At 40.8% G+C, this 230,686-nt stretch carries 207 protein-coding genes, 1 tRNA gene, 10 pseudogenes, 2 riboswitches and 1 other annotated feature (2 of these 221 cut by a window edge); of the genes and pseudogenes, 174 read left to right on the top strand and 44 right to left on the bottom strand.

The genetic code is table 11. The features are described 5' to 3' along the window. A protein-coding gene (locus C7E02_RS15070; protein ID WP_029732268.1) for an MATE family efflux transporter crosses the window boundary here: on the bottom strand, nucleotides 1-276 show its start. The gene continues 1,059 nt to the left of window position 1, outside the view; the window shows 276 of its 1,335 coding nt (coding positions 1-276); it begins with the start codon at nucleotides 274-276; the stop codon falls past the left edge of the window. Nucleotides 277-414: 138 nt separating this feature from the next. Continuing rightward, nucleotides 415-1,692 (bottom strand): L-cysteine desulfidase family protein, encoded by a 1,278-nt coding sequence (locus C7E02_RS15065; RefSeq protein ID WP_005339415.1) that lies wholly within the window; start codon nucleotides 1,690-1,692, stop codon nucleotides 415-417. An 82-nt stretch (nucleotides 1,693-1,774) separates the two neighbouring features. On the opposite strand from C7E02_RS15065, the gene C7E02_RS19880 reads away from it, so the two are divergent. From C7E02_RS19880 to cobI, 8 genes and pseudogenes are all read left to right on the top strand, one after another. Beyond that, nucleotides 1,775-2,053 (top strand): hypothetical protein, encoded by a 279-nt coding sequence (locus C7E02_RS19880; RefSeq protein WP_242978904.1) that lies wholly within the window; start codon nucleotides 1,775-1,777, stop codon nucleotides 2,051-2,053. Nucleotides 2,054-2,339: 286 nt separating this feature from the next. Beyond that, complete coding sequence (locus tag C7E02_RS15055; protein WP_105310016.1) at nucleotides 2,340-3,296, top strand: 2-hydroxyacid dehydrogenase; 957 nt, start codon at nucleotides 2,340-2,342, stop codon at nucleotides 3,294-3,296. A gap of 192 nt (nucleotides 3,297-3,488) precedes the next feature. Beyond that, nucleotides 3,489-4,711, top strand: a pseudogene (locus C7E02_RS20535) (TRAP transporter large permease); the annotation flags it as partial. Nucleotides 4,712-5,289: 578 nt separating this feature from the next. Beyond that, the gene (locus C7E02_RS15045; protein ID WP_105310015.1) at nucleotides 5,290-6,972 is read left to right on the top strand and encodes a phospho-sugar mutase; all 1,683 of its coding nucleotides are present in this window, start codon (nucleotides 5,290-5,292) and stop codon (nucleotides 6,970-6,972) included. Between the two features lie 391 nt (nucleotides 6,973-7,363). Continuing rightward, a pseudogene (locus C7E02_RS15040) lies at nucleotides 7,364-7,543 on the top strand (IS607 family transposase); the annotation flags it as partial. Then, a complete protein-coding gene (locus C7E02_RS15035; protein WP_105310014.1) occupies nucleotides 7,491-8,513 on the top strand; it encodes an RNA-guided endonuclease InsQ/TnpB family protein in 1,023 nt (340 codons plus the stop codon). The pseudogene C7E02_RS15040 and the gene C7E02_RS15035, both read left to right, overlap by 53 nt. Nucleotides 8,514-8,690: 177 nt before the next feature. Continuing rightward, nucleotides 8,691-9,617 (top strand): alpha/beta fold hydrolase, encoded by a 927-nt coding sequence (locus tag C7E02_RS15030; RefSeq protein WP_105310013.1) that lies wholly within the window; start codon nucleotides 8,691-8,693, stop codon nucleotides 9,615-9,617. Nucleotides 9,618-9,760: 143 nt separating this feature from the next. Then, a complete protein-coding gene (cobI, locus tag C7E02_RS15025) occupies nucleotides 9,761-10,459 on the top strand; it encodes a precorrin-2 C(20)-methyltransferase (protein ID WP_029731448.1) in 699 nt (232 codons plus the stop codon). 159 nt (nucleotides 10,460-10,618) lie between these two features. Here cobI and C7E02_RS20530 read toward each other — a convergent pair whose 3' ends face one another. Continuing rightward, nucleotides 10,619-10,828 carry a DUF2798 domain-containing protein gene (locus C7E02_RS20530; protein ID WP_334293808.1) on the bottom strand — a complete coding sequence of 70 codons (210 nt, stop codon included), beginning with the start codon at nucleotides 10,826-10,828 and terminating at the stop codon, nucleotides 10,619-10,621. A gap of 310 nt (nucleotides 10,829-11,138) precedes the next feature. On the opposite strand from C7E02_RS20530, the gene aroD reads away from it, so the two are divergent. Both aroD and C7E02_RS15010 read left to right on the top strand, forming a co-directional pair. Then, nucleotides 11,139-11,900 carry a type I 3-dehydroquinate dehydratase gene (gene aroD, locus C7E02_RS15015; protein WP_105310012.1) on the top strand — a complete coding sequence of 254 codons (762 nt, stop codon included), beginning with the start codon at nucleotides 11,139-11,141 and terminating at the stop codon, nucleotides 11,898-11,900. 60 nt (nucleotides 11,901-11,960) lie between these two features. Further along, nucleotides 11,961-12,893 (top strand): AEC family transporter, encoded by a 933-nt coding sequence (locus C7E02_RS15010; RefSeq protein ID WP_105310011.1) that lies wholly within the window; start codon nucleotides 11,961-11,963, stop codon nucleotides 12,891-12,893. A gap of 233 nt (nucleotides 12,894-13,126) precedes the next feature. On the opposite strand, the gene C7E02_RS15005 is transcribed toward C7E02_RS15010, so the two are convergent. Continuing rightward, nucleotides 13,127-13,912, bottom strand: coding sequence for a Uma2 family endonuclease (locus C7E02_RS15005; RefSeq protein ID WP_105310010.1), 786 nt, complete (start codon nucleotides 13,910-13,912; stop codon nucleotides 13,127-13,129). A 185-nt stretch (nucleotides 13,913-14,097) separates the two neighbouring features. Between C7E02_RS15005 and C7E02_RS15000 the strand changes: the two genes are divergently transcribed. From C7E02_RS15000 to C7E02_RS14990, 3 genes are all read left to right on the top strand, one after another. Beyond that, on the top strand, nucleotides 14,098-15,411 hold the full coding sequence (locus tag C7E02_RS15000) for a Na+/H+ antiporter NhaC family protein (RefSeq protein ID WP_105310009.1): 1,314 nt from the start codon (nucleotides 14,098-14,100) through the stop codon (nucleotides 15,409-15,411). 109 nt (nucleotides 15,412-15,520) lie between these two features. Beyond that, nucleotides 15,521-16,297: a tRNA threonylcarbamoyladenosine dehydratase gene (locus tag C7E02_RS14995; RefSeq protein ID WP_105310008.1), complete on the top strand. Its 777-nt coding sequence runs from the start codon at nucleotides 15,521-15,523 to the stop codon at nucleotides 16,295-16,297. Nucleotides 16,298-16,478: 181 nt separating this feature from the next. Continuing rightward, nucleotides 16,479-17,018 (top strand): nitroreductase family protein, encoded by a 540-nt coding sequence (locus C7E02_RS14990; RefSeq protein WP_105310007.1) that lies wholly within the window; start codon nucleotides 16,479-16,481, stop codon nucleotides 17,016-17,018. A 247-nt stretch (nucleotides 17,019-17,265) separates the two neighbouring features. Here C7E02_RS14990 and C7E02_RS14985 read toward each other — a convergent pair whose 3' ends face one another. After that, nucleotides 17,266-18,951, bottom strand: coding sequence for a formate--tetrahydrofolate ligase (locus C7E02_RS14985; protein WP_029731455.1), 1,686 nt, complete (start codon nucleotides 18,949-18,951; stop codon nucleotides 17,266-17,268). Nucleotides 18,952-19,058: 107 nt separating this feature from the next. Further along, nucleotides 19,059-19,142, bottom strand: a riboswitch (ZMP/ZTP riboswitch). A 135-nt stretch (nucleotides 19,143-19,277) separates the two neighbouring features. Here C7E02_RS14985 and C7E02_RS14980 point away from each other — a divergent pair. From C7E02_RS14980 to C7E02_RS14945, 8 genes are all read left to right on the top strand, one after another. Further along, the gene (locus C7E02_RS14980) at nucleotides 19,278-20,204 is read left to right on the top strand and encodes a LysR family transcriptional regulator (protein WP_105310006.1); all 927 of its coding nucleotides are present in this window, start codon (nucleotides 19,278-19,280) and stop codon (nucleotides 20,202-20,204) included. Between the two features lie 96 nt (nucleotides 20,205-20,300). After that, the gene (locus C7E02_RS14975) at nucleotides 20,301-20,969 is read left to right on the top strand and encodes a YoaK family protein (RefSeq protein ID WP_022278897.1); all 669 of its coding nucleotides are present in this window, start codon (nucleotides 20,301-20,303) and stop codon (nucleotides 20,967-20,969) included. 5 nt (nucleotides 20,970-20,974) lie between these two features. Next, nucleotides 20,975-21,904 carry a LysR family transcriptional regulator gene (locus C7E02_RS14970; RefSeq protein ID WP_022278896.1) on the top strand — a complete coding sequence of 310 codons (930 nt, stop codon included), beginning with the start codon at nucleotides 20,975-20,977 and terminating at the stop codon, nucleotides 21,902-21,904. Nucleotides 21,905-22,054: 150 nt separating this feature from the next. Beyond that, entirely contained in the window at nucleotides 22,055-22,528 is a 474-nt protein-coding gene (locus tag C7E02_RS14965) for a complex I 24 kDa subunit family protein (protein ID WP_005339454.1), read from the top strand. Between the two features lie 3 nt (nucleotides 22,529-22,531). Then, a complete protein-coding gene (nuoF, locus tag C7E02_RS14960; RefSeq protein ID WP_105310005.1) occupies nucleotides 22,532-24,409 on the top strand; it encodes an NADH-quinone oxidoreductase subunit NuoF in 1,878 nt (625 codons plus the stop codon). Between the two features lie 16 nt (nucleotides 24,410-24,425). After that, nucleotides 24,426-26,138, top strand: a complete 1,713-nt coding sequence (locus tag C7E02_RS14955; protein ID WP_105310004.1) for a [FeFe] hydrogenase, group A — start codon at nucleotides 24,426-24,428, stop codon at nucleotides 26,136-26,138. A 126-nt stretch (nucleotides 26,139-26,264) separates the two neighbouring features. Further along, complete coding sequence (locus tag C7E02_RS14950; RefSeq protein WP_022278893.1) at nucleotides 26,265-27,830, top strand: MBOAT family O-acyltransferase; 1,566 nt, start codon at nucleotides 26,265-26,267, stop codon at nucleotides 27,828-27,830. Between the two features lie 11 nt (nucleotides 27,831-27,841). Further along, nucleotides 27,842-28,780, top strand: coding sequence for an SGNH/GDSL hydrolase family protein (locus tag C7E02_RS14945; RefSeq protein WP_022278892.1), 939 nt, complete (start codon nucleotides 27,842-27,844; stop codon nucleotides 28,778-28,780). 84 nt (nucleotides 28,781-28,864) lie between these two features. On the opposite strand, the gene C7E02_RS14940 is transcribed toward C7E02_RS14945, so the two are convergent. After that, nucleotides 28,865-29,908 (bottom strand): aldose epimerase family protein, encoded by a 1,044-nt coding sequence (locus tag C7E02_RS14940; RefSeq protein WP_022278891.1) that lies wholly within the window; start codon nucleotides 29,906-29,908, stop codon nucleotides 28,865-28,867. A 186-nt stretch (nucleotides 29,909-30,094) separates the two neighbouring features. On the opposite strand from C7E02_RS14940, the gene C7E02_RS14935 reads away from it, so the two are divergent. From C7E02_RS14935 to C7E02_RS14925, 3 genes are read left to right on the top strand one after another with little or no spacing between them, the layout of a single operon-like run. Then, on the top strand, nucleotides 30,095-31,480 hold the full coding sequence (locus tag C7E02_RS14935; RefSeq protein WP_022278890.1) for a TrkH family potassium uptake protein: 1,386 nt from the start codon (nucleotides 30,095-30,097) through the stop codon (nucleotides 31,478-31,480). 41 nt (nucleotides 31,481-31,521) lie between these two features. Then, entirely contained in the window at nucleotides 31,522-32,166 is a 645-nt protein-coding gene (locus C7E02_RS14930; protein ID WP_029731463.1) for a potassium channel family protein, read from the top strand. Nucleotides 32,167-32,184: 18 nt separating this feature from the next. Next, nucleotides 32,185-32,793, top strand: coding sequence for a nucleotidyltransferase family protein (locus C7E02_RS14925; protein WP_105310003.1), 609 nt, complete (start codon nucleotides 32,185-32,187; stop codon nucleotides 32,791-32,793). Here C7E02_RS14925 and C7E02_RS14920 read toward each other — a convergent pair. Then, nucleotides 32,756-34,531 (bottom strand): putative bifunctional diguanylate cyclase/phosphodiesterase, encoded by a 1,776-nt coding sequence (locus tag C7E02_RS14920; protein WP_105310002.1) that lies wholly within the window; start codon nucleotides 34,529-34,531, stop codon nucleotides 32,756-32,758. The two genes, C7E02_RS14925 and C7E02_RS14920, sit on opposite strands and share 38 nt — an antisense overlap. Nucleotides 34,532-34,885: 354 nt before the next feature. On the opposite strand from C7E02_RS14920, the gene C7E02_RS14915 reads away from it, so the two are divergent. Together C7E02_RS14915 and C7E02_RS14910 are read left to right on the top strand one after the other, a co-directional pair. Further along, a complete protein-coding gene (locus tag C7E02_RS14915) occupies nucleotides 34,886-35,611 on the top strand; it encodes an ABC transporter ATP-binding protein (protein ID WP_105310001.1) in 726 nt (241 codons plus the stop codon). Nucleotides 35,612-35,628: 17 nt separating this feature from the next. Beyond that, nucleotides 35,629-36,555 carry a SufB/SufD family protein gene (locus C7E02_RS14910; RefSeq protein WP_105310000.1) on the top strand — a complete coding sequence of 309 codons (927 nt, stop codon included), beginning with the start codon at nucleotides 35,629-35,631 and terminating at the stop codon, nucleotides 36,553-36,555. 222 nt (nucleotides 36,556-36,777) lie between these two features. Here C7E02_RS14910 and C7E02_RS14905 read toward each other — a convergent pair. The 8 genes from C7E02_RS14905 to C7E02_RS14870 form a co-directional block, all read right to left on the bottom strand. Further along, nucleotides 36,778-36,860, bottom strand: a tRNA-Leu gene (locus C7E02_RS14905). 96 nt (nucleotides 36,861-36,956) lie between these two features. Then, nucleotides 36,957-37,727: a LamB/YcsF family protein gene (locus tag C7E02_RS14900; RefSeq protein WP_005333160.1), complete on the bottom strand. Its 771-nt coding sequence runs from the start codon at nucleotides 37,725-37,727 to the stop codon at nucleotides 36,957-36,959. A 598-nt stretch (nucleotides 37,728-38,325) separates the two neighbouring features. Further along, complete coding sequence (gene accC, locus C7E02_RS14895) at nucleotides 38,326-39,672, bottom strand: acetyl-CoA carboxylase biotin carboxylase subunit (RefSeq protein ID WP_105309999.1); 1,347 nt, start codon at nucleotides 39,670-39,672, stop codon at nucleotides 38,326-38,328. Between the two features lie 11 nt (nucleotides 39,673-39,683). Continuing rightward, entirely contained in the window at nucleotides 39,684-40,145 is a 462-nt protein-coding gene (accB, locus tag C7E02_RS14890; RefSeq protein ID WP_022278885.1) for an acetyl-CoA carboxylase biotin carboxyl carrier protein, read from the bottom strand. A gap of 18 nt (nucleotides 40,146-40,163) precedes the next feature. Then, nucleotides 40,164-41,168, bottom strand: a complete 1,005-nt coding sequence (locus C7E02_RS14885; protein ID WP_005333165.1) for a biotin-dependent carboxyltransferase family protein — start codon at nucleotides 41,166-41,168, stop codon at nucleotides 40,164-40,166. A gap of 1 nt (nucleotide 41,169) precedes the next feature. Next, nucleotides 41,170-41,898 (bottom strand): 5-oxoprolinase subunit PxpB, encoded by a 729-nt coding sequence (gene pxpB / locus C7E02_RS14880; RefSeq protein WP_029731469.1) that lies wholly within the window; start codon nucleotides 41,896-41,898, stop codon nucleotides 41,170-41,172. A gap of 13 nt (nucleotides 41,899-41,911) precedes the next feature. After that, on the bottom strand, nucleotides 41,912-43,135 hold the full coding sequence (locus C7E02_RS14875) for an NRAMP family divalent metal transporter (protein WP_022278883.1): 1,224 nt from the start codon (nucleotides 43,133-43,135) through the stop codon (nucleotides 41,912-41,914). A gap of 116 nt (nucleotides 43,136-43,251) precedes the next feature. After that, entirely contained in the window at nucleotides 43,252-44,370 is a 1,119-nt protein-coding gene (locus C7E02_RS14870) for a DUF4317 domain-containing protein (protein WP_022278882.1), read from the bottom strand. A 211-nt stretch (nucleotides 44,371-44,581) separates the two neighbouring features. On the opposite strand from C7E02_RS14870, the gene C7E02_RS14865 reads away from it, so the two are divergent. From C7E02_RS14865 to C7E02_RS14785, 18 genes are all read left to right on the top strand, one after another. Next, nucleotides 44,582-45,574: a beta-ketoacyl-ACP synthase III gene (locus tag C7E02_RS14865; RefSeq protein WP_005339505.1), complete on the top strand. Its 993-nt coding sequence runs from the start codon at nucleotides 44,582-44,584 to the stop codon at nucleotides 45,572-45,574. 15 nt (nucleotides 45,575-45,589) lie between these two features. Beyond that, nucleotides 45,590-45,817 (top strand): acyl carrier protein, encoded by a 228-nt coding sequence (gene acpP / locus C7E02_RS19435; RefSeq protein ID WP_005333177.1) that lies wholly within the window; start codon nucleotides 45,590-45,592, stop codon nucleotides 45,815-45,817. A 64-nt stretch (nucleotides 45,818-45,881) separates the two neighbouring features. Then, on the top strand, nucleotides 45,882-46,829 hold the full coding sequence (fabK, locus tag C7E02_RS14860) for an enoyl-[acyl-carrier-protein] reductase FabK (RefSeq protein ID WP_105309998.1): 948 nt from the start codon (nucleotides 45,882-45,884) through the stop codon (nucleotides 46,827-46,829). Between the two features lie 21 nt (nucleotides 46,830-46,850). Further along, complete coding sequence (fabD, locus tag C7E02_RS14855) at nucleotides 46,851-47,759, top strand: ACP S-malonyltransferase (protein ID WP_105309997.1); 909 nt, start codon at nucleotides 46,851-46,853, stop codon at nucleotides 47,757-47,759. 34 nt (nucleotides 47,760-47,793) lie between these two features. Continuing rightward, nucleotides 47,794-48,531: a 3-oxoacyl-[acyl-carrier-protein] reductase gene (gene fabG, locus C7E02_RS14850; RefSeq protein WP_105309996.1), complete on the top strand. Its 738-nt coding sequence runs from the start codon at nucleotides 47,794-47,796 to the stop codon at nucleotides 48,529-48,531. A 31-nt stretch (nucleotides 48,532-48,562) separates the two neighbouring features. Then, nucleotides 48,563-49,819, top strand: coding sequence for a beta-ketoacyl-ACP synthase II (gene fabF / locus C7E02_RS14845; RefSeq protein WP_005333189.1), 1,257 nt, complete (start codon nucleotides 48,563-48,565; stop codon nucleotides 49,817-49,819). A 14-nt stretch (nucleotides 49,820-49,833) separates the two neighbouring features. Next, nucleotides 49,834-50,316 carry an acetyl-CoA carboxylase biotin carboxyl carrier protein gene (gene accB / locus C7E02_RS14840; RefSeq protein WP_105309995.1) on the top strand — a complete coding sequence of 161 codons (483 nt, stop codon included), beginning with the start codon at nucleotides 49,834-49,836 and terminating at the stop codon, nucleotides 50,314-50,316. Nucleotides 50,317-50,325: 9 nt separating this feature from the next. After that, nucleotides 50,326-50,754 (top strand): 3-hydroxyacyl-ACP dehydratase FabZ, encoded by a 429-nt coding sequence (gene fabZ, locus C7E02_RS14835; protein WP_022278876.1) that lies wholly within the window; start codon nucleotides 50,326-50,328, stop codon nucleotides 50,752-50,754. A 9-nt stretch (nucleotides 50,755-50,763) separates the two neighbouring features. Beyond that, complete coding sequence (locus C7E02_RS14830) at nucleotides 50,764-52,104, top strand: acetyl-CoA carboxylase biotin carboxylase subunit (RefSeq protein ID WP_040015523.1); 1,341 nt, start codon at nucleotides 50,764-50,766, stop codon at nucleotides 52,102-52,104. 44 nt (nucleotides 52,105-52,148) lie between these two features. Continuing rightward, on the top strand, nucleotides 52,149-53,849 hold the full coding sequence (locus C7E02_RS14825; protein WP_105309994.1) for an acetyl-CoA carboxylase carboxyltransferase subunit alpha: 1,701 nt from the start codon (nucleotides 52,149-52,151) through the stop codon (nucleotides 53,847-53,849). Nucleotides 53,850-53,991: 142 nt separating this feature from the next. Then, nucleotides 53,992-54,474 (top strand): MarR family winged helix-turn-helix transcriptional regulator, encoded by a 483-nt coding sequence (locus tag C7E02_RS14820; RefSeq protein ID WP_186279117.1) that lies wholly within the window; start codon nucleotides 53,992-53,994, stop codon nucleotides 54,472-54,474. 51 nt (nucleotides 54,475-54,525) lie between these two features. Then, nucleotides 54,526-55,179, top strand: a complete 654-nt coding sequence (locus C7E02_RS14815; protein ID WP_105309992.1) for an HAD family hydrolase — start codon at nucleotides 54,526-54,528, stop codon at nucleotides 55,177-55,179. Between the two features lie 12 nt (nucleotides 55,180-55,191). After that, a complete protein-coding gene (locus tag C7E02_RS14810; protein ID WP_105309991.1) occupies nucleotides 55,192-55,914 on the top strand; it encodes an NAD-dependent protein deacylase in 723 nt (240 codons plus the stop codon). Beyond that, entirely contained in the window at nucleotides 55,911-56,498 is a 588-nt protein-coding gene (locus tag C7E02_RS14805; RefSeq protein ID WP_105309990.1) for a GNAT family N-acetyltransferase, read from the top strand. Before C7E02_RS14810 ends, C7E02_RS14805 begins: the two co-directional genes overlap by 4 nt. Before the next feature lie 33 nt (nucleotides 56,499-56,531). Next, nucleotides 56,532-57,506, top strand: a complete 975-nt coding sequence (locus tag C7E02_RS14800) for a type II CAAX endopeptidase family protein (RefSeq protein WP_105309989.1) — start codon at nucleotides 56,532-56,534, stop codon at nucleotides 57,504-57,506. Nucleotides 57,507-57,593: 87 nt separating this feature from the next. Further along, nucleotides 57,594-58,106, top strand: coding sequence for a GNAT family N-acetyltransferase (locus tag C7E02_RS14795; RefSeq protein WP_105309988.1), 513 nt, complete (start codon nucleotides 57,594-57,596; stop codon nucleotides 58,104-58,106). Between the two features lie 24 nt (nucleotides 58,107-58,130). Then, nucleotides 58,131-58,598 carry a hypothetical protein gene (locus C7E02_RS14790; RefSeq protein ID WP_105309987.1) on the top strand — a complete coding sequence of 156 codons (468 nt, stop codon included), beginning with the start codon at nucleotides 58,131-58,133 and terminating at the stop codon, nucleotides 58,596-58,598. Between the two features lie 42 nt (nucleotides 58,599-58,640). Further along, nucleotides 58,641-59,810, top strand: coding sequence for an iron-containing alcohol dehydrogenase (locus C7E02_RS14785; RefSeq protein ID WP_105309986.1), 1,170 nt, complete (start codon nucleotides 58,641-58,643; stop codon nucleotides 59,808-59,810). A gap of 200 nt (nucleotides 59,811-60,010) precedes the next feature. Here the strand turns inward: C7E02_RS14785 and pckA are convergent, their stop codons facing one another. The 4 genes from pckA to C7E02_RS14765 form a co-directional block, all read right to left on the bottom strand. Beyond that, nucleotides 60,011-61,615 carry a phosphoenolpyruvate carboxykinase (ATP) gene (gene pckA, locus C7E02_RS14780; protein ID WP_105309985.1) on the bottom strand — a complete coding sequence of 535 codons (1,605 nt, stop codon included), beginning with the start codon at nucleotides 61,613-61,615 and terminating at the stop codon, nucleotides 60,011-60,013. A 149-nt stretch (nucleotides 61,616-61,764) separates the two neighbouring features. Further along, nucleotides 61,765-63,630: an ABC transporter ATP-binding protein gene (locus tag C7E02_RS14775; RefSeq protein ID WP_334293807.1), complete on the bottom strand. Its 1,866-nt coding sequence runs from the start codon at nucleotides 63,628-63,630 to the stop codon at nucleotides 61,765-61,767. Between the two features lie 67 nt (nucleotides 63,631-63,697). Continuing rightward, on the bottom strand, nucleotides 63,698-65,431 hold the full coding sequence (locus C7E02_RS14770; RefSeq protein WP_105309984.1) for an ABC transporter ATP-binding protein: 1,734 nt from the start codon (nucleotides 65,429-65,431) through the stop codon (nucleotides 63,698-63,700). A 1-nt stretch (nucleotide 65,432) separates the two neighbouring features. Continuing rightward, entirely contained in the window at nucleotides 65,433-65,924 is a 492-nt protein-coding gene (locus C7E02_RS14765) for a MarR family winged helix-turn-helix transcriptional regulator (protein WP_105309983.1), read from the bottom strand. A 632-nt stretch (nucleotides 65,925-66,556) separates the two neighbouring features. On the opposite strand from C7E02_RS14765, the gene mgtE reads away from it, so the two are divergent. The 4 genes from mgtE (at nucleotide 66,557) to C7E02_RS14745 (ending at nucleotide 71,539) form a co-directional block, all read left to right on the top strand. Then, complete coding sequence (gene mgtE, locus C7E02_RS14760) at nucleotides 66,557-67,951, top strand: magnesium transporter (RefSeq protein WP_105309982.1); 1,395 nt, start codon at nucleotides 66,557-66,559, stop codon at nucleotides 67,949-67,951. Nucleotides 67,952-67,959: 8 nt separating this feature from the next. Continuing rightward, complete coding sequence (locus C7E02_RS14755; protein ID WP_105309981.1) at nucleotides 67,960-68,625, top strand: HAD family hydrolase; 666 nt, start codon at nucleotides 67,960-67,962, stop codon at nucleotides 68,623-68,625. Between the two features lie 450 nt (nucleotides 68,626-69,075). Further along, a complete protein-coding gene (gene fdhD / locus C7E02_RS14750; RefSeq protein ID WP_105309980.1) occupies nucleotides 69,076-69,888 on the top strand; it encodes a formate dehydrogenase accessory sulfurtransferase FdhD in 813 nt (270 codons plus the stop codon). A 211-nt stretch (nucleotides 69,889-70,099) separates the two neighbouring features. Further along, nucleotides 70,100-71,539: an alanine/glycine:cation symporter family protein gene (locus C7E02_RS14745; protein ID WP_105309979.1), complete on the top strand. Its 1,440-nt coding sequence runs from the start codon at nucleotides 70,100-70,102 to the stop codon at nucleotides 71,537-71,539. Nucleotides 71,540-71,792: 253 nt separating this feature from the next. Here the strand turns inward: C7E02_RS14745 and C7E02_RS14740 are convergent, their stop codons facing one another. The 8 genes from C7E02_RS14740 to malQ all read right to left on the bottom strand — a co-directional run bounded on the left by C7E02_RS14740 (nucleotide 71,793) and on the right by malQ (nucleotide 80,002). After that, nucleotides 71,793-72,098, bottom strand: a complete 306-nt coding sequence (locus C7E02_RS14740) for an AzlD domain-containing protein (protein WP_005333240.1) — start codon at nucleotides 72,096-72,098, stop codon at nucleotides 71,793-71,795. Next, nucleotides 72,088-72,864: an AzlC family ABC transporter permease gene (locus C7E02_RS14735; protein WP_105309978.1), complete on the bottom strand. Its 777-nt coding sequence runs from the start codon at nucleotides 72,862-72,864 to the stop codon at nucleotides 72,088-72,090. The genes C7E02_RS14740 and C7E02_RS14735 overlap by 11 nt, the downstream gene beginning before the upstream one ends. Nucleotides 72,865-72,879: 15 nt before the next feature. Next, nucleotides 72,880-73,692, bottom strand: a complete 813-nt coding sequence (locus C7E02_RS14730; protein ID WP_105309977.1) for a Cof-type HAD-IIB family hydrolase — start codon at nucleotides 73,690-73,692, stop codon at nucleotides 72,880-72,882. A gap of 12 nt (nucleotides 73,693-73,704) precedes the next feature. Beyond that, the gene (locus C7E02_RS14725; protein WP_022278528.1) at nucleotides 73,705-75,072 is read right to left on the bottom strand and encodes a UDP-N-acetylmuramoyl-tripeptide--D-alanyl-D-alanine ligase; all 1,368 of its coding nucleotides are present in this window, start codon (nucleotides 75,070-75,072) and stop codon (nucleotides 73,705-73,707) included. Between the two features lie 13 nt (nucleotides 75,073-75,085). Next, complete coding sequence (locus tag C7E02_RS14720) at nucleotides 75,086-76,153, bottom strand: D-alanine--D-alanine ligase family protein (protein ID WP_105309976.1); 1,068 nt, start codon at nucleotides 76,151-76,153, stop codon at nucleotides 75,086-75,088. A gap of 16 nt (nucleotides 76,154-76,169) precedes the next feature. Further along, nucleotides 76,170-77,624 (bottom strand): nicotinate phosphoribosyltransferase, encoded by a 1,455-nt coding sequence (locus C7E02_RS14715; RefSeq protein WP_022278526.1) that lies wholly within the window; start codon nucleotides 77,622-77,624, stop codon nucleotides 76,170-76,172. A gap of 117 nt (nucleotides 77,625-77,741) precedes the next feature. Next, entirely contained in the window at nucleotides 77,742-78,476 is a 735-nt protein-coding gene (locus C7E02_RS14710) for a lysophospholipid acyltransferase family protein (protein WP_029731509.1), read from the bottom strand. A gap of 17 nt (nucleotides 78,477-78,493) precedes the next feature. Continuing rightward, complete coding sequence (gene malQ / locus C7E02_RS14705; protein WP_105309975.1) at nucleotides 78,494-80,002, bottom strand: 4-alpha-glucanotransferase; 1,509 nt, start codon at nucleotides 80,000-80,002, stop codon at nucleotides 78,494-78,496. A gap of 180 nt (nucleotides 80,003-80,182) precedes the next feature. Here malQ and C7E02_RS14700 point away from each other — a divergent pair, with 180 nt between their 5' ends. The 12 genes from C7E02_RS14700 to C7E02_RS14645 all read left to right on the top strand — a co-directional run bounded on the left by C7E02_RS14700 (nucleotide 80,183) and on the right by C7E02_RS14645 (nucleotide 92,963). Beyond that, nucleotides 80,183-80,590, top strand: coding sequence for a protease complex subunit PrcB family protein (locus C7E02_RS14700; RefSeq protein ID WP_022278523.1), 408 nt, complete (start codon nucleotides 80,183-80,185; stop codon nucleotides 80,588-80,590). A gap of 74 nt (nucleotides 80,591-80,664) precedes the next feature. Next, entirely contained in the window at nucleotides 80,665-82,224 is a 1,560-nt protein-coding gene (locus tag C7E02_RS14695) for an SPOCS domain-containing protein (protein ID WP_330406822.1), read from the top strand. A 44-nt stretch (nucleotides 82,225-82,268) separates the two neighbouring features. Beyond that, complete coding sequence (gene ispE / locus C7E02_RS14690) at nucleotides 82,269-83,144, top strand: 4-(cytidine 5'-diphospho)-2-C-methyl-D-erythritol kinase (protein ID WP_105309973.1); 876 nt, start codon at nucleotides 82,269-82,271, stop codon at nucleotides 83,142-83,144. Nucleotides 83,145-83,149: 5 nt separating this feature from the next. Then, on the top strand, nucleotides 83,150-83,830 hold the full coding sequence (locus C7E02_RS14685; RefSeq protein ID WP_022278520.1) for a GntR family transcriptional regulator: 681 nt from the start codon (nucleotides 83,150-83,152) through the stop codon (nucleotides 83,828-83,830). Between the two features lie 89 nt (nucleotides 83,831-83,919). Beyond that, entirely contained in the window at nucleotides 83,920-84,645 is a 726-nt protein-coding gene (locus C7E02_RS14680) for a stage II sporulation protein R (RefSeq protein ID WP_022278519.1), read from the top strand. 11 nt (nucleotides 84,646-84,656) lie between these two features. Continuing rightward, nucleotides 84,657-85,847, top strand: coding sequence for a cation diffusion facilitator family transporter (locus tag C7E02_RS14675; protein ID WP_105309972.1), 1,191 nt, complete (start codon nucleotides 84,657-84,659; stop codon nucleotides 85,845-85,847). Nucleotides 85,848-85,851: 4 nt separating this feature from the next. After that, nucleotides 85,852-86,553, top strand: a complete 702-nt coding sequence (locus C7E02_RS14670; protein WP_105310346.1) for an acyl-[acyl-carrier-protein] thioesterase — start codon at nucleotides 85,852-85,854, stop codon at nucleotides 86,551-86,553. 60 nt (nucleotides 86,554-86,613) lie between these two features. Beyond that, a complete protein-coding gene (locus tag C7E02_RS14665; RefSeq protein WP_005339583.1) occupies nucleotides 86,614-87,456 on the top strand; it encodes a CvfB family protein in 843 nt (280 codons plus the stop codon). 43 nt (nucleotides 87,457-87,499) lie between these two features. Beyond that, the gene (locus C7E02_RS14660) at nucleotides 87,500-87,733 is read left to right on the top strand and encodes a hypothetical protein (protein ID WP_005333269.1); all 234 of its coding nucleotides are present in this window, start codon (nucleotides 87,500-87,502) and stop codon (nucleotides 87,731-87,733) included. A gap of 158 nt (nucleotides 87,734-87,891) precedes the next feature. After that, a complete protein-coding gene (locus C7E02_RS14655; protein WP_105309971.1) occupies nucleotides 87,892-91,362 on the top strand; it encodes a DNA polymerase III subunit alpha in 3,471 nt (1,156 codons plus the stop codon). Nucleotides 91,363-91,466: 104 nt separating this feature from the next. Next, the gene (gene pfkA, locus C7E02_RS14650; RefSeq protein WP_022278515.1) at nucleotides 91,467-92,444 is read left to right on the top strand and encodes a 6-phosphofructokinase; all 978 of its coding nucleotides are present in this window, start codon (nucleotides 91,467-91,469) and stop codon (nucleotides 92,442-92,444) included. Between the two features lie 63 nt (nucleotides 92,445-92,507). Continuing rightward, entirely contained in the window at nucleotides 92,508-92,963 is a 456-nt protein-coding gene (locus C7E02_RS14645; protein ID WP_022278514.1) for a DUF1934 domain-containing protein, read from the top strand. A 74-nt stretch (nucleotides 92,964-93,037) separates the two neighbouring features. Here C7E02_RS14645 and C7E02_RS14640 read toward each other — a convergent pair whose 3' ends face one another. Next, nucleotides 93,038-93,484 carry a hypothetical protein gene (locus C7E02_RS14640; RefSeq protein WP_005333284.1) on the bottom strand — a complete coding sequence of 149 codons (447 nt, stop codon included), beginning with the start codon at nucleotides 93,482-93,484 and terminating at the stop codon, nucleotides 93,038-93,040. A 224-nt stretch (nucleotides 93,485-93,708) separates the two neighbouring features. Between C7E02_RS14640 and tig the strand changes: the two genes are divergently transcribed. The 3 genes from tig (at nucleotide 93,709) to C7E02_RS14625 (ending at nucleotide 97,339) form a co-directional block, all read left to right on the top strand. Then, nucleotides 93,709-94,773: a trigger factor gene (gene tig, locus C7E02_RS14635; RefSeq protein WP_105309970.1), complete on the top strand. Its 1,065-nt coding sequence runs from the start codon at nucleotides 93,709-93,711 to the stop codon at nucleotides 94,771-94,773. A gap of 299 nt (nucleotides 94,774-95,072) precedes the next feature. Further along, a complete protein-coding gene (locus C7E02_RS14630) occupies nucleotides 95,073-96,974 on the top strand; it encodes an OPT family oligopeptide transporter (protein ID WP_105309969.1) in 1,902 nt (633 codons plus the stop codon). Then, complete coding sequence (locus C7E02_RS14625) at nucleotides 96,974-97,339, top strand: PqqD family protein (protein WP_005333290.1); 366 nt, start codon at nucleotides 96,974-96,976, stop codon at nucleotides 97,337-97,339. The genes C7E02_RS14630 and C7E02_RS14625 overlap by 1 nt, the downstream gene beginning before the upstream one ends. Here the strand turns inward: C7E02_RS14625 and C7E02_RS14620 are convergent, their stop codons facing one another. Then, entirely contained in the window at nucleotides 97,340-98,209 is an 870-nt protein-coding gene (locus C7E02_RS14620; RefSeq protein ID WP_105309968.1) for a LysR family transcriptional regulator, read from the bottom strand. Nucleotides 98,210-98,554: 345 nt separating this feature from the next. Here C7E02_RS14620 and proB point away from each other — a divergent pair, with 345 nt between their 5' ends. Continuing rightward, nucleotides 98,555-99,349, top strand: a complete 795-nt coding sequence (proB, locus tag C7E02_RS14615; protein WP_105309967.1) for a glutamate 5-kinase — start codon at nucleotides 98,555-98,557, stop codon at nucleotides 99,347-99,349. 165 nt (nucleotides 99,350-99,514) lie between these two features. On the opposite strand, the gene C7E02_RS14610 is transcribed toward proB, so the two are convergent. The 6 genes from C7E02_RS14610 to C7E02_RS14585 are packed head-to-tail and all read right to left on the bottom strand — an operon-like array spanning nucleotide 99,515 to nucleotide 105,176. Then, a complete protein-coding gene (locus tag C7E02_RS14610) occupies nucleotides 99,515-99,694 on the bottom strand; it encodes a twin-arginine translocase TatA/TatE family subunit (protein ID WP_105309966.1) in 180 nt (59 codons plus the stop codon). Between the two features lie 44 nt (nucleotides 99,695-99,738). Continuing rightward, nucleotides 99,739-100,257 carry a 4Fe-4S dicluster domain-containing protein gene (locus C7E02_RS14605; RefSeq protein ID WP_105309965.1) on the bottom strand — a complete coding sequence of 173 codons (519 nt, stop codon included), beginning with the start codon at nucleotides 100,255-100,257 and terminating at the stop codon, nucleotides 99,739-99,741. After that, nucleotides 100,254-102,824: a molybdopterin-dependent oxidoreductase gene (locus C7E02_RS14600; protein ID WP_242978902.1), complete on the bottom strand. Its 2,571-nt coding sequence runs from the start codon at nucleotides 102,822-102,824 to the stop codon at nucleotides 100,254-100,256. The genes C7E02_RS14605 and C7E02_RS14600 overlap by 4 nt, the downstream gene beginning before the upstream one ends. A 1-nt stretch (nucleotide 102,825) precedes the next feature. Next, nucleotides 102,826-103,506, bottom strand: a complete 681-nt coding sequence (locus C7E02_RS14595) for a TorD/DmsD family molecular chaperone (RefSeq protein WP_158683057.1) — start codon at nucleotides 103,504-103,506, stop codon at nucleotides 102,826-102,828. Continuing rightward, a complete protein-coding gene (tatC, locus tag C7E02_RS14590; protein ID WP_105309963.1) occupies nucleotides 103,466-104,203 on the bottom strand; it encodes a twin-arginine translocase subunit TatC in 738 nt (245 codons plus the stop codon). The genes C7E02_RS14595 and tatC overlap by 41 nt, the downstream gene beginning before the upstream one ends. Before the next feature lie 46 nt (nucleotides 104,204-104,249). Continuing rightward, nucleotides 104,250-105,176 (bottom strand): 4Fe-4S binding protein, encoded by a 927-nt coding sequence (locus C7E02_RS14585; protein WP_105309962.1) that lies wholly within the window; start codon nucleotides 105,174-105,176, stop codon nucleotides 104,250-104,252. A 248-nt stretch (nucleotides 105,177-105,424) separates the two neighbouring features. Here C7E02_RS14585 and C7E02_RS14580 point away from each other — a divergent pair, with 248 nt between their 5' ends. The 14 genes from C7E02_RS14580 (at nucleotide 105,425) to guaA (ending at nucleotide 117,844) form a co-directional block, all read left to right on the top strand. Then, a complete protein-coding gene (locus C7E02_RS14580; RefSeq protein ID WP_242978897.1) occupies nucleotides 105,425-106,516 on the top strand; it encodes a helix-turn-helix domain-containing protein in 1,092 nt (363 codons plus the stop codon). Nucleotides 106,517-106,580: 64 nt separating this feature from the next. Further along, nucleotides 106,581-107,525 (top strand): putative selenate ABC transporter substrate-binding protein, encoded by a 945-nt coding sequence (locus tag C7E02_RS14575; protein WP_105309961.1) that lies wholly within the window; start codon nucleotides 106,581-106,583, stop codon nucleotides 107,523-107,525. A gap of 18 nt (nucleotides 107,526-107,543) precedes the next feature. Next, nucleotides 107,544-108,275, top strand: a complete 732-nt coding sequence (locus C7E02_RS14570) for a phosphonate ABC transporter ATP-binding protein (protein ID WP_105309960.1) — start codon at nucleotides 107,544-107,546, stop codon at nucleotides 108,273-108,275. Nucleotides 108,276-108,290: 15 nt separating this feature from the next. After that, the gene (locus C7E02_RS14565; protein WP_105309959.1) at nucleotides 108,291-109,085 is read left to right on the top strand and encodes a PhnE/PtxC family ABC transporter permease; all 795 of its coding nucleotides are present in this window, start codon (nucleotides 108,291-108,293) and stop codon (nucleotides 109,083-109,085) included. Continuing rightward, on the top strand, nucleotides 109,082-109,918 hold the full coding sequence (locus tag C7E02_RS14560) for a PhnE/PtxC family ABC transporter permease (RefSeq protein ID WP_105309958.1): 837 nt from the start codon (nucleotides 109,082-109,084) through the stop codon (nucleotides 109,916-109,918). Before C7E02_RS14565 ends, C7E02_RS14560 begins: the two co-directional genes overlap by 4 nt. A 172-nt stretch (nucleotides 109,919-110,090) precedes the next feature. Continuing rightward, nucleotides 110,091-111,197, top strand: a complete 1,107-nt coding sequence (locus C7E02_RS14555) for a transglutaminase-like domain-containing protein (RefSeq protein ID WP_105309957.1) — start codon at nucleotides 110,091-110,093, stop codon at nucleotides 111,195-111,197. Between the two features lie 222 nt (nucleotides 111,198-111,419). Further along, nucleotides 111,420-111,986 (top strand): TlpA family protein disulfide reductase, encoded by a 567-nt coding sequence (locus C7E02_RS14550; RefSeq protein WP_105309956.1) that lies wholly within the window; start codon nucleotides 111,420-111,422, stop codon nucleotides 111,984-111,986. Then, the gene (locus C7E02_RS14545; protein WP_105309955.1) at nucleotides 111,973-112,119 is read left to right on the top strand and encodes a CD1871A family CXXC motif-containing protein; all 147 of its coding nucleotides are present in this window, start codon (nucleotides 111,973-111,975) and stop codon (nucleotides 112,117-112,119) included. Before C7E02_RS14550 ends, C7E02_RS14545 begins: the two co-directional genes overlap by 14 nt. Nucleotides 112,120-112,124: 5 nt before the next feature. Continuing rightward, a complete protein-coding gene (locus C7E02_RS14540; protein WP_242978896.1) occupies nucleotides 112,125-112,970 on the top strand; it encodes a 4Fe-4S binding protein in 846 nt (281 codons plus the stop codon). A 335-nt stretch (nucleotides 112,971-113,305) separates the two neighbouring features. Next, nucleotides 113,306-113,893 carry a manganese efflux pump MntP gene (locus C7E02_RS14535; protein ID WP_005343011.1) on the top strand — a complete coding sequence of 196 codons (588 nt, stop codon included), beginning with the start codon at nucleotides 113,306-113,308 and terminating at the stop codon, nucleotides 113,891-113,893. A gap of 74 nt (nucleotides 113,894-113,967) precedes the next feature. After that, complete coding sequence (spoIIID, locus tag C7E02_RS14530) at nucleotides 113,968-114,234, top strand: sporulation transcriptional regulator SpoIIID (RefSeq protein ID WP_005333337.1); 267 nt, start codon at nucleotides 113,968-113,970, stop codon at nucleotides 114,232-114,234. A gap of 138 nt (nucleotides 114,235-114,372) precedes the next feature. After that, complete coding sequence (locus C7E02_RS14525) at nucleotides 114,373-114,603, top strand: HPr family phosphocarrier protein (protein ID WP_005333338.1); 231 nt, start codon at nucleotides 114,373-114,375, stop codon at nucleotides 114,601-114,603. A 116-nt stretch (nucleotides 114,604-114,719) separates the two neighbouring features. Beyond that, nucleotides 114,720-116,081 (top strand): MATE family efflux transporter, encoded by a 1,362-nt coding sequence (locus C7E02_RS14520; RefSeq protein ID WP_022278508.1) that lies wholly within the window; start codon nucleotides 114,720-114,722, stop codon nucleotides 116,079-116,081. 215 nt (nucleotides 116,082-116,296) lie between these two features. Then, entirely contained in the window at nucleotides 116,297-117,844 is a 1,548-nt protein-coding gene (guaA, locus tag C7E02_RS14515) for a glutamine-hydrolyzing GMP synthase (RefSeq protein WP_005333345.1), read from the top strand. 24 nt (nucleotides 117,845-117,868) lie between these two features. Here guaA and C7E02_RS20705 read toward each other — a convergent pair. Continuing rightward, nucleotides 117,869-118,537 (bottom strand): annotated as a pseudogene (locus C7E02_RS20705) (site-specific integrase); the annotation flags it as partial. Between the two features lie 1,057 nt (nucleotides 118,538-119,594). Between C7E02_RS20705 and C7E02_RS14505 the strand changes: the two are divergent. Continuing rightward, complete coding sequence (locus C7E02_RS14505; RefSeq protein ID WP_005341807.1) at nucleotides 119,595-119,876, top strand: hypothetical protein; 282 nt, start codon at nucleotides 119,595-119,597, stop codon at nucleotides 119,874-119,876. A gap of 602 nt (nucleotides 119,877-120,478) precedes the next feature. On the opposite strand, the gene C7E02_RS14500 is transcribed toward C7E02_RS14505, so the two are convergent. Continuing rightward, on the bottom strand, nucleotides 120,479-121,333 hold the full coding sequence (locus C7E02_RS14500) for an AraC family transcriptional regulator (protein ID WP_005341801.1): 855 nt from the start codon (nucleotides 121,331-121,333) through the stop codon (nucleotides 120,479-120,481). Nucleotides 121,334-121,578: 245 nt separating this feature from the next. Here C7E02_RS14500 and C7E02_RS14495 point away from each other — a divergent pair, with 245 nt between their 5' ends. From C7E02_RS14495 to C7E02_RS14475, 5 genes are all read left to right on the top strand, one after another. Further along, a complete protein-coding gene (locus C7E02_RS14495; protein WP_005341798.1) occupies nucleotides 121,579-122,940 on the top strand; it encodes an MFS transporter in 1,362 nt (453 codons plus the stop codon). A gap of 1 nt (nucleotide 122,941) precedes the next feature. Next, nucleotides 122,942-124,378: an alpha-L-fucosidase gene (locus C7E02_RS14490; protein ID WP_005341796.1), complete on the top strand. Its 1,437-nt coding sequence runs from the start codon at nucleotides 122,942-122,944 to the stop codon at nucleotides 124,376-124,378. Nucleotides 124,379-124,452: 74 nt separating this feature from the next. Further along, a complete protein-coding gene (locus C7E02_RS14485; protein WP_105309953.1) occupies nucleotides 124,453-126,354 on the top strand; it encodes a glycoside hydrolase family 2 TIM barrel-domain containing protein in 1,902 nt (633 codons plus the stop codon). After that, on the top strand, nucleotides 126,338-127,285 hold the full coding sequence (locus C7E02_RS14480) for a beta-galactosidase small subunit (RefSeq protein ID WP_105309952.1): 948 nt from the start codon (nucleotides 126,338-126,340) through the stop codon (nucleotides 127,283-127,285). Before C7E02_RS14485 ends, C7E02_RS14480 begins: the two co-directional genes overlap by 17 nt. Before the next feature lie 265 nt (nucleotides 127,286-127,550). Further along, the gene (locus tag C7E02_RS14475) at nucleotides 127,551-128,351 is read left to right on the top strand and encodes an AraC family transcriptional regulator (protein ID WP_005341792.1); all 801 of its coding nucleotides are present in this window, start codon (nucleotides 127,551-127,553) and stop codon (nucleotides 128,349-128,351) included. Between the two features lie 394 nt (nucleotides 128,352-128,745). On the opposite strand, the gene C7E02_RS14470 is transcribed toward C7E02_RS14475, so the two are convergent. Beyond that, nucleotides 128,746-129,156 carry a hypothetical protein gene (locus tag C7E02_RS14470; RefSeq protein ID WP_005341790.1) on the bottom strand — a complete coding sequence of 137 codons (411 nt, stop codon included), beginning with the start codon at nucleotides 129,154-129,156 and terminating at the stop codon, nucleotides 128,746-128,748. Nucleotides 129,157-129,252: 96 nt separating this feature from the next. Here C7E02_RS14470 and C7E02_RS14465 point away from each other — a divergent pair. From C7E02_RS14465 to C7E02_RS14455, 3 genes and pseudogenes are all read left to right on the top strand, one after another. Then, a pseudogene (locus C7E02_RS14465) lies at nucleotides 129,253-129,811 on the top strand (phage replisome organizer N-terminal domain-containing protein); the annotation flags it as partial. Nucleotides 129,812-129,886: 75 nt separating this feature from the next. Further along, nucleotides 129,887-130,060 (top strand): transposon-encoded TnpW family protein, encoded by a 174-nt coding sequence (locus C7E02_RS14460; protein ID WP_442873155.1) that lies wholly within the window; start codon nucleotides 129,887-129,889, stop codon nucleotides 130,058-130,060. A gap of 35 nt (nucleotides 130,061-130,095) precedes the next feature. Continuing rightward, nucleotides 130,096-130,503, top strand: a complete 408-nt coding sequence (locus tag C7E02_RS14455) for a hypothetical protein (protein ID WP_438368402.1) — start codon at nucleotides 130,096-130,098, stop codon at nucleotides 130,501-130,503. Nucleotides 130,504-130,563: 60 nt separating this feature from the next. Here the strand turns inward: C7E02_RS14455 and C7E02_RS14450 are convergent, their stop codons facing one another. Both C7E02_RS14450 and tnpB read right to left on the bottom strand, forming a co-directional pair. After that, nucleotides 130,564-130,992: a hypothetical protein gene (locus C7E02_RS14450; protein WP_005341784.1), complete on the bottom strand. Its 429-nt coding sequence runs from the start codon at nucleotides 130,990-130,992 to the stop codon at nucleotides 130,564-130,566. Then, a pseudogene (gene tnpB / locus C7E02_RS19870) lies at nucleotides 130,980-131,324 on the bottom strand (IS66 family insertion sequence element accessory protein TnpB). Before tnpB ends, C7E02_RS14450 begins: the two are co-directional and overlap by 13 nt. A 348-nt stretch (nucleotides 131,325-131,672) precedes the next feature. Then, nucleotides 131,673-131,770, top strand: a riboswitch (THF riboswitch). A gap of 71 nt (nucleotides 131,771-131,841) precedes the next feature. On the opposite strand from tnpB, the gene C7E02_RS14435 reads away from it, so the two are divergent. The 4 genes and pseudogenes from C7E02_RS14435 to C7E02_RS14415 all read left to right on the top strand — a co-directional run bounded on the left by C7E02_RS14435 (nucleotide 131,842) and on the right by C7E02_RS14415 (nucleotide 134,495). Beyond that, on the top strand, nucleotides 131,842-132,408 hold the full coding sequence (locus C7E02_RS14435; protein ID WP_028088043.1) for a folate family ECF transporter S component: 567 nt from the start codon (nucleotides 131,842-131,844) through the stop codon (nucleotides 132,406-132,408). Between the two features lie 178 nt (nucleotides 132,409-132,586). Next, nucleotides 132,587-132,712, top strand: a pseudogene (locus tag C7E02_RS20525) (AAA family ATPase); the annotation flags it as partial. Nucleotides 132,713-132,781: 69 nt separating this feature from the next. Continuing rightward, a complete protein-coding gene (locus C7E02_RS14425) occupies nucleotides 132,782-133,576 on the top strand; it encodes a CPBP family intramembrane glutamic endopeptidase (protein ID WP_105309949.1) in 795 nt (264 codons plus the stop codon). A 385-nt stretch (nucleotides 133,577-133,961) separates the two neighbouring features. Beyond that, the gene (locus C7E02_RS14415) at nucleotides 133,962-134,495 is read left to right on the top strand and encodes a helix-turn-helix domain-containing protein (protein ID WP_242978895.1); all 534 of its coding nucleotides are present in this window, start codon (nucleotides 133,962-133,964) and stop codon (nucleotides 134,493-134,495) included. 341 nt (nucleotides 134,496-134,836) lie between these two features. On the opposite strand, the gene C7E02_RS14410 is transcribed toward C7E02_RS14415, so the two are convergent. After that, nucleotides 134,837-135,700, bottom strand: coding sequence for an AraC family transcriptional regulator (locus C7E02_RS14410; RefSeq protein WP_105309948.1), 864 nt, complete (start codon nucleotides 135,698-135,700; stop codon nucleotides 134,837-134,839). A gap of 198 nt (nucleotides 135,701-135,898) precedes the next feature. On the opposite strand from C7E02_RS14410, the gene C7E02_RS14405 reads away from it, so the two are divergent. The 8 genes from C7E02_RS14405 (at nucleotide 135,899) to C7E02_RS14370 (ending at nucleotide 147,030) form a co-directional block, all read left to right on the top strand. Continuing rightward, the gene (locus C7E02_RS14405; protein WP_105309947.1) at nucleotides 135,899-138,937 is read left to right on the top strand and encodes a glycoside hydrolase family 2 TIM barrel-domain containing protein; all 3,039 of its coding nucleotides are present in this window, start codon (nucleotides 135,899-135,901) and stop codon (nucleotides 138,935-138,937) included. A 167-nt stretch (nucleotides 138,938-139,104) separates the two neighbouring features. Further along, nucleotides 139,105-140,502 (top strand): MFS transporter, encoded by a 1,398-nt coding sequence (locus C7E02_RS14400; RefSeq protein WP_105309946.1) that lies wholly within the window; start codon nucleotides 139,105-139,107, stop codon nucleotides 140,500-140,502. 81 nt (nucleotides 140,503-140,583) lie between these two features. Beyond that, on the top strand, nucleotides 140,584-141,864 hold the full coding sequence (locus tag C7E02_RS14395) for a galactokinase (protein WP_005341761.1): 1,281 nt from the start codon (nucleotides 140,584-140,586) through the stop codon (nucleotides 141,862-141,864). A gap of 31 nt (nucleotides 141,865-141,895) precedes the next feature. Then, nucleotides 141,896-142,888: a UDP-glucose 4-epimerase GalE gene (gene galE / locus C7E02_RS14390; RefSeq protein WP_105309945.1), complete on the top strand. Its 993-nt coding sequence runs from the start codon at nucleotides 141,896-141,898 to the stop codon at nucleotides 142,886-142,888. 23 nt (nucleotides 142,889-142,911) lie between these two features. Further along, nucleotides 142,912-144,402: a UDP-glucose--hexose-1-phosphate uridylyltransferase gene (gene galT / locus C7E02_RS14385; RefSeq protein ID WP_105309944.1), complete on the top strand. Its 1,491-nt coding sequence runs from the start codon at nucleotides 142,912-142,914 to the stop codon at nucleotides 144,400-144,402. Between the two features lie 134 nt (nucleotides 144,403-144,536). Beyond that, entirely contained in the window at nucleotides 144,537-145,337 is an 801-nt protein-coding gene (locus tag C7E02_RS14380) for a helix-turn-helix transcriptional regulator (protein ID WP_105309943.1), read from the top strand. A gap of 299 nt (nucleotides 145,338-145,636) precedes the next feature. After that, entirely contained in the window at nucleotides 145,637-146,449 is an 813-nt protein-coding gene (locus C7E02_RS14375) for an HAD-IIA family hydrolase (protein ID WP_005341749.1), read from the top strand. A gap of 32 nt (nucleotides 146,450-146,481) precedes the next feature. Next, nucleotides 146,482-147,030, top strand: coding sequence for a hypothetical protein (locus C7E02_RS14370; RefSeq protein ID WP_105309942.1), 549 nt, complete (start codon nucleotides 146,482-146,484; stop codon nucleotides 147,028-147,030). Between the two features lie 412 nt (nucleotides 147,031-147,442). Here C7E02_RS14370 and C7E02_RS14360 read toward each other — a convergent pair. Then, nucleotides 147,443-148,700 (bottom strand): annotated as a pseudogene (locus tag C7E02_RS14360) (transposase). 170 nt (nucleotides 148,701-148,870) lie between these two features. On the opposite strand from C7E02_RS14360, the gene C7E02_RS14355 reads away from it, so the two are divergent. From C7E02_RS14355 to C7E02_RS14305, 10 genes and pseudogenes are all read left to right on the top strand, one after another. Further along, the gene (locus tag C7E02_RS14355) at nucleotides 148,871-149,059 is read left to right on the top strand and encodes a UPF0175 family protein (RefSeq protein WP_105309940.1); all 189 of its coding nucleotides are present in this window, start codon (nucleotides 148,871-148,873) and stop codon (nucleotides 149,057-149,059) included. Nucleotides 149,060-149,116: 57 nt separating this feature from the next. Beyond that, on the top strand, nucleotides 149,117-149,716 hold the full coding sequence (locus C7E02_RS14350; protein ID WP_242978993.1) for a type II toxin-antitoxin system PemK/MazF family toxin: 600 nt from the start codon (nucleotides 149,117-149,119) through the stop codon (nucleotides 149,714-149,716). Nucleotides 149,717-150,019: 303 nt separating this feature from the next. Beyond that, nucleotides 150,020-150,109 (top strand): annotated as a pseudogene (locus C7E02_RS14345) (S-adenosylmethionine synthetase N-terminal domain-containing protein); the annotation flags it as partial. Further along, nucleotides 150,109-150,519: pseudogene (locus C7E02_RS14340) on the top strand (tyrosine-type recombinase/integrase); the annotation flags it as partial. The pseudogenes C7E02_RS14345 and C7E02_RS14340, both read left to right, overlap by 1 nt. Continuing rightward, nucleotides 150,506-150,853, top strand: coding sequence for a DUF6262 family protein (locus tag C7E02_RS14335; RefSeq protein WP_005339859.1), 348 nt, complete (start codon nucleotides 150,506-150,508; stop codon nucleotides 150,851-150,853). The pseudogene C7E02_RS14340 and the gene C7E02_RS14335, both read left to right, overlap by 14 nt. A 165-nt stretch (nucleotides 150,854-151,018) precedes the next feature. Next, the gene (locus C7E02_RS14325) at nucleotides 151,019-153,307 is read left to right on the top strand and encodes an AAA family ATPase (protein ID WP_105309939.1); all 2,289 of its coding nucleotides are present in this window, start codon (nucleotides 151,019-151,021) and stop codon (nucleotides 153,305-153,307) included. Nucleotides 153,308-153,447: 140 nt separating this feature from the next. Then, nucleotides 153,448-153,687 (top strand): annotated as a pseudogene (locus tag C7E02_RS19860) (hypothetical protein); the annotation flags it as partial. Continuing rightward, nucleotides 153,614-153,856 (top strand): DUF1003 domain-containing protein, encoded by a 243-nt coding sequence (locus C7E02_RS14315; RefSeq protein ID WP_242978893.1) that lies wholly within the window; start codon nucleotides 153,614-153,616, stop codon nucleotides 153,854-153,856. The pseudogene C7E02_RS19860 and the gene C7E02_RS14315, both read left to right, overlap by 74 nt. 326 nt (nucleotides 153,857-154,182) lie before the next feature. After that, nucleotides 154,183-157,164, top strand: coding sequence for a lamin tail domain-containing protein (locus C7E02_RS20120; protein WP_105309938.1), 2,982 nt, complete (start codon nucleotides 154,183-154,185; stop codon nucleotides 157,162-157,164). A gap of 23 nt (nucleotides 157,165-157,187) precedes the next feature. Continuing rightward, nucleotides 157,188-157,430, top strand: a complete 243-nt coding sequence (locus C7E02_RS14305; protein WP_242978891.1) for a hypothetical protein — start codon at nucleotides 157,188-157,190, stop codon at nucleotides 157,428-157,430. A gap of 344 nt (nucleotides 157,431-157,774) precedes the next feature. On the opposite strand, the gene C7E02_RS14300 is transcribed toward C7E02_RS14305, so the two are convergent. Beyond that, the gene (locus tag C7E02_RS14300) at nucleotides 157,775-159,988 is read right to left on the bottom strand and encodes an FMN-binding protein (protein ID WP_105309937.1); all 2,214 of its coding nucleotides are present in this window, start codon (nucleotides 159,986-159,988) and stop codon (nucleotides 157,775-157,777) included. Nucleotides 159,989-160,793: 805 nt separating this feature from the next. On the opposite strand from C7E02_RS14300, the gene C7E02_RS14295 reads away from it, so the two are divergent. From C7E02_RS14295 to C7E02_RS14225, 14 genes are all read left to right on the top strand, one after another. Next, nucleotides 160,794-161,168, top strand: a complete 375-nt coding sequence (locus C7E02_RS14295) for a hypothetical protein (RefSeq protein WP_105309936.1) — start codon at nucleotides 160,794-160,796, stop codon at nucleotides 161,166-161,168. 201 nt (nucleotides 161,169-161,369) lie between these two features. Further along, a complete protein-coding gene (locus C7E02_RS14290; RefSeq protein WP_158683055.1) occupies nucleotides 161,370-161,696 on the top strand; it encodes an EAL domain-containing protein in 327 nt (108 codons plus the stop codon). Nucleotides 161,697-162,210: 514 nt separating this feature from the next. Beyond that, entirely contained in the window at nucleotides 162,211-162,507 is a 297-nt protein-coding gene (locus tag C7E02_RS14285; protein ID WP_242978889.1) for a hypothetical protein, read from the top strand. A gap of 329 nt (nucleotides 162,508-162,836) precedes the next feature. Further along, a complete protein-coding gene (locus tag C7E02_RS14280) occupies nucleotides 162,837-163,049 on the top strand; it encodes a DUF6219 family protein (protein WP_005339871.1) in 213 nt (70 codons plus the stop codon). Nucleotides 163,050-163,052: 3 nt separating this feature from the next. After that, nucleotides 163,053-163,508 (top strand): thioredoxin-dependent thiol peroxidase, encoded by a 456-nt coding sequence (gene bcp / locus C7E02_RS14275; protein WP_005339872.1) that lies wholly within the window; start codon nucleotides 163,053-163,055, stop codon nucleotides 163,506-163,508. After that, nucleotides 163,508-164,080 carry a YaaA family protein gene (locus tag C7E02_RS14270; protein ID WP_105309934.1) on the top strand — a complete coding sequence of 191 codons (573 nt, stop codon included), beginning with the start codon at nucleotides 163,508-163,510 and terminating at the stop codon, nucleotides 164,078-164,080. The genes bcp and C7E02_RS14270 overlap by 1 nt, the downstream gene beginning before the upstream one ends. 163 nt (nucleotides 164,081-164,243) lie before the next feature. Next, nucleotides 164,244-164,402, top strand: coding sequence for a rubredoxin (locus C7E02_RS14265; RefSeq protein ID WP_055055545.1), 159 nt, complete (start codon nucleotides 164,244-164,246; stop codon nucleotides 164,400-164,402). A 479-nt stretch (nucleotides 164,403-164,881) separates the two neighbouring features. Then, nucleotides 164,882-165,541, top strand: coding sequence for a response regulator transcription factor (locus tag C7E02_RS14255; protein WP_105309933.1), 660 nt, complete (start codon nucleotides 164,882-164,884; stop codon nucleotides 165,539-165,541). Then, complete coding sequence (locus tag C7E02_RS14250) at nucleotides 165,538-166,959, top strand: sensor histidine kinase (protein ID WP_005339876.1); 1,422 nt, start codon at nucleotides 165,538-165,540, stop codon at nucleotides 166,957-166,959. Before C7E02_RS14255 ends, C7E02_RS14250 begins: the two co-directional genes overlap by 4 nt. Next, nucleotides 166,940-167,815 carry a hypothetical protein gene (locus C7E02_RS14245; protein ID WP_005339878.1) on the top strand — a complete coding sequence of 292 codons (876 nt, stop codon included), beginning with the start codon at nucleotides 166,940-166,942 and terminating at the stop codon, nucleotides 167,813-167,815. Before C7E02_RS14250 ends, C7E02_RS14245 begins: the two co-directional genes overlap by 20 nt. Before the next feature lie 150 nt (nucleotides 167,816-167,965). Then, nucleotides 167,966-168,886, top strand: a complete 921-nt coding sequence (locus tag C7E02_RS14240; protein ID WP_105309932.1) for a C39 family peptidase — start codon at nucleotides 167,966-167,968, stop codon at nucleotides 168,884-168,886. 336 nt (nucleotides 168,887-169,222) lie between these two features. Continuing rightward, nucleotides 169,223-169,750 carry a sigma factor-like helix-turn-helix DNA-binding protein gene (locus tag C7E02_RS14235; protein WP_203226973.1) on the top strand — a complete coding sequence of 176 codons (528 nt, stop codon included), beginning with the start codon at nucleotides 169,223-169,225 and terminating at the stop codon, nucleotides 169,748-169,750. A 190-nt stretch (nucleotides 169,751-169,940) separates the two neighbouring features. After that, nucleotides 169,941-170,135 carry a hypothetical protein gene (locus C7E02_RS14230; RefSeq protein WP_105309930.1) on the top strand — a complete coding sequence of 65 codons (195 nt, stop codon included), beginning with the start codon at nucleotides 169,941-169,943 and terminating at the stop codon, nucleotides 170,133-170,135. Between the two features lie 139 nt (nucleotides 170,136-170,274). Next, on the top strand, nucleotides 170,275-171,291 hold the full coding sequence (locus C7E02_RS14225) for a recombinase family protein (protein WP_105309929.1): 1,017 nt from the start codon (nucleotides 170,275-170,277) through the stop codon (nucleotides 171,289-171,291). Between the two features lie 68 nt (nucleotides 171,292-171,359). Here the strand turns inward: C7E02_RS14225 and C7E02_RS14220 are convergent, their stop codons facing one another. Continuing rightward, nucleotides 171,360-171,611 carry a helix-turn-helix domain-containing protein gene (locus C7E02_RS14220; RefSeq protein WP_005339884.1) on the bottom strand — a complete coding sequence of 84 codons (252 nt, stop codon included), beginning with the start codon at nucleotides 171,609-171,611 and terminating at the stop codon, nucleotides 171,360-171,362. A gap of 368 nt (nucleotides 171,612-171,979) precedes the next feature. On the opposite strand from C7E02_RS14220, the gene C7E02_RS14215 reads away from it, so the two are divergent. The 51 genes from C7E02_RS14215 to C7E02_RS13960 form a co-directional block, all read left to right on the top strand. Further along, nucleotides 171,980-172,969 (top strand): LacI family DNA-binding transcriptional regulator, encoded by a 990-nt coding sequence (locus C7E02_RS14215; protein ID WP_022278841.1) that lies wholly within the window; start codon nucleotides 171,980-171,982, stop codon nucleotides 172,967-172,969. Nucleotides 172,970-173,307: 338 nt separating this feature from the next. After that, the gene (gene yiaK, locus C7E02_RS14210; protein ID WP_005333608.1) at nucleotides 173,308-174,309 is read left to right on the top strand and encodes a 3-dehydro-L-gulonate 2-dehydrogenase; all 1,002 of its coding nucleotides are present in this window, start codon (nucleotides 173,308-173,310) and stop codon (nucleotides 174,307-174,309) included. A 33-nt stretch (nucleotides 174,310-174,342) separates the two neighbouring features. Beyond that, nucleotides 174,343-174,993, top strand: coding sequence for an HAD family hydrolase (locus C7E02_RS14205; protein ID WP_029731182.1), 651 nt, complete (start codon nucleotides 174,343-174,345; stop codon nucleotides 174,991-174,993). A 16-nt stretch (nucleotides 174,994-175,009) separates the two neighbouring features. Next, the gene (locus C7E02_RS14200; protein WP_105309928.1) at nucleotides 175,010-176,362 is read left to right on the top strand and encodes a citrate transporter; all 1,353 of its coding nucleotides are present in this window, start codon (nucleotides 175,010-175,012) and stop codon (nucleotides 176,360-176,362) included. 14 nt (nucleotides 176,363-176,376) lie between these two features. Beyond that, complete coding sequence (locus C7E02_RS14195; protein WP_105309927.1) at nucleotides 176,377-178,503, top strand: hydantoinase/oxoprolinase family protein; 2,127 nt, start codon at nucleotides 176,377-176,379, stop codon at nucleotides 178,501-178,503. A 46-nt stretch (nucleotides 178,504-178,549) separates the two neighbouring features. Beyond that, on the top strand, nucleotides 178,550-179,290 hold the full coding sequence (locus C7E02_RS14190; protein WP_105309926.1) for a hypothetical protein: 741 nt from the start codon (nucleotides 178,550-178,552) through the stop codon (nucleotides 179,288-179,290). A gap of 19 nt (nucleotides 179,291-179,309) precedes the next feature. Continuing rightward, entirely contained in the window at nucleotides 179,310-179,768 is a 459-nt protein-coding gene (locus tag C7E02_RS14185) for a YhcH/YjgK/YiaL family protein (RefSeq protein WP_105309925.1), read from the top strand. A 142-nt stretch (nucleotides 179,769-179,910) separates the two neighbouring features. Beyond that, a complete protein-coding gene (uxuA, locus tag C7E02_RS14180) occupies nucleotides 179,911-180,957 on the top strand; it encodes a mannonate dehydratase (RefSeq protein WP_005339893.1) in 1,047 nt (348 codons plus the stop codon). Between the two features lie 303 nt (nucleotides 180,958-181,260). Further along, nucleotides 181,261-182,535, top strand: coding sequence for a substrate-binding domain-containing protein (locus C7E02_RS14175; RefSeq protein WP_029731177.1), 1,275 nt, complete (start codon nucleotides 181,261-181,263; stop codon nucleotides 182,533-182,535). 87 nt (nucleotides 182,536-182,622) lie between these two features. After that, nucleotides 182,623-184,131, top strand: coding sequence for a sugar ABC transporter ATP-binding protein (locus tag C7E02_RS14170; protein ID WP_105309924.1), 1,509 nt, complete (start codon nucleotides 182,623-182,625; stop codon nucleotides 184,129-184,131). A gap of 18 nt (nucleotides 184,132-184,149) precedes the next feature. Continuing rightward, nucleotides 184,150-185,802, top strand: coding sequence for a galactose/methyl galactoside ABC transporter permease MglC (locus C7E02_RS14165; protein ID WP_105309923.1), 1,653 nt, complete (start codon nucleotides 184,150-184,152; stop codon nucleotides 185,800-185,802). A gap of 248 nt (nucleotides 185,803-186,050) precedes the next feature. Next, a complete protein-coding gene (locus tag C7E02_RS14160) occupies nucleotides 186,051-187,655 on the top strand; it encodes a response regulator (protein WP_029731175.1) in 1,605 nt (534 codons plus the stop codon). Between the two features lie 5 nt (nucleotides 187,656-187,660). Further along, nucleotides 187,661-189,499, top strand: coding sequence for a cache domain-containing sensor histidine kinase (locus tag C7E02_RS14155; RefSeq protein ID WP_105309922.1), 1,839 nt, complete (start codon nucleotides 187,661-187,663; stop codon nucleotides 189,497-189,499). Beyond that, nucleotides 189,486-190,472, top strand: a complete 987-nt coding sequence (locus tag C7E02_RS14150; protein ID WP_105309921.1) for a substrate-binding domain-containing protein — start codon at nucleotides 189,486-189,488, stop codon at nucleotides 190,470-190,472. Before C7E02_RS14155 ends, C7E02_RS14150 begins: the two co-directional genes overlap by 14 nt. Then, nucleotides 190,465-191,514 (top strand): galactose ABC transporter substrate-binding protein, encoded by a 1,050-nt coding sequence (locus C7E02_RS14145; RefSeq protein ID WP_105309920.1) that lies wholly within the window; start codon nucleotides 190,465-190,467, stop codon nucleotides 191,512-191,514. The genes C7E02_RS14150 and C7E02_RS14145 overlap by 8 nt, the downstream gene beginning before the upstream one ends. Nucleotides 191,515-191,521: 7 nt before the next feature. After that, a complete protein-coding gene (locus C7E02_RS14140) occupies nucleotides 191,522-192,091 on the top strand; it encodes a DUF6553 family protein (RefSeq protein ID WP_029731172.1) in 570 nt (189 codons plus the stop codon). A 137-nt stretch (nucleotides 192,092-192,228) separates the two neighbouring features. After that, nucleotides 192,229-193,509, top strand: coding sequence for a galactokinase (locus tag C7E02_RS14130; protein ID WP_105309918.1), 1,281 nt, complete (start codon nucleotides 192,229-192,231; stop codon nucleotides 193,507-193,509). Nucleotides 193,510-193,528: 19 nt separating this feature from the next. Continuing rightward, nucleotides 193,529-195,025, top strand: a complete 1,497-nt coding sequence (gene galT / locus C7E02_RS14125) for a UDP-glucose--hexose-1-phosphate uridylyltransferase (protein WP_105309917.1) — start codon at nucleotides 193,529-193,531, stop codon at nucleotides 195,023-195,025. A 238-nt stretch (nucleotides 195,026-195,263) separates the two neighbouring features. Then, nucleotides 195,264-196,160 (top strand): DegV family protein, encoded by an 897-nt coding sequence (locus C7E02_RS14120; RefSeq protein ID WP_105309916.1) that lies wholly within the window; start codon nucleotides 195,264-195,266, stop codon nucleotides 196,158-196,160. Between the two features lie 161 nt (nucleotides 196,161-196,321). Next, the gene (locus tag C7E02_RS14115) at nucleotides 196,322-196,819 is read left to right on the top strand and encodes a sigma-70 family RNA polymerase sigma factor (RefSeq protein ID WP_105309915.1); all 498 of its coding nucleotides are present in this window, start codon (nucleotides 196,322-196,324) and stop codon (nucleotides 196,817-196,819) included. An 11-nt stretch (nucleotides 196,820-196,830) separates the two neighbouring features. Beyond that, entirely contained in the window at nucleotides 196,831-198,255 is a 1,425-nt protein-coding gene (locus C7E02_RS14110; protein ID WP_242978888.1) for a hypothetical protein, read from the top strand. Nucleotides 198,256-198,568: 313 nt separating this feature from the next. Further along, nucleotides 198,569-199,228: an amino acid ABC transporter permease gene (locus tag C7E02_RS14105; protein ID WP_105309913.1), complete on the top strand. Its 660-nt coding sequence runs from the start codon at nucleotides 198,569-198,571 to the stop codon at nucleotides 199,226-199,228. Beyond that, entirely contained in the window at nucleotides 199,209-199,883 is a 675-nt protein-coding gene (locus C7E02_RS14100; protein WP_005333655.1) for an amino acid ABC transporter permease, read from the top strand. The genes C7E02_RS14105 and C7E02_RS14100 overlap by 20 nt, the downstream gene beginning before the upstream one ends. Nucleotides 199,884-199,889: 6 nt before the next feature. Beyond that, nucleotides 199,890-200,648, top strand: a complete 759-nt coding sequence (locus C7E02_RS14095) for an amino acid ABC transporter ATP-binding protein (RefSeq protein WP_005339924.1) — start codon at nucleotides 199,890-199,892, stop codon at nucleotides 200,646-200,648. 84 nt (nucleotides 200,649-200,732) lie between these two features. Continuing rightward, the gene (locus C7E02_RS14090; RefSeq protein WP_005339926.1) at nucleotides 200,733-201,623 is read left to right on the top strand and encodes a transporter substrate-binding domain-containing protein; all 891 of its coding nucleotides are present in this window, start codon (nucleotides 200,733-200,735) and stop codon (nucleotides 201,621-201,623) included. A gap of 500 nt (nucleotides 201,624-202,123) precedes the next feature. Beyond that, complete coding sequence (locus C7E02_RS14085; RefSeq protein WP_005339928.1) at nucleotides 202,124-202,780, top strand: 3'-5' exonuclease; 657 nt, start codon at nucleotides 202,124-202,126, stop codon at nucleotides 202,778-202,780. A gap of 88 nt (nucleotides 202,781-202,868) precedes the next feature. Further along, the gene (locus C7E02_RS14080; protein ID WP_105309912.1) at nucleotides 202,869-203,861 is read left to right on the top strand and encodes a helix-turn-helix transcriptional regulator; all 993 of its coding nucleotides are present in this window, start codon (nucleotides 202,869-202,871) and stop codon (nucleotides 203,859-203,861) included. Between the two features lie 151 nt (nucleotides 203,862-204,012). Further along, nucleotides 204,013-204,663, top strand: a complete 651-nt coding sequence (locus tag C7E02_RS14075; RefSeq protein WP_105309911.1) for a GIY-YIG nuclease family protein — start codon at nucleotides 204,013-204,015, stop codon at nucleotides 204,661-204,663. A 73-nt stretch (nucleotides 204,664-204,736) separates the two neighbouring features. Beyond that, nucleotides 204,737-205,204, top strand: coding sequence for a very short patch repair endonuclease (locus C7E02_RS14070; RefSeq protein WP_005339936.1), 468 nt, complete (start codon nucleotides 204,737-204,739; stop codon nucleotides 205,202-205,204). 3 nt (nucleotides 205,205-205,207) lie between these two features. Then, nucleotides 205,208-206,635, top strand: a complete 1,428-nt coding sequence (locus C7E02_RS14065; RefSeq protein ID WP_005339937.1) for a Sau3AI family type II restriction endonuclease — start codon at nucleotides 205,208-205,210, stop codon at nucleotides 206,633-206,635. 1 nt (nucleotide 206,636) lies between these two features. After that, nucleotides 206,637-207,659, top strand: coding sequence for a hypothetical protein (locus C7E02_RS14060; protein WP_005339939.1), 1,023 nt, complete (start codon nucleotides 206,637-206,639; stop codon nucleotides 207,657-207,659). An 83-nt stretch (nucleotides 207,660-207,742) separates the two neighbouring features. Next, nucleotides 207,743-209,128 (top strand): DNA (cytosine-5-)-methyltransferase, encoded by a 1,386-nt coding sequence (gene dcm / locus C7E02_RS14055; protein ID WP_005339941.1) that lies wholly within the window; start codon nucleotides 207,743-207,745, stop codon nucleotides 209,126-209,128. A 483-nt stretch (nucleotides 209,129-209,611) separates the two neighbouring features. After that, nucleotides 209,612-209,821: a hypothetical protein gene (locus C7E02_RS14050; RefSeq protein WP_105309910.1), complete on the top strand. Its 210-nt coding sequence runs from the start codon at nucleotides 209,612-209,614 to the stop codon at nucleotides 209,819-209,821. Between the two features lie 29 nt (nucleotides 209,822-209,850). Beyond that, nucleotides 209,851-210,192, top strand: coding sequence for a hypothetical protein (locus tag C7E02_RS14045; protein WP_105309909.1), 342 nt, complete (start codon nucleotides 209,851-209,853; stop codon nucleotides 210,190-210,192). Between the two features lie 267 nt (nucleotides 210,193-210,459). After that, the gene (locus C7E02_RS14040) at nucleotides 210,460-210,915 is read left to right on the top strand and encodes a YaiI/YqxD family protein (RefSeq protein ID WP_105309908.1); all 456 of its coding nucleotides are present in this window, start codon (nucleotides 210,460-210,462) and stop codon (nucleotides 210,913-210,915) included. Nucleotides 210,916-210,920: 5 nt separating this feature from the next. Next, a complete protein-coding gene (locus C7E02_RS14035) occupies nucleotides 210,921-211,646 on the top strand; it encodes an alpha/beta hydrolase (protein WP_242978887.1) in 726 nt (241 codons plus the stop codon). Between the two features lie 135 nt (nucleotides 211,647-211,781). Next, complete coding sequence (locus C7E02_RS14030; protein WP_022278939.1) at nucleotides 211,782-212,351, top strand: DUF6933 domain-containing protein; 570 nt, start codon at nucleotides 211,782-211,784, stop codon at nucleotides 212,349-212,351. A 36-nt stretch (nucleotides 212,352-212,387) separates the two neighbouring features. Next, nucleotides 212,388-212,936: a hypothetical protein gene (locus C7E02_RS14025; protein ID WP_105309906.1), complete on the top strand. Its 549-nt coding sequence runs from the start codon at nucleotides 212,388-212,390 to the stop codon at nucleotides 212,934-212,936. 209 nt (nucleotides 212,937-213,145) lie between these two features. Next, nucleotides 213,146-214,012: a TrmH family RNA methyltransferase gene (locus tag C7E02_RS14020; protein WP_105309905.1), complete on the top strand. Its 867-nt coding sequence runs from the start codon at nucleotides 213,146-213,148 to the stop codon at nucleotides 214,010-214,012. Between the two features lie 29 nt (nucleotides 214,013-214,041). Continuing rightward, on the top strand, nucleotides 214,042-214,392 hold the full coding sequence (locus C7E02_RS14015) for an arsenate reductase family protein (protein ID WP_005339963.1): 351 nt from the start codon (nucleotides 214,042-214,044) through the stop codon (nucleotides 214,390-214,392). A 23-nt stretch (nucleotides 214,393-214,415) separates the two neighbouring features. Continuing rightward, nucleotides 214,416-214,634, top strand: coding sequence for a hypothetical protein (locus C7E02_RS14010; protein WP_005339964.1), 219 nt, complete (start codon nucleotides 214,416-214,418; stop codon nucleotides 214,632-214,634). Nucleotides 214,635-214,693: 59 nt separating this feature from the next. Further along, entirely contained in the window at nucleotides 214,694-216,163 is a 1,470-nt protein-coding gene (gene pap / locus C7E02_RS14005) for a polyphosphate:AMP phosphotransferase (RefSeq protein WP_105309904.1), read from the top strand. A gap of 103 nt (nucleotides 216,164-216,266) precedes the next feature. Beyond that, complete coding sequence (locus C7E02_RS14000; RefSeq protein ID WP_117495266.1) at nucleotides 216,267-216,779, top strand: flavodoxin family protein; 513 nt, start codon at nucleotides 216,267-216,269, stop codon at nucleotides 216,777-216,779. Between the two features lie 131 nt (nucleotides 216,780-216,910). Further along, nucleotides 216,911-217,180: a binding site (T-box leader), on the top strand. Nucleotides 217,181-217,311: 131 nt separating this feature from the next. After that, on the top strand, nucleotides 217,312-219,024 hold the full coding sequence (locus tag C7E02_RS13995; protein WP_105309902.1) for a carbon starvation CstA family protein: 1,713 nt from the start codon (nucleotides 217,312-217,314) through the stop codon (nucleotides 219,022-219,024). A gap of 204 nt (nucleotides 219,025-219,228) precedes the next feature. Continuing rightward, nucleotides 219,229-220,827 (top strand): AAA family ATPase, encoded by a 1,599-nt coding sequence (locus tag C7E02_RS13990; protein WP_005339969.1) that lies wholly within the window; start codon nucleotides 219,229-219,231, stop codon nucleotides 220,825-220,827. Between the two features lie 284 nt (nucleotides 220,828-221,111). Continuing rightward, entirely contained in the window at nucleotides 221,112-222,131 is a 1,020-nt protein-coding gene (locus tag C7E02_RS13985; protein ID WP_105309901.1) for an ADP-ribosylglycohydrolase family protein, read from the top strand. Beyond that, nucleotides 222,116-223,033, top strand: a complete 918-nt coding sequence (locus C7E02_RS13980) for a PfkB family carbohydrate kinase (RefSeq protein ID WP_105309900.1) — start codon at nucleotides 222,116-222,118, stop codon at nucleotides 223,031-223,033. The genes C7E02_RS13985 and C7E02_RS13980 overlap by 16 nt, the downstream gene beginning before the upstream one ends. Next, nucleotides 223,026-223,709, top strand: coding sequence for a nicotinamide riboside transporter PnuC (gene pnuC / locus C7E02_RS13975; protein ID WP_105309899.1), 684 nt, complete (start codon nucleotides 223,026-223,028; stop codon nucleotides 223,707-223,709). Before C7E02_RS13980 ends, pnuC begins: the two co-directional genes overlap by 8 nt. A gap of 207 nt (nucleotides 223,710-223,916) precedes the next feature. Beyond that, a complete protein-coding gene (locus C7E02_RS13970) occupies nucleotides 223,917-224,627 on the top strand; it encodes a GntR family transcriptional regulator (protein WP_029731151.1) in 711 nt (236 codons plus the stop codon). Between the two features lie 50 nt (nucleotides 224,628-224,677). Then, nucleotides 224,678-225,688 (top strand): response regulator transcription factor, encoded by a 1,011-nt coding sequence (locus C7E02_RS13965; RefSeq protein ID WP_105309898.1) that lies wholly within the window; start codon nucleotides 224,678-224,680, stop codon nucleotides 225,686-225,688. 338 nt (nucleotides 225,689-226,026) lie between these two features. Beyond that, nucleotides 226,027-230,686: the 5' portion of an InlB B-repeat-containing protein gene (locus C7E02_RS13960; RefSeq protein WP_105309897.1), read on the top strand. It continues 3,545 nt past the right edge of the window; only the first 4,660 of its 8,205 coding nucleotides appear in the window; the start codon lies at nucleotides 226,027-226,029; the stop codon falls past the right edge of the window.

The following is a 230,686-nucleotide window of genomic DNA, read 5'->3' as shown; positions in this document are numbered from 1 at the left end:
GATCTGGCGTGAGAGAGTATCGTAATCTTTCGCCCCGTAATACGTGCCGATCAGAATACTCGCGCCCATGCACAGACCATTCAGAAACAGAATGACCAATGTCGTGACCGGATTGCAGATACCGACCGCAGCCAGTGCCTCTTTTCCGATAAAATGTCCCACAATAATGCTGTCTACGGCGTTGTAGGTAAGCTGGAACAGATTTCCCAGTACAAGTGGAATTGTAAATCTAATAAGCATGGGCATAATCTTACCCTTCGTCATATCCTGTGTCATAATATCTCTCCCTGGTGTAAAACTAAACAGCGCAGGATATCCGCTCATATAAATGAAACGGTTTTCCTGCGCTTTTGATGATATTACTTCCATGTCTATTCGTCAATTGAAATCTTTACCTGAGATGAATTCCATTTATTAATCATTGATCATAATTCGAATGATTTCTTCATTTGTCTCTTTCATGCCGTCTTTTCCGAGACGTCCCACATTATCAATGGTTCCCTCGATTCCTTTTGTGATGATGCCATCACCGGCGTAGAACTGCTGCCCCTGCAGGTACATATTGTAACCAAGTATTCCGGCATCTACGGAAGCTGCGATTTTGGCTGCACAGGAAGCTTTTGCTCCGTCGCAGACCATACCGGATACGATCGCGAGTGCGTTGACAACAGTATGGATCACTTCTTCATATCCACCGCCGCACAAGTATGCGATTCCGGCTCCGGCAGCGGCTCCGGCGCTGACAGCTCCGCAGTAAGCAGAGAGGCGCCCGATTCCGGTTTTCTGGTGGATTGCGATCAGATTGGAAAGTGCCAGTGCGCGGTAAGTCTTATCTTCGTTAGTGTGTAGCTCTTTTGCATATTCCAGAACAGGCAGAGAACAGGTCATTCCCTGATTTCCACTTCCGGAGTTGATAACGACCGGAAGCTCACAGCCATTCATTCGCGCATCAGATCCGGCAGCAGCGCGAGCTTTTGCGCGTGTGCGGACGTCGTTGCCGTAAGTATTAAGAAGTACAGTTCCAATATTTGCACCATAATTTCCGGCGAGTCCTTCATCGGCGATTGCGCTGTTATACTCAATCTGACGGGACAGGACTTCACGGATATCGTCGATGTCAGCCATATTAATAAAATCCCAGATAGACTTTACATCCAAAAGAGTACGGTCAGTCAGTCCTTCTTCGCTTGCACCTTCAACTGGTACATAGTGAAGGATTTTTCCATTTTTTTCAATTCTTACAATGTTTGTATGATAGTTGGCAATACGGACTTTAGCAGAATCCTTTCCGGCAAATACTTCAACGATGATGTCGAAGATACAGCCGTTATCAATATGCTCGACGGTAATCTCAGTTTCTTCGAGATACTTTGCCATTTCTTTTGTCTGTGCTTCTGTTACATCAGAGATAACTTCCAGTTCTTTAGAAGCATCTCCGGCAATGATTCCGGCTGTAGCAGCGGCCGGGATTCCTTTTAAATGATTCGTGTTCGGAACGATTACACTTTTTACATTTTTAATAATGCTTCCGCTTGCTCCGATATGTACGCGCTCCGGTATGCAGCCCAGCACTTCACGGGCTTTGGCAGCAGCGTAAGCCAGAGCAATTGGCTCGGTACACCCCATAGCCGGTATTAATTCTTCTTTTAATATCTGGATATATGCCTGATATTTAATATCTTCTTTTGTCATGAAAACCTCCAAATGCCAGTTTTCTCCTGGCAATAATAAAAAACGTTCGACTTGAATTTATTGAACCATATTTTCGGGGAAAATGCACCTGTTATTTAAAAATTTGATGAAATTAAATGTTGGAATCTGTATTCCGCTTTTCTTTACCGCGGTCCAGATCGGCGTATTTGCGAAAGAGCCAGTCGTAGAAGTCAGGCAGGAAGTGACAGATGAGAGTGCTCCGGTACTCCGCATGGTGGTTGATGATGGGTTTTGCCCAATGTCATTTTATGAAGCAGGTATGAATGAACATCTGACAAAACCTGTAGATGGTGAAAAATTACTTCAGGTACTTTACAAGTATAAAAAAACGGGGCTTTAATATAAAAGAACAGGAATAACACCGGCGGAAATACCGGTGTGAGAGGAGAGATTTATGAGCCACATAGCAGACTGGCTTACGGCAATCGGACATAATTATTTCAAATTGAAGCTGAAGTGTTGAGAGATGGCAAGAATCGGAAAGTAAAAATTATGCTTCGTTATGAGTGGATTTACAGAAAGCCTGAAAAAAATAGATAAAAATGTATTTAAGTTTTAGTATATCCATGTATTGACATGAGGTTATAATATTTATAAAATACAGACAGAAAGGGAGCGTGAAAAAAATGAAAATCGCATTATTAGAACCAATTGGAGTATCAAAAGAAGTTATTGATGAGTTATCAGCACCGATTACAGAAAAGGGACATGAATTCGTATATTATGATACCAAAACAACAGATCCGGCAGAACTTGCCAAGAGAAGTGAAGGCTGCGACATTGTTATGATCGCTAACAATCCGTATCCGACAGAGGTTGTAGAGAAAGCGAACGCACTGAAGATGTTATCTGTAGCATTTACAGGAATTGACCACATCGGAACAGACAAGTGTAAAGAGAAAAATATTATGATCTGCAATGCAGCAGGGTACTCAAACCAGACAGTTGCCGAGCTTATCATTGGTATGGCGATTGATGCATTAAGACATGTAGTAAAAGCTGACGGACTTGTAAGAAATGGTGGAACAAGTGCAGGCCTTGGAGGAAAAGAAATCTGCGGAAGAACGGTCGGAATTATCGGACTTGGACAGATCGGACTCATGGCAGCAAAATTATTCCAGGCATTTGGCGCTAAAGTTATCGCTTACAACAGAAGTGAGTCTGAGGAAGCAAAAGCACTTGGAATCGAGTATAAATCATTAGAGGAAGTATTATCAACAAGTGATATCGTATCACTGAACCTTCCACTGAATGCAGAGACGAGAGGATTCCTGTCAGCAGATAAGATTGCACTTATGAATGAGAACACAATCTTCATCAACTGTGCAAGAGGACCGATCGTAGACAACGAGGCACTTGCGAAAGCGCTGAATGATGGCAAGCTTGGATATGCATGCATTGACGTATTTGATATGGAGCCGCCGATCCCGGCAGATTATCCATTGCTTCAGGCTAAGAATACATTATTGACACCTCATCAGGCATTTATCTCCGAGGAGTCTATGGTAAGAAGAGCAAAGATTGTATTCGATAACGTGACCGCTTATCTTGACGGCAAGCCGGTCAACGTATGTAAGTTGTAAGAATAAAAAAGACAAAAAAGACATAAAAATAGAGAATGATATAGTACTTTGATAATTTCACATATTTACAAAGTTCTAAGTATGAAAGGCAGTTTCGTAAAAGTCAACCAAATAGAGCAGACTTACCGAAACTGCCTTTTGTTGCCAAGCATACGACAAAAAGGTCCGGTGGAACTTTTTTAGTTTGAAATACTTGGTGTATCTTCCGTATGTGCAATTCTTCCAATCATGGATTTGAATGTAGCCGTACTGACTGGATGCCAGAGAATCTTCTCCGGTATCTCTGTATTCAGCCTGCTTGCTATCCCGTTCTTTATTCTTGCAGGAAATATTATGAATAAAGGTGGTATCGCCGTAAGACTGATTAACCTTGCAAAATTAATTACAGGACGCGCTCCTGGAGCACTTGCTCAGACAAATATCCTTGCAAATATGTTATTCGGTTCTATTTCCGGATCTGGTACAGCAGCAGCTTCTGCTATGGGATCTATCATCGGACCAATCGAGAAAGAAGAGGGATATGACCCGAACTTCTCAGCAGCAGTTAATATTGCAACTGCACCGACAGGACTTCTGATCACGCCAAGTAACGTAATGATCACATACTCACTGGTCAGCGGAGGGACTTCCGTAGCAGCACTTTTCATGGCTGGTTACATTCCGGGAATCCTCTGGGGACTTGCTTGTATGTTAGTAGTATATGTGATTGCCAAGAAAAAGGCTACCGTGCAAAAACACGTTTTACAGCATCTGAAGCTGGTAAGATCATCCTTCAGGCTCTGCCTTGTCTGCTTCTGATTGTAATCGTAATCGGTGGAATCATCTTCGGTATCTTCACTGCAACAGAAGGTTCTGTAGTGGCCGTAGTATACAGCCTGCTTCTGTCATTATTTGTATACAAATCAATCAAGATCAAAGAACTGCCGAAAATCCTTCTGGACAGTGCTGAGATGACTGGTATCATCATTTTCCTGATCGGTGTATCCAGCATCATGTCATGGGTTATGGCATTTACCAATATTCCGGAACTGGTATCTACAGCATTGCTTTCCGTAAGCAGCAACAAGTTTATTATCCTGTTCCTGATCAATATTATCCTTCTGATCGTCGGAACATTTATGGATATGACACCGGCCTGCCTGATCTTCACACCGATCTTCCTGCCGGTATGTACTGCACTTGGAATGGACACTATCCACTTTGGTATCATGATGATCTTCAACCTGTGTATCGGAACAATCACACCACCGGTTGGAACAACACTGTTTGTTGGTGTTAAAGTCGGTAAAGTACAGATTGAGACAGTATTCAGACAGTTGCTCGTATACTTCGCAGCAATCTTTATCGTACTGATGTTCGTAACATATATCCCGAACTTAAGCCTGTGGCTGCCGAAATTGATGGGATACATCTAGGATAAAATTTAATATAAGTTGCACAACTAAAAGCACGCAGATATGAATGATTTTCTATGACTGCTGCGCCGCATATTATTGATTTTCTACGCAAACTCGCCTAAAGGACAGGCTCGGACAAAGCTGCGAAAATCAAGCTATGCTCGCAGTCATGACGAAAATCACACAATTATCTGCGTGCTTTTTAGTTGTGCGTAAATATTGAATTTTGTGAGGGGATGTGGCGTGGGGTGTGATGCATGTGATTCGCTTATGAAATTGTTAATGCGTTGAATAAACAGCGAAGTATGTAATCTTAGTATATGAGGGTGAATTGTATGTATTTGAGACGGAAAATAGATGATTATTTGAAGAATGGAAAAATAGTGAGGTAAGCCTTTGATTATCAAAGGTGCAAGTCAGATTGGGAAGAATCAAAAGTGAAAATTACCCGGATAGTTTGCTAAAAACTATGTCCCTAAATGAGCGCCTTTAATTGATGTCTTTCCGGAAATATGGTATATTTAACTTATCTGATGCCGTAGGCATCTTACATATGAAAAGAAGCAAAAAAGAATATGAGTCAGGAGTGGTAGAATATGTATCAGGATGATTACAAACGTTGGATGGAGGCTGATCTGGAGGATGCGGATCTGAAGCCGGAACTGGCGAGAATCGAAGAAAATGACGAGGAGATCAAGGAGCGTTTTGCAGTTGCGCTTAAGTTTGGAACTGCAGGACTTCGGGGTGTTCTTGGAGCAGGTACGAACCGGATGAATATCTATGTTGTACGTCAGGCTACGCAAGGGCTGGCGAACTGGGTAAAGACACAGGGTGGAACGCAGACAGTAGCAATCAGCTATGACAGCCGTATTAAAAGTGATGTATTTGCGAAGAATGCGGCAAGTGTACTGGCAGCGAATGGAATCAAGGTTCGGATCTATGATGCATTGATGCCTGTACCGGCTCTTTCATTTGCAACACGTTATTATAATTGTAATGCAGGTGTTATGGTAACAGCATCTCATAATCCAGCGAAATATAATGGATATAAAGCATATGGTCCGGATGGATGTCAGATGACAGATGATGCGGCAGCAATTGTTTATGAAGAGATTCAGAAGACAGATGTTCTGACTGGTGCAAAATACATGTCATTTGCACAGGGCGTTGAAGAGGGGATGATTCGTTTTGTGGGCGATGATTGTAAGAGAGCTCTTTATGATGCAATCGAGGACAGACAGGTTCGCCCAGGACTTTGCAAGACAGCAGGATTGAAGCTTGTATATAGTCCGCTCAATGGGTCAGGACTTGTTCCTGTCACACAGGTATTGAAAGACATTGGAATTACAGACATCACAATCGTTCCTGAGCAGGAGTATCCAAATGGATATTTCACAACATGTAGTTATCCGAACCCGGAGATTTTCGAGGCACTTGAGAAGGGACTGAACCTTGCAAAGGAGACTGGCGCAGACTTGATGCTTGCAACTGACCCGGATGCAGACCGTGTTGGTATTGCAATGAAGTGTCCGGATGGTTCTTACGAACTCGTCAGTGGAAATGAAGTCGGAGTTCTGCTTCTTGACTACATTTGTGCAGGACGTATAGAGAAAGGTACGATGCCAAAGAATCCGGTAGCAGTGAAATCTATCGTATCAACACCACTTGCAGATGCAGTTGCAGAGCATTATGGAGTAGAGCTTCGAAGTGTACTGACAGGATTTAAATGGATTGGAGATCAGATTGCAGGTCTTGAGGCAGCAGGCGAAGTTGACCGTTTCATTTTTGGATTTGAGGAGAGCTATGGATATCTGGCTGGTCCATATGTACGTGATAAAGATGCTATTATCGGATCTATGTTGATTTGCGAGATGGCTGCTTATTATAGAAGCATCGGAAGTTCTCTGAAGCAGAGAATGGAAGAAATCTATTCCGAGTATGGACGTTATTTGAATAAGATCGACAGCTTTGAATTCCCGGGACTTAGTGGTATGGATCGGATGTCTGAGATCATGCAGGGATTAAGAGACAAGCCGCTTGAGGAGATTGCTGGATATAAAGTTGTGAAGGTTACGGATTATAAGAAACCAGAAGAGACAGGCCTTCCGGCTGCAAATGTACTTATTTATAAGCTGGAGAACAACGAGACAGTTATCGTTCGTCCTTCCGGAACGGAGCCGAAGATTAAGATTTATTACACAACGCTTGGTAAGGATCTTGCGAAGGCGCAGTCTGAAAAAGATAAATTATCTGAGGCGTTAAAGCCAATTATGAAATAAAAAACATTAGAATGTCGAGGCATCCTCGCGGAGCGTTTATCTCAGTCGGAGACCTAACTCCCACTGAGACAAATTTGCTATTACTCACCACCTGAAGGACGCCACTGAAAAAGTCCTTATTTTGCGCAAAGTAGCACAAGATAAAGTATATTTATATGCTTTACGCTACTATATATTGTATGCAAAAACAGTTTTTCAGTGGCGTCTCTGAAGAGGTGGGAGTCTTCTCGACTGAGATAAATCTAAGTCTGTCAGATGGATTTGACATGCCAGACAGACTCGGATTGCTTCCACGGGATCTATGAGCAAGTCCTGAAATCTCAAAAATTATAGGCGTATCTGCTCAAACATTACGAAATTGGGATGCAAATGGAAATATTGATAATACTGAAAATCTGAACAGCAGGAACTTGTTGAAGATCTGGTTCAAATAATCACAGTATTCAGCTGCAAATTACAAGAAAAACGAGCGAACAAAGCTAAGAAACTTATCCGGGAATTGATACAGGAGGAAACAGATGGTAAAAGCCATAAAAGTAATGCTGATACCAAACAACGTACAGAAAACTAAGATGTTTCAGTACGCAGGTGCTTCAAGATTTGCTTATAACTGGGCTTTGGCCAGGGAAAAAGAAAATTATGAAAAAGGTGGCAAATTCATTTCAGATTCAGAACTCAGAAAAGAATTTACAAAGCTCAGACATTCTGAGGAATACGCATGGCTGCTGAATATTTCAAATAATGTAACCAAACAGGCAATCAAAGATGCCTGTACTGCGTATAAGAACTTTTTCAAGGGCTTGCAAAAATTCCCAAGATTCAAGTCTAAAAAGAGATCAATGCCGAAGTTCTATCAGGACAACGTTAAGATACAATTCAGTAATACCCACGTTAAGTTTGAAGGCTTTTCTTCCAGCAGGAAAGCAAATAAGCAGAAAATGAATTGGGTAAGACTTGCAGAACATGGACGTATTCCAACAGATGTTAAATATATGAATCCGAGAATATCCTTTGACGGATTGAAAGTAAAGAAACTAGAAAAACAGAAACGCAGATTACAGCGTAGTATCTCTCGTTCTTACGAGAAGAATAAGAAAGGGGAAAGTTACTGCAAAACCAATAATGTAATCAAAAAGGAAAAACTTTTATTAAAACGAAATCACAGATTAACAAACATCCGTAAAAACTATTTGAATCAGACCATATCTGAAATCGTAAATCGAAAACCAAGATTTATCTGTATTGAAGATCTGAATGTCAGCGGAATGATGGAAAATAGACATTTATCTAAAGCAGTTCAGGAACAAGGATTTTTTTGGTTTAGAAAACAGCTTGAACACAAATGCGGTGATAAAGGGATCCAGCTTATTGTGGCGGATCGGTTTTATCCATCATCAAAGCTTTGCAGCTGTTGTGGAAACATCAAAAAAGATTTGAAATTATCTGACAGGGTATATAGATGTGCGTGTGGGAATATAATTGACAGAGATTTCCAGGCATCTATAAATCTTAAGGCTTATGGAGAACGATTTGCAAGCTGACACTGAAACGTTAATGCGAATATATACGGATACGTTAGTCCGGAATTTACGTCTATGGAGAGTACAAGAACTTGTGAGTAGATAGATATTTATATCATCAAAAGCATACTCGTTGAAGTAGGAATGAAACATAGAAGTTTATAACTTTTCATAAGTTTTCAGTAACGGTATGTCGTTATGTTACATGAAGTATCATTTGCGTCTTTTAACGGACGCGATCAGGTTCAAGGGTGGATTTATGTTCCGGCTTGTAAGCCGAAGGGAATCGTTCAGGTGATTCATGGATTCGGCGAACATTCCAGACGTTATCTACATATGATTTCTGCGTTTTTAGATGCAGGGTATATTGTGGCAGCAGACGACCATGTCGGTCATGGAAAGACAGCTATGGTCAATGAGGTATGGGGCGACTGGGGAGATAAAGGTCCGCATACCATGATGGAAGATGAGCATACATTAAAAGAAATTGTGTGTGGAAAATATCCGGACTTGCCATATTTTTTATTTGGCCACAGCATGGGATCCTTTATAACAAGAGATTTCATTGCAAAATATGGAGATGAACTGACAGGAGCTACTATTTGCGGTACAACCGGAATCTTCCGCGGAGCAAAAGAAGTGGGAGAAAAGCTGAAAGAAGTAATTGATGCCGGACACGGCGAGGAATCTAATCCAGAATTTGCAGGGGAACTGATGGGCTGGATGTGCGAGCGGTGCGGCGAGATCAGTATCGGAAATGAGTGGATCTGCGCAGATCCTTATGTACAACGCGACCATGCAGAAGACCCATTTGACGCATTTACAAGACCAACCAGTAACCGTTCAATCTATGATTTTATACAAATGATGGAACAGATCGAAGGAACCAAGTGGGCAGATAAAGTTCCAATTGACCTGCCAATTTACAACATCGCAGGAGACCAGGATCCAGTCGGCGAATACGGAGTCGGCGTCTACCAGGTAAGTAACTGGCTGATACAGACCGGCCATACAGTAACAACAAAACTATATTCCGGATATCGTCATGAAATCCATAATTACGCAGAGATAAAAAATGAAGTCGAGGCAGGAATTATCGCATTCATGGATGGAATATTAAGTTAAAAATGAATAGGGTGGGGACGTAGTAAAATGTTAAAATGCTACGTCCCAATTGTATTTTGCGGCGTCCTTTTTGAGAATCAGGGTGTCCCTGATTGGACCTAGAATTAGGTGGGAATAAAAATATGAATGAGGAATTATAAAAAATGAGTGGAAAATTATATGGTGTCGGTGTCGGTCCGGGAGATCCGAAGTTAATGACGTACTTGGCAGTGGAGACGATTCAGAATTGTCCGGTAATCGCAGTGCCTGCTGATGGAAAAGAACATGCAATCAGTTATAAAATTGCATCTGGAATTGTGAAGAATATGGATCAGAAAGAATGTCTGGGACTGTCTTCACCGATGACGAAAGACCGGAAAATTTTAGAAAAGAATTATCAAAAAGTATCAGAAGAAATCATAAAGAAACTGGATGAAGGTAAAAATGTGGCATACTTGACACTTGGAGATCCAACGGTTTATTCCACTTATATTTATATCCAGCGTATTGTAAAAAAGTGCGGATATGATGCAGAGATTATTAATGGAGTTCCATCATTTTGTGCAGTTGCAGCCAAACTGGGAGACAGCCTTGCAGACCGATCCGAGCAGCTTCATATTATTCCATCTAACTATGATATCCAAGAGGCGTTGAAACTTCCGGGAAATAAGATTCTTATGAAGGCAGCTTCAAAATTGTCGGATGTGAAGAAAGTTCTGAAAGAACAGGGGCAGGAGGCATGGATGATTGAAAATTGTGGCATGGAAGAAGAAAAAATCTATCACAGTGTAGAAGAAATGCCGGAGAAGGCGACGTACTATACGACATTGCTGGTGAAAGAGGAAATTGATAAAAACAGTTAAAGAAAAGCAACGGTGAGAGAACATAAAAGCGAGTAGAGGTTAATTATAACATGATTAACCAACTACCCGCTTTTTTGATAACAGGCATATGATAAAAAGATTCAGCAGACTGACCTTTTCTAGCTGCCGGGCATACGATAAAAGATTACTTAGTAAAAATTATTCTGTTACAACATTTTTCGCTACTGCATTCTCTTTATTTGAAAACATTTTTCCAAAGATAAAACGGATACATGGTCCGCAGTAGAATATCTGCCAGAAAAATGCAACAGGAAAATTGAAAAACGTGGTCTGGAACCATGTCGAAATAATGTTTGAACCAGCATTTTTGAAAAGTACAGTTGCAATCAGACTCATGACTGGACACATAATGCAGATGATCATAGCTGAAATCGCAAGTGTAATTAGTTAAAAAAGAGTACAAAAAAGACACTTGTGTTGTTCGTTATCAAGCATACACTTGTGTCGTTTCCAATTATACCATAGTTCTATATAAAATTTCGTACAGTTATAGAGTATAGCAAAAAAATGAAAAATTGCAAGTGTTAAAAAATAAACAGGGGACGTAGCAAAACGTGGCAAAACGTCAAAGTACTACGTCCCCATTAGTGATTAACGGTGTCCCTTTTTTTATATTTGTGATATACTGGAGGCAAATATGAGCTGGAAGGACTAGATTATGAAACCTGTAGTAGTAAGAAATGTTGCAATCGGTGAGGCTATTCCGAAAATCTGTGTACCGATTGTTGGTAAGACGATAGATGAGATTTTGAATCAGGCGAAGCATATCTGTGAGATAGGAGCAGATGTAGTGGAGTGGCGTGTGGACTGGTTCGAGGAAGTGAATCATTACGAAAGTGTGGAAAATGCTGCGAAGCAGTTGAGAGATATTCTTGGAGAGACACCGATTCTTTTTACATTTCGTACCGCGAAGGAAGGTGGCGAGCGCGCGATAGAACCAGATGAATATGTAGAGCTGAATGAAAAAATTGCGAAAAGCGGGTATGTGGACCTTGTGGATGTAGAAGCATTTATCGGGGATACATATGTGGAAAAAGTTGTAAAAACGTCGCATGAATGTGGAGTAAAGGTGATTGCTTCTAATCATGATTTTAGGAAGACACCTCCGAAGGCAGAATTAATTTCACGTATGCGAAAAATGCAGGAACTTGGAGCTGATATTCCAAAGATTGCGGTGATGCCGCAGAGCACAGAAGATGTTCTGACACTTTTGTCTGCTACGGAAGAAATGAGACGATGCTATGCAGACCGCCCGGTTATTACAATGTCTATGGCAGGAACCGGGATAGTAAGCCGCATGTGTGGGGAAGTCTTTGGCTCAGCACTTACATTTGGTGCGGCGGGAAAAGTATCTGCACCAGGACAGATTGATGTGGAAGAATTAAGAACGGTACTTGGAATCATACACAAGAGTTTATAATAAGTATGAATTATTTTTGGTTAAAGCATAGACTTGATAAGAAAGGACTTGAATTCGATTATGCAGATTAGTGTATTGCTTGCAGAACAGATTGCCGAATTATTTCTCATGATTCTCATGGGATATGTGATAGTGAAGCTGGGACTTGTAACGGACGATGACAGCAAAATTTTGTCGAAAATTGTCTTATATATTGTGATTCCGTGTGTTATGATCAATGCATTTCAGATAGATTATACGCCGGATAAAGTACAAGGTATGTTTCTTGCGCTGGTTGCTTCGGTAGTTTTGCAAGTCTTATTATTGATAGCAGTATGGATTATGGGAAAAACATTTCATCTGGATGAAGTGGAGGTCGCTTCTATATACTACTCTAATTCCGGAAATCTGATTGTACCGATTGTGACTTATGTACTGGGGGACGAGTGGGTCGTATACGGGTGTGTATTCATGGCTGTGCAGTTGATTTTTATGTGGACACATGGAAAATATATTATCAGTTCAGGGGATAGGATTGACTGGAGAAAGATTGTGCTTAACATCAATATGATTGCAATTTTCATAGGAGCGGTTTTGTTTTTGCTGAAGATTCATTTGCCGGTGATTATAGACGATACACTTCGTGCAGTGGGAAGCACGATTGGGCCGGTAAGTATGATTGTGACCGGTATGTTGATTGCCGGTATGAACCTTCGGGATATATTTACAAATCGAAGAGTATACGCAGTTACATTTCTAAGATTGTTGCTTGTGCCGGTGCTGGCACTGATTATTCTGAAAATCAGTGGTCTGGTTACATGGCATCCACAAGGTGAGAAAATTCTGCTTGTTATATTCCTTGCTGTTATTACGCCGTCAGCATCAACTATTACACAGATGTGCCAGGTATACGGCGGGAATTCAAAATATAGTAGTGCAATTAATGTTATGACAACGTTACTTGCGATTGTGACGATGCCGATTATGGTATTACTATATGAGAAAATTATTTGATTTCATGTTTTGAACACATTTCAGAGATATTTCAAACACATTTTTTGGGTATTTTAAATTGTCACTGTAAAACATGGATTTAGGAAAGGCGAGTGAACCAGTGAAAGAAAGAGTACCTAAAAAATGTGTTTTTTATTTTATTCCTGAATAAAGCAACTACTTAAAAATGTTTCCCTATGAAGTAATATATTATCTTCGAGAAAGTGTATGCTGTGGCGTACGCTGCTGTATGCTTAGATCAATCTGTCTTTTATATCAGCAAAATTAATCTCCAGTTTTCCATCATAAATCATAACAGGGATAATATCATCAAATGTATACATCTGGGGATAATCTTCTCCTTCGAAGAAATAGCACAGTACAGTCTCACGTTTCGGATCTACGATCCAGTATTCCCGGACACCGGCGATCTGATATTTAGAAACTTTTTTTATGTAATCGCGGCTGCGGCTGGAAAGAGACACAATTTCAATACAAAAATCCGGTGCGCCGTAGACGCCTTTTTCCACAAGCCGGTCAAGCTGGCAGATTACGGAGATATCCGGCTGGATCATTGTGCGGTTATCGCAGTCGAGCTGCACATCAAGCGGGGCAGGAAGGACTTTACATGTACCTTTGTTATTGCGGATATATAGCTTAAGCTCGAAAAGCAGTTCACTGATCAGTTCCTGGTGTACAGAGCGAGGTGCTTCCAGAAAGATCAGATGCCCGTCGATGAGTTCAGCACGAACATCGTCTGGGAGGGCATAGTAGTCGTCCAGAGTGTATTCGCCCTGTTTCTTATCGGAAGAAAAAGTATAGGCTACAGCGGCCTCTCTGATTCCAGCAATACCGGAATCGATATCTCTAAAAAGGACATCATTCAGTGCTTTCAGTGTTGCATAGCGTGGAGATTTTGTCTCGCCATTCAGAATCTTGTTGATGGTACCTATCGGTATGCCGGAAAGTCTGGAAAGCTGTTCTGTTGTAATGCCAAGTTCTTTTTTTCTTTCTTTGAATTCTTCCCCTAATGACTCCATAACAGCGCCTCCTTGAAACATTTTGTTAAAATTAGTATATCTATAAAACGGGTGAAAGTCAATGATAAATATCCGAAAATTAAAAAATAACCGTAAACGGTTAAAATCTATTGAAATAACTTGACTGGGAGGCATGGAATAGACTATGATAGTGAAAAAGAAAAGATGAGAGGACTGGGGAAATTATGAAAAAGAGTAATCCAAAGGCACTTATGCCAATTGGTGTATTTTTGGTTTTGTATCTGGGGCTTGGAATTGTTTTTGAATACGTGATGAAGATACCGATGGGATTTTACAACATTCCAATTGTACTTGCATTTATGGTGGCAATTTTAGTGGCCTGTTTTCAAAACAGGGAAGTCAGTTTTGATGATAAATTGTCCATCATGGCGCAGGGACTGGCAGATAAGAATATTATTACAATGTTGTTGATATTCCTTGTGGCGGGGAGTTTTGTTGGAGTTGTGGGAAGAAGCAGTGCAGAGAGTGTGGCATATTTCATGCTTTCACTGATTCCGGCCAAGTTTTCCGTGGCGGTGTTATTTGTAGTTGCGTGTTTTGTATCAACAGCTATGGGAACTTCAGTCGGAACAATTACATTGATTGCCCCGATCGCAGCGGCAGTTTCTGATGCTTCAGGATTTGATCTGGCGCTCTGCATCGGTTCGGTCATGGGTGGTGCTATGTTTGGGGACAATCTTTCTTTTATATCAGACACGACGATTGCGGCGTGCAACGGACAGGGCTGTCCGATGAAGGATAAATTCCGGGAGAATTTCTGCATTGCATTTCCGGCAGCATTGGTAACGTTAGGTCTGATACTTGTATTGTCATTGCGTACGGATCTTGGCGGGACAGTGAACCATGAGTATCATCTGATTCAGATGGTTCCATATATTTTAGTACTGATTGGCGGTATTATCGGGATCAATGTATTTCTCGTACTTTTGATCGGTATTTTCTCTGGAATTGTAATTATGCTTGCGACAGGACAGACAAGTTTTGCGGATTTGATCAGCAGCATGGGATCTGGAATTTCCGGAATGTTTGAGACTTGTATGGTAGCGGTACTGGTAGCAGCATTGTGTGCGTTGATTCGCGAGTATGGCGGCTTTGAGGCGCTGCTGTCTGTGATACGCAGGATATTTCGTGGACGAAAGGGCGGTCAGTTTGGCATGGGGCTTTTAGTAGCTGCAATGGATGTCGCAACGGCGAATAACACGGTGGCTATTGTCATGGCAAATCCAATTGCAGTGGAGATGTCTGAAGAATATGGAATTACACACAGCAAAGCAGCATCACTGTTGGACACATTTTCCTGTATTTCACAGGGAGTCATTCCTTATGGTGCGCAGATGTTGGTGGCATTGTCTGCAATTCACGAGATGGGGCATGAACTTTCAGCATTTGATGTAATACCGAAGTTGTTCTATCCGGAATTATTGTTAGTCAGTTCGCTGATATTTATTTTTATAATTCCTCAGAAGAAAGTTTCATAAGTGGATAGAAACTGATTTTGCCGAATAACTTTTGAAAAAATTGACAATGACATTTATTTCTTATATAATGATAACCTATTGAAATGGTAAGAAAAGGAGACTGCAACAGATGTTAAATCAGTTTTCAAGAACACAGTTATTGCTAGGAAAAGAAGCAATGGATAAATTAAAGAATTCCAGAGTCGCAGTGTTTGGTATTGGCGGAGTCGGTGGATATGTGTGTGAGGCTCTTGTAAGAAGCGGAGTCGGTCATTTTGATCTGATTGATGATGATAAGGTGTGCCTGACGAATTTGAACCGTCAGATTATTGCTACGAGAAAGACTGTTGGACAGTATAAAACAGATGTGATGAAGGAGAGAATGTTGGACATCAACCCAGATATTGAAGTAAATGTTCACAAATGTTTTTTCCTTCCGGAGAATGCAGAGGAGTTTCCGTTTGCTCAGTATGATTACGTGGTTGATGCGGTAGATACGGTGACTGCCAAAATTGAACTTGTTATGAAAGCAAAAGAGATGAAAGTGCCGATTATCAGCAGTATGGGAGCTGGTAATAAACTTGATCCAAGTGCATTTCGTGTGGCAGACATTTACAAGACAAAGATGTGTCCACTTGCGAAGGTTATGCGCCGTGAGTTAAAACAGCGTGGCGTGAAGAAATTGAAAGTGGTATATTCCGAGGAGAAGCCAACGAGACCACTGGAGGATATGGCTATCAGCTGCAGAAATCACTGCATTTGCCCTCCGGGTGCAAAACACAAATGTACAGAGAGGCGTGACATTCCAGGAAGCGTGGCATTTGTACCATCAGTCGTTGGATTAATCATTGCCGGAGAGGTCATTAAGGATCTGACTGTAGAGGAGCGCGCAATTTATTTGAACTAGACAAGACGATCGAAGATAACAAAAAAACTTGAACTGTGTGGTCAGTCAGAAGTGGAATATCTTCTGACTGACCACACAGTTTTGGATTAAAGACTTGAAATATCAAGATGGGATTACTTATATTCCATTTTATATGACAATGTTGTTATAAAACAGATATTTAGAAAGCGAGGTACTTTTTATGGAATTACAGACAGCATTTGAAACGAGACGGAGCATCCGACATTATGATGCTGAGAAGAAAGTAACGAAAGAGCAGGTGGAGACATTGATCAAGGCAGCAAGTCTTGCACCGTCATGGAAAAATACACAGACTTCCAGATATTACTGTGTATTATCCGAGGACAAGGTTGCAGAATTCAGTCAAAAATGTCTGCCGGAATTCAATCAGAAAAATTCAGCAGGTGCAGGCGCGTTAATCGTTGCAACATTTGTAAAAGGACTCGTTGGATTTGATAATGATGGAAATCCGGTAAATGAAGCTGGAGACGGCTGGGGATACTATGATCTTGGACTGCAGAATGAGAATCTGCTTCTCAAGGCAACAGAGCTTGGGCTTGACACATTAGTCATGGGAATTCGGGACGGCGAAGCTATTCGTGAGATGCTTCATATTCCTGAGACAGAAAATGTAGTTGCAGTCATCGCGGTTGGTTACAAAGCAAAAGAAGCCAATATGCCAAAGAGAAAAGAATTAGAAGAAATCGCAAAATTCTTCTAAAGAAAATATTAGATTCAACGGATATAACATATAAGAACAGAATACAAAATTTTGTATTGATAAATATAGTGAGAAGTCTTGAAGTCGCCGTAAATTATAAGAGATATGGCTGGCTGTATCGAACGATAGTCAATTTTTTGCAATTTTACGAGCATAATTAAGAGGACATATGCACTGTCTGAACCGTTTTTTAGGTGAGTTTGCATATGTCCTCTTTAATTAATGGCGCAGCAAGAATGCAGAAATTTTAGAACAATCCTGTAATCTTTCCTTCTGCGTCGACATCAATTCTTTCAGCAGCAGGTACTTTTGGAAGTCCTGGCATGGTCATGATATCTCCGGTCAATGCTACGATGAATCCGGCTCCTGCAGAAATCTTTAAGTTTCTTACAGTAACGTCGAAATCTGTCGGTGCACCGAGTTTAGTGGCATCATCTGTTAAACTGTATTGAGTCTTTGCCATACAGATCGGAGCATTTTCAAATCCAAGGTCAGAGAGCTGTTTTGCCTGTTTCTGGGCAGCAGGTGTCAGGACAGCTTTTCTTCCACCGTAAACTTTCTGTACGATCTGGTCTAATTTCTCCTGAATCGTTGTATCCTCCTCATAGCAGTAGTGAAAGTCATTTGGCTCATCACATAAGCGGATCACTTCTTCTGCCAGCTTAAGACCACCTTCGCCGCCTTTTGCCCATACCTCAGAGAGAGCAACGTTGACGCCAACTTCTTTACATTTTGCTTCTACAAGATCAAGCTCAGCCTTTGTGTCTGTTGGGAATGCATTGATTGCAACAACACAAGGAAGTCCGTATACATTTTTAATATTATTTACATGTTTCATCAGGTTCGGGATACCTTTTTCCAGAGCCTCTAAGTTCTCTTGGTTCAGATCCGCTTTTGCAACGCCGCCGTTGTATTTCAGAGCGCGTACTGTTGCTACGATAACAACTGCATTTGGCTTCAAGCCAGCCATGCGGCACTTGATATCCAGGAATTTCTCAGCACCGAGATCAGCGCCAAATCCGGCTTCTGTGATGGCGTAATCAGCGAGGTTCAGAGCCATCTTTGTAGCTGTTACAGAGTTACAGCCGTGTGCGATATTTGCAAATGGTCCACCGTGAATAATCGCTGGAGTGTGCTCCAGTGTCTGAACAAGGTTCGGCTTCAAAGCATCTTTTAACAGTGCGCACATAGCTCCTTCTGCGTGAAGGTCGTGAGCGGTTACTGGTTTTTGCTCAGAAATCTTTCCATATGTATAACCAACAATGATGCGGCCAAGTCTTTCTTTCAAATCTGTAATGTCTTTAGACAGACACAGAACAGCCATGATTTCGGAAGCAACAGTGATGTCATATCCGTCCTCTCTTGGTACGCCATTGATTCTTCCACCAAGTCCGTCTGTTACAAAACGAAGCTGGCGGTCATTCATGTCAACACAGCGTTTCCATACAATTTTACGTGGGTCGATATTTAATTCATTTCCCTGGTAAATATGGTTGTCGATGAGGGCTGCTAATAAGTTGTTGGCAGCTCCAATTGCGTGAAAGTCACCGGTGAAGTGAAGGTTGATATCCTCCATTGGTACAACCTGCGCATATCCGCCACCGGCAGCACCGCCTTTGATTCCGAATACAGGTCCAAGAGAAGGCTCACGAAGTGCGACCATAACCTTTTTATTCAGACGTTGCATTGCATCAGCAAGTCCGACAGTTGTGGTTGTCTTTCCTTCTCCGGCAGGTGTCGGGTTGATTGCTGTGACAAGAATTAATTTGCCATCTTTGTTCTGGGATTTCTTTAAGAAATTGTAGTCAATCTTTGCTTTGTATTTGCCATATTGCTCTAAGTATTCGTCCGGGATTCCGGCTTTCTCTGCAATGGCAGTGATTGGTTCCATTGTACACTCCTGTGCGATCTCGATATCAGTTTTCATCTTCATTTCCTCCCTGGTTTAATGCAAGCCTCACGTCGTTAGATAAGTACATGCATGGGCTATGGCTTATCCCCCTGGCATTAATAAAAAAGGACAACATCTATCGTTAGGATAAATGCTGCCCAGACGGTCGGCTTAATACGACTTCTGATTCCTCTGTGGTACTCCACAATTATCCGTCAGTCATCAGAATGCTTAGTAATATCTTATGGTATCCGGAACTAAAAGTCAATGAAAAAATGAACTTCGTTGATATTTATAAGGTAAAATGTTACAATAGTTAGGCAATTTTAAAGTAAATTTTTGAGAAACCAACGACAGGAGGGCATGTGATGACATTACAGCAGTTAAGGTATGTGACGACCGTTGCGGAGACAGGCACTATGAGCGAAGCAGCCCGTCGTCTTTTTGTTTCTCAGCCAGGACTCACAAAGGCAATTAGAGAACTGGAACAAGAGATGGGAATTATCATTTTTGCCAGGACGAATAAGGGAATCGAGGTGTCAAAGGATGGAGCGATATTTTTAGGATATGCAAGGCAGGTGCTGGAGCAGGCATCACTTTTGGAAGAGCGCTATAAGCTTCAGGCAGGAGGCAAGAAAGAATTTAGTGTCTCTACACAACATTATTCTTTCGCAGTCAATGCATTTGTTGACCTAATCAAAGAATTTGGCGGGGACAATTATGATTTTTCTCTTCGAGAGACACAGACATATGAGATCATCGATGATGTGGCGAAGATGAGAAGTGAGATTGGAATTTTGTATCTGAACGATTTTAACCGGACTGTATTAAAGAAGATCATCAAGGCAAATGATCTGGAATTTGAGACTTTATTTACGGCCAGACCACACATTTTCGTCAGCACTTCAAATCCGTTGGCAAAAAAAGAATCTGTAACGATGGAAGATTTAAAGACATACCCATATCTGTCTTTTGAGCAGGGAGAACACAACTCTTTTTACTTTTCAGAGGAAATATTCAGTACTACAGAGCGTGCGAAGAATATCCGTGTACGTGACCGCGCGACACTTTTTAATTTACTGATTGGACTGAATGGATATACGGTGTGTAGTGGAGTCATTGATGAGGAACTGAACGGAGCTAATATTGTGGCAGTACCTTTAAAAGAAGAAGGAGATATGGAGATTGGAATTCTGACGCACCACAGAATTCGTGGGAGCCGGATGAGTGAATTTTATATTCAGGCTCTGCGAAAATATATCAGCTGGAAGAATGCCGAGGCATTCTTGATATAAAATTTATATACCGGCAAAACGGTGAAATTGACTTTTGACATGTGCATCTATATAATAGGAAACTGAAAATACAAAGGATGAGTAGAGGTGTTACGCATGGTCGGTAAGAATTTTTCGGGAAAGCAGATGTCAGAGGCATTTATAAACAGCGCATTTCTGGCGTTATCAGGAGGTTTTCAGGACGCTTATACATATAATACGAGAAATGAAGTTTTTTCCAACGCACAGACAGGGAACGTAGTATTGATGAGTCAGCATTTTATGACCGGAGACTGGAAGGCCGGAGTACGATATTTGCTGCCTCTTATAGCATTTGTTCTTGGAGTTTTCGTGGCAGATCAGATTCAGATGCGGTATAAATATGCCAGACGGCTTCACTGGAGGCAGGGGATTCTGCTTGCAGAGATCGTCATATTATTTGTCGTAGGATTTATTCCACACAGTCTGAATATGACAGCGACGATTTTTGTGTCCTTTGCCTGTGCGATGCAGGTGCAGACATTCCGGAAGATGGGTGGTTATTCCTATGCAAGTACCATGTGTATCGGCAACTTAAGAAGTGGAACAGCAGCATTTTCTCATTATCTGCAGGATAAAAAAACAGAGCAGTTAAAGCAGGCCGCTTATTATTTTGGAATTATCTTTTTATTTGCAATCGGAGCAGGACTTGGCGGCAACCTAACGGAACATTTTGGAATCCATATGATCTGGATTTCCTGTATTCTTCTGGGACTAAGCTTTTTATTAATGTTTGAGAATGAGTGATAAAAATGAATATAACAGAGTTAAGATATATCATTGAAATTGCACAGTGTGGTTCGGTGAGCGCGGCATCCAAGCGTTTGTATGTTGCACAGCCGAACATCAGTAAGGCAATCCGGAATCTGGAAGAGGAATATCAGATCCAGCTCTTCGTGCGGACAGCGAGGGGAATGGCTCCTACCAGGGAAGGGCAGCAGTTTATTGCGCAGGCGAGACGGGTCATTCAGGAAATTGAAGGGTTGGACCGTAAATTCCAGGGAAATAAAAAAGGGACTGATGTAGAGATGAAAATTTCTATACCAAGAGCCAGCTATGCATCTTATGCATTTGGAAAGTATGTAGAGCAGGTGAGAGATGCAGAAGAGCTGAGACTGCATATCCGGGAGTGCAATTCTGTCCAAGCGCTGGACAATCTTACAAAGAAGCATTACAATCTTGCGCTGATCCGGATGGAAGACAAATATGAAGAATATTACTATTCCATTATTCATTTAAGAGGTCTGGAATATGAAAAAATCATGGATTTCCAGTATCGTCTTGTTGTTAATGAGAATGATCCGCTGGCAACGAAAAAACTGAATGGATATGAAGATCTGGAACCTTATATCGAGCTGATACACGGAGATTCCAGACTGCCGAACGGGGAGTATCTGGACATTAAGGAAACGCCGGAGAATCAGAATGCACACAGACGGATTCATGTATATGAGCGTGGCAATCAGTTTATGCTTCTGAAAGATATACCGGGAACCTATATGTGGGTGTCACCGATTCCGGAAGAACTTCTCCGAAGAAATGGACTGGCACAGCGTAAGATAGAATGGCAGCAGCGGCGGATGAAAGATGTTATGGTATATCCGGGCAGAAAGTTTCTGAGTGAAGATGAACGGGAGTTTATCCGGCAGCTGAAGAAAGAAGCAATAGAAGTCTCAAAATAGCGAGGCTTCTTTTTTTGATCTTTAAAGTTACTTGAAACTAATAAATATATGTAAAAGTATATATCACTCATGCTTTATTGATATTTTCATGGCAATAAAAATTGAGATAAAATAGAAATAGAATAAATTTGATTCATGAGGAGGTTTTTTATGTTAGACGCATCTTATTACGAGAAGACAGATGAGATTATTGCCTGTCACACGCGTGAAGAGCGGTCGCTGATTCCGATTATCCAGGATATTCAGGAGGAATACCGCTATCTTCCACCGGAATTATTAAGTTATGTGGCCGGAAAAATTGGCATTTCAGAAGCAAAGGCTTTCAGCGTTGCAAGTTTTTATGAGAACTTCTCGTTTGAAGCAAAGGGCAAATATGTTATTAAAGTCTGTGATGGTACGGCCTGTCATGTGCGTAAATCAATTCCGATACTGGAAGGATTATATAAAGAGCTGGGGCTTAATAAAGATAAACACACAACAGATGATCAGTTATTTACAGTAGAGACCGTTTCCTGTCTTGGCGCATGCGGACTTGCACCGGCAGTCATGATCAATGACGAGGTGTATGGTAAGATGACACCGGAAAAAATGAGTGAATTAATCAAAAAACTGCGGGAGGAATAACAGATGAAACTGGAAAACAGAACACAACTTAGACTCCTGCGTGAACAATGCCAGGAGAAGAGAAATAAAGAAACATGTAAGATACTGGTCTGTGGAGGGACCGGATGTCTTGCAGGTGGTTCTGACAAAATCTTTGACAGATTCAGTGAACTGACAGCGGGTATGGATCATGTTGAGGTCAGAATCGGAGCAGAGATTGCACATGGAGAACATGTCGGCGTTAAGAAAAGTGGATGTCATGGCTTTTGCGAGATGGGTCCGCTTGTCAGAATTGAACCTTATAATTATCTCTACTTAAAAGTAAAGCTGGAAGACTGTGAAGAAATCTTTGAAAAGTCAGTCCTCCATGGAGAGCCAGTCACACGTCTGATGTACAAGCAGGATAATGAGGTCTATCAGACTCAGGAAGAAATTCCATTCTATGCAAAACAGACAAGACTTGTTCTGAAAAACTGCGGCCACATTGATGCAGAACATATTGAGGATGCACTGGCAGTAGGTGCATATGAAGCATTTGAAAAAGCTGTATTTGAGATGACGCCGGAGGCCGTAATCAAGACGATTACCCAGTCAAATCTGCGTGGACGTGGAGGAGCTGGTTTCCAGACTGGAAGAAAATGGTCCCAGGTTGCTGGACAGAAAGAAAAGATCCGTTATGTCGTCTGCAATGGTGATGAAGGAGATCCGGGAGCATTCATGGACAGAAGCATCATGGAAGGAGATCCGCATCGCATGATCGAAGGTATGATGATCGCAGCCTATGCGGTACAGGCACAGGAAGGATATATTTATGTCCGTGCGGAATACCCGCTGGCAGTCAGCAGACTTCGCATTGCAATCAAACAGGCAGAAGAGCTTGGAATTCTGGGAGACAATATTTTGGGAACAGGATTTAGCTTCCATTTACATATCAACCGTGGAGCAGGAGCTTTCGTATGTGGTGAGGGCTCAGCCCTGACAGCATCCATTGAAGGTAAGCGTGGAATGCCACGTGTAAAACCGCCTAGAACCGTTGAAAAGGGATTATTTGGAAAACCGACGGTTCTGAATAATGTTGAGACTTATGCGAATGTACCGATGATCGTGAAGCATGGAGCTGACTGGTATACAGGAATCGGAACACCGGAAAGTCCGGGAACGAAAGCATTTGCCCTGACAGGAAATGTAAATAATACCGGTCTGATCGAGGTGCCGATGGGTATTACGTTAAGAGAGATCATCTTTGATATTGGGGGCGGAATCCGTGATGGAAAGATGTTTAAAGCTGTCCAAATCGGAGGACCATCTGGAGGATGTCTGACAGAATCACAGCTGGACAGTAAGATGGACTTTGATTCACTGACGAAGATTGGTGCCATGATCGGTTCTGGAGGACTGGTTGTTATGGATGAGAATACCTGTATGGTTGAAGTTGCAAGATTCTTTATGAATTTTACGCAGCGTGAAAGTTGTGGAAAATGTGTACCATGCCGTGAGGGAACGAAGCGTATGCTGGAGATTCTGGAGCGTATCGTTGCCGGAGAAGGAAGAGAAGGGGACATCGAAGAGCTGAAAGAGTTAGCTGATATGATTGAAAACACAGCTCTCTGCGGTCTTGGAAAGAGTGCGCCAAAACCGGTAATCAGCACGATTCAGGCATTCCGGGAAGAATATGAAGAGCATATCCGTGATAAGAAATGCCGTGCCGGTATCTGTGCAAATCTCCGGAATTATAAGATCAATCCGGAAAAATGTAAGGGATGCTCCAAGTGTGCAAGAAATTGTCCGGTTGGTGCCATTACAGGCAAGATTAAATCACCGTATGTGATCGACAGCGCAAAATGTATCAAATGTGGAGCATGCTTAGAGAATTGTTCCTTTGGTGCAGTCTATACAGAATAACCGAGGAGGAAAGAATATGGGATCAATGATGATTGATGGACGGCGTGTGGAATTCACGGATGAACCAAACGTTCTGGCCGTTATCCGCAAAGCCGGAATAGATATACCAACATTATGCTACCATTCTGAATTATCCATTTACGGTGCATGCCGTCTTTGTACTGTAGAAAATGAATGGGGAAAGACGTTTGCTTCCTGTTCAGAAAAACCGAAGGACGGAATGGTCATTTATACGAATACACCAAGACTGATAAAATACAGAAAGCAGATTATAGAATTGCTTTTAGCATCGCACTGCAGAGATTGTACAACCTGTATCAAGAGCGGGGAATGTCATCTCCAGGATCTTGCACACAGGCTGGGAGTGCACGATGTCCGATTTGAGAATACAAAAGAGCCACATCCGATTGATGACAGTTCACCAGCAATTGTACGTGATCCAAATAAATGTATTCTCTGTGGTGACTGTGTGCGTATGTGCGACAATGTACAGGGAGTAAATGCCATTGATTTTGCCTATCGTGGAACAGAAGCAATTGTATCTCCTGCATTTAATAAGCCAATTGCCCAGACAGACTGTGTAAACTGTGGACAGTGCCGTGTTGTCTGTCCGACCGGAGCAATCAGTATCAAGACGAATATTGATGTTGTCTGGGATGCGCTTGCTGATAAAGATACCATTGTAATTGCCCAGATTGCACCGGCTGTACGTGTGGCAGCAGGTGAGGAATTCGGAATTCCAAAGGGTGAGAATGTGATGGGAAAACTGGTCGGAGTTCTTCACAGACTTGGCTTTGATGAGGTCTATGACACAGCATATGGAGCTGATTTGACAGTTATGGAAGAGTCGAAAGAATTTATGGAGAGATTCAACGCAGGAGAAAATCTTCCGTTATTTACCTCATGCTGTCCGGCGTGGGTGAAATTCTGCGAGAACCGTTATCCGGAATTTGTTCCACATCTGTCTAGCTGCCGTTCACCACAGCAGATGTTTGGAGCAGTCGTAAGAGAATACTATAAGAATCCGGAAAATAATGCCGGTAAAAAATTAGTATCTGTATCAATTATGCCATGTACGGCAAAGAAAGAAGAAATTCTTCGTCCAGAATCGAAAACGAATGGCAGACAGGACATAGATTATGTTCTGACAACAACCGAATTGATTTCTATGATTAAGCGGGCAGGAATTATGTTTGACCAGGTTGAAATCGAATCTGCAGATGTACCATTTGGAATTGGTTCCGGAGCCGGAGTGATCTTTGGAGTGACCGGAGGAGTCACAGAAGCTGTTCTTCGTAAGATTACACAGGGACACAAGCGTGCAGATATGGAAGAATTGAAGTCCAGCGGAGTGCGCGGTGATGATGGAATCAAAGAGATTATCTATGATTATAATGGCAAAGAGATCAAAGCTGCAATCGTAAGCGGCCTTGCAAATGCAGACCAGCTGCTGAAGAAGATTAAGAGCGGAGAGATTCATTATGATTTCGTAGAAGTTATGGCATGCAGACGCGGATGTGTCATGGGTGGCGGACAGCCACTGGATGCAGGTGCACATACGAGAGAAGCACGTATGCAGGGACTGTATAAGGCAGATGTCAATACCCAGATTAAGAAATCAGATGAAAATCCGATGGTACAGTCTTTGTATGAAGGACTTTTGAAAGGTAAAACACATGAACTTCTGCACAGAAATTTTACGGAAGCTGAGAAAGAAAAGAATAAATAAAAACAGACCTGCATATAGTTGGGGATGACTTTTTAACAAAGTTTTGAATATTTAAAATTATTTTGTAAAACTACATAAAATCTTAAGAAAAGGAGTGTATAGTGGAGTGTGAAAGAGAGGGTTATTATGGCTTATCACACAACACCATACTTACTCCTTTTTTTGCCGGCAGCACTTCTTTTCTATCAGATCACTCCGGCAAAATGGAGAAGTTATACATTGCTCATATTTAGTTATTTGTTTTTCTGGAGCTTTAGTGAAAAATTAATTATTTATCTGATCGGGACAACATTTCTGACGCATCATATCTGCATTTGGATGGATACGATGGACAAGCGCGATAAGAGAAAAAAGAGAGTACTTCAGTTAGGAATTTTTTTGCTTTTAGGAACAATTTTGTATCTGAAGTATCGAAATTTTTTCTTTGGAAATGTTTCGAAGCTGGCAATGGCGCTTCATATAGACTGGAGCTATCAAGATCAACTGATCTTTTTACCAATTGGAATTTCTTTTTATACACTATCTGCAATCGGATATATGGCAGATGTGTACTGGGGAAAGGTAAAGGCAGAGTACAGTCTGGTGAAGACCGCATTGTTTCTTGGATTCTTTCCGGTAATCGTAGAAGGTCCGATCTGCAGATGGGAAGATGTGGAAGATACGTTGTTTAAAAATGAATCTGTAAAAGCAGAGAATGTTTTTAAGGGCTGTTATCGGATCATCTGGGGATTGTTTAAAAAGATGATTATTGCGGACAGGCTTGCAGTGCTGGTCGACAAGGTGTATGTCGGATACGAGAGCTACAGTGGTGCCGTGATTGTGGCAGCGGCGATTTCTTATACGATACAGTTGTATATGGAATTTTCGGGCTGTATGGATATGGTCATCGGAAGTGCCGGACTTTTTGGAATTCGCCTGCCGGAGAATTTCAGTCAGCCGTTTTTTGCAAAGACATGTACAGATTTCTGGAAACGATGGCACATTACGCTTGGTGTCTGGTTCAAGAACTATATCTTTTATCCAGTATCCATTTCCAAGACGGCCAGAAAGTGGAATAAGTTTACGAGAAAACATTTCAAAGGGGATTTTGGAAAATATGTGGCGAGAATGGGAGTTGCAGCAATGGCACTTTTCCCGGTATGGATCAGCAATGGTCTGTGGCACGGTCCGAAATGGAATTACATTTTTTACGGATTATATTACTTTGGATTGATTTTTATGGGACTTGCATTGGAACCGGTAAGAGACAGAATTCTTGCAGTACTTCATATTAATCCGGAGTGTATGTTCTATAAAGCATTTCAGACAGTGAAGATGCTGATCATCATATTCACGGGTGAAATGTTTTTCCGAGGAGATGGCTTCCATCAGGGATTTCATATGTTTAAAAGTATCTTTCAGGGATTCGCGACAGAGACGTTTAAGGATGGCACCTTGCTTACATTAGGTTTGGATCAGAATGATTTCAGAATTATAATAATTGGCTGTATGATAGTATTTTTCGCAGATCTGATGAAGGAGTATTGGCCGAAAGAAACAAAAATGTGTCAAAAACAGTGGATTTGCACGGTTGAAAAAGCATTTGTTCCTGGAAAATGGGTCATTTGCTATGGTCTTGTTATGGCAATTCTGATCTTTGGGGCATATGGAGAAGGTTATCAGATGATCGATTTGATTTATGCAGGATTTTAGAGGATATAGACATGAAGAAAAAGATAGGAATATTTATATTTATAGTGATATGCAGTACAGTAATGTTATCTGACTGGATAGAACGTATCTATATCGGCAGACTTGCAGGGCTGCCGGGAAGATATAACAGCTATGTCGGTATTCAGAAAGAACAAAAAGATTCTATAGATATGCTTGTAATTGGGGATAGTGAGAGCATGACGTCGATATCTCCGATGGAATTGTGGAAAAGTACCGGAATTACAAGTTATGTATGTGGACAATCTGCTCAGCGCATTTCGGAATCATATTATATGTTAAAGCACGCTTTAGATTATCAGTCACCACAGGTCGTACTCTTGGAAACCAATATGTTGTTTCGCTATACGAATACGCCGGATAGTCTGCGCAGCTCCATCAGTGATACGGCTATGTATTATTTTCCGGTGTTACAATATCATAATTTGTGGAAAAATATTGTGAATGACCAGATACCAGAAGGATGGCAGTCTTACAAAGGCTTTGCAATCCGGCCGGGAGTGGCGCCGTACAGCAAAGGCAGTTACATGAAGAAGACGAAAAAGGAAAAAGAAATACCCCAAATAAATCTCTGGTATTTGGATAAAATCCGGAAACTGTGTGAGAAAAACAAAATTCAGCTCTTGCTTTACACATCGGCTTCTCCGGTGAATCATAATTACAAGAGATACAATGCAGTGCTAAAATACGCCGGGAAGTATGGAATTCCTTATATTGATTTTAATCAGAAGCTTAAGGAACTGGGAATCGACTGGAAAAGTGACACTCTGGATAAAGGCGATCATTTGAACCTGTCAGGAGCACATAAAATTACAGATTACATGATCACGTATTTGCAGGAGCATTATATGCTGCCGGATCACAGAGGTGATGAGAAATTTACGAGCTGGGATACGATGGCAGAGCAGTATACAACGGAGACAGGATATTAGGTCGTTAGAATTTCATAAAAAATCCCAAGATGGAGAGCTTATAGAAGAGCTGTCCATCTTAGGATTTTTATCATTTTACTATAGTTAGTCTGTATAAAAATGATAAATAATTTGTTTTTTATAAGTTTCACCGGCTTTTACCACGGGGCTTGGAAAATTCGGATGATGAATAGCATCTGGAAAATATTGTGGCTCGAAGCACACAGCATCTCTTGCTTCGTATACATGCCCTTGCTTTCCGGCAACATGCTCCAGATAGTTGGCAGTGTAAAGCTGGATTCCAGGATAATCTGTCGATAAGTCCATGGAGATGCCGCTCTGGTCACCTGTTGCGGTCAACACTTTGTGAGGAACACCATATCCGGTTCCGATTACCCAGTTGTGATCATAGCCACGGGCAGTCTGTAACGTAGAAGCTTCAATATCAGTGCCAAGATAACGTCCGTCACGAAAATCCATAACCGTTCCGGTGACAGAAGTAATTTCTCCGGTTGGAACAGAAGCTGCATCAGTTGGAGTATAGAAGTCTGCTGCCAGCGTAACCTTATGATTCAGAATATCACCGGAACCTTCTCCGTTCAGATTATAGTAACTGTGGTGCGTCATGCTGATCAATGTATCCTGATCCGGAGCTGCTTCGTATGTAATCGAGAAAGCAGGCTCTTCGTTCTGACCGGAAATCTCGTAGGTGACAGACATGGTCAGTGCTCCTGGGAATCCCTGATCCATATGAGGGCTTTCCAGAGAAAATGTAATGGAGGTATCTGTTTTAGCTGCTACGTTCCAGATCCGTTTTGAGTAAGAGTCCGGACCGCTGTGAAGATTATTTTCTCCATCGTTGGCAGCCAGTTTATATTCTGTACCATTCAGTGTAAATGAAGCACCTCCGATACGATTGGCGCTTCTGCCGACATTATTTCCAAAGCAGGTGTCATCGGCCACGTAGCCTGCAAGATCATCATAGCCAAGGACAACATCCGTTGGCTTGCCATTCTTATCCGGGACGAGCAGGCGTACGAGAGTGCTGCCGTAATCTGTGACAGAAAGTTCGATGGCGTCATTTTTTAATGTATATAATCTGACTGTTCTGTCGTCACATAAAGTTCCGAAATCGGTAGTTGTAATCATAATCAAATCTCCTCATAGAAAACAAATATATAAAACTAAAACTGAAACTAAATTTAGTATAGTACCTGGAAAGAAGTTTCGCAAGAAATAAAAAGTATAGACTTATACGGAATATATAAAAAAAGTAGACAAAAGAAAAGAAAAAGAGCATAATGTGGTTATTGAAAAATCAAAGGAAGAAAACATATGAAAAGATATAATAGAAAGAAAAATATCCGCTGGAATACGATGAAGATTCTGGCAGCCGGATTTTTGTTTGTAATTGTGGCCGGAGCAGTTCTTTTATGGCTTCCGGTCAGCAACCAGAAGCCGATTGAATTCTTTGATGCGTTATTTACATCGGCATCTGCAGTGTGTGTGACAGGGCTGGTCACAATCATTCCGCAAACTCAATTCACATTATTTGGAAAAGTAATTTTGTTGATATTGATACAGATTGGCGGACTTGGAATCATTGCCTGTGTAACGGCATTCTTTTTGCTCTTACGCAGACAGATTACTGTCAGGGAGCGTATGGTTATCCAGGAGACGTATAACGCAGATTCTATTGGTGGTATTGTAGGAATGGTCAGAAGAATTCTGATCGGAACATTTACGGTTGAGGGTGTGGGAGCTTTATTCTATGCAGTGCAGTTCGTGCCGGAATATGGATTGCTGCGTGGAATTGGGTATAGCATCTTTCATTCGGTATCTGCGTTCTGTAATGCAGGAATTGATATACTGGGTTCAGACAGTCTGGCAAAATATATCTGTAATCCACTTATTAATATTACGACAATGCTTCTGATCATCTTAAGTGGTATCGGATTTGGTGTCTGGTATGATGTGCTGGGTAATATTAAAAAAATCCGAAAGAAAGAAATTCCTGGAAAATGGTGGTTTACAAGACTCCGGCTGCATTCAAAGCTTGCAATCGTGACAACCTTGATATTGCTGGCAGTGGGAACATTATTGACATTTTTACTGGAATATCATAATCCGGATACAATTGGACACTTAAGTTTTGGAGAGAAATGGATGGCATCTGCCTTTCAGTCAGTGACGACCAGAACAGCGGGATATTCTACATTTTCACAGGCAGGTATGCATGAAGAGACAAGATTTCTGAATATCCTTTTGATGTTTATCGGAGGATCACCTGGAGGAACGGCAGGAGGTGTGAAGACTACTACTATAGCAATGCTCATGCTTACATGCATTGCATTTGTCCGTGGGGGACAGGATACGGAATGTTTTGGAAGAAGAATATCCGCACAAAATGTCAGAATGGGATTTGTGACAGTCGTGCTTGCGCTGATCTGTTACTTAACTGGAACAACATTGATTGCAGTATTTGAAGCAGACAGGTTATCCTTTCTGAACATTATGTATGAGACGGCTTCTGCGCTTGGAACCGTCGGTCTGACTGCAGACCTGACTTCCCATCTGTGCAGGGAAAGTCAGGCGGTAATTATTGCACTAATGTATATTGGAAGAGTTGGACCTGTGACAATTGCACTTTTGTTTGCAGGAAAAAAGAATCAAAAAGACAGGATGCGCACACTTCCGACGAATAATATACTGGTAGGATAAAGTAAGAAAAATGAAAGAAAATGTGATATGGAGGAGATACAGTGAAGAAGCAGTATGCGGTATTTGGGTTAGGTAGTTTTGGAGAAAGTGTTGCCATTGAGCTTCAAAAATTAGGTTGTGAAGTGGTTGCAATCGATGCAAATATGGAGCGTGTGGAGGCAATTGCGAATCAGGTGTCCTATGCTATGAAAGCAGACATTGAAGATGCAGATTTTATCCGTTCGCTTGGAACGAGGAATCTGGACGGAGTTGTGGTAGCGGCATCAGACAATATGGAAGCGAGTATCATGGCAACACTTGTGTGCAAGGAAATTGGCGTTCCATATGTTATGGCAAAGGCAAAAAATGAACTTCATGCAACAGTGCTTAAGAAAATCGGAGCAGATTCTGTTATTTTTCCGGAAAAAGAGATGGGAATGCGTGTGGCAAGGAATCTGATGTCTGCAAACTTTACGGACTGGATCGCGCTCTCACCGGATTATAGCCTGGTCGAAACAGAAGTGCCGGAAAAATGGGTTGGCAGGACGCTTTTAGAGTTAGATGTAAGAAAAACTTATGACGTTATTGTTGTGGGAATCAAGATGGGGGACAAAGTAGAAGTCAATCCAGATCCAAAAGAACTGCTGAAGGAAGGGAATGTTCTGATTTTGATTGGATCAAATCAGGCATTGGAAGCTATACAGTAGAAGAATGGAGAAAAACGAATGAATTTGATTTTTCTGGCAGCGGGCAACAGCACCCGGTTTGGCTCGAACAAGTTGTTATATAGGTTGAATGGAAAATGTATGTACCGCTACGGACTGGAAGTTGTAGCTGCATTGTGGCAGAAAGGGCTTTTAGATACCATAGTGATTGTGACGCAGTATGAAGAGATCATCTATGACATGGAAGCACATTTTTCGTACATGAAAACCGTGAATAATCCACATCCGGAAGCCGGAATATCCGGCTCTATCCGTCTTGGAGTGGAAAAGCTCATAGAATTGGAAGAAAAATGTGGAAAAACAGGCAGCCGAAAGAGGGAAGGCTGTATGTTTGCAGTGGCAGACCAGCCATATCTGACAAGAGAATCACTTGAAAACATGGTGGAAACATGGGAAGTTTCAAAGAAAGGTATCTTGGTTAGTGAAAATGCTGGAAGAATGGGGAATCCTGTTATTTTTGCATATAAATATTACGAGGAACTAAAAAAACTTGAAGGTGATGTGGGGGGGAAATGTGTATTAAAAAAACATCTGGACGATGTCCAGATGTTTGAAATGCCAGCGTCAGAGCTTAAAGATCTGGATTCACTGACGGAGATTCATGAATAACCATAACGACCCAAGGATTTTCTTTGGAACATTCAGCATCCGGGAAAAGTTCCAGTGATGTCCAGAAATATCCGGCTTTGAATTTTCTGCGGAAGCGATAGATGACAGATCCTTTTTCATGGAACATACGCAAACGAAGCTGGTCAAGAGTCATGATAGAGCGAAATTCATCTGCATCGTCCGGATGGACTAACTGTTCGTCCAGTAGGCGGGACATGTAGGTCTGATAATCGGTTTCATATTCAATTCCAAAACCTGCAAGAGACGAATCTCTTTTGATCGTTTCCATACCTCCGGTGATCAGATTAAATCTGGAGAGCAGAAGCATATGATCCAGAAGAATCCGGAAAATATTGTCACCTAACTTCCACATTTCCGGGGAATCAGGGAGCGCTTCGCAGACATTACGAATCCGGCTGACCTGTTCATGGGCGGCCCGGAAGTTCTCGATTGGAATCGTCTGAATGAGTTCCTCAGCAGCTTCTACCGACATAGGTCTGTGAAAATAAAATCCCTGACCATAGTTACAGTTCATGGATTTCAGAATCTCGGACTGTTCCTTTGTCTCAACACCTTCTGCAATGATTACAAGACCAAGCCGGTAAGCCATATCTACGATAGATTTCAGAATCTGAATTCCTTTTCCTTTATTCTTTGCATCGATCTGCATGAACTTCATATCTAGTTTCAGATAATCTACATTCGCGTCTTTTAACACATTTAAAGAAGAATATCCACTGCCAAAATCGTCCATGAGCACGTAAAAACCCTTTTTGTGGAAACGGGTAATAGTATTCTTTACAATGGTGTTGCTCTCTGCAAAGACAGATTCTGTAATTTCCACAGGCAGATATTCCGGGGAAATGTGGTACTGCTCTGTGAGCATTGACAAATATTGAGGCACGTCAATATTCGTAATGTCTATCATAGAGACATTGATGGAAATCGGAACAAGTTTGCAGCCTTTATCCCGCCAGGCGGCTAAAGTTTTGCAGACAGATTTCCAGATGTACATGTCAAAGCGGGTAATAAATCCACTGCTTTCGAACAGTGGGATAAATTCTCCGGGTGAGATAAAAGTTCCGTCAGATTTCTGCCATCTGGCAAGCGCCTCCATGCTGACCAGTTCACCGGTCGTCATGTTACATTTGGGCTGAAGATAGAAGATAAATTCGTGATTTTCCAGTCCATGTCGTGCATCCCGGAGAATGCGCTGCTTTAATTCTATTTTTTTAGTCATGCCAGATTCGAAATAGCAGATTCTGTTTCCAATCTTTCCAACGACACTGGAAGCCGCAATCTGCGCATTGTTGCACATCGTGCTGACATTCAGAGATTCGTCTTCAATCCGATAGACGCCGATGGATGGAAGGAAACTATCATCTTGTTCCAGCTTATCAATGTAATGATAAATTGTTGCATAAATGTGGCGGAGTTTGTGACCGTCATCTGGCATGCAGATAAAAAAGTCATCGGCACTAAAGTGTCCGGTGATGTAGTGATCTTCCTGGTGAAGGCTTCGAAGATAGGCAGCAATTTCCAGAAGCAGATAATCACCGCTGTCCTGCCCGTACCAGTCATTGAATAATTTAAAATTCTCAATATCGATGGCTACAATACACCAGCCTTGCGGATGCTTCTGGTCCAGAAAAGTACGCACTTCATTTAAAAATCTTTTTCTTATATATAGACCGCTAAGCGGTTCTAGATCCTGGATTGAGTCCGGGTAATTTGGCATAAAGAAGTCCTCCTGTTATCAAAATTATCAATTCATTTTACGCCAATCACTATTATAACATTCGTCAAATATGAGTTCAACATGGAGAGGAAAAAGAAAGAGGAAAATTCTTATGGAAATTTTTTCCACTTTCTGAATTTGATAAATAGAGGTGACGCGATTAGAGGCGGGAAATAAAATAGAGGTGACGCGGCTGGAGGCATGGAGTATCAGAAAGTGAAAAAATGTAAAATATACTAAATCACTTGGAATAAAAGGTGACAACATTTTTCACATGATTTATAATAGAAAGGTGTCTGGGGCTTTTGCCGGGACATTTTGAAATCTGATATGGGTCAGAAGGGAGATTATGTTATGCTGGAGGTAAAGAATCTTACATTCCAGGTTCAGGAGAATGGAGTAGAGAGAAGCATTGTTGAAAACATCAGTTTCGATGTTGCGGATGGCGAGATGCTTGTCATTACCGGACCAAATGGTGGAGGAAAGTCCACACTTGCGAAAGTTTTAATGGGAATTGAAAAAGCAAGCGCCGGGCAGATTATTTTAGATGGAGAGGATATCAGCAATTATGATATCAATCACAGAGCAGATGCAGGAATCGGTTATGCATTTCAGCAGCCACCGAGATTTAAAGGAATGACTGTTATGAAGCTGTTGTCACTCTCAGCAGGTAAAGAATTAAAAAGAGAAGAGTGTTGTAAGCTTTTAAGTACGGTCGGCCTTTGTGCAAATGAGTACATTGAAAGAGAAGTGGATGGCACACTATCAGGCGGTGAAATGAAACGTCTGGAGATTGCAACCGCACTTGCAAAATCGCACAAATTATGTATTTTTGATGAGCCGGAGGCAGGAATAGACCTTTGGAGTTTTTCCATGCTGATCGAACAGTTCGAGAAAATCCACAAAGAAAAGAAGGAAAGCCTGGTTCTCATTTCACATCAGGAGAGAATCATTCAGATGGCAGACCGGATCATGGTCATCGAAGACGGTAAGATCGCGTCCATTGGAGCAACTGACGAGATCCTTCCACAACTATTAGGAAAGACAGCAGATTCTTATAGCTGTCTGACATGCAGATAAGGAGGGAGGAAAGCAATATGATGACGTTAGATGAAATTACAAAAAAAGTACTGGAACAGATCGATGCAAGTGGATTTAAACAGTCAGGTGCATTTAACTTAAGACACAATGGAATTGCCCTCTGCCACGGTGACAGCGAACATATCAAAATTAAGAAAAAGCAGGATAAGCCGGGCATCGACATTTATATTGATGGTAAGACAGATGGAGAAGAAGTACATATTCCGGTCGTTGTAGATGCCACAGGAATGACCGATGTGGTTTATAATGATTTTTATATAGAAGAAGGAGCAAATGTAACGATTGTTGCAGGCTGTGGAATTCACAACAGCGGTTGCAATGAAAGCCGCCATGATGGAATCCACACATTTCACGTAGAAAAAAACTGCAACGTACATTATGTGGAGAAACACTATGGAGAAGGCGAAGGAACAGGAACAAGAGTCCTCAACCCGGTCACAGAAGTTTATCTTGGCGAGAATTCCGTCTTTACACTTGATACCGCACAGATAAAAGGTGTAGATTCCACTGTACGTGAGAATAATGTATATCTGGAGGCAAACTCAAAACTGTACGTTATAGAGAAGCTGATGACACATGGAAACCAGGAAGCAACTTCCAATATGATGGTAGAAATGAATGGTGAAGGAAGCTCTGCACAGATCGTATCCAGATCCGTTGCAAAAGGCAGCTCCAGGCAGATATTTCACCCAAGAGCAGTCGGTAAAAATCTCTGCCATGCTCACGTACAATGCGACTCTATTATCATGGATCATGCTGAAGTCAGCTCTATTCCGGAGATTAACGCAAAACATGTAGATGCAGCAATTATCCATGAGGCGGCTATCGGAAGGATCAACGACGAGCAACTTGTAAAACTCCGTACACTGGGAATGACAGAAGAAGAAGCAGAAGGAGTCATAATCGAAAACTTCCTGAACTAAAAAATGCTAAAAATTCAAGTCGAACATCCGTGAGACTTGGCGCGTGATTCTGGTCAGCAAAGCTGACATATTCCTATCAGAATCACTGCGCATCCTCGCGGAGCGTTTATCTCAGTCGGAGATTGGACTCCCACTGAGATAAATTTGCTGTTTTTTCTATTTTTGAGCAAAGAAAAACACCATAAACCCTCGAGTTTACGGTGTTTTATATCTTATGTCCAATGCGGAGAAAGGGACTTGAACCCTCACAGGATTGCTCCCACTAGAACCTGAATCTAGCGCGTCTGCCATTCCGCCATCTCCGCTCGACAAAAGATATGATATCATAGGTTGACGGAAAATGCAAACACTTTTTTGAATTTTTTTGAAAAAATGTTGTTGTTCTTTCGGTGGAAGGAAAGTTAATTACAAATGTCTTTTAATGGGCTGATCGTAATACCTTCTTCTGCCATAGCTTTTCGGATTTTCTCAACGAAAAGAAGAGCTTTTTCGCCATCACCGTGAACGCATACGGAATCAGCCTGAATGGAAATATCTTTTCCGGTGATTGTTGTAACTTTCTGCTCTTTTACCATGCGGATCACGCGGGCAATTGCTTCGTTCTCGTCTTTGATGACTGCACCTTCTTTGCGGCGGTTCACAAGTGTTCCGTCTTCTTCATAAGCGCGGTCTGCAAATACTTCGCTGGCTGCTTTAAGCCCCAGATCTTTTGCTGCACGGATCATTTCACTGCCAGAGAGTCCCATTACGATGATTTCCGGATCATAGGACTTAATAGCTTCACAGATAGCTTTAGAAAGCTCATAATCTTTTGCAGCCATATTATAGAGGGCTCCATGTGGTTTTACGTGCTGCAGGCGCATATTATGGGCTTTGCACATACCTCCAAGAGCGCTGATCTGATACAGAGTATACGCTTTTGCTTCTGCCGGAGAAACGGCCAGATTTCTACGGCCAAATCCCATCAGATCTGGAAATCCCGGATGTGCACCAATCTGAATCCCGGCCTCCTTCGTTTGCTCAATCGCAGTTGTCATCACAACCGGATCAGATGCATGAAAACCACATGCAATATTCGCAGAAGAAATCAGTGGAATAATCTTGTCATCATTTCCAATCGTATAACGGCCAAAACTCTCACCTAAATCACTATTTAAATCAACTTTGTACATAATAACATAACCTGCCCTTCTTTTATAAAATTTAATAATCTATATAGAAAATCAGAAGGCTCTGTAGATATATATCTATCTTTCCACATACATGACTTCTACACAAATTATAAATATTCAAAACATTGACTAATTACATATATAATAACATAAAAATTGCATATGAGATATGTAAAACATGGATTTTCAACACGAAAAAAGAGCAAGAAGCATAAGTCTCATCGGAATGCTTTGCATAAGGTCGTGCTGTCAATGCTTCTGCTCTTAGAGGAACATCTTGAAAATAGAAATTCCCAAATTATAAAGACTTACAGAAAATCAGAATAAAGTTTTTCAAGGATGCTTGCAAGTCTTAAACTTACTAGGTTAAAGAATGATATTATCGAATGGTGAAATAAGTTTCGTAAACTATAAAAAGAGCAAGAAGCATATGACCAGCCGACTTTATGCAATGAAGATGAGACTTATGAAATCGTGGAAGCCAATGCTGAATACGATTTCAGCGCTTTAAGGCTCATCGGAATGTTTTGCATAACGGAGGCTGGGGTAATGCTTCTGCTCTTAGTGTTATTGTTTGAAAATTATTTCAGCAAGATAATTAATCAATTTTTAACAACCGCTCAATAAATCCGGTATCTGCATTTCCTTCACAGAATTCAGGATTTTTCATGATCCGGTACTGGAAGTCCAGATTTGTCTCAACGCCCAGGATCACCATCTCGTCCAGCGCAGACCGCATTTTCTGGATTGCAGCATCTCTGTCCGGTGCATGAACGATAACTTTCGCAATCATGGAGTCATACTCGGAAGGAATGCGGTAGCCAGTGTAAAGACCGGTATCAACCCGCACACCATTTCCAGAAGGAAGGTGCAAATGTTTTACCACACCAGGACTTGGCATAAAGTTTTTCTCCGGAATTTCAGCGTTGATACGGCACTCAATGGCATGTCCGCGTGGTATGACCTCTTCCTGAGTGAAGCTAAGCGGCTCGCCCATGGCAACACGGATCTGTTCAATAATCAGGTCTGTGCCTGTAACCATTTCTGTGACACCGTGCTCGACTTGAATACGGGTATTCATTTCCATGAAGTAGTAAGTTCCGCTTTGGTCAAGAATGAACTCGATCGTTCCGGCATTTGTGTAACCAACAGCTTTTGCGGCAAGAACGGCATCGTGGTTCATGGAAGCGCGGGTATTGGCTGTGATAGCCGGAGAAGGAGATTCTTCAATCAACTTCTGGTGGTTGCGCTGTACAGAACAGTCACGTTCGCCGAGAGCCACTACATTTCCATGAGTGTCGGCCATGATCTGGATCTCTACATGGCGTGGGTTTTCAATATATTTTTCAATGTACATGGTGTCATCGCCAAATGCGTTGGCAGACTCTCTTTGAGCCATGTTGAAATTGAATTCAAAATCATCTTTAGAGCGGGAGACACGCATGCCTTTTCCACCTCCGCCGGAGGAGGCTTTGATCATAACCGGATAACCGATTTCGTCTGCAAGATTTTCGCCGGTCTCTACGTCATAGACTGGATCTTTCGTACCTGGAACGACCGGAACTCCGGCCTCCATCATTGTCTTTCTGGCGTGAGATTTATTTCCCATGCTGTCGATAACATCTGCACTTGGTCCGATAAATGCAATGCCGTGTTCTTCGCACAGACGTACAAAGTCTGAATTCTCAGAGAGAAAACCAAATCCAGGGTGGATCGCATCGGCTCCGATGTTCAGGGCAGCGGTGACAATTTGCTGCATATTCAGGTAATTGTTTCTGGCAGGGCCTTCACCGATACAGATACGCTGGTCGGCGAGCTGTACGTGAAGACTGTCTTTATCTTCTTTGGAATAGACTGCTACGCTGCGGATACCCATATTACGGCAGGCGCGGATAATACGAACAGCAATCTCTCCGCGGTTTGCAATCAATATTTTATGAAACATGGAACTCCTCCTTAGTCGTCAAGCTTCTTTACTTTAAAGAGTGGCTGACCATATTCAACTCTCTGTTCGTTGCTGACAAGAACGGCCTCGATCTCGCAGTCAAAATCACTTTCAATCTCATTCATCAGTTTCATAGCTTCCAGAATACATACAGTCTCGCCGGCTTTTACGCGGTCACCGACTTTTACGAAAGCTTTAGCTTCCGGTGAAGGTGCGGAGTAAAATGTTCCGACGATCGGGGAAGTAATGTATGTTTCTTCTTCCACTGCTCCAGAAGTCTCATCTGCAGTAGCAGCTTCCGGTGCAGCAGTTCCTGCAACCGGCATTCCCATACCTGGTGCAAATGGGACGGCAACGCTTTCGCCTGCGCGTTTACTCATTTTTATTTTAATATCGCCTTCCTGAATGGAAAATTCCTGCAGGGAAGACTCTTCGATAATTTTTACAAGCTTTTCAATTTTATCTAAATTCATGATGTCCTTCCTTTCTTTTTACTGGAATAATTTGCTGATTCGTTTTGCGACCAGACGGCAGTCCAGAACCTCTTTACAAGGCTGGTAGATCTGATGTCTGAATTCGTTCATTTCTTTTGCTTCAAGTGCAAGGAGTTCCTGGGCTTCTTCTACAGTAACTGCCTGGAACTTCACTTTATGATCTGTCTTTCTCTGAACCAGTTTTGGAATATCTACAGAGATGACTGTAGCAATCTTCGCATATCCGCCGGTAGTCTGTCTGTCCGCCAGCAGAATGATTGGTTTTCCATGGCTAGGTACCTGAACAGAACCGAATGCGATTCCATCAGAGATAATGTCTGTTGTTGACTTTGATGCAATAAATGGTCCTTCCAGACGGCAGCCCATGCGGTCGAACTCACTCGTTACAACATATTCGGAAGATAGAAATGTCTCTTTTCCTGCCGCGGTAAATGCATCGTCCTGTGGTCCCATAATCACGCGCAGTGTAATGTTGTCCTGATCAAACTCGTTGAGATCCAGGCTTCTAGACAGGAAATAAGGCAAGTATCTTCTTTTGGCACGGAAGCTGATATAGTCACCGTCTAAGAGGCGGCGTCCCTTAAATCCTCCAAGTCCACATTTGATGTTGGTAGAGCGGCTTCCCATAACGACCGGGATTTCCAGATAACTGGAAAATGCGATGTAGCCGCGGCTTCCGGTACGGCAGCCACGAAATGAGAGAATATCTCCACGGTGCATATAGAGCGCCGTATACATTTTCACAGGCTTTCCGTTGACCTGTGGCTGAAAATCACCTCCCGTGATAGCGATGATCGTCTCGGAAGTAAATTCCAGTGTTGGTCCAAGAAGAGTGAATTCGAGAACTGCTTCATTTTCCGGATTATCCAGAAGAAGATTGGCAATTTTGAAGGAGCGGCGGTCCATAACACCAGATACGCCGAACCCCTGGCTCTGATAGCCCGGGCGCCCACTGTCCTGTACAGTTGTAAGCATTCCGCCTTTTAAAATGCGAATTCCCATATTACACTCCTTTCTGGCGAATCACACACTCGTAAGTCCCCTGATTCACCTGTTCTTTAATCTCAAGAAAATCTTTTTCTGTGACCGGTACAAAATGAATATAATCACCGGCTTCGAAAAGGATTGGAATCTCGCGGTTCGGATCATAAGTCTTTACCGGAGTCAGCCCCAGAAGCTGCCAGCCTCCAGGGGAGTCGAGCGGATAGATTCCCGTCTGGGAACCGCCGATTCCGACGCTTCCTGCCGGAATCTTAATACGCGGATTTGCAAGTCTTGGTGTGTGGATCCGTTCGTCCAGTCCCCCAAGATAAGAAAATCCAGGAAGGAATCCGAGCATGTAGATCAGATAGTCTTCACTGCTGTGGATATCAATTACTTCCTGAGTAGAAAGATTGGCATGCATTGCGATATTTTCCAGGTCAGGTCCATATTCGCCACCGTAGCAGACCGGAATATCAAAGATCCGTGACGGAGCAGTTTCCTGGCTGACCTCAAGTTTTAACAGCTTTTCCAGACGCTCTTTTAATGCGCCGTAATTTACAACTCTTGGATCGTAGTTGATCAGAAGACTTGTAAATGCAGGAATCATATCTTTGACTCCTTCAACATGCTGGGCCTTCATCAGATGGACGAAGGCCGTAATTGTTGCATTGATCTCCGGGGAGATCTCCTGTCCGAATTCAATCAGGACAGAAGAGTCACCGGCTGTGTGGATTTTCATTTCTTCCATAAAAAACATCTCCTTATCCGAACAGTGCGCTCAGCTTTCCAAGGGAAGTGATTCCAAGGTATGCAGAGATTACAACTACAATAATTCCAAGGATTAGAAGCACGATCGGGTGTTTGTAGTTCTCGCCCATGATAGACTTCTTCTGAGATGCGATCAGACATACTCCCAATGTAATAGGAAGGATCAGTCCGTTGAGGGCACCTGCTAATACGAGCAGAGTTGCAGGCTGTCCGATGAGAGCCATAACAACGGTGCTAAGAGCGATAAATCCTACGATGAACCATTTTTCATTGTTGGCAATTGTCTTGCTGAAAGTTTTCAGGAAAGATACAGATGTGTAGGCGCATCCGATGATAGATGTAACAGCCGCACACAAAAGTACCAGTCCGAAGAAACGGTATCCGATCTGACCTGCACCCTGTAAAAATGCGTCGGCAGCCGGGTTGCTTGCATCAAGAGTTGTAGCCGGGGAAGTTGCAGTCTCAACAACAACGCCTAAGATTGCAAGGAAAAGTAAGATACGGACGATCGTTGCAATTCCGACTCCCATAACAGAACTCTTGGTGATCTCTTTTAAATTCTCTTCTTTTGTAATACCGGCATCGATCAGACGATGTGCACCGGCAAATGTGATGTATCCGCCAACAGTTCCGCCAAGAAGTGTCAGAATTGCAGGGAAGATACTGTCCATAGGAGCAGTTGGTACAAATGTTTCCTTGACAGCCATTCCTACTGGTGGTTTTACAATCAGGATGACAACAAAAATAACGACGATCATGATACCACCAAGAATTTTTGTCAGTGTGTCCATTGCATCTAATGCATTTTTATAAAGGAATACACAGATTGCGATTGCTCCTGCGAGGAAGCAGCCATATGTAGTCGGGATGCCAAGCAAGGTGTTGAATCCGAGGGCACCGCCGCCAACGTTACCAATGTTGAATACAAGTCCGCCGGCTACAACGAGGAATGCAATCACATATCCAAGACCTGGCAGGACTTTGTTAGCAACGTCCTGACCACGCATACCGGATACGCATAAGACTCTCCATACATTAAGCTGAACGATTGCTGCTAAAATAACTGATACTAAGATTACGAAGCCAAAGCTTCCTTTGAGGTTTCCTGTGAACTGTCCGGTCTGTGTAAGAAATCCAGGACCAATTGCAGAGGTTGCCATAAGAAACGCTGCACCAATGAGAGCACTGGCACTTTTTTTGTTTGTGTTTTTCTCCATAACTACTCTTCCTTTCGATAAATCATTTTGTATAGTATACAATTATACAGAAACTCGGGAAAATACGCAAATAAAAAACAGAAAGTTTAGAAAAACTTTCTGTTTTTAACCACATTTTAACGGACTTCGATGCCATTTACCTCAAGATGATCGTCAATCGCGATGACAAGACAGCGTCTTCCATCGATTTCACGGGTCTCTACGAGGTCGGATCTTTCCGGATTAACTTTTACTACAATATCAGGTGTCTCAATCTGGAAAGTTTTGACACTGGCAATGTTGGAAGCAAGGAGAGTATTTTTCTCACCGACAGCTTCCTCAAAATTCTTATCGAAATGTTCCATTTTTTCTTCCGGGACTCCACTTCGCTCTAACAGGTGTTTCACGTCTGGGCGGGACAGCTCCAGTGGGTCAGGAGATTCCTTAGCTTCTTCCATAAGTTCATTCAGATTGTCGTGGATATTGCGGACGGTGTCATAGTCACAATCCTCACCGAGTGTATCACTGACAAGAGACTGAAACGTTGTCTTTTGATCCTTTGCAGTAAGCGGTGTAATATTGCCAAGTACATTTGCAATAAAGTCAGGCTGGAGATCTTCTGGTTTCTTGGAGTAGTACAGGACGTGATGAACGTCACTTGCACGATCCTGGAAAGCCGGGAAGAGAAAACCGGTCGCAGGCATCTCCACGAACCAGTCACGGATACGGTCTTCAATATTGTTCTTTTCGGCGTTATATGTAAGTCCGGCTTTCGTCAATTTTACCGGGCAGACACTGCACATGATATGTTCATATACGGTATCGGAAGCGTCAAACATTTCCATATTATCGGAAGATTTCCCTGGCACGTCGTATGCAGCATGAATCAATATAATATAGTAGTTTTCCGCGAATTCGTAGTTCTCAATAACCTTGTCGTAGAATTCTTCCAAAAGCAGATCATCAGTAAGCTTCGTATCGCGCAGCCTTAAAAGGAGCTCCTGCGCGCCGCCTTCCAGCTCCTGGTCCAGCGGGAATTCCATAGTCATCAGGTTCTTGCCAACAGTTCCGGATAATGTATGCCTGAAAATGTCAAAATACTTGAAAGCTTCTTCCTCCGGCATGGAAAGAAAAGCTTTTTTCATCTCCATTTTTTTCTCTTTTTCATGATCCACATAACAGCCGCAGATACGGGTAATTGTGCAGTTTTCCGGGGTAAACTGCTTGCGGATCTCCAAAACTTCTTTTTTATTCATAAATCAGATACACTCCCTTACGATATAGTTACCATAAAAGATAGTATAGAGAGTTTTCGGGGGAAAATCAATGGGTTTTAGAAGAGGAGAAAAGTCGGATTTAAGAAAAATGTTCTTGACAAAGCTTTTTTTGTTATGTATACTTTGAAAGTCAAAATAATTGAAACTCAAATAAATTGAAGTTCAAAGAAAAACTTCAGAAAGGAAAGATATGAGTGCAAGATTTTGTGGAACAGGCTCCTGTGTCCCGGATTATGTTATGGATAATGATGGGGTTGCAGAGCTTGTAGAGACAAGTGATTCATGGATCAGAGAACGGACCGGAATTGCGAGACGCCATATTGCAGTGAAAGAGACGACCGTGTCCATGGCGAATGAAGCTGCAAAACGAGCTCTTGATAATGCAGGAGTTTTACCAGAAGAACTGGATCTGATTCTGATGTCCACGATTTCTTCGGATGTCATTATTCCATGTGGTGCATGCGAAGTGCAAAAGGCCATTGGTGCAGACAAAGCAGTCTGTTTTGATTTAAATGGAGCATGTACCGGGTTTGTACTGGCATACAATACAGCATTGGCATACATAGAAAGTGGGATTTATCAGACAGTTCTGATCGTAGGAAGTGAATCGCTGTCCAGGCTGACGAACTGGAAGGACCGTGGGACGTGTATTCTTTTCGGAGACGGCGCCGGTGCAGCAGTAATAAAAAAAGATGAAAGAGCCAGTTATATTCCGGCGGCACATTCTGACGGGACTCGAGGAGAGGCGCTTTTGTGTCACAGTAAGCGAGAGGAGAATGGACTTCCTCTTCAGAAAAATGATGAGATTGGCGGGAAACATTTGAACAGTGAAGACTATCTCATGCAGATGGACGGTCAGGGAGTATTCCGGTTTGCGATTAAGCAGGTACCGGAAGTCATTCAGGAAGTGCTGGAAAAAAATGAAGTAAAACCAGAAGAAATCGATTGGTACATTTTACATCAGGCGAACCGGAGAATTCTGGAAGCTGTAGCAAAACGCATGGGCGAACCGGTCGAAAAATTCCCAATGAACATGGAAGAGTATGGAAATACATCTTCCGCAAGTATTCCGATTCTGTTAGATGAAATGAACAGAGACGGAAGATTAAAACGAGGACAGAAAATCGTGCTGGCAGGATTCGGGGCAGGCCTGACCTGGGGCGCAACAATTATTGAATGGTAAAAGGAGAAAAAAATTATGTTAGAGCAGATTAGAGAGATTATCGCAGAGAATTTAGCAATTGATGTGGAGAAGGTTACAGAGAGTGCAGATTTCAAAGAGGATTTAGACGCAGATTCCTTAGACCTCTTCGAGATGGTAACAGCATTAGAAGATGAATATGAGATCGAAATTCCGGAAGAAGACCTTCCGACACTCAAAACAGTCGGCGACGTAGTGAAATACGTGGAAGCACATAAAGAATAAAGATATAGCCTTCGACAGATTGCTGACTCTTTTAGAAGTGTGAATGCAAGAAAGGAAACAAATGATGCAGACAGAAATAACAAGACTTCTCGGAATAAAATACCCGATCATCCAAGGTGGTATGGCATGGGTAGCTGAGCATCATCTGGCGGCTGCTGTTTCAGAAGCAGGTGGTCTTGGACTTATTGGTGCCGCCAGTGCTCCGGCAGAGTGGGTGCGCGAGCAGATACGGGCAGCACGCAAGCTGACGGACAAACCATTTGGAGTGAATATTATGCTTATGAGCCCTTATGCGGCTGATGTTGCGAAAGTAATTGTGGAAGAAGGTGTCCAGGTCGTGACGACTGGAGCCGGAAGTCCGGGAAAATATATGGAAATGTGGAAGGAAGCAGGAGTGAAAGTAATTCCTGTTGTTGCTTCTGTGGCTCTTGCGAAACGTATGGAGCGGGCAGGAGCCGATGCAATTGTTGCAGAAGGCTGCGAGTCTGGCGGACATGTCGGAGAGAGCACGACTATGACACTTGTACCACAGGTCGTTGATGCAGTCGATATTCCGGTTATTGCCGCAGGTGGAATCGGAGACGGAAGAGGAATTGCAGCAACATTTATGCTGGGAGCAAAGGCTGTACAGATGGGAACTGCATTTGTTGTCACAGAAGAGGCACAGGTGCATCAGAATTATAAGGATAAGATTTTAAAGGCAAGTGACATTGATACAAGAGTCACAGGACGTACAACAGGACACCCGGTACGGGCACTTCGCAATGAGATGACAAAGAAATACTTGAAGATGGAACAGGAAGGTGCTCCATTTGAAGAGTTGGAACTTATGACTCTTGGAGGTCTTAGAAAAGCTGTCGTAGACGGTGATGTGAAGACTGGAAGTGTCATGTCAGGCCAGATCGCGGGACTGGTAAATGAGCAGATGAGCTGTCAGTCATTGATCCAAAAACTGGTCAGAGAAACAGACGCTTTGATAGGCACTCTGAATCTGTATGAAACCGAAGTGTAGTAATTGGAGGATAAGAAATATATGAGTAAGATTGCATTTATCTATCCGGGACAAGGGGCGCAGAAATGTGGCATGGGTGCAGATTTTTACGAAAACAGCGCCAGTGTCAGAAAGCTCTTTGATGAAGCAGGCGAACGGCTGGGGCTGGATATGAAAGCATTGTGTTTTGAGGAAAATAATCTCTTAGACCAGACAGAATATACACAGGCGGCAATGGTAACAACATGCCTTGCCATGACAGAAGTTCTGATGGAACGTGGAGTAAAACCAGATATTACAGCGGGACTGAGCCTTGGCGAATACGCAGCCATCTCTGTGGCCGGCGGGCTGGAGCCGATCGATGCGATCCGCCTTGTGAGAAAACGTGGAATTTTGATGCAGCATACAGTTCCGGCAGGAGAAGGCGCTATGTGCGCGATTCTTGGATTAGATGCAGAGAAAATCGAAGCAGTGACAGCAGAGATGGAAGGTGTATCTGTAGCGAACTATAACTGTCCGGGTCAGATTGTTCTTACAGGAAAAACAAAAGCAGTTGAAAAAGCGGCAGAACATTTGAAAGAGGCGGGTGCAAAACGTACCGTAATGTTAAATGTTAGTGGTCCGTTTCATTCTACGCTCTTACTCCCGGCGGCAAAGGAACTGGAAATGGAGCTAGATAAGACAGAATTTCATGAGCTTATGATCCCTTATATTACAAATGTGACGGCAGAAGCAGTTACGGATGTTCGTAAGAGTCCGGGATTACTTGTGGCACAGCTTACATCGTCCGTTCGCTGGCAACAGAGCATGGAGAAAATGATCGCAGATGGAGTTGATACATTTATCGAAATCGGACCGGGCAAGACTTTGGCAGGATTTATGAAAAAGATTGACCGAAGCGTCAAGGTCTGCAATGTAACAACATGGGAAGATCTGGAAAAGATCATATAGAAACAAGGCGAAAATGACAGGAGTTATAAATAAAATGGAAAAAAAGGTAGCAGTTGTGACAGGAGCTTCCCGTGGAATTGGCGCGGCAATCGCAAGAGAGCTGGCAGCAGCGGGCATGTATGTTGTGATCAATTACTGTGGCAGCGAGGAAAAAGCACAGGAATTAAAGACAGAAATTGAGCAAAATGGAGGAGAAGCTTCTATATATAAATGTGATGTTTCTGACAACGTGGCATGTAAAGAATTTATTGGAAATGTGATCGCGGAATACGGACATCTGGATGTGCTGGTGAATAATGCAGGTATTACAAGAGATGGTCTGTTGATGCGGATGTCAGAAGAAGATTTTGACGCTGTGTTAGATACGAATCTAAAAGGCGCATTTCATACAATCCAGGCGGTATCCAGACAGATGTTAAAGCAAAGAAGCGGGCGCATCGTGAATATTTCATCTGTAGTTGGTGTGTCTGGAAATGCAGGACAGGTCAATTATGCAGCTTCCAAGGCCGGAATCATCGGACTTACAAAAGCTGTGGCAAAAGAGCTTGGCTCCAGAGGAATTACTGTGAATGCAGTAGCTCCTGGATTTATTGACACAGATATGACGCAGAGCCTGCCGGAAAAGGTTGTAGAGACTACGCTTGCCCAGATTCCTCTTGGAAAATTTGGAGTGCCTGAGCAGGTGGCAAAAGCAGTTGCATTTCTCGCATCGGAAGATGCTTCTTATATTACCGGACAAGTGCTGCATGTAGACGGCGGCATGGTAATGTAGAAAGTGATGCAGGAGAAGGAGTACAAAAAAGATGGCAAATAATAAAGTCTTAAAAAGAAGAGTGGTCGTGACCGGACTTGGTGCAATTACTCCAATTGGAAATAGTGTAGCTGAATTTTGGGACGGAATCCGCAAAGGTAAGGTTGGAATCGGTGAGATCACAAAGTTCGACACTACAGATTATAAAGTAAAACTGGCAGCAGAAGTCAAAGACTTTGTGCCGGGAGATCATATGGATAAAAAAGCAGCCAGACGTATGGAAGCATTTTCTCAATATGCGGTTGCAGCAGCCAGAGAAGCTTATGAAGATTCTGGACTGGAGATTGAAAAAGAAGACCCATTTCGCGCTGGCGTGATGATTGGTTCTGGAATTGGAAGTCTTCAGGTAGCAGAGCAGAGCTATGAAAAAATTCTGACCAAGGGACCGGCAAGAGTGAATCCGCTTATGGTGCCTTTGATGATTTCCAATATGGCAGCGGGAAATGTGTCAATTCAGTTAGGATTCCGTGGAAAATGCAGCAATGTCGTAACTGCCTGCGCCACAGGAACGAACTGTATTGGTGATGCATTCCGTACAATCCAGTATGGTGACGCAGATATGATGCTTGCAGGAGGAACCGAAGGCTGTGTATGCCCACTTGGTATTGCCGGATTTACAGCACTGACAGCACTTTCTGCTTCTACCGATCCACTTCGTGCCTCCATTCCATTTGATAAAGACCGGGATGGATTCGTACTTGGTGAAGGTGCGGGAGTTGTAATGCTGGAAGAGCTGGAGCATGCAAAAGCGCGTGGGGCAAAGATTTACGCAGAAGTGACCGGTTACGGATGTACAGGGGATGCTTATCATATTACTTCTCCGGCAGAAGACGGAAGCGGTGCAGCGAAGGCAATGGAGCTTGCCATGGAAGAGGCCCAGATTACACCGGCACAGGTAGATTACATCAATGCCCATGGAACAAGTACCCATCACAATGACCTGTTCGAGACACGCGCCATTAAGAAAGCATTTGGCGAGGCAGCGAAAGACGTGGTGATCAATTCTACGAAATCCATGATCGGTCACTTGCTTGGAGCAGCAGGCGGAGTAGAATTTATTACTTGTGTCAAAAGCATGGAAGATGGATTTATCCATCAGACGGTCGGAACAAAAGAGGCCGATGAAGAATGTGACTTAAATTATGCAATTGGAAGTCCGGTAGAGAAAGAAATCAAGGCAGCCATGAGCAATTCACTTGGATTTGGCGGACACAATGCAACAATTTTAATTCAGAAGTATGAAGCGTAAGGGGGAACCTGGAAATGGACGTAGAACAGTTGATGAAACTGATTGATAAAGTCTCTGAGTCAGACCTGACTGGATTTAAATATGAAGAAAATGGTATAAAATTGCAGCTGAATAAGAAAGAGAACCTGGTGATGGGAACGACTGCGCCAATGCAGGCTGTTACACCGGAAGCTGTGAAAGTTACAGGTGCTTCTTCTAAAGCGGCCACAGATTTAGAAGAAGAAGTACAGAAACAGACCGGGATATCTGAGCCGGCTCCTGTTGGAAATGTAGTCAAAGCTCCGCTTGTGGGAACATTTTACGCGGCTCCGGCAGAGGATGCAGAGCCATTTATTCAGGTTGGCGATTCCGTGAAAAAAGGTCAGTCGGTTGCAATTATCGAGGCCATGAAGCTGATGAATGAAATCGAGAGTGATTTTGATGGAACAGTCACGGAGATTCTTGTAAAGAATGGTCAGGCAGTAGAGTATGGCCAGCCATTATTCAGAATTGCGTAGGAGGTTATCATGAAACATTTGGATATTAAACAGATTCAGGAAATCATACCTCACAGACATCCGTTTCTGTTATTGGATTATGTAGAAGATTACGAGCCGGGTGAGTATGCAGTGGCGTACAAATGTGTTTCCTACCGGGAAGAGTTCTTTGCCGGACATTTTCCACAGGAGCCGGTCATGCCGGGTGTGCTGATCGTGGAAGCGCTGGCACAGGCAGGTGCGGTAGCGATTTTAAGTGAGCCAAAGAATCAGGGAAAAGTCGCATATTTTGGCGGAATTGATAAATGCAAATTCAAAGGCAAGGTCGTGCCGGGGGACAAGCTTCGTCTGGAAACAAGAATTATCCGGAAAAAAGGACCGATTGGTGTCGGAGAGGCTGTCGCTACAGTGGACGGTAAAAAAGTAGTCAGCGCGGTACTGACATTTGCAGTAGGGTAGGTGATCTGTGTGATTAAGAAGATTTTGATTGCGAACCGTGGTGAGATTGCAGTTCGGATTATCCGTGCGTGCCGGGAAATGGGAATTGAGACGGTTGCAGTATATTCAGAGGCAGACGCAGAAGCCCTTCATACAAAGCTTGCAGATGAGGCGGTCTGTATCGGACCGGCACCGTCATCTCAGAGTTATTTAAGTATGGAGAATATTATCAGTGCAACGGTGGTGAGTGGGGCAGACGCCATTCACCCGGGTTTTGGCTTTTTGTCAGAGAACAGTAAATTTGCAGAACTGTGTGAGCAGTGCGGAATTACCTTTATCGGACCGCCGGCAAATGTCATTGCAAAGCTTGGCAATAAGCAGGAAGCAAGAAATACGATGGAAGCAGCAGGTGTTCCGGTCATCCCAGGAAGTAAGGAGCCAGTCTGTGAGGTGCATACCGGACTTTTGCTTGCACGGGAAATCGGTTACCCGGTTATTATAAAAGCTGCCCTCGGCGGAGGTGGAAAAGGCATGCGTGTGGCATATTCCGAAGAAGAATTCACGCAAAGCTTTCAGACCGCACAGAAGGAAAGTCAGATGGCATTTGGCGATGATACCATGTATATTGAACATTTTATGGAGGAGCCGAGACATATCGAATTTCAGATTCTGGCAGATTCCTATGGAAATGTAGTGCATCTCGGAGAACGTGACTGCTCTATTCAGAGAAATCATCAGAAAATGATCGAGGAGGCTCCGTCAGCGGCGTTGTCTTCAAAGCTTCGAAAGAAGATGGGAGAGGCAGCAGTAAAAGCTGCGAAAGCCGCAGGCTATGTCAATGCAGGAACCATTGAATTTCTTTTAGAGAACAATGATGCCTTTTACTTTATGGAGATGAATACCAGAATTCAGGTGGAGCATCCGGTGACTGAGTGGGTGACTGGAATTGACTTGATCAAAGAACAGATTCGTATTGCAGATGGACAGAAGCTGTCATTTACTCAACAGGATATTGAAATCAATGGGCATGCCATTGAGTGCCGGATCAATGCGGAAAATCCGGAAAAAGGATTCCGGCCGTCGCCTGGAACTATTACAGATCTTCATTTGCCGGGAGGAAAAGGAATCCGTGTAGATTCTGCAATTTACAGTGGATGCAGCATTTCTCCATATTATGATTCCATGGTTGCAAAGCTCATTGTCTGGGCGAAGAACCGGGATGAAGCAATCCAGAAAATGCAGAGCGCACTTGGAGAGGTTATTATTGAGGGCATCGACACGAATGTGGATTATCTCTATGAATTATTAAATAACCCGGTATATCAATCCGGAGAGTTTAATGTGAATTTCATAGATACTATAAAGCATTAAGGTATACAACAACCGTGGAGTGAAAGAGTATAAGGAGTGGACATATGAAGTTAGATAATATGTTTAAGAAAACAAGACGTCCTTCCGGAAAAAAAGGGCATATCGGTGGGAAACACCAAAGCCCGGAAGTTCCGGAGGGACTTCTGTGTAAATGTAACAAATGTCAGAAAGCAATTATTACAGAGGACGTTATAACAGGCGGATATATTTGCCCGAAATGTCATGGATATTTCCGCATGCCGGCACCGGAGCGGATCCGGTCAATTGCAGATGAGGATACGTTCGAAGAGTGGGACAGAGGAATTGAAAATACGAACCCGATTGGATACAAAGGGTATCCGGAAAAGGTGGAAGCATTAAAACAAACAACTGGATTAGATGAGGCAGTGGTGACTGGAAAAGCTGCAATTCATGGAATTGAGACAGCGCTTGGAGTCTGTGACGGACGTTTTTTAATGGCGAGTATGGGAGAAGTCGTAGGTGAGAAAATTACAAGGATGGTAGAACGTGCGACAGAAGAAAAGCTTCCGGTTATCATCTTTACATGCTCTGGCGGAGCAAGAATGCAGGAAGGAATCGTGTCTTTGATGCAGATGGCAAAGACATCCGCTGCACTGAAACGTCACAGCGACGCTGGACTTCTTTATATTACGGTGCTGACAGATCCAACAACCGGTGGCGTGACGGCAAGTTTTGCTATGCTTGGAGATATCATACTGGCAGAGCCGGGAGCACTGATTGGATTTGCAGGTCCTCGTGTCATTGAGCAGACGATTGGTCAGAAACTTCCGAAAGGATTCCAAAGATCCGAGTTCTTAAAAGAACATGGATTTGTAGACCAGATTGTAGAACGCCAGCAGATGCGGCAGACGCTGGGAAAAATCCTGAAAATGCATCAGACTGGAAATGAAAAAGTCGAAAAAGCGACAAAAGAATTTCAAAATAGAAAAACCAGATCAAAAACTCTGGAAGCCTGGGAGCGTGTACAGATTTCCAGAAGAAATGACCGCCCGGTTGCAGGCCACTATATAGAAGCTTTGTTCCAGGATTTTATAGAACTGCATGGAGATCGGTATTTTTCCGATGATCCGGCAATTGTCGGAGGAATCGCAACCTTTCACGGAAGAGCAGTGACAGTCATTGCCCAGGCGAAGGGGCAGAATACAAAAGAGAATATCGGACACAATTTTGGTATGCCGTCACCGGAAGGCTACCGGAAGGCATTGCGTCTTATGAAGCAGGCAGAAAAATTCCACCGCCCGGTCATTTGCTTCGTAGATACGCCGGGAGCCTTTTGCGGAATTTCCGCAGAAGAGCGTGGCCAGGGAGAGGCGATTGCAAGAAATCTGTATGAGATGTCAGCGCTGAAGACCCCGATACTTAGTATTGTTATCGGAGAAGGTGGAAGCGGCGGTGCACTTGCAATGGCGGTTTCAGACCAGGTATGGATGCTGGAGAATTCCATTTATTCCATTCTTTCACCAGAAGGCTTTGCAAGCATTTTATGGAAGGACAGTACGAAAGCTGCGCAGGCTGCAAAAGTTATGCGTCTGACAGCAGCAGATTTAAAAGAAATGGGGATTGTAGAGAAGGTGTTTGCAGAACCAGAACATTTTACAGCAGAAACGATGAGCAATATTGCAGATGAACTGGAGAAAAATATCGAAGGGTATCTGGAAGAATATACAAACAAAGACATCCAAGAATTAGTGGATTCCCGATATGAACGCTTCCGTCGGATGTAAGCAGAATCTGAAATATATCAGTACAAAGTTGTCTGTAAAATGCAAGTGTCAGAGAATTCAGAAGGAATGCAGGAGCAGGTTGACTTCTTTGACAAAAAACGTCTATAATGAAAAGCAAGTAAAGGATGAAGGAGCAGTGCGAATGAGTGATGTATATGCAACAATTAACTATGTCCTGGTGAATCTGATCAATGAGATCTGGGAGGTAGAAGGTAAGGCAATTATTACGGATGAATTTAAAGATATTACCAACAATGATATGCACGTCATAGAGGCAATCGGACTTGGAGAGGGCAATAATATGTCTACCATTGCAAAGAAGCTGAATATTACAGTAGGATCACTTACAACTGCTGTGAATAGTCTTGTGAAAAAGGGTTATGTTGACCGGTTCCGCAGCAAAGAGGATCGACGGGTCGTGTATGTGCGTCTTCTGGAAAAAGGGGAAAATGCATATCATCATCACGAAGATTATCATAAGCAGATGACACAGGCCATTGTGGACAAGTTAGATGAGAGCGAGATTCCGGTACTGTTAAAGACGCTGGACGCACTGACTGGATTCTTTACCGATTATACAAGAGAAAGCAAAGGAAAATCGTCAGACAGCATGGATAAAGAATAGACAAAAAATGACTGATGATGAGAGAACGTATAGAAGAGTGAGGCGTACAATATGATCCGAGGCGTGATATTTGACATGGATGGCACTTTGTTTGATACAGAGAGGCTATATACGATTGCGTGGAAGCAAGTCGGAGAAGAGATGGGGTATTCCATTACGACAGAACTTCTGAATCAGTGCCGGGGAAAGACGGCAGCGATTATCAGGGGAATATTTGAAGATACATTTGGCAGAGAATTTCGTTATGAAGAAGCAAGACAGCGAAAAGATGAGATTTTTATGGAGATGCTTGCGCGGGACGGAGTTCCTAAAAAGAAGGGGCTTATGGATCTCCTTTCCTATTTGGAAGAAAAGAAGATTCCGGCAGCAGTTGCAACTTCTACAAGACAATCGCGTGGAGAAAAAGTTCTTCAAATGTCAGGAATAGCAGAATATTTTGCAGCATTTATCTATGGAGACACGCAAAAAGCAAGTAAACCCAAACCGGATATTTTCTGGAATGCAGCAAAAGCGATCGGACGCGATCCGAAGGAGTGTCTGGTAGTTGAAGACAGTACACCGGGAGTCATGGCAGGAATCGCAGCCGGTGGAGAAACGATTTATATTCATGATATGGTAGATGTGCCGGAAGAGGTACTGGAACATGCATCAGCCAGTCTGGAGGATCTGGGTCAGATCATTGAGTGGCTGGAAAATGTAAAATAGGGAGATGATTTTGTGAATAAAGAAATCGAAGAGTTGCAGGAAATCATTGATGACAGTGAAAATATTGTCTTTTTCGGAGGAGCAGGAGTATCTACAGAGAGCAATATTCCGGATTTTCGAAGTGCGGACGGCCTGTATCAGCAGAAATACAAGTATTCACCGGAACAGATCGTCAGTCATACCTTCTTTAAGCGCAATACAGAAGGATTTTATGAATTTTACAAAGAAAAGATGATGTTTTTAGATGCGAAGCCGAATGCCGCGCATAAAAAGCTGGCAGAACTTGAGCAGGCAGGAAAACTTAAAGCAATCATTACGCAGAATATTGACGGACTCCATCAGGCAGCAGGAAGTAAGAATGTATATGAGATCCATGGAAGTATTCATCGCAATTACTGTCAAAAATGCGGAAAATTCTACGATGCAGCATATGTAAAGAACAGCAAAGGAGTTCCACGTTGTGAGTGTGGAGGAGTGATCAAGCCGGATGTCGTGCTTTATGAGGAAAGTCTGGATGAAAATATGATTGACAAGAGTATCCGTGCGATCAGCCAGGCAGACACACTGATCATAGGGGGAACATCGCTGGTCGTTTATCCGGCAGCTGGATTTGTAGATTATTTTAAAGGAAAACATCTTGTCGTGATCAATAAGGGCGATACGGCAAAATCAGTTCGTGCAGAACTTACAATTGCCGCACCGATCGGGGAGGTATTGAGTCAGATTACAGTATGAGTACATTAAAAAAAGAAATCGTGATTCGTGTTGCAGCATTAGATGATGCAGAAGAATTGTTGGAGATTTATGCACCATATGTCAGGGAAACTGCAATTACATTTGAATATGAAGTTCCCTCCCCAGAGGAATTTCGTGATAGAATTGCACATACACTTGAAAAATATCCATATCTGGTGGCAGAACATGATGGAAAAATCGTGGGGTATGCATATGTCAGTCCATTTAAGGAGCGCGCAGCTTATGCCTGGGCGGTGGAAACCTCCATATATGTAGATCAGAATTGTAAACGTATGGGAATAGGAAAAAAACTTCATAGTGCATTGGAACATTGTCTGAAAGAAATGGGAATTTTAAATATGGAAGCATGTATTGGATATCCCGAGGAAGACGATGAGTATCTGACAAAGAACAGTGCACAGTTTCATGAACATCTTGGCTATCGTAGGATAGGAGAATTTGAAAAATGTGGATACAAGTTCCATCGCTGGTACAATATGATATGGATGGAGAAAATCATTGGAATTCATGAAGAAATTCAAACGTTTCCAAAGAAATTTGATGCGGACATGTTGAAGGACTAGAATACAGCAGACTTGGATGGTAAGGTGAAATATATGGAAAATGAGAAAAAACAGTTAAGACTTTGGCAGGGATTACTGGTAATCATCCTGGCAGGTCTGGAAGTATTTGTGTTCAGTGACTTTCTGCCGCAATGGTTAGGAATGGGACGGTCTTTGATCGGAGAATTGATTTTACTGGGCATAGCAGTTGGAGCAGTGGCAGTGTTTGGCGGAAAATTCCGGTCGGTGTTTCCGATTCATAAGCCAAAGCTTACGGAGGTCATGGGGACGATACTGATTTACTTTGGTGCGAGTCAGGCAATTTCTGTTGTGACCATGATTGAAATGTATATTGCTCCGGAGATGGTTACTGAAACATCAATCGGATTAAGCAGTATGTTCACAAGTTCCTCCATGATAGTAGCAATTATAGTTGTTGGAATTGCACCGGCAATCTGTGAAGAAGCAGTGTTTCGTGGTGTATTTTTTAATTCTATTTGGAATCAGACACACGGAAAATGGATTCCAATTATAGTTACAGCGGCAGTGTTTGGTCTGTTTCATGGAAGTATCATACGATTTTTTCCAACATTTCTCCTTGGAATTGTACTCGGATATCTTGTCTATGAGACGAACAACATGTTTTATAATGTGATGTTTCATGCGATCAATAATATCATTCCGGTACTGGTGCTTTATGGGATGCAGTTTTTGATGCAGCTGATGGCAAGAGCACTTGGAATGAATGGAAGTGGAATGTGGAACTTTGTAATGGATACAGCAACCAGCCAGGTTTCTCAGCTTTCACCGGCATTTATGGGAATTTATATGATAGATGGCGGCGTGGGGCTGGCAATTTTGTATCTGGGCAATCACGTGTTACATCTTGGGCGGGAAGGTTATCCAAAAGAATTATTTCCAAAAGAAAAACGCAAACAACAGTTCATCTGGCTGGCACTTGCCCTTGCCCTGGCTGTAACCGGAGGAATGATGATTGTAGCAGGTACGATACAAGGTCTGCATTTTTAACAAAGATAAAGCGGCATTCTTGAATGGGGGGCTTTTCCCTCCAACATCATATAGTGTCGGCAATTAAAGTATAGGGAGGGAATAAAGATGGCGGCAAATGTATTAGACAGATTCGAATTTCGATCTGTCAGGGCAAATGAAGCAGAGGAAGTAGCAGAGATTGAGAAGATCTGTTTTCCACCACATGAGGTATGTTCTAAAAAAGATATGTTTGAAAGAGTGGAACATGCACCGGAGCTTTTTCTTGTTGCAGTAGACAAAGAGACTGGAACGATCGCAGGCTTTTTAAATGGACTGGCAACAGATGAAGAAGCATTTCGTGATGAGTTTTTCACAGATATTACCGTACATAATTCGGAAGGAAAGAATATTTTCATTCTGGGGCTGGATGTCCGGCCAGAATACCGCAGGCAGGGTCTTGCAAGAGAAATCATGAACCAGTACGTAAAGCGTGAGCAGGCAAACGGACGTAAGATGCTGAAACTGACATGCCTTGAACAGAAAGTGGAAATGTATAAAAAAATGGGCTACAAAGACGAAGGTATCTCTGCTTCTGTATGGGGCGATGAAGAATGGCATGAGATGAGATACATATTATAAATAGTAATATACGAGAGGAAATCTATGAAGACATATCAGATACAGCTTTTAAATTGCAACAATCACAATATTGAAATCTCAAAATATCTTCAGATTATGACAGCGATTCCGAAAGAAGATGCAGACCAGATTGTATCAAATGTCCCGGTTGTATTGTATGAGAATCTGGATGAGGAATGTACGGGATATTTTGAGACTGCATTAGACTATTATCAGGCAGAATATAAGATACTGCCGATGCCAGAAGAATGTACCATTCCGAAATTTCCGTCTAGACAGGTTATTGTACTTGGGCGTGTAGTTGATTATTTTGGTCAGAGAAGTGATTTTGTGCAGTTAGCACGGAAATATGGATTCAGCAGGAAAAAACAGTTGTCCCAGACTCCATTTTCAGCAAAAGATGGAATTACCGAGGAAGAGGCCGTGAAACTTTTCCAGGAATTCACGAACATGGGAATGCGTGCACAGATCGTGCGTAGCAAAAAAAATTGAAAAAACAATATGCAAAATGAATACCAAAGGAGGAATTATAAAATGAATCAGTTTGTGTACAATATTTCTACGAAAGTGTATTTTGGAGAAAATCAACTGGGACATCTTGGGGAAGAATTGAAAAAATTCGGAACAAGGGTATTGATGACTTATGGAGGCGGTTCTATTAAGAAATCCGGATTATATGACAAAGTTGTAGCAGAAATTAAAAAAGCTGGATTAGAGTTATTTGAGTTATCCGGAATTGAACCAAATCCAAGAGTTTCTTCTGTAAATGCAGGAGCAGAAATCTGTAAGAAAGAAAAGATAGATGTTCTGCTTGCAGTAGGAGGCGGTTCCGTAATTGATTGTACAAAATTTATTGGAGCTGCAACATTTCATGATGGAGATGCATGGGATATTTTGGAAGGTAAAGTAGATGTAAAAAAATGTCTTCCAATTGTCGATATTCTGACATTGGCAGCGACTGGCTCAGAGATGGATAACGGAGGTGTGATCAGCAATCCAAAGACAAAAGATAAGATTGGAATGGGATTCGATGTTATGCAGCCGAAGGTATCTTTCCTGGATCCAACGCTCACTTATAGCGTGAGTTCATATCAGACAGCCTGTGGATCTGCAGATATGTTAAGTCATATATTTGAAGTTTATTTTAACATGGAAAAAGATCTTTATATGCTGGATACAGTTATGGAAGGTCTGATTAAGACAATTATAAAATATGCACCAGTTGCGATGAAGAATCCAGAAGACTATGAAGCAAGAGCAAATCTGATGTGGGCATCATCCTGGGCAATCAATGGATTTATAGACGGTGGAAAATGCCAGGCATGGAGCTGCCATCCGATGGAGCATGAATTATCGGCAATCTATGACATTACGCATGGGCTGGGACTGGCTATTTTGACTCCGCGCTGGATGGAATATTGTCTGGATGATACTACGGTATCCAGATATTATCAGTTTGGCTGTAATGTATTTGGTTTGGACCCATCCATGGAGCCGATGCAGGTGGCAAAGAAAAGTATTAAATTGACGGCAGAATTTTTATATCAGACACTGGGACTGAAAAGTACATTTTCAGAGATTGGAATTGATGAAACGAATTTTGAAGTTATGGCAGAGAAAGCTGTACGAATCGGTGGATTGAAAGATGCTTTTAAACCACTTACAAAGGAAGATGTTGTCAATATATTCAAGATGTGTAAATAATCACATCTATTACAGCAATCTGTTTTGCGGATCAGGCAGCATGGATTGCAGCATGCTGTTACAGTGTTCCGACCTGCCTGTGGTGCATGAAGAAGTCAATTGCAAAACTGAAACGGACTAAGTAATAGATTTTACAATGAAAAAGCTCCCGGGTTGATGTAAAAACCCGGGAGCTTTGTATTGTATTGTCTTTATAATTTTTATAACTGTGGTCCAGCGGATACGAGTGCTTTTCCAGCTTCGTTTCCTTCGTATTTTGCGAAGTTCTTGATGAATCTTCCGGCAAGATCTTTTGCTTTCTCTTCCCACTCGGAAGCGTCAGCGTAAGTATCACGAGGATCAAGGATTCCTGTATCAACACCTGTAAGTTCCGTAGGAACTTCAAAGTTGAAGAAAGGAATCGTCTTAGTTGGAGCGCTCTTGATATCTCCATTCAGGATTGCATCGATGATACCACGAGTATCTTTGATGGAGATACGTTTTCCTGTTCCATTCCATCCTGTATTTACAAGGTAAGCCTTTGCTCCACTCTTCTCCATCTTCTTAACAAGCTCTTCTGCATATTTTGTAGGATGCAGCTCTAAGAATGCCTGTCCGAAGCAAGCTGAGAATGTAGGTGTAGGCTCTGTGATTCCACGCTCTGTTCCGGCAAGTTTTGCTGTAAATCCTGACAGGAAGTAGTACTGTGTCTGCTCTGGTGTCAGTACAGATACTGGAGGAAGTACGCCGAATGCGTCTGCTGACAGGAAGATGACGTTTTTAGCTGCAGGTGCAGAAGAAATCGGGCGTACAATGTTCTCGATATGCTGAATCGGGTAAGAAACACGAGTGTTCTCTGTTACGCTCTTATCAGCAAAATCAATCTTTCCTTCAGCGTCAAGTGTTACGTTCTCAAGAAGAGCATTGCGCTTAATTGCATTGTAGATATCCGGCTCAGACTCTTTATCAAGGTTGATAACCTTAGCGTAGCATCCACCCTCGAAGTTGAATACTCCGTTGTCATCCCAACCGTGCTCATCGTCACCAATCAGAAGACGTTTCGGGTCTGTGGAAAGTGTTGTCTTACCTGTTCCGGAAAGTCCGAAGAAGATTGCTGTGTTCTCACCATTCTTATCTGTGTTAGCTGAGCAGTGCATAGCAGCGATGCCCTTCAGTGGAAGGAAGTAATTCATCATAGAGAACAGTCCTTTTTTCATCTCTCCGCCATACCATGTGTTTACGATAACCTGCTCTTTGCTTGTGATGTTGAATAATACAGCTGTCTCTGAATTTAAGCCTAACTCTTTGTAGTTTTCAACTTTAGCTTTAGAAGCATTATATACAACGAAATCTGGCTCGAAATCTTTAAGTTCCTCTTCAGTTGGCTGAATGAACATATTTGTAACGAAATGAGCCTGCCAAGCTACTTCTACGATAAAACGAATTGCCATACGGGTATCTTTGTTAGCACCGCAGAATGCATCTACAACATAAAGCTTTTTGTTGGAGAGTTCTTTGATCGCAAGATCCTTTACAGCGTTCCATGTCTCTTCAGAAGCTGGATGATTGTCATTCTTGTACTCATCAGATGTCCACCATACTGTGTCTTTTGAATTTTCGTCCATAACGATAAATTTGTCTTTAGGAGAACGTCCTGTATAGATGCCTGTCATTACATTTACTGCACCGAGTTCACTGACCTGTCCTTTTTCGTAACCTTCAAGTTCAGGGTTTGTCTCCTCCTCAAATAATAACTCGTAGGAAGGGTTATACACGATTTCTGTAGTTCCAGTAATACCATACTTGCTTAAATTGATTTCTGCCATCTTAAACCAAACCTCTTTTCTTAAATGTAATAAGGGAAATGGTCGATAGCTGGAACATTTCCCCCATTCATATTTAATTATACATTATTAATTTCCAAAATCAATAAATTTTTAACAAATTCCTCCGGTGCAAAATTACCAATTTTTTCCTAGGAAAGTTCCAATTTTCCGGTATAAAGCTGATAATAGGTTCCTTTTTGCTGAATCAGGTCATCGTGATCACCGCGTTCGATGATCCGACCGTGATCCAGGACGATAATTGCGTTACTGTTGCGAATTGTGGACAGTCTGTGTGCGATAACAAATACGGTACGCTCCTTCATCAGATTGTCCATACCTTTCTGTACGATACTCTCGGTACGGGTATCAATACTTGATGTTGCCTCGTCCAGAATCAGTACCGGTGGATCGGCAACAGCGGCTCTTGCAATAGACAGAAGTTGTCTTTGTCCCTGGGACAATTCCTCACCGTCACCGCTTAGTAATGTATCGTAACCATTTGGCAGCATCTGGATGAACTGGTCCGCGTGAGCAAGTTTTGCAGCATGGTAGATTTCTTCGTCAGTGGCATTCAGTTTACCGTAACGGATATTGTCTTTGATCGTTCCGGTGAACAAATGTGTATCCTGAAGAACGATTCCGAGGGAACGGCGCAAGTCATCTTTTCTGATTTTTGTAATGTCGATGCCGTCATAAAGGATTTCACCGCTTTGAATGTCGTAGAAACGATTGATCAGGTTGGTGATCGTTGTCTTACCGGCGCCCGTAGATCCTACGAATGCCAGCTTCTGGCCAGGTTTGGCAAAGAGGCTGATATCATGAAGAATAATTTTGTCTTCATCGTATCCAAATGTTACATCTTTGAATCTTACATCTCCGGTCAGTTCAGTATAAGTCACAGCACCATTTTCGTCAGCAGGCTTTTTCCATGCCCACATACCGGTACGTTCTGTGCATTCAGTAATCGCTCCATTCTCATCTTTTTTTGCATTGACCAGTGTGACAGAACCGGTATCCTGTTCCGGTTCTTCGTCAATGAGCTTAAAGATACGTTCTGCTCCTGCAAGTGCCATGACGATGGAATTGAACTGCTGTGCAACCTGCATGAATGGCTGGGTAAAGCTCTTTGTAAACTGCAGGTAAGAAGCGATGACACCGATGGTAATACCGCCCACACCAGTAACTGAAAGCAGTCCGCCGAGAACTGCAGTCAGTACGAACTGGAGGTTCCCGATGTTTCCGATGACCGGTCCCATCATATTTGCATATTTGTTTGCATTTGCAGCGCACTCGAACAATGCGTCATTTAGTTCGTCGAACTCTTTTTCTGAAATTTCTTCGTGATTGAAGACTTTGATGACACGCTGCCCGTTCATACGCTCTTCAATAAATCCAGTCACATCTGCCAGCGCCATCTGCTGACGGATGAAATATTTTCCACTGTTTGCGCCGATAGCCTTTGTTGCAGAGATCAGAACCCCGATGATGAGTACTGCAAGGACGGTAAGAAGCGGGCTTAGCACGAGCATGGAGATAAATGTTACGACGATAGTGAAAAATGACATCAGTGCCTGTGGGATAGCCTGGCTGATCATCTGTCTTAATGTATCAGTATCGTTCGTGTAAAGGCTCATGATAGATCCGTTCGTGTTCTGGTCAAAGTAGCGGATTGGCAGTGTCTGCATGTGCTCAAACATATCGTCGCGCACTTTTTTTAACACGCCCTGTCCAATGTATACCATCATTCTTGTATAGGTAAATGTTGCAATTACTCCGATCAGGAAAATAGTTCCGAGAACCATCAGTGCCTGGTAAAGCTCGGTGTAGTTTGGACTTTTTTGTCCAATCAGCGGAATGATGAAATCATCCAGCAGATATTTCAGAGACAGAGATACCGAGATAGAAGCAACTGCACTCAGCAGGATGCAGATGAACACAAGGATAAATTGATATTTGTAGCTGTCCATTACATATTTCAGAAGCCGTTTTCCGGTGGCGATTGTTGTGGCATCCATTTTTGGTTTCTTTTCAGGTCTGTTATTTTTTTTATGTTCTGTCATATCTTCATATTTCTTATTGGAATTACTCATGATCGCCACCTCCTTTTACCTGTGATTCATATACTTCCCGGTAAATTTCATTTGTCTTTAATAATTCTTCAGATGTTCCAATTCCCATGATCTGTCCACCATCCAGAACGATGATCTGGTCAGCATCTTCGATAGAAGAAACGCGCTGTGCAATGATGATCTTGGTGGTGTTCGGAATTTCCTCGCGGAATGCTTTCCGGATCAGGGCATCCGTCTTTGTATCTACTGCACTGGTAGAGTCATCCAGAATTAGGATCTTTGGTTTCTTAAGGAGCGCCCTTGCGATACACAGACGCTGCTTCTGCCCACCGGATACATTGTTACCTCCCTGGACGATTTTTGTATTGTAACCGTTCGGGAACTCCTGAACGAATCCGTCAGCCTGCGCAAGCTTACATACACGTTTGACTTCTTCATCGCTTGCAGTTTCATCACCCCAGCGGATGTTTTCATAAATGGTTCCAGAGAACAGTACATTTTTCTGAAGAACCATGGATACCTGGTCACGCAGGGATTCCAGGCTATAATCACGAACATCAATGCCGCCGACTTTGACACGTCCTTTTGTGACATCGTAAAGTCTTGGGATGAGCTGGACAAGGGAAGATTTTGCACTTCCGGTTCCACCGATGATACCGATAGTCTGTCCGGACTCAATATGAAGATTAACGTTTTTCAGAGATAAATTTCCGCCTTCACCTGCGTAGCTGAAGTCTACATGGTCGAATACAATGTCTCCGTTTGGAACTTCTGTCACTGCATCAGGCTGATCTTGCATTTCCGGAATTTCATTCATGACTTCAGTGATACGGTCAGAAGATGCCTCCGCGATCATGATCATAACGAATACAAATGTAACCATCATCAGAGATCCGATAATCTGTAGTGCGTAAACGATGACACTTGTAAGTTCGCCTGTCTCCATAGTGCCGGCAATGATGCTCTTGCCTCCGATCAGAACCATGATCAGAACGACTGAGTACATGGTAAACTGCATGACCGGTGAGTTCCAGGCAACAATTTTTTCAGCTTTTGTGAAAAGGTTGTATACATATTTGGAAATGTCGTGGAACTTGTCAATTTCATAATTCTCGCGGACGAATGCTTTCACTACACGGGAAGCATTCACATTTTCCTGGACTGAGTTGTTCAGTACATCGTATTCATCGAATACTTTGATAAAATGTGGGTGCGCTTTTTTGGCAATGTAGATCAGTGTTCCTCCAAGAAGCGGGATTACAATCAGGAATAAGAGTGAAATTGTCTTATTGAGGAGCAGTGTCATGATCCATGATAAGATAATCATAAATGGAGCTCTTGCAAGAAGACGGATACTCATCATGTATGCCATCTGGATATTTGTGATATCTGTTGTCATACGTGTAACCAGTCCTGAAGTAGAAAAATGGTCAATGTTTTTGAAAGAGAAATCCTGTACCTTATAAAAGATGTCGTGGCGCAGGTTCTTGGCGTATCCGGCACCTGCGATTGCTGCCATGTTACCAGCCTGAACACCAAAGAACAGGGCAAGCATAGCCATGACTACAAGAATCAGGCCGCGCTGCAAAATGTAGGACATATCTCCATTTGCGATTCCTACATCGATGATTTTGGCCATCTCGAGTGGAATCAGAACTTCCATCAGAACTTCGAGAATGACAAGAAGCGGAGCAAGAATGGATTGCTTCTTATATTCTCGTACTGATTTTAACAGTGTTTTATTCATATTATGCCTCCTTTTTATTGTCAGTACAATTACATTTTGAAGCTGCAAGATTATCAAGCATCTGACAGAGAACTTCCCGGCAAACATGGAGCTTGTCATCAGGAATACCGGCGGACAAAGCGGCCTCACACTTTTTGATATGTTCTACAATACGTGGACGCAAAGCCTCAGCTTTTTCTGACGGAACCAGTTGCTTTAGTCTTGCATCGCTTTCAACACTGGTTCGTGTAATATAGCCCTTTTGCTCAATCAGTTTAATAATACCGGTGACAGTAGACCGCCGGATCTGGAATGCTTCCTCAATATCCCGCTGGAATATTGGTTTGTGAGCAGATTCCAACAAGATAAATTTTAAAAGCTGTTGCTGGACAGGTGTCAGATCACTATCTTCTAAAATCGTATAGCAGTCATTTTGACATTTCATCTTACAGGAAAGAATGTGGATCAGACGTCCCAGTTCCAGAGGATTATTTTGGTTGTTTGTATCTTGCATAATTCACCTCAATTCTCAAAGAAATAATTGTTAGCTTCCTAACTTTTAACATTATATGGACAATATAATAGAATGTCAAGAGAAAAACTAAGAGGATAATTAAGAAAAAATTGCAGAGTAAACTGCAGACAAAAATTAAGAAAAAATTACAGAAGAGCAGTATGATAAAATGACTTTGCTGTGCAGTGATAAATTCTTGTAAAATAATAAAATGTGGTTGAAATGTCAGGTGGATAATACTATAATGTGTGAGGGAGTGATCAGGAACTCCTACAATGATTCATTTTCAGGCAGAAATCAAAATGGAGCCTGGAATGGATGAGTAGAAAAATTTCTAAGAAAAAAGGCAGGTGAACAGAATGGACAGTTGCGATAGTCATGGGCGAACTAAGAACATAGGATCAGATATGAGTAACAGTCTGTTCTGTTTTTTCTAAATAGAATTTATCAATTCATTTCTTATCCTATTTTCCAATGAGCGAACATATGCATAAAAATGCAGCTATCTGATCTGTGAAAAACAGATGCAAGAAGGATAAAGATTTTAATGTCAACAGCTAAAGTGTCTCTTGATGTTTTAATTTTTGTGCTTCTTGCGGAAATGAGAAAACAGGATAAGGAGGTTTCCCAAGATGGAAAACAAAACACAGGATTATCAGTCAGAAATCTTGGCTATCATCAGAGGTAATACTTCACCGGGAGTTATGCGTAACAAACTGGAGGATTATCATGAAAATGACCTAGCAGATGTATTTTCCGAGCTGACAGCAGCAGAGAGACGGAAAGTCTGCAGAATTCTGAATCTGGATATGCTTTCAGATATTTTTGAGTATATCGATGAGAAACAGGCAGCAGAATATCTGGACGAGATGGACGTGCGCAAGGCAGCGGGTATTCTTTCGGGAATGGAGACGGATGCTGTTGTAGATGTTCTCCGTATGACACCGAAGGAGAAAAAAGTACTTCTGATTGAACTGATGGATGATGAAGCAAGAAAAGATATGGCAATCATTGCTTCATTTGACGAGGAAGAAATCGGAAGTAAGATGACAACTAACTGCATCATGATTCGTGAGAATCTAACTGTAAAGCAGGCAATGAGCAGTTTGATCGGACAGGCAGCAAAGAACGATAACATTTCTACTATATTTATGGTGACAGAGGATTCCACATTTTACGGAGCATTAGATTTGAAAGATTTGATTATTGCAAGACAGGATGCATGTCTGGAAGATCTGATCGTGACATCATACCCATATGTATATGGAAATGAACTGATAGATGATTGTATTGAAAAGCTGAAAGATTATTCCGAGAATTCCATTCCGGTACTGGATAATGATAACAAATTGCTTGGAGTTATCACATCACAGAGCATCGTAGAATTGGTCGATGACGAGATGGGAGAGGACTACGCGATGTTTGCCGGTCTGACAGCGGAGGAAGATTTGAAAGAGCCTCTGCGTGAGAGTCTAAAAAAGAGACTTCCGTGGCTGTTGGTATTGTTAGGACTTGGCATGGTCGTTTCATCAGTAGTTGGTGTATTTGAGACAGTTGTAAGTCAGCTTACGATTATTATGTGTTTCCAGTCACTGATCCTGGATATGGCAGGAAATGTGGGAACACAGTCACTGGCCGTAACAATCCGTGTTCTGATGGACGAGTCCCTGACCGGAAAACAGAAGGCGGAATTAGTATGGAAGGAAATGACAATCGGATTTTCGAACGGCCTGATTCTGGGAACATTGTCATTTATTGTAATCGGACTTTATATTGCACTCTTTAAAGGAAAGACTTTTATGTTCGCTTATGCAGTTTCAGGCTGCATCGGAATAGCACTTGTAGTTGCGATGGTCATTTCCGGAGCAATCGGAACATGTATTCCACTGTTCTTTAAGAAAATTAATGTTGATCCGGCTGTAGCATCCGGCCCATTGATCACGACCATCAATGACCTGGTAGCAGTTGTGACTTACTATGGGCTGAGCTGGATTTTCCTTATTGAGATGCTGCATCTTGCGGGGTAAGAAACTATATGATAAAAGCAGTTATTTTTGATATGTATGAGACCTTGATCACACAGTATGGCGGACCGGTATATTTCCGGGCGCAGATGGCAGCAGATGCCGGCATAGATCCGATGTTATTTGATGCACTTTGGATTCCGAGTGAGAATGACCGGACCATTGGAAAGCAGACATTGGAAGAGACAATTGAGCAGATATTGAGACAGACCGGAAAATACAGCGAGGAGACATTCCAGACTATTATTTCCGGAAGAAAGGCAGCAAAAGCAGACTGTTTTTGTCATCTTCATCCGGAAATCATTCCGATGCTTCAGACATTAAAAGAAAAAAAGATTAAAATCGGACTGATCAGTAACTGTTATTCTGAGGAAGCGGTATTAATCCGAGAGAGCCAGTTATTTCCATATTTTGATCAGTCATGTCTGTCTTATGAACTGGGAATGAAAAAGCCAGATCCGGGAATATTCCTAAAGTGTATGGAAGGGCTTGGCGTGAGAGCCGGAGAATGTTTGTACATCGGAGATGGCGGGAGCCATGAACTGGAGGCAGCAGATATTATGGGAATGACTGCGCTTCAGGCACGGTGGTACATCAAAGAGGTGCCGGAACTGGATATCCGAAAAGAGGAGTTTGAACAGCTAGAGACACCGAGGGCGGTGTTAGAAAAGATATAAAAAATGATTTGTTTATTTTTAGACAAATAATATATCTTGAAAATATACAAAAGTATTGCATGAAAAGCATAGAATTGATACAATAAATGTAAGGTGCTGTCAGCACTGGTGTGTTTGGCGGTTTATTTTTTACAGGGAGTCTATAGCTCTGATTACATAGATGATTCTAACGATGAACTAATATGGAAAGGAGAACATACTTATGCTGACAATGGCTGACTTGATTGCAGTACTTAGTCTCTGCTTAACCTCATTTGGTCTTGGATATACGATTGGGTGTAATAATAAGACCACAAAAAAATAACCGCCTGTTAGCCTGAGAAACTAATACGGTTATTTTTTATTTACAATGATCAGGTAAATCGCCATTGGCAGTACCTTTTATATAAGTATATTAACACTGATATGTGTGTGTGTCAAATATATGTTGTATGAAAAGGACGAAGTGGTATGAAGATAAATAATCAATATGAGGAAGCAGAAGCGATTTATCCAGTTACAGGATTATATATTGATCCGGACGGGAATGCTGTAGAAAAGTCAGAGATGCTTTTATCGGAGCATCGTATGGACGTGTATATTAATGATGTGCTGACGATGAAATTAGTGTGTACACCGAAGGATTTGCCGGGGCTGGTACTGGGACGAATGGTCAGCGAAGGCATGATTCATTCATCAGAGGAAGTGGAATACCTTTATATCTGTGAGCATGGGACCAGGGCGAGAGTACAGCTTGGTTCAGAACATTGTGGATTGGTTAATGATAATCTGAGCGCAGAGGTTATGGATACACCGACTTGTTGTACGGATAATAAGACCATATATAGTGGATTTGCAGTGGAAAAAGAATTGCAGCATCTGGAGCCGGTAGAAGTTAGTCTGGAACTTATGTATGCATTCGACGAAGCCTTTCATCAGGATATGCCATTGCATGAGGCGACATGGTCAACACACAGTTGCTTTCTTGCATATAAGGGAAAGATTGTGTATTCCTGTGAGGATATCGGACGTCATAATGCACTGGACAAAGCGATTGGTTATGCACTTATGCATGACTATGATTTTCATGAATGTGCAGTCTTTACGACCGGACGTCTCCCAATCGATATGATCACGAAGGTAATCCGGGCAGGAATTCCGCTTGTGGCAAGCAAAAAGACTCCGACGGCAGAAGCTGTAAAACTGGCACAGAAATATGGATTGACGATGATTGGAAGAGCGAAGAATCACAAGATGATGCAATATACGCTGTATCAGAGATAATGAGAAGATAATGAAATGAGGTAGTTTGTACTTGACAATATATTTGTAGAAAGAGTATACTGCCCATAAATTCACACGTACAAGAAAAAGAGCAATGGAGCACATAATGGTGCAACATTGCTCTTTTGTGTTACCGAGACATTTTAAATTTAACTTAGAAAAAATATTGAAGAAATAGCTTGTTGTGTGAGAGAAGAGGAGGGCGAATATTATGGAACAATTAAATGCGATCATTACAAAAATTGATGATTTTGTCTGGGGGCCGGTGATGTTAATCCTACTTGTCGGAACAGGAATATTTCTTACAATCCGGACCAGATTCCTGACATGGAGAAATCTTGGATATGCACTGAAAAGTACTCTCAGTAAAGAGGCACGCACAAAGAGCAGAGGAGAAGGAGATGTCTCACCGTTTTCTGCACTTACGACAGCTCTTGCAGCAACGATTGGAACCGGAAATATCGTCGGAGTTGCGACAGCAATGGTTTCAGGAGAACCAGGAGCACTTGTATGGATGTGGATTTCCGCGGCATTTGGTTTAACTTCCAAGTTCAGTGAATGTATGCTGGCAATCAAGTACCGTGAAGTGAATGAAAAGGGAGAGATGAGCGGAGGCCCAATGTACACGATGAAAAAGGGTATAAAGAATAAGACATTAGGTTCTGCTCTTGCATGGCTATTTGCACTCTTTGCAGTGATTGCTTCATTTGGTATTGGAAATATGACACAGGGAAATTCTATTTCAGGTGCACTGCATGCAACATTTCATATCCCGACATGGATCACTGGAATTGTGATTACAGTGCTGGCTTTACTGATCATTGTCGGTGGTATTAAGTCAATCTCAAAAGTTTCTTCCGTTGTTGTTCCGGTCATGGCAATCTTTTATGTCATTTGCGGACTGATCGTGATTGTGGGAAATATTGCGAATCTGCCATCGGGTCTTGCTATGATATTTAAAATGGCTTTTTCTGTTGAAGCTGTTGGCGGCGGACTTTGCGGCTCAATTGTAGCTTCTATGATGAATGCCATGAGATACGGAGTTGCCAGAGGTGTATTTTCAAATGAAGCCGGAATGGGTTCAGCAGCTATTACAGCAGCGGCAGCAACAACAGATAATCCGGTACGACAGGGATATATTAATATGACAGGAACATTCTGGGATACAATTGTTGTATGTACCATTACCGGACTTGCGATTGCTTCCTCAGGCGTACTTGGAATGACAGATTCTGCAGGAGAATTTCTGACAGGTTCAGATATAACAATTGCTGCATTTAAGACAGTTCTTGGAACTTCTGGCGGCTGGCTTGTAACAATCGGAATCACATTATTTGCATTTTCCACAATCCTCGGATGGGAATATCATGGAGAAAAAGCATTTGAATATTTACTTGGAACACACAAATATAACATGTTTTACAGAGTGCTCTTTTCTCTGGTTGTATATATTGGCTGCACACAGACACTTAATCTTGTATGGAGCTTTTCGGATATAGCAAATGCGCTCATGGCAATCCCGAACCTGATCTGCATGCTCATACTTAGTAAAGAAGTAGCACAGGCCATCAAAGCATTCCAGCCAGAGATAGACAACAGACATACAGAAAAACGTTCCGAACAAAACACGTATGTGCAAGATGTAAAATAAAAATATGAGAAAAATATAAAAGACTTATCGCAAAATAAAACAGAAAAAGTCCTGTCCTATGACGATAGGATAAAATTCGACATGTCTGCGAGCATAGCATGTCTTTCTATGTACTGTCTGAGCCGTAAGGCGAGTTTACATAGAAAGACATAGATAAGCGGCGCAGCAGACATAGAATTTTATCCGTGTCATAGGCCAGGACTTTTTCTATTATAGTTGTAAAAGAGCTTTTTGTTTTGCCAATTTTTCCATTTTACAAAAACAATTCTAACAGGAACACCACCATGCATGCGCATACGGATACTTGCAGCAGGCTTTTCCCAAACCATGCAAGTGCTGTGGCAACGATCAGAGCTGCCCATGCAGACCAGACACTTCCGGTCGCGGACAGGATTGCCGGGAAGGTCATCACTGCCAGTGTGACGTATGGTACATAGTATAGAAATGACCGAATCGTTTTATTTTTAATTTCTTTTCGAATCAAGGTCAGAGGCAGCATACGGATCAGATAAGATACTCCGGCCATGACCAGGATATAGATATAAATATTATGACTCATGACTTGCCTCCTTCTCATTGTTATTTAATACACTAGATTCAGTGCTTTTTTCATCTCCCTCATCTTCATTGACTGGGAACAGGATTGCAGCACCTCCGGCAATGAGAATCGTAAGCAGAATCGTTCTTGTTCCGGTAGAAAGTGTGTGGACGACTGGAAGTTTTGTAAATGCAAAGCTTGCTCCCATGGAAATCAAGACAACTCCCGCAAGAATCTTATTTTTTCTTGCAGGAGGGATAATGATTGCCAGGAACATGCCGTAAAGACCGACACTTAATGCACTGACGATATTAGCCGGTAGAATGGATCCCATCAAAGTTCCAAAAAGTGTTCCGAAAGCCCAGCCGGGAAGTGCTACAGTATATGCACCAAAAGAATAGTATGGATTCAATTTACCCGGTACGGACACGGAGATTCCAAATAACTCATCAGTGACATCATAACTTAGAAGCAGACGCTGGATCATCGGTGTGTCTGGTGGAAGTTTCTGACTTAATGCACAAGACATCAGAAGATAACGGGCATTTGTGATCAATATCAGAATTGCGACCTCCAGATAGCCGCCACCTGCGGCAATCAGCGTAAATCCGGCAAATTCACCAGCTGATGCATTATTAGTAAAACTTACGAGAAATGCCTGAAAGGGTGTGAACCCGGCATTTTTCGCAGCAATACCAAGGGTAAATGAAACTGCAAGATAGCCAAGGGCAATGGGAATTGCGTCCCGCATACCCTTGGCAAACCAAGACTTATTAGTACCTCTCATTTGTGACCTCTTTTCCTATCTCATAAATTCATTGATTACGTGTAACACACCGTCTTCATCGTTGGATTTTGTGATGTAATCTGCAGATTCTTTCACCAGTGGCTGAGCATTTGCCATGGCAACTCCAAGTCCGGCAGTCTCAATCATAGTCAGATCATTGTATCCGTCCCCGCAGCAGATCATGGCATCGGTAGAAAGTCCGATGCTGGTGAGCAGCTTTGTAAGGGAGTGAGCTTTGTCAATACCCTGGGGCATAATTTCGAGAAAGAACGGATCTGAGCAGTAAATAGACAGATAAGAGTGAAATTGTTTTTCAGCTTCAGCTTTTACTTCCTGAATCAGTTCCGGTTCTCCGGTAATCAGAAATTTATTGTTATTATTTTTAGTGACGTAAGAGATGAAATCGTCCACTTTTGTAATCGGCATATGATTGATGAAAGATTCTTTTTCGCTGTATTCATTCGTATCTCCACCTGAAATCAGCTCGGTATCGGTGTAGGCAAGAATGTCAATCCCCGGATATTTTTTCACGATTTCAAGAAGTGGAGCCGCAACATCATTTGGAAGATATTTACTGTAAATGATCTCACCGGATCGGCAGTCTGTGATACGACCACCGTTGTAGGAGAGAATATAACTTCCATAGTCTCCAAGGTGAAGTTCCTCTGCCAGAGGAAGGACGCCCTGAGAAGGACGTCCACTGGCTAATACAACTTTTTTTCCGTTTTTCTGAATGTCGATCAGAGCATCTCTGGTCGATGGTGTGATCTCTTTTCTGGAATTGGTCAGTGTCCCATCCAGATCCAGTGCCAGAAGCTGGTAGTTCATAGTTTTATACTCCTAAAATTTTTGTAATTCATCTACGATTTCAGGAAACTGCATACCATGTGAAGCTTTCACAAGGATATTGTCACCTGGTTGAATCAGATGTTTCATCTCTGCAAGAAAGTCTGCTTTTGCAGGGAACCATTTTGCCTCGCAGCCATGTTCAGAAGCTCCGGCTACAAGCTCTTTGGAAAGCTCGCCAATTCCGCATACAAGGTCGATGCCTATATCACCTGCATGTGCACCGGTTTCGTAGTGGAGTTCTTTTCCGGTCTCGCCCAGTTCGCCCATGTCGCCAAGAACAGCGACTTTTCGTCCGATTGCCATATTCAGAACATCTAAGGAAGCCTGCATGGAAATTGGATTTGCATTATAGCAGTCATCTAAGATGATGATTTTATCTGTCTGAATGATATTATTTCTTCCGGGGATTGAAGGCAGTCCTTCAATTCCGGCTTTGATTTCTGCTGGTGTAAGTCCAAGTTGATAGCCGACAGCAGTTCCGGCAAGAGCGTTTTGTACCATGTGAGCACCAGGAAGTGGAACGATGCAGTCAAAGCTTTCGCCGGACGGAAGATGAATCGTACAGGAAGAACCGCGAAGTCCAAGTGGTTCTACGTCAGTTGCATAGAACTGGCAGTTCTTTCCAAGACCGAAAAATTCAGGATCTACGCCTTTGACCGGTCCCATATCACGGAGCAGATCATCGTCTCCGTTCAGAAGAATAGAACCACCGGTCTTCATATCCTGGATCATCTGAGATTTTTCCTGAAGAATCCCTTCTCTTGTCTTGAAAAATTCCAAATGTGCAATACCGATATTCGTGATCACACAGATATCCGGGCTTGCTACGCTGGAAAGACGACGCATCTCACCAAAATGGTTGACACCCATTTCCAGAACAGCGACCTGATGCTTTTCATTCATTTCAAAAATTGTAATTGGAAGCCCCCATTCATTGTTGAAGTTTCCAAGTGTTTTATGTACACAGTATTTCTGAGACAATACAGAAGCAATCATTTCCTTTGTGCTTGTCTTTCCGACACTTCCTGTGATTCCGACAACCTTAATATCGAAAGAATCACGATAAAGCTTTGCAGTATCAAGAAGTGCCTGGCCAGTAGACTCTACCAGGATATATGGAAAATCTGTCTCGCCAAGATCTTCATGGGAAATCACGCACATTGCGCCTTTTTCAATGGTATCCGGAATGAATTTGTGAGCGTTGACGCGTTCACCGTCAATGGCAATGAACAGATAGTCTTTTTCAACTTTCCGGCTGTCAATTGTAACACCGGCAACTTCTTTGTCCAAAAGATTTTCAGGTCCCCGGTACTCTCCGTGGCAGGCCTTAGTAATATTTCTTAAAGTAAGGTTTTTCATGATGGATTTCCTCTTATCTGTAACGCGCATTCATAGATTCTTCAATGATGCGTTCGCATAATTCGTTGTACTTGATGCCTGCGGCTTTTGCAGCCTTCGGAAGCAGACTTGCGGCAGTCATTCCTGGAAGTGCATTCATTTCCAAACTGTAGAATTCGCCGTCTTCGTCATCAATGATAAAGTCAGCACGTGCATACACATCCATACGGAGTGCGGCAAATGCTTCTTCTCCGGCACGCATCATGCGCTGCTGAGTTTCTTCATCAATAGATACCGGTGGACAGATTTCCTGTGCTCCGCCAGCCTGATATTTATTCTCATAGTTGAAGACACCATCTTTCGGAATGATCTCAACTAATGGGAGTGCTTTTCCGGCAATGACAGCGCTGGCAAACTCACGGCCTTTGATGTAAGGCTCAATGACCAGTTCTTCATCTGGGTTCTTTTCAAATGATTCACGAACTGCATTGTTATATTCTTCTTCTGTATGACAGATGTAAACTCCGATACTGGAACCATTTTCACATGGTTTTACGACCAGTGGGAGATAATATCCAAGTTCGGATAAAGGAAGATCCTTTGTCTCTTTTGTCAGATGTGTTCCACGAGGAGTCGGTACACCACTCATTTTATAAATCTGTTTTGTTACTAGTTTGTTCATAGACAGGGCACAGCCAAAAGAGTTGCAGCCTGTATATTTGATTCCAAGAAGGTCAAAAGCAGCCTGAAGTTTACCATTTTCTCCGACAGAGCCGTGCAGAGCAACAAATGTAATGTCTGCCATACGGCACAGTTCAATGACATTTGGTCCAAACATGCAGTCGGACTGATCCGGGCGAGATTTCTTAAGGGCTTCAAGGTCAGGTTCTTTTGTGCTGATATTTTTTGCAATCTCAAGACCTGCGCCCGGAAGGGTAAATACATCTTCCAGATTCGCAGGCGCATTTTCAAGACCGAAGTACAGGTCAAGAAGATAAGCCTGGTGTCCGTTTTCCAACAGTGTTTTGCAGATGCCGGCACCGGAAGTCAGTGAGACGTCACGCTCCGGACTTAAGCCGCCTGCTAATACTATAATTTTCATAATGAATGCTCTCCTTTTATTCTGGTTTGTGTGCCTGATCGAGTAAGGCTTTCTTTACATCATATAATCTCTGGGATAAATCTACATAAACCCGGTGTGGATAGAAGAGACGTTTTGTCTCGTCCCACAGGGAGTCTTTTTCCTGTTTACAATATTCTGCAATCTCCGTGACAGAAGGGGAAGTGTAAATACATTCTCCGTTTTTGAAGATCGGAACAAGCATTTCACGCATGATATAAGTGCCGCCTGCAAGCTTTGTTTTCTTCCATGTCTCCAGCGGGTCAAAGAGAAGAAGATCCTGACTTTCGTCAAATGTTTCATCAGCGAAGCAGATCAGATCAGCTTTGATCTTGCCGGTCTCTTTTTCATAGACACGGTAGATTGTCTTATTTCCTGGATTGGTGATCTTTTCTGTGTTTTCAGAAATCTTGATCTTCGGGATAAATTCTCCGTTTTCATTCTTGATTGCAGACAATTTGTATACACCGCCAAATGACGGGCAGTCCTTGGACGTGATCAGATGAGTACCAACACCCCAGGAGTTGATTGCTGCACCCTGTGCCTTCAGATCATGGAGCAGATATTCGTCAAGATCATTGGAAGCGCAGATGGAAGCGTCCGGGAATCCGGCTTCATCTAACATTTTACGTGCTTTTTTGGAAAGATATGCAAGGTCTCCGCTGTCCAGACGGATTCCGTATTTTTTTAATGGTTTTCCTGCGTCTTTAAATTCCTGGAAGACACGGATGGCATTTGGTACGCCAGATTTTAATGTGTCATAAGTGTCTACCAGAAGTGTACAGTTGTCCGGATATAGCTCTGCGTAATATTTAAATGCAGTGTATTCGTCCGGGAATGTCATGATCCAGCTATGTGCGTGAGTTCCCATAACAGGGACATCAAAAAGCTGACCTGCCAGTACATTTGACGTACCGACACATCCGCCGATCATAGCGGCACGTGCTCCGTAAAGTCCGGCATCCGGTCCCTGTGCACGGCGCAGTCCGAACTCCATGATTCCGTCTCCGTCGGCGGCATAGACAACACGGGAAGTCTTAGTAGCGATGAGAGACTGGTGATTGATCAGATTCAGGATAGTCGTCTCGACAAGCTGAGCTTCCATGATCGGAGCAATGACCTTAAGCAGTGGCTCTTTTGGGAATACTACGCTTCCTTCCGGAATCGCATAGATATCTCCTGTAAAGTGAAAACCACTTAAATACTGAAGAAAATCATCATCAAAAATGTGAAGACTTCGTAAGTAGTCCACATCTTCGTAGGTGAAATGCAGGTTCTTAATGTAGTCAATGACCTGGTCAAGTCCCGCGCAGACAGAATAACCATTGCCGCAGGGATTGTGACGGTAAAACACATCGAATACAACCGTCTCATGTTGCCCTTTTTTATAATAACCCTGCATCATTGTCAGTTCATATAAATCAGTCAGCAGTGTTAAATCTTGTTTGTTCATAGTGAGCTCCTTTCATGACTGAATCGTAAGCTTTGTTTTCATAATTGATGATACCACGGATTGCTTCGTATCGTACATTTCATGATATCTTGTGTATTATATATCATAATGGTACCTTTATACAAGGGTATGATTTTTCTCAATCGTGTCCTTTATGATCTTCTGGCAGTAAACATCGATCTTCTTGCGGTCTTCTTTTTCCATTTCATTCATATATATAGGGGAGCAGTACTCCAAAACAACGTGTGTTTTTCTGATATATGGCAAATGTCCCTCGAAAATATTAATGGTGTTATTCAGTGCAACAGGTACGATCGGACATCCGCTCTTTTCTGCAATTTTAAAGGAACCGGCATGGAATGGAAGAAGACTTAATTCGTCTCCTTTGTTGCGTGTCCCTTCTGGGAAAATAAAAACAGAAATTCCATTTTTCACCTGATCGATCGCAGTCAGGATGGTTTTAAGACCTTCTCTTATATTGTCGCGATCCAAAAACAGGCAGTATACCCGTTTCATCCAGGTGCGAAGGAACGGGTAATTTAACATTTCCTTTTTGGCAACGAATCCGGTCAGATCCCTGCAGCGGGAATAAGTCAGCAAAATGTCAAAATAACTTCTGTGGTTGCCCACGTAGAGAACCGGTTCATCAGGAACACGGTCTTCTCCGATGACGGTCACTTCGACACCGGAAATTTTCAGGATCACTTTAAATCCCCATTGAACGATACGTAGTGCTGCGAGATCGGCTGAGCGTTTATTCACTTTGCCAATAAGCCAGAGAATTCCGAGTACAGGAATCCCGAGCAGAAAATATAACAATAAAAATATTGCAACGAGTATAAATCGTAACATATGTCAAGTTCCTCCAACTAATATCTTCCATATAAAATAGTCATGCCACGAAGTTCATCGGCAAGTTCGCCTTTGAGCGCGGACTGCTGATAACGCCAGCTCCAGTTCCCGGCGCCGATACCTGGTGTGTTCATGCGTCCTTCTGCACCGACGCACAGAACATCCTGAAGAGGAAAGATTGCATATGCAGCAACACTTGCAAGTGCGGTTCCAATAAGATCCAATGGAAAATGTGTATCATTGCTGCAGTGTGTGTAGCGGCGTACTTTGTCACGGCATTCCGGGCGCAGTGTCTGATACCAGCTGCGAGTCGTGTCGTTATCATGAGTTCCGGTGTAACATACGCAGACTGGAGATGTGTAGCGGTGTGGCAGGTAACTTCCTTCATCCAGAGAGTCAAATGCAAACTGCAGAACCTTCATGCCTGGGAGCCCAAATTCATCTCGCAAAGCTTCCACTTCCGGGGTGATAACGCCCAGATCTTCTGCAATAATTGGAAGGTTTCCCTCAAAAGCATCACGGACTGCGGAAAATAATGCATGGCCCGGAGCTTTTACCCATTCGCCATTCACAGCGGTCGGTTCGCCGTAAGGAATGGACCAGAAAGCTTCAAATCCGCGGAAGTGATCTACACGCAGAATATCCAGGTTGTGAAGCTGTGCACGGATACGGGATATCCACCAGGAAAAATGTTCCGCCTCATGAGCTTCCCAGTTGTACAATGGATTCCCCCATAACTGTCCGGTGGCTGAAAAATAATCCGGCGGTACTCCGGCTACGCGAGTCGGATACCCTTTGGAGTCCAGCTGGAACAGATGCTGGTTCGCCCACACATCGGCGCTGTCCATAGATACAAAAATCGGGATATCACCGATGATGCGGATACCGTGGTCATTTGCATATTTTTTGATTCGTTTCCACTCGTCAAAGAATAAGAATTGAATGAAACGATAGTATTCTATATCTTCGTGCATGGATTTAAAAAGGCCGGCTTTAAATTCCAAAGTCGGACACCGATATTCATCCGGCCAGTGAAGCCAGTCAGCGCCATGGTGTAATTTCTTACATGCCATAAACAAAGCATAGTCATCCAGCCAGTAGCGGCTGTTTTCACAAAATTCCTGGAAAGACTGGTCTATGCCTGGAATTTCATGGCGTTTCTGTGGAAAACGGCTGTAGGCAAGGGCCAGAACTTTCTCCTTCCACGGAATGACCTGTCCATAATCTACGTGACTTGGGTCTGCAATCGGGCAATCGGTAAGTTCCCAGCCACCGATCAGTCCAAGACGGATCAAATGTCTTGGATCAATGAGAAGAGGCTGACCTGCAAAAGCAGAAAAACTCTGGTACGGAGAGTCTCCGAAACCTGTGTGGGTCAGTGGCAGTACCTGCCAGAGATGCTGACCTGCCCGTGCCAGAAAATCGATAAAGGCATATGCTTCATCTCCAAGATCCCCAATCCCGTAAGGGGAAGGCAGAGAAGTCGGGTGAAGCAAAATGCCGGATAGGCGTTCGTTATTTATCATATTTTTGTAATCTCCTTTTAAAACCATGTTGAAGTAGTAAACTTAATGCCTGCTTATACAAAGTCAAGCCGAGGCATTCTTGGACATGGCATTTTATTAAGTATACAACAATTTTGGAATTTTTCCTAGACTTGGTGTGTATGATGTTATAAAAGGTTTTTCAAGAAGAAAGAGAGCATCATGAATCGAAAACATTTTTACATAATTGCAGGGATTTTTATTCTGGCACTGGCTGGGTGCAGTATTAAAAAGGAAGATACAAAAAAGATACAGGATATTGAATTTACAGTAGTAGCACCAGAAGACGTACCAGAGGAACTGAAAGAAGATATCGAAAAGGCGCGGGATACCCCGTTTCGTCTGACTTATGCAGATCAGGGGTATCTTTACATGGCGCGAGGGTATGGAGAAAAAGAAAAAACGGGGTACAGTGTAGAGGTCAACGCATGCTACGAAACATCAGATGCTGTCAGGATCCAGACAACACTTCTCGGTCCGGCAAAGGGCGAGAAGACAAAAGAAAAGAAGACATATCCGTATGTGGTGATGAAAACAGAATATAGAGAGAAAGATGTGATATTTGAGTAAAAGTAATGTGCCAGCCATAGTTGGGGTTTTTGATGCAACATTATAATAAAACAAACAATAAGGGGGACATGTGTGTGAATTGTGAAAAAAAGATGCTGAATATTTACCGACAGGGGAAAACTTTTACGGACCAGTTCTATGTAGATGAGGATTATAATGTGCCAGACACGAAAGCTGATATCCGGGAGATTATAGAGAGCGATGCGGTTATGGAGGAAATCGACCTGAAGCTTGTGGAGAATTATATCCGGATCACCGGGCGGCTTGCTTTTCAAGTTTTATATGTTGCAGATAACAGTGACAATACCTTATCTTCTCTGGAAGGGAAAATTCCCTTTGAGGAAATGTATTATGTAGACGAGACTTTGGAAGAAACGTTATTTTTGAAAGCAGCGCAGACAGAGCTGACTGTCAATCTGATCCATTCCCGGAAAATCAATGTGAAAGCGATGGCGGAAGTAACCATGAGTTCGGACAGTCAGGTAAGTGAAGAAGTGACGACCGGGATTGAGAGTGGGGAGCAGATTTATACAAAATACCAGGAGAAGCAGATCCTGACTCTTCACACTGTGAAAAAAGATACATACCGCATCAAAGAGCAGCTGACAATCTCCGGAACAAAAGAAAGTATCGGAAACATTTTGTGGAAAGAAGTACTCAGCCGCCGTCTGGATACAAGGCTGGAGGCAGATACATTAAAACTTCAGGGAGAACTTCTTGTGTTTTGTCTTTATGAATCAGTGGATGGAAAGACAGACTGGATCTGTGAAAATGTTCCGTATGAGGGACAGGTAGAGTGCTTTGGTGCAGAGGAAGGTATGTACCATCAGATTTATCCGATTCTTACAGATGCACTTTTAGAGCCGGCTATGGACGAGGACGGAGAAATGCGTCTTCTTGGCATCGAGGCAACACTTTCTATGCGGTTCTTTTTGTGCACGGAGGAAAAGATACAGATATTAGACGATTTATATTCACTGAAAACATGTTGTGTTCCAGCGTATACGCAGTGCAAGGTGGAAAATGTTCTGATGCAGAATCATTCCAAATGTAAAATCGCAGAGCGGTTGTCACTGCCTGAGATTAAAGATGACATTTTACAGATCTGCTATAGTGATGCGAGAATTCAAGTCGAGCAGATGACGGTTCAAGACACAGGTATTCAGATAGAAGGAGTACTCCATATCCGTTTTATGTATGTCAGACCGGACGATCAGATACCATTTGCCCTGTGGCAGGGGATGATACCATTTTCCTGGCTGTTGGAAAGCAATGAAGTCCAGGAGGATATGACATTGGATATGATGCCGTCTCTGGAACAGCTTGGCATCAGTCTCCTTGGAAATGGAGAGATAGAAGTAAAGGCGGTGCTGGCATTTCGGAGTTTCCTTCGTGGAAAAGTGACATTTCGTAACATAGATTCAGTAGAAGAGAAAGAGATAGATTATAAAGTGTTGGAACAAAGACCGGGAATCATTGGATATATCGTAAAAGAAGGCGATGAACTGTGGAATCTGGCGAAATACTACGGCACGACAAAGGAAGGGATTATGGACATCAATCATATGGAGTCGGAACAGTTGAAATGTGGCGACAAACTATTGATTTTTAAGGAAAATGCCAGTATACTGTAGGTATATTGTATACAAGACGGGGCTGGATACGAGGAGAAAAAGTTATGGATAAGATGGAATTAAAGGCACTTGGAAAGATCAATCTTGGATTGGATGTGCTTGGCCGCAGGGAGAACGGATATCACGATGTCCGTATGGTTATGCAGACAGTATATCTGTATGATCAGATCGTGATAACGAAGACAAAGCAGCCGGGAGTAAAGGCAGAGACGAATCTTTTTTATCTTCCGGTAGATGAGAATAATCTTGCATGCCGGGCAGCAAAGATGCTGATCGATGAGTTTAACATTACCGAAGGAGTGCACATTTCCATGGACAAGAAAATTCCGGTATCAGCAGGTATGGCCGGCGGAAGCGCAGATGCGGCAGCAGTTCTTTTTGGAGTCAATAAGATGTTCGAACTGGGGCTTAGCATGACTGAGCTTGAAGAACGGGGGGTAAAGCTTGGCGCAGATGTACCATACTGTCTGATGCGTGGGACAGTTCTGGCAGAGGGAATCGGTGAGAAGCTGACACCTCTTTTGGCCTGTCCAAAGTGTTTTGTGTTGCTGGCAAAACCACCGATCAGTGTATCGACGAAGATGGTCTATGAAAAACTGGATGCATTGGAAATTACAGAACACCCGGATATCGATGGTATTTTAAACGGACTTGCGAGAAAGAATATCCATAAGGTGGCAGAGTGTATGGGAAATGTACTGGAGCAGGTGACGATTCCTGTCTATCCGGTCATTGAACAGATTAAAAATGTCATGAAAGAAGGCGGAGCCATGAACGCTATGATGAGCGGAAGTGGTCCGACCGTATTTGGCTTATTTGAAGACAGACAGTCAGCGAGACGTGCGGCACAGAAGATAAAGGAACAGAAACTGGCAAAACAGGTATATGTAACGAGTATACACCAGGCAAGGAGGAAGTAGAAAGCATGGAGCAAAATTTGAAAGTCAATGAAAATGAATACCTTCCGCTCAGGGATGTGGTATTCAATACACTCAGACAGGCAATCCTTCGAGGAGAGTTTAAACCGGGTGAAAGATTGATGGAAATCCAGCTTGCAAATAAACTGGGCGTGAGCCGTACCCCGATCCGTGAGGCAATCCGTAAGCTGGAGTTGGAAGGTCTGGTCATTATGATTCCGAGAAAAGGTGCGGAAGTGGCGGACATTACGGAGAAAAGTCTGCGAGATGTGCTGGAAGTCAGAAAAGCACTGGAAGAACTGGCAGTGCAGCTCGCATGTGAGAAGATCACTCAGGAAGAGTTGGAAGAATTGGAACAGGCCGGAGAGAATTTTAAAAAAGTCCTGAAAAGAAGTAAAGACATCACAGAGGTAGCAGAGGCAGATGTGCGATTCCATGATGTGATCTATATGGCAACGGATAATCAGAAACTGATCCATCTGCTGAATAAATTAAGAGAACAGATGTACCGCTACCGTGTAGAATATTTGAAGAACCCAGATGTGCACGAGCAATTGACCCAGGAACACGAAGAGATCGTGTACCATATCAAGAGAAGAGAAAAAGTAGAAGCAACAGCAGTTACATGTCAGCATATTGATAATCAGGTATCTGCGGTGACGGACAAGATCAGAACGAAGAATAATTAGCAGATACCTGTATAATCTACGGATATCTGTCCATACTTTCTGTATAAATTCAATTTAAATGTTTGAGTGATTGCAGGAGGTACATAGATATGCGAAAGTTATGGGATCTGTTGAGAAATAAAATCGGGACAAAGAATCTGATTTGTGGTATACTTGGTATTTGTATAGCAGTTGGATGGATGTGGAGTTTTACTGCATGGCGCGTGGCTTTGGTGGATAAGAAAATCTGCGAGACGCAGCGGGGGATTGCAGATGAAGTCTTTCGTTTTCATGTGCTGGCCAACAGTGACAGTGAAAAAGACCAGCGGGTGAAGCTAAAAGTCCGGGACGCAGTGATTGCCTATATGACATCTGAGATGCCAGGTACCACAAACCAGATGGATCACGCAGTGACAATGGATCAGGCGGAGCAGATGAATCCAGGCATTCATAAAAATTCTGCACAGGCAACGAAGAAATGGGCAGAGTCTCACTTAAATGATCTGATCCTGGTGGCTGACGAGGTGCTTGAGCAGGAAGGCATGGATTATCAGGCAGATGCGCACGTGACGAAGTGCTGCTTCCCAGAAAAAAAATACGGAGATATGACATTTCCACAAGGCGAGTATGAGGCGCTGAGGATCACATTGGGTGAGGCGGCCGGACATAACTGGTGGTGTGTGTTATATCCAAATCTCTGTTTTCTGGACAAGACTTGTGCGGTGGTGAGTGATGAAGGGAAAGAAGACCTTAAAGGGGTGCTTACCGATGAGGAATATCAACTGCTTACGGATAATAAAGAACTTAAGATGAAATGGTTTTTCTTCGGAGATTAGGAGAGTATGAGATGACAGAGTTTCTTGTACGACATTTTGTAAAAGATTATGAGAATACGAGTAAGGTGTCTGTGCGTACAGCATATGGAGTGCTGGCAAGCGTGACAGGCATCTTTTGTAATATATTGCTATTTGCGGCAAAATGGCTGATTGGCTATCTGCTTCACAGTATTTCTGTTATGGCAGATGCATTTAACAACCTGTCTGATGCAGGTTCTTCAATCATCAGTCTGATCGGTGTGAAGATGGCAGGAAAACCGGCAGATAAGGAGCACCCGTTCGGACATGGAAGAATTGAATATATTGCGGCGCTGATCGTGGCCTTTCTTGTAATGGAAGTTGGATTCACATTTTTTAAAAGCGCTATTGCGAAGATCAGGGAACCGGAAGAGTTACATTTCCAGGCGGTATCTATGCTCATATTATTTCTGTCAGTGGCAGTGAAGCTGTGGATGGGAGTGTTTAATAAAAATCTTGGAAAACGTATCAATTCCCAGGTCATGATGGCGACTGCAGCAGATTCCATGGGAGATGTGATTACAACGGGGGCGACTATCGCTTCAGTATTATTTTTTTATTTTACAGGAATTAATATTGACGGATATGTAGGACTTGGTGTATCGTTAGTCGTTATGTGGGCCGGTATCGGAATCGCAAAAGATACGCTGGAGCCATTGATCGGGGCACCGGTAGACCCACAGGTCTATAAGCAGATCAGTGACTTTGTGGAGAAATATGACGGGATTCTTGGAAGCCATGATTTGATCGTACATAATTACGGACCAGGAAGGAGCATGGCATCCATTCATGCGGAGGTCCCGAATGATGTGAACATTGAGACATCCCATGAGATTATCGACCGGGTGGAGCGAGAAGCATTAGAACAGCTTGGGGTTATGCTCGTAATACATATGGATCCTGTAGAGACAAAAGACAAGCATGTGCTGGAGACAAAGGAGAAAGTCGAGAAGGTGCTGCGGGCGATGGATCCTAAGCTTAGTATCCATGACTTTCGAATGGTTCCCGGAACGGATCAGATCAATCTGATTTTTGATCTGGTCGTACCATTTGAATATGATCAGAAAAAACAGGATCATATCCGGTCTGCGATTATGGGAGTTTTACAGATTGTAGATCCAAGATATCAGTGTGTCATTACAGTGGAAAGGAGTTACGTTGCAAGTGCCAAAGAAGGAGTATAAATATATGATTGACGGCCGCGTCCGCTTCAGCGAGATCGACCACACAAGAAAGATTACAGTTCCATCGATCATCAATTATTTTCAAGATTGCAGTACATTTCAGTCAGAAGATATCGGAGTCGGTCTGGACGTACTTTCAAAAAAGAAAAAAGCGTGGATTCTGACTTACTGGCAGATCGTGATCGATCATTATCCGAAAATGAATGATAAGATCCAGGTCAGCACATGGGCTTCAAAGTTCAAGGGAATGCTTGCAGAGCGCAACTTCTGTATGACAGATGAGAATGGAGAAAAGGCTGCGTACGCACAGTCAGTCTGGGTATATATGGATGTGGAAAAGGGGCGTCCGGTAAGACCAGATCAGGAAGAACTGGATGCTTATGGACAGTGTGAACCGCTGGAGATGGACTATGAATCCAGAAAAATTGCACTGCCGGAAGAATGTATGAGTCTGGAGCCGTTTCCGGTGCGCAGATACCATATTGATACGAATGAACATGTAAATAATTGCCAGTATGTACAGATGGCTATAGAAATGTTGGATCAAGAGAGAGTGATCCGTCAGGTGCGGGTGGAATATAAGAAATCAGCAGTGCTGGGGGATATGATTGTTCCCAGGACAGGTGACAGAGATGGCCGGACAGTTGTGGAACTGTGTACGACAGAAGGAGAATTGTATGCAGTAGTAGAATTTGCATGGGTGTAGGGGCATTTACATAAAATGGGCTGATGATAGATGTTTGTAGAGAGAGAAAGGATAAGACAGATGAAGTTAATCGAAGAACTCGGAAAACGAAGAATGCTGACAGTTGTAAAGACAGTTGATTTTGGAATATATCTTGGAACAAGCGAGGAACGTGTACTGCTTCCAAAGAAAGAAGTACCAAAAGAAATTGAGATTGGAGATCCGGTGGAAGTATTTCTTTACAAGGATTCCAGCGACAGATTGATTGCAACAACAGCAGAACCAAAGATCACATTGGGTGAACTGGCTGTTCTGACAGTGAAAGATACCGGAAAGATTGGAGCATTTCTCGACTGGGGACTGCCGAAAGACCTGCTACTTCCATTCAAAGAGCAGACGGCTAAGGTGAAAAAAGGAGATCAGGTGCTGGTTGCGCTTTATGTGGACAAGTCCGAGAGATTATGTGCGACTATGAAGGTTTATGAAAAATTAGAGACAGACTCTCCGTATAAGAAAGACGATCATGTAGAAGGAATCGTCTATGAGAGAAGCGATAACTTTGGAGTTTTTGTAGCAGTAGACAATAAGTATTCTGCACTGATCCCGAAGCGTGAAGCGTACGGCGGACATCTTCAGGTTGGGGATAAAGTCCATGCAAGAGTTATAAAGGTACGTGAAGATGGAAAGCTGGACTTAAGTGTGCGTGAGAAAGCATTTATCCAGATGGATGCAGATGCAGAGCTGATCGTAAAACGGATGGAAGAGCACGGGGGAAAACTGCCATTTACAGACAAGGCAGATCCGGAAAAAATTAAAAATGAACTGGGACTGAGTAAAAATGCATTTAAACGTGCAGTAGGACGTCTTTTAAAGGAAAACAAAGTCATTATTACAGAAAAATCTATTGAATTTCTGCACAAATAAGGTATAATGGGGGCGTGATAAATTTTGAAAGGAGCGCGAGCGCATGAAAGTACAGAATATTACAGATATTGAAGGATTTTTTAAAGCAATTGACGGTTGTAAAGGAAAAGTTGAGCTTGTTACTGGTGAGGGAGACAGACTGAATTTAAAATCAAAATTATCCCAGTATGTATCACTCGCGACCATCTTTTCAAATGGGGAGATTCCGGAAATGGAAATCGTCGCACATGAAAAAGAAGACATCGACAGGCTGATTTCCTATATGATTAACGGCTAGGATCAGAAGAGAGAATGAAGTATTGATGAGAATATTAGCGTTGGCGGGCGAAAAAGTCTGTCAGCGCTTTCTTTTCTATCTGTATCAGAGCAGCAAGAATGTGCCGAGGCACATTCTTTATTACATGCGAAGATAAGGAAAATAAGGGAGAAAAATATATGAGCTTTGCACATTTACATGTTCATACAGAGTACAGTCTGCTGGACGGCTCCAATAAAATTAAAGAGTGTGTGGCGCGGGTCAAAGAGCTTGGAATGAACAGCGTGGCAATTACTGATCATGGCTGTATGTTCGGCGTGATCGACTTTTACCGTGCTGCCCGTGCTCAGGGAATCAAGCCGATCCTTGGCTGTGAAGTCTATGTGGCACCAGAATCCAGGTTTGACAAAGAGGCTGTAGGAAGCGGAGATGACAGATATTATCATCTGGTTCTTCTGGCAGAAAATGATGAAGGATACCACAATTTGATGAAAATTGTATCCCGTGGTTACACAGAAGGATATTATTATAAACCACGTGTGGATCTGGAACTTTTGAGGGAATTTCACGAAGGAATCATTGCGCTTAGCGCGTGCCTGGCAGGTGAGGTTCAGAAAAATATCACAAGAGGCATGTACAGTGAAGGAAGAGCAGCAGCTCTTAGGTATGAGGAAATATTTGGAAAAGGGAATTTTTTCCTGGAGCTGCAGGATCATGGAATTCCGGAGCAGCAGACGGTCAATCAGGCATTGATGCGCATGTCACAGGAGACGGGAATTGAACTGGTAGCAACGAACGATATACATTATACTTATGCAGAAGATGCGCGGGCACACGATATTCTGCTCTGTATCCAGACAGGTAAGAAGCTGGCAGACGAGGATCGTATGCGCTATGAGGGCGGACAGTATTATATCAAGTCAGAAGAGGAAATGAAGAAGCTGTTCCCATATGCATTGCAGGCTCTTGAGAACACACAGAAGATTGCAGACCGTTGTGACGTGGAAATCGAATTTGGTGTGACCAAACTTCCAAAATACGATGTTCCGGATGGACTTTCCTCCTGGGAATATTTGAACAAATTGTGTTACGAAGGGCTGGAAAGACGTTACTCGAATCCTTCACAGGATTTGAAAGACAGACTGGACTATGAACTGTCAGTTATTCACAAGATGGGCTATGTCGATTATTTCCTGATTGTGTGGGATTTCATTCACTATGCAAGGTCACAGAAGATTATGGTCGGACCGGGACGTGGTTCCGGTGCCGGAAGTATTGTGGCGTATTGTCTGGAGATTACAAGTATTGACCCGATTAAATACCAGCTTCTGTTCGAACGTTTCCTGAATCCGGAGCGTGTGTCCATGCCCGATATTGACGTGGATTTCTGTTACGAGAGGCGTCAGGAAGTGATCGACTATGTAGGAAGAAAGTACGGCGCAGACCGAGTCGTTCAGATCGTCACATTTGGTACACTGGCCGCCAGAGGTGTGATTCGGGATGTAGGACGTGTGATGGATCTGCCGTATGCATTTGTAGATAATATAGCGAAGCTTATTCCGAAGGAGCTGAATATTACTTTGGATAAGGCACTCAAGACCAGCTCAGAACTTCGCAAGTCCTATGAGGAAGACCCACAGGTAAAAGAACTGATTGACATGTCCATGCGTCTGGAAGGACTTCCAAGACATACTTCCATGCATGCAGCCGGAGTTGTTATCAGCCAGAAGCCGGTAGAAGAATATGTGCCGCTGTCACTTGGATCAGATGGATCTGTAACGACTCAGTTCGTAGCGACCACGTTGGAAGAGCTGGGACTTTTGAAAATGGACTTTCTGGGGCTTCGCACCTTGACGGTGATCCGGGATGCAGAGAAGCTTGCAAGCTACAGTTCCGGAAAAGAGATCAACATTAACAAGATTAATTTTGACGATAAAGCAGTACTGGATTCTATTGGAACGGGAAAGACAGACGGTGTGTTCCAGTTAGAGAGTGCAGGAATGAAGAACTTTATGAAAGAGCTGAAACCGCAGAGCCTGGAAGATATTATCGCCGGAATTTCCCTGTATCGTCCGGGGCCGATGGATTTTATCCCTCAGTATATTAAAGGAAAAGAACATCCGGAGCTGATCACCTATGACTGCCCACAGCTAGAGCCGATCCTGTCGCCAACTTATGGCTGTATCGTCTATCAGGAGCAGGTGATGCAGATTGTGCGTGATCTGGCAGGATATACCCTTGGACGAAGCGACCTTGTGCGCCGCGCTATGTCTAAGAAGAAAGCCGATGTCATGGCAAAGGAACGCCAGAATTTTGTGTACGGAAATCCGGAGGAAGGGGTACCAGGCTGTATTGCAAATGGTATTGACGAGAAGACTGCCAATAAGATTTATGATGAAATGACAGATTTCGCCAAGTATGCATTTAACAAATCCCATGCGGCAGCATATGCGGTCGTTTCTTATCAGACAGCATGGCTCAAATATTATTATCCAGTAGAGTATATGGCAGCTCTTATGACCTCAGTCATTGATAATCCAGGAAAGGTAGCCGAGTACATTTACAGTTGCCGCCAGATGGGGATCAAGATTCTGCCGCCGGACATTAACCATGGTTACAGCAGCTTTTCTGCAGATAACGGAAGTATCCGGTACGGACTGGCAGCGATCAAGAGCATCGGCAGACCAGTCATCAAAGAAATCGTTGCAGAGCGGAAAGCAAACGGAGAGTTTAAGAATCTGAAAGATTTCATTGAGCGGATGTCAGGAAAAGATATCAATAAGAGAACGATTGAGAACTTTATCAAATCCGGTGCATTTGACGAACTTGGAGGAACAAGAAAGCAATTCATGGTCATCTATGTACAGATTCTCGACCAGGTGAACCGGGAGAAGAAAAATTCCATGACAGGTCAGATGTCTCTTTTTGACATTGTAGGAGAAGAACAGAAATCCGAGTTCGATATTCCACTGCCAAATGTAGGTGAATACGAGAAGTCTACGAAACTTGCTTTCGAAAAAGAAGTGCTTGGAATCTACTTAAGCGGACATCCGATGGAAGAGTACGAGGAGCAGTGGAGAAAAGGCATTTCCAAAACGACACAGGATTTCCAGTTTGATGAGGAATTGGGATTTTCAAGAGTCAGTGATGGCGCAACAGAGATCATTGGAGGAATCATTGCGAGCAAGACAATCAAATACACGAAGAATAATAAGACCATGTGTTTCCTGACGATCGAAGATATTATGGGATCAGTAGAAGTCGTTGTATTTCCAAGAGATTATGAGCGCTATCATCAATATCTGGAAGAGGAAAATGTTGTCTTTGTTAAGGGACGGGTGTCAGAAGAGGATGAAGCCTCCAGCAAACTGATCTGTGAGAAAGTCATTCCATTTGGACAGAAGAAACAGGAACTCTGGATCCAGTATCCGGATAAAGAAACATTTCTTCAGGGAGAGAAGATGCTATATGATATGCTTGCATCTTCCGATGGAAATGATGAAGTGATAGTATATTGTAAGGCAGAGCGGGCGGTAAAACGCCTTCCATCTAACCGAAATGTGAATATAGAACCTGGATTACTAAGCAGGCTTATGAATTATTTTGGTGAATCTTGCGTAAAAGTGGTGGAAAAACCATTGAAAAGCTAAGGCAATTCATATACAATGTAGCGTGAAGGGTTAAATAAATAACGAAATAAATATGTTGCTGATCAAAGAGGTGAAAAGCAACTCTACGATGGAGGAGAAGAATCATGGCAGAAAGAATCATTCGTACAATAGGTGTATTGACAAGTGGAGGAGATGCTCCGGGAATGAACGCGGCAATTCGTGCTGTTGTCAGAACTGCACTTGGAAAAGGTGTGAAAGTACGAGGCATCAGAAAAGGTTATAAGGGACTTCTCAATGAGGAAATCATCGATCTGGACGCAGGAGATGTATCAGACATTATTCAGCGTGGAGGTACAATTCTTCAGACGGCCCGTTGTAAAGAGATGATTACAGAAGAAGGTCAGCAGAAAGCAGCAGCTATCTGTAAAAAGTATGGAATTGACGGTCTGGTAGTAATTGGAGGAGACGGATCTTTCCGTGGAGCGCAGAAACTTGCATATCTTGGAGTGAATACGATTGGAGTTCCGGGAACCATCGATCTTGATATTGATTGTACAGAGTATACGATCGGATTTGACACAGCGGTAAATACAGCTATGGAGGCAATTGATAAAGTCCGTGATACATCTACTTCACACAGCAGATGTTCTATTATTGAAGTTATGGGACGTGATGCAGGATACCTGGCTCTGTGGTGCGGTATTGCAAATGGAGCTGAACGTATTCTCCTTCCTGAGGAAGAAGGATATGATATTGATGATATTATCGATGATATAAAAGAGTCTAAAAAAAGAGGTAAGAAGAACTACATTATCATCAATGCAGAAGGTGTTGGTGATTCTGTGAATCTTGCAAAGACAATCGAAGAAAGAACGGGCATGGAGACAAGAGCAACTATCCTCGGACATATGCAGCGTGGTGGAAGCCCGACATGTAAAGACCGTGTATATGCATCTATCATGGGATCCATGGCAGTAGATCTTCTCTTAGAAGGAAAGACAAACCGTATCGTAGGTTACAGACACGGTGAATATGTAGATTTTGATATTGAGGAAGCACTTGGAATGCAGAAAGGAATCCCTGAATATCAGTACGAGATTTCCAAGAAGCTTTCTCTGTAAAGCCGGCAGGAATAGAAGTGATGATGTCCGCCGGACTTCGAGAATGAGGAAAGATAAAGATTTATGACGAAAAATGTATTAGTTACAATATCCGGACTTCATTATGATGACAGTGTGATGATGGTGCAGGAGGAGAATAGTAATGAGGCAAACTCCATAGAGGTGACAACTCCTGCCACCTATTATCTGAAAAATGGGAAACATTACATAGTTTATGATGAGATCGTAGAGGGAATTCCGGGGACGATCAAGAATCGAATCAAAATTGATGAAGGAAGGCTTTTAGATATTACAAAAAGCGGAATTACTAATTCGCATATGGTATTTGAGACCGATAAGATTAATGTGACTCCATATCAGACTCCATACGGAGATCTGCTTCTTGGCACATATACGAAAGGTATGGATATACAGATTGAAGAGGAGCGCATCGAACTTCAGGTCAGATATTCTCTGGATATTAATGGAGACAAGGCCGCAGACTGCGATATCCGCATTCTGATAGAAGCGAATGAATAAGAAGGATAAAAAAATGAGTATAAAAAAGGGGCTGTGAAAAACAGCCTCTTTTTTTGGATTTTATTTTCTATGCTTTATTTTTTATCTTTTTTAAATCTGGCAAAAAATCCTTTTTTCTTCTCTGGTGTCTCCAGTGCACCACGCACGCCCTTAACGCCGGTAATGTAGATACCGCTTACTGTTGCTTTTACTTCTTTTTTAACAGGAATGAGCGGATAAATCTGAGCATCACACATCAGTGTCATAATTCTCGGTCCGACTTTCGCCTTGACAACCGGAACTTTAGAACGGCGGAGATACTTTGGAGTATTGTCGATGACAATCTGTGGAAGACCAGAATCCTTTAACTTCATCTTGCCCTTATCGATGATCAGCATAGATACTGTCTGTGCAACAGCATCTAACTGCTCCTGCTGTTCAGCCTGTTTTTTTTCAGCTTTCTTACCCAGGAAATACAGCACAACACAAGCGATTATCAGTACGACTAAAATTACCAGTAAAACAATCGATAATGTACTCACGAGTAACCCTCCTATATTTATCTAATGTCATTTACACAAATCTCATTGTATCATTCTTTAAGTGGAAGTGCAAGGAAAAACGTCAGTTACTGCGCGTGCAATTATGAAATATATGTGAAAAGTATTTGCAACATTTGGGAAATGTGTTATAACTAGAAGTAGCGTTTTTCCAATCGTGAAAAGTAATTTTAAATTATAAAACGAAGTTTTAAAGGGGTAAGAAGATGAAGAAGAGATTAGCAGCACTTTTCTGTGCAACACTTGCAGCTTCCATGATTCTTGTGGGATGCCAGGCAAGTAAAGGATTAGAGACAGACAATCTGAAAATCACACAGTATAAAGGCGTAGAAGTAAGCGCAGTAGCTAAACCGGAAAAAGTGACAGATGACGATGTAGAACAGTATATTCAATCTCAGCTTACAAGCTCTGCAACGACAACAGAAGTGACAGACCGCGCAGCACAGAAGGGAGATACTGTAGATATCGCATTTGCAGGAACCATTGACGGAGAAGCATTTGACGGAGGCTCTTCTGATAGCTATTCACTGGAACTGGGTTCTGGAAAGATGATTGATGGATTTGAAGACAGCATTATCGGACATAATGTGGGAGAGACGTTTGTATGGGACGGAAAATTCCCAGACGATTATAAGTCAACAGATCTTGCGGGAAAAGCATGTCAGTTTACGATTACTGTAAATTCTATCTCAGAGCAGAATGTACCGGAACTGACAGACGAGTGGGTTGCGAATAATTCTAAAAGTTCTAAGACTGTAAAAGAATATAAGAAAGAGATTAAAAAGACACTGGAAGATCAGAAGCAGAAAGACTATGACAGTACTTTGAAATCAGAGGCATGGCAGGCAGTCGTAGATAACACAACTGTTCAGAAGTACTCTAAGAAACAGCAGGAGAAGATTGACGAGATGAAGAATTCTCTGATTGATTCTTACAAGTCTTATGCAGAGAGTCAGGGAACTGATTATGAGACTTACATTACATCTTCTGGCCAGTATACAGTAGAGAGTTTTGAGCAGAAAGTGGAAGAGGCAGCTCAGGAGTCTGAGAAGCAGACTATGATCGCTGAGGCTATTGCAGACAAAGAGAAGATTAAATTAGATGACAAGACATACAAGAAGATGTTAAAAGAGTATGCTAAGACATATGGATTCGAAGATGGTGACGCCATGGAAAAGGCATATTCAAAAGATACTTTAAAAGAGGCAATGCTCACAGATCTGGTAAAAGACTGGCTGGTAGATAACTGTATCCAGAAAACAGATAATTAAGAATAAAATGGATCTATCGGAGATTGAAAATAAATATAACGAAAGAATAAAATACATCAATCAAGGATTAATGCCATTAGACAATTGACAAGAAAGCACTGATTAATCAGATAACATATGATTCATCGGTGCTTTTTTTGTACTTTTAATAGAATAATTGGAAAATTATACTAATATATGTATAAAATTGCACAAGTAGAAGTGTAATATAAGCTTGAGTTATATGCATTATTTAGGTATAATAAAGAAAGCACGCTCACGGAAGGGCGTGTAAACTCAAGAAGAAAGGTGAGAGGGAAATGAACGAAAAGAATGAGTTTAAACCGTATATCCCGGCCGATAGGGTTATGCCGGAGCTTACGGTAACTTCCATTGTAATGGGAATGCTTCTGGCTGTAATTTTTGGTGCAGCAAACGCATATTTAGGACTTCGTGTAGGTATGACTGTATCTGCGTCTATTCCGGCAGCAGTTATCTCTATGGGAGTGATCCGCGTGATCATGAAGCGTAATTCCATTCTGGAAAGCAACATGGTTCAGACAATCGGTTCCGCCGGAGAGTCTCTGGCAGCAGGAGCCATCTTTACAATGCCGGCTCTGTTCCTTTGGGCAGAAGAGGGCCTGTGCGATATGCCAAGTCTTGTAGAGATTACACTGATCGCACTTTGTGGTGGAGTCCTTGGAGTACTCTTCATGGTACCACTTCGTAATGCGCTGATCGTAAAAGAGCATGAGACACTGCTTTATCCAGAGGGAACTGCTTGTGCAGACGTACTTCTGGCAGGAGAAGAAGGAGGAGCCAATGCTTCAACAGTATTCTCCGGTATGGGACTTGCGGCAGCATTTAAATTCGTTGTAGACGGACTGAAAGTACTTCCGTCTGACGTAGCATTTGCATTTAAGTCATTCAAAGGTGAGATTGGTATGGAAGTATATCCGGCACTTCTCGGTGTTGGTTATATCGTAGGACCACAGATCGCTTCCTACATGTTTGTAGGATCTATAATCGGCTGGATGGTAATCATTCCTCTGATTTGTCTGTTCGGACCAGATACATGGCTTTATCCGGCAGATGTAGGAACAACAATTGCTGATCTTTATGCAGCTGGCGGAGCAGCAAAAATCTGGAGTACATATGTAAAATATATCGGTGCAGGAGCAATCGCTACAGGAGGAATTATCTCCCTGATCAAATCTCTGCCACTGATCATTACAACATTCCGTGACTCTATTAAGAGCATGAAAGGTGGAAAGAATACCAATACAGCTCGTACAGCTCAGGATCTTCCAATGCAGATGATCCTGTTCGGAATCGTAGCTATGATTCTTATCATCTGGGTAGTGCCTGCAATTCCGGTAACATTACTTGGAGCAGCAATTATCGTAGTATTTGGTTTCTTCTTTGCAACTGTATCCTCCCGTATGGTAGGTCTTGTAGGAAGTTCGAACAACCCGGTTTCCGGTATGGCTATCGCTACACTTCTGATTGCTACAATGTCAATCAAAGCAAGCGGTAAGACAGGAATCGACGGTATGACAGCAGCTATTGCAATCGGATCAGTTATCTGTATCGTAGCAGCTATCGCCGGTGATACATCACAGGATCTGAAGACAGGATACCTGCTTGGTGCAACACCTAAGAAACAGCAGATGGGTGAAATTATCGGAGTTGTTGTATCCGGCCTTGCAATTGGTGGAGTTCTGTATCTTCTGAATGCAGCTTGGGGATACGGTGGAGCAGAAGTACCTGCACCACAGGCAACACTGATGAAGATGATCGTAGAGGGAATCATGGGTGGAAACCTTCCATGGAACCTGGTATTTGTCGGAGTATTCTTAGCAATTGCACTTGAAATTTTAAGAATACCGGTTATGCCATTTGCTATCGGTCTGTATCTTCCAATTTACCTGAATGCATCCATCATGATCGGTGGTGTTGTTCGTATGTTCATGGATCGTCGTAAAAATGTTGACGAGGAGACAAAGACAAAGCAGACAACAGACGGAACACTGTATTGTGCAGGTATGATCGCAGGAGAAGGACTTGTAGGAATCCTGCTTGCAATCTTCGCAGTATTTGGAATTAACATAAGTATCGGAGAAAGTGTAAACTTTGGTAACATCGGTGGAGTTGTACTGATGGTTATCATGATCTTATGCCTTCTGAAATTCTCTCTTTGGAAAAAGAGTAAAGAGAAATAATGAAAAAGAATAAGAAAAATAAGCAGCAGATTAATTATCTTGACCTGATTCCGGTGAGACCGGAAAAACTCGGCTGGCATATAGACCGTCGGGAACGGGTTGTATTAGAAGTGAAGAATGAAGGCTTTTTCAATCGGATCGCACAGACATATTTCCGCAGACCACAGACGACGAAAGTTCATCTGGATGTGCAGGGAAGTTATCTGTGGCCGTTGATCGACGGAGAGCGGACAGTGATGGAACTGGCCGCCCTTCAGAAAGAACATTTTGGAGAAGCAGCAGAGCCGCTGTATCCAAGAATTGTGAAATATTTTCAGATTTTAGAGAGTTATCATTTTATCAGCTTTAAAAATATGGAAAAATAATTATCTGTACTGCAGATATTCGAGAAACCGCTTTACCGCAAGGGAAGCGGTTTTCTTGCTTCTAAGAGCCAGCCCTATACGGCGGTAAGCCGGAACATCTAATTCTTTTGTGAGAATGTGATAAGGGATTCGTTGTAGGATCAGTTGTGGAAGCACACTGATGCCAAGCCCTTTTTCGACCATGGACATAATTGCGTAATCATCCCATGTCATAATGTGTACCTTCGGATTCAACCCACAATTACTAAAGATGTCAGTGGCATCAGAATTAGCTCCTCTGGAAAGAAGGAGAAATGGAGCAGATACCAGTTCTTGAACCGGGAATTTTTTACAGTCTGCCAGTGGATGATGTTCAGGTATAACAGCCATCAGCGGGTCAGCTTCTAAAAAAATAGTTTCCAGTTCAGGATTTATTGTCGGGAGACGTAAAAACCCACAGTCCACCCGGCCGGAAACAATCCAATTTTCAATTTCGGCGTAATCACCGAGTAGAAGTTCAAAATCAATATTCGGAAAATCTTTCTGAAACTGTTGGATTATATTCGGCAGCCAATGTGTGGCAACACTGGAAAATGTACCAATTCGAATCAGACCAGACTGCAGGCCATGGAGCTCATCCACCTGCATCTGCAGCTTTTTATATTCGGCACAGACATTCTGTGCGTAAGGAAGAAGTCTCAGTCCATCAGAAGTCAGACGGACACCACCCCTGCCGCGTTCCAGAAGAATAATATTCCATTCCTGTTCCAGATCTCCGATCATCCGGCTGATCCCGGACTGGGAGTAGGAGAGTGCTTCGGCAGCTTTTGTGAAACTGCCATATTCAACAGCCTTAAGAAAGGCCTGGTATTTTTGTATGTTGACGTCCATATGGGCTCCTTTCAATTTGAAAAAGTCAGGACGGTATTTGTAACAGAAGAGCTATATCATGTGTGAATTATAAAATTCACACATAGTGATAGTTTTTTAGTTACAAATACCTGTGTATTTTTATCATAATGATGCGTCGCGAAGTATAGATTTGCTGTAGCGTGAGCGTGCCTTCGAGAACCTGTTTCATGGACGCGCATTATACAGTGTTTTGATTGATCTTATATAAATATCAATACATGAGAAAAACTCATGATACATATGAGAAAGATACGCTTTTGTAATCTGTAGCTCTATGGTAAACTAAACGCAGATGAAATGCAAGAGAGAGCGAGGATTTTTATTATGAAACCTTATCAGAACAGAATTGTTGTTAAAGTTGGTACATCAACACTTACAAATGAGCTTGGAAAGAGTGACCTTCGTTGTTTTGACAGACTGGCATGTGTGCTGTCAGATATCCAGAATATGGGATATGAAGTGATCCTTGTATCTTCCGGTGCAATTGCAGTTGGAAGAAATAAATTAAAAATGAAGACTCAGCCGACAAGTATGCGCCACAAACAGGCAGCCGCAGCAGTTGGACAGTGCAGTATCATGTTCTTGTATGATAAGTTCTTCGGAGATTATGATAAGACGATCGGTCAGATTCTTCTGAATGCTGAAGATATTGAACAGGAAGAGAAAAAAGACAATCTGATTAATACATTTGACGCACTTTTAGAGATGGGAGTCATTCCAATTGTAAATGAAAATGACTCTGTAAGCTATACGGAGATTGAATCTAATGACCGACTTTTTGGAGACAACGATATGCTGTCTTCTGTAGTAGCGGTTCTGTGCCGCGCAAGCAAATTAGTGATTTTTTCAGATATCGATGGATTTTACAATTGTGATCCAAGACTTCATCCAGATGCAAAGCTGATTGAAGAGATTGACAAGATTGATGACGAAGTGTACAAGCTTGCCGGAGGAGCAGGATCCAGACGCGGAACAGGAGGAATGCGTACAAAACTCCAGGCAGCAGCACTTGCAACTTCGCAGGGAATCGACACCATTATTACGAATGGAAAGAACCCGGCAGCACTCTATGATATTATCGAAGGAGTTCCGGTAGGTACGAAATTTAAAGCGCAGTAAAAGTATGTCATGTAATTGCATGACGCGCACCTCGCAGCAAGAATGCCGAGGCGTTCTTGAACAGATGATATAGTAAAAACGCTCAGATCTCAATATGAGATATGAGCGTTTTTATAGTACGCTTTGCAAGAAATCTTTGCGGAGATGAAAAGATTTCTTAACAGATTAATCTTCTTTTTTGTTATTATTCTCGGAATCTTCAGAGATAGAACCGATGCTCTTTTTAAATTCTTTGATAGAAGTTCCAATTGCTCTTCCAATTTCCGGTAATTTGGAAGGTCCAAAGATTACCAGAGCGATAACTAAGATTAAGATTAATTCACTTGTTCCAATTCTTGAAAACATAATAATTCCTCCTTAAATAATTTTATAAGTAATAATTTGACTGACTATTTCTTAATGATCAGTGTACTTGCTTTTGTCTCACCACCGACAGACTTTGCACCAGCGTATTTTGCTTTCAAATCGTCCAGTTCACCGAAATCAAGGGCTCTGGCATTGCAGACATCCACACATGCCGGATTTTTGCCATTTTTGATCAGGTCGTAGCAAAAATCACATTTTTTACATTTTTTAGCGCTTTCATCAATGGTCGGTGCGCCAAAAGGACATACCTTTGCACATGTTCCGCAACCGATGCAGCGTTCTGTATCAACTCTTACAATTTTCAAATCATTGTCGCGGTTCATTGCGCCTGTCGGACAATTCTCAACACATGCCGGGTTCTTACAATTATGGCAGGATCTGGAATGAAAGCAGACTCGTACAAAAGGAAAAGACCCTCTCTCTTCGGTTGTTACAGTTCGTAAATTCATCCCAGCATCGATACCACATTTGTCTTTGCAAGTTACAACGCAGGCTTTGCAGCCGGTACATTTTGTTTCATCTATAAAAAAACCTTTACTCATGACAGTTCCACTCCTAAATCAACTTTCCAGTCGTCTTGTAATTCAATATCTGCTTTCCGCATATTAGCAATGCAGGCACCCCAGGACTCTACATCTGGTCCAGATGGAAAATCACCAGTCAGCACATTAGGAGATCCTGCAATACATTTTTCATTCTTAATATTGATCCATACACCTTCATGAATTACGATAACCCCTGGCATAACACGCTCAGAAATGTGTAACTTACGCAGGATACTTCCGCGGGAGTTGAAGATTTCGATAACGTCCCCTTCTTTGAATCCTTTTTCCCTTGCGTCAATAGAGTTGACTTCCAATTCATAAGAGAATGCTTCGCGAAGCCATGTTACCTGGTTAAATACAGTGTGCGTACCACGAAGATCATGGATGCAGAGAACCTGGTAAGGATAATCTCCTTTTATTCCATTTTCAAAATCAGAGAAGGTAGCTTCATAACCTTCTGTAGGTGGGACATATTTTGCATATGCATAACCTTCATTCCAACCGGCTTTGTCAACGGCCTTTTTAAGAGCCTGACAGTAAAGTTCGATTTTTCCACTTTCCGTCTCAATCGGATTGTTGACAGGATCTTTCCTAAGCTTGCGGTTATGGACATATCCAAAGTTGTCGCCAAGTTTACGCTCAACCTGATAGATTCCTTTCTTTTTCAGTTCCATAATTGGGATGCGTCCCTGTTGGATTGCACCTTTTACGCCGAGCTTGTCTAAATCATCGACTGTGATACTAACAAGATTTTCATAATCTTTTCCATTATCTTTGACAACGGTAGAACTGGCAATAATGTTGAAGCAGCGTTGTTCATTGGAAATCGGATTTGCCAGTTTAGGGTCGACACCCAGTCTCTTTGCGATTTCTTCAGCAATCCATGCGTCATCTTTTGCTTCAAAGTATGGTTCAATAACTTTTTCTGTCCAGATCAGTGTCTCGCGATTTCCCTGAAGAACTTCGCCGTCCTTTTCCCATGGAGTTGTGACAGGTAGAACCACATCTGAGAACTGAGCTTCCGGAGTAAATGTATAATGGTTTGTTACTACGAAATCTACTTTTCTGTGAGCCTGAATACCTTTATTTACATTGTTAGTCTGATTCAGTGTTGCGCTGTGACTGTGATACATAACGTGGATATCAAGTGGTTTCAGACCATCTTTGCCATCTCTCCATGTACCAGATAAAATATCTTCCCAGTGGTGGTTTGTACATAGCTTTGGTTTGGAAATCGGATTCTTGATTTCTTCAATGCCATCTTCACCTTTTTTAACAAGGTTTGGACCACCATTCGTAGAAGATTCCTGGGAGCTACAGGAGAAGGCACCACCCTGGATTCCCATATTTCCTGTCATAGCACCAAGTGCCATCTGCGCAAGACAGACATGCTGTGCTTTCTCAACACGGGCAGAGTTCCAGCTGAACAGACAGGTCGTTGGTTTGTTGTTGATCAGTTCTTCAGCCAGTTTGTAAATACGATCAACAGACAGACCACAGATTTTGGAAGCCCACTCCGGAGTCTTTGGCTCGTGATCGTAAGTTCCGAGAACATAGTCCATATAGTTCTCTTCTTTGTTTGCACCTTCCGGCATATGATCAGCATCAAATCCAATGGTACAGTTATTTAAGAAATCCCAGTCAATGATAGTGCCACCGGCTTCTTTATCTCTCTGAATGATAATGTAAGATAAAGCCAGGATCAGAGTTGTGTCTGTTGCCGGACGGATTGGATAATAGTCATCGGCGAGAACAGCAGCAGACCTGGAGTACATAGGATCCACAGAAATGATTCTTGCACCGTATTCTTTTGCTCTTCTTAAGTTCAGAAGTGGCATTCCCATGGAAGCCTGAGCCGGATTACAGCCCCACAGAATAATCAGCTTAGCATTCAGAAGATCCATGCGGTCGTTTAGACAGTGACTTTTTTTGCTTGTGCCAAGAATTGGCATCATAGCTTTATTCCAGCAGCCTTTTGAGCGGCTTCCGCTCTTTTCAACATATCCCCCATAGAGAGCCAGTGTACGCTTCATTTCACCACCGTCAATCAGATAAATGGATTCATTTCCATAATTTTCTTTTGCTTTTTTTAACTGTTCAGCTACAATATCAAGAGCTTCCTCCCAGGAAATACGTTCCCAGGTATCAATACCACGCATTTCTTTACCGGTTGCGCCAGTCGGATCAAAGTGGGTACGTTTCATAGGATATTTGAGACGTTCCTTTCCGATGATCTGCATTTTTTGTGAAAGGCCTCTTACACAGGCTCGCTGTTGAGGATAATCATAAGAATCCTCGTGGGAAGCATCTGTTTTCAGACGAACGATCGTATCTCCTTTTACCTGTGCTTTCAGGCAGCATGTTCCACCACAGTTGTGCCAGCAAGGTGCATTTTTCCAGACTGCTTTTACAGTTTCTTCTTTGTCAGTGGAATATTCGCCGACAACATCAGAAAGTTTGTTGCCACAACCACCTAGAAGGGAAGCACTGCCGAGTGCAGCAAGTCCTTTCAGGAAGCTTCGGCGGCTAAATTTCTTTTTTTCAATGAAATCTTGAATACTCATTTTAGTTCTCTTCCTCTTTCTTTTCCTTTTTTAACAAGTTTTGTAATACTTTTCTATCGAGTTCACCAGCTGCTTTTGCCATGGAAGCAAATAGAAGATAATAGATACTTCCGCTTAAGGATAGATTTTTCATAAAATCATCAATCCAGTCAAGCAGATATTTTTTGACGAATTCCAAGTTGTCAGAAAAAACAGCAGTGTTCTCATTTAATTTATCTGTATCAATGAAATTCAGTTCCTTTTCTGAGAGTCTTTTTAAAAAGTCAAGCTCTATGGAAATGTGATCACCAGGCAAATGATTATTGGAAACCTCGTAGCCATAGCGGTGGTAGAAAGCTTTTGTCTCATAGTCAGGAGCCTGATACAGTAAATTATCTCGGTTGGTATAGCTGGACTGCCACGGAGAAGCTTTGATTCCGTACGGATCAAAGAACAGGTCATAATATTCCTGTTTCATTGTCTTTGCAAAATCCGCGGAAGTTGTTTCAGATAAGTGTTTACGGAGTTGTTCATGGAATGTATGAATGTCCGGACGATTTTCTGCCAGTGGAAAATAATCCTCTTTTAACATTTGCCAAAGTACATTACAGAAATCTTCGCCAGGCTCTTTCATGAAGACCATGCTCATAAGGTTATAAAATTCAATCTTTTGTTCCCAAAGTTCTCTTAATTCGTTTTTCATTTTTTCTCTCCAATACATAACAAATAAATAATGAAAGCTCATAGAGCAATAATAAAGGTACAAACAGCATAATCTGAGAAATGACATCTGGTGGCGTGAGCACAGCTGCAAGCACGAGCATAATAAGAATGATGTATTTTCCGTACTTTTTTATAGTCGAATAACGAATCAGGTTTATACTTGCCAGGAAATAGATAACAGCCGGGACATCAAATACAATACCGAATACAGTAGTCATATTTATAATAAAACTCAGATAATTTTCGATGGACAGCATCGGGTCTATTTTGTAGTTAGTAAATTCTGACAAAAACCTCAGGCACAGTGGGGTTGTGACAAAAAGAGAAAATGATGCGCCGGCAAAAAATAAAATTGTTGCCATAAGGAAAAAAATCAGGCATTTTAAGCGTTCATTTTTCTTTAATGCAGGGCGGACAAAACGCCAGCACTGGAACATAAAAATCGGAACTGTCAGAAGAAGAGCTGCAAGAAAATCCAGTTTTAGATAGGACATTAGAAGCTCTTCGGGTTTCGTGTATATAAAGTCAATTTTGGTTGCCATATCCAGAATAAAATCGATGAGTTGATCTGTCTTTGTGTAAACATATATAAAAATGGCAATGAAAGCAATCAGGGTTTTTATGAGACGCTTACGGATTTCCGTTAAGTGTTCAACTAAAGTGAATTGTGGTAACATAACTTCTCCCTTTTGTGTTATTGGTTTTCTGAAATATCATTCATAGTTATGAGAAAATATTCACGGAAGTGGATTCAAAATCTTTTAAAGCCAGATCTTTTAAAGTCACCGCTTTGTCATAGCAGACTTCACTGCAAAGACCGCAATTGCTGCATCGGGAAGGATTTAAAGAAATAGAATTTCCTTCGAGCGTCAATGCTTTTGAAGGACAGAGCCGGATACAGGCTTCGCAGCCGGAACATTTTTCGGATATATGTGGAAACTTTAAATCTAAAATGCCGTACAGCTTCGGCTGTTTTTTTAATAAACTTCGGTATGTCTGATAGAAATGTATCTGTGAATCATTCATTTCTGAGTTGATGGTTTCTAAAGTTTTGCGAACATTTATGAAAGACATGAGAAAAGCTCTTTTGTCATCATCGTATTCACTGTCCAAAGTGTCCGGAAGGTCAGATTTCTTTTGGCTTTTGTAAAAATCGCTTCTTGCAAGCTGAGTTTGAAGCAATTCTTTTCTTTTGTTGAAATTATCGAAGCCGGAAACTAGTTCACAATGTTTGCATTTTGAATGGTCGAACTGTTCTAATATAGCAGGTTTTTTTAACAGCAAATATAAAATAGTTTCATCAGGAAGACTGCCAATACAAAACTGATTAAAATATGCAGAACTTTTCTTGTTCTGCTTTTGGCAGCCAAGCACAAAGTGATCATTTGTATCTGTTTCGTGAATGATATAGTCCAATGTCTGCAACTTCATTTTGATTGCCTGTGTTGGACAGGCCTGACTGCAGATACCGCAGCCAACACAGTGATCGTCAATGTTGATATGTTTTGTGATGCGGATACAGGACAAAGGACAGGCACGGACACATTTGTCGCAAGAATCCTTTGGCGAGATCAGTTTTGTACAGCGTGTTTCGTCAACGGTATAGTCACGAATATCCTGAAGAACGGTTTGCAAAATGTTCAGCAGCATAATTGAATTCCCCTAATTCCTATAACATTTATACCCTTATAATAAAAGAACGGAAAAATGAAGAAAGTGACAAAGTCACATATTAAGTGAAATATCATATAGAAAAATCACATGAATTAAACAATTTATTTATAGATAATATAAATAAACACATATAAAAATTCAATTGGTACTGTTCGGGTATGAGTTGTACAATAGATTTTGAAAAAGAATATTGAAGATGAAATTACAAAATGGGAGGAAGACAAATGGAAGGCAAATGGAAAGTTGCATTTTTATGTAAGAACAATACTTGCCGGAGTCAGATTGCTGAAGCGTTAGCTAAGAGACTGGCATCGGATGTTATGGATGTTTATTCAGCAGGAGTAGAGCTTGGAAAAGAAATGCATGACTGTGCAGTCCGAATGTTGAAAGAGACACATGGAATTGATTTGGTGGAAGAAGGTTATCATACAAAGCTGATTTCTGACATTCCAGACGTAGACATTATTATATATATGGGGTGTAACGTAGAGTGTGTGTCTATGCCATGCCAGATCGAATTGGATTGGGGACTTCTGGATCCGTGTGGCGGAACAGATGAAAACTTTAAAAAGACAATTAAGATAATCGAAAATAATATATTAAGCCTGCGCGACGATATTATCAGCGGACGGATCAATCAGTGGAAAAAAGAGAATCTTACCGTTGACTTTGCACCGGTATTCCCATTCTGGAATGAGTTGACAAAGGAACAGCAGGAACGTATCGACAGAGGCTGGCGTATTGAGCTCTTTGACAAAGGAAGGCAGGTCTATGATACGACACAGGGATGCAAGGGTGTTATGCTCGTGAAAAAAGGAAGCCTTCGCATTTACATGGTATCAGAAGAAGGGCGCGAAGTGACATTGTACCGGCTGTTCCCGGGAGACGTCTGTGTATTATCGGCAGCGTGTCTTATGGAAGAACTGGATTTTGATATTTTGATTGAAGCACCGGAAGATTCAGAAGTTGTAACAATTCCGGCAGCAGATCTTCAGCCGATCATGAAAGAAAATGCATTGATGGAGACTTATTTGTATAAGAAGACAGCCGAGAGATTCTCTAACGTAATGTGGACAATCCAGCAGATTCTCTTTAAGAAGATTGACCAGAGAATTGCAAGATATTTGTGGGATGTGATGTCGAGAGATAATACTACAAAAATAACGGCAACTCATGATGAGATTGCAAGAGATATTGGAAGTGCAAGAGAAGTTGTTACAAAGACAATGAAACATATGGCAGGCGATGGTCTGATCAAGAGTGGTCACGGAAAAGTAGAGATTCTTGATAAAGATGGATTATATGCATTGCTATAACAGATAAAGAAAAGCTATAATTAATACATTATTCAACGTAAATCAGAAGAAAGGAAAAAATACAATGAAGAAGAAACTAGTAGCAATGTTATTATGTGTGACTATGACAGTGGCACTCGCACTGGCTGGCTGTGGGAGCAAAAGTGCGGAATCCGAAAAAGACGATAAAGCAGATCTGCCAAAATTCAGAATTGGAGCAATTCCGGATCAGGATACTGCTGAGCTTCAGAAAGGCAATGATGCAGTAGCCGCATATTTAAGTGATTATCTTGGCTTTGATGTAGAATTTGTACCAACAGTGGATTATGCATCTCTTGTAGAAGGATTTCAAAGAGGCGATATTCAGCTTGCATGGTTCGGAGGACTGACTTATGTACAGACAAGAAATATTGTTTCAGACTGCACACCACTGATTCAGAGACCGGTTGACCAGTCATTTCAGTCTGTGTTCATCAAGAACACAGAGCTTGCAGGAAATGTAAATTCTATTTCAGATCTGAAAGGCAAAACATTTACATTTGGCTCAGAAAGTTCTACTTCCGGACATCTGATGCCAAGATATTTTATGGAGCAAGAAGGCCTGAATGTCAACAGAGATATTAAGGGTGGTCCGAATTATTCGGGGTCACATGATACAACGATTCAATTGGTTCAGTCCGGAAGCTTTGAGACAGGCGCTCTGAATATCACAGTGTGGAACAAAGCAATCAAAGAAGGAACTGTAGATACAAGTAAAGTAGAAGTATTTTATACAACACCAGAGTACTATGATTATGTCTGGACAGCAAATGTAGATGAGTATCTGGATGATATTTATGGCGCAGGAACAAAAGACAAGATCGCAGAGGCATTTATGAAGATGAATGAGGATTATTCTTCTGATGAAAATGCAAAGACAGCTCTTGATTTCTATCAGACAGACAAATGGATCAATGCGGCAGAGCCAAGCGCATATGATAACCTGGAATCTGTTGCAAAGAAATTAAATCTTCTGGAAGTAACGAACTAAGGAGAAAATAAACTTAACATGGGAAAAGAAATCATTCAGATTGAACATGTATACAAACAATATGGAGAAAAGAAGGTGCTAGACGATTTTTCGCTGAATATCGAAAAGGGCGAGACAATTGCCATGATCGGTTCCAGTGGAACTGGAAAAACAACCTTATTTAATGTGATTACCGGAACAGTTTCCTTGGATTCAGGGACGGTGCTGATTGATGGAAAAGAGGAAAGTACTTATAATCGGAAGACTATGGCGAAAAAACTTGGTATGATGACTCAAAAATTTGATTTAGTCAATGAATTGAGTGTCATCAACAATGTGCTGGCTGGACGGCTGGCTGACTGGGGATTCCTGAAAAGTTTGATTTCCTTAGTACACCCGCTTGAAAAAGTACTTGCAACGGAAGTTTTGGAACAAGTGAATCTAGAGGATAAAATGTATGAAAAGACAGCGAACCTCTCTGGCGGAGAACAGCAGAGGGTTGCACTTGCCAGAGTTCTTGTGCAGAACCCGGAGATCCTGCTGGCTGATGAGCCGATTGCATCTTTGGATCCGTCACTTTCGGAAACAGTACTTCAGATGTTGACAGGGCTTACAAAAGAGCATGGAATTACATTGCTATGCAGCCTCCACTCTGTAGAATATGCAGTGCGTTATTTTGACCGTGTTGTTGGACTGAAAGATGGAAAGCTGTTCTTAAATTGTAAAACAGAAGAAATATCAAAAGAACAACTGGAAGAACTGTATAGATAGTGGGGGATATAGTTCATGAGTGATTATAAGAAAAGAAAGGGCCAGCACATTCTGCTGGCCGTTGTTTTAATCGGCTCCTTTGTTTGGAGCCTGAGCATTCTTCCGCCGCATGACGAACTGATACATTCCGGCGGACTGGTGCTGATCAAAAAATTATTATTGTCCGTCTATGAGATGGAGATTACGAAAGAATCCCTAAGTACATGTCTGGAAGCGCTGATTCAGACATTTGTTTATGCATCGGCATCTATGGGGCTTTCGATTATCATTGGACTTATATTTGGACTGTTGTCTTCGAAAATTTTATTTTTAGGAAGAATCGGTAATGTTGTGAGGATTATTTTCCGTGTGCTGATCGGACTGTTAAGAGGCGTGCATGAACTGATTTGGGCATGGGTATTTGTAGCAGCGATTGGATTGACACCGCTTGCCGGAGTATTTGCACTTGCTATCCCCTATGGAGGGCTTTTGGCAATTAATTATTGTAATAACTTTAACAGTACACCGAAGGAGCCGTTGAAGGCACTTAGAAGAAGTGGAGCAAATCGGACACAAACTATTTTATATGGAGTTCTTCCACAAGCGTTTCCGGAAATGGTCAGTTTTACAATGACGAACTACGAGTGCTGTCTGAGATCCTCGACGATTATGAGCTTTGTCGGACTTGGCGGAATTGGATATCAGATTCAGATTGCACTGAAGGATATGAAATTTAATCTTGTGTGGCTTAATGTCATTGTTTTGATTCTACTGGTAATTGTAATCGATGTATGGGGAATTGCACTTAGAAAGAGGATTGTAACACGATGAAAAGAAAAAGGATAGGCTTTGTACAGATGTCGATGATTCTGTTTGTTGTGATCGTGTTGGGATCATGGGCATATCTGATTATAAAAAATGATGATTTGTTTGAAGTATTTAATGAAAGGAATCTTGGGTTTCTGGACAATTTTATACAGAAAATGTTTGGAAAAGGAGCAAAGCAGATTGCGTACACCGATAAAAGCCGCTGGATAGAAGTGCTGAAGCTGACTGTAGATACCATTGCAATGAGTTTTCTCGCAAATGGACTTGCTATGATAGGTACGCTGATCACAGTCGTTCCGGCAGCAGCTAACTATGCAGATGGAAGATTGACAGGAAGAAAGAATTGGTATGGGAAAATTATATTTGTAATCATTCGTTTTATATATATTATTACACGATCTGTGCCGGAATTAGTTTGGGGAATGTTATTCATTTTCTTTATCCAGGCAGGAGTGCTTCCGGGGGCACTGGCATTGGCAGTCCATAATTTTGGAGTGCTTGGCAGACTTTGTGCAGAAGTTGTGGAAGATGTGAATGTAAAACCATTACAGGGCCTGGCAAGATGTGGTGCCAGCAACAGCCAGATATTAATGTACGGAGTATTTCCAATGTGCTTTAAAAAGTTTCTGTATTATATGATGTTCCGGTTCGAAGTAATCGTGAGATCGACGATTGTCGTAGGGGCAGTCGGAGCCGGAGGTCTGGGACTTTATTTTAAACTACGTATGTCAGCTATGGATTACACAGGGGTTACCCTTGTGATTATGTGTTATCTGATTGTGGTGTACTTGACGGATATTGTTTCGGGCAAGTTACAGAAGATGTGGAATTGTTAAAATGACCGGGAAATATTTTAGATTATTTTTGTTTTATTGAGGCGGTATAAGTGCGGACAAAAATATAAGAAATGTGACATTATCACTTTTTTTATTTCGAGATATTGATAATATGGATTTACACAAAATGTGTAAGAAAAATATCATATTATTACAGGGGGTAAAAAACCGCATGAAAAAGAGAATTCTTTCTATGCTGCTTGCTCTGACGATGACTGTTTCTATGGCAGTTGGTTGTAGCAGTAATTCAGGCAGCGACAAGTCTTCAACAGATGATAAGAAGACAGAGTCAACAAAGGAGGAGACAAAATCCGTATTTACAAAGTCTCCTACGGGAAAAACAAACAGTGGTGTCGTAACGTATAACGTCGACATGACACAGTATGAGGATGGAAAGAAAGTACGTGTCTGGCTTCCGGTTGCTCAGGATACAGATTATCAGACAATCAAAGACGTAACTTACGATGTAAACGGTGCTGAAGGAAAAATTACAGAAGATGCACTTGGAAACAAAATGCTTTACATTGAGTGGGATAAAGACACAGCAGCCGCTGACCGTACAGCTACATGTTCTTTCCACGTAGACAGAGAAGAAATCTTACGTCCAGAGCTCAAAGAAGAGGGTGAGCCAGGATCTGACTTAGACGAGTATCTTGAGGCTTCAAGCACAATCCCGGTAGACGGAGTCGTAAAAGAGACAGCTGACGAAATTACAAAAGGAAAAGATACATATCTTGACAAAGCAAGAGCAATTTATGATTGGATCATCGCTAACATGAACCGTGATGAGAGTGTAAAAGGTTGTGGCCAGGGAGATGTATGTGCACTTCTTGATACAAAGGGTGGAAAATGTACAGACATTAACTCCGTATTTGTAGGTCTTTGCCGTGCATCAGGAATTCCTGCAAGAGAAATGTTCGGTGTTCGTATCAATGATACAGATATCACAAAGAATCAGCACTGCTGGGCAGAGTTCTATCTTCCAGGATTTGGCTGGATAGCAGCAGATCCGGCAGATGTACTGAAAGCAGTTCTGAAGAACAGCTGGGACAAAGAATCTGCAGAAGCTAAAGAGATTCAGGAATATTACTGGGGAAGCAACGATGAAAAACGTGTTGAACTTTCTGAGGGACGTGACATTACATTAGAGCCTGCACAGGATGGAGATAAACTGAATAACTTCGGTTATCCATATGCAGAAGTAGATGGAACAGCAGTAGATTTCTATACACCAGATACATTTGTATACACAATCTCATTTGCACAGGACGCTCAGTAAGATAGAGGACGGTTTGATGAGATACTCTTGGATAGTTCAAGGAAAGACTTCTGGAATAAACAAAATAAAAAGATTCATATGACATATATTTTATGATATGATACAAGAGGTTGTTGCGGGAGTTGGTGTAACAACCTCTTTTCAATAAAAATGAATTTGGGAAAAGAACTGTAAATAACAGATATTTTTATAGAATATTGATTAAAGAAGGGAATTTGTAAAATGAAAAAATTATGTTCCATACTGCTGATTACTGCGCTCTGTGTTAGTATGGTCGCATGTGGTTCCAAGAATAAGGAGAAGAGACAAGTGAATTCGATTGTTACAACTATGGGAAATAATGCTTCATTTCCGTCTGCTGTAAATGTATTTTCTACGACAGATCTGGAAGGCAACACAGTCACCAATGATATCTTTTCACAGGCAGATTTAACAGTCGTGAATTTCTGGGGAACATTCTGCAATCCTTGTATCAATGAGATGCCGGAACTTGCAAAGTGGAATGAGGAAATGCCTGACAACGTACAGATGCTTGGAGCAATCGTAGATGTAGAAACTGTAGATTCTGACGAATATACACTGGCACAGCAGATTGTGGAAAAAACAGGTGTAACTTATAAAAATGTTATTGCACCGGGAGCATTTGACCAGTTCATTAATAAACTGGCAGGCGTTCCGACAACAATATTTATTGATAAAAACGGAAAAGTTGTAGGAGAAGCTGTTGTAGGTGCGAAGGTAGAAGAATACAAACAGCAGGTAGAGGATTATTTGAATGAGCAGAAATAACAAGATTGCAGTGCAGGTGTTAAGTCTCTGTGTGGCAGCAGTTATGATTATATATGGTGTTAGCCGGGGAGAAACAGCTATCATATTTAATAAGGCGGTGAATATCTGCCTGGAATGTATTGGGTTAGGATAAGTGATATGAAGATTAATCAGGAAATAAAACGAAAAATTGTTCAAGTAGTGGCATTTGGCTACTCCAATACATATATTGGAAATTTCGTATCAGGTCAGATTTACAAAGGAAGCTGGAAAAAGTTCTGCAATCCCGGAATGAACTGTTATTCCTGTCCGGCTGCAAGACTTGCCTGTCCGATTGGAGCTATGCAGGCAGTCAGTGGTTCTATGAATTTCAAGCTTAGTTTTTATGTGATAGGTTTTGTATTGGCACTTGGAGTAGTGTTTGGAAGAGCAATTTGTGGTTTTTTCTGCCCGTTTGGTCTGATTCAGGAACTAATCTACAAGATCCCATTTCCAAAGAAAAAATTATGGAAATGGCTTACTTATGTAAAATATGTGCTGCTGGCAGTGTTTGTCGTTATCATGCCGGTTACGATGGTCAATGAGCTAGGAATGAGCAGCCCGGCGTTTTGCGAATACATTTGCCCGGCAGGAACGCTGGAAGGTGGAATCCCACTTTTAAGTACGCACCCGGAGTTACGCGCAACACTGGGAGCGCTGTTTTCTGTGAAAGCATGTATTTTGATCATAACTTTAATCGGCTGCCTGTCTGTCTGCCGGTTCTTCTGTAAAGTCATGTGTCCACTTGGAGCAATCTACGGACTACTGAATAAAGTCAGCATTTACCATATGGAATGCAATAAAAAAACTTGTGTCTCCTGTGGAAAATGTCATAACATATGTCCGATGGATGTAGATCCAGTGAAGAATTCCAAATCTGCAGAGTGCATACGATGTGGAAAATGTGTGGCATCATGCCCGAAAGAATCACTGGCTTTGAAGTTCGTATATGGAAAAAAGGGATAGCTTCATAAATGTCTTCAGAAAATAAGTTCAGAAAATAAAGCATCAGAAAATAAATTCTGTCAATAAACGACACGCTTATTGACAAAAATTATCAATTATGTTATCGTATCTCCTTGTAAAAGATTATGATTTGTGAGGGAGTAGCAGGCGTATATCAGATGAAAACGGATTCTGAACGCAACAAGTCAACATACTGATCTTTTAGATCTGGCTTGTTTTAATTTGTGAGACTCACGTATGGCTGTAAAGCTTATACGTGGACTCTCTTTATATGGAAGTATTGACCAGGTATGGCAGACAGCTGTACCTGGTTTTTATATAGGAGGAAATGAACGATGAACTGGAATTTTTTGTTTTTTATGAACAGCGCTCTTTTGGGAGTTGGGTTGGCAATGGATGCATTTTCTGTGTCACTTGCGAATGGAATGAATGAAAAAAAGATGAAGAAATCTCGTATGGCCTATATTGCAGGAGTGTATGCATTTTTTCAGTTTCTGATGCCTATGGGGGGTTGGATTTGCGTACATACAATTGTGCAGCTATTTGGTCAGTTTCAGAAATGTATCCCTTGGATCGCATTAATACTATTGCTTTATATTGGCGGAAGCATGATATGGGAATCAGTAAAAGGCGAAGAAGAAATTGAAGAAGTAAAAAAATTAAGTTTCGCAGTATTGATGCTGCAGGGAATTGCAACATCCATTGATGCATTATCTGTAGGATTTACTATTGCAGATTATGGATTTGTTATGGCGCTGGTCTGTTCCATTATCATTGCAGTTGTGACATTTGCGATATGTGAGACAGGCTTATATCTTGGAAAGACATTAGGAACAAAGTTGGCCGGAAAAGCAGATGTCTTAGGTGGGGTGATTCTGACTGGTATCGGAATCGAGATATTTGTGAAAGGCGTATTTTTCTAGGAAAGGGTGAAGCAGACATACATCACCACATCCCTGCATAGATTGTAAAAAAACAAACTATGCAGGGGTTTTCTATGAAGGATTATATTGAAGAGCGGGCGGTGGAAATCGCATATTATATTATTGAAAATAAAGCGACTGTCCGGCAGACTGCGAAGAAATTCGGAATGAGCAAGAGCACGATACATAAGGACGTCACGGAGCGTCTGCTGCAGATCAATCCGGCACTGGCGGGGGAGGCAAGGAAGGTGTTGGATCAGAATAAGTCGGAAAGGCATATCCGTGGTGGACTTGCTACGAAAGAGAAGTATCTTCATCAACATATGCTAAGACAGCATTAAGCGGTGTTAAGATACTGTTAAAAATATCAGATTTGTGCATACAAAGGGATTTTGAAAGCTAATATTTTGGCGTATTTGTCTCTTTTTTTCCGTCTCCGATTGTGCTAACATGTAGCACAGCAAAGGAGGTATGACATTATGAGTCAGAGAACAATCATATTTTCGAGCCCTGAAGACGTTCTGAATTTTGTTAGAACAGTTGAAAAGTACCCTTATGATATGGATCTGGAAAGCGGACGCGCCGTTGTAGATGCAAAGTCACTTTTAGGTCTGATGAATCTGGGACTCAACAAAGAAATTGAGTTAAAAGTTTACGATGAAAACTGCCAGGATCTGTTTGATGAAATTTCAGAGTACTTTGCAGCATAAGCAGTCATCAGGATATTTATGAATGAAGATCTAATTATAGAAGATCAAAAGAAAATTAATCTTGTGGGGAAAAACTTCTCGTCGTATAATAGGTGCGGTGAGGAGTTTTTTGAATTATGAAAAAATGTAATATTGACCGGAGTCATTATCTGTTTGATAATCAGGCTCTGGTATCTTTAATTGTACCATTAATTATTGAGCAGCTTTTAACAGTGCTGGTTGGAATGGCAGATTCCATTATGGTCGCAAATGTTGGTGAAGCAGCGGTGTCTGGAGTTTCGTTGGTAGACCAGATTATGGTACTTCTGATTAATATATTTGCAGCGCTGGCAACAGGAGGTGCTGTTGTTGCAGGACAGTACCTTGGACAGAAAAATAAAGAACAGGCATGTAAGTCTACGACGCAGCTCATGTGGTCTATGGGATTTATTTCCCTTGTCATTACAGCAGTTGTATATGCGTGCAAATATTGGATTTTGCATGGGGTGTTCGGACAGATTGAGGCAGATGTTATGCATCATGCAGATGTTTATCTTCTGATCGTGACAGCATCTATTCCATTTATCGCATTGTACAATGGTGGGGCAGCAGTATTTCGGGCAATGGGAAATTCGGAAGTGTCCATGAGGGTGTCATTGCTTATGAATGCAATCAATGTAAGTGGAAATGCAATCTTAATTTACGGGTTTCATTGCGGAACAGAAGGTGTTGCGATTCCAACGCTAGTGTCCAGATTTGTAGCAGCATTTATCATAATAAAACTATTATTAAAGGATAAATGGTCGTTACATCTGGAACGAACATTTCGTTTCAATCCGGATTGGAGCATGATCAGGAAAATATTGAGCGTGGGAATTCCTAATGGACTGGAAAATAGTATGTTCCAGCTTGGGAAAGTTCTGGTGCTGAGCCTGGTATCCACATTCGGAACTTATGCGATTGCAGCAAATGCAGTTAGCAATGTCATTACGTTATTTTCCATTTTGCCGGGACAGGCAATCTGTCTGGCAGTAACTACTGTAATTGCGAGGTGTGTTGGGGCAGGAGATTATGAACAAGCAAAATATTACAATAAAAAACTAATTCTGCTTACGCACATAGGAATGGCAATCACAATTTTTATTGTATTTATCACATTGCCATTTATTTTAAAAGTGTACAATCTTTCAGAAGCTGCATCTGAGGCTACGAGACACATTATCTGGTTTCATGGCTTTTGTGCAATATTGATTTGGGCTGAATCATTTACATTGCCGGCAACATTCAGAGCTTGCGGTGATGCAAAGGCATGTATGATTATTTCTACAGTATCTATGTGGATTTTTCGAGTAGGAGCCAGTTATATTCTCGGGAAAAATCTTGGGCTTGGAGTTTTTGGAGTCTGGGTGGCTATGATTATCGATTGGGCATTCCGTTCACTATTATTTGGAATCCGTTATTTTAGCGGAAAGTGGAAAAAGCATGCACTTGTAAGTTAGATATTGCTATATGCCATTCAGGTAAGAAAAAATTCGGTAGAAGCAGAGTCATTATTTATAAAATGTGAAAAAATTCTAGAGAATTTAAAAGAGAATTTCAGAAAAATGTGGAAATACATAGAGAATGCTAGAAAGTTGCTTGTCAAGGTGACAGACGTACATTATAATAAAATTAGCGTATTTTATTAGCGTATTTAATTTAGGAGGAAAATCTTGTGAAGAGAGAATTAGTAATTGTCATTGATTTTGGCGGACAGTACAATCAGTTAGTTGCAAGACGTGTCAGAGAATGCAATGTGTACTGCGAAATCTATTCTTATAAGACAGATCTTGAGAAGATAAAAGAAATGAATCCTAAGGGAATCATTTTAACTGGCGGACCGAACAGTTGCTATGAAGAAGGAGCACCGACCTGTTCAAAAGAATTATTCGAGATGGGAATTCCGGTACTTGGACTTTGCTATGGTGCACAGCTCATGATGCACGTGCTTGGTGGAAAAGTCGAGAAGGCAGAGGTCAGCGAATATGGTAAAACAGAGGTTCTGGTTGATAAGACAGAATCTAAGTTGTTCAAAGATGTATCCGAGAAGACTATTTGCTGGATGAGCCATACGGATTATATTTCTCAGATAGCACCGGGATTTGAAATTTCTGCACACACAGCAGACTGCCCGGTAGCAACAGCAGAGAATGCAGATAAGAATCTGTATGCGATTCAGTTCCACCCGGAGGTACTTCATACAGCAGAAGGAACAAAGATGCTTTCAAACTTCGTTCTTGGTGTCTGTGGATGCGCCGGAGACTGGAAGATGGATGCATTCGTAGAGAATACGATTAAAGAAATCCGTGAGAAAGTCGGGGATGGAAAAGTGCTTTTGGCATTATCCGGAGGAGTCGATTCTTCTGTTGCAGCAGGTCTGTTATCCAGAGCAATCGGAAAGCAGTTGACGTGCGTATTTGTAGATCATGGTCTTCTGCGTAAAGATGAAGGAGATGAAGTTGAAGGAGTATTCGGACCGAATGGTCAGTTTGATCTGAACTTTATCCGTGTCAATGCACAGCAGAGATATTATGATAAACTGGCAGGAGTTACAGAGCCTGAAGCAAAACGTAAGATTATCGGTGAAGAATTTATCCGTATCTTTGAGGAAGAAGCAAAGAAAATCGGTGCAGTAGATTTCCTGGCACAGGGAACGATATATCCGGATGTTGTAGAGAGTGGACTTGGCGGAGAATCCGCAGTTATTAAATCTCATCATAACGTAGGAGGGCTTCCGGACTACGTTGATTTCAAAGAAATCATTGAGCCGCTCCGCGACCTGTTTAAGGACGAGGTAAGAAAAGCTGGGCTTGAACTTGGAATTCCAGAAAACCTGGTATTTCGTCAGCCATTCCCAGGACCGGGACTTGGAATCCGAATTATCGGAGAAGTAACAGCTGAGAAAGTAAGAATTGTTCAGGACGCTGATGCAATCTACAGAGAAGAGATTGCAAAAGCTGGACTTGATCGTGATATTAACCAGTACTTTGCAGCACTTACAAATATGCGAAGCGTAGGAGTTATGGGAGATTTCAGAACATATGATTATGCAGTAGCCCTCAGAGCTGTAAAGACAATCGATTTCATGACAGCCGAGGCGGCAGAAATTCCATACGAAGTATTGAATAAAGTCATGAACCGAATTATAAACGAGGTGAAAGGAGTCAATAGAGTATTCTATGATCTGACGAGTAAGCCACCTGGAACGATCGAATTCGAATGATATCTGGTGCGTATCGTGTGTAATGTACGGTTTATCCTCAATAATGGATTTGTGTCCCATCATCTGGGACACGGTTTCAATGGGAACTCCTCTTGACACCATAACCGTTTCAAAGGAACGCCGTAAACTATGGAATCCTCTAAATGCGATTTTGGATACGCCTGCTTTTTCGCAATACTTGTCAATCATACTGCCAAATCCCTTTGACAGTCTTCGATACGGAGCCTTTACTGTTACGAAAACCTCAGTAATATCGCATTTAGGACGCCAGTCGAGGATATAATCAGCAAGGGCGTTCAAGGTGGCACCGTTCAGTTCAGATACGATTGGCGTATGAGTTTTTGACTGCACTACTGACACTTTGTGATTGTGCCAGTCTATATCTGATAACTTAATGCCTATGATGTCGATTCCGCGAAGCCCTGTGCAGTATGCAACAAGTATAATCGCAAGATCCCTCTTTCCAATGGTGCTATCTGTATCAGCTGCCTGGGCTATTCCCGAAATTTCTTCTTCAGAATAGGCCGGGATAATACGCCGGTGATTATTTTTCAGCTTCAGAAGAGTATAATCACGGTGCAGGCAATCATTCCCATGAGCCCGAAGGTATTCTGTGGCATACTTTACACACCTTAACGTACGTCCGGTACTGCCGCTGTTCGAAACCAGTACTTCATCAATCAGGAATGACATGACTATAGTGTCATCAATACGTTGCGGCTTTATCCCGAACTGTTCAGCGTACCACAAAAAATGTCTGGTAGGGGCTCGGAGATCCTTTTTTGTTGCATTGCTGATAGGGTAACTGTTGAGAATTATTTCCACGAGGCTGCTTGTCTCGTCGGATACAATGTACTTGAGCGGATGAGATTTAGCGCTCGAAAAATCAACAATGCCGCTTTCCGCAATTGAAGATAGCATACGCATAACACGCAGTTGGAATCGATGATATTCCTTGCATATCTCACCGGAAGAACACCTGGTGTCAAGATTGTCCTTGTAGGAATCCATCAACTCCGGACTGTAGGAATCAACCTGTGATGACTGCGCAAAGCGTACTATCGAATTACAAACAATCTGATACTGTTCTAAAGACACTTCCAGTATCCCGTAGGCTCTCACCTCCTTCACGAGCTGATCAGTTAATGGTTTTAGTAACGGGTAGGATTTTATCATACACGGTCTCCTTTCTATAGCGATGACTGGTTACATCTCTATAGTAAGAAATGCCGATATATTTATAAAGTCCTGTAAATCCAATATTTCAGAAAGGCAAAAATCGGCATTTCTAAAATATCGGCATATGGGGAATCGAAACTTCTTTCCGTGAGCTGAAATATACGATTGGCCTGACAAATCTTCACTCTAAGTAAGAAAGTAATCCGGTTGTATGCAACAATGCTCTGGGCATTTACACGACCGGAAAAGATACAGAATAAGATGAAGGAAATAAGCTGGAAGAAAAGTGGAAGTAAAGTGGCAGTGAACTGACAGTAAACTGGCATGTGAATGGTATTACAATGAAAATACGTGCATGTTAGAATTGATATGCTGAGAGAAATAGACCTTCGCAGACGTAATGTTTGCGGAGGTTTTTCTTTTCTCAAATTTTAAGGCGTCAGGCTGTGCCCGGAAGGGCATGGCCTTTTTTATACCCAAAAACAGGTTGCAGATTTGAAAAAGCTTCCTTTTTAACAGGTAGATGCCGGAAAGGAAGAGCATATCAAGATGCAGGGAAGAGGCAGGCATTATGCCAGATATCCATGATTTTCGATTTGTCACAAATCAAGTTAAGGAAACAGCAGAGGAACTGGGCATCAGCACACGTCAGGTGAGTAGAGACAAGAACAGTGCTTTGGCAAAAATGTTAAAGAGAATGAAAGCAGCTGAATATGAATCATATGCTGAGGCGGCAGGAGTATTTCTGCAGGAAAGCGATTATATTCCAACACAGATGGAAACACAGAATTCTATTAAGAAGAAAAGGACCGGAGAAGTGAGACTGCCATCGGATAACAAGGCAAACAACTAGATGGATTATTTCTAATAATAAATATCACACATAGGCATACATAATCGTAAGCGACAGAAGAGGTGTTAAGTGATGTAAAAGATAAAAGTTTGTGAAAAATTAATCCTATGGATTAACTATCAGGTGAGGATAATTAAAGTTGTGGGAACAACTGCATACTATAAAGGATAAAATCTATGAGTAAAAAAGTCTGCATAGAAATTAAGCAGTTGCTGAATAAAGTTGTAAAACTTGTTTCTCATGGAAATACATCTCCTTTCTGTTGATAAGGCAATTATAAAATGTGAAACAAAATAAAAGTTTGCAAAAAGTCAATCCTAAAAATTTAAATATCAGTTGTGGAAATAAAGTTGTGGAAACAACTGCATATTATAAAGGATAATATCTGCGAGTAAAAAAGTCTGCATAAAAGTTAAGTAGTTGTTGAACAAAGTTGTGGAATTTGTTTCTCATAGAAGTTCATCTCCTTTCTGTTGACAAGGTCATTATAAAATGTGAAACGAAATATTACTTGCCAAATAAATATAAAAGGTGGACAAAATTTGCAAACAAGAAGGAAGAGTTGATAAATATGACTGATTAACTCTTCCTTTTTTTGCACTTTATATGTTTTTACGATACTCAGATGGAGATATGCCTATCGTTCGTTGAAAGATTCGACTGAAATATAAAGGATTATCATAACCTATTATCTGTGCAATCTCCTTAATGCTATATTGCTTATTTTGCAGTAGCGTTTCAGCATTATTGATTCTTTTTTGCAAAATAAACTGTTTTGGCGTAATTCCAGTATATAACCTGAAATTGCGTATGAACCAGTTTGTGCTGACGTGGTTCTGTTTAGCATAGGCATCAACATTAATTGCTTCATTGTAGTGTTCACTAAAATAAACAATGGCTTTGTCTATTTCTTCTGCTATTTGGGATGTGTCTGTTATAATCGTTTGCTCAAAATGACGCTGTAATCTAATAAAAATCTGTCTTAAATACATTTCGAGCATTTCGGAATAACCAGATTTACACATCTGTAACTCTTTTATCATAACCGAAAAAAGATTTTTATATTCAGGATCAGAACCACAATAAAAGACACGCTTATCTTTGGTTATGCCATAGGAACGAAGTAGATTTGTGACACTGCTTCCGGTAAAGTGAACCCAATATACTTCTGTGTGATCTTTGGCATAATAGACATATTTTTGAGGCTCTTTGGGGCGATATAAAACCATATGACCAGCATGCACAATTGTATCAGTACTATCCTTATCAAAATAAAAATGAGCTTTCCCGGAAGCAACGTATAATAATTGAAAGTCAACTCTGCCACGGGGTCTCCATGTAGGAAGTTTTGGTTTGGTATATAACTTATAAGTTCCGCACATTGTTACAACAAGTGGATTTGATTTATCCTTTCTGTCTATATGCGAATCATTCAGATATGCATTGTTTGTGTACATTGCTACCTCCGTATATGAAAACAATTAGAAAGTGTCTGAAAATTAAACAAAAATGATAGATTTAGTTTGATTTTAACACAAATTTCATGATAAGTCCATTTCTAATGATGGATAACAACGAAAAACAAAAAGTAAAAAGGTTATTTTGTGTATGTTTTGTTCCATTTATGATATTTATTCTGACGTAAAATTTTTATATAATTTTTGTAAAATTATATAAAAGTTGTGGAAAGGAGAAGTTTCACATGGAAGAGAAAAAATACCTTAAATGGTATAACAAGGTAGGTTATGGTTCGGGAGATCTGGCAGGAAATGTTGTGTATGCATTCTTGTCATCATTCGTAATGCTGTATTTGACCAATACAGTAGGTTTAAACCCGGGTATTATCGGAACGTTGATCATGGTATCAAAGTTATTTGACGGAATCAGCGACATGTTCTTTGGAACTATGATTGACAAAACAAAAAGCAAACTGGGAAAAGCAAGACCGTGGATGCTCTATGCGTATATAGGTTGTGCGGTAACACTTGTAGCAAACTTTGCAATACCGGACAGTCTTGGAACAACAGCTCAGTATGCATGGTTCTTTGTTGCATATACACTGTTAAATGCGGTATTCTTTACTGCAAATAATATTGCATATGCATCATTGGTTACATTTTGTACAAAAAACAGCAGAGAACGTGTAGAGATGGGATCATGGCGTTTTATCTTTGCATTTTCAACAAGCTTGCTTATTCAGTCTGTTACAGTTCAGTTTGTAAGAGTAGCAGGCGGTGGAGCAGCTGCCTGGAGAACAGTTGCTGTAGTATATGCTATCATTGGATTGATTGTAAATACAATTTCCGTATTTTCAATCAAGGAGCTTCCAGAAGAAGAATTAAAAGTAGGTAAAGACTACACAGAAGAAAAGTATAGTCTGGTAGAGGCAGCAAAACTTTTATTTTCCAATAAATATTATCTTATGATCTGTGCTACTTATATTTGTCAGCAGATTTATTCAGCTATGTTAAATATGGGAATTTATTACATGATTTACATACTGAAAAATGAAGATTTATATTCTGTATTTTCATGGGCAATCAATATTCCTGTCATCATTGCAATGTGTATCACACCTATGCTGGTAGAAAAGATGAAAGGTTTATATAGAATGAATCTTGCTGGTTATATTCTCGGAACAGCAGGGCGTGTCGGAGTGATTTTTGCCGGTTATATGGGCAGCGTTCCACTTATGCTTGTATTTACAGCAGTTGCAGCACTTGGAATGGCACCATGGCAGGGGGATATGGGAGCTGTAGTTGCAAGTTGTTCAGAATATACATACCTTACAAAACATAAACACATTGACGGAACAATGTATTCTTGTACTTCCTTTGGTACAAAAATCGGAGGAGGAATCGGAGTTGCTCTTTGTGGATGGTTACTTGATGCAAGTGGATTTGTGAAAGAAGCAACAATCCAGCCAGAATCCTGCCTGAACATGTTGCATGTTATGTATTTGTGGATTCCGATGGTATTGTCATTGATCATTACATTTATCATGTCAAGAATGAATGTAGAAGATGCGAACAAAAAGCTTAGAAAACAGTTGGAGGAGTGTTAAAATGGAATACAAGGGTATGAAAGAGGATGAACGTTTAATTTCAGTTACACCAAGCAAAAGACAGATTGCCTATCAGAATATGGAGTATTTTTGCTTCATCCATTTTACAGTAAATACTTTTACAGGAAGTGAGTGGGGATTAGGTGATGAACCGGAATCTATCTTCAATCCTGAAGAGTTAGATGCCCGCCAGTGGGCAAAGACAGCTGCTGAAGGTGGAATGAAGGGATTAATACTGACTTGTAAACATCATGATGGCTTTTGCTTATGGCCAAGCAAGTATACAGAACATAGTATTAAAAACGCACCTTATAAGAACGGAAAAGGTGATATTGTTCGTGAAACAGCAGAGGCATGTAAAGAATATGGATTGAAATTTGGAGTCTATCTCTCACCATGGGACAGAAATAATGAATCTTATGGAAAAGGCAAAGAATACGATGACTACTATGTGAATCAGCTTACAGAGCTTCTGACAAACTACGGTGACATATTTGTAATCTGGCTTGACGGAGCCTGTGGCGAAGGCAGCAATGGAAAGAAACAGGTTTATGACTGGCAGAGATATTATGAAGTAATGCGTAAACTCCAGCCAAATGCCGTGATCTCAATTTCAGGTCCGGATATCCGCTGGTGTGGAAATGAAGCCGGACAGGTCCGTCCAAGTGAGTGGAGTGTCGTTGCAGCAGATATGACAGATCCGGCGATTACAGCACAGCTCAGCCAGCAGGAAGATAATGAAGAGTTCAGAAATCGTCCGTTAGATGAAACACAGGCAGATCTTGGAAGCCGTGAATGCCTGCGTAATGAAGAAAAATTAGCATATTATCCGGCAGAAACAGATGTTTCTATCCGTCCAGGCTGGTTCTATCATGAGGAAGAAGATGATCAAGTTCGGTCTTTCGAAAACCTGAAAGAGATTTATTTATCTTCAGTTGGTGGAAATACAACACTTCTGTTGAATCTTCCTCCAATGAAAAATGGAAAACTTCATCAGACAGATGTTAATAATGTAAAAATGCTTGGAGATTTTATAAGAAGCACGTTTAAAGACAATCTGGCAGATATCGCAGAAATTACAACAACTCCGGAACAGGATGCGGAAGGTAAAAATGCAGATCTTTTAAGAGTAGATGATTATGAGAATGTGTTCAGAAATAAAGCCGGGGACAGAGAATTGACAATTTATCTGCAGTGGACAGAGAAAAAGAAATTATCTTATCTGGTATTAAAAGAGGCAATTCCTTTTAGTCAGCGAGTGGAGAAGTTTTCTGTATGGTATGCGGCAGAAGATGGAAAAAAAGAGAAAATAGTGGATGCTACTACAATTGGTTATAAGAAGATCATCGATTTGCAGGGCGTAGAAACAGATGCAATCGAAATTCGTATTGAAGATTCAAGAGTTGCTCCTGTAATCTCATTTGTAGGTGTATACTAAAATAGAACAAGAAATTTTTAACGAACGAATCCCAAAAATCTTTTTTGGGATTTGTTTGGAAAGGAAGGAAAAATATGAATGCTGATATGCAATGGTTGGATAATCCGGAAGTATTTAAGGTGAATCAATTAGCTCCGCATAGTGATCATTCCTACTATTCGGATTATTCGGACATGAAAAAAGAGAAAAACCCATTATTTCAGTCATTAAATGGGCAGTGGGAGTTTTTTTATAGTAAAAATGTAAAAAGCAGACCAGTTAATTTTTATGAGGAAACATTTGATGCTTCAGGATTCGATAAAATTATGGTTCCGGGACATATTGAACTGGCTGGATATGATAAGATCCGCTACATTAACACCATGTATCCGTGGGAAGGAAAAGAGTACCACAGAGGAGCTTACAGCATGGAGGCGACTGGAGCAGAAAAAGGAATGTTTTCAGAAGCAGAGTACAATCCGGTAGGTTCCTACATCAAATACTTTGACCTGGATAAGAGCATGTGTGGGAAAAGAATCCATATTTGTTTTGAAGGTGTAGAAGAGGCGATGTATCTGTGGTTGAATGGGCAGTTTGTGGGCTATGCAGAAGATAGTTTTACGCCTTCTGAGTTTGACCTGACACCTTATATAAAAGAAAAGGGAAATGTGCTGGCAGTTCAGGTTCATAAGATGAGCACAGCAGCATTTTTAGAGGACCAGGACTTTTTCCGCTTTTTTGGAATCTTTAGAAATGTTACTTTGAAAGCGGTACCGGATGTACATATGGATGATGTATGGTTTCAACCTGTGTTGAATCAGGATAATGTAAGTGGAAGCGTATTTGTCAGCATGAAAGTATCTGCACCGGATGCTCAGAATATAACCGCTGATTTTATTTTAAAAGACAGGGAAGAAAATCTGGCAGCAGAAAAATCTGTACAGTTAAAGAAAGAAAATGACCACTTAAAGGGTACAATCTGTATTGATTTAGAAACTGTTAGATTGTGGGATAATCATGATCCTTATTTATATCATGCGTATGTAGAACTTAAAGCAGAAGATGGAAGTTTAGTAGAAGTAATTCCTTACGATATTGGTTTCAGAAGAATTGAGATTATTGATAAGATTATTTATTTAAATGGAAAACGCCTGGTTATTACAGGAGTAAACCGTCATGAGTGGAATCCAAAAACAGGAAGATGCATTGGATTAGAAGATATGCGAGCAGATATCGCATGTATGCTCAGAAATAATATTAATTCGGTACGCACCTGTCACTATCCGGATCAGATACCGTGGTATTATATGTGCGACAATGCAGGAATTTATGTGATGGCAGAAACAAATCTGGAAAGTCATGGATCTTTCCAGAAATTAGGGGCAATCGAACCATCCTGCAATGTGCCGGGATCTTTCCCACAGTGGAAAGAGGCTGTACTTGATCGTGCAAGAAACAATTTTGAAACATTTAAAAACCATACATCCGTTTTATTCTGGTCGTTAGGAAATGAATCTTATGCGGGTGATGACATTGAAGCAATGAACGTTTATTTTGCTGAAAAGGAAGATGGAAGATTAGTTCATTATGAAAGTTCTTATTACAATAGGGCATATGAGGATACGATTTCTGATTTGGAAACAAGAATGTATGCAAAGCCGGAGGATGTAGAGGAGTATTTGAATAACAATCCGAAGAAACCATATATTTTATGTGAATTTATGCATGACATGGGTAATTCCATGGGAGGTCTGGGATCTTATATGAAGCTGATTGATAAATATGATATGTATCAGGGTGGATTTATATGGGATTTTATCGATCAGGCAATTCTTGTAAAAGATCCGGTGACAGGAAAAGAAGTTTTACGCTATGGCGGAGATTTTGACGATAAACCTTCAGACTATGAATTCTCAGCAAATGGAATCGTATTTGCTGACAGAAAAGAGAAACCGGCAATGCAGGAAGTGAGGTATTACTATGGCTTATACAGATAAATTAAGAGTGGTCTATGGTGACTATACACTTGGTGTACATGGTGAAGGATTTGATTATATTTTTTCTTATGCACAAGGCGGACTGGAATCTATCGTTAAAAACGGATATGAGTGGCTGTACCGTTGCCCAAAACCTACTTTCTGGAGAGCGCTGACAGACAACGATAGAGGAAGCAAGTTCCATATCAAAAGCGGAAGCTGGCTTTCAGCAGATATGTTTATTGACTGCAAGGAAACACAGGTTATCATGGATGGAGAAGTGCAGAAACCATATGCACCGGACAATAACAGCTTCGGTGGGGATGTTTTTGCTGATGAGATCATTGTAAAATATACTTATGAGACAATATCCAATCCATCAACAACGGTACTTGTGACATATACGGTTAATGCATCCGGAAAAATATGGGTAGATGTACATTATAATGGAGTAAAAGGACTGCCTGAGCTTCCGGTATTTGGAATGCGTTTTATCATGCCGACACTTGCAGATAAATATATCTATAAAGGATTGCCCGGGGAGACATATCCGGATCGAAAAGCAGGTGCCCAAAAAGGTGTTTATGAAGTGACGGATTTGAGCCTGACACCTTACCTTGTCCCACAGGAATGTGGAATGAGAATGGATACAGAGTGGCTTGAAATCAGCAGACATACAAGTCTTGATAATAGTAGAACAGATCAGTCATCACAGACACTCCGTATTGAGAAGGAAGACCGGGAATTTGCTTTTTCATGCCTTCCTTATACAGCATCTGAAATTGAAAATGCTTTGCATCATGAGGAATTACCGCCAGCAAGAAGAACTGTTTTATGTGTATACGGAGCAGTCAGAGGAGTCGGAGGTATCGACAGCTGGGGAAGTGATGTGGAAGACGAATACCATATCAGTGCGGAAGAGGATATAAAATATTCATTTACCATTTGTTAGTTGCAATGAAGATACACAGGATGTATCGATAAATATTGAACTAGGGGAGTAAAAAATATAGAGCAGCTCAAGATTAGTGAATAGTTTTTTATATGATGTTTGTGTTTGCATAATTTGTTCTTACAACAACTATTTTCACATAGAAAGGATAAGGATGCTGTATCATACGATGCAGTGTCTTTTTTCTAAATGGGCAGATAAAAATGGGACAATGTGTCTTAAACAATATGACAAAATAAAAGCTAAGAAAAGGAGTTGGTTCTAAATGTTGTTAGTATATGAAAATAGAGATAAAGGAATATCGGTTGAGTGGAAAAGAGCAGTACACATGCCACCACATTTACATGAAGCCATAGAGATTGTATATGTGACAAATGGTAATATCGCATTTGGAGTTGGGTTAGAGCTATATGATATGAATGAAGGTGACTTCGCAATCGTATTTCCAAATGTAATACATCATTGTCAAGTCTTCGGAGAAAGAAAAAACAAAGTTGTTTTTCTACACATTGATCCGGCAGTACTATCTGGATATCTGAAAGAATTGCAAACATATAGTCCTGAGAATCCAGTGTTAAAGAAAGAAAATGTGCATCCGGATGCGGTTCACGCAATCAATTTTTTGACAAAAAATCCAGAGTGTAATTCGATATTGGCGCAGGCTTATGCGCAAATAATTATTGCATATGTATTTACTGACATGCCGATGATTGATAAAAAGTCATTAGGAAGTGATGATCTGATTTATAATTCCGTGGAGTATATAGCAAAGAATTTTAGAAATGAAATAAGTCTGGAAAAAATGGCACTCGATTTGGGAGTTGGTAAATATGTATTGTCAAGAATGTTTGCCAAAACCTTTCATTGTAATTTCAATAAATATGTGAATGGAGTACGATTAAATTATGCAGTTGCTGCATTGGAAAATACGCAGGATACTATAACTAATATATGTTTTGAGTGTGGTTTTGAAAGCCAAAGAACCTTTAACCGAGTTTTCAAGGAAAGATATAAAATATCACCGAGCGACTATCGGAATACATTTGTTAAGGATATGTTATTGTAACTGAAAAATGTAAATAAAGAAAGAGAGAGATGATTTGACAGCATTAAAAATGCATAAGATAATTGGATAGAAAAGCAGATTAAATGTAAAACGATAGAAAAAGGAGAAAAAACGAATCTGGAAGAGCGTATAAAAAAAAGGAATGATATTTTATGAAACAGGACATAAAAGCATAGAAAACAAGGAAATAGAAGATTTTCTTTCAAAAAATGATTATGTGTATTATGTGGCATTTGAGTTTTGTAAGTAATAGACACATACATACGGAGAAATAATGACAATAATGGTGCTGCCATGGATAATGTGGATCAATCATTATTTTACGATGGATGAATCAATCAAGACCACCCGTTGGACGGGTAGTCCTGATTGTCAGCCGTTTTTCAAATGGAATTTATCTGCAATCGCTTTCTTTCTGCTTTCCAATTCCTTTTCTGTAATCTTCCATAATCCTAACGCAATGATCTGCTATCTTTTGCATTCCGAGTTCTTCAAAAAAGGCAATTTGTATTTTCATCAGTTCTTCACAAACAGTCAACTTCTGCTCATCCATATTGCTAATAGCAAGCCATGGGAACGCTTTATATTTCTTAGTGTCCCCAATGAGAAAATTGTACCCTATCAACTCATTTTCACGGAAAACGAAATAGAATTGTGGGCCTGAACCTGGAACTGACTTTTCCATAATTTGCTGCATTGTTTTCACGCCGCCGTATGCCGGAAAAAAACCTATTCGCTCAAGAGCATTTAATATGTCAATCCTTTTATCTGTGGGTATGTCTCTATAATTGATAATCTGTTCCATTTGCTCTACCCTCATTGAAGTTTAATTTGTCAGGCTCTAATTATACAACTTTTCTGTTTAGCGGTCAAAGCGGAACTTCAACAGGCTTTCTATCAGTTGCCTGACGATATGCTCCTGCATGGTGTGCTGTATTCCAACATTCTACTCAAGCTGTATCTGAAATCGCTGAAACATGGTGGACGGCTTCAACTTGACGAGGACATTCCTTACACGGCGCAGATGATCGCCACCATTACCCGACAGCAGATCGGCACTGTGGAGAGCCTTGCAGATCTTTTTGAAGCTGGGTCTTGTGGAGGTGCTGGACAGCGGCACATTCTACATGAGCAATATCGAACTTTTAATCGGCCAGTCCTCTACCGAGGCTGAGCGAAAGCGGGCTGCGAGGCTCCAAAATAAGGCTCTTTCTGCGCCCCGGACAAGTGGCGGACATTTGTCCGACATTCGTCCACCAGAGATAGAGATAGAGATAAATAGAGAGATAGAGAAGGGACACCCCGCCCCCGCCTATGGCCGTTACCAGAATGTTTTCCTGACGGACGGGGAACTGGCAGACTTACAGGCCAGCTTTCCCACTGTATGGGGCCAGTACATCGAAAAGCTGTCCGAGTACATGGCTTCTACTGGCAAGCGTTATCAGAGCCATGCAGCGTCGCATGGAGCGTATCAAACGCCGAAAGGCACAGACCCGTTCGGAGAAAGGAGCACCATGAACAAAGAACCCCGTACTATGCAGGTGGCAGGCGCCGTTACTGCGTCCAGAGCGCCGGAAAACACGCCGGAGATGGTAAAGAAAATCAGCAAGACAACCTACAAGGTTCATGTCCATTTCAGCAATACCAGCACAGAAACCATGAGCGATAAAATCAAGCGTATGCTCAAAAAGGAAATTCAGCAGATGTGACAGACTGATAAACGAAGCCGCCTTGTGCTAAACTGATGATGGTACGCACCAAAATTTTTGTCAAGGAGGATACGAAAATGCTTTACACAGAAAAAGAAAAACATGAAATTGAGCGAGTAAAGGAGGTCTTTGCGGAACATCTGCGGCAAAGCCCTGATTTTGAACTGCTCTGGTCGGACAAGGTAGGCTATGTCTGGCTGACGATTGGCGTCAATCCAGTCTATGTGGATACCGGTATCAGAATCGAATCAGCCGCCGATCTCTGCGGCAGGTGTTTGGATGATGTTGCTATGGATGTTTTATATATGACAGGCAACGATCATGCACTGGAAGCAGCCGATCCGCTGGAATTGGCCGAAATCAAGCGGCGATGGGAGCCATATATCAACCAGCTGCCAGACTATGCGTATCTATGCAAAGACCTGCTGAACGGAAAAATGTAATCTATCAAACGAGGTGTCAGGAGCCATACGGTGCTTCTGGCACCTTTTTTGTGAATTTGATTAAAAAGTCCTTGACAATTTGTCTCTGGTGAAATCTACAAGTATATTCTTCTTGGGGTACAGCTTCTTAATAGCGTCAAGCATATATTCGATATGTTCCCATGAAGCATAACCCGAAAAGATATTAGAGGAATAGAAATTCATCATATTTCTTACTCGTAATTCCAAATCAGACAATATCCTTTTTGTTTCACCAACATCTGGTGAGCGAAGTGACAGGAGATTTTGGGCACCTCCAATGTCTTGAAGCACATCGTTATGAAGCAGTCTTGAGAAATCTGCCCTCTCATTTGCAATATAGTTCGTTAATTCATAATACTTTGTCAACTCTTTGTAACGAGCCTCCATGTCGCCAGGATGAATGACAGCAAAAGCCTCAAATAAAAGCATTATAAGCTGAAAAAATACATTGACTTTTAGGGTTTCCATTTTTGTACTGCTTTTGGCTGATCTGGACTTAATCCTTCGAGCAGCCACCGAAGCTGTTGGTGTGATAGAAGACGGACCTCATCTCCATTCCGTGGCCACTTCAGGCGTCCATTTTCGAATCGCTTATACAAAAGTCAGAAACCATCTCCTTCATAATGAACTGCTTTGATCCTGTCTGCTTTTCTCCCGCAAAAAAGGAAAACTGCATTGCCATAAGGATCAAGTTTAAAGTTATACTGAATGATATCAAGCAATCCACTCAACTGCTTCCTCATATCGGTATACCCGGTACGGATATAAATATGATCAACATGCGAAATATCCCCTAACATTTCTGCACTACCTTTACAAGCATCTGTAAAAAAGATTCTGTAGCTGTCTCATACAATTCCACGGAAATATTTCCGTTTTTAAAACGGCTACAGGTTTCTGGGAACCTATTGAGTATCATAATTAGAGTTTTTAGAGTTACTCCTAAAACTCTAATTATGATTTTAAGGGAAAACGGTTGGAATGTCTGTACACCTTTTTATTTGACGCTTACAAATTATGTTTTTAGTTAGCTATGATGAAAAGATTTTTTCGTATTTTTAAATAAGTAGAACAAAATTACACCAAAACAACTGATTTTTTTATTGCTTTTTCCAACAATCTGACATATACTGCACTATATAAAGTAATGCAGAGTAAATTCATGAGCGTAAAGTGCCTACCGGATGGAGAGTTGCCGGAGGACGAAAAGAGAAATCTTGCGGTTCATGGATTGCTTCTCGCTGCAACAGAAGATAAACATGAATCCATTAATTATCTCCTATTGTGAGCGAAAAAGAAAAGGAGGTAATTTTTTTTATGGAGAAAACAAAGAGTATGTTTCTTACATCAGCCAAAGAGCTGAAAACCACTTCTACCATGGCAGTCTGTGCAATGCTTGCTGCCCTGGCGTTGATTTTAAATTCAGTTGCTTCTATCAATATTGGTCCCTATGTGAAAATTGGATTTTCCGGTATTCCAAACCAGATTGCAGATTATCTGTTTGGTCCTATTACAGGATGTTTGTTTGCCGGTGTGCTTGATATTGTAAAGTTCTTTATCCGCCCGGATGGTCCATTTTTTTTCGGTTTCACATTTAATGCAATGCTTGCGGCATTTATTTATGGATGTTTCTACTACAAACATAAGCTCACCTTCCGCCGCGTGTTGATTGCAAAGTTGGTTGTCATTCTGGTTGTAAATGTTCTGTTAAATACCTTGTGGCTGGACATGCTCTACGGAAAAGGCTTCCTTGCAATCCTTCCAATGCGTACTGTAAAGAACTTAATCATGTGGCCAGTTGACTCCTTTATCTTCTTTACCGTCACAAGATTGATTGAGCAGACAGGAATTTTTAATCTTTTAAGAAAACCGGCTGCCAACTGATTACATATATTTGAAAATATAAAAATTTAGTAGTATCAAACGCCAGCTGAACGTGTTATTTAGAGCGAGGATGCTTCTTGTCCGAAGAGCAAGAAAAGATGGATTAGAAAGCGTTATCAATTCTTACAAGGAGTAATATTCGATTGGAATAGAATTGATGACGATAATTATTTAAAGAGATATCCATTGTTTTGATCATGGATGAATACATTTATGCGAATATGAAGAAACAGAGAGTTATCGTGTGACAGAAATGTTTATAAACAACAGGCAGATGCTGTTGGACAGATTGTTAACAGATTAGATAATAAAGGAATCGACGGATTCAAGTCTTTGAAATTAAGAAAATCGGGATTGTAGAGGTGAATATTACATGAAGAAATTAGTATTGGTATCATTAAAAACGATTGCCTTTTTTGTTGGCTGGGCTATATGTGCTTCAATTTTACCTATACCCGATACAAAAAGTGCAGTAGTCTGGAGATTTTGGGCAGAATTGATTCCATTATTATCAGTTATTGGTTTTACAATTATTTTCTGGTTAATAGATAAAAGAAAGATACGATTACATATGATTGGAAAACCTGTTTATAATATCGTACTTGGGTGTATCACAGGAACCATTTGGTTAGGCGTATCTGTTGTGATATTATCTATAATAGGAGTCATACATATTGATGGCAGAAATCAAATATCTATGCTTTGGTTATGGTTATTTTCAGCTTTTATCAATAGCGTTATGCAGGAAGTGTTAGTTCGTGGTTACCTGTATCAGATGATAAAAAATAATTACAATATAGTTGCCGCTGTTATTGTATCTACTGGATTATTTACATTTGCACATGGTGGTGCTTTTGAGGCAGGAATACTTCCTGTACTAAATGTTATAACAATGAGTCTTTTCGTGACAGCGGTATTGGAGTACACGGAATCTTTAATTGCTCCGATTGTAATCCATTTTTTATGGAATGGTGTTGGCGCAATTATTTTGGGTGGAGTATCGCTGGCAGAAGATTACCCGCATATGTTTAACATGGTAATTAGTGGAAACTCAATTTTGTCGGGTGGCAACTGTAAAATTGAAGGCAGCATAGTTGTACTGTTTGTAAATTTGATTTTAATGTTTGGATTTGTAATGGCAAAAAAGAAAAAGGATAAAAATCTATAAATCCAATTTTATTGACATAGGACCATCCAAAATCAAGGAAGAAGAAAACGCTTCAATTGTTTGTGCCACCTTGTAGTCAGATATTTTTTGTGGGGGATGTTCCAGTAGATTACAAAATGGAAGCTGTAGTGTTGCTGATAAGGTTCGAGAATGTGATCAAAAGATTCTTGATACAGACAGAGACGAGCTTCGATGCTTCTTGCTTGCAGTGTATGGAATATATAGGATACAGTAATAAAAACTGTAAGGTTATATATGAATCCGCTATATAAGCTCTTTCGTTTATCTGGCAAACTAGACAGGCTTAAAAATCATATTCTACCTTCGAGGGGTATGTTTTTTCTCTAAAAAAGAGTACGATCAATATAAAAAAGGAGGTAGATAGATGGATCTTATCAAAATTGGAAAATACATTGCAGGTAAGAGAAAGTCATTGGGGATGATACAAAAGCAACTGGCAGAAAAAATAGGTATGAGTGATAAGTCTGTTTCTAAATGGGAGAGAGGAATCTGTTTGCCGGATGTATCAGTATACTTAGAATTATGCGGAATATTAGGTATTAGTCTTAATGAGTTCTTGGCTGGTGAAGATATTGAAATAGATAATATTGAAAAAAAATCAGAAGATACATTGATACAGATAACAAAGGACAGTGGCCGCAAACAACGATACTTAAAGAGAATCATTATAGTGCTTCTTATTGTAATGGGAATATCTATGGTTACTTTTGGATCCATCGTATGTAAGAAATTGAGACAACCACAAAACTATATTGAAGCAGTAGATTCAGATAGTATAGAAATGAAAATTGCTGAATTGTTATCAGGAATTGATGGAACAATGATGTTTCAATACAATTCAAGGGATACATTTAAAACGTTATCTATTTACTTGTCAGAATATCAGCTTGGACAATGAGTTTCACATAAAAAAGTTTTGGAACTTTCCTATGAAGATGTGAAATCTTCCACAAATGGATGGATTGTCATTACACCGGATTTTGATAATTTTACTGCAAAGCTCATTAGAGTATGGAACAGAGCAAGGATTAGCAGCACTGATTTATGGGGAAAAAGGGGTAAGTTCGTTGCCAATACAGGACATTGCAGGGGAGCATATAAATACAGATAATGAGTACATGTATTACTATTCGGTTGAATTTATAAAATAGCACTAATAAAAAGAAGAGGATGTCACGTAATCTGCTTTGATTCGGTGGCATCCTTTTTGGACATTTAGTTTTTATGACATTATAGATTTCATAACTTATTTCTTATTTTTCGGTATTCTCTTGGCGAATATCCTTTCAGCTTGTGAAAAAGCCGGCTGAAATAAAGCTGGTTATCATATCCGACAATCTTAGAAATCTCATTGATGGAATAAGTTGTTGTCTCAAGTAACATCTGAGCATTGTTGATACGGATTCCCACAATGAATTGCATTGGTGTAGAACCGGTATATTTTTTGAAATTTCGGATAAACCAGCTGACACTCATGCCTCGTGAGGAAGCATAATCATCAATATTGATATTTTGATTGTAGTTTTCACTGAAAAAGGTAACAGCATTATCCATCTCATGATCAAGATATTCATTTTTTAATACGTGCTCTCTTGTCAGTTCCCGGTGGAAACTAATCAGAAGATGACGTAGCAAAAGGACAAGCATTTCCTCATAATTATCTTGACAGCGTTGGAGCTCGATAATGATACGTTTGAAAATTTGTTCATATTCATTAGATGTACCCACTTGAAAGACACGTTCTTTATCCGGAAACCCATATTGGCGTAAGATATTTTTCACACTGCTTCCTGTGAAGTGAATCCAGTATACTTCTGTCTTATCTTCTCCGTAATATTCATATTTCTGAAGTTCTTTCGGTCTGTACAGTACAATGTTGCCGGCTGGAACAATCGTTTCGTTATTTACATTATCAAAATGAAAATGCCCACAACCAGCAGTGATATAGATAATCTGATAATCCAGACGACCCCTTGGACGGTAGGTAGGAAGTTTGGGATGTCTGGAAAGACGGTAAGTACCACAGCTACCTACAATCAGCGGACGACTTTTGTCTTTGAAGTCCATATGTGAGTGGTTCAAATAACCGGTGTTCAAATACATAGGACAGCACCTCTTTTCACACTTTTTATCATTGTATCATTTAGTGCATATTTTGTCTAATCCAATTCATAGACATATTTTGCGGATTAGGATAAGCTATATAGCATAACTAAGGAACGTAAACAAAAAAGTAAAGTATAAGGTTTGCTTTAGGGAAACAAAGAACAAAAAAGTATATGTATTGGAGGAGAGGTATTTATGATCGTACCACGTTATTATGAAAATCTAAACGTACTGCACGAAAACACAATGCCAGCCAGAGCCTATTATATTCCGGCATCCAAAAGAATGGATAACTTGGTGGAACACAGAGAAGAATCAGATCGTATGCAGTTATTGAATGGAACTTGGAAATTCCAGTATTTTAACAGCATCTATGACATTCAGGATTCTTTTTTTGAGAAGAATTATGATACAGAAAATTTTGATGAGATTCAGGTTCCAAGTGTATGGCAGATGACAGGATATGATACACACCAGTATACAAACATCCGGTATCCGTTTCCGTTTGATCCACCATATGTGCCACAGGATATTCCGTGTGGAGCTTATGTACATAATTTTGAGTACAGCAGAGATGAGAAAGCATCAAAAGCTTTTTTGAACTTTGAAGGAGTAGACAGCTGCTTTTATGTATGGATCAATGGCTCTTACATAGGATACAGCCAGGTTTCACATATGACCAGTGAGTTTGATGTTACCGATGTACTTCAGGATGGAACGAATACGGTGGCAGTGTTGGTAATGAAATGGTGTGATGGTTCCTATTTGGAAGATCAGGACAAATTCCGTATGAGTGGTATTTTCCGGGATGTGTACATTTTGAAACGCCCAAAACAGGCAATCAGTGATTATCATATTAAAACAAGAATTGAGGATATTCTTGCGAAAGTAGAAATTGAAATGAAATTCTACTCTCCCTTAAATGTAAAAATTTCGATTGAAGATAGAAACGGAGCAGTTGTAGCACTAGGAAGTATCGCTGAAGAAGGAACAGCTGTATTAGAAATTGCAAGTCCGGAACTTTGGAATACAGAAAATCCATATCTATATAAACTGATTCTTGAAACAGAGAATGAAGTAATTGTAGATCACATTGCATTAAGAAAGATAGAGATTAAAGACCAGGTTATTTATTTAAATGGACAGAAGATTAAATTCCGTGGTGTCAATCGACATGATTCTGATCCGGTTACTGGATTTACAATCAATCTGGAACAGATTACAACCGATCTTACGTTAATGAAGCAGCATAATTTTAATGCGATCCGTTCCAGCCACTATCCGAACGCACCTTTTTTCTATGAAATGTGTGACAAGTATGGATTCATGGTGATAGATGAAGCAGATATTGAAGCTCATGGTCCATTTATGATCTACAGAAAAGAAGACACCGATTACAATCGGTTCAAACGATGGAATGAGAAGATTGCAGATGATCCGGTATGGGAAGAGGCAATCGTTGATCGCGTAAAACTCATGGTGGAACGTGACAAAAACCGTTTCTGTATTGTTATGTGGTCAATGGGAAATGAGAGTGCTTATGGCTGCAACTTTGAAAAAGCACTGGAATGGACAAAGAATTTTGATCCAGACCGCATCACACAATATGAGAGTGCAAGATACCGTAATTATGATGAAACATATGATTACAGCAATCTGGATGTGTACAGCCGGATGTATCCGGCGCTTTCCGAAATTCAGGAATATCTGGATAAAGATGGAAGCAAACCCTTCCTTTTGGTAGAGTACTGTCACAGTATGGGAAACGGACCTGGAGATTTTGAAGATTACTTCCAGATGATTCAGGATCATGATAAAATGTGCGGCGGTTTTGTCTGGGAATGGTGTGACCACGCGATTGCTCATGGAACTGCTGAGAATGGAAAGACTATATATGCTTATGGGGGCGACCATGGCGAAGAAATTCATGACGGCAACTTCTGTATGGATGGATTAGTATATCCGGACAGAACGGTACATACAGGACTTTTGGAATACAAGAATGTTTATCGCCCGGCAAGAGTTATTTCCTATAACAAAGAAAGCGGAGAACTAATGCTTCATAACTACATGGATTTTGATGACTTGAAAGATTATGTGAAGATTCGTTATGAGCTGACACAGGATGGTCTTGTGATCAGCAAAGGTAAACTTCCAGAAGTTTCAGCAGCACCACACAGTGAAGGAAAAATAAAACTTAAAATCAATGTGCCAGTGAATGGAAAATGCTATTTAAAACTTATTTACCATCTGAAAAAGGAATTGCCACTGTTGAATGAAGACCATATTCTTGGATTCGATGAAATTGAGGTAAGCAAAGACGGTGCAAAATGTAAACTTGCTGAGAAATGGCTACAAAAAACAGCAGTGGACTCTGAGTTGCAGGTAAATGAAAATGATACACAGATTCATATCAAGGGGCGTGAATTTGCTTATACTATAGACAAACGTACTGCACTCTTTACAGAGATGAAATTCGCAGGGCGGGAATACTTGAACCATCCGATGGAATTAAATATTTGGAGAGCTCCAACAGATAACGATATGTACATCAAGTCTGAATGGAAGAAAGCCCATTATGATAAAGCTTATACAAGAGCTTACACGACAGAGGTCGTGCAGGGAAAGCATGGTGTGAAAATTACAAGCCATGCATCCGTTGTGGCAGAGACAGTACAGAAGATTCTTGATGTGACGATCACATGGAAAATAGAAGCTGCTGGAAAGATTGATGCAGATATTGAAGTAACAAAAGATGATGAATTCCCGGACCTGCCAAGATTTGGTGTGAGGATGTTCCTGGATAAAAAACTTTCAGCTGCACGATACTTTGGAATGGGACCACAGGAAAGCTATTGTGACAAACATCAGGCTGCGAGCCACGGTTTGTACCAGGCAAATGTAGACGATTTGCATGAGGATTATATTTGCCCACAGGAAAATGGAAGCCATTATGATTGTGAATATGTAGAACTTAACAACAGTCGATATGGAATTGTGGTATCCGCGGAAAATGCCTTCTCATTCAATGCTTCTTATTATACGCAGGAAGAACTTGAGAAGAAAACGCATAATTATGAATTGACAGAATCAGATAGTGTAGTATTTTGCGTTGACTACGCATTAAATGGCATTGGTTCTAATAGTTGTGGTCCAGTTGTATTGGATCAGTACCGATTTGATGATGTATTATTCCGGCTCCAGTTTACGCTGATACCGTATGTAAAGGGATAATAAAGTTTCATGTAACTCGTAAACAAAGAAGGATAGTCTGATTGCAATGTAAAGTCCGGATATACAGAGCAATCAGACAAAAACAGAGAAAAAATTAAAATTAGACATCATACGGTTAGACATATTGAGATTCTAAGTGCGATGAAGATGAGGAGCAAAGAAATTCGATGGAAGAAAAAAAGTATTTGAAATGGTATAACAAAATTGGATATGGATCAGGCGATATTGCAGGCAATGTAGTCTATGCGTTCCTGACATCTTTTATGATGGTCTATCTGACGGACTCAGTAGGACTTGCTGCAGGTGTCGTAGGTACCCTGATTGCCGTATCAAAACTATTTGATGGTTTTACGGATATATTTTTTGGATCAATGATTGACAAAACACACAGTAAAATGGGAAAAGCGAAACCCTGGATGCTATATGGATATATTGGTTGTGCCATTACGCTGGTCGGCTGCTTTGCAGTACCGGTGAGTTTGGGAACAACGGCTAAATATGCATGGTTCTTTATCTCTTACACACTGTTAAATGGTGTGTTTTATACAGCAAACAATATTGCTTATTCAGCACTTACGTCACTGATTACAAAGAACAGCAAAGAGCGTGTGCAGATGGGATCTTACCGTTTTATTTTTGCGTTTTCAACAAGTCTTCTGATTCAGGCAATTACAGTTGGATTTGTAGATAAATGTGGTGGAGATGCTGCGGCATGGAGAACGGTTGCTATTATCTATGCAATCATTGGTCTTGTCGTAAATACGATTTCAGCACTTTCTGTTAAGGAACTTCCTGAGGAAGAACTTAACGAAGGAGAAGTAAAGGATGATAATGAAAAGTACGGAATGGTACAGGCATTCAAGCTTCTTGTTAAAAACAAATATTACATGATGATTTGTGGAACATATATTTTACAGCAGTTATATGGTGCCATGATTGGAGCTGGCATTTATTACATGACATGGGTACTGAAAAATAAGAATTTGTTTGGACAATTTGCATGGGCAGTAAATATTCCACTGATCATTGCCCTGATTTTCACACCGACATTAGTTGGTAAGTGGAAAGGTATGTATAAACTGAACTTAAGAGGTTATGTCTTAGCAGTCATCGGTAGAGCACTTGTTGTTGTTGCAGGATATATGGGCAGTGTTACGCTGATGATGGCATTTACAGCTCTTGCAGCCTTAGGTCAGGGACCATGGCAGGGAGATATGAATGCAGTTATCGCATCCTGCTCTGAATACACTTATCTTACACAGGGAAAGAGAATTGACGGAACGATGTACTCTTGTACTTCTCTTGGCGTAAAAATCGGTGGAGGTATTGGAACTGCTGTTGTTGGATGGCTGCTTGAGCTCAGTGGATATATCGGAACAAATGCAACTCAGCCGCAGTCTGCACTTGATATGATGCAGTTTATGTATCTTTGGCTTCCGTTAATCTTTGATGTATTGATTATGTTTGTACTTTCAAGAATGAATGTAGAAGATGCAAATAAAAAACTGAAAGCAGAAAAAGGAATTGCTGCAGATGAAATAACAGATGCATCAGACATAAATTAGAATTGACAGGAGAAAGCGTTGTCTGGTCGTTGCTCGATGAGACAGTGCTTTTTCTATATATAAGGTGATTGGGGTGGTATTATGGAAATTAAAAAAACGATCGAATTATTGAATGGGACTTTTTTCGATAATAAATTAACAGAATTATATGTTGATTTGAACCGGATTCCATATGAGAAGGAACGTTATCGGAAAGCAATCGACAGTTACAAGACATTTTTTGGTGAAGGTGAAATAGAAATATTCAGTGCACCTGGAAGAAGTGAAATAGGAGGAAACCATACGGACCATCAGCATGGGGAGGTACTTGCCGCATCCATTAACAATGATGCAATCGCAGTTGCAAGAAAACTGGATGAACCGATTGTAAAAGTGATGTCAGATGGATATAGTGGTATGATTATCGTTCAGCTGGATGAGCTGGCGAAAAAAACAGAAGAAGAAGGTACCACGAATGCACTCATCCGTGGTGTACTTGCCAAGATGAAAATGGATGGTCATGCAATTGGAGGATTTCAGGCATATGTGACCAGTGAGGTGTTGATTGGTGCAGGCCTTTCTTCCTCAGCTGCTTTTGAAACACTTATTGGAACGATTCTTTCCTATATGTACAATGGTGGTGAAGTTAATCCGATAGAAATTGCCAAGATTGGTCAGTATGCAGAAAATGTGTATTTCGGAAAACCATGTGGTTTAATGGATCAAATGGCATGTTCAGTAGGAAGTCTGATACATATTGATTTTGCAGATCCGGAAAATCCGATTGTGGAACAGTTGAAGTTTGATTTGAATACATATGGATATAGTTTATGTATTACAGATACGAAAGGCACTCACACAGATTTGACCCCAGACTATGCAGCAATTCCACAGGAAATGAAAAAGGCAGCAGAATGTTTGGGAAAAAACTTTTTAGGAGAGGTATCCAAGGAAGAGATTATCAATAATATCACACGGATACGTGACTGCGCTGGTGATCGTGCTGCACTCAGGGCATTACACTTTGTATGCGAAAATGAGCGTGTCAAAGAGGAAGTAGATGCACTAAAAAAGAATAATTTTCCACAATTTCTGACCAAAGTGAAAGAATCCGGAGATTCTTCTTTTAAATACCTTCAAAATGTATATACATGTCACGATGTGCAACATCAGAATGTGTCTATTGCATTGGCATTAAGTGACGTGATATTTGGAAAAAAAGGTGTGTGCAGAGTACATGGAGGAGGATTTGCAGGAACCATACAGGCATTTGTTCCCAATTATCTGGTGTCCAACTATCAAAAAGAGATGGATAAGATATTTGGAAATGGTTCCTGTGAAGTATTAAAAATTCGTAAGTATGGCGGCATAAAAGTTTTATAATCATAAAAACAAAGAAAAGGAGAAATGATCTATGAGTAGCATTTTAGTATTGGGCGGAGCAGGTTATATTGGTTCTCATACTGTATATGAGCTGATTTCGGCAGGAGAAAATGTTGTAGTTGTTGATAATCTTGAAACAGGTTTTCGTAAGGCTGTTCACCAAGATGCAAAATTTTATCAGGGAGATATCCGGGACAAGGCATTTATAGATTCTGTATTTGAAAAAGAGAAGATCGATGGAGTTATTCACTTCGCAGCCAATTCACAGGTTGGAGAGAGTATGGTAAATCCACTCAAATATTACAACAACAATCTGTGTGGAACAGAAGTATTACTAGAAAGTATGGTCGCACATGGCGTTGACAAGATTGTTTTTTCTTCGACAGCAGCCACATATGGAGAGCCGGAACGTATTCCTATACTTGAAACAGACCGCACAGTTCCAACAAACTGTTATGGTGAAACAAAGCTTTCCATGGAAAAGATGTTTAAATGGACAGCCAATGCCCATGATTTGCGTTTTGTATCCTTACGTTATTTCAATGCCTGTGGAGCACATCCAAATGGAAAAATAGGGGAAGCCCATAATCCGGAAACGCATCTGATTCCATTGATCTTGCAGGTGCCAAATGGAAAAAGAGAATATATTTCTATTTTGGGAAATGATTATGATACAAAAGATGGTACATGCGTAAGAGATTACATTCATGTGAATGACCTTGCACAGGCTCATATTCTTGCCATGGAATATTTAAGAAAAGGCAATGAAAGTAATATTTTTAATCTGGGTAATGGAGTAGGATTTACAGTAAAAGAAGTTGTGGAAACAGCTAGAAAAGTAACAGGACATCCGATTCCGGCAAAGGAAGAACCTAGACGAGCAGGAGATCCTTCAACACTGATTGCATCTAGTGAGAAGGCAAAAAAAATTCTTGGGTGGAAGCCTAAATTTGATGACCTGGAGACAATTATTACAACGGCTTGGGAATGGCATAGAAATCATCCGAATGGTTATGAAGTATAATATGAGTAGGGGGAAACGGTAAAATGATTGATCAGCTGATTTCTGAACTGGTGGCATATGGAATGCAAAACGGACTGATAGAGGATGAGGATAAAGTGTATGTGACAAATGGCTTATTGGAACTGTTTCAAAAACAGGATTATCAGGAGCCGAAAGCATCTGTAGAGCCGAGAAATTTACACTTTATTTTAGAGGACATGCTTGCATTTGCACTGTCAGAGGGAATCTTAGAGGACGATACAGTGACGATGAAGGATCTTTTCGATACAAAGATCATGGGGATTTTGACACCGGCTCCGTCTGTGGTAAGAAAAGCTTTTGAAGAAAAATATCAGGTATCCCCAAAGGCAGCAACTGAATTTTATTATCATTTCAGCCAGGCAACAAACTATATCCGCACAGATCGGATTATAAAGGATGAAAAGTGGGAGACTGATACAGAATTTGGCAAGATGGATATCACAATTAACTTGTCAAAACCAGAAAAAGATCCAAGGGATATTGCAAAAGATGGAACTGCAAAAAAATCTGGATACCCGGCGTGCCTGCTTTGCAGGGAAAACGAAGGGTATGCAGGTCACCTCTCACATCCAGCAAGACAAAACCACAGGATTATACCAATCACTCTGTGTGGAGAGCAGTATTATTTACAGTATTCACCATATGTGTATTACAATGAACATTGCATTATCTTTAATGAAAAGCATATTCCGATGGCAATTGACCGTATGACTTTTAATAAGCTCCTTGATTTTGTTAAGCAGTTTCCACATTATACGGCAGGTTCCAATGCAGATCTGCCAATCGTAGGAGGGTCTATTTTGAGTCATGATCATTTTCAGGGTGGCAGTTATGTCTTTGCTATGGCAAAAGCACCTTATGAACTGGAATTTGACTTAGAGAGATATCCAGATATACATGCAGGAATTGTAAAGTGGCCGATGTCAGTGATTCGTTTACAGGGGAGAGCAATGGATAGTATTGTAGCGGCTGCAAATCATATCCTTACGAAGTGGCGTGGATATTCGGATCCAGAAGTTAATATTTTCAGTGAGACAGATGGCATCCCACACAATACAATTACGCCAATTGCAAGGATGCGTGAAGATTTGTATGAACTGGATTTGGTTTTGCGCAATAATATCACAACTATTGATTGTCCTCTCGGACTTTTCCATCCGCATACTGAGTATCACCATATCAAAAAGGAAAATATTGGACTGATTGAAGTTATGGGACTGGCTGTATTACCCGCCAGATTGAAGAAAGAAATGGCAGAACTAGAACAGGCAATTCTAAATCATGAAGACCTGAGACAGAATGAAACAATGGCTGCCCATGCTGAATGGGCAGAGGGATGGATACCAAAATATAAGATTACAGATAGTAATATTCATTCTATCATACAGAAAGAAATTGGAATTGTGTTTGCGAAAGTTCTGGAGGATGCAGGCGTTTACAAGAGAACAGATGAAGGGAAAGCTGCATTCAAAAGATTTATTGAAAGTTTATAAAAAAAGGACCACTTCATTTTTGTGAAATGGCATCCTCCTTTCCTTATTTACAAGTTGATTATAAGATAGGTGTAAAAGGATTACTTGCCAAATCGAAAGAAGATATAGACAAATGTTGTAAAGGGGAGTATTTCATGCAGTTAAAATATGTTGACACAAAAGAGGAGATTATAGCAATAAATAGGAAGTCAAAACATATTGAACCACATCTTCATAATGCACTGGAGATCGTTTGTGTAACAAGTGGAGCATTAGAACTTGGTGTCGGACAGGAACTATACCATATGGAAAAAGGAGATATAGGCTTTGTATTTCCAGATGTTATTCATCACTATCAGGTACTGACACCCGGTGTAAATAAAGCGACTTATCTGATTGCATCGCCATTTACGATAGCCAAATTTGCAGATATCATGCAATCCATGGCTCCTGAATACCCAATCATCGAAGCGGAAAAGGTTGAACCGGAGGTATATAGGGTTATAAATGCAATTTTAGAGACAGAACAGCCGGATATTACTGTTGCACAGGCATATCTTCAAATTGTGTTGGCACGCTGCATAGGAAAATTAAATTTGGTAGAAAAGAGCAGTGTGGGGAGCAACGATCTTATTTACCAGACAGTTTCCTATATATCAGCAAATTTCAAGAAGAAGTTTTCGTTGGAAGAGATGGCAAAAGACCTGGGGGTGAGCAAATATGTTTTATCCAGACTCTTTTCCAAGACATTCCATAGAAACTTTAATCAATATCTTAACGATGCAAGGCTGAACTATGCATGCCATCGCTTGGAAAATACGAGTGATTCTATTACAAACATTTGTCTGGATAGTGGATTTGAAAGTCAGAGAACATTTAACCGAGTATTTAAAGAAAGATATAAAATATCACCGAGTGATTACCGGAGTACTTGTGTGAAAGAGATGTTGTCATAAAAGGTTTTGTTGATAGAAATATTTACTTCGATTTCACAGTACTATGTATTTGATTTTATGTGTGGATGATATAATATNAGATATAAAATATCACCGAGTGATTACCGGAGTACTTGTGTGAAAGAGATGTTGTCATAAAAGGTTTTGTTGATAGAAATATTTACTTCGATTTCACAGTACTATGTATTTGATTTTATGTGTGGATGATATAATATGAAAATATTTGCAGAAAATAGAGTTTTATTTTATTATGAAAAGAGCAAGGTGTATTCTAAAGAAACAAGAAAGGCAGGGCGCATATGGACATGAGAAAACCCATAATCGATTTTAATGAAAAAAAAGGATTCATCTGTGATATGGATGGTGTGATTTATCATGGCAATCAGATATTGCCAGGTGTTTCAGAATTCATCCAGTGGTTGCATGATGAAAAGAAAGAATATTTATTTTTGACAAATAATAGTGGATATACACCACGGGAATTAAATCAGAAACTGGCAAGGATGGGACTTGATGTGCCAGAAGAACATTTTTATACCAGCGCATTGGCAACAGCCGCTTTTTTAAAGGAACAGGCGGCAGGCTGTTCAGCATTTGTGATAGGAGAAGCAGGTCTCTTAAATGCACTTTATGATGTTGGCATTACAATGAATGATGTAAATCCGGATTATGTTGTTGTGGGAGAGGGACGTTCCTATTCATTGGATACTTTAACGAAAGCAACGAATTTAGTTCTGAAGGGAGCGAAGCTGATTGGAGCAAACTCGGATGTTTCCGGACCAATCGAGAACGGAATCGCTCCTGCCTGTCGTGCATTGATTGCACCCATTGAAATGGCAACAGGTACACAGGCATATTTCTGTGGGAAACCGAATCCACTGATGATGAGAACAGGATTGAATATGCTTGGATGTCATTCAGCAGAAGCTGTAATGGTTGGGGATCGTATGGATACAGATGTGATTTCAGGAATGGAAAGTGGTATGTCTACTGTATTGGTTCTCTCTGGATGTTCAACGAAGGATACACTCAAAACTTATGCTTATCTTCCAACAATGGTATTGAATGGAGTGGGAGATATCGCCAGTATGGCAAAAGCAAAAGAGGAATAGTGTGATTAGGCAAATACTAGGAGGTAAAGTATATGATGAAACTTGAAAATTTTGTAGGAATGATGACAGGACATTTTGATAATAAGGATCAATTTAAGGAAATGCAGGCAGAGGGGAAAACATATCCATATGCGGAACATGTAAATACAATCTGTAATGACAAAATAAATAACCTTCCTGAAGATTTCAAAGGAAAATTTGTTGTTGAAGAGAGTTATTATGAAATGAATGGGAAACGTCATGCATCTCCACATCTTTTCCTTATCACGGAAATAGAACAGGGAATTTTACTTTCTTCTTATGAAATTCCCAAAGGAGAAGATAAAAATACATTTTCATATGATTCTATGAAGAATGTTGATTACGCTAAACTAGAAAAATCTGAAAAATTTACCCCGGCACTTTATCATGAAAAGGACGGAATCTGGGAGGGAGGCAGCACAAGCCAGTTCTCTCCGGTAATGACATTCAAACTTTGGGAGAAGTTTTCCAACAATTTTCTGGAAGTATCGGAAAGCATGGAAGTTAATGGAAAGAGAACTTTTGGATATGATGAACCAATAATTTATAGGCGTGTATAATCAAAAGCCAGCATATTGGGATGAACTTCAAAATGCCCTACGCCAAAGGAATACATTTATACCATTACGAACAAGACAAAGGTAAAATTATAATAAAAGGGTCGTGGAAATGCTTCACAGAATTGTGATCTGTGATCTGCATTATCACGGCTCTTTTGTTATCTGTTTACTATCAAAACTGTAAGTGTAATTGAACATTACCATTGCTATAATTTAATTGTATTCCAAAACAAATAATAGGTAATTGCGAAACAAGTTCGCAATCCTGATTAAAAAGCGGTAAGAATCCTGCAACGCAGGATTCTTAAGATGAAAAGTAGGTGCTTCTGAATTTAGACATGACTAAAAGACTTCCCAGATAAACTGCGAAGAAAAGATTATATGCATATTAATAATCAGGCAATCAAAGGCTTCAAACTTCGAATGTATTGGTACTGATGAATCTTATCAGCGACAAGCACAGTAACGAGCTGGGTGATTCCAGCAAGAAGTAAATCAGCATGAAGCGTTTTCTCATTCTGGGTCTTACGATCCGCAATGCAGAAACTATCTTTGAAATGGTTGATTGACTTTTCAACATTTACACGGATCTTGTAAGTATCCTCCCATTCCTGTGAGCCGCGTTCTACACCAGGATAGGCACGAAGGTTCTTTTCAGGATAAATGTAGATCATTCGTCCGCAGGAAGAAGATGTACATGGATTGTCACAATGACATACGCGACGTTTTGACTTGTTGGCAGGATGGTATTCCCATTTCATTTTTGGACATACAAACTTCATGGTAGGAAGTTTGCTCCGCAAATGGGATCTGCTTCCTTCACGCCGCATCGGAAGTGATGGATCGTGAGGACAGCAGGGAATACCGTTTTCATTGACAGTATAGTCGGTTCCTTCCACAGAAAGCTTTGTTTTTAAGGGGATAAATGCTTTTTGAAAGCCAATTTCTTCAAAGAGGGATTTGTAAATGTTAATGGCATCAAACGCAGCATCTCCAAGCCCGTTCGTAATAATGCCAAATTTATAGGCGTAACAGAAATGTCCATTGATGTACATCTGCTGGATTGCCTGATTGGAAGCCGCATGAGTTGGCATAGAGCCATAAGCAGCTTTATAAGGATCATAGGAATCATCAAGGTTATGGGATTTCTTGAAAGCCTTTAGCTGCTTGATAATACGGTTGGCATATTTGGGGTTATTTTCTGTAACCCATGCTTCAATGCCAGAGGTATCGAAGATTGTCATGGAAGCAAGGGCAGGATCAAGATTTTGGCAGATCGGTTCAGTCAGATCAACAAGATGATCGAACATAGATTGTAAGTCCGATAAAAAATCCTGTTTGAAACGTGTAAATTTGGAACCATCCGGAACAACATCAAAACCGCAGAAATCACGCAGTTCCTGGGAATATTTCAGAAATACGATCAGGAGTGTGTCCATCTGGATTGAGAAAATACGCTGGATAAGAAGTGCCTTAAGCATTGGATAAAGCTGATGTTTGCGAGGTCTTCCGGTACTGGCGTAAAAATGAGAAATAAAAGAAACAGGAACAATTTCATCAAGGTTAATGGCTTCATCAAGAAGCGAAAGGAACTGATATTTGTCGTTGTCAAATTTATGCTGACAGTCTTCAAAAATTTCTGCCAAAGTGAGCTGTTTATATGTTATCATGTAGGCATATCTCCTTTAGGTGGATTGGTTAATTAGTTTCTGGGCAATTCTATTTTACCATAAACCTTGAGGAGATATTTTATTTTAACAACAAAAAAATGCCGTATTTATGCGGCTATAGGTGTTTCGCAAACGCCTAGAAACCGAATAAAGGTGAAAGGGGGAAGAGCATGCAGGTTGTCATCGAGATACCCAAAGAAGTATTGTACGATACAAAGCAAACAATAGAACAAGCAACAGACTTTGCAAAAAGATCAACTGCATTGGGATTTTATAAAGAGTATGGAGTATCTGTGGAATTGTGTTCTCGGATTGTTGGTATCACAGAGGAAGAATTTCTGTCAGAAGTGAAACATTAATCTGTATGATAGCCAAAGCCGATATGTGAAATACAGAAGCATTTGTTCTTGACAAGGGTGTCAGAAGCGATTACACTATGCCTAGTGATCGCACTACGGAAACTTGCGAAGCCCGTAGTCCGGGGAGACTCCTACGGGGGTCTTTTCGTTATTAAGGATTATAATATTGCCAGTTGGACAAAGGATAAAGTAAATTACAATCGGATATCAAAATTTAATACGAATAAGCACAGACAGGTTTTACATGGACAAATATGGTTTTGTGATTTGGGCTATAACGTAGGAACGGAAAAGAATAAAATGCGTCCGGTATTGGTGATGTCTAATAATAAAATCAATAATTCCGAAAAAGTGGTAGTGGTATGTATTACCGATGCAAAAGGAAAGGTGAATGCACGATGTCTACCAATTCAGGATTCATGGTTTTTGTTATATTCTGATACAGAAGATGAAGAAAAACAAGTGATTCCGGGAAGAACGATACCAGCGTCTATGCATACTTATGAATTTTTGGATAAAGACAGTATGATTCAATGTGAAGAGATACGTGCAGTTAGTAAGTCAAGGCTGGATGCGAACCGTGGATGTATTGGTACTTTAACACCGGAAGATTTTAATCTTGTAAAAGGAAAATTCAAAAGAGCATACAACTTGTAAAAATGTGACTGCTAAAAATTTGTTGACAAAGAGAAGGCAGTTGCATATAATAAAGAAGAACAGAGATACTATGATTAAGTCCCACACTTGAGCAATCAAGATACAGTGGGTGCTTTATAAATGTTTAAACGAAGCCGTAGGACCGCAAGGTATAGCTTCTGGAGGCTCCCCAGTTTTATCTGGGGAGTTTTTCTTTGGAAAAATTTGTGATAACAGAAAAATAGAGACAAAACATCAGGCAGGATATGTTCCCGTAAAAAGGAAGGTATCCTGCCTTTTTTGCATGAAAGAGAGGAAATTCATATGAGAAAATTTTATACAGCAGAAGCAGTAACAGAAGGACACCCAGACAAAGAGGGCGATCAGATTGCAGATGCAATCCTGGATGTGTGTTGGAACTACTGATCGAAAAAGCAATTGAGTACACCGAGAAAATGTATGGAGATACGATTTACATTTTTGTAGATGAGAAAAATACCCGAAAACCTTTGCAGTATTATACCGTTCAAAATAGAGTGATGGACATCATTCAGAAAAAAGACCTGCGGGATGATAACGGCGAATTATTCAGCTTTGGAACGCATATGTTCCGCCATGTATATGGCATCCGACTAACAGAGATGCATCTGGATGATTGGACCATCGCAAAACTACTGGGGCATACGTCGGTAAAGAATGTGAAATTTTACCGAAAGATGAGTCTTCAGATCATTGCAGATGAAACAAGAGAAATCAGAGCAGAGATGAGCCGGATGATCCGGGCGAACCTAGCAGGATGGGGGAAAGAGTATGAGCAAATATGATAAGATGCTGGAGGTCAATCATAAGCAGAGTGTGGAAAAAATCCAGCGGGCAAAATTGGCAATTCATGAGATGATTGAAGAAGAGGATAAAGTGACCGTTCCCAAACTGATGCAAAAGACCGGACTGTCCAGAGGATTTTTTTATAAGAACCCGGAAGTGCGAAAGGCAGTAGATCGTGCCTTGCAGCTGCAGGCTGGCATGGTAGATAAGAGAAGAAAGATTTTAGATATGGCAATTGACAACCGTATCCTGCAATTAGAACAGCAGGTGGCAAAATTAAAAAGAGAGATAAAGTTCCATTTTTTAATCCAATCTTTCCAAAGGCAGTCATGAATGACTTTGATGAAATGGTAAAACAAAAGATAGATGGAATACGGAAACAAAAACAGAATGTTGAAATGCTAAATGATATGTTTATAAGATCAATAGAAGAAGCATCTTTTAATGTAGAAGTATTGTCCGATATGATATATCAAAAATTTTTGGAGGAGTAATTGGATGGGGTACACATTTAAGAGCCTATGTATTAGAAATTTTAAGTATATTACAAATAATAAACCTTTAAAATTTGATTTTATGAATAGTAATATTGTGATTTTAGATGGTCAAAATGGATATGGTAAAACTACATTATTTGATGCTATTGAAGTTTTGGTGACTGGGAAAATAAAGCATTTTAACCCTAGTTTACAAAATAGGAAGACGGAAACATTAGGAACACTGGCAAATGATGTAAATAAGGATATAGTTATTTCGGCAATTTTATCATCTGATTTTTCAGATGAAATACATGTAGAAAGAAAACTTTTATGTAAAAATGAATTTCAGAGTATTATCACACTTAATAGTCAAGAAATTAGTCAAGAAGAATTGTATGATAAATTTCATTTGAATTCCAATATGTTTGATATAGGGACATATATTTCTCAAAGTGAATCTTTGGACTTCTTACAAAATAAGTATAAAAATAGAAAAGATTCTGTATCTTCTCTTTTAGATGACACCGAGATAACTGATAAAATTCAAATGCTGAAATCGGTTCAAGAACATATTTTTGGAAGAGTAGAAAAAGAAATTAGGGATAAAGAAAAACAAATAGATGTAGTAAGTCAAAGAGTAAATGAGATAAAACGTCAGACAGATCACATTGTTATGAATGCAGAACTGCCAGGGGAAAATATACGATTATTTGACGAAGTTGAATATGAATTTGATGTCATAAAATTAGACCAGGGAGTTACATATGAAACCATTATTCAGCAGCTTAAACAAATTGAAGGGTTTATAGAAAACTATGAAGAATACCTTCGATATAAAGTTAATGCTATCATAAGGGAATTGAAAGCATCACCGAAACGGTTATATATGGCATTGTTTTATCGACAGGAGATTGAATTACTTAATAAAAAAGGAAGTCTCATAAAAGAGTTAAATAAGAGCAAAGAATTATTGACGAATTATAGCAATAATGTCTGGTCAGTAGATGAAACATTGTTCAATAAGATTAAAATAAAAGCAGAAATTATAGCACAAATAAAAACATTATTATTGAACCAGAAAAAAGAACAAAGTCAATTGGATGATGCTGATAAGGTTTTGGCACAGATGACAAAGGCACGAAGGGGACTTATTAAAGAATTCTATAACGCTGCGGAGTCTGGAAAGTTTGATAAAAACAAATGCCCATTGTGTGGAACGGATTTTACGGATATAGATTTAGCTATTATAGAAACAGAACAATTTATAAAAAGTATTCATACAGATGGGATAAAAATAATAGAAGATATTGAGACACAAATAACAAATTTATTTCAAAAAGAAATTATTCCTGTGTTGAAAGTGTTTCTTGAGGAAAATAAAGTACTAATAAAAATGGATGATACTTTATCAGGATGTAAGGATCTAGCGGTGGAGAAATTACAGCAGTTGTTGGATAAGGTAAAAATATCAGAGTTTAAATCTCAAGGAATAGAAAAATTTGATATTGAAGAATTTTCTCAACAATATGAAAACTTATTGAAAGAACTTCAAGAAAAGGAAGTTCCAAATAAAATTATTTTTCAAGAAAAGCAGATTGAATTGTATAAATCCATTCACAATACCTATTATCATAATGAAAAACCGTATCACACAGTGGGAGAGTTACAAAGCAAGGAACAATATGTTGCGAAGTTATTTAATGATAATCTTTCTCTGCAGCTTTCTACGGAAGAGGCCCGACTAAGAAAACTAAAAAGAGATTATGAGGAATACAAAAAGAAAACAGAGGATATGACAGATGCAATAAAAGTATTGGTTGGTAAATATGAAGATGCGAATAAAGAATATCAAACACAGCTGCTTAATGCGATTAAAATTCCTTTAATGGTGTATAGTGGAAGGATTATACAAAATTATCCGCTGGGTTTGGGAATTAGAGCAATCATTAAAACTAATCAGTTAGTATTTGAAGCAGCTTCTAAGAGCGGAAGTGATGTTTATAATATTTTGAGTACAGGACAATTGAATGGTCTTTCAATTGCACTTTTACTTTCAATAAAAAATGTGTATGGTGATACGAAGGGGTTAGACATTTTACTGATAGATGATCCACTTCAAACAATTGACGATATTAGTGCAATTTCGCTTGCGGATCTGTTGACACAGCAGGGAATAGGACAAATTGTATTGTCTACACATGAGGAGGCAAAAGCAGCATTGCTGCGATATAAATTTAAACATGCAGGAATGAGTGTTCGGGAACAGAACATGCAAGCACTCTACATGAAAACAGTAACAGAAGAATAGAAAGAGAGAGGAAAGCTAGTAGTGAAGGGGGGAGACTTTACTCCTAGCTCTTCTTATGGAAAATAACACACAGCACACCAGTGTGTATTCCGTTAAAGTTCCTATTTTCAAGGCATAAGGGGATAGGGGTACAGTTTACTGATGAACCGACAGGAGCTTTGGCCTCAAAAGCTTCCAGGTTGTTACTGGAAACAATGGCTGACATCAATAAGAAAATGCAGGCAACTATTTTGATGGTAACACATGACCCGTTTAGTGCGTCTTTCTGTGAACATATTCTGTTCTTGAAAGACGGTAAGATATTCAATGAAATCTTCAGAGGAGAAAAAAGCAGAAAAAGAAAAGTATATGCTGGGACAACGTGCGGCAGATGCCATTGAAAAGTTCGCCGAAAACTGGGTATTTATTTTTCTGTTCACCGGTGGACGGGTGTTGTGGATGGTTATAAATACGCTTCTGTCTGTACGGACGTTCGATCCGTATTCGCTTATTTTGCTGAATCTTGTATTGCCCTGTATCGCGGCAATCCAGGCTCCGTTGATTAGATGATGCGCCAGAACCGTCAGGAGTAAAAGGATTGCCGCAGAGCTGAAAAATGATTATAGCGCTAAAGAAGAAAGAAAATATTAAAGCTCACATTCTTATAAAACAATCTGACTAAAGATTGATATCACCGGTCAGATTGTTTTTGCATTTGTAATCGGTAAAGTAGTTACCTGTCTGATAACTTTTTGAAGAAGCATTGAATGAATTACGGATGGGACAGAATTGACAGATATTTTACACGTAATTGGTTGTGGATTTTACATTATCCCTCTAACATTATAATAAATGGATTATAGACTATTTTAGATTCGTTTACGAGGAGGATAATTATGAAACGAGCAGTAAGAATGCTATGTACATTTCTGTCAGCGACCATGCTGGTACCCTTGCAGGTGTTGGGGGCAGATGCTGTATCGAAACCACAGGTAGAGCAACCATCCATTGTCATCAATGAAGTAGAATCGGATGCGCCGAATAAAGGCAACGACTGGGTGGAGATTACCAACATTGGTACAGAAGCGGTGGATATCTCTGGCTGGTATCTGACCGATGACAAGGGGGAGGAACGGAAAACAGAGGGCAAAACTACTCCTCTGGCAAAGGGAACCATTCTAGAACCCGGCGCATTTCTGGTTCTGGAAGAAACGAAAAACTTTGATTTCGGTTTTGGAAAGGTGGATACGGCAATTCTGTATGATGCTGCCAGCACGGAAATTGACAGCTATGCCTATACTAGCGTAGCAGCCGGCACATGGTCACGGCAGACCGATGGCAATTTTTCTGATGCAGAATCTACGCCCGGAACAGCAAATGCAGCGCCGACTGCGCCGGAACCGTCCAAGCCAGAACAGACTGAGCCTTCAGCCAAACCATCACTGGTGCTTAACGAAATCAATTCCAGCCCCGACGATTGGATAGAACTGATGAATACCGGCGCAGAAACGCTGGATATTTCCGGATTCGAACTGCGGGATAATTCCGATGATCACCGTTGGCGTTTTCCAGATGGGAGCACAATTGCTGCAGGCAAACTAATGGTAGTGGATGCCAAGAGTAATGGACTGGTTTATGATGACCAGACAAAAAGTTTTGCAGATGGTACATTTGAAGAGGCAATTGGCATCGGCTCCGGTGATTCTATCCGATTGTACGATAAAGGCGGAAAATTGCTGGATGAGTACAGCTGGACGGAACACGCATCCTATGATGGTGACCCGGCTAAAGCATCTTACGGACGTTATCCCGATGGCACGGGTGAGTTTCGCCTGACCCAGGAGACAAAAGGAACAGCCAATGCATATTATGCTCCAACCGTTGTGATTAACGAGGTCGAGTCCAATGGTGACACAACCGATTGGGTGGAAATCATGAACATTGGCACTCAGGCAGTAGATATTTCCGGATGGTATCTGCTGGACAACGATCCGGTAGGACACAAAGGGGATGTTACCCCGGTGGCAGATGGAACGACACTGGAACCCAGTGCTCTCTATGTGTTTGATCAGAACAAAGATTTTACCTTCGGACTTGGTAAGGACGATAAAGCTGTGATTTACGATGCCGGTGGAAGCATCGTCGCCGAATATGCATGGAAAGCCCACGCAAACGGCGTCTATGCCCGTATCCCGGATGGTACCGGCGAATTTCAGGATTTTGCCACAGCCACTAAGAACAAGAAGAATAAAGTCATGAACCCTGTGGTCATCAATGAAGTACAGTCCAATGACCCAAGCGGCGGTCCAGACTGGGTGGAGCTGGCCAATCCCACAGCTGATGAGTTGAGCATTTCCGGTCTTGTGCTGAAGGATAATAAGGATAAGGATCCCTACACCATTCCAGAAGGAACAACCATTCCAGCAAACGGATATCTTGTAATTTATCAGGATGACAGCGGAGCGACAGGCTTCGGTTTTGGCCTCGGCAAGGGAGATTCCGTCCGTCTGTTTGAGGACGGGGAACAAATTGCCGCAACGACCTGGCCAGATGGTAGTCATACGAACCCAACATGGGGTCTGTATCCTGATGTCAATGGCAACAGTTATCGGAACACGCTGGAGGCTACCCCTGGTGCAGCAAACAAGTTTGCCGGCATCCCGGATGTCATTGCATGGCCTGGCAGCGATCAAGTACGTATCTTTGACACAACGCCTATTTTCCTGGAGGACTCCTCCGGCCTGGATTTTGCCAATGGAAAGCTTTATGCGGTGGACAACGGCACCGCGACCTTCTGGGTAATGGATGTAGCCAAAGACGGAACATTGACCTTTGCTGACGGCTTTGAGCAAGGTAAGCGTGTCTGTTTCCAGAAAGATAGCGATAACGAAAAGGCAAAAGGACCTGATGCAGAGGGTATCACGGTGGATGGCAGTGGCATGGTTTATCTTGCCTCCGAGCGTGATAATAGTAGCAAAGGTGTGAACTATGATACGATTCTGATGGTCAACCCAAGTGAAAGCGGTACACGCCTTGTTGCACGGAAGCAGTGGGACCTGACTGCAACGCTTCCACAGGTTTCTGCCAATATGGGCGTCGAGGCGGTGGAATGGGTTGCCAATTCAGATGTAAATGGAAAACTGATTGACCAGAATACCGGCAGTGCCTTTGACGCAGCCAAGTATCCAAATGCTGTTGCAGGCGGCGTGTTCTTTGTAGCGTTGGAGGATAACGGTCATGTATATGCTTATATTCTAAATGAAGATGAAACCGTTGTGCAGATAGCGGACATTGATTCTAAATTAGGAGGCGCCATGGCGCTGGATTATGACACATATGAGAAGAAGCTTTGGGTAGCGGCGGATGACGGCTATGGCAACCGTATGGCACAGATCACGCTGAACGGCACGGAAAATCCGGAAATTGTCCATGTTTTACCTGCAGCCGGCGTAGATACTACTGCAAATAACGAAGGCTTTGCGATTGCTGACGCATCGTACACGGTAAATGGGCAGCGTCCCGCATATCGCTTCTGCGATGGTGTGACCAGCGGTGCACTCACAATTGGTTCCATCAATTGTAGATATTGCGGAACGGAACAGCCGGATCCAAGCGAACCGATAGACCCAGGCAAACCTGATAATCCAAAGCCAAGCGAACCGACGCGGCCGAGCACTCCAACTGAAAAGCCGACAACGCCATCAAAGAGACCCGCTGTTCCATCTGCAGGTACGAGCGTGTCTACAGAAAAGACGACAAATGTGCCAAAAACAGGTGACAGCAGTACAATGGGAGTTTTGATTACCCTTGCAGTCTTGTCTGTTGCTGTATGTTTTGCCACGCTTTTGATTCTTCGGAATCAAAAGAAGAAGCACTAAATGCCCAACATTAAAGGAAACTGATGACAGACAGAGATTATGCAATTAAATCAATGAAAGAAATTACTTTCCAGATGGCAAGCCATGCACAGGATTATCTGGAAGTTACAATCGAAAGACATTATACTGATATTAAAGAACTGATGACAAGCTATCAGAAATTGATTTTAGAAAATCAGATTGTGTTAGAAGAACTGGATATGGAGTGCCAGGAGAAGATCAATGAAGAAGCAGGCACTTGGATATTTAGGGTTTTACTTTTATGAGATCATGGTACCGCAGGCAAAGGATAAAAGATTTAAACCATCACTGGGCGTTGAGGAAGAGTAGGTGAGTAATATGAGATACGAAGATTCGATGAAAGGTATAGCTGATCAGATAATCTAAGAACAGCAGCGAGCCAGTAAAATTAAAAACAATCCAGAGGAGTTCCACTGGTATGACGAATATGCAACGTTGAATTTCTTTCAGTTTATCCGCAAAAATATCGAAGACTTAGCTATTTCTGAGCAATTGGGATAATCAGTAATCGGAGAATTTAAGAAAAGATAAACAGTATTCCCTAGATGAGAAAGATAAAATACTATCGGTCTCATCTAGGGATATTTTATTATGGCATATACTTATTTTTTTTGTGCCTGATAACAACAATCATTATCAATCCTGCAGACAAAATTATACCACAGATTGGAAGGAAGATTTTTGCAGTGTCTCCAGTTTTCACTGTTTTGGACGTACCTTTTAATGATTTGCCTTCGATTGTTTTGGGTGAAGTGTTTTTTGTATCTGATAAGCTTTTATCTGTACCTGTTAATATATCATTGGTGTTAGGTGTATTTCCCGAGCTGTTTAGCTTTTTATATGCCTCTTCAGCAGTGGTTAATACATCTACATTACTTACCATTGCTTTTTGAGTATCAGATAATGCGTCGTATGCAGTTCTGGCTGCTTTGATTATATCACCAGAATCTTTTGTTACTGTTCCTATTGCATCAATTTTCTTTTCTACTTCTGTAGCAGCGATCTTATCTGTTTTGGAATTTTCTTCTTCTTTCTTTAGTTCGGATAATTTTGCCTCTGCTTGTGTAAGAAGTTCATAATTTGATACTTTGGTTTTCTGATCTTCAGATAATGCATCGTATCCCGTTCTTGCTTCTTGAATTGCATTTTCCTTTTCGAGAGTCACATCGCCGATTGCATCAATCTGTTCTATAACTTTCTTATACTGTAAAGCACTTTCAGGTACCAGTTCACATACTGGCTGTTTATATACAATAGTTGCCTTTGCACTTCCTAAATCTGCGTAATTAGAATTTGTTCCAACATACCATTTCTTTAATGAATTTATATTTACGCCATATCTTGTGATATCTACTGGATAGTTTTTAAAGGAAGCGTTCAAGTCATCTGCTGTTTCCTTAAGTCCTGAAAATTCAAATCCTTCCAGATTATCACTTAAACCACCCGCATAAGTGAAACCGTCATCATTTAAGGAAGCTGCATCCTGTGTTCCTACAGGTGCTGGTGGAGTTATCGATTCACCACCTATTGACATTCCAGTTTCTTTATCATATTTTGAATCATATGCTTTACCAGTTGTAGTAATCCATCCAGATATCATGCCGGCATACTTAGATTCATTGCGCGTAGACAGTGAACCTGATGCATAGCAACTAGAAACAGTTCCTTTATTAATGGCAACCAAATTACTGATTATTGGTGTTACCGAATTATTTCCGTCTGTACCACCTCCAACACTTTCAATTGATAATGAATTTGCAATTAATCCCTGGTCTAATACTCCAGCAATTCCAGCTGCAGCTGCAATCTTATCTTGATCTGATACATAGCATGATACAATGACGTCACTTTTACAGTTAATTACGGCACCTTTTTTCTGCCAACCAACAATTCCGCCTACATAGTTATCTCCGTTATCAGATTCATGATAGATTGATCCGGAAACATAACAATTATCAATGACTGCTCCATGCAAATTTCCTTTATCGTCGTAACCGTTCATACCTCCGGCGATACTTCCAATGATTCCGTTTCCATTACGCCCTTCAGATTCAATATCGATACCAGTAATCTTCAGATTTTTAATTTGTGCATCTTTATTTAATATACCAAAAAAACCAACATAGGTATTTTTTCCTGTAATCATATAAGAATTACTATACGATCCTATTTTCATACCGATAATTGAATGATTTTGTCCATTAAAGTCTCCATTAAATGCACAGTTATTTCCACCAATTGGTTCCCAGGAGATATTTGAAATATTTACATCAGAATCCAGAACTATGTATTTTCCACTGTAGTCATTATCTGCAGTTACTGATTTTGCAAATTTTTGTAGCTGGTCTGTCGTATGGATAATGTATGGATCATCCTGCGTCCCATTTCCAGATTCAAATATTTTATTTTTATCTTCCGTTGCTTTACTTGCTGATATTTCAAGTGCCTGATTTACAGCATCTTTAATCCCATTGGAACTATCGGTTGCACCGGATATGGTGTCTACAGCTGTATCACCTTTATTTATAATGTTATTGTACATATCAGGAACTGCCATCTCCCAATATTCAGGTGTTTCATTATGCTGTTTTGTTTTAATGTCAACTATTTTCCCATTCGCAATTGTTACATCCAGGACAATTGTATCTACATGTCCTTTTCCTGATCCTTCAAATGTTCCATCTGCATATTGTGTTTCTTCTGCGTTTACAGATATTGGTACAGACATTATCAGCATTGCTGACGATAATGCAAAAGCAGCACTTTTCATAATTGCGTACTTCACTTTTTCCTTTAAGTGCATAATAATTTTCCTCCATCAATTCATTTGTGTAGATCCATAAAATTATGTATCTTTTTTAAATTTGATTTAATTAAATCATATATATCATCCCCCATCTGTATAGTGATTCAGTTATCAAGATTGATAAAGTTTGTTATAACTAACTTGAACTTTATTATAAATCATTTATCTACATTTGTCTATACGACAGAAGATATAAAATATACACAAAATACCCTTCTTATTATTTGTAAATAGTGTTTGCTGAATAAAAAATGTCCGCTTAAAGCCATCGGTTTTTCTGAGTTTTCGCTACAAATCTGGTATAATAAAGTGAACGGTTTAAACAAATATTGGATTTTTTCGTGCAGTTTTCAGGTAAAACTTGCATTAAGGAATCTAGCACCTGGTAATGTAGAAATCTATTCAGAATCCCGCATATCAGTAATTAAAGTGGTAAATTCACGAACTTCAGAGAGAGTAGGTTTACCCAATAGATCGGTTAGGATGGATGAAATAATATGCTGTACTCAAGGACAAAACATTTACGTTAAAACGGGGTGCAAATCCTAAAAGGTACAATCAAATTTAATCCTGCCAATAGCTATAGTAAAAAGAAAGCTGGAAGAAAGAAAATTGAAAGACAAAAGTCTCAGACTATGAGACAAAAGAAGAAAGAATTATGGTAGAATGTGGGTAACTGGAAAATCAGACAGTTACCTCTTGTGGTGTGACAGATATGAGTGACAGGAGACTGAACGAAAATTCAGTGCATAGACATTACCGCAAAGAAACAATGAAGATCAGAAAACTAGGAGGTGGAATAATGAAAAAATGGAGCGTGATGCTGGCGGTACTTGTTATGTTCTGTCTGGCGGGATGCGGGGAAAAGCCGATGACAGCAGTGTATTTTCATACAGATGATAACAGCTGGTATTTTGCGGATCTGGACACGGACACGATTTTCTCTGGAACGATACCGGATAAGCTTACGGATGAGAATGGAAAGAAGCTGACAGAGGAAGATATGACAGACGGAGATGTTTACCTGATCTATGGAGATGGTATCATGCTGCAAAGCTTCCCGGGACAGTATCCGGGAATCACAAAGATGGTACGGAAAGAACAGGGCAATCAGGAAAAGGCAGATCATTACCGGAAGGAGCTGCCTTCCTTGATGCGTCCGGTGACCGGTGAGTGATAAAAAAGCTTTTTTAGAAAAATATTAAAAGAAAATATATATATTCATTTCTTCTATGTTTTGATAAACTATATATTAAGACCACTGAAAAGAATAAATTTTAATTGCTTTGTTGAACAGATTGGTATTTACAAAAATATAGATAAGAATCTTTCAATAACTACCATATGTGATTATGCATCTATGGCGGCAGAAACGGTTATGGAGGATTATAATCATGACTATGCGTATTATACAGATGAACTGGCGCAGAAGAGACTTTATAATCAAATGATAGAAAACGATTTTATAGATGCTTATGTTTTTCGACAGGTGTGCAGATTACAAAAAAGGGTACTTGCTGAAGGTGTTGAAACAACAGAACAACTAGATGTATTACGAAAAATAAAGTGTGATGAGATACAGGGATTTTATTATGCACGATCAATGCCAGAAGCTCAGTTTATAGCATATGTGAGAAAAAGCGGTAACCACAAGAAACTTTGGCAAAGAGACACCGAAAATACGACATACAAAATGCAAAAGTAGATAAGAATGTTATAACATTCGTTATTGGCATTATCTTCATCGTAACAGCAGATACAGGCTTAATTACAAGTTATTATCCTGCTTTGATTGCAGGCATAATCATTAGTTGCTTTGCGGGAGTGTTCCTTGCTATCTACTTATATGCTTGGCATAAGCAATCTAAGTGAGATATGTTAATTCCGGTTTGTAGAATTCAAAAATTTAATATGAAATGTGCGATAGAGCGTATGGAAATAGTCTATACGTTCTATTTTTTGCCTTTTTAAGAAAAATGATTAAGTAACTGGTTCTGTAAAACTGTAAAACCGGAACCAGAATTATCTGGATCCTAGACCGCACATAAAGCATACGTATCACAAGGGACCGACTACTATCGGAGGTAATCACATATGACAAACCAGGGTACAATAGATAAAGAAAGAACGAAAGAAAGGAACACTTAATGGAGACCAATCGGCATTGAAAGAAGTAATAGATTATGCAGTAGGACAGTTAGAAGGGAATGAATGGAAATATGAAGAGAAGTATCATTGCAGTGATCTCAGGAGCAGTGATCTTGATAATTGCGGCAAAAAGTATTTATATGAAATCTGAATCCAGTCATAAGAAAGGTGAACCGGATGTAGTTGGAACATTTTCCATAAATCGGGATGAAAATATAACCGTGGTCGCTAACCGGGAAAATATTGAAGATAGAGAAGTGTTTGCAAGAGAACTTTTGCAGATGTACAAGGATAATTCTTTTCATTCGACAAAATTTTCCACAGACCATGGATATGCGACGAGCCTTGATATGTACATTTATTTATGAAAAGAGAATATTGAAGAGAGAGAGTCGGTAATGACAGCCGAATATAGGCCTATAGAATACGGAAAGGACTATGACGTTGTCAATAATCCTGATAAATTTCAACTATATATAGATGGACGAGAGATGGAGTAAGAATTTCCTGTAGGCAAACCTTTTATCAGATTTTCAAAGAAAGATTAAAGAATAACAACACATAGTTTTTAATCACCCTCTGATATTCTGAAAAATCTCGTCTGAAAAATTTTATAGGAAAGATCTATTATAAAATTGACATAGGAATGCGGTAGAGTATAATTACAATTGAATACACTGAAAAATGGAGGAATCACATGAAAGCACATAAATATTGGTCAGCAGGAGCATTAATCACAATGTTTGGGACTTTTTACACTGGATATAAAAAGCTAAAGACAAGTCACAAATACTTTGCTTTGAGTTCTATGCTATGTATGATAATGGCGATATATACAGGTCATAAAATGATCGCCGGGAATAGAAAAGAAAAGGCGAAAAAAGAGAAAGTTATAGAGAAGGAGGAATAAATAATGCTGGAAGTAGGAAGTAAGGCGCCTGATTTTGAGTTGCCAGATCAAAATGGGAAAACACATAGATTATCGGATTATACAGGGAAAAAAGTAATATTATATTTCTATCCCAAGGATAATACTGCAGGATGTACGAAACAGGCATGTGGCTTTTCCGAGCGATACCCTCAGTTTACTGAAAAAGGTGCAGTTATTCTTGGAGTCAGTAAGGATTCTGTACTCTCGCATAAGAGATTTGAGGAAAAATATGGATTGGCATTTACACTTTTAGCAGATCCAGAGCGGAAAGTTATTGAAGCTTATGATGTATGGAAAGAAAAGAAAAATTATGGTAAAGTCTCTATGGGAGTGGTAAGAACTACATATCTTATCAATGAACAGGGAGTTATCATTAAAGCCAATGATAAAGTCAAAGCAGCAGATGATCCTGAAAATATGCTGAAGGAATTAGATTAATGAAGATAATATTATCCCCTGCTAAAAAGATGATTACAGATACTGACAGCATAACACCAGATGGATTGCCTGAATTTATTGATAAAACAACAGAGATACAAAAGTGGTTGAAAAGTAAGTCAAAAGAAGAGTTGAAGACTATTTGGAAATGTAATGACAAAATTGCAGAACAGAACTTCAATAGATTGGAAAACATGGATCTTTACCATTTACTTACTCCAGCTGTTTTATTATATGAAGGAATTGCTTTTCAATATATGGCTCCTTCCGTGTTTGAGGACAGTCAGTTCGAGTATGTACAAAACCATTTGAGAATATTATCTGCGTTTTATGGTGTCTTAAAACCAAGGGATGGTGTAACACCTTATCGTTTGGAAATGCAGGCGAAGGTTGGAATAGGAGAAACAAAAAATCTGTATGAGTACTGGGGAGATTTGTTCATAGCTGAAAACAGTATTGAAAATCCGGAGGATATTAAGGGATTTAAAAGACTTGGTTATGCGTTCAGACCGGATTTATCATCAGAAATTGAATATATTTTTGAACGCAAAATAGAAACAATGACTCGTTAAAAATAGACTTATTTTGAGGACTGATTTAATAATAATAGTAATTATTATTGTAAATATTATTGACATTACTCAGACAACAATATATAATTCTTATCAGGAGTAATTCCTATAGATATAACAGTAAAAAGCTATTTATTAACAATTTTACAAGGAGGAATCAATCATGAAATACGTATGTGATGTTTGTGGATGGGAATATGATGAAGAGAAAGGTTATCCTGAAGGAGGTATTGCACCAGGAACAAAGTGGGAGGATGTTCCGGAAGATTTCGAATGTCCATTATGTAATGTTGGAAAAGATCAGTTTTCAGAAGTTGAATAGAAGTGTAATATTTTCCCAAGTATGGATAGGTAAGAAAAAAACCTGTTGCTGAGTCAACAGGTTTTTTTATGCATAAAGATTGCCTACGGTAATCTTTTGAATGATAATTAATATGCTGAAGCTGCTGGAACAACTGTTCTGAACGGAGTGTAAAACCATTTGACCGGATATGCCTTTTCGCCCTATAATATTGATCGTGATATAAACAGAAAAACAAAAGTTATCATGCATATGGGATATATGGAAGGAAACAAGGAAGATTGTACAGAAATGTGCGGTTATTATGAATGTGAAGATTGTAGTGAAAGATTTATGTCTTTGCAGATTGGTCCAATAATAATTGTCTGTTCCTCCTGTGGAGAAGCACAGGATATGGATTCATGCCAAATGCTTCAGCTCTGCATTTTTTACAAGTCTGACACATCTTTATGATACAATAGGCACATGACAGATAAAGAAAAGGATAGAAGAGGAGAAAAATGACATCTATATTAATCATAGAAGATGATACTCAGATCAGCCGTCTGATCAATTCCACGCTGACGGTCGAAGGATATCACTGTGAAAGTGCGCTGGATGGACAGGAGGGGGCAGACCGTATTGAGGAAAAACGATATGATCTGATTCTTCTAGATTTGATGTTGCCAAAGATCAGTGGCTACGAGCTTTTGGACTATATTGTATCTACAGGTACACCGGTGATTATCATTTCAGCTATGGGACAGGTTAAAGACCGTATCCGGGGGCTGCGCATGGGAGCGGACGATTATTTAAGTAAACCCTTCCAGATTGGTGAGCTCCTGGCCCGGGTAGAGACGGTGCTGCGCCGGACAAAGCAGATCCAGGACAAGATTACAATCGGGGATGTGACGATTGATCCGGTGTCACGACTGGTATTTAAGTGTGGGAAACAGGTAGATCTGACGGTGAAAGAATTTGACCTTCTGATAGAGCTTGTACGCAATAAAAATGTAGCTTTGAGCCGTGCCAGGCTGTATGAGGCTGTCTGGGAGGAGGAGTATAGCGGTGAGACAAGAACACTTGACTCCCATATTCAAAGACTGCGAAAAAAATTGGATTGGAATGACCGGATTGTGACGGTTTTCCGCATTGGATACCGGCTGGAGGTTCATAAGTGAAATTTTTCTATAAGATTTTTTTAAGTATGCTGTTTGTATTGACGGTATCGTTAGCCACAGTAGAGTATCTGACGGTTTCCCACAGTCTGGAGCATGCCCTGCAAAGAGAAGAAAATACAGCATTTTCACAGCACCAGATGGTGAAATATTCGATCCAGACGGTGCTGCTTAACATTACCGACAGCTATACGAGGGCAGATATGGTGGAGATTGCCCGGTCTGCAGAAGTACCGCTTGGCACACAGAGTGGGCTGTATTTTGCTACGGAAAACAAAGAGAAAAGTGGCAGTGATGCCGTATATTACAATTCCTGCAAAAGCGACCCATCCCAAAAGAGTGTGGAGGATGGAAAGATTCTGTATGAGATTGTAACAAAGGCGGGAAACCGACATCTGCAGGTCAGAAGCAGTTTTTCTTTAAAAGACAGCAGTTATGTGCTGGTGACAGAAAAAAACGTGGAAGAACTGTTCCAGGATACTGAAAAACTGTACAAACGCTGTAAATTTTTTTACTGGTGTATTCTCGGTGCGGGATCACTTCTAGTGCTGTTTTTGACGCTGACGATCACCAGACCTCTTGGAAAGTTGCGCAATACAACTAGAAAGTTTGCCGCCGGAGAATACGGTGTGCGGGCAAAGACCGGCAGCCGAGACGAAGTAGGCGAACTGGCAAAGACTTTTAACTATATGGCAAAGACCATAGAAAAAAAGATTGCGGAGCTGGAGGATGCGGCCAGACGGCAGGAGGATTTTACAGCCAATTTTGCCCATGAGCTAAAAACACCGATGACATCGATTATCGGTTATGCAGACACGCTGTACCAGAAAACGTTGCCGCCGGAAGATGTGCATCAGCTGGCGGGAATCATTATGAATGAAGGTATGCGGCTGGAAGCTCTTTCATTTAAACTGATGGAACTGGTCACGTTGTCGCGGTCAGATTTTCAGCTGGAAGAGGCACGGATTGATGAAGTCATGGCAGATGCGGTGGAGACTATCACGCCGGCAGCAGAAAAACGAAAGGTCCAGATAAAACTGCAGACAGAAGAAGCATGGGTGCGTTTAGAATACGATCTTTTCAAAACGCTTTTATTAAATCTGATGGATAATGCCTTAAAATCCGGTACAGATGTTGTGTTTGTACAAGGCAGCTGTGAGAACGAGCAGTACAAAATCACGATCACCGACCGTGGACGTGGCATTCCTACGGAAGATCTTGAAAAGATCACAGAGGCTTTTTATATGGTAGATAAATCCAGGTCACGTAAAGAACATGGTGCAGGTCTGGGACTGGCGTTGTCTGTAAAAATTGCACAGTTGCACCATACCAAGCTTTCCTATAGGAGTCAACCGGATCAGGGAACCAGTGTGATATTAGTGTTGCAGAAGGAGACGGACGATGAAGAAGAGACTGATTAAAGTTTTGTATGCTTGGCTGACACTGATAATGGCACTTTTGATCGCGTTGACCGGCACCTTTGTACCGGAGTTTATGCTGGATGTAAAAGCGGATCGTCTGGCAACGCAGACGGGTAAGGTAGAAAATGGGGATGTATCGCCATATACCTATACGATGGACACGGAGAAAAGACTGCCAAAACTGGCGGCATTTGCGGAGCAGATGAGTATGTTTGAGAAAGAAAGGTACTTAGGAATCCGGGATCCGCTGGATACGGAATTGTCTGCGACCCAAGTGCAGGCGAAAGTCATAAAGTTTATAGAAGTCTATGCATCCAGGCTGGAAGATATGGGGATTGACCTTAGTGAGGCAGAATATATATCTCCAAACATGGCTACAGATGCACCGAGTGCAGGAACAGCTGACGTGGGATGGACAGCGGATGCAGATACCGCGCCTGTGATCGATGAGGACATGGAATTTCTAGTGTCACCGGATGACCAGCAGTTGTCCTTATGGTTTTGTTATGCACATCTGGACCTGTGCGATCTGCAGATCGCAGTGGATGCATTGACGGGAATGCCAGTTTTCATCACTTACAGTACATGGAGGATAAGCCCGGATGAAACGTGGTGTGAGGCTGTGGCGGATACTTACACGAAGCTGTATGGCGAAAGTATGCAGTTTAGATCTCCCAATGTGCTGGAAGAGATGCATATCGGGCAGAACCTGCTTAGTATGAGTGGGGAGTCCTGGTATGGTTTTACCTGTGATACGAAAGATCAGTTGCTGCATCTGGAATTACAATGTTACTATGATGAAAGACAGGTAAAGATGAAGGATGGCTATTTTGAAGTGTATATCTGGCTGTATTAAATACAGTGAAATGTGATGCAGAGAAATTTGGCGTTGCAAGATAGATGGCAATGCATTAGGATGATTTGACAACTTTGACACATCTTTGTGACAGGATGGCGAAAACCTCCTGCTATACTGTGACTATGCAGTACAGCAGGAGGTTTTTTGATGAAAGAATCAATGACAGAAGCAAGAAAAAGACAGATATATAGACGCAGAAAACGAAGAAAACGGAAAAAACGCTTGAAAATCTGTGCCTGTATACTGATGCTACTCTTTCTTGGCGTTGGAGTGGTTCGAAGTGCAATGTCACTCATCGGTATATGGAAGAATGGTCAGAATGAGATGATAGAACAGACCTATAGCGGTCAGGGAGGCACTGCGCAGAACGCAGCAGACAAAACAAAGGATAAGGAAGGAGGATTCTTCAATAGAAATATGACAGAGCAGGACAAGCTGCAGAAAATCGAGAAAAGTGACGAATATCCGGAACGGCTTAAAGAAATGGCGAAAAAAAACAGTGAGACGATCGATTTTGTATACGATTATCTGGAAATGAAAGACAAAAAGCAGAAAATCAATCTGTCAAAAGAAGTAAAAGCCGATACGGTGCCACTTTTGATGCAGTGGGATGAGCGCTGGGGGTACGAACAGTACAGTGGAGGTCTTCTTGGCTATACAGGCTGTGGTCCGACAAATTTGGCGATGGTAGTCTTATATCTGACGGGGGATAAGACGGTGAACCCAGCAACTGTAGCTGAATATGCGGAAAGTGCCGGCTACAGTATCCCTGACTCTGGAAGCAGTTGGACACTGATCAGTGAAGGATGTGAGCATTACGGCGTTCATGCAACAGAAGTACCGATGGATGAAGACAGGATTAAATCAAAGCTGGATGAGGGCTGCCCGATCATCGTCAATGTGGGTCCCGGAGACTTTACGGATTCCGGTCATTTTATGACGCTCACAGGATATGACAGTGAAGGTTTTACAATCAATGATCCCAACAGCCGGACTAACAGTGAGAAACACTGGACGTATGCACAGCTGCATGGTCAGGTTCGGAATCTTTGGGCCATGTATATATAGAGAACCGTATTAGAGGGAAAAGAAATTTTTACTGACACGCTATTTTGTTATTGGTGCAGGTATGATGTAGAAAATCAGTATGTTGGATGTTATTAGGCTAATATCTGAAAATGATTATGCTGATGAAAGAAGGCATAGATAACTGAATACAAGAAAGAGACAGAAGCCTCAGTAGTTAAGAAAAACTACTGGGGCTTTTTTCGTGCCTGAATTTATCAGCCAATAACTGCGGGTGTGTCCCGGCAGGATGAAGGCGGAGCAGGCATGATTCTAAACAAAGGTCCTCCTTCCGAATTTGAAACGAACAACAAGATTTTAAATTCAGGAGGAACGGACATGTATATTGAACACCCATATTTTTATGAAGGAAAGTATTACGCAAATATTGATGGAGAAATGATTGAGATTACAAAAGAGGTTGCGTATGCGATGAACAATTTTTACAGAAGCAGCAAGGCAAAAAAAGTTGAGATTAAGGACGAACTGGGTGAGGTCGTGAATAAGATGCTGAGAGAAGTACCTTACAGCGGTCAGTCCATTGATGGAGAAGGCTTCATGATAGAGGATTTTCCAGATCTGAACTGTGATGTGGAGCATTGTGTACTGACAAAAATGGAACAGCAGGATATTCACAAAGTGATCAATCAGCTGAATTCAGAGGAACGCATGATTATTTATGGCATTTTCTTTGAAAACAAGACCCAGACACAGATGGCAGAGATCATGGGTATTTCCAGACAGATGCTGTCATACAAGCTGAAATCCACTCTTAATAAGATGCGTGAAATGTATATGAATAAATTTTTTAAAAAAATTTTTCAAAATCTTTTGCATCTGCCAAAGTTATTTGACTTTAGTAATTAGAGGAAGTTAAAGGACTTCCTAAAATGAACCATGATAACTGAATATCCAATAATAACTGACGTGACATTTCATGCAGAGAGCACGAGGAAGATGCCGCTATAGGATTATAAGACAAAACAAAGATTTTTAGTTCCGTCCATAATGCTGCGAAAAAGCACTGACCGAAGCCAGCTGGCAGGCTGGTGATGCGATGATATGTATGAGATGCGATACACTTGCAGAACCTGAGAAGTCTGTAACTGGTAAAACTATGAACTGCCAGAGCCTGGAAACGGATTTTGATGATGTGGATCTGAAGGAATTGAAGGATATCCGAAAAATAAGGTTTGCAAACAAGGGAGTATCTTTTGAAGATGCATTTGAGAAACTTTTGCTTTCTGTATAAAAAGTGATGGTAAAATCTGAAGAGTTATGTTAATGTGGAGACGAGGAATTCAGGACTCCTCATTCATATCAGGACAAAATCGACTCACCCTCTGGATTTTACCAATGTTGATGGAAAGGTAAAACTAAGGAGGATGAAGATGAATCAAATTAACAATTCAAAGAAAATCTATCATGCAGCCATTTACGTTCGTTTATCGAAAGAAGATGGCGATGTTGCTACTGCTGGAAAGCGTGAAAGCAACAGTATCTCAAATCAGAAAAATCTGATAAAAAATTTCCTAAAAGATAAAAAGGATATAGTTGTTGTATCAGAACGGGTGGATGACGGTTACAGCGGTTCTAATTTTGAACGTCCTGCATTTCAGATGATGCTAGAAGATATCAAAAAAGGAATTGTGGATTGTGTCGTTGTAAAAGACCTTTTCCGTTTTGGCCGTGAGTATATTGATGCCGGAAAATATATCGAAAGATTATTTCCGGCACTTGGCGTGCGATTTATTGCGGTCAATGATCATTATGACAACCTGGAAGGAAAAAGTCAGGCAGACGAAATCGTGATTCCCTTCAAGAATCTCATTAACGATGCATATTGCCGCGACATTTCTATCAAAATAAGAAGCCAGAAAGATTCAGATAATAAAAACAAACTGGTGATAGATGTATATGCAGCAGGTATCGTCAAAGAAATTTACCGCATGAAATTATCAGGTATGAGACAGACAGCAATTGCCAATGCATGGAACAAACAGGGTGTTCTTTCACCAATGGAATACAAGCACAGTCTTGGAATAAGGATTCAGGATAATTTTAAAACACACGAACAGGCAGAATGGAGCACCATGTCGGTAAAAAGAATCCTTGGAAATGAAGTATACACTGGAACTCTGGTGCAGAGATTATTAGGGATAGATACAAGGACTTCTCCGAACGAGGAAAAGGTATATCCGCTATCTGGACTTGTGGGTTGTGGAGACTGTGGGGCAATGATGATCAAACGGGATGTTCCGGCAGGAGGAAAGGTATATGCTTATGCCTGCTGGACAGCTATGGTGCTGGATTTTCTGCCGTACAAGCAGCCGTTGAAGCCGCGAAAGGAAAAACTGGGCATTCTTGAAAATATTTTAATCATACAGGGAAGGCGACAAGAAAATTAGAAGTGTGAGATATACGATTTTTGAAAGTGGATATGATAGGAAAGAAAAGTAATGCGAAGCCACTCGCATTACTTTTCTTTTCCATCAATGAGATATTCATAAGATATTTCGAAAACTTCAGAAAATGCTTTGATTTCAACATCAGTAACAAAGCGCTTATTTGTTTCAATTCTTGTAATTACATTTTTGTCCATATCATAGCCGCGCAGTTGAAGCTGATGGGCAAGCATCCGCTGGGACATATGGTTTTTCTCACGAAGCTCGATGAGTCTTTTACTGATTAAGTTCTTTTCTCCGGTGGCTGTCTTTGGTTTTGGCATATAAATGCTCCTCTCTTTTGTAATTGAAAAATGAGATTGTCTCATTTTTTGCTCTATTCATTGATTTTACAGTTGAGGTAAGAATAAAACGGTTGTAAAAGTGAGACGGCATGGACGTTCTTGGATTTTATGACTAGTGTGTTATAGTAAAATTAATTAAAAAAAGGAGTATGCTTATGCAGGTGTCAGATAAATTAATTACCCACTGGCGGAAGCGATTGAAGAATATGGGACTTCTAGGTATCAGGAAAAATTACTTTCATCAATAATCTCTTGACAAATCCCTTTGAAATCACGTATCCTCATAGTATAAAAGCGCTTTCATAAGAGCTTGGTATGCAATGCAAAGCAGTGAAAAGAGGAAAAAGATGAATATATATGATATAGCAAAAGAAGCCGGAGTTTCTATATCAACAGTTTCTCGTGTTATGAATAACAAAGGGAATGTGAATGCTGCTACAAGAAAAAAAGTAGAAGCAATATTGGACAAGCATGATTATACGCCCAGTGCGATTGCGCGTGGTATGGTAAGTAAAACAATGAAGACGGTTGCAGTACTGACTGTGGATATCCGCGTGCCGCATTATGCGAGAACTGTTTATACAATTGAACGGGAGTTTAGCCACAGAGGGTACGAGGTCGCAATCTGTAATACGGGTGGTGAGTTGGAAGAGACAGCCAAGTATTTAAAGACAATGCTTGAGAAAAAAGTAGACGGAATCGTACTGGTCGGTTCAATTTTTAATACACTTTGCAAAAAAGATGAAATTGGAAATATGATCAAGAATACACCGGTAGTGCTTGCGAATGGAAAACTGGAACTGCCGAATTCCTATTCTGTCTTAGTTGATGACCGGTATGGCGTTTCTCTGGCAGTGGAACATCTGCTAAAAAGAGGGCACCTTGATATGTACTATCTAAAGGATATGGATACGGTCAGTGCCAGGTTAAAAAGTGAAGGGTTTATAAAAGCATTGGAAAGTCACGGTGTGAGTGACGCGAAGCAATATGTGATCGATACGGACAGAAGTATCGGTGGAGGAATCGAAGCGGTTGAAAAACTGATTGCCGAGAATAAGAAATTTACAGCCATTGTCTGTGGAGAAGACATTACAGCAACGGGAGCGGTGAAAGCGGCATTGCGTGCCGGACTTCGAGTACCGGAAGATGTAGCGGTTACCGGGTACAATAATTCAGAATATGCAAGAATCTGTGAACCACGTCTTACGACTATTGACAATAAGCCGGAGATGGTTGCGATGATGAGCGTGCAGCTCCTTACAAGTTTGATTGAACAGACGGATGTGTACTCTTCCTGTGTGATCCAGCCGGAATTGGTGGAAGGAAAGACAACATAAGCTGACATAAGACAACAAAAAAAGACGATATAGGTGAAAGATTGCAGATAGAGCTATGAAAAGCAGAAGGATTTTCAGAAAGAAAAACTGAAAGTACCTCTGCTTTTTTCTTCATAATCTTCAATAAACTGAAAACGCTTGCATAAAATATGAAAGATTGTTAAAAAATAATCGTTATTTTGTACTAAAATAAATGCCAGGATTTGAGCATAATGCCGAAAAAAATAAAAATACAAGCGTGAAATTGACAAAACAAGTGAAATAAATATAATGAAAAGTAAAGAAAGCGCTTCTATATATTTTCAATAATATTTTCTCGAAATTGAAAGGAGATTCATATGAGAGTTCAATATGATGTAATGGTGCAGGAGTTTGCAAGAGTATTAGAGAAAAAAGGATTCACTCATGAAGATGCCGAGAATGCGGCAATCATTTTCGCACAGAACAGTCTGGCTGGTGTATACTCCCACGGACTGAACCGTTTTCCAAGAGTTGTCAGCTACCTGGAGAAAGGTGAGATTGATCCGAATGCAAGAGCAACTTGTGAGATGAAGATGGGAGCGATTGAACGTTGGGATGGACATCGTGGATTTGGACCTCTGAATGCAAAACGTGCAATGGATCGTGCATGCGAGCTTGCGAAGGAGAATGGAATTGGTTGTGTAGCTCTTGGAAATAATAACCACTGGATGCGTGGTGGTACATATGGCTGGCTTGCAGCAGATCATGGTTGTATCGGAATCTGCTGGTCTAATACAATGCCGAACATGCCTGCATGGGGTGGACTGAACCGCAAGATCGGAAATAACCCGTTGATCATGGCAGTGCCTCGTTCTAATGGGGAACATGCAATGATCGACTGTGCGGTATCTCAGTTTTCTTATGGAAAGATTGAAGATTGCCGTCTGAAAGGACTGAAACTTCCAGTGCCGGGAGGATATGATACAAAGGGAGAACTCACAACAGACCCTTCAGAAATCGAGAAGACATGGCGTGTGCTTCCGATGGGATACTGGAAGGGAAGTGGACTTTCCATCGTGCTGGATCTGATCGCAACAGTTCTTACAGATGGAAACTCTGTATCAAAAATTGGAACATTCGGTGACGAGATTGGACTTACTCAGATTATGATTGCAGTAGATCCTACAAAGTTCAACACAGTGGAGCAGACAGATGCAATTGTAGATGAGATTCTTGCAGATGTGAAATCTTCTGAGCCGATCAAAGAGGACGGAGAAGTTCTTTATCCGGGAGAGTTGGAGCTTAAGAACATCAAAGAGAACAAAGAACAGGGAATCCCGGTTGTTGAAGAAGTGTGGGAATCTGTTCTGAAGATGTAATAATAATTAGGAAATATAGAATAGGAAGAAACAATGATTCAGGGAGTACTTTTTGATATGGACGGGCTTATGTTCGATACGGAAAGAATCGGATACGAAGGCTGGAAATATGCAGGAAAAAAGCTTGGCCTTCATATGAAAGATGAATTGATCGCGTCTTTTCGTGGAACCGGAGAAAAAGAAAAGCGAAGGCATTTCAAAGAAGCATTTGGAAGTGAAGAGTTATATGATGAAGCATTTACGCTTCGGACGGTATATGCAAAAGAATGGATCGATAAGAATGGGCTTCCGGTAAAGAAAGGGCTGGTGGAGTTGTTGGAGTATTTGAAAAGAGAAAATATTCCGGCGGCGCTCGCAACCTCGACAAACCGCAAGAAAGCGATGGGTTATCTGGATATGGCAAATGTAACAGAATATTTCAGTGCATCGGTGTGCGGTGATGAAGTGAAGGCAGCGAAGCCTGCAGGTGATATCTTCATAGCTGCGGCAGAGGCGCTGGGAGTTCCGACAGAGAAATGTCTTGTTTTGGAAGACAGCCCAAATGGTCTGAAGGCTGCAAAAAATGCTGGCTGCAAAGCGATTGTAATCCCAGATCTGTCCCCGGCACCTGAGAAAGAAGAAGGTCTGTGGGATGCGAAAGTTTCGAATTTAAAAGAGGTTATAGAAATCATAAAGAATCTTTGATACAGGAGGAAATATCATGGAATATATTATTGGAATCCTGCTGCTCATCTCATTTGTAGGGTTGGCCGTATACGCAGTGCGCGGCGGCAACCTGATGATGGGTATGCTGATTATGGCAATTATTTGGACAGTGCTTCCACTTATTGGAAATACATTTGCGACAAATCCGGAATTTATTGGTTCTTATCCGGGAATCACGGATATCAGTGTTGTTGATGCAATTACAAAAGTTTTCCAGTCCGGTCCGGAAGGCTGGGGAAATGTACTTGTAAATGTTGTATTTGGTGCATGGTTTGGACGTGTTCTTCTTCAGACAGGTATTGCAGATGCACTGATCCGTAAAGCGGTTGAGCTTGGTGGAGACAAACCGGTTATCATCTGTGTATTACTTTCTACAGTTACAACAGCAATCTTTTCAACATTATTTGGCGCAGGTGCCGTTGTAGCGATTGGAGTAATCATTCTTCCAATCCTTATGAGTCTTGGGATTCCTAAGACACTTTCCATCGGATCCTTCATGATGAGTGTCGGAGCCGGAATGTATTTAAATCCGGTACTTACCGGACAGTTCCTTGGATTCTTCCTTGGAGAAGATGGAAAACAGCTCATCACTTATGATGATCCTGCACGTCTTCACTGGGCGATCATCGGAGTTGCAGTACAGCTTCTTGTAGTAATTGTTATGTGTGTTGTGACACTTGGAAAGAAGAAAACCGTTCATGCATGGAGCGCATCTGCAGCAAGAAAAGCCCGCCCGGGATATGTTCCGACAATTGCTCTGATCGCACCGATCATCCCGGTTGTACTTCTTGTAGTATTTAATGTACCGATCATTCTTGGATTTACAATTGGAAGTTTCTACGCATTATTCGTATGTAAGAAACTGACATCATTTCGCAGTGCATGCCGTGTACTGAATAAGGATTTCTATGATGGTGTTGTTGACACTGCACCGCTGGTAGGATTCCTGCTTATGATTCCAATGTTCAACAAAGCAGCAGAGCTTTGCGTGCCATATTTTAATGCACTTCTTGGAAATATTATTCCGAATAATACACTGGTTATCAGCATTGTATTTGCAGTTCTTGCGCCACTTGGACTGTTCCGTGGACCATTTACACTGTTCGGCTGCGGAGCTGCAACACTTGGAATCCTGAAAGGAATCGGATTCTCCACACCATATCTGTATGCACTGATGGCCATTCCTTCTATTACAATGAATGTATCAATCTGTATGACACAGAGCTGGATTGCATGGGGAGTAAGCTACTCAAAAGTATCCACAAGAGAACATCTGAAGATGACACTGCCATATGCATGGCTTGTATGTATCATTATGCAGGCGATCACATATGTTATGTTCGGTTAAGGAGGGCGTGAAAAATGAGCGATAGAAAAGTACGTATGGGTATTGACGTAGGTGGAACGCATACAAAAGCGGTTGCCATTGACAATGCCACACATGAAATAATTGGAAAATCTTCTGTAAAGACAACTCACGATGATAAAGCAGGCGTAGCAGCCGGTGTTGTAGCAGCATTTCAGAATTGTCTGCGGGAAAATAATATTGACCCGAAAGATGTCATTTTCGTAGCACATTCTACGACCCAGGCAACCAATGCCTTGATTGAAGGTGACGTTGCAAAGGTTGGTGTTGTTGGTGTCGGCCCGAAAGGAATCGGCGGACTCATTGCAAAAGCTCAGACAAATATGAAAGACATCAATCTTGGGTCCGGACGTTTTATCCGTCTTAAGAATCGTTACATCTGTGATGAAAAACTGTCCGACCAGGCTGTGACAGATACGATTAAATCTTTGGTTGGAGATGGTGCAGAGGTTATCGTTGCCAGTGAGTCTTTCGGCGTAGATGATATGGAAAATGAGACTGGCATCTGCAAGATTGCAAAAGACATGGGACTTGAAGCAACAGCAGCCAGTGAGATCACAAAACTTTACGGACTGACAAGACGTACCCGTACAGCAGCGATCAATGCGTCTATTCTTCCGAAAATGCTTAACACTGCAAACTCTACAGAGCAAAGTGTTAAGAGTGCAGGTGTTGAAGTTCCGCTGATGATCATGCGTGGTGACGGTGGAGTTATGGAGATCAGTGAGATGAAAAAACGTCCGGTACTGACCATGTTATCCGGTCCGGCTGCATCTGTTATGGGAAGTCTGATGTATCTGCGTGCTTCTAATGGCGTATACTTTGAAGTAGGTGGAACAACGACCAATATCGGTGTTATCAAAGATGGACGTCCTGCTATCGACTATTCTGTAGTTGGAGGACATCGTACATATATCAGCAGCTTAGATGTACGAGTTCTCGGTGTTGCCGGAGGAAGTATGGTTCGTGCAGATAAGAACGGAGTAAAAGATGTAGGACCACGTTCCGCGCATATTGCAGGTCTTGATTATGCAGTATTTACACCAGAAGAAGAAATCGTAGATCCGAAAGTTGTATTCTTCAGCCCGAAAGAAGGAGATCCGGAGGACTATGTTGCGATCGAATTAAAGAATGGAAAACGTATCACCATTACGAATACATGCGCAGCCAATGTGCTTGGTCTTATTAAGCCGGAATATTTTGCATATGGAAATGCAAATGCAGCAAGAAAGGCAATGCAGCCGCTGGCAGATTACATGGGAAAAACTGTAGAAGAAGTTGCAACTCAGATCCTGACAAGGGCTTACGAAAAGATTGAGCCGATCATTATGAATCTGGCTGACAAATACCGTCTGGAAAAAGACCAGATCAGTCTGGTCGGAGTTGGTGGAGGAGCAGCGGCTCTTATCGGATTCTGTTCTGATAAAATGGGACTGCGCTACTCAATCCCGGACAATGCAGAAGTTATTTCTTCTATCGGAGTTGCGCTTGCAATGGTACGAGACGTTGTAGAACGTGTTGTTCCGAACCCGACACCGGAAGATATCCGCTCCATCAAAGCTGAGGCAATTGATAAGGCTGTAGAAAGTGGTGCGGCAGCAGACAGCGTAGATGTACATATTGAAATCGATCCGCAGACATCAAAACTGACAGCCATTGCCCTTGGATCAACAGAAGTTAAGACAACGGACCTCTTAAAAGAATGTACAGCTAAGGAAGCAAGAGAACTGGCGGCTGAAGACTTGAAGGTTGCTCCGTCAGAAGTAAACGAAGAATGTGCAACAAAGAACTTCTATGTATTTGCTATAGAAGGAAAAGGAAAACATCCGGTTCGTATTCTGGATAAAAAAGGATTTATCAAGGTTCAGAGAAATGACGGAAAAGCAATTCTTTGTAAAGCCGGAAGCTATCGTAATATCGTATCTCAGTTATGGGAAGAGCTTGCAATTTATCAGCAGGACGCAATCCTTCGCCCGGACTATTACATTTGTGCCGGTGCGCGTGTCATGGATTTCTCAGGTTCTGTAGACCTTGATAAGATCATGATGCTGATGGAAGTGGAAATGCAGATGATAGATCCAGGTGATGATGTCATCATCGTAGGAGCAAAGAACAGTTTATAGATCAATCATGATCCGTGGCATCTAAGGATGCAGAGGTATAAAATATATGGGAAGACAGGAAAAGTGGAACAGACTTATAGACGCATTTTCAGGAAAGGGTACTGCCTTTCCTATGCCGGAATATCCCAAAGTTCCGTTTCCGGAAATGATAGAGAAACTGGGGGCTTTGACAGAGGAAGACTGGGGGAAATATGCATTTAGCAGAGAGCCTTTAGAAGGAAGGTTCAGTAACGAGAAAAAAATGCAGTATACGCACAAAGCGAATGATTGCGGTCGAGCGTGGGCTGAAAAAATCGCGAGGCAGTATGGAACGAGAAATCCGGGAGAATTAGCTGAAAAACTTGGGATGAAAGTAAAAACTCCAAAAGTCCCGGTAGGAGGCGGTCTGGTACTCTTTGCTCAATTTGTAGAACCGGATGAGATCACTATTTTTACGGATTGTGTGGATAAAGCTTCAAAATTGGAAGAAGAATGTGGATGCGATCTGCTTCGCAGAGAAAATCTTACCAATACATTGCTTGCTCATGAATTATTTCATGCAGTAGAGGAGCAGCACGTGAAAGAAATCTATACAAGAACAGAAAGGGTAGAACTCTGGAGAAAACCGTTTTCCAATAAATCTATGATTTCCTGTCTTTCTGAGATTGCGGCTATGGCATTCGCAGGGAAACTTCTGGATTTGAAAGTGTCCCCGTATATGTTAGATGTACTTCTCGTGTATTCTTATGATAAGAATGCAGCATGGGGACTATACGATGAAATCATGAATATGACAAAGAAGCAGTAAACACTGCAGGAGGAAATAATTGTTAACAACGAATCTTACATTAGCTGAGAAGTATGATTACCTCAGTGACAAGTTTAAAAAAGCATTTACATTTTTAAGAGAAACGGATCTTGCATCACTTCCGATCGGAAGAACAGAGATTGATGGAGATGAAGTTTATGCAAGTGTACAGAGCTATACAACTATGACTGTAGAAGAATGTGCATTTGAAAGTCATCTGGAATATTTTGATGTACAGTATGTGGTAGAAGGAGAAGAATGCTTTGGGTATGAGCCGGTGAAAAATCTGACACCTTCTATGGACTACGATGCAGAAAGAGACTTGATTTTCTACAATGAGCCAGACAATGCAGGCTCTGTAATCCTGAAAGCCGGAGATTTTGCCATTGTTCCGCCGGAAGACGGACATGCGCCGAGACGTATGACAAAGAATGGTCCGTGTCCGGTGAAGAAGATTGTTGTAAAAGTGAAGCTGTAAAAGGTAGAAGTATGTCATGCAATTGCATGACGCGCACCTCGCGGCAGGAATGCCTCGGCATTCTTGAAGAAAGAAGTATTAAAAAAGCAGTAAAATAACTGAGCAGGAATGCCTCGGCATTCTTGAATAGGAGGAAAATGCAATGAAGAGTTCGTTTCGTTGGTACGGAGACAGTGATCCGGTAACATTAGATAAGATTCGTCAGATTCCGGGGATGCGTTCCATCGTTTCCGCTGTCTATGATGTAAAACCGGGAGAAGTATGGCCGGAAGAAAGTATCAAACATCTGGTAGATGAATGCCGGGAGCATGGATTGATTTTTGATGTTGTAGAATCCATTCCGGTAACGGAAGAAATCAAACTTGGAAGGCCAGAAAGGGACCGTCACATTGAGAATTATTGTGAGTCTATCCGCAGATGTGCAAAATACGGGATTAAATGTGTGACATATAATTTTATGCCGGTATTTGACTGGACAAGAACCCAGCTTGATAAAGAAGCAGAAGATGGTTCCACAAGTCTTGTAATGTACTGGGAACAGATGAAAGGTCTGGATCCATTAAAAGACGATATTCATCTTCCGGGCTGGGATTCCAGCTATACACAGGATGAAGTCCGTGAATTGATTCGTGCCTATGGTGAAATAGGAGAAAAAGGACTTTGGGAAAACATTGAATATTTCCTGAAACGTGTCATTCCGGTAGCGGAAGAGTGCGGCGTTGTCATGGCGCTTCATCCGGATGATCCTCCGTATCCGATTTTTGGACTTCCAAGAGTGATCACATGCGAGGAGAATCTGGATCGATATCTTTCTATTGTGGACAGCCCGGCTAACAGCTTGTGTCTGTGTACAGGATCCCTGGGAAGTTCACCGAAAAATGATATCCCGGCTATGGTACGCAAATATTCTGCAATGAAACGAATCGGATTTATGCATATCCGAAATGTAAAGATCCTTCCGGATACATCATTTGAAGAGTCTGGACATCTGACACAGAATGGCTCGCTTGATATGAATGCAATTGTGAAAGCATTGGTAGAGACTGGATTTGACGGATATTTCCGCCCGGATCACGGACGTATGATTTGGGGAGAAACAGGAAAACCAGGTTACGGATTATATGACCGTGCACTTGGAACAGCTTATATTAATGGATTGATCGAGGCCAACGGTGGAGTGATCGAATAAAATTATAGAAGAGAATACAATATAAAGAGCTTCATACACAGCCTGGAAAGTTGTGTGTGAAGCTCTTTTCGCATGAATGAAAACAGTAGATTTGTTTTAAATGTGCAGATTCGGGTGTTGCGATGAATATGCCGAAAAAAGTAGATATAAGGAAAATGCATAAAAAAATCACTGATTACCATAGAAATTTGATAATAAATACAAAAATATTCTATGTTCTAAACAGAGCATAGTGATTATAATGGAATTAGTTAATTGGTTCAAGGAAAATTGAAGCAAAATGAACAAATGGGAGGAAACAAAATGAAAAAAAGAAGAGTATTAGCAGCAATTATGACAGCTACACTTGCGTTATCACTTGCAGGTTGTGGTGGATCCTCAGGAGATTCTAAATCATCAGGATCATCAGACAGTTCCGTGGCAAATGCAGACAAACCGCTTTGCTGGTTCAACCGTCAGCCATCTAACAGTTCTACGGGAGAACTTGACAAAGAGGCTCTGAACTTCAATGATGATACATACTATGTAGGATTTGATGCTAACCAGGGAGCTGAATTGCAGGGACAGATGGTTGTTGACTACATCAAAGCGAATGCAGACAAGATTGACAGAAACGGTGACGGAGTAATCGGATATGTACTTGCAATTGGTGATATCGGACATAACGATTCTATCGCTCGTACACGTGGTGTTCGTTCTGCTCTTGGAACAGGTATTGATGCAAACGGTGAAGTTGATTCTACACCAGCAGGAACTAACGTAGACGGAAAAGCAAAAGTTGTTAAAGATGCAACTCTTGATGTAAATGGAAAGACATATACAATTCGTGAGCTTGCTTCTCAGGAGATGAAGAACTCAGCAGGAGCTACATGGGATGCAGCAACAGCTGGTAACGCGATTGGAACATGGTCAGCTTCTTTCGGAGAGCAGATTGATGTTGTTGTTTCTAATAATGACGGTATGGGAATGTCAATGTTCAACGCTTGGGCAAAAGACAACAAAGTTCCTACATTCGGATATGATGCTAACAGTGATGCTGTAGCAGCAATCGCTGAAGGATACGGCGGAACAATTTCACAGCATGCAGATGTACAGGCTTACCTGACACTGAGAGTTCTTCGTAACGCACTTGACGGAGTCGATGTTGATACAGGTATCGGTACAGCAGATGATGCTGGTAACTGCCTGACAGAAGGTGAAGACTACAGATACAGTGAAGAAGACAGATCATACTACGCATTAAACGTAGCTGTAACAGCTGACAACTACAAAGACTTTACAGATTCAACAAAGGTTTACGACAAAGTTTCCAAACAGCTTGATTCTTCTAAGAGTCCATCTAAGAAAGTATGGCTTGACATTTACAATGCATCAGATAACTTCCTGAGCTCAACATATCAGCCACTGCTTGAGAATTATGATGATCTTCTGAACCTGACAGTTGATTACATCGGTGGAGATGGACAGACAGAGTCTAACATCACAAACCGTCTTGGAAATCCAAGCGAGTACGATGCATTTGCAATTAACATGGTTAAAACAGACAATGCATCATCTTATACATCACTTCTTAAATAATAAGAGATTGATTATCAGTAAATTAATGAAACAAAGAGGGGTGTCAGAGATGATACCCTTCTTTCGCTAAGAAAAGGAAGCAGGGCTATGACAGAGGATAAGAATAAATACATCTTATCGATTAAAGGTATGAGTAAGTCATTCGGCAGAAATAAGGTTCTAAAACATATTGACCTGAATGTCAAACCTGGAACCATTATGGGACTTATGGGTGAAAATGGTGCCGGAAAATCGACAATGATGAAATGTCTCTTTGGAACCTATCAGAAAGATGAGGGGACAATTATATTAGATGGCCGGGAAGTGAATTTTTCTGGGCCGAAAGATGCACTGGAAAATGGCGTAGCGATGGTACACCAGGAATTGAACCAGTGTCTGGAGAGAAGTGTTATCGACAATATGTTTCTTGGTCGATATCCAAAAAACTCTTTTGGAGTTGTTGATGAAGCAAGAATGAAAAAGGAAACATCAAATCTGTTCCGTCAACTTGGAATAACTGTGAACCTGACTCAGCCAATGAAGAAAATGTCTGTGTCACAGCGCCAGATGTGTGAAATCGCGAAAGCAATTTCATATCATTCTAAGGTGATTGTATTAGATGAGCCAACATCATCACTTACAGCACCAGAGGTAGAAAAGCTTTTCAAAATGATGCGTCAGTTGAAAACACAGGGAATTTCACTGATTTATATTTCACACAAGATGGACGAGATTTTTGAAATTTGTGATGAAATATCAGTACTTCGAGATGGAAGTCTTGTTATGACTAAAGATAGTAAAGATACCGATATGAATGAGCTGATCGCAGCGATGGTTGGCCGTTCATTGGATAATAGATTTCCACCTGTAGATAATGAACCGGGAGAGAAAATTCTCTCTGTACAAAATATTTCAACAAAATATGCACCAAAGATTCAGAATGTATCCTTTGATATCAGAAAAGGAGAGATATTCGGATTTTATGGTCTGGTAGGAGCCGGACGTACGGAACTTCTGGAAACGATTTTTGGAATACGTACAAGAGCAGAAGGAAATGTAATTTATGATGGAAAAGTTATGAACTTTTCCTCCCCGAAAGATGCAATGGATCATGGATTTGCTCTGATTACAGAGGAAAGAAAAGCCAATGGTCTGTTCTTAAAAGGTGATATTACATTTAATACTACCATTGCCAATATGAGCCATTATAAGAGCGGCGTTGCATTGTCTCATGACAGAATGGTACGTGCGACCGCAGAAGAGATCAGAATCATGCATACAAAATGTATGGGACCGGATGACATGATCACAAGCCTTTCCGGAGGAAATCAGCAGAAAGTTATCTTCGGTAAATGGCTGGAGCGTTCACCGAGCGTATTCATGATGGATGATCCGACCCGAGGAATTGATGTAGGTGCAAAATACGAGATTTATGAACTGATTATCAATATGGCAAAGCAAGGAAAGACAATTATTGTAGTTTCTTCAGAGATGCCTGAAATTCTTGGAATTACGAATCGAATTGGCGTTATGTCAAATGGACGTCTGGCCGGAATCGTAAATACAAAAGAGACAGATCAGGAAGAATTATTGAGACTCAGTGCGAAATATTTGTAACAGAGAGGAGTATTAGATATGGCAGAGAACAACGTAATTATTTCGGCTGAAGAAGAAGCAAAGCTTTTAAAGCCGATTGACGAATATGTTGGTAAGATACAGGCTCAGATCGATGCACTTCGTGTAGAAGGATCTGACAAAGTCAATAGTTTAAAAAATCAGATTGCAATTGCAAAAGAGAATAAGAATTTAACAAAAGAGCAGCAGAACAAGATTATTGAGGAAAGCAAAAAACAACTGGAGAAAGCAAAAGCAACAGAGGCTGCAAATAAAGAGCAGATTACAAAGTTGATTGCAGATGCAGAAGGTTATCTTTCCAAGCATTACAGCAGTGAATATTATGACATTGTTGTCAAGAGCTGTGAAGCTGAGAAGAAAGCAGAAAACAGCAGCTTTGAAAAAACTAAAACGCAGCTTCAGGAAGAGCATAAGAAAGCACTTGGAAGCCTGAAAGATGCGGAAGAGATCAAAGCAGAGAAGTATACATATAAGAATAAATTATATGATGCGCAGATGGCACATGAGTCCAGACTTCAGGAAATCAAGGACAGAAAACATGATGCATTTATGCATAAGTTCCATCTGATTGATCTTCTGAGAATGTCAAAATACACATTTGCTCAGAAGCAGGCACAGAAAATTGAAAATTACAAATATACATTCAATATGACACAGTTCCTGTATAAGAATGGTCTGTATATTGTAATTATTCTGATCTTTATTGCACTGTGTATCATTACACCAATTGTGAAAAATACACAGCTCTTTACAGCAACGAATATCCTGAATATCTTACAGCAGGCTTCGCCGCGAATGTTCCTCGCACTTGGTGTTGCAGGCCTGATCCTCTTAACAGGTACCGACCTTTCTGTAGGACGTATGGTTGGTATGGGTATGGTTACAGCAACCATTATTATGCATAACGGAATTAACACCGGTGGTGTATTTGGTCACATTTTTGATTTTTCCAATATGGGAACAATTCCAAAAGCATTATTAGCATTAGGTGTATGTATCATTCTTACAACCGTATTTGCTATGATCGCCGGATTCTTTATGGCAAGATTTAAGATGCATCCATTCATTTCAACAATGGCGAACATGTTGATCATCTTCGGTCTTGTTACATATGCAACAAAGGGAGTTTCTTTTGGAGCAATTGATCCGGCAATTCCGAATATCTTTATTCCAAAGGCAGGAAGATTCCCAATGATTATTTTATGGGCAATCATCGCAGTAGTTGTTGTATGGTTCATCTGGAACAAGACAACATTTGGAAAGAACCTTTATGCAGTCGGTGGAAACCCGGAGGCAGCAACTGTATCCGGTATTTCCGTATTCAAAGTAACAATGGGAGCATTTATCATGGCAGGTATTCTTTATGGATTTGGTTCCTGGCTCGAGTGTCTCCGAATGGTTGGATCTGGTAGTGCAGCTTATGGACAGGGCTGGGATATGGACGCTATTGCAGCCTGTGTAGTTGGTGGAGTTTCCTTTACTGGTGGTATCGGTAAGATTTCAGGAGTTGTAACTGGTGTATTGATCTTTACATCTCTGACATACTCTCTGACAATTCTTGGTATTGATACAAACCTTCAGTTTATCTTTGAAGGTATCATTATTCTGGCAGCCGTTACACTTGACTGTCTGAAATATGTACAGAAAAAATAATAGTTAAAAAAGGCTGTTTACGCAGGTAAACATAAAAGGTGAAAGCCGCCCTGCTCGTCTTATAGATGAAAGGGGCGGCTTTTATAATATAGCAGGAGTCTTAAGAGAATTCCTGCTATATTATAAAAGTCGCTGGCAGTTGTATAATGATTGTTTTGAATCCGGGACATATTTGATATAATGAATGGGGATTAAAAGTTCCCGATTTATGATAAAAAACTTGAAATAGGGACAAAAAGGGGATTAAGATGGAACGATATAAAGTAATTCTTGTGGATGATGAAGAAGAAGTCATTGATGTCATGGAAGCAAAGATTCGCTGGAATGAATTAGGGTTTGAAGTAGTAGGAAGCGCGACAAATGGAGTGAAGGCATTAGAATTGATAGAAAAGCTTCAGCCGGATGTCGTTTTAACAGATATCAAGATGCCTTATATGGACGGACTGGAACTGGCCAGAAGAGTGCGTGCGGATTATCCGAATATATACATTATGCTCTGTACCGGTTTTGATGAGTTTGAATATGCGAAGGAAGCAGTACATCTTGAAATCAAGGAATATATGTTAAAGCCAATCAATGCGGTGGAATTATCAGAATGTCTGACAAGGTTAAAAGATACGTTAGATAAAGAACGGGAAGAGAAGTTAAATGTAAAGAAACTGGAAGATTATTTCCAGGAAGCGCTCCCGGCATTAAAATCTAATTTTTTGATCTCACTGATTGAAGGAAGAGTGAGTGAAGAAGATTACAAGAGATTTCTGACAGCATATCAGATCGATATGAAGGGACCGCTTTTTTGCTGTGTTGTATTTCATACTTCGGCGAATCATGTACCGGAGGGAATGGATTCGCTGCTTTTGTCCATGTCGGTAGACCGGGAAATCAAGCAGAGACTGGCAGAAAAATGGAAGTGTCAGGAGTTTATCTATCTTGGTAATACAGTTTTAGTACTGGAAGTGGACACGGAGGAGAATCTTGTTCAGATTACCGATGAATGTGACAGGTTCTGTCGATGGGCCTATCGGATTATGGGAGCAGTTGTCACAGCAGGAGTAGGAACGACATGTGAAGGCCTTTATGATATCAGTACATCCTATGAAGGCGCCAGGGAAGCAGTTTCCTATAGAGTTTTGTATGGAACAAAGCGGGCAATCAATATTGGAGAAATCGTACCAAAAGAATCGAAAATCCAGACGCAGCAGGAAGAAGCGAGAATGCAGGAGCTATTTCGTGCTATTCATGTAGGCGATGAGGAAGAGATTGAGAAAGCGGCCAGAAAAGAGATTGAAAAACTTCATAAAAATGCAAAGACGATTGGACAGTACAACCTTGCTACCATGGAGATCGTAAGCGGCTACTTTAAATTCTGCTCCAATAATTCACTGGATTTTAATGAAATGTCCGGAAATGTACCGAATTTATATCAAAAAGTATCCCAGATGGATGAAAGTGCACTGACATCCTGGATCATAGGTATGTCGCTGAAAATCAGCGAACAGTTGAAAAATGCCAGAAACAGTACGTCAAGACGTCTTGTGACAGAGGCTCAGAATATTGTGAGAGAAAGATATATGGAGTCAGAGATCACACTTGACGATGTGTGTTCAGCACTTGGAGTTTCCAATTCATATTTTTCTTCTATATTCAAAAAGGAGATGGGAAAATCTTTTATTTCTTATCTGACCGATTACAGGATGGATATTGCGGCAGAGATGATGCTGAATACGACAGAAAAGAGTTATATCATTGCAGAAAAAGTAGGATATCTGGATGCAAATTATTTCAGCTATGTTTTTAAAAAGAGATTTGGGATGTCACCTTCGAAATATCGGAATGAACATTTAAAGAAATAATCCATATGAGGGAAAAAGAAAGCGTGAAGAAAAGAAAAGGCGGATTTAACATACAATCCATTATCATGTCTGTTCTTATGGCATCGACACTGATTACAATTACTATAATGGGATTGCTGCTTTACCACAGATTCAAACTGGCAATGGATAATACCGCTGTATCGAATACGGAAGCAACGGTAGAAAGCAGCGTGGACCGGTTGAATTCTGATCTGTTAGATATCAGACAGATTTTTAATGCGGCTAACTACAATATTATTCAGGAATTTGATATTTCCAGTCAGGAATTTGCAAAGCAGTGCAGTCTGCTGTATGAGACGAATTCAGATAAGATACAGAGTATGGCATTGTATGGAAGTGACGGAAATCTTATTGCTTCAGAGCCGGTATCTTTAGAAAAAGAAAATGTAGAGATTAAAAACCAGGACTGGTATCAGAATGCGGAAAATGCGATTGAAAATATTCATTTTTCCATGCCTCATGTACAGAACTTGTTCCAGGACGGAGCTTATCGGTATCATCGAGTCATTTCGCTCAGTCGTTCGGTTGATATTAACGACGGAGATAGACCGGGGAGCGGAGTGCTTCTGGTAGATATGAAATATTCTGTTGTTGAAAATGTTTTAAAGCAGATCAATGAGTCTTCGGACGGAGTTTACTATTATGTTTGCAATCGGGACGGGGAGCTTCTCTATCATCCAAGAAGAGCAGAGATAGACCGTGAATTATTCAAAGAGAACAGCCTTAAGGCAGCAGGATATGAGGATGGAGTCTATGAGATATCGTCTGGCAATGGTAAAGAAAATGTTATTGTCGGAAGTATTTCCTATACAGGCTGGAAACTGATCGGTGTGATACCGGAAAGTGTGCAGACAGCCAATATTAACAACTTCAGATATTATATTTTTACAACGATTATTATATTGATGATGCTGCTTTTGGAGGGAAACCGGTTAATTTCCCAGAAATTATCAAAGCCGCTCCGCGAGTTAGATGCTTCCGTGAAGGCTTATGAAGCCGGAGAAAAACCAGATATTTATATTGGAGGCTCTTTGGAAGTACGACATCTTGGATATTCCGTGCAGAAATCATATGAACAGATTGAACAGTTGATGGAAGAAATTATGCGTCAGCAAAACGAGCGGAGAAAAAGTGAACTGGATGCGCTTCAGAGTCAGATCAATCCACATTTTCTTTATAATACGTTGGAATCTATCACCTGGATGGTAGAAGCACAGAAGAATCGAGAAGCGGTCATTATGATTTCTGAGCTTGCAAAACTGTTGAGAGTCAGCCTGTCAAGGGGCAAGACGATTATTCCAATCAAGGATGAGCTTCAGCATAGCCGTAGTTATATGAATATTCAACTGGTACGCTATAAAGAAAGATTTAAGATAGATTTTCAGATAGATGAAGAACTTTATAATTACTGTATTGTAAAGCTGGTCATCCAGCCTATTTTGGAAAATGCGATCTATTACGGAGTCGGACATATGGATGAAGACGATGATGGAAGAATTGTAGTATCCGGGGAAAAGAAAGACAATGATATATACATTCGTATAGAAGATAATGGAATGGGAATGCGCAAAGAAGTGTTGGAAAATATTTTGACAGATAACAACAAAGTTCCAAAACATGGGTCAGGAGTCGGAGTTATTAATGTTCATTCCCGAATTAAACTGATGTTTGGTGAAGGATACGGACTTACTGTCTACAGTGAACCTGATGAAGGAACGAAAGTCGTTATTCACATTCCGGCAATCCCATACACAAAAGAAAATGCAGAAAAGTTGGAAATGCAAAAATACAGCCAGAGGGGGAAGGCATATGAAAAAGAATAAAATAACATTCTTTGCTATGGAATTGATTCTTCTTGTATTGGCACTGTTTTTTGTGTGGAAGATTTTTATTCAGAACGTGCCGGAAAAAAGAGTAGCCGTAATACTTCCGGAATCCGGAGACCAGAGATGGGATTCTCTGATCAAAGGAATGAAGCAGTCGGCAAAAGAGAATCATATACATCTGGTCATTTGCAACACAGATGATATTGAAAATGCAGAAGCAGAAAAAGAAGCTATCGAAGAGCAGAAAAATAATCATATCGATGCATTTATTGTGCTTCCTGCACCTGGAACAGATACAAAAGAGATGTTGACAAAAGAATGTTCAGATGTTCCGGTTATTTTGGTCGTGGAAGATCTGTATACCGAAGACGCAGAAGCAACATCGAAGTTTTCGGTAGTCGCACCAGATTACTATGAGATGGGAAAATATATTGGCGGACAGATAAATTCAAGAAAACAGACCATAGGAATTGTTGTGAGAAGGAAAGATACGGAAGCGGCAGCCAGTGCGGTCCGCGGGCTTATGGATGCACTGGAAGGTTCCGACTGTCAGATCCTATGGCATTATTATCAGGAAAAAGACCAGGATGTCTGCGAGAAAGTGAAAGAACAGCCAAAAGTAGATACGCTGGTAGTGTTAGATCCCGGTGTATTAGATCAACTGGGAGACCAGTTTGAAGAAACGCAGGAGGAAGCACAGGAAGAAACACAAGAACAGGGAGCAGGAACGAAGATTTATGGGATCGGAAGCAGTATGAAAGCAATTGCACTTCAGGATTACGGAAAGACACAAGGGCTTGTCGTACTGGATGGATATGAGATAGGATATAAAAGTGTAGAAGAAATTGCAAAGAAAATAAAAAACAGACTTTACAAAATGGAAAGCCACGAAACGGAAGTAAAGATTATGGATCAGGATACTAAGCTTTTAGATGACGAAATAGAAAGGTTTTTATATTCCTATGAGTAAAAAATGTAGAAAAAAAAGTGTCTGTGCAGTTGTTGTAATGGTAGCGATGCTGTGTATTTCCGGCTGTGGATCAGGAAAAATAAAATCTGATAAAGTGTTGCGTGTAGGTGTTGTAACATATACACAGGATGATCCCTTTATCAATGCATTGGCAGATAAGCTAAAAGAAAATCTGAAATCTATGGAAACAGAAGATATGAAGATTACCGTATCTGTAAAAAATGGAAATGATGATCAGCAGGATCAAAATGATATAGTGGAAGGGATGATTGATGCCGGTTGTGATGTTTTGTGCGTCAATCTGGTAGACAGAACTGCTCCGTCCCGGATCATCAGGCTGGCAAAACAGAATGACATCCCGATTATTTTCTTTAACAGGGAACTGGTCTGGGAGGATTTGATGCAGTGGGAAGACCTGTATTATGTAGGTTGTGACGCAGAACAATCTGGAGTGATGCAGGGAGAGATAGCGGCAGATTATATTAAAAATCATCCGGAAGTAGACAAGAATCAGGATGGTGAAATACAATATGTATTGTTGGAAGGAGAAGCTGGGCATCAGGATGCAATCAGCAGAACGGATTTCTCTGTAAAAACATTGATCGAGAAAGAGATAAATCTGGAAAAATTAAGTTATCAGTTCGCAGATTGGAACCGGGGACAGGCCGAAAACCGAATGAACCGCCTGATCAGTCAGTATAAAGATGGAATTGAACTTGTCATTTCTAACAATGATGAAATGGCACTTGGAGCTGTGGAGGCATATCGAAAAGCCGGATATGAACAGGCAGAGTGGCCGGTCATTTTCGGTATTGATGGATTAGATGATGCATTGGAAGCAATAAAAGCTGGTGAAATGCAGGGGACAGTGTATAATGATAAAGAAGATCAGGCGTTGCAGATAGCGAAGCTAGCTGTAGAGATTTTTCAAGGAGAAGATGTGAACCGAAACAAGTTAAAAGAAGGCAGGTATTATGTTTCTGAGTATCAGCCGGTATACAGCAGTAATGTGGAAGATTTTATAAAACGACAGACGAGGTAAGAAGTGAATGGAAGCAGTATGGATCGAGACATTTTATCAGGAGACAGATGCGCCAAAAAGGCTGGAATTACTAAAACAGAATACAGAAAATGAATTAACGCAGGCGGATGTGTTCCGAAAAAAATTATGGGTCGCCAGATATGGAAAGAGAAAACCGACAAAAGATGCATTCGTAGGAAGCCTGATGGAACTGAAATGTCTGGCAGAAGGCACATCGTTAGATTTTGGCGGACAAAGAAGAAAACAGGCAGCAAAGATTATTAGTACATTATGTCTGGCAGATGCAGATTCTTTGGACGAAGAATTAAGAGAAAATCTTCTACTGGAATTAAAAAATGTCTTTTTGAAATTTATGGAAGTCAGCAGAGACGGAAGAGGATTTACTTCACTTGTGTTTGGAATGGGACAGTTATCGGATGAGGGAGTTGTGAAAAAAATCGCGGAACAGATCAGCGCCATTGCATTTCAGGCACCCCATGCATTGCACATGGATAAAGAATTTGCCCTTCTACAGGAGGCGGCCCTTCAGGCATTTCGTCAGGAATACCCGAACCGGGAACATTTTCTGAAAAAATAAGCATGTTAAATATATTAACATATAAATGATGCCAGGGTTGTGGGAGTGCAACGCACGTAACAATCCGTAGGCATCATAGTTGGGGCTTTTGCCCCCAACATCATATAAAATCATATAGGAAAGGCAGGAACTATATTTTGAAAAAGTGGAATGAAGTATATCAGATGGTAAAAAATGGAGATTTGGATGCGTCACTTCTGAAGACCGGGTGTGAGAATCTGAAGGCAGCAAGAGAAAGAGCCACACATGTGATGGAAGGATTTAAGGAGAGCTTTGGAGCAACAGAAGATACGATGGTCGCACTTTGTTCTGCGCCTGGGCGTACAGAAATCTGTGGAAATCATACCGATCATCAGCATGGACGAGTGCTGGCGGCAGCAGTGAATCTGGATTTTCTGGCATGTGTCGCATTAAACGGAACGAGTGTTGTGCATTTTCAGTCAGAAGGCTGGCCAATGACAAGTGTTGATCTTGCTGATCTGGAAGTGAAGGAAGAAGAAAAAGAAACAACTGCTTCTCTGATAAGAGGCGTGCTGGCCAAGCTTCATAAAGCAGGATATCCGGTAGCAGGCTTTGATATGTATGTGACATCAACGGTATTGCCTGGATCCGGACTGTCTTCCTCCGCAGCGTGTGAGGTGCTGATTGGAACAACGGGAAATCATCTGTTTTGTCAGGACAAGTTTGATGCAGTAGAAATCGCAAAAATCGGTCAGGCAGCAGAAAATGAATATTTTGGGAAACCATGTGGATTGATGGATCAGACTGCTTCTTCCGTGGGAGATGCAGTAGCCATTGATTTTAAAGATCCGGCAAACCCGATAGTAAGATCCATCAATGCGGATCTTACAGGACTGGGACTTGCACTTTGTATCATCGACTGTGGTGCGGATCATGCAGCACTTACCAATGAATATGCGTCTATTCCGGAAGAAATGAGCAAAGTGGCAGCGCATTTTGGTAAAAAAGTACTTCGCGAAGTCAAAGAAGAAGATCTGCTGGCAGATCTGGCACAGGTCAGAAAAGAAGCAGGAGACCGGGCTGTTCTCAGGGCTTTACATTTCTATGCAGATGACAGAAGAGCTGCAGAGGAAGCAGATGCACTGGAGCGGAAAGATAAAGAGGCGTTTTTAAATCTTGTAAAAGAGTCCGGACGTTCTTCTTGGGAACTTCTTCAGAATATTACACCGGCAGCAGCCATCACACATCAGGACATGGCAGTTGCATTGGCCGTGGCTGAGAAAGCGCTGAATGGAAAGGGCGCATGCCGCGTACATGGAGGTGGATTTGCCGGAACAATCCAGGCATTTGTCCCGGTGGAAGATGTGTGTAAATTTAAGAAAACGATGGAAACTATGTTGAGTGAAGGATGCTGTCATGTATTGAGTATCCGTCCGGCGGGTGGACTTATCCTTTAAAGAGTGAGGGGGAAATGAGATGAATCGAAATGAAGCAATTACTGCGTTAGTGAATTATGCATTGGAGAAAGAGCTGATCGAGCAGGAAGAAAAAGTATGGGCAGTAAACCGGATCTTGGAGGTTATGCAGGCAGATTCTTTCTCATGGGAAGAGTCAGCAAAGGGAAAAGAAGCTGGTCTGACAGAGATACTGGACACATTGATCGATGATGCATATGAGCGTGGCGTACTGGAAGAAAATTCAGTCGTATACCGCGATCTTTTTGATACAAAACTCATGGGCAGCCTGACACCGCGACCGGTACAGGTGATGAAGAAGTTTCAACAACTTCAGGAAGAATCTTCCCAGAGGGCAACGGACTGGTATTATCAGTTCAGTCAGGACACGAATTATATCCGAAAGGACAGAGTTGCGAAAGATATCCGTTGGAAGACCGAGACAGAATATGGTGAGATTGACATTTCCATCAACCAGTCAAAACCGGAAAAAGATCCAAAAGCAATCGCAGCAGCAAGAAACCAACCAGCTTCCGATTATCCACGCTGCATGCTCTGCGAGGAGAATGTGGGATATGCCGGACGACTCAATCATCCGGCAAGACAGAATCACCGTATTGTACCAGTGACAATCAACAATACTGACTGGTATTTGCAGTATTCTCCATATGTATATTACAATGAACACTGCATCTGTTTTAATAAAGTGCATACACCGATGAAAATTGATAAAGCCTGCTTTGCGAAGTTATTAGATTTTGTAAGACAGTTCCCGCATTATTTTGTTGGTTCCAATGCAGATCTTCCGATTGTTGGAGGGTCCATTCTGGCGCACGATCATTTCCAGGGCGGACATTATACATTTGCAATGGAACGCGCACCGATTAAGACGGAGATTTCTTTTGAAGGATACGAAGATGTAAAAGCAGGAATTGTAAAATGGCCAATGTCTGTTATTCGTTTAAATGCAAAAGAACCGGAAAGATTAATTAATCTTGCGGATAAAATTCTTGGAAGCTGGCGTGGGTATACAGATGAAGCAGCTATGATTCTTGCAGAGACAGATGGAGAACCTCACAATACAATCACCCCAATTGCCCGTCGCAGAGGAGAAGATTTTGAATTAGATCTGGTGCTTCGAAACAATCTGACAACGCCGGATCATCCGCTTGGAATTTATCATCCACATGAAGAGTTCCATCATATTAAGAAGGAAAATATCGGCCTGATTGAAGTTATGGGATTGGCAATTCTTCCGGGACGTCTGAAAAAAGAGCTGGAGGCAGTGGAAGAAAAACTCCTTTCCGGTGAGGATATGACAGAAGATCCGCTGACCAAGTCTCATGCAAAGTGGGCGGCAGATATTGCAGCGAACTACGAAATTACAGCAGAAAATGTAAAAGAAATCGTTCAGAAAGAGACTGGAATTGTCTTTTCAAAGGTTCTGGAACAGGCCGGAGTTTACAAACGGACACCAGAAGGAAAAGAAGCATTTTTGAGATTTATAAATCAAGTATAAAGTGACAAGAGATCCAAACTTAAAGCATACGGTTTAATTCTAAAATTTTAGAAAATTATTTGCCCAAAGCGTGTACATAATACTGCCTTTGTGTTATACTGTTTTACGTTTCTATAAGAAGTAGTATTAGAAACTATGTATTAGAATAATTCATTCTGTACCCCTGATATTTTCGGGGTATGCAAAGGAAATCAGAACAATATAGAATCGTAATTTCATGAGATGAGAGGTAGTAGTTATGCAAAAGAAAGTTCAGATCGTCAGTGACGGATCACTGGATCTTCCACAGGAAATCACAGATGCACATGATATAGAAGTCGTACCATTTTATGTATCATTTAACGGTGAGACTTATCAGAAAGAAATAGAAGAGATTGGAATTCGGGAATTTTATCAGGAAATGGTAGACCACCCGGATGTATTTCCAAAATCATCTATGCCGTCAGTGGATGATTTTTATCAGACATTTGTAAAAAGTGCAAAGGAAAATATTCCAGTGATCTGCATCTGTATTACGACAAAATTCAGTGGCTCCCTGCAATCTGCAACGGTTGCAAAAGAGATGGTAAAGGACGAATATCCAGAGGCCAGGATCACAGTTATTGATTCCACGGTCAATACCGTTCTTCAGGGACTTTTTGTACTGGAGGCATGCAGAATGCGTGACATGGGATTGGATTATGAGGAAATCATTGAAAGAATCCTTCCTATCCGTGAGACCGGCCGGATCTTCTTTACAATCGGAAGCATTGATTATTTAAGACATGGCGGACGAATCGGAAAACTTGCGGGGATAGCAGCAGGTGCACTGGGGATAAAACCGATGATTACATTGAAAGAAGGGGAAATCTTCAGTTCCGGACTTGCAAGAAACCGCATCAAATCCATGAAAAAGGTTGTGGAGATGACAAAAGATTATCTGGATGAAACCCATGCAAAACCAGGCGAGTACAGCTTCTGCATCGGCTATGGATACGATTATGAGGAGGCAGTAAAATTCCGGGAGATGTTAAAAGATCTTGTAAAAGAACGCCTTGGAATTGAAGAGATTGAAATCCGCCAGATCGGTGCAACGATCGGGGTACACACAGGACCATATCCAATAGGGGTTGGAATTATAAAAAAAGCAGAGTAGGCAGGGAAAATTTCATAATTCGTTATCAAAAGATAGCTGTCCTGAAAATATTTACGATACAGGGCAGCTATTTTTTTCATATTTTTCGGGATATTTTTGATCTATATGCGTCTAATCTATGTAAGAAAAAATAAATCGGCCGATATAAAGGTGGTGTTAAAGTGACAAAAGAGCAATTGGGAGTACTGATTCTCGACTGCGAGAGGCAGTTATATTCTACAGCCAAGACAATCTTATACAGTGATCAGGACTGTGCTGATGCCATTCAAGATACGATTGTAAAGGCATTTTCCAAGATTCAAACATTGAAAAATGACAAATATGCAAAAACATGGCTGATTCGGATCCTGATCAATGAATGTTATACCATTTTGCGAAAATCCAGTAAACTGACTTCGTTGGATGTGATGGATGAGCAGACGAAGGAAGAAAAAATAATGATGACAAAGGAAAAGGCTGATTACAGTGAATTGTACCAGGCAATCAATGCATTAAAAGAAGAATTGCGACTTCCGGTAATTTTGTATTATATTGAGGATTTTAATATCCGGGAAATCGCACAGATTCTGGATATTACAGAAGGTGCAGTACAGAAACGACTTGCCAGGGCAAGAGGAAAACTTAGGTGCAATCTGCGAGAAAGTGAGGCGGCGATATGAGGTTTGAAGATATGAAAAACAATATTCCGGAGACTCCGGATTTTATCCATGTAATGATACAAAATGAAGTAGACAGACAGCTTCATGGAACTACAATTATACAGATTTCGAAGAAAAGGAAGAAATGGAACGGTGCAAGAGTGGCAGTGGCAGCAATGGTCTGCGTGCTGGCAACTTCCACAGCAGCTTATGCGGGTGTGAAAATGTACCGCATGTATGTGGAAAAACAGGGCGATTACAGTGTGAAGACGGGGATAACATCAGAAAATAAATTAGCAGATCTTCCGGCGCAGATTCACGATATTGATTTCAAGACCGGATATATTCCGTATGGCATGAAATGGGTAGACGAGTCACATCTGGAATATCCGCAAAGCAAACGTATGGGTGGATTTAGTTTTGCGTCCGTACTTTTGGACAATGATGATCTGAATCAGGCACTGGAAAATAAAAATGTTGTCGAGTCCGAGGAGAGAACATTTGGCAAATACGAAGGTGTATATCTGAAATATAACAATTTAAAGACTGAAAAAGGTGCATTTGACCAAAGAATCTATCTCTTATGCCCGGATAAATACCGTGTGATCACAATCTATATCGGAGATGATGTATCGAAAGATGATGCTGTGAAAGTAGCAGAAAATCTTGAGATTACAGAAAATGACAAGATGATGGAAACAGCGAAGATGTATACCTGGAGCGATGAGGTCAACTCGAACGTTGAGACCGGAGATGAAATGGTAACGTCTGTGTCTGAGGATAAATTAAAGGTGTACAAGATTGGCGAAGATTTTACATTATCTGTATCAGGAGAAGATAAAGACGGAAACAATATCGTAAATGATAAAATTTCTGCCCACGTAGATTCAGTTCAGACAGCGGATGATCTGAAGTTGCTTAACGGTGCAGACTTACCGGAAGAATGGGAAAATGTAATCGATTCCAACGGAAAACTTGTAAAGAATAAAGTTTCTTATATCAAATCCGGTGATGGTGTCAATACAGTAGATCAGGTCGTAAAGACAGAAAATGTAAATCAGAAACTTGTTTATGCAACAGTCACGTATACAAATAATTCAGATCAGGAAATCAAACACATGTTGTATATCGGAAATCTGGCATTGATTCGTCATGAAAACGGTGAATATCATATTTATAATGCAATGGAACAGTCCGGTAACGGATATGACCGTGTGAGTTGGGACGGCGTGGCGCATACTGCAGAAATGACCTACAGTAGTGTGCGAGAAGATTATGGGAATGGTGGTAATTATATTTCGTCTCTGCAACCGGGCGAGAGCATTCAGGTCAACATGGCATGGATCGTCAATGAAGATAATCTGGCGGATATGTACCTGAATCTGGATGGCGAAGGCGGTTCCTATGATTTTAACGAAGGTATGCTGGAAGCAGGAGTTGTGGATATCAGAAAGTAGAAAAAAGCCGACACTTTGCGAAGAATGCAAAGTGTCGGCTTTTTTTGTTTCTTGAAGATTCATAACTTATATAAGTTGGTATGCATATAATAGAATCAGGCAATGTTGATAAAAAATATCTATGATGCCGGCAAAGCGTGTTTTACTTTAAACTGCTATAGTCAACATCTATAACTGGATATTGATTATAGGTTTGAGTAAAAACCAACATTTCATATAAAACCTATTGACTAGCTAGGAAAAGAGTGATAACATTGCTTTCATGAAATCGAAAGGAGCAAGAGATTAAAAATCGTGAGAGAGGGGTAAGGCAATGAACTGGGAATTTATTATCAAATATTTGCCAATGTATGAACGAGCCGCCTTGCTGACTGTAAAACTTGGATTAGCCGGAGTTATCTGTGCAATTATCGTCGGACTGATCTGTGCGATCATCCAGTATGAAAAAGTACCGGTCGCAAGACAAATTGTAGCGGTCTATATCGAACTCAGTCGAAATACACCACTGCTTGTACAATTATTTTTTATATATTATGGACTTCCAAAGATTGGAATTCAGACAGATCCGCAGACATGTGGAATCGCAGGACTGACATTTCTTGGAGGAAGTTATATGGCAGAAGCGTTTCGAAGCGGACTGGAGACAGTCGCAGAGGTTCAGACAGAAAGCGCATTGAGCCTTGGCATGAACCGACTGCAGGTTATGCGGTACGTGGTACTGCCACAGGCATTTTCAATAAGTGTACCGGCCTTTATGGCAAATGTAATCTTTCTTTTGAAAGAAACGAGTGTCTTTAGTGCAGTCAGTCTTATGGACCTTATGTTTACCGCAAAAGACTTAATCGGACTTTATTACAAGACAACAGAAAGCCTGTTTTTACTGGTAGTCTTTTATCTGTTGATCTTACTTCCAATTTCGATATTGGGAAGTCTCTTGGAAAGGAGGCTGCGTTATGCCGGATTTGGGGATTAGTGTTTTATTAAAAGGACAGAACTTCATGCGAATGCTGGCAGGACTTGGAGTGGCATTGAAGATTAGCCTGATTTCCGTAGTCATAAGCATTCCACTTGGAATCGTACTGGGAGTTTTGATGACCTGGAAAAATCCAATTACCAAAGCGATTCTTCGCATTTACCTGGAAATTGTACGAATCATGCCACAAATGGTACTGTTATTTCTCGTATTTTTCGGGACAACGCGAGCGTTTGGCTGGGACTTATCAGGAGAAAATGCATCAATTATAGTATTTACATTCTGGGGAGCAGCTGAAATGAGTGACCTGGTAAGAGGGGCGCTTATCAGTATCCCGAAACATCAATATGAAAGCAGCGAGGCATTAGGATTGAGCAAAGTGCAGACTTATTGGTACATCATCATTCCGCAGACACTTCGCAGACTCATTCCGCTATCCATCAATCTGATCACACGAATGATTAAAACTACAAGCCTGATCCTGATGATCGGTGTGGTGGAAGTGCTGAAAGTCTCACAGCAGATCATCGAGGCAAATCGAATGAGCAGTCCAAATGCTGCATTTGGCATTTATCTTGTAGTATTTTTATTATACTTTTTCGCATGCTGGCCAATCAGTATGCTAGCAAAATATCTGGAAAGAAGATGGAGGTGATAGATTGTGGCAGAGACATTACTTACAGTAGAACATCTGATAAAAAAATATGGAGATCAAGTCATCTTAGATGATGTAAGTCTTGACGTAAAGAAAGGCGAAGTCATTGTGGTAGTTGGTCCAAGTGGCTGTGGAAAGAGTACATTACTTCGATGTATCAATGCCCTGGAGCCAATCCAGGGCGGCGTGGTCAAACTGGGAAGTGAGGTCATTGACCCGAAAAGCAAATCTCTGACCCGCCTCAGACAGAAAATAGGAATGGTGTTTCAAAGCTATGATCTGTTTCCACATCTGACTGTATTAGATAATATTTTACTGGCACCTACGAAAGTCCAAAAACGCTCAAAAGATGAAGTGAAAGAAGAAGCCATGAAGCTTCTTAGAAGAGTTGGACTGGAAGAAAAAGCCGGAAGTTATCCAAGAGAGCTTTCCGGAGGACAGAAGCAGCGAGTTGCAATTGTCCGTGCATTGTGCATGCACCCGGAAATCTTACTTTTCGATGAAGTAACAGCAGCACTTGACCCGGAAATGGTCCGTGAAGTACTGGACGTAATCTTAGACCTGGCAGCGCAAGGCAGAACGATGATAATTGTTACCCATGAAATGCAGTTCGCCAGAGCTGTCGCAGACCGGATCATATTTCTGGAAGGCGGAAAAATACAAGAAGATGAAACACCAGATGAGTTTTTCGAACACCCGAAGACAGATCGGGCGAAAAAATTCTTGAATACATTTACATTTGAGTCTGTAAAGAGAGATATTTGAATCCATCTGTAACGGGAAATTTTTAGAAAAAGCAAGACTCATAAGAGTTTTGATATAAGAAATGAGACAAGGAGAGTTTGTATTATGAAAAATGGAAAACTGAAAAAATTAATTACACTGGCAACCGTAGTCGCAAGTACATTTGCACTTGTAGCATGCGGAAGCTCAAGCTCCGATGATTCTAAAGGAAGCGATTCCTCAGCAAAAAAAGATTCCGGAACTGTTTATCGTACATTAGATGAAATCAAAAAAGACGGAACAATCAATATCGGAGTATTTTCCGATAAGAATCCATTTGGATATGTTGATGAAAACGGTGAATATCAGGGATATGATGTATACTTTGCGAACAGAATCGGTAAAGATCTCGGTGTAAAAGTCAACTTTGTATCTACAGAAGCTGCAAACCGTATCGAGTATCTGCAGACAGGAAAAGTTGATCTGATCCTTGCAAACTTCACAGTCACAGACGAGCGTGCAGAAGAAGTAGACTTCGCACTTCCGTACATGAACGTAGCACTTGGAGTTGTATCTCCGGACAGCAACGTTATCAAGAGCCTGGACAACTGGAACAGTAAAGACCAGATGATCGTCATCTCCGGAACAACAGCAGAGACTTACCTGACAGAGAATTATCCGGACATTCCACTTCAGAAATATGATTCCTACGCAACAGCAAAGAATGCTCTGGAAAATGGAAATGGTGTAGCATGGGCAAACGACAACACAGAGGTTATCGCATTTGCACTTCAGAACAAAGGTTACACAGTTGGAATCTCTGAACTTGGAAATAAAGACACCATTGCACCAGCAGTATCCAAAGGAAACGATACATTGCTTGATTGGGTAAATGAGGAAATCAAATCACTTGGTGATGAACAGTTCTTCCACAAAGATTACGAAGAGACACTTGTAGACACTTACGGAAAAGACTACGAAGAGGATCTGGTTGTAGAAGGTGGAGCAGTGAAATAGATTCAAGGTAGTCTCACTGGATTAAAAGAGAATAATAAAAGTAAGAAGAAATGAGCTGGCCGAAAGGTCAGCTTGTTTTTATGTATGGGGGAAATAAAAAAGAAACGAGCAACCTTTTCCAGTCATAAGACCTTACTCAGTAACAAAACCCATTTCTAATGACAATACTAATATAAATATAAAAATATGTCAAGATATATTTGCGATATGGTAAAATAAAAAAAGAAACGAGCACACCGTTTGAGCTAGAGCTGTGCGGTAACAAACCCATTTCTTATATTTATACTAATAGAAAAAGAAGAATAAGTCAAGATATAAATTGTAAGGAATAGAAGACTAGCAAAATTGGTTTAAAAATCCGAAACTTAAAAAAATGAAAATAAAGTGGAGCTGTGAATTTTATACCCCACCTGTTTTGGTAGAATATTGTAAATGATAGGTAAAAGAGAGAAGTTGAGTAAAATACCATATGTTGTAAGATTCAGAAGGGAGAATGTTATATGAATTATCTGGTTATTGATTTAGAAATGTGCAAGGTGCCGAGAGATTATCGTAGTAAAAGATACAAACATGCGAATGAAACGATACAAATTGGTGCGGTGCTTCTGGACGAGGAGTTCAAGAGAATTGGAACACTCAGTCAGTTCGTACACCCAGAACAAGGTGTGATAGATTATTTTATTGAAAATCTGACAGGTATCAAGAACGGCCAGGTGAAGCATGCGCCGAGACTTCAGGAAGCGTTATTACATATGCTCAACTGGATTGGTGACAGAGAGTATAAAGTCTATGTCTGGAGTGGAAGTGACCGTGCCCAGATTCTTCATGAGATAAAAGCAAAAAATATTGTAGATGAAAAGGTTGCGTCCTTTATGGAAGAATCCAGATGGGTAGACTATCAGGATATATTTATGAAGAGATATGAGATGTCCAGAAAAATGAGTCTGGAAGAAGCATTGGGACGGGCTGACATAGATCCGGAGGGAAGATTCCACGATGGGCTAAACGATGCGGTCAATACAGGTCTGCTGATTGAAAAGTTAGAATTAAATCCAGATTATCAACTGGTAAGTTATGAGATGCCAGAGAAACCTTCCGAGCACCTTAGCAGTTCACTTGGAGAACTATTTGCCGGTATGGAACTTAAGTTGGCGTAAGGATTAAATCGACAAAATACATAGCTGTACCATATTCTCCCCACCTGTGATACAATGAAACTATCATCAGGTGAGGAGAAAGACTGCGATGCCAAAAGGAAAGAATCAGAAGTTCAAATTATATCGACTTGCACAGATTATGTTAGAAAATACAGATGAAGAGCACTATATCACAATGTCGGAAATTAAAGAAAAGCTGGAAGAATACGAAGTCACTGCGGACCGGAAAAGTATTTATAATGATCTGAAAGATCTGGAAAAGCTAGGGATAGAGGTTGAAGGAGAGCCGGTGGGAAACCGCTATCATTATCATGTGGTAGAGCGCCCATTCGAACTTCCGGAATTAAAGCTTCTGGTAGATGCGATTCAGTCTTCAAAATTCATCACCCAAAAGAAGACAAATACACTGATTAAAAAGCTGGAAAAACTGGTCAGTAAATATGACGCACAGAAATTGCAGCGACAAGTCTATGTGTCCGGCAGAATCAAGGCCATGAACGAAAGCATTTATTATACAGTTGATGCAATTCATAATGCCATATCCGAGAACCGGAAAATCAAGTTCCAGTATTATCAGTGGAATGTGAAAAAAGAAATGGAGCTTCGGCATGACGGCGCCTGGTATCATATCAGTCCATGGGGACTTTCTTGGGATGATGAGAATTATTATCTCGTAGGATATGATTCAGAAGCAGAATTGATTAAGCATTACCGGGTAGACAAAATGCTTCATATCAAAATGTCTGCAGAAGCACGCGAAGGAAAAGAATATTTCAAACAACTAGATATGGCAGACTATACCAAGAAAAGCTTCGGAATGTTCGGCGGAAAAGAAAAGACCGTAAAGCTTCTGGTAGATAACCGCCTGGCCGGAGTTATCATTGATCGATTCGGAAAAGACATTATGCTCATACCAGCAGATGAAAATCATTTTACCGTAAATGTAGATGTACATGTCAGCAAGCAGTTCCTGGGCTGGGTATTCTCATTGGGCGAGCAGGTGAAAATACTTTCACCTGAGGAAGTTGTAGAACAGATGCAAGGAGAAGTGAAAAGACTGGTAGAGCAGTATGGCGAATAGAAAGGCTCTACTTAGAAAATGAAACCCCAATGTATATAGGAGAAGTTGATAAAAACTGAAATTGCGACTTCACGGTATGGTTTGCGAAAGATGTTTTCGCTTGCAAATAAAAGCATATAGTGAATAGGAAAATGTCAACAAGGAGGATATTATGGCACAAGGTGTAATTTATATATTGACGAATCCATCATTTCCAGAATATGTAAAGATTGGCTATGCAGCAAAGCTTGAAGAAAGACTGAGACAACTAAATAGAAGCGAAGCGATTCCATATGCATTTCGCGCATATGCGACTTACGAAGTAGAATCAAATCTGACAGATGTAGTATTTCATGATTTGATTGACAGACTGAACCCAGACTTACGATCTATCGAAACATTTGCCGGAAGAGAGCGAAAAAGAGAGTTCTATGCGATGAGTCCGGAAGATGCCTATAGCTTATTAGAATGCATTGCAAAGATAAGTGGAACAGAAGCCCGATTGAAAAAGTTGACACCGGAAGGTCACGAGACATTAGATGAAGAGATGGCAAATGAAATCGCAAGAGAAGCTAGACGTGGGCCATTTCGTTTCAGTAAATACGGAATACCAGTGGGTGCTAAAATTAAGTACATCAATGATCCGTCAATTGAGGTGGTTGTGGTAGATGACAGACATGTGTCATATAAAGGCGTGACAACCTCTACATCAGCACTGGCAAAGGAATTGTTGGAAAGTGAGTACCAGGTACAGGGAACCGCATATTTTACATATGAAGGAGAAAAGCTGACGGACAGAAGAGACCGGATGGAGAATAGTTAAGAGAAATATGCTCGCTTTTGTAACATGTTTTTATGGTATAATATAAAAAATTACATGTTAGGGAAATGAGCAAATGAAAGCAAAAGAAAGAGTTTTTAATAATGTAACTGAACAGCGTAGAAAAACGATGAGTAAAATCAGAGGAAAGAATACAACAATTGAAGTTACATTGCAAAAGGCTCTATGGGCAAAAGGATATCGTTATAGAAAGAATTATAAAAAGCTTCCGGGGTCACCAGATATTTGCCTGACGAAATATCGTATAGCTATTTTCTGTGACAGTGAATTTTTTCACGGAAAAGATTGGGAAGTATTAAAAGCTAAAGTGGAAAAAGGAAATAACGGAGAATATTGGTCTAAAAAGATTCAAGAAAATATAACACGAGACAATGAGAAAGATAAGGCCTTGAATGCCTTGGGCTGGACTGTGATTCATTTTTGGGGAAAAGATATTCTTAAGAAAACAGATGAATGTGTAAAAGTGATTGAAGAAACCATTTTTGAACTGGAAATGGAAGAAGTAACATTTGAAGAGGAATAATTTATGGGATATTTGTTAGAGTATGATGAAACCAATCCGATATCGATTGAAACATATGGAAAAAGATTAATTGGGAAAACATTTCAAGACATCTGTGACGAAGATGATATGCGAAAAGCAGCAGTTGTCAGAGAGACAGAAAACTATGAAGTAAAACATGAAAATAAAAAAAGAAAAGGCGGACTGGGAGAACTTGTTGAAGAACGATATTTTCATTATCAGTCTAATAATGATGCCCGACCAGATTTTGATAAAGCTGGTGTAGAACTGAAAGTGACTCCATATAAAATTAATAAAAATGGAAGCATTTCAGCCAAAGAGCGATTGATTTTAACAATGATAGACTATTGCTCAGTTGTAAATGAATCTTTCGAAGAAAGTCATATGTGGGCAAAAGCTCGGCTGATTTTGCTGGTTTATTATTTATATAGACAAGAAATTGAAAATCGGTTGGATTATAAAATTGATTATGTTCAATTATTTTCACCTCCGGAAGAAGATATGAAAATAATTGAGCATGATTTTAATGTAATTAAAGAAAAAATATGTGCAGGAAAAGCACATGAATTATCAGAAGGAGATACACTTTATTTAGGAGCAGCTACGAAAGCGGCAACTTCTGAGGATAGACGTGAGCAGCCATTTAGTGATGAGTTGGCAAAACCAAGAGCATTTGCTTTCAAAAATTCGTATATGACATATGTACTGAATAATTATATTATCCCAGGTAAAAAGACATATGAACCAATTGTAAAAGGAAGTATAGAAGAGTCATTTGAGGACTATGTAGTAAAGAAAATAGATGAACATTGTGGAAGCAGTGAATTAGAACTATGCTATAAATATGAAGTGAATATTAATAAGAAACCAAAAGATTTAGGAGCTATTCTCGCTTATCGAATGTTAGGCATAAAAAGCAACAAAGCAGAAGAATTTGTAAAAGCAAATGTTGTAGTAAAAACTATTAGGGTTGAAAACAATAATAAAATCAAAGAACATATGTCATTCCCGATATTTCGGTTCAAAGAATTAGTAGAAGAGGATTGGGAAAATTCCACATTTGGAAATTATTTAAGAGAAACAAGATTTTTGTTTGTGGTATATAAATTTGATGAAAATGGAGAATTGAGGTTAAGGGGTGCACAATTCTGGAATATGCCGTATGAAGATTTGGAAGGAAATGTAAGGAAAGTCTGGAAAGAAACCAAACAGATTTTGATTGATGGGTTAGAAGTTGAAAAAGTCAATGGTAAAAACTACAATAATTTTCCTAAGGCTTCTGATAATCCTATATGTCATGTTCGTCCACATGCAAGAAACGCCCAAGATGTAGATGAATTACCGGATGGACGCATGTTTCCGAAACAATGTTTTTGGTTAAATAAAGAATACATATTGTCGCAGTTAGACGAGAATTTTTTGGAGGAGTAAGATGTCAGGAAAAAAGAAAATAGCATATCCCATTGAGTTACCATTTACGATACAGGAACCTATATTATTAAATAATGCAATAGACAAGTATCAACTACATAAAGAATTAATTGATCAATTATTAAATGCTTTGAAGGGGTCATTTCATGTCGGATATGTAAGACGTCAAAAGAAATATATACATGGTATAAGTGCAAACTCATTAAATGAGGCGATACGAGAAAAATTGAAAGGAATTCCAGGAATAGAAGGAGAAACTAATGTTGTATTTGGAACATTTCTTCCACCGGTAAAGGGAAAAGGAGAATTTGATTTTTCTATATATAATAAAGAAACCAATTTTTATAAATTGTGGGATTATTGTTATGGGGAAAATGCTATAAGAGATGGTGATTTAATAGTTGATAAATACATAAAAGATAATAAATTACGGCAAAAGTGGGATAAATTTTGTGTAAAACAAAAAAATGATGAACATAAAATGGACATGAATTCAGCACATAACACATTTAATATCCTTGGTGAAATACAATTTGGAAATTGGGCAATGGTGTATAAAGACATGTTCAGACTTGTGTCTGCGATTAATAAAAATGCTCAAATAGACTTGTATATTTATATTGCAGCCACAGACAATTTGAAAAAAATTATTAGCGATGGTGTAGTGGGAGTCAATGCTGCTAGAGAAAGGTTTCAAGAAAATATTGATAATCATAACATAAATAAACCAGTAATGATAGTTCCTTTGGATATTGATTTTGACTTAGATACGTATGATTTTTCGGAAGCAGAGAAGGGGTATGATGAAATCAGTAGAGAAATACAGGAGTTGGAGCAAAAAATCAGTTGGAACAAAAAGAAAATAACAGTTTTAAATGATAAAAAGAAAAATGCAGATAGTGAAAAAGCAAAAATAATAAAAGAAGAAATAAAGGATTTAAGAAATGAAAAAAAACATAATCAACAAGAATTAGATGAATTGAAAAATTTGTATAAAATATCAGATGAGATTGAAGAAATTTAAAAATGATCTTTACAAACTGAAAAAAATAAGTTAATATATTAAAAAGAACGATCGTTCGGCAATAAAAAAAGGAGTAAAACAAAGTGAAAAAGACAGTTTGCGAATTGTTTGCTGGAGTGGGTGGCTTTAGATGCGGACTTAATAATATAAAAACATCAAAAGATTATGGTAAAAAAGAAAAATGGGATACCGTTTGGTTCAGTCAGTGGGAACCAGCGGAGAAAAAGACACAATATGCACATGATTGTTATGTATATAGATTTGGAACATGTTTAGATAAAAATGGAGAGGATACAACTAATTACAATATTGAAGAAGTAGATAAATCAACAATTCCAGATTTCAATTTGTTAGTAGGTGGCTTTCCGTGCCAAGACTATTCGGTAGCATCATCTTTGGCGACATCAAAAGGCTTAGAAGGGAAAAAAGGAATTTTATGGTGGTCTATTAGAGAAACTGTGGAGAAAAAACAACCACCATTTATTTTGCTTGAGAATGTGGATCGCTTGCTTAAATCACCAGCAAAGCAGAGAGGAAGAGATTTCGGAATTATTCTTGCATGTCTCAGAGATGAAGGATATACAGTTGAATGGCGTGTTATTAATGCAGCAGAATATGGTTATCAGCAACGTAGAAGAAGAACATTTATTTTTGCATATAGGAATGATACAAAATATGCAGAAGATGTTGCTGATGCAATTCAATATATAAATAAAAGTAAACTGGAAGAAAACAGACAAAGTATGAACCGAGTTTTGGTTCATGATGGCTTTTTTGCAGAAACATTTCCAGTATATGATGTAGATTCTAAGCGGATGAAGATAGTAGAATTGCCGGAAGGAATTGGTGAACTTTCAGAAGAATTTGAATTTAACTTTGAAAATACTGGTGTTATGAAAGATGGAGTTGTGTATACGACCAAAACTATGCCAAAGTATGAAGGAAATGTAACTACATTGGGAGACATCATGGAAAAAGAAGAAGTGGATAAAAAGTATTTTATCCCAAAAGAAAAGTTGTATTATACAAATCCTAATATTACACATAGTGATGAAACTCATGGAAAATTACCAAAAGAAGAAAGACAGACTTGGCAATATATAAAAGGTGCAAAGAAATTAGCACGTAAATCATCAGGTGGACACGAGTATATATTTTCAGAAGGTGCAATTCCGATGGTCGATGATGAAGACAAGCCAGCTAGAACAATGTTGACATCAGAAGGAGGATTTAATCGCTCCACTCATATTGTAAAAGATAAAAAAACAGGGAATATTAGATTGCTTACAGCAGGAGAGACGGAACGGATTCAGGGGTTCCCGACTGATCATACAAAATATTGTTTAGTAAATGGAGAAACAGTGGAAATGCCGTTAAATAAGAGGAGATTTATGATGGGAAATGCATTAGTAGTAAATTTGATTGCAGATATGGAAGAAACATTAGATAAGATTTTTGAAAAAGAATAAAATTAGTATAAGTATGAGCCCAAATTCATTATAATGAATTTGGGCATATTATTTAAAGCAGGCTGTTTGTGGTAACAAAAGTGACTTATATATTTTTGAAAAAATAAAATGCAATAATTAGATGGAAGTGGTAAACACCTTAAGAGAAGTTGATTATATATTAGAATGTAAGCATAATTGGATTAATACATGGTATAAAAGCGGTACTTTGAAAAACTGTATTGAGTAAACTTGATTAAAAGAGTGAGGTAATCGTGGGAACGTAATGTATAGTTCGGAAAAATATTAAAAAGAAGATTGATTGGAGAAATTTACTAATGAATAAAGTGTTGGTTACCGGATTAGGAATAGCAAGAGAATTTGGAATTTGTGATTCCTGTAATTTAGATTTTTCATGGTTGGCAAACAATCCATCCATCTACCATTTTGTGGGCAGACCAATTATATATTCCATATTCGTCTTTTGAAGCACAAGTTAAACAAATGGAACGAAAAGATGAAAAAATTATTAGTTTGTTTTTGAATATGGCTGAAGATCATGGAATGATTAAAAAAGTAGATTTATCTGATATGTATCAAGAGTCAGTAGGAGAACAAATATATCAAAAAATGCTGACAGATTCACAGGCATTGTTAAAAACTTTTCCAGAGGTAATAAAAAAGGAGACAAAGGTGTTCCAAATGAAATTATAATTGGTGAGGAAGGATATTGTGGGGCATGGATGTCAGCAATTTATGCTGGAATTCGAATTGCTAGAGATATTGGAGCTAATTGCTTATTTAGCAAGAGAGAGCATAATTTTCTGAAGTATTTGTATGGAATGGAAAGTAATAAATTAGACATAAACAATGTGTATTCTGAAATATTTTCATTGTACATGCCTGAGGGATTAGCAATTCATAATTATGCATTTGTAAATGAAGATAAGTGTAAACAATGTGCGCATTATAAACAATGTAAAGAAAGTTATTTGTGTGATACGGAACAAGCATTAAAAAAATGTTTAAATGGAGAGATTATGACGAATTACAACAGGCAAAAGAAGAAATTAATAAGATTATAGTGTTAAAAAATGAGGTTAATGGAAGATAAAATATTTAATTATATCAAAATCAGATTATGATTATTTAAAATGAGGAAAATAAAAGAACTTCTTGGCTAAAGCGTCTGACAAGCAGATACCATACAAGAAGCCCATTTTCATTTTAATTAGTACCTAATGATTAAAGCGTCTAAATATAAACGCCATTCTATCAGCACTTAATATCTTATTTTAAAGATTTGTACACTATTTGTAAATAGAAAAAAGTAGGAGTTTTAGGAGAGAAACATGCGAGTATTCATTGATGCTGATGCCTGCCCGGTGGTCAGCATAGTTGAGAACATATCAAAAAAATACAACATTCCAGTGACTTTATTATGTGACACAAATCATGTCCTGACATCTGAGTACAGTGAAGTGATTGTTGTGGGTGCCGGAGCGGATGCTGTTGATTATAAGTTGATCGGCATTTGTCATAGGGGAGATATTGTGGTTTCACAGGATTATGGAGTGGCAGCGATGGCGTTGGGAAAGGGTGCATTTGCTATTCATCAGTCTGGCAAATGGTACACCAATGACAATATTGATCAGATGCTTATGGAGCGATATTTGAATAAGAAGGCGAGAAGAAGTTCTCATAAAAATCATATAAAAGGGCCGAAGAAACGTACTGAGGAAGATGATGAGCGGTTTGCGCAGTCATTTGAGAAAATGATAAGGATGGCAGTGGAATCAGAAATGTGATGAAAATGAAGAAGATAAATGTGACAGAGACAATCGTAGCAGATATACAATTACGTATCGTACAGAATGGATCGGGAGGTCCGGTTATTTTCTGGGGCATGTATCCGCATCAGGGAGGAGAAGTAGAACATTTTTGGGAAGCTTTGATGGAACTTGTGCCAGAACAGAACTTTTTGCTAGTAGCATTTCAGGTGGAAGACTGGAACCGGGATTTTTCACCCTGGGAAGCACCGGCGGCATTTGGAACGGAAGCATTTGATGGACAAGGCGCAAGGACGTTGAAGTGGTTACTTGAAGAAGGAGTCCCATATATTGACCGGACATATCATGTGAAAGAACAGGAGCACTGGCTGGCAGGCTATTCCCTGGCAGGATTATTTGCGCTGTGGGCGGCATACGAATGTGATACATTTGCTGGAATTGCGTGTTGTTCTGGTTCTCTATGGTTCAAGGATTGGGATATTTACATGAGAGAACATAAGTTGAAGCGAAAATGCAGCGTATATCTAAGCCTTGGAGGCAAGGAAGAAAAGACGAAGAACGCAGTAATGGAAGCCGTGGGAGACCGCACCAGGGAACAAGAAAAATTATTGCTGGAAGATCCATTTGCAGAGCGGGTAGTATTAGAGTGGAATCCCGGAGGACATTTCGCAGATTCCGGGAAGCGCCTGGCAAAAGGAATTCGATGGCTGTTAGAAAAATTGAAATTATTGCATTTGGTAAAATTGTAATAATTCTTAATCACAGGGGATTGCGAAAGAAGAGTACACTAATAAAATAATCGGTTAATGCCAGAAGAAAAGTTCGATGGTATAATGGAAGTATTCGAGGAAGGAAAAAGCTATACATAAGAATAGGTGATATATATGGAAATTGGTGCAACAAAGGCTGTTCAAGAACGATTAAAAGCAACAAAGATTAGTGAAATAAAAGAAACATCGCTTGTGTTTTGTTGGGATACACATTTGGCAAAAATAAAGAGAAGAAATGTACTGTTTATAGTAAATGCCAGCAATCGCTATACAATAGCAATGACAGATATTGAACCAAGGAATTGGAATCATTATACATTGTATATTAGTCGTGTGATTCATGGCGTGATGCAACAAATGGGTTATTTAGAAGATCAGATAGAACAGTATTTTAGAATGTCAGGTGATACGATTGTTACAAAAACACACGGTAAGAAATCCGTTGGCGGCATAAATAGAATGATAACAGATGCACAGTATTTTGATAAGAAATTTGAGAAGGAAACAAAGTATCAGTGGGACTTGAATGAGTATCTTAACAGAGATATTTGCCAGCCAGATGGTTTTGACGCATATGGATATCCAAGGGAACTTTTTAAATTAGACATGGAACGTTTAGGGATTGTCCCAAAAAGAAAACCAGCAAAGGTGATTGATTTCAAGGCATATGTACATAGAAAATAATTTTAGTAGGAGGCTATGAAGTAACAGGAGAAAATGATGAGTGAATATATTACAACATACACAGGAAAACATTTTGAACCAACAAATCCGGATCCGGAGTTAATTCGGATTGAAGATATTGCACATGCACTTTCCATGCTTTGCCGTGGAAATGGACATGTAAAGACATTTTGGTCGGTGGGACAGCATTGTATTTGCTGTGCCAGGGAGGCAGCAGCCCGTGGTCTGTCAAATCGAATGGTACTTGCATGCTTGCTTCATGATGCAAGTGAATGCTATATGTCCGATGTTCCAACACCATTTAAGAATGAACTACCGGAATATCAGGAGCAGGAAGAACATTTGCTTGGCATAATTTATGAAAAATTTTTGGGCTCAGATTTGACGGAGGAAGAACAGAAAGAACTCAAAGAAATAGATCATGCAATGCTATGGTATGACCTGGAACATTTACTTGGAGAAATACAATACGGAGAAATTCCAGAGTTACATATTGACTTAGATTATACGGTTCGTCCATTTGAAGAAGTCGAAGAAGAATATCTGTCACTTTTTGAAAAATATTCTAGAACATTTTGCATATGATATTGGAAATGAAAGAGTATCTGAAATGCTTTCGAATGCATTGAGAAAAAGACATCCTTACAGAGTCTTTAAAGATAAATGAATTGGGAATCAGTCAGCTTTATTATGATTACAGAAGCCAGGCGTATCTTGATAAGGCAGAAGAGTGGTGTAGGGAGAATTCAGTAGCATATAGAAGAAAATAGTATGGGGAAGGAATTGCAGACAAAATGCTAAACATATTAGAAATCAATGATTTTTCCGCACCGGAGCTTGATATTTATGCGAGACGTACCGAGGCGCAGCTTTTAAATAAGGACAATCCGGAGGCTGGATTATTTATCGCGGAGAGTCCGAAGGTAATTGGCAGAGCGTTAGATGCGGGCTATATCCCGGTATCGGCTCTGGTCGAAAAGCATCAGATGAAAGAAAATGAAGAGACAAGGCAGATTCTGGAGAGGTTTGAAGGTACAGATGTCCCGATATTTACAGCGGAGTTTGAAGTGCTGACAAAAATGACCGGATTCAAATTGACAAGAGGAATGCTGTGCGCCCTAAAGCGTCAGCCGCTTATAGATTATCAGAATATGTGTGAGGGAAAAGACCGGATCGTCATTTTGGAAAATGTAATGAATCCGACGAATGTCGGTGCAATTTTCCGGTCGGCAGCAGCTTTGAACATGGATGCAGTTTTTCTGACTCCTGGATGCAGTGATCCGCTTTACAGGAGAGCCTCAAGAGTCAGTATGGGAACGGTTTTTCAGATTCCGTGGACATTTATTCAGGACAATAATGAAATGCGTTGCCAGCGGGAGATACTTTGGCCCAGGCAGGCGATTACAGAACTTCGGGAAATGGGTTATAAAACGGCAGCGCTTGCGCTGACAGATGATTCGGTCGGAATCGACAATCCGGAACTTATGCAGGAAGAGAAGCTGGCAATTATTCTTGGAACCGAGGGCGAAGGTTTGATGGATAGGACAATTGAGATGTGTGATTACACAGTCAAGATTCCGATGTCACATGACGTTGATTCATTAAATGTAGCAGCGGCAAGTGCGGTGGCATTTTGGCAGCTGGGAAAGAAGCAAAAATAAGTAAAAACTATTACGGAGGGATTGAAAAGATGTTATTTTTATATTATCCAAAATGTTCTACTTGCCAGAAGGCAAAGAAATGGCTGGATGCCAATCACATTTCTTATGAGGAGCGTCACATTGTGGAGGAGAATCCAACTTACGAGGAGCTGAAGCAGTGGTATGAGAATGGGGATTTACCGCTAAAGAAGTTTTTTAATACAAGTGGTATGCTTTATAAAGAGCAAAAATTAAAAGACAAACTTCCTGACATGAGCGAGGAAGAGCAGTTGAGGCTTCTGGCGACAAACGGAATGCTTGTGAAACGACCATTGATCGTGAAAGAAAATCTTGTGTTGACGGGATTTAAAGAGAAAGAATGGACGGAAAAGTTATTATAAGGTCTGGGAAAGGAGATTATAACATGGGAAAAATTATAAATATTTTACCAATGGCAAATAGAGAAGACAATCTGCAGGAAATCATGGAGGCGCTGCAGGAGGTAAAAGATGCGCTTGTGGAAGTACTGGATCAGTATGAGGAGGAGGGAGCTGAGGAGAAAGCAGATACTTTGATGGAAGCATTGGATGCACTTGAAGATGCGTACGATGTAATCAATGACGCAGTAATGGATGAAATTTAGCAGTATCGGACGATACAGAGAGAGACAAGGATAAGAATAAGAATAAGGAGGACTCGGATATGTTGACGAATTGGAATCCGGCACGTATGCCGGAAAAGGATGAGATGAAGTTACGTTTATCTACAGCCAGAAAGCAGTTGTATGATTTACAGATGAAGATCAAGGAACATAAAATTCCGGTAATTGTGCTTTTTGAAGGCTGGGGCACATCCGGAAAGGGAAGCACGATCGGTAAGGTGATCCGGAATATTGATCCGCGCTTTTTCAAGGTCGTGACAATGTCTGAGCCGACAGATGAGGAACTAAGATATCCATTTTTATATCGATTTTTTAAGGAGATTCCAGAAGCAGGGAAATTCACATTCCTGGATTCTGGCTGGTTGGAGCAGATCTGCAGAGAGCATTTAGAGGGAAAAACAGATGAAAAAGAATATGCTTCTCGTATAGAAAGTGTCCGCAATTTTGAAAGACAACTGACAGATAACGGTTATCTTGTCTTGAAGTTTTTTATGCAGATAGAGAAGAAAGAACAAAAAGAACGGGAGCAGAATCTTCTGGAAAGCAAGGATACAAAATGGCGCGTTTCCCTGTTCGATCAGTGGGAAAATGCACATTATAAAAAATGCAAAAAGGCATTTTCAAAGTACATGTCAGATACAAATTCATCTTCCGCACCATGGTATATCATTGATGCAGGTGACCAGAAGTGGGCAGAGCTGCAGGTGATGGAGACGCTGGTGAGCAACATTGAAGTGGCATTGCAGAATCAGGCACATTCGGTGCCAATCTTGCAAAATGTATTTCCGCTGGAACCAATTCCACGTCTTGCAGATATTGATTTGCAGGACAAAATACTGAATGATGAAGAATACAAGAAAGAATTAAAACAGCTTCAGATAGAATTAGGAAAACTGCACAATAAACTTTATCGGAAAAGGATTCCGGTCATTATCACATATGAAGGCTGGGATGCAGCAGGAAAAGGCGGCAATATCAAACGAATTACCGAGGCGCTTGATCCAAGAGGTTATGAGGTACAACCGATTGCCAGACCGGAACCGCATGAAAAAGCAAGACATTATCTGTGGCGTTTTTGGACGAGACTGCCCAAAAGCGGGCATATTGCGATATTTGACAGAACCTGGTACGGCAGAGTGATGGTAGAGCGCCTGGAAGGATTCTGCAGTGAAAATGACTGGCAGCGTGCCTATAATGAAATCAATGAATTCGAAAAAGAATTAAAAGACTGGGGCGCTGTGATGATTAAGTTCTGGGTACAGATTGATAAAGATACCCAGCTGGCGAGATTTCAAGAGCGGCAAAATAATCCGGAGAAACAGTGGAAGATTACCGATGAAGACTGGAGAAATCGGGAAAAATGGGATGAATATGAAGTTGCGGTGAATGAAATGCTTCAAAAGACGAACACAGAATACGCACCGTGGCATATTCTGGAATCCGTAGATAAGAAATATGCCCGGATCAAAGCTTTGAAAATTGTGATCGAAGAAATAAAGAAATACGTTTAATCTTCTAAACATACAGCTCGCTTGCAACATGACCTCTGAGGGGGCGTTTGAACAAGGGATGAAATCTATATAAACCGATACACAAATGATGGAGAAAATTATTATGAAGCTTGCAGTTATTTACCACTCAGAAACTGAAAATACAAAACAGGCAGCAGAATGGATTGCCGATGGAATGAATGAAGTCTCAGGAGTAGAAGCCAGAGCATTTTCTATTGAAAAAGTGGATGAAGATTTTGTAAAGGAAGCAAAAGGAATTGTAGTAGGTTCTCCTTCCTATATGGCACAGATGACACCGCAGATTCATAATTGGCTGTTTGAAAAAGCAGGAGAGTTAGAGTTTCCGGGGAAAATGGGTGGCGCATTTGCAACAGAGCAGTACACACATGGTGGCGGAACTCAGGTCATTCAGTCTATTTTGACAATTGAGATGGTAAAAGGAATGCTGTGCTATTCAGGCGGTATGGCTTGTGGAAAGCCAGTGATTCATCTTGGACCGGTCGGAGTAAATAATAATATGGAAAAGTTCAATGGAATGGGAAATTATAAAGAGTATTTTAATATTTATGGGAAGCGCTTTGCACAAAAGGCAGTAGAGATATTTAATAAAATATAACAAGATTTCATATCGAAAAAATAGAATTGTGAAAACTGCACAAACAGTCCTTTGTATTATTGTTAATTATGTTAAAATAGTCTCTTGTGTTTTAACGCAAAAAAGTGTAAAACATAATATAGTTAAAGAAAAGAAATGCAGTGAAAGGGATACGTCACAAAAGAGAACGCGATTTCAGAGAGTCGTTGGGTGGTGCGAAGCGACAGAACGGATTTTGTGATATCACCCGGGAGCATCCCTCTGAAATACTTAACATATTTAACATCAGAGCTAAAGTAAGCAGGGACGTAATCTTCACGTTACAGAAGAAACTGTTTGAGAATGACAGTGATGAGAGACTGTAGTTAGTGATAAATGCAGTAATACAAAGTGGTACCACGGAAGATAAATCCGCCTTTGTTATCCGAAAGGATAGCGAAGGCGTTTTTTATTGTATGGAAACATATACGCAAGATCGATAATAATTTCAGAAATGCTGATTGGTGTTCCTGAGATTAATATATAATCAAAATATAAAGAAAGAGGGATTATTATGAGTGGAATACTTATGATGATAATTGCCATCGTAGTGCTCGGAGGAGCCTATCTTCTGTATGGCCGTTATCTCCAAAACAAATGGGGCATTGACCCGAATGCGAAAACTCCGGCGTATGAATTAGAAGACGGAGTGGATTATGTACCGGCTGATACTAACGTAGTATTTGGTCATCAGTTTGCATCAATTGCAGGAGCAGGTCCGATCAACGGACCAATTCAGGCAGCAATCTTCGGATGGCTTCCGGTTCTCTTATGGATTTTAATTGGTGGTGTATTCTTCGGAGCAGTTCAGGATTTCGCATCTATGTATGCATCTGTAAAGAACAAAGGCCGTACAATTGGTTACATCATTGAAGAGTACATTGGAAAATTAGGTAAGAAATTATTCCTGTTATTCTGCTGGCTGTTCTGCATTCTGGTTGTCGCAGCATTTGCTGATGTCGTAGCCGGAACATTTAACGGATTCGCAACAAGTGAATCAGGAACAGTTACAAAAGTAGTAGCAAATGGAGCTGTTGCAACAACCTCTATGTTATTTATCGTAGAAGCAGTGGCACTTGGATTTTTCTTGAAATATTCAAAATTTAATAAGTGGGTAAATACAGCAGTAGCAGTTATTTTACTGGTAGTTGCAATTGCACTTGGACTTAACTTTCCAATCTATGTAAGTCTTGATATATGGCATCTTATTATTTTTGCTTACATTTTAGTTGCCAGTGTAACACCTGTATGGGCATTACTTCAACCTCGTGATTATCTGAACAGTTATCTGTTGATTTTTATGATCCTTGGTGCTGTTATTGGCGTATTTGTTGCAAATCCGGCATGTAATCTTGAAGCATTTACAGCATTCTCGATACCGGATGCAAATGGAAATCCGCAGTATATGTTCCCAATCTTGTTTGTGACAATCGCTTGTGGTGCAGTTTCAGGATTCCATTCACTGGTATCATCAGGTACTGCTTCCAAGCAGATTAAAAATGAGAAAAACATGCTTCCGGTTTCATTCGGTGCCATGTTAATGGAAAGTATGCTTGCAGTTCTGGCATTGATTGCCGTTGCATCATTTGGAAAAGGTGAGGCAGCAGCACAGGGACTGACTACTCAGCCACAGATTTTCGCAGGAGCAATTGCGAACTTTCTGTCAGTCATCGGTCTGCCACATTCACTTGTATTTACACTGATCAACCTTGCAGTATCTGCATTTGCACTGACATCTCTGGATTCAGTAGCCAGAGTCGGACGTCTGTCATTCCAGGAGTTCTGGATTGATTCAGATGTGGAAGATGAGAATATGAGTCCTTTCTTAAAGGTAGTAACGAATAAGTATTTTGCAACAATCATCACACTGGTGCTTGCTTATTTCCTGACAAAAGTCGGATATGCAGAAATCTGGCCACTGTTCGGTTCAGCAAACCAGCTGTTATCTGTACTGGCACTTGTAGCCTGCGCAGTATTCTTAAAGAAGACAAAACGTCAGGGATTCATGCTCTGGGGACCAATGGTATTTATGATGGCAGTTACATTTACGGCACTTGGAATGACAATTGTAAAACTTACAAAGGCATTCATGACAACAGGACTGGATTTTGGAAATACATTGCAGCTTATCTTTGCAGTACTTCTGTTAATCCTTGGAGTGCTTGTAGCAATTCAGGGAATTAAGAAACTTCTTGAGAAGTCGGAAGATAAAAAAGTGACAGTCTAGGAAAATAATTCATAAAATGATAAAAGAATAAAATGGGAGTATAAAAAGCTCTCGGATTAAGAAACGCCAGTTCCGACAAATGTCGGTTCTGGCGTTTTTTGAAGATTACGAAATAGAAACACAGTACCTGATACGGTGTTTTTATGTTATACTGTAGGAAAACATGGAAAGAATTTATTATATAGCAGAGAGGAGTGTGCAGATATGGGGATGTTTGTGAATCCTGGAAATTCAGCATTTCAAGTTGCACTTAATTCTGAAATTTATGTTGATAAGACAGGATTGCTGGAATATACAAACAAAGTTATGAATACGTTACAAGGCTATATCTGCAATAGCCGCCCGCGAAGATTCGGAAAGTCAATTACCGCTAATATGCTTACGGCGTATTATAGCAAAGGGTGCGATTCGAAAGAAATGTTTTCAAATTTGGAGATCAGTAAAACGCCAGATTTTGAGAAACGTTTAAATAAATATGATGTGATTCACGTGGACATTCAATGGTGCATGGAACCTGCAGGAGGAGCAGATCATATTGTATCCTATATATCAGAAAAGACAATTTCTGAATTAAAAGAATATTATCCTGATGTGCTGACAGAGAATCTTGTATCATTACCAGAGGTATTATCGAAGATCAATACAGAGACCGGAACAAAATTTATTGTAATTATTGATGAATGGGATGTCCTGATTCGTGACAAAGCGGCCGATCAAAAAATTCAAGATGAATATATAGGGTTTTTACGAGGACTCTTTAAAGGGACAGAGCCTACAAAATATATTCGACTGGCTTATCTGACAGGTATTTTGCCGATAAAAAAAGAAAAGACGCAATCTGCATTGAATAATTTTGATGAATTTACAATGTTAAGTCCGGGTAAGCTTGCACAATACATTGGATTTACAGAAGAAGAGGTAAGAGAACTTTCAGGATCATATCATCAGGAATTTGAAAAAGTAAAAAGATGGTATGACGGTTATCTGTTGAGAGATTATCAGGTCTACAATCCGAGAGCTGTTGTAAGTGTCATGTTGAATAGTGAATATAAAAGTTACTGGTCTGAAACAGCTTCTTATGAAGCGATTGTTCCACTGATCAATATGAATTATGATGGTCTGAAAACGGCAATTATTGAGATGATTTCCGGGACGGCAGTCAAGGTTAACACAGCAACATTTAAAAATGATACGGTAAATATCCAGAGTAAAGACGATGTGTTGACCTACATGATTCATTTGGGGTATCTGGGATATGACCAGGTAAAGAAAATGGCTTTTGTTCCGAATGAAGAAATTCGTCAGGAGCTTATTACGGCAGTCAATTGTAAACCATGGAATGAGATGCTCATGTTCCAGCAGGAATCAGAAAATCTGCTGGAGGCAACATTGGATATGGATAGTGTTGCAGTCGCGAACCAAATTGAAAAAATTCATAATGAATACGCATCAGTAATTCAGTATCACAATGAAAATTCATTGAGTAGTGTGCTGACAATTGCATATTTAAGTGCGATGCAGTATTATTTTAAACCAGTACGGGAACTGCCAACGGGGCGTGGTTTTGCAGATTTTGTGTTTATTCCTAAACCGGAATATAAAAATGATTATCCGGCATTAATTGTTGAATTAAAATGGAATCAAAATGCTCAGACAGCAATGGAGCAGATAAAAGAGAAGAAATATCCGTCTTCGGTTTTGGATTACACAGGGAATATTTTACTTGTAGCAATCAATTACGATAAAGCTACTAAAGAACATCAGTGCATCATTGAAGAATATGAGAAAGCTGAAAGCTTATAAGAACAGTGCAGGTACAGATGAATATCGAGCATGAAGGAAAGTGTTTATTTTACAGGGAAATCAAAATAACAACAAGTCGGATTTTAAGGAATTCGGCTTGTTGTTATTTTAGACAAAAATCGGACTTGTATTTATTCAAAAAACGATGAAAATTGACAAAAATGCTGAAAAGTTGTAAAAATATGAAAGTATATTGACATAAATAACCGACATGTATAAAATAAACGCAACAAGAAACAATACAAGCTGTACTATCAAGGCGTATCTAAAAGGAGCAAAGAAACATGGAATTAAGAGATAAAATTGCAGGAGCATTATATGGAATGGCACTTGGTGATGCGATGGGAATGCCGGCAGAATTGTGGGGCAGAGAAAGGGCAAGAAAATTCTTTGGTGGAAAAATCACAGAATTCATTGACGGACCAAAAGAGAATGATGTTGCATTTAATTATAATAAAGCTCAGTTCACGGATGATACTGGACAGGCAATGGTTCTTTTGGATTCATTGAAGGCAACTGGTTATGAGCCAAATGCTTCAGATATAGCAAAGCGTATGCTGGAATGGGCTGAAAAAGAGAATGCATTTGAAAATAATATTTTAGGACCGACCTCTAAGCTTGCACTGGCGAATTTCCGAGATGGAGTAGATGCAAGTGCGATAACGAACAAAGCTTTATCCAATGGAAGTTCTATGAGAATTGCACCAATCGGCTGCCTCTTTACACCAGATCAGAGAAAAGAACTGATAGATTATGTGTACGGAGTTTCCAAGGCAACACATACAAGTGATGTTACAATCGCCGGAGCAGCTATGATTGCAGAAGGTGTTGCATCTGCAATTGTCAATGATGATTTCGAGCAGGTGTTAAGTGATATTCTTTCTGTAGAAGAAGCCGGATACGAAAAAGGTTGTGAGACATTCAGCCCGAGACTTGCAGAGAGAGTAAAGATTGGTGTTCAGATTGCAAAAGAATATGCAAACGATGAAGATGCATTTTCTAAGAAAATCTATGATGTAATTGGAGCAGGAGTTGGAATTATTGAATCTGTTCCGGCAGCAGTTTCCATTGCATATTACACACAGGATCCAAATAAATGTTGTCTGATGTGTGCAAATCTTGGTGGTGACACAGATACAATCGGAGCGATGGCAACAGCTATATGTGGGGCATTTGTTGGTTATTCAAAGATTAAGCCAGAGTATACAGAGCTTTTAAGAGATCAGAACCCGGAGACTGATTTTGAGGAGTATATCAATATTCTTGAAAAAGGAAGGGAGTTATTAGGATGCGAACGCTTGTAGTTGGGGCTGCAATTGTTGATTTGATGATGAAGATCGATCGTCTCCCGAAGAGTGGAGAAGATATTCCGTGTAAAGAGACGAAGACGGTAGTTGGCGGATGCGCGTACAATGTGGCCAACACATTGAGAAATCTGAATTGTGAACATGATTTATGCGTGCCGGTCGGAAGAGGTTCATTTGCAGATATCATCCGCAGAGGTATGAAAGAAAAAGGATACGAGCTGCTCATTGAAGAACCGGGAGAGGACAACGGTTATTGCCTGAGTCTTGTAGAGGCTGATGGAGAAAGAACATTTATCACAGTGCAGGGAGCGGAGTGCCATTTCAAAAAAGAGTGGTTTAACCGGATTGATATGGACAGATATGAAAATATCTACATCGCAGGCTATCAGGTTTGTGGAAAAAGTGGTGAAATCATTTCACAGTGGTTGAAAACTGTGCCTAATGTGGAAGAAAAGCATATCTTTTTTGCACCGGGACCGATGATTACGTCAATCGAATCAGAGACAATGGATAACCTCTTTGCATTAAAGCCAATCTTACATATTAATGAAGCAGAAGCAAAGGGTTATACACAGCGGGAAAATGTAGAAGAAGCAGTGAAAACTCTTTATGAAAAGAGTGGCAATCTTGTATTTGTTACGCTTGGGGCAGAAGGAACATTGTTTTATGAGGGAAAAGAAATGAGAAGGGTCGCATCTGTTAAGACCAATGTTGTGGACACTGTAGGAGCCGGAGACAGTCATATCGGGGCGATTATTGCAGGAATGTCAAAGGGAATGAAAGTAGAAGATGCCGTATTACTTGCAAATCGTACGGCAGCGGCAATTGTAGGAACATCTGGACCAGTTATGGACCTGGAGGAATTTCAGAAAATTTCGGAGGAATGGGAAAATGAATAAAATAAAAGAATTTTTTGCAGATTGGAGCTGGAAAGAAAAAGCATGGCTTGCATTTGTACTGATTGTACAGACGGCAGCCTGGGCAATTCAGAAAGAAAGCCTGTTTATGTTAGTTATGACACTGACAAGCAGTCTGAACCTGGTGCTTGGAGCAAAAGGTAAAGTTGCCGGTCTGTATTTTGCAATTATCAACAGTGCATTATATGCGATTAACTGTATGGGTATTCCGCTTTACGGTGAGGTCATGTACAACTTGATTTACTCAATTCCGGTCAGTGCGATTGCAATCTTCACATGGAAGAAGAACATGACAAAGGGGGGAGAAGTAAAATTCCGTACGATGACACCAAAGATTATGCTCACAACAGCAGCAGTGACAATTATTGGAGTACTCGGATACATGCAGATTCTGAAATGGATGGGTGGAAATCTTCCATTTATGGATTCTCTGACAACGGTCGTATCGGTTGTGGCAAGTTTCCTGTATCTGCTTCGTTTCTCAGAGCAGTGGGCAATGTGGGCAATTGTAAATGCACTTTCCATTGTGATGTGGATCATGGTATTTATGCAGGGAGATTCCTCGGCACTGCTGATTATCATTATGAAGACAATCAACTTCATCAACTCCACATACGGTTTCCTGAACTGGAGAAAAATTGCAAAAGAAACTGCATAATAACGGACAAAAATAAAGGATTTTATGTTAAAATAATAAAAGATCAACAAGGCCATGGATTTCATGTGAGTATGAGATCTATGGCTTTTTTCGTTATAACGATAAGCCAAAGTTATATCAGCTGGGAGATGACTCCCACCTCTATAGGTGGTAAGAAACAAGAATGCCTCGGCATTCTTGAATTATGGCAAGCAGGTGGAAAGTAAGATGACCAAATACGAAATAATCAAGCAAGAGATAAAAGAACAGATTGAAGATAATATTTTAAAACCCAATCAGGTAATTAAATCTGAGAATGAAATGTGCCAGTGTTATAAAGTCAGTCGTGTGACGGTGAGAAAAGCAATTGACGAATTGTGTGCAGAAGGGATCTTGTACCGGATCAAGGGAAAGGGCTGCTTTGTGAGAGAACAGACAGATCAGAAAAGATCAAGAATCTATAGTTTTACAGAGGCTGTAAGGAACGAAGGAAAGTTGCCGGGCAAGAAGCAGTTGTCTTTAGAAAAAAAAGAAGCAGATGCGTATCTGGCAGATAAACTTCAGATAGAAGAAGGAGAAGAGGTTTTTGAAATCCAAAGCCTTTATTATGCAGATGGTATTCCGTATAGTTTAAATACAGCAGTATTACCGGCAAAAAGATTTGAAAAGTTAGATTTTTTTGACTTCAATAACCGGTCTTTATATGAAGTGCTTGGTTCATTCTATGGGACATATATGTACCGGGTGAGACAGACACTGGAAGCTACAACAGCAGATGTGTCGGTGAGCCGGTTACTGGAACGGGACGAAAGTCAGCCTTTATTGAGAATTAAAGCGATTTCCTATTGTCTGGAAGACAATCAGGAGATTCCGGTAGAATATTATGAGGCGTATATTTTAACAGATATACAGAATTATTATGTAGAAAAGTTTCATTGATAAAGGCCATATTGACAGAAAATATAATTTTATAAGAAGTGGTGAAAGAAATGAAAATATCTGACAGAGTCATCCTTCCTTTGGTTGGAAGTGCATTTCAACCGGGAAAGGCTGCAGAAGCAATTGAGAAAATAGAAGATAAGGAACTGGCACAGATTGCACAGGGAGAATATTATTTCTTCTCAGCTCAGGCAGAAAGATGTGTGGAGACGATAAAAGATTATCTGGATCACGATGATGTGATGCTCCGGCTATCGGCAGATATGCTTTACACATTTGCGAATCTTACACTTGGAGATTCTCAGGCAGCACAGCATACAAGGGAAGATGTACATCAGTGTCTGACACGGGCAATGCAGGAGGACACGCCTGTGAATGTAAAGGCGGCGTGTCTGTTCGCATTTTATGTAATCAGCACATTTCTTCATATACCGCCGGAGGAAGGAACCCCGCCACTTCAGCAGTACATTCCGTATCTTCCAATTGGGCAACGATTATTTGCAGTAAGTCTTTTAGCACATGAGATTTATCTGAGACAGGATTATGCAAAGGCAAAAGGTGTTGTACAGGGGGCATTTCTGATGGCAGACGGAGTTTATCCGATTTCCATGATTTATCTGGGGTGCGTACAGGCAGTGTGTCAGATTAATCTGAAAGAACAAGAAGAAGCAATTCAGACGGTGACCCGGGCATGGAAGAGGGCAAGAGCGGACAAATTCATGGAACCATTTATCGAGTATCATGGTCTGCTTCAGGGGACTATGGAAGTCTGTATCCGGAAAAAAGAGCCGGAAATGTACAAGAAGCTGGTGGATGGTGTACTTGCATTTAGCCGTGGCTGGATGAAAATTCACAATCCCAAGACGCAAAAGGCAGTGACGGATCTTTTGACTCCGCTGGAATATTCTATAGCCATGCTGGCGTGCAGGGATTGGACGAATCAGGAAATCGCAGAACATATGGGAATGTCAGTGAATACGGTCAAGCACTATGTCTCCGGAATTCTGGAAAAACTACAGATTGATAAACGCGATAAGATTAAAGAATTCGTAAATCAATAGAATAACAGGATACGAAAAAGTGTCTGTTTTACAAAAGAAATTGTAAAATAGGCACTTTTTGGGCTTTCAACGGGCATGTGAGAGATGTATTTTCTTTGGTACAATATATATGATACCAGAGTCAAAAGGTCTAAAGACACATGAGCTTGCTCATATGTGACTGAAAGACCTTGGGACTCGCCCCAATATGAGCCTAAAAGTGGGATGTTAATCCCACGATATGCGAATAGTGGGGCGAATTGTGGGAGTGCGCAGCACGGAACAATTCGTAGGTATCATATATGTAATTTAGCATATAATTACTCGTTTTCAGAGGGAAAAATGAGGAGGGAATACATATGAAGAAACGTCTGGTCAGTATGATTTTGAGCGCGGTGCTGTTTGCAACATCAGTGCCGGTCGCAGCATTTGCTGAAGATGCGAATACGCAGAATCCGGTTGTGCATTCGGAGAAAGGAACGTCTCAGGGTTCGAATGCGCGGAAGGAATCCGGCATTGACTATAAGAAAAATGGAGGAACGTTTGCAGAAGGTTACACGGCTCCGTCTAATTACGATGAGCCGGTGACAGAGCTTCCGGGAGCGGAGCAGATTACAAAAGCGGGATATGAATTTGCCGGCTGGTATGATAATGAGGAGTTTAACGGAGAGCCGGTTACTTCGCTTAGCACTGCGGATCATTCCGGCAGTGTTGTCCTCTATGCAAAGTGGACGGAACGCTACTACTATGTGGATATTCCACAGACGGTCAATGCGGATGGGGATAAGCTTACGATAAAAGCGGATGCAGGTGGATTATATGACAAGGATCATGTGAGCGTGACAGTCCAGTCTGAAAATGACTGGAAATTAAAGAGTGGATTACATAGTCTTGCATATGAACTGAGAAATCCGCAGAGTGGTTCGGCACTGGAAAATGGTTCGGTTGTCGCAAGTCTTACGAAAGATGAGAGCTATAAGCAGCAGGAATATGACTGCAACATTCTGGACAAACCGAACTATACAGGTGATTATACAGATCACCTGACTTTTGACATTGCATTTCAGGATACAGCGTACAACATTACATATGAGACAAATGGCGGGACTATCACGAAGAAGAATCCGCAGCAGGCAGATCAGATGATCACAGTAACACAGGAGCAGTACCAGGCAGGAATCGTTCTGAAAGATCTGCCGGCACCGGTGAAAAAGTCCAGTACATTTCTTGGCTGGTGTTACGATGAAGCATGCACCAGATATGTGGACAGTAAGGATCGTCTTCTGAGTGATGTGACATTGTATGCCTCTTATGCAGACAACCAGCCGATGGAAGAAGTGTCCATGGCGACTTATGCCAGAGCAAATGATGTGGCAGCAGATTTTACGATTCCGGTGACGGATACAAGTGCTGCTATGACGCCTGACCAGGTGCGGAAAAATTTCACGATAAAAAATGTGACAGATTCTTCCGAAACGGTTACGGTAGATGTGACCGAAGGAGCAGACCATACATTTACGATCAGCAATCCGAACGGATGGATACCGGGGGCAGCCTATAAGCTGGAGCTTCAGGAAAAAGCGTTATATTTTACAGGATTTGACCCGACGATTCGTGTCTATGATTTTACGGTCTACCGTGAAGAAGTCAAAAATGTAGAGTTAAATAAAGAAATCAAGTATATTCATAAGAAAGAGCTTTCCAATCTGACTGTAAATGGAAAGAAAGTTAAGGAAGTTTCAATCGCGGCAATGACGATTGGAACAGACGGTTCCCTGACCGAAGAAGGCAGTGATACGACCGGAACATTTACTTATAAGAAGCAGTTAGAAGTCGGCGACCAGGTCGCAATTTATTCCGGTGATGTGATCCCGACCATGGATATGTCCTCTGGTGACAATAGTGATGTGTCATTTATCGAGATTACAGGAGCGGACGGGGACAAGTATACATATCGAGGCTCCAGACCGGAAGACGTGCTCTTTATGCCGGATGTGCTGCCGCTTTCTATGGACAAAGATCAGGACGGTGACCCGGATAATAACAGTGTAACGATTAATGTCAGTGACCTGACCTTTGGTGATGATGCTATGAGCCAGGCTATGGATCTGGACAGTGAGACAACCATAGATGAGGGCGATTATCTGGCACTTTACACAGGTACAATGGGAGAAAATGAAAGCGGAGCTGTGTCTCTCTATGGAGAGATTACGAGTGTTCTGTTATCAGGAGAAAAATACATAGTAAGCTATATACCTGTGAGCGAAGAAGATATGCGCCAGACTATGGACGTGTACCAGAAGGAAAATGTAGAAGGGGAGGAGCTTCTGGAAGATACCGATGTGCAGGCGCTGGAAGAGGATATTGAGACACAGGCAGTAGACAGCGGATTTGCATCCGAAGTGGCAGAAAGAGTTGCCGATGCGGCAATGGAGACAGAATCTTTTGAGGAGCTTCAGGGATCTCTCAAGGAAGATATGAATGCAGACATCATGGTTCAGAGCCAGGGCTATGGCCAGTTGAGAAAGGCAAGAGCCGCAGGCGGGGCAGGCGGTTCCCGTGTGGAATTAGGAGTACCGACGGTAAAAGCAAATCTCGGCACGACACTGAAACATTTTGACGGAGATGTGAGTGGACTAAGGCTTGCACTGGAGATCGGCGTGCCGATTACAATTCATGTGAACCGGGGCGCAGACATCGAGATCATGATCACGGCGACATTTGAACAGGAAGTGCGAGTATCCATCGATGTGGACGGCTCAGCCGTGTGGAAAAGATGGGGATTTATTCCGTACATTGCAGATTACCGCGTAACGGCGTCTCTGGAATTATATGAATACACAGGAATTGGACTGAATGTCAACTTCAAGACTGCAGAAACCGGAAACCCGGTATCTGATTCCAGTTCGAAATTACGAAAAGGTGTCAACAAGATTACCGAAGAGCTGAAGAATATGATGGAGAATGGCGAGGATTATCTAAATTCTGCATCAGGCCTCGTCAGTGGCGGAGATGAAATATCCGTATCCAAGTCTCTGGCAGAGAGGTACTCGGAACTTCTGGCAGACGAGGCAGACTGGGTGGAAATCTACAAGCGCCCACTGGTAGACCAGCATTTCCGTGTGCTTCTGATCATTGATATTCAGGTGAAGCTGGAATTCGTTGTTTCCGCAAATGTGAACATTTCCATCGGAATGACGTACTGGTATAAGAATGCGAAAGAGTATGTCTTCTGTGTACGGGTCAAAGAGCGGACGGCGACCAATGATACGATAGATCTGGTAGAGGAGCAGTATGAATTTACGGCATATGCTATGGGAACTCTTGGCATCAAAGCCGGTGTGAGACTGACGGTGCGTGTGGGATTATTATCAACGTCCATCGCCAGTGTCGGTATCTCGGCGGATGTGGGCGGTTATGCACAGGTCTGGGGTTACCTCTACTACGAATTGAAGTATACAGCATCGGCAGGACGAAGCAGCCGTGCTATGGGAGCTATGTATCTGGAAATCGGTATTTATCTGGAAGTGAAGTTCGAGGCACAGGCACTGTCCAATGCATTTACCTATAATCCGACACTTTATGAAAACGAGTGGCCGCTTTATAAGGTAGGTGTTCTGGAAAATGTACTGGATTTTGCTTATACCCAGGATAAGGTTGCCGAGATTAATATGAAGCGGGAGATTCAGTCGGTTCAGATTCCGGATGAATATTTCAAGATGCAGTACATGGATATGAAGACCGGACTGGACGACGGAAAATATTACGAGAAGATTTACGAAGATGATACAAAGTATTTCAACATTTCCATGACAAACAGTGCGTTTACGTATGATCCGGCGACCAATATTATCCGTGTAAATCCAGGTGATGAGCCGGAGCAGGATGGCGAGATGATCATTACATGGAAAAACCAGGAAGGTACCTTTAATACGAAGCCGTGTGCAAGAAAGATCAAGCTTCACTGGGACCGCCTGCGAGATGGTTACTATATTGCATTCCAGAGTAATGGCGGATCTTTCGTCGATGCAATTACCGGAAAATATAACGCAGAGATTAAGAAGCCGGAAAATCCGGTAAGACTCGGATACACATTTGCCGGCTGGTATAAGGACATGGATCTCACCATTCCATACACCATTCCGGAAACCATGCCGGAAGAAGACAGACTTGTCTATGCAAAATGGGAAGCAGCCGATGCGGGTTATACAGTCGTAGATTATATAGAAGGAACGAATGGAACCTATGAAGCGCAGACTCCGGTGAAAATGAGTGGCAGGACGGAAGAGGAAGTAAGCCCGGTTCCAAATGAGCGTACGGGATTTGTAACACCGCCGCAGCTTACGGAGACTGTAAAAGCAGACGGCAGCCTGGTCATCAATTACTATTATGCAAGAAATAAATATATACAGACATTCAAGTCCGAAAAAGAGACGGAGAATGGAACTCAGACAGAAGTGATCGCAGACGGAAATTACCGATATGGAACCATGATGCCGACACCGGCAGTCTACAGACCGGGATATGAATTCCTTGGCTGGGAGGACGAAGAAGGCGCTGGGGTTCCAAAGGAAGTTCCATCTGAGAATAAGACCTACATTGCAAAATGGAAAGCACTGGAAGGCATTACTTATACCGTGAAATACTACGTGCAGAATACGGATAACAGCGGATACAGCTTAAGCGAGACTGCGGCTCTGACCGGACAGATGGGAGAGGAAGTCACAGCAAAAGCAGCAGATCTTGACGAGAAAGTCTATCACTTAAAAGGTGAACTGCCGAAGGGAACGATCAAGGCAGATGGCAGTCTTGTACTGAAAGTGTACTATGATCTGAATGAGTACAAGCTGACCTTTGATGCAAAAGGCGGAGAATCAGACCAGACAGAAGTGACAGCAAGATATGGTGACAAGATTGCATCACCGATGCCGACAAGAAAAGGCTATGTATTTGAAGGCTGGTATACAGACGAGGCATGTGAGAACGCATTTGGCCAGACGATGCCGGCAAAAGATATGA

This window comes from Dorea sp. Marseille-P4042, assembly GCF_900290215.1.
Classification (GTDB): domain Bacteria; phylum Bacillota; class Clostridia; order Lachnospirales; family Lachnospiraceae; genus Dorea; species Dorea formicigenerans.
The sequence above is the reverse complement of the archived record's forward strand: the minus strand, read 5'-3'. Positions and strand labels throughout refer to the sequence as shown.

What these genes read in the sequence shown, in the direction of transcription:
- C7E02_RS14965 (WP_005339454.1), top strand. Translation starts at nt 22,055, where the DNA reads ATGTTAGACGCATCTTATTACGAGAAGACAGATGAGATTATTGCCTGT.
- C7E02_RS14610 (WP_105309966.1), bottom strand. Translation starts at nt 99,694, where the DNA reads ATGTTTTCAAGAATTGGAACAAGTGAATTAATCTTAATCTTAGTTATC.
- C7E02_RS14305 (WP_242978891.1), top strand. Translation starts at nt 157,188, where the DNA reads ATGACAGACAGAGATTATGCAATTAAATCAATGAAAGAAATTACTTTC.
- C7E02_RS14120 (WP_105309916.1), top strand. Translation starts at nt 195,264, where the DNA reads ATGCAAAAGAAAGTTCAGATCGTCAGTGACGGATCACTGGATCTTCCA.
- C7E02_RS14205 (WP_029731182.1), top strand. Translation starts at nt 174,343, where the DNA reads ATGATTCAGGGAGTACTTTTTGATATGGACGGGCTTATGTTCGATACG.
- C7E02_RS14325 (WP_105309939.1), top strand. Translation starts at nt 151,019, where the DNA reads ATGGGGTACACATTTAAGAGCCTATGTATTAGAAATTTTAAGTATATT.
- C7E02_RS14820 (WP_186279117.1), top strand. Translation starts at nt 53,992, where the DNA reads ATGAGTGATGTATATGCAACAATTAACTATGTCCTGGTGAATCTGATC.
- C7E02_RS14080 (WP_105309912.1), top strand. Translation starts at nt 202,869, where the DNA reads ATGCCAAAAGGAAAGAATCAGAAGTTCAAATTATATCGACTTGCACAG.
- C7E02_RS14145 (WP_105309920.1), top strand. Translation starts at nt 190,465, where the DNA reads ATGAGTAAAAAATGTAGAAAAAAAAGTGTCTGTGCAGTTGTTGTAATG.
- C7E02_RS14940 (WP_022278891.1), bottom strand. Translation starts at nt 29,908, where the DNA reads ATGATTACAACTACCGATTTCGGAACTTTATGTGACGACAGAACAGTC.
- C7E02_RS14975 (WP_022278897.1), top strand. Translation starts at nt 20,301, where the DNA reads ATGGTCGGTAAGAATTTTTCGGGAAAGCAGATGTCAGAGGCATTTATA.
- C7E02_RS14355 (WP_105309940.1), top strand. Translation starts at nt 148,871, where the DNA reads ATGCAGGTTGTCATCGAGATACCCAAAGAAGTATTGTACGATACAAAG.
- C7E02_RS14090 (WP_005339926.1), top strand. Translation starts at nt 200,733, where the DNA reads ATGAAAAATGGAAAACTGAAAAAATTAATTACACTGGCAACCGTAGTC.
- C7E02_RS14015 (WP_005339963.1), top strand. Translation starts at nt 214,042, where the DNA reads ATGTTATTTTTATATTATCCAAAATGTTCTACTTGCCAGAAGGCAAAG.
- C7E02_RS15045 (WP_105310015.1), top strand. Translation starts at nt 5,290, where the DNA reads ATGTATCAGGATGATTACAAACGTTGGATGGAGGCTGATCTGGAGGAT.
- C7E02_RS14790 (WP_105309987.1), top strand. Translation starts at nt 58,131, where the DNA reads ATGAAGACATATCAGATACAGCTTTTAAATTGCAACAATCACAATATT.
- C7E02_RS14060 (WP_005339939.1), top strand. Translation starts at nt 206,637, where the DNA reads ATGTCAGGAAAAAAGAAAATAGCATATCCCATTGAGTTACCATTTACG.
- C7E02_RS14910 (WP_105310000.1), top strand. Translation starts at nt 35,629, where the DNA reads ATGATGACGTTAGATGAAATTACAAAAAAAGTACTGGAACAGATCGAT.
- C7E02_RS14195 (WP_105309927.1), top strand. Translation starts at nt 176,377, where the DNA reads ATGAGCGATAGAAAAGTACGTATGGGTATTGACGTAGGTGGAACGCAT.
- uxuA (WP_005339893.1), top strand. Translation starts at nt 179,911, where the DNA reads ATGAAGAGTTCGTTTCGTTGGTACGGAGACAGTGATCCGGTAACATTA.
- C7E02_RS14535 (WP_005343011.1), top strand. Translation starts at nt 113,306, where the DNA reads ATGAACTGGAATTTTTTGTTTTTTATGAACAGCGCTCTTTTGGGAGTT.
- C7E02_RS14285 (WP_242978889.1), top strand. Translation starts at nt 162,211, where the DNA reads ATGAAGAGAAGTATCATTGCAGTGATCTCAGGAGCAGTGATCTTGATA.
- C7E02_RS14900 (WP_005333160.1), bottom strand. Translation starts at nt 37,727, where the DNA reads ATGTACAAAGTTGATTTAAATAGTGATTTAGGTGAGAGTTTTGGCCGT.
- C7E02_RS14700 (WP_022278523.1), top strand. Translation starts at nt 80,183, where the DNA reads ATGAATCGAAAACATTTTTACATAATTGCAGGGATTTTTATTCTGGCA.
- aroD (WP_105310012.1), top strand. Translation starts at nt 11,139, where the DNA reads ATGAAACCTGTAGTAGTAAGAAATGTTGCAATCGGTGAGGCTATTCCG.
- C7E02_RS14710 (WP_029731509.1), bottom strand. Translation starts at nt 78,476, where the DNA reads ATGTTACGATTTATACTCGTTGCAATATTTTTATTGTTATATTTTCTG.
- C7E02_RS14565 (WP_105309959.1), top strand. Translation starts at nt 108,291, where the DNA reads ATGAGTGATTATAAGAAAAGAAAGGGCCAGCACATTCTGCTGGCCGTT.
- C7E02_RS14585 (WP_105309962.1), bottom strand. Translation starts at nt 105,176, where the DNA reads ATGCTGCTGAACATTTTGCAAACCGTTCTTCAGGATATTCGTGACTAT.
- accB (WP_022278885.1), bottom strand. Translation starts at nt 40,145, where the DNA reads ATGAATTTAGATAAAATTGAAAAGCTTGTAAAAATTATCGAAGAGTCT.
- C7E02_RS14865 (WP_005339505.1), top strand. Translation starts at nt 44,582, where the DNA reads ATGAGTGCAAGATTTTGTGGAACAGGCTCCTGTGTCCCGGATTATGTT.
- C7E02_RS14745 (WP_105309979.1), top strand. Translation starts at nt 70,100, where the DNA reads ATGGAACAATTAAATGCGATCATTACAAAAATTGATGATTTTGTCTGG.
- C7E02_RS14405 (WP_105309947.1), top strand. Translation starts at nt 135,899, where the DNA reads ATGATCGTACCACGTTATTATGAAAATCTAAACGTACTGCACGAAAAC.
- C7E02_RS14660 (WP_005333269.1), top strand. Translation starts at nt 87,500, where the DNA reads ATGAAAGTACAGAATATTACAGATATTGAAGGATTTTTTAAAGCAATT.
- C7E02_RS14395 (WP_005341761.1), top strand. Translation starts at nt 140,584, where the DNA reads ATGGAAATTAAAAAAACGATCGAATTATTGAATGGGACTTTTTTCGAT.
- C7E02_RS15065 (WP_005339415.1), bottom strand. Translation starts at nt 1,692, where the DNA reads ATGACAAAAGAAGATATTAAATATCAGGCATATATCCAGATATTAAAA.
- C7E02_RS14025 (WP_105309906.1), top strand. Translation starts at nt 212,388, where the DNA reads ATGAGTGAATATATTACAACATACACAGGAAAACATTTTGAACCAACA.
- C7E02_RS14730 (WP_105309977.1), bottom strand. Translation starts at nt 73,692, where the DNA reads ATGAACTACCAGCTTCTGGCACTGGATCTGGATGGGACACTGACCAAT.
- C7E02_RS14215 (WP_022278841.1), top strand. Translation starts at nt 171,980, where the DNA reads ATGAATATATATGATATAGCAAAAGAAGCCGGAGTTTCTATATCAACA.
- C7E02_RS14450 (WP_005341784.1), bottom strand. Translation starts at nt 130,992, where the DNA reads ATGGAAACCCTAAAAGTCAATGTATTTTTTCAGCTTATAATGCTTTTA.
- nuoF (WP_105310005.1), top strand. Translation starts at nt 22,532, where the DNA reads ATGAAACTGGAAAACAGAACACAACTTAGACTCCTGCGTGAACAATGC.
- C7E02_RS14165 (WP_105309923.1), top strand. Translation starts at nt 184,150, where the DNA reads ATGGCAGAGAACAACGTAATTATTTCGGCTGAAGAAGAAGCAAAGCTT.
- pnuC (WP_105309899.1), top strand. Translation starts at nt 223,026, where the DNA reads ATGAATAAAATAAAAGAATTTTTTGCAGATTGGAGCTGGAAAGAAAAA.
- C7E02_RS14630 (WP_105309969.1), top strand. Translation starts at nt 95,073, where the DNA reads ATGAACGAAAAGAATGAGTTTAAACCGTATATCCCGGCCGATAGGGTT.
- C7E02_RS14235 (WP_203226973.1), top strand. Translation starts at nt 169,223, where the DNA reads ATGTATATTGAACACCCATATTTTTATGAAGGAAAGTATTACGCAAAT.
- C7E02_RS14645 (WP_022278514.1), top strand. Translation starts at nt 92,508, where the DNA reads ATGACGAAAAATGTATTAGTTACAATATCCGGACTTCATTATGATGAC.
- C7E02_RS14050 (WP_105309910.1), top strand. Translation starts at nt 209,612, where the DNA reads ATGGAACGAAAAGATGAAAAAATTATTAGTTTGTTTTTGAATATGGCT.
- tig (WP_105309970.1), top strand. Translation starts at nt 93,709, where the DNA reads ATGAAGAAGAGATTAGCAGCACTTTTCTGTGCAACACTTGCAGCTTCC.
- C7E02_RS14270 (WP_105309934.1), top strand. Translation starts at nt 163,508, where the DNA reads ATGAAGATAATATTATCCCCTGCTAAAAAGATGATTACAGATACTGAC.
- C7E02_RS14075 (WP_105309911.1), top strand. Translation starts at nt 204,013, where the DNA reads ATGGCACAAGGTGTAATTTATATATTGACGAATCCATCATTTCCAGAA.
- C7E02_RS14755 (WP_105309981.1), top strand. Translation starts at nt 67,960, where the DNA reads ATGATAAAAGCAGTTATTTTTGATATGTATGAGACCTTGATCACACAG.
- galE (WP_105309945.1), top strand. Translation starts at nt 141,896, where the DNA reads ATGAGTAGCATTTTAGTATTGGGCGGAGCAGGTTATATTGGTTCTCAT.
- C7E02_RS14255 (WP_105309933.1), top strand. Translation starts at nt 164,882, where the DNA reads ATGACATCTATATTAATCATAGAAGATGATACTCAGATCAGCCGTCTG.
- C7E02_RS14070 (WP_005339936.1), top strand. Translation starts at nt 204,737, where the DNA reads ATGAAAGCAAAAGAAAGAGTTTTTAATAATGTAACTGAACAGCGTAGA.
- C7E02_RS14945 (WP_022278892.1), top strand. Translation starts at nt 27,842, where the DNA reads ATGAAGAAAAAGATAGGAATATTTATATTTATAGTGATATGCAGTACA.
- C7E02_RS14580 (WP_242978897.1), top strand. Translation starts at nt 105,425, where the DNA reads ATGGAAGGCAAATGGAAAGTTGCATTTTTATGTAAGAACAATACTTGC.
- C7E02_RS14400 (WP_105309946.1), top strand. Translation starts at nt 139,105, where the DNA reads ATGGAAGAAAAAAAGTATTTGAAATGGTATAACAAAATTGGATATGGA.
- C7E02_RS14455 (WP_438368402.1), top strand. Translation starts at nt 130,096, where the DNA reads ATGATGGTACGCACCAAAATTTTTGTCAAGGAGGATACGAAAATGCTT.
- C7E02_RS14225 (WP_105309929.1), top strand. Translation starts at nt 170,275, where the DNA reads ATGAATCAAATTAACAATTCAAAGAAAATCTATCATGCAGCCATTTAC.
- C7E02_RS14555 (WP_105309957.1), top strand. Translation starts at nt 110,091, where the DNA reads ATGAAAAAGAGAATTCTTTCTATGCTGCTTGCTCTGACGATGACTGTT.
- C7E02_RS14545 (WP_105309955.1), top strand. Translation starts at nt 111,973, where the DNA reads ATGAGCAGAAATAACAAGATTGCAGTGCAGGTGTTAAGTCTCTGTGTG.
- C7E02_RS14625 (WP_005333290.1), top strand. Translation starts at nt 96,974, where the DNA reads ATGAAAAAGAATAAGAAAAATAAGCAGCAGATTAATTATCTTGACCTG.
- C7E02_RS14805 (WP_105309990.1), top strand. Translation starts at nt 55,911, where the DNA reads ATGAGTACATTAAAAAAAGAAATCGTGATTCGTGTTGCAGCATTAGAT.
- C7E02_RS14985 (WP_029731455.1), bottom strand. Translation starts at nt 18,951, where the DNA reads ATGAAGATGAAAACTGATATCGAGATCGCACAGGAGTGTACAATGGAA.
- C7E02_RS14550 (WP_105309956.1), top strand. Translation starts at nt 111,420, where the DNA reads ATGAAAAAATTATGTTCCATACTGCTGATTACTGCGCTCTGTGTTAGT.
- C7E02_RS14190 (WP_105309926.1), top strand. Translation starts at nt 178,550, where the DNA reads ATGGGAAGACAGGAAAAGTGGAACAGACTTATAGACGCATTTTCAGGA.
- accB (WP_105309995.1), top strand. Translation starts at nt 49,834, where the DNA reads ATGGACGTAGAACAGTTGATGAAACTGATTGATAAAGTCTCTGAGTCA.
- C7E02_RS14500 (WP_005341801.1), bottom strand. Translation starts at nt 121,333, where the DNA reads ATGTACACAAACAATGCATATCTGAATGATTCGCATATAGACAGAAAG.
- C7E02_RS15005 (WP_105310010.1), bottom strand. Translation starts at nt 13,912, where the DNA reads ATGGAGTCATTAGGGGAAGAATTCAAAGAAAGAAAAAAAGAACTTGGC.
- pap (WP_105309904.1), top strand. Translation starts at nt 214,694, where the DNA reads ATGTTGACGAATTGGAATCCGGCACGTATGCCGGAAAAGGATGAGATG.
- C7E02_RS14950 (WP_022278893.1), top strand. Translation starts at nt 26,265, where the DNA reads ATGGCTTATCACACAACACCATACTTACTCCTTTTTTTGCCGGCAGCA.
- C7E02_RS20120 (WP_105309938.1), top strand. Translation starts at nt 154,183, where the DNA reads ATGAAACGAGCAGTAAGAATGCTATGTACATTTCTGTCAGCGACCATG.
- C7E02_RS14770 (WP_105309984.1), bottom strand. Translation starts at nt 65,431, where the DNA reads ATGAATAAAACACTGTTAAAATCAGTACGAGAATATAAGAAGCAATCC.
- C7E02_RS14680 (WP_022278519.1), top strand. Translation starts at nt 83,920, where the DNA reads ATGCGAAAGTTATGGGATCTGTTGAGAAATAAAATCGGGACAAAGAAT.
- C7E02_RS14085 (WP_005339928.1), top strand. Translation starts at nt 202,124, where the DNA reads ATGAATTATCTGGTTATTGATTTAGAAATGTGCAAGGTGCCGAGAGAT.
- pckA (WP_105309985.1), bottom strand. Translation starts at nt 61,615, where the DNA reads ATGGCAGAAATCAATTTAAGCAAGTATGGTATTACTGGAACTACAGAA.
- mgtE (WP_105309982.1), top strand. Translation starts at nt 66,557, where the DNA reads ATGGAAAACAAAACACAGGATTATCAGTCAGAAATCTTGGCTATCATC.
- C7E02_RS14030 (WP_022278939.1), top strand. Translation starts at nt 211,782, where the DNA reads ATGGAAATTGGTGCAACAAAGGCTGTTCAAGAACGATTAAAAGCAACA.
- C7E02_RS14575 (WP_105309961.1), top strand. Translation starts at nt 106,581, where the DNA reads ATGAAGAAGAAACTAGTAGCAATGTTATTATGTGTGACTATGACAGTG.
- C7E02_RS14435 (WP_028088043.1), top strand. Translation starts at nt 131,842, where the DNA reads ATGGAGAAAACAAAGAGTATGTTTCTTACATCAGCCAAAGAGCTGAAA.
- C7E02_RS14175 (WP_029731177.1), top strand. Translation starts at nt 181,261, where the DNA reads ATGAAAAAAAGAAGAGTATTAGCAGCAATTATGACAGCTACACTTGCG.
- C7E02_RS14470 (WP_005341790.1), bottom strand. Translation starts at nt 129,156, where the DNA reads ATGGAACAGATTATCAATTATAGAGACATACCCACAGATAAAAGGATT.
- spoIIID (WP_005333337.1), top strand. Translation starts at nt 113,968, where the DNA reads ATGAAGGATTATATTGAAGAGCGGGCGGTGGAAATCGCATATTATATT.
- C7E02_RS14160 (WP_029731175.1), top strand. Translation starts at nt 186,051, where the DNA reads ATGGAACGATATAAAGTAATTCTTGTGGATGATGAAGAAGAAGTCATT.
- C7E02_RS14495 (WP_005341798.1), top strand. Translation starts at nt 121,579, where the DNA reads ATGGAAGAGAAAAAATACCTTAAATGGTATAACAAGGTAGGTTATGGT.
- C7E02_RS14970 (WP_022278896.1), top strand. Translation starts at nt 20,975, where the DNA reads ATGAATATAACAGAGTTAAGATATATCATTGAAATTGCACAGTGTGGT.
- C7E02_RS14410 (WP_105309948.1), bottom strand. Translation starts at nt 135,700, where the DNA reads ATGTATTTGAACACCGGTTATTTGAACCACTCACATATGGACTTCAAA.
- C7E02_RS14000 (WP_117495266.1), top strand. Translation starts at nt 216,267, where the DNA reads ATGAAGCTTGCAGTTATTTACCACTCAGAAACTGAAAATACAAAACAG.
- tatC (WP_105309963.1), bottom strand. Translation starts at nt 104,203, where the DNA reads ATGTTACCACAATTCACTTTAGTTGAACACTTAACGGAAATCCGTAAG.
- C7E02_RS14280 (WP_005339871.1), top strand. Translation starts at nt 162,837, where the DNA reads ATGAAAGCACATAAATATTGGTCAGCAGGAGCATTAATCACAATGTTT.
- C7E02_RS14045 (WP_105309909.1), top strand. Translation starts at nt 209,851, where the DNA reads ATGTCAGCAATTTATGCTGGAATTCGAATTGCTAGAGATATTGGAGCT.
- C7E02_RS14800 (WP_105309989.1), top strand. Translation starts at nt 56,532, where the DNA reads ATGGAAAATGAGAAAAAACAGTTAAGACTTTGGCAGGGATTACTGGTA.
- C7E02_RS14935 (WP_022278890.1), top strand. Translation starts at nt 30,095, where the DNA reads ATGAAAAGATATAATAGAAAGAAAAATATCCGCTGGAATACGATGAAG.
- C7E02_RS14665 (WP_005339583.1), top strand. Translation starts at nt 86,614, where the DNA reads ATGAAGTTAATCGAAGAACTCGGAAAACGAAGAATGCTGACAGTTGTA.
- C7E02_RS14475 (WP_005341792.1), top strand. Translation starts at nt 127,551, where the DNA reads ATGTTGTTAGTATATGAAAATAGAGATAAAGGAATATCGGTTGAGTGG.
- C7E02_RS19880 (WP_242978904.1), top strand. Translation starts at nt 1,775, where the DNA reads ATGCACCTGTTATTTAAAAATTTGATGAAATTAAATGTTGGAATCTGT.
- C7E02_RS14335 (WP_005339859.1), top strand. Translation starts at nt 150,506, where the DNA reads ATGAGCAAATATGATAAGATGCTGGAGGTCAATCATAAGCAGAGTGTG.
- C7E02_RS14240 (WP_105309932.1), top strand. Translation starts at nt 167,966, where the DNA reads ATGAAAGAATCAATGACAGAAGCAAGAAAAAGACAGATATATAGACGC.
- C7E02_RS15000 (WP_105310009.1), top strand. Translation starts at nt 14,098, where the DNA reads ATGAAAAAGAGTAATCCAAAGGCACTTATGCCAATTGGTGTATTTTTG.
- C7E02_RS14540 (WP_242978896.1), top strand. Translation starts at nt 112,125, where the DNA reads ATGAAGATTAATCAGGAAATAAAACGAAAAATTGTTCAAGTAGTGGCA.
- C7E02_RS14230 (WP_105309930.1), top strand. Translation starts at nt 169,941, where the DNA reads ATGATATGTATGAGATGCGATACACTTGCAGAACCTGAGAAGTCTGTA.
- C7E02_RS14620 (WP_105309968.1), bottom strand. Translation starts at nt 98,209, where the DNA reads ATGGACGTCAACATACAAAAATACCAGGCCTTTCTTAAGGCTGTTGAA.
- fdhD (WP_105309980.1), top strand. Translation starts at nt 69,076, where the DNA reads ATGAAGATAAATAATCAATATGAGGAAGCAGAAGCGATTTATCCAGTT.
- C7E02_RS14415 (WP_242978895.1), top strand. Translation starts at nt 133,962, where the DNA reads ATGGATCTTATCAAAATTGGAAAATACATTGCAGGTAAGAGAAAGTCA.
- ispE (WP_105309973.1), top strand. Translation starts at nt 82,269, where the DNA reads ATGGATAAGATGGAATTAAAGGCACTTGGAAAGATCAATCTTGGATTG.
- C7E02_RS14505 (WP_005341807.1), top strand. Translation starts at nt 119,595, where the DNA reads ATGCCAGATATCCATGATTTTCGATTTGTCACAAATCAAGTTAAGGAA.
- C7E02_RS14480 (WP_105309952.1), top strand. Translation starts at nt 126,338, where the DNA reads ATGGCTTATACAGATAAATTAAGAGTGGTCTATGGTGACTATACACTT.
- C7E02_RS14870 (WP_022278882.1), bottom strand. Translation starts at nt 44,370, where the DNA reads ATGAATAAAAAAGAAGTTTTGGAGATCCGCAAGCAGTTTACCCCGGAA.
- C7E02_RS14990 (WP_105310007.1), top strand. Translation starts at nt 16,479, where the DNA reads ATGGAATTACAGACAGCATTTGAAACGAGACGGAGCATCCGACATTAT.
- C7E02_RS14375 (WP_005341749.1), top strand. Translation starts at nt 145,637, where the DNA reads ATGGACATGAGAAAACCCATAATCGATTTTAATGAAAAAAAAGGATTC.
- C7E02_RS14020 (WP_105309905.1), top strand. Translation starts at nt 213,146, where the DNA reads ATGCTAAACATATTAGAAATCAATGATTTTTCCGCACCGGAGCTTGAT.
- fabG (WP_105309996.1), top strand. Translation starts at nt 47,794, where the DNA reads ATGGAAAAAAAGGTAGCAGTTGTGACAGGAGCTTCCCGTGGAATTGGC.
- fabZ (WP_022278876.1), top strand. Translation starts at nt 50,326, where the DNA reads ATGAAACATTTGGATATTAAACAGATTCAGGAAATCATACCTCACAGA.
- pxpB (WP_029731469.1), bottom strand. Translation starts at nt 41,898, where the DNA reads ATGGAAGAAATGAAAATCCACACAGCCGGTGACTCTTCTGTCCTGATT.
- C7E02_RS14655 (WP_105309971.1), top strand. Translation starts at nt 87,892, where the DNA reads ATGAGCTTTGCACATTTACATGTTCATACAGAGTACAGTCTGCTGGAC.
- C7E02_RS14425 (WP_105309949.1), top strand. Translation starts at nt 132,782, where the DNA reads ATGAAGAAATTAGTATTGGTATCATTAAAAACGATTGCCTTTTTTGTT.
- C7E02_RS14720 (WP_105309976.1), bottom strand. Translation starts at nt 76,153, where the DNA reads ATGAAAATTATAGTATTAGCAGGCGGCTTAAGTCCGGAGCGTGACGTC.
- C7E02_RS14885 (WP_005333165.1), bottom strand. Translation starts at nt 41,168, where the DNA reads ATGGGAATTCGCATTTTAAAAGGCGGAATGCTTACAACTGTACAGGAC.
- C7E02_RS14570 (WP_105309960.1), top strand. Translation starts at nt 107,544, where the DNA reads ATGGGAAAAGAAATCATTCAGATTGAACATGTATACAAACAATATGGA.
- C7E02_RS14875 (WP_022278883.1), bottom strand. Translation starts at nt 43,135, where the DNA reads ATGGAGAAAAACACAAACAAAAAAAGTGCCAGTGCTCTCATTGGTGCA.
- C7E02_RS14765 (WP_105309983.1), bottom strand. Translation starts at nt 65,924, where the DNA reads ATGCAAGATACAAACAACCAAAATAATCCTCTGGAACTGGGACGTCTG.
- C7E02_RS13980 (WP_105309900.1), top strand. Translation starts at nt 222,116, where the DNA reads ATGCGAACGCTTGTAGTTGGGGCTGCAATTGTTGATTTGATGATGAAG.
- C7E02_RS14010 (WP_005339964.1), top strand. Translation starts at nt 214,416, where the DNA reads ATGGGAAAAATTATAAATATTTTACCAATGGCAAATAGAGAAGACAAT.
- C7E02_RS15010 (WP_105310011.1), top strand. Translation starts at nt 11,961, where the DNA reads ATGCAGATTAGTGTATTGCTTGCAGAACAGATTGCCGAATTATTTCTC.
- C7E02_RS14370 (WP_105309942.1), top strand. Translation starts at nt 146,482, where the DNA reads ATGATGAAACTTGAAAATTTTGTAGGAATGATGACAGGACATTTTGAT.
- C7E02_RS14525 (WP_005333338.1), top strand. Translation starts at nt 114,373, where the DNA reads ATGAGTCAGAGAACAATCATATTTTCGAGCCCTGAAGACGTTCTGAAT.
- fabD (WP_105309997.1), top strand. Translation starts at nt 46,851, where the DNA reads ATGAGTAAGATTGCATTTATCTATCCGGGACAAGGGGCGCAGAAATGT.
- C7E02_RS14490 (WP_005341796.1), top strand. Translation starts at nt 122,942, where the DNA reads ATGGAATACAAGGGTATGAAAGAGGATGAACGTTTAATTTCAGTTACA.
- C7E02_RS13970 (WP_029731151.1), top strand. Translation starts at nt 223,917, where the DNA reads ATGACCAAATACGAAATAATCAAGCAAGAGATAAAAGAACAGATTGAA.
- C7E02_RS14150 (WP_105309921.1), top strand. Translation starts at nt 189,486, where the DNA reads ATGAAAAAGAATAAAATAACATTCTTTGCTATGGAATTGATTCTTCTT.
- C7E02_RS14035 (WP_242978887.1), top strand. Translation starts at nt 210,921, where the DNA reads ATGAAGAAGATAAATGTGACAGAGACAATCGTAGCAGATATACAATTA.
- C7E02_RS13965 (WP_105309898.1), top strand. Translation starts at nt 224,678, where the DNA reads ATGAAAATATCTGACAGAGTCATCCTTCCTTTGGTTGGAAGTGCATTT.
- C7E02_RS14295 (WP_105309936.1), top strand. Translation starts at nt 160,794, where the DNA reads ATGAAAAAATGGAGCGTGATGCTGGCGGTACTTGTTATGTTCTGTCTG.
- proB (WP_105309967.1), top strand. Translation starts at nt 98,555, where the DNA reads ATGAAACCTTATCAGAACAGAATTGTTGTTAAAGTTGGTACATCAACA.
- C7E02_RS14670 (WP_105310346.1), top strand. Translation starts at nt 85,852, where the DNA reads ATGATTGACGGCCGCGTCCGCTTCAGCGAGATCGACCACACAAGAAAG.
- galT (WP_105309944.1), top strand. Translation starts at nt 142,912, where the DNA reads ATGATTGATCAGCTGATTTCTGAACTGGTGGCATATGGAATGCAAAAC.
- C7E02_RS14265 (WP_055055545.1), top strand. Translation starts at nt 164,244, where the DNA reads ATGAAATACGTATGTGATGTTTGTGGATGGGAATATGATGAAGAGAAA.
- C7E02_RS14520 (WP_022278508.1), top strand. Translation starts at nt 114,720, where the DNA reads ATGAAAAAATGTAATATTGACCGGAGTCATTATCTGTTTGATAATCAG.
- C7E02_RS14560 (WP_105309958.1), top strand. Translation starts at nt 109,082, where the DNA reads ATGAAAAGAAAAAGGATAGGCTTTGTACAGATGTCGATGATTCTGTTT.
- C7E02_RS14725 (WP_022278528.1), bottom strand. Translation starts at nt 75,072, where the DNA reads ATGAAAAACCTTACTTTAAGAAATATTACTAAGGCCTGCCACGGAGAG.
- C7E02_RS14915 (WP_105310001.1), top strand. Translation starts at nt 34,886, where the DNA reads ATGCTGGAGGTAAAGAATCTTACATTCCAGGTTCAGGAGAATGGAGTA.
- C7E02_RS14105 (WP_105309913.1), top strand. Translation starts at nt 198,569, where the DNA reads ATGAACTGGGAATTTATTATCAAATATTTGCCAATGTATGAACGAGCC.
- C7E02_RS15035 (WP_105310014.1), top strand. Translation starts at nt 7,491, where the DNA reads ATGGTAAAAGCCATAAAAGTAATGCTGATACCAAACAACGTACAGAAA.
- C7E02_RS14785 (WP_105309986.1), top strand. Translation starts at nt 58,641, where the DNA reads ATGAATCAGTTTGTGTACAATATTTCTACGAAAGTGTATTTTGGAGAA.
- C7E02_RS14605 (WP_105309965.1), bottom strand. Translation starts at nt 100,257, where the DNA reads ATGAGTAAAGGTTTTTTTATAGATGAAACAAAATGTACCGGCTGCAAA.
- C7E02_RS14380 (WP_105309943.1), top strand. Translation starts at nt 144,537, where the DNA reads ATGCAGTTAAAATATGTTGACACAAAAGAGGAGATTATAGCAATAAAT.
- C7E02_RS15030 (WP_105310013.1), top strand. Translation starts at nt 8,691, where the DNA reads ATGTTACATGAAGTATCATTTGCGTCTTTTAACGGACGCGATCAGGTT.
- C7E02_RS14485 (WP_105309953.1), top strand. Translation starts at nt 124,453, where the DNA reads ATGAATGCTGATATGCAATGGTTGGATAATCCGGAAGTATTTAAGGTG.
- malQ (WP_105309975.1), bottom strand. Translation starts at nt 80,002, where the DNA reads ATGATAAATAACGAACGCCTATCCGGCATTTTGCTTCACCCGACTTCT.
- C7E02_RS14995 (WP_105310008.1), top strand. Translation starts at nt 15,521, where the DNA reads ATGTTAAATCAGTTTTCAAGAACACAGTTATTGCTAGGAAAAGAAGCA.
- C7E02_RS14715 (WP_022278526.1), bottom strand. Translation starts at nt 77,624, where the DNA reads ATGAACAAACAAGATTTAACACTGCTGACTGATTTATATGAACTGACA.
- C7E02_RS14300 (WP_105309937.1), bottom strand. Translation starts at nt 159,988, where the DNA reads ATGCACTTAAAGGAAAAAGTGAAGTACGCAATTATGAAAAGTGCTGCT.
- C7E02_RS14200 (WP_105309928.1), top strand. Translation starts at nt 175,010, where the DNA reads ATGGAATATATTATTGGAATCCTGCTGCTCATCTCATTTGTAGGGTTG.
- C7E02_RS14825 (WP_105309994.1), top strand. Translation starts at nt 52,149, where the DNA reads ATGAAGTTAGATAATATGTTTAAGAAAACAAGACGTCCTTCCGGAAAA.
- C7E02_RS13985 (WP_105309901.1), top strand. Translation starts at nt 221,112, where the DNA reads ATGGAATTAAGAGATAAAATTGCAGGAGCATTATATGGAATGGCACTT.
- C7E02_RS14315 (WP_242978893.1), top strand. Translation starts at nt 153,614, where the DNA reads ATGAAATCTTCAGAGGAGAAAAAAGCAGAAAAAGAAAAGTATATGCTG.
- C7E02_RS14110 (WP_242978888.1), top strand. Translation starts at nt 196,831, where the DNA reads ATGAAAAACAATATTCCGGAGACTCCGGATTTTATCCATGTAATGATA.
- galT (WP_105309917.1), top strand. Translation starts at nt 193,529, where the DNA reads ATGAATCGAAATGAAGCAATTACTGCGTTAGTGAATTATGCATTGGAG.
- bcp (WP_005339872.1), top strand. Translation starts at nt 163,053, where the DNA reads ATGCTGGAAGTAGGAAGTAAGGCGCCTGATTTTGAGTTGCCAGATCAA.
- acpP (WP_005333177.1), top strand. Translation starts at nt 45,590, where the DNA reads ATGTTAGAGCAGATTAGAGAGATTATCGCAGAGAATTTAGCAATTGAT.
- C7E02_RS13995 (WP_105309902.1), top strand. Translation starts at nt 217,312, where the DNA reads ATGAGTGGAATACTTATGATGATAATTGCCATCGTAGTGCTCGGAGGA.
- C7E02_RS14245 (WP_005339878.1), top strand. Translation starts at nt 166,940, where the DNA reads ATGAAGAAGAGACTGATTAAAGTTTTGTATGCTTGGCTGACACTGATA.
- C7E02_RS14065 (WP_005339937.1), top strand. Translation starts at nt 205,208, where the DNA reads ATGGGATATTTGTTAGAGTATGATGAAACCAATCCGATATCGATTGAA.
- C7E02_RS14040 (WP_105309908.1), top strand. Translation starts at nt 210,460, where the DNA reads ATGCGAGTATTCATTGATGCTGATGCCTGCCCGGTGGTCAGCATAGTT.
- C7E02_RS14920 (WP_105310002.1), bottom strand. Translation starts at nt 34,531, where the DNA reads ATGCCAAATTACCCGGACTCAATCCAGGATCTAGAACCGCTTAGCGGT.
- cobI (WP_029731448.1), top strand. Translation starts at nt 9,761, where the DNA reads ATGAGTGGAAAATTATATGGTGTCGGTGTCGGTCCGGGAGATCCGAAG.
- C7E02_RS14925 (WP_105310003.1), top strand. Translation starts at nt 32,185, where the DNA reads ATGAATTTGATTTTTCTGGCAGCGGGCAACAGCACCCGGTTTGGCTCG.
- accC (WP_105309999.1), bottom strand. Translation starts at nt 39,672, where the DNA reads ATGTTTCATAAAATATTGATTGCAAACCGCGGAGAGATTGCTGTTCGT.
- fabK (WP_105309998.1), top strand. Translation starts at nt 45,882, where the DNA reads ATGCAGACAGAAATAACAAGACTTCTCGGAATAAAATACCCGATCATC.
- C7E02_RS14740 (WP_005333240.1), bottom strand. Translation starts at nt 72,098, where the DNA reads ATGAGTCATAATATTTATATCTATATCCTGGTCATGGCCGGAGTATCT.
- C7E02_RS14775 (WP_334293807.1), bottom strand. Translation starts at nt 63,630, where the DNA reads ATGGATGCCACAACAATCGCCACCGGAAAACGGCTTCTGAAATATGTA.
- C7E02_RS14955 (WP_105310004.1), top strand. Translation starts at nt 24,426, where the DNA reads ATGGGATCAATGATGATTGATGGACGGCGTGTGGAATTCACGGATGAA.
- C7E02_RS13990 (WP_005339969.1), top strand. Translation starts at nt 219,229, where the DNA reads ATGGGGATGTTTGTGAATCCTGGAAATTCAGCATTTCAAGTTGCACTT.
- C7E02_RS14290 (WP_158683055.1), top strand. Translation starts at nt 161,370, where the DNA reads ATGGAGGATTATAATCATGACTATGCGTATTATACAGATGAACTGGCG.
- C7E02_RS14675 (WP_105309972.1), top strand. Translation starts at nt 84,657, where the DNA reads ATGACAGAGTTTCTTGTACGACATTTTGTAAAAGATTATGAGAATACG.
- C7E02_RS14685 (WP_022278520.1), top strand. Translation starts at nt 83,150, where the DNA reads ATGGAGCAAAATTTGAAAGTCAATGAAAATGAATACCTTCCGCTCAGG.
- C7E02_RS14170 (WP_105309924.1), top strand. Translation starts at nt 182,623, where the DNA reads ATGACAGAGGATAAGAATAAATACATCTTATCGATTAAAGGTATGAGT.
- C7E02_RS14980 (WP_105310006.1), top strand. Translation starts at nt 19,278, where the DNA reads ATGACATTACAGCAGTTAAGGTATGTGACGACCGTTGCGGAGACAGGC.
- C7E02_RS14595 (WP_158683057.1), bottom strand. Translation starts at nt 103,506, where the DNA reads ATGAAAAACGAATTAAGAGAACTTTGGGAACAAAAGATTGAATTTTAT.
- C7E02_RS14220 (WP_005339884.1), bottom strand. Translation starts at nt 171,611, where the DNA reads ATGCCAAAACCAAAGACAGCCACCGGAGAAAAGAACTTAATCAGTAAA.
- C7E02_RS20530 (WP_334293808.1), bottom strand. Translation starts at nt 10,828, where the DNA reads ATGTGTCCAGTCATGAGTCTGATTGCAACTGTACTTTTCAAAAATGCT.
- yiaK (WP_005333608.1), top strand. Translation starts at nt 173,308, where the DNA reads ATGAGAGTTCAATATGATGTAATGGTGCAGGAGTTTGCAAGAGTATTA.
- C7E02_RS14735 (WP_105309978.1), bottom strand. Translation starts at nt 72,864, where the DNA reads ATGAGAGGTACTAATAAGTCTTGGTTTGCCAAGGGTATGCGGGACGCA.
- C7E02_RS15055 (WP_105310016.1), top strand. Translation starts at nt 2,340, where the DNA reads ATGAAAATCGCATTATTAGAACCAATTGGAGTATCAAAAGAAGTTATT.
- C7E02_RS14155 (WP_105309922.1), top strand. Translation starts at nt 187,661, where the DNA reads ATGAGGGAAAAAGAAAGCGTGAAGAAAAGAAAAGGCGGATTTAACATA.
- C7E02_RS14100 (WP_005333655.1), top strand. Translation starts at nt 199,209, where the DNA reads ATGCCGGATTTGGGGATTAGTGTTTTATTAAAAGGACAGAACTTCATG.
- C7E02_RS14600 (WP_242978902.1), bottom strand. Translation starts at nt 102,824, where the DNA reads ATGAGTATTCAAGATTTCATTGAAAAAAAGAAATTTAGCCGCCGAAGC.
- fabF (WP_005333189.1), top strand. Translation starts at nt 48,563, where the DNA reads ATGGCAAATAATAAAGTCTTAAAAAGAAGAGTGGTCGTGACCGGACTT.
- C7E02_RS14460 (WP_442873155.1), top strand. Translation starts at nt 129,887, where the DNA reads ATGCAGGTGGCAGGCGCCGTTACTGCGTCCAGAGCGCCGGAAAACACG.
- C7E02_RS14140 (WP_029731172.1), top strand. Translation starts at nt 191,522, where the DNA reads ATGGAAGCAGTATGGATCGAGACATTTTATCAGGAGACAGATGCGCCA.
- pfkA (WP_022278515.1), top strand. Translation starts at nt 91,467, where the DNA reads ATGGCAGAAAGAATCATTCGTACAATAGGTGTATTGACAAGTGGAGGA.
- C7E02_RS14795 (WP_105309988.1), top strand. Translation starts at nt 57,594, where the DNA reads ATGGCGGCAAATGTATTAGACAGATTCGAATTTCGATCTGTCAGGGCA.
- C7E02_RS14815 (WP_105309992.1), top strand. Translation starts at nt 54,526, where the DNA reads ATGATCCGAGGCGTGATATTTGACATGGATGGCACTTTGTTTGATACA.